General features: G+C 39.4%; 202 protein-coding genes, 1 tRNA gene, 1 pseudogene and 1 riboswitch (1 of these 205 cut by a window edge). Of the genes and pseudogenes, 120 read left to right on the forward strand and 84 right to left on the reverse strand.

What is annotated here, in order from left to right:
- Together FZF08_RS01245 and FZF08_RS01250 are read left to right on the forward strand one after the other, a co-directional pair.
- Positions 1–537: the 3' portion of a DUF3307 domain-containing protein gene (locus tag FZF08_RS01245; protein WP_159466802.1), read on the forward strand. 207 nt of this gene lie to the left of the window's left edge; 537 of the gene's 744 nt are visible here — the last part of the coding sequence; the start codon falls outside the window, past its left edge; it ends in the stop codon at positions 535–537.
- A 70-nt stretch (positions 538–607) separates the two neighbouring features.
- Positions 608–970 (forward strand): hypothetical protein, encoded by a 363-nt coding sequence (locus tag FZF08_RS01250; protein ID WP_159466803.1) that lies wholly within the window; start codon positions 608–610, stop codon positions 968–970.
- Between the two features lie 199 nt (positions 971–1169).
- Here FZF08_RS01250 and FZF08_RS01255 read toward each other — a convergent pair whose 3' ends face one another.
- The 12 genes from FZF08_RS01255 to ligA all read right to left on the reverse strand — a co-directional run bounded on the left by FZF08_RS01255 (position 1170) and on the right by ligA (position 13838).
- Positions 1170–2765: a peptide chain release factor 3 gene (locus FZF08_RS01255; protein ID WP_159466804.1), complete on the reverse strand. Its 1596-nt coding sequence runs from the start codon at positions 2763–2765 to the stop codon at positions 1170–1172.
- Positions 2766–3007: 242 nt separating this feature from the next.
- On the reverse strand, positions 3008–3619 hold the full coding sequence (locus FZF08_RS01260; RefSeq protein ID WP_159466805.1) for an inorganic pyrophosphatase: 612 nt from the start codon (positions 3617–3619) through the stop codon (positions 3008–3010).
- A 49-nt stretch (positions 3620–3668) separates the two neighbouring features.
- Positions 3669–4643, reverse strand: a complete 975-nt coding sequence (locus FZF08_RS01265) for a glycosyltransferase family 2 protein (RefSeq protein WP_159466806.1) — start codon at positions 4641–4643, stop codon at positions 3669–3671.
- Between the two features lie 64 nt (positions 4644–4707).
- Positions 4708–5430 (reverse strand): tRNA1(Val) (adenine(37)-N6)-methyltransferase, encoded by a 723-nt coding sequence (locus FZF08_RS01270; RefSeq protein ID WP_159466807.1) that lies wholly within the window; start codon positions 5428–5430, stop codon positions 4708–4710.
- A gap of 2 nt (positions 5431–5432) precedes the next feature.
- Positions 5433–6071 carry a viroplasmin family protein gene (locus tag FZF08_RS01275; protein WP_200837005.1) on the reverse strand — a complete coding sequence of 213 codons (639 nt, stop codon included), beginning with the start codon at positions 6069–6071 and terminating at the stop codon, positions 5433–5435.
- A gap of 9 nt (positions 6072–6080) precedes the next feature.
- The gene (gene pepT, locus FZF08_RS01280; protein ID WP_159466808.1) at positions 6081–7316 is read right to left on the reverse strand and encodes a peptidase T; all 1236 of its coding nucleotides are present in this window, start codon (positions 7314–7316) and stop codon (positions 6081–6083) included.
- Between the two features lie 43 nt (positions 7317–7359).
- A complete protein-coding gene (locus tag FZF08_RS01285; protein WP_159466809.1) occupies positions 7360–7827 on the reverse strand; it encodes a nucleoside triphosphate pyrophosphohydrolase family protein in 468 nt (155 codons plus the stop codon).
- Positions 7828–7889: 62 nt separating this feature from the next.
- A complete protein-coding gene (locus tag FZF08_RS01290; protein ID WP_159466810.1) occupies positions 7890–8459 on the reverse strand; it encodes a MarC family protein in 570 nt (189 codons plus the stop codon).
- 93 nt (positions 8460–8552) lie between these two features.
- A complete protein-coding gene (locus tag FZF08_RS01295; RefSeq protein ID WP_200837006.1) occupies positions 8553–9254 on the reverse strand; it encodes an NrtR DNA-binding winged helix domain-containing protein in 702 nt (233 codons plus the stop codon).
- 79 nt (positions 9255–9333) lie between these two features.
- A complete protein-coding gene (locus FZF08_RS01300) occupies positions 9334–10398 on the reverse strand; it encodes an aminotransferase class V-fold PLP-dependent enzyme (RefSeq protein ID WP_159466812.1) in 1065 nt (354 codons plus the stop codon).
- 399 nt (positions 10399–10797) lie between these two features.
- Complete coding sequence (gene dapA, locus FZF08_RS01305; protein WP_159466813.1) at positions 10798–11688, reverse strand: 4-hydroxy-tetrahydrodipicolinate synthase; 891 nt, start codon at positions 11686–11688, stop codon at positions 10798–10800.
- Positions 11689–11750: 62 nt separating this feature from the next.
- Positions 11751–13838: an NAD-dependent DNA ligase LigA gene (ligA, locus tag FZF08_RS01310; RefSeq protein ID WP_159466814.1), complete on the reverse strand. Its 2088-nt coding sequence runs from the start codon at positions 13836–13838 to the stop codon at positions 11751–11753.
- A gap of 172 nt (positions 13839–14010) precedes the next feature.
- On the opposite strand from ligA, the gene FZF08_RS01315 reads away from it, so the two are divergent.
- From FZF08_RS01315 to FZF08_RS01375, 13 genes are all read left to right on the forward strand, one after another.
- The gene (locus FZF08_RS01315) at positions 14011–14535 is read left to right on the forward strand and encodes a Uma2 family endonuclease (protein ID WP_159466815.1); all 525 of its coding nucleotides are present in this window, start codon (positions 14011–14013) and stop codon (positions 14533–14535) included.
- 104 nt (positions 14536–14639) lie between these two features.
- A complete protein-coding gene (rpe, locus tag FZF08_RS01320; RefSeq protein WP_159466816.1) occupies positions 14640–15287 on the forward strand; it encodes a ribulose-phosphate 3-epimerase in 648 nt (215 codons plus the stop codon).
- Positions 15288–15376: 89 nt separating this feature from the next.
- Positions 15377–16657 (forward strand): DUF4038 domain-containing protein, encoded by a 1281-nt coding sequence (locus tag FZF08_RS01325; RefSeq protein WP_159466817.1) that lies wholly within the window; start codon positions 15377–15379, stop codon positions 16655–16657.
- A 158-nt stretch (positions 16658–16815) separates the two neighbouring features.
- The gene (locus tag FZF08_RS01330) at positions 16816–18873 is read left to right on the forward strand and encodes an OmpA family protein (RefSeq protein ID WP_229216377.1); all 2058 of its coding nucleotides are present in this window, start codon (positions 16816–16818) and stop codon (positions 18871–18873) included.
- Between the two features lie 60 nt (positions 18874–18933).
- Positions 18934–20799 (forward strand): glycosyltransferase family 39 protein, encoded by a 1866-nt coding sequence (locus FZF08_RS01335; protein ID WP_159466818.1) that lies wholly within the window; start codon positions 18934–18936, stop codon positions 20797–20799.
- A 121-nt stretch (positions 20800–20920) separates the two neighbouring features.
- The gene (locus tag FZF08_RS01340; RefSeq protein ID WP_159466819.1) at positions 20921–21748 is read left to right on the forward strand and encodes a transketolase; all 828 of its coding nucleotides are present in this window, start codon (positions 20921–20923) and stop codon (positions 21746–21748) included.
- The gene (locus FZF08_RS01345) at positions 21741–23735 is read left to right on the forward strand and encodes an NAD-dependent epimerase/dehydratase family protein (protein WP_159466820.1); all 1995 of its coding nucleotides are present in this window, start codon (positions 21741–21743) and stop codon (positions 23733–23735) included. Before FZF08_RS01340 ends, FZF08_RS01345 begins: the two co-directional genes overlap by 8 nt.
- Positions 23732–24652 carry a transketolase family protein gene (locus FZF08_RS01350; RefSeq protein WP_159466821.1) on the forward strand — a complete coding sequence of 307 codons (921 nt, stop codon included), beginning with the start codon at positions 23732–23734 and terminating at the stop codon, positions 24650–24652. Before FZF08_RS01345 ends, FZF08_RS01350 begins: the two co-directional genes overlap by 4 nt.
- Positions 24649–26343, forward strand: coding sequence for a hypothetical protein (locus FZF08_RS01355; RefSeq protein ID WP_159466822.1), 1695 nt, complete (start codon positions 24649–24651; stop codon positions 26341–26343). Before FZF08_RS01350 ends, FZF08_RS01355 begins: the two co-directional genes overlap by 4 nt.
- A 2-nt stretch (positions 26344–26345) precedes the next feature.
- Entirely contained in the window at positions 26346–27449 is a 1104-nt protein-coding gene (locus FZF08_RS01360; RefSeq protein WP_159466823.1) for an acyltransferase, read from the forward strand.
- A 76-nt stretch (positions 27450–27525) separates the two neighbouring features.
- A complete protein-coding gene (locus FZF08_RS01365) occupies positions 27526–28269 on the forward strand; it encodes a glycosyltransferase family 2 protein (RefSeq protein ID WP_159466824.1) in 744 nt (247 codons plus the stop codon).
- Between the two features lie 96 nt (positions 28270–28365).
- Positions 28366–31053 (forward strand): hypothetical protein, encoded by a 2688-nt coding sequence (locus tag FZF08_RS01370; protein ID WP_159466825.1) that lies wholly within the window; start codon positions 28366–28368, stop codon positions 31051–31053.
- 2 nt (positions 31054–31055) lie between these two features.
- Positions 31056–32081, forward strand: a complete 1026-nt coding sequence (locus FZF08_RS01375) for a hypothetical protein (protein WP_159466826.1) — start codon at positions 31056–31058, stop codon at positions 32079–32081.
- Between the two features lie 19 nt (positions 32082–32100).
- Here the strand turns inward: FZF08_RS01375 and FZF08_RS01380 are convergent, their stop codons facing one another.
- Positions 32101–33357: a sodium:proton antiporter gene (locus tag FZF08_RS01380; protein WP_159466827.1), complete on the reverse strand. Its 1257-nt coding sequence runs from the start codon at positions 33355–33357 to the stop codon at positions 32101–32103.
- A gap of 219 nt (positions 33358–33576) precedes the next feature.
- Here FZF08_RS01380 and FZF08_RS01385 point away from each other — a divergent pair, with 219 nt between their 5' ends.
- The 4 genes from FZF08_RS01385 (at position 33577) to FZF08_RS01400 (ending at position 37277) form a co-directional block, all read left to right on the forward strand.
- Positions 33577–33966, forward strand: coding sequence for a hypothetical protein (locus tag FZF08_RS01385; protein ID WP_200837007.1), 390 nt, complete (start codon positions 33577–33579; stop codon positions 33964–33966).
- A gap of 161 nt (positions 33967–34127) precedes the next feature.
- Positions 34128–34634: a DUF1648 domain-containing protein gene (locus tag FZF08_RS01390; protein ID WP_159466828.1), complete on the forward strand. Its 507-nt coding sequence runs from the start codon at positions 34128–34130 to the stop codon at positions 34632–34634.
- Between the two features lie 117 nt (positions 34635–34751).
- Complete coding sequence (locus FZF08_RS01395) at positions 34752–35459, forward strand: hypothetical protein (protein ID WP_159466829.1); 708 nt, start codon at positions 34752–34754, stop codon at positions 35457–35459.
- 84 nt (positions 35460–35543) lie between these two features.
- Entirely contained in the window at positions 35544–37277 is a 1734-nt protein-coding gene (locus FZF08_RS01400; RefSeq protein ID WP_159466830.1) for a M14 family metallopeptidase, read from the forward strand.
- Positions 37278–37392: 115 nt separating this feature from the next.
- Here the strand turns inward: FZF08_RS01400 and FZF08_RS01405 are convergent, their stop codons facing one another.
- From FZF08_RS01405 to FZF08_RS01430, 6 genes are all read right to left on the reverse strand, one after another.
- Positions 37393–38433: a PmoA family protein gene (locus tag FZF08_RS01405; protein WP_409012626.1), complete on the reverse strand. Its 1041-nt coding sequence runs from the start codon at positions 38431–38433 to the stop codon at positions 37393–37395.
- 140 nt (positions 38434–38573) lie between these two features.
- On the reverse strand, positions 38574–39914 hold the full coding sequence (locus tag FZF08_RS01410; protein WP_159466831.1) for a Gfo/Idh/MocA family protein: 1341 nt from the start codon (positions 39912–39914) through the stop codon (positions 38574–38576).
- 30 nt (positions 39915–39944) lie between these two features.
- Complete coding sequence (locus tag FZF08_RS01415) at positions 39945–41321, reverse strand: DUF1080 domain-containing protein (protein WP_159466832.1); 1377 nt, start codon at positions 41319–41321, stop codon at positions 39945–39947.
- Between the two features lie 420 nt (positions 41322–41741).
- Positions 41742–43403: a RagB/SusD family nutrient uptake outer membrane protein gene (locus FZF08_RS01420; protein ID WP_159466833.1), complete on the reverse strand. Its 1662-nt coding sequence runs from the start codon at positions 43401–43403 to the stop codon at positions 41742–41744.
- Positions 43404–43429: 26 nt separating this feature from the next.
- Positions 43430–46513 carry a TonB-dependent receptor gene (locus FZF08_RS01425; protein WP_229216405.1) on the reverse strand — a complete coding sequence of 1028 codons (3084 nt, stop codon included), beginning with the start codon at positions 46511–46513 and terminating at the stop codon, positions 43430–43432.
- A gap of 947 nt (positions 46514–47460) precedes the next feature.
- Positions 47461–47850, reverse strand: coding sequence for a hypothetical protein (locus FZF08_RS01430; protein ID WP_159466834.1), 390 nt, complete (start codon positions 47848–47850; stop codon positions 47461–47463).
- 432 nt (positions 47851–48282) lie between these two features.
- Between FZF08_RS01430 and alaS the strand changes: the two genes are divergently transcribed.
- A complete protein-coding gene (gene alaS / locus FZF08_RS01435; protein ID WP_159466835.1) occupies positions 48283–50931 on the forward strand; it encodes an alanine--tRNA ligase in 2649 nt (882 codons plus the stop codon).
- A 66-nt stretch (positions 50932–50997) separates the two neighbouring features.
- Here alaS and FZF08_RS01440 read toward each other — a convergent pair whose 3' ends face one another.
- The 4 genes from FZF08_RS01440 to FZF08_RS01455 form a co-directional block, all read right to left on the reverse strand.
- Entirely contained in the window at positions 50998–51507 is a 510-nt protein-coding gene (locus FZF08_RS01440; protein ID WP_229216378.1) for a CHRD domain-containing protein, read from the reverse strand.
- Positions 51508–51756: 249 nt separating this feature from the next.
- Positions 51757–52707 carry a hypothetical protein gene (locus tag FZF08_RS01445; protein WP_229216379.1) on the reverse strand — a complete coding sequence of 317 codons (951 nt, stop codon included), beginning with the start codon at positions 52705–52707 and terminating at the stop codon, positions 51757–51759.
- A gap of 505 nt (positions 52708–53212) precedes the next feature.
- Positions 53213–55033, reverse strand: a complete 1821-nt coding sequence (locus FZF08_RS01450; protein ID WP_159466837.1) for an STN and carboxypeptidase regulatory-like domain-containing protein — start codon at positions 55031–55033, stop codon at positions 53213–53215.
- A 255-nt stretch (positions 55034–55288) separates the two neighbouring features.
- Positions 55289–55594 (reverse strand): hypothetical protein, encoded by a 306-nt coding sequence (locus FZF08_RS01455; RefSeq protein ID WP_159466838.1) that lies wholly within the window; start codon positions 55592–55594, stop codon positions 55289–55291.
- A gap of 630 nt (positions 55595–56224) precedes the next feature.
- Between FZF08_RS01455 and FZF08_RS01460 the strand changes: the two genes are divergently transcribed.
- Both FZF08_RS01460 and FZF08_RS01465 read left to right on the forward strand, forming a co-directional pair.
- Positions 56225–57157: a hydrogen peroxide-inducible genes activator gene (locus FZF08_RS01460; RefSeq protein WP_159466839.1), complete on the forward strand. Its 933-nt coding sequence runs from the start codon at positions 56225–56227 to the stop codon at positions 57155–57157.
- 42 nt (positions 57158–57199) lie between these two features.
- Complete coding sequence (locus FZF08_RS01465) at positions 57200–58192, forward strand: 2-hydroxyacid dehydrogenase (RefSeq protein ID WP_159466840.1); 993 nt, start codon at positions 57200–57202, stop codon at positions 58190–58192.
- Positions 58193–58448: 256 nt separating this feature from the next.
- On the opposite strand, the gene mtgA is transcribed toward FZF08_RS01465, so the two are convergent.
- Positions 58449–59135: a monofunctional biosynthetic peptidoglycan transglycosylase gene (mtgA, locus tag FZF08_RS01470; RefSeq protein WP_159466841.1), complete on the reverse strand. Its 687-nt coding sequence runs from the start codon at positions 59133–59135 to the stop codon at positions 58449–58451.
- A gap of 134 nt (positions 59136–59269) precedes the next feature.
- Between mtgA and FZF08_RS01475 the strand changes: the two genes are divergently transcribed.
- A complete protein-coding gene (locus FZF08_RS01475; protein WP_159466842.1) occupies positions 59270–60580 on the forward strand; it encodes a DUF2851 family protein in 1311 nt (436 codons plus the stop codon).
- On the opposite strand, the gene FZF08_RS01480 is transcribed toward FZF08_RS01475, so the two are convergent.
- Positions 60577–60777, reverse strand: a complete 201-nt coding sequence (locus tag FZF08_RS01480) for a hypothetical protein (RefSeq protein ID WP_137343003.1) — start codon at positions 60775–60777, stop codon at positions 60577–60579. The genes FZF08_RS01475 and FZF08_RS01480 overlap by 4 nt on opposite strands.
- A gap of 98 nt (positions 60778–60875) precedes the next feature.
- Entirely contained in the window at positions 60876–62291 is a 1416-nt protein-coding gene (locus FZF08_RS01485; protein WP_159466843.1) for a CCA tRNA nucleotidyltransferase, read from the reverse strand.
- Between the two features lie 218 nt (positions 62292–62509).
- On the opposite strand from FZF08_RS01485, the gene FZF08_RS01490 reads away from it, so the two are divergent.
- Complete coding sequence (locus FZF08_RS01490) at positions 62510–63316, forward strand: glycerophosphodiester phosphodiesterase family protein (protein ID WP_159466844.1); 807 nt, start codon at positions 62510–62512, stop codon at positions 63314–63316.
- Between the two features lie 458 nt (positions 63317–63774).
- Here the strand turns inward: FZF08_RS01490 and FZF08_RS01495 are convergent, their stop codons facing one another.
- Positions 63775–64146, reverse strand: coding sequence for a globin (locus FZF08_RS01495; protein ID WP_159466845.1), 372 nt, complete (start codon positions 64144–64146; stop codon positions 63775–63777).
- Positions 64147–64232: 86 nt separating this feature from the next.
- Entirely contained in the window at positions 64233–65345 is a 1113-nt protein-coding gene (locus FZF08_RS01500; RefSeq protein ID WP_159466846.1) for a hypothetical protein, read from the reverse strand.
- Between the two features lie 144 nt (positions 65346–65489).
- Here FZF08_RS01500 and FZF08_RS01505 point away from each other — a divergent pair, with 144 nt between their 5' ends.
- On the forward strand, positions 65490–66887 hold the full coding sequence (locus FZF08_RS01505) for a glycoside hydrolase family 140 protein (protein WP_159466847.1): 1398 nt from the start codon (positions 65490–65492) through the stop codon (positions 66885–66887).
- Between the two features lie 11 nt (positions 66888–66898).
- On the opposite strand, the gene FZF08_RS01510 is transcribed toward FZF08_RS01505, so the two are convergent.
- Positions 66899–67669, reverse strand: coding sequence for an AMP nucleosidase (locus FZF08_RS01510; protein WP_159467301.1), 771 nt, complete (start codon positions 67667–67669; stop codon positions 66899–66901).
- A gap of 50 nt (positions 67670–67719) precedes the next feature.
- On the opposite strand from FZF08_RS01510, the gene FZF08_RS01515 reads away from it, so the two are divergent.
- Positions 67720–68178 (forward strand): type I restriction enzyme HsdR N-terminal domain-containing protein, encoded by a 459-nt coding sequence (locus tag FZF08_RS01515; protein ID WP_159466848.1) that lies wholly within the window; start codon positions 67720–67722, stop codon positions 68176–68178.
- Between the two features lie 79 nt (positions 68179–68257).
- Here FZF08_RS01515 and FZF08_RS01520 read toward each other — a convergent pair whose 3' ends face one another.
- Positions 68258–68875: a YceI family protein gene (locus FZF08_RS01520; RefSeq protein ID WP_159466849.1), complete on the reverse strand. Its 618-nt coding sequence runs from the start codon at positions 68873–68875 to the stop codon at positions 68258–68260.
- A 43-nt stretch (positions 68876–68918) separates the two neighbouring features.
- Positions 68919–69383 (reverse strand): MarR family winged helix-turn-helix transcriptional regulator, encoded by a 465-nt coding sequence (locus FZF08_RS01525; RefSeq protein WP_159466850.1) that lies wholly within the window; start codon positions 69381–69383, stop codon positions 68919–68921.
- 178 nt (positions 69384–69561) lie between these two features.
- Between FZF08_RS01525 and FZF08_RS01530 the strand changes: the two genes are divergently transcribed.
- From FZF08_RS01530 to FZF08_RS01540, 3 genes are all read left to right on the forward strand, one after another.
- Entirely contained in the window at positions 69562–70146 is a 585-nt protein-coding gene (locus FZF08_RS01530; RefSeq protein ID WP_159466851.1) for a Maf family nucleotide pyrophosphatase, read from the forward strand.
- Between the two features lie 37 nt (positions 70147–70183).
- Entirely contained in the window at positions 70184–71704 is a 1521-nt protein-coding gene (locus tag FZF08_RS01535) for an alpha-amylase family glycosyl hydrolase (RefSeq protein ID WP_159466852.1), read from the forward strand.
- Between the two features lie 75 nt (positions 71705–71779).
- Positions 71780–72802 (forward strand): SMP-30/gluconolactonase/LRE family protein, encoded by a 1023-nt coding sequence (locus FZF08_RS01540; protein ID WP_159466853.1) that lies wholly within the window; start codon positions 71780–71782, stop codon positions 72800–72802.
- Positions 72803–72827: 25 nt separating this feature from the next.
- Here the strand turns inward: FZF08_RS01540 and FZF08_RS01545 are convergent, their stop codons facing one another.
- Together FZF08_RS01545 and FZF08_RS01550 are read right to left on the reverse strand one after the other, a co-directional pair.
- Positions 72828–73418 (reverse strand): hypothetical protein, encoded by a 591-nt coding sequence (locus FZF08_RS01545; protein ID WP_159466854.1) that lies wholly within the window; start codon positions 73416–73418, stop codon positions 72828–72830.
- A gap of 11 nt (positions 73419–73429) precedes the next feature.
- Entirely contained in the window at positions 73430–73936 is a 507-nt protein-coding gene (locus FZF08_RS01550; RefSeq protein ID WP_159466855.1) for a hypothetical protein, read from the reverse strand.
- Positions 73937–74208: 272 nt separating this feature from the next.
- Here FZF08_RS01550 and FZF08_RS01555 point away from each other — a divergent pair, with 272 nt between their 5' ends.
- Positions 74209–74706, forward strand: a complete 498-nt coding sequence (locus tag FZF08_RS01555; RefSeq protein ID WP_229216380.1) for a GtrA family protein — start codon at positions 74209–74211, stop codon at positions 74704–74706.
- Between the two features lie 100 nt (positions 74707–74806).
- Here FZF08_RS01555 and FZF08_RS01560 read toward each other — a convergent pair whose 3' ends face one another.
- The 4 genes from FZF08_RS01560 to FZF08_RS01575 all read right to left on the reverse strand — a co-directional run bounded on the left by FZF08_RS01560 (position 74807) and on the right by FZF08_RS01575 (position 78415).
- Positions 74807–75991, reverse strand: coding sequence for an acetyl-CoA C-acyltransferase (locus FZF08_RS01560; protein ID WP_159466857.1), 1185 nt, complete (start codon positions 75989–75991; stop codon positions 74807–74809).
- Between the two features lie 154 nt (positions 75992–76145).
- The gene (locus FZF08_RS01565) at positions 76146–76397 is read right to left on the reverse strand and encodes a DUF6814 family protein (protein ID WP_159466858.1); all 252 of its coding nucleotides are present in this window, start codon (positions 76395–76397) and stop codon (positions 76146–76148) included.
- Between the two features lie 90 nt (positions 76398–76487).
- Complete coding sequence (locus FZF08_RS01570; protein ID WP_159466859.1) at positions 76488–78020, reverse strand: MFS transporter; 1533 nt, start codon at positions 78018–78020, stop codon at positions 76488–76490.
- Positions 78021–78184: 164 nt separating this feature from the next.
- Complete coding sequence (locus FZF08_RS01575) at positions 78185–78415, reverse strand: hypothetical protein (RefSeq protein WP_159466860.1); 231 nt, start codon at positions 78413–78415, stop codon at positions 78185–78187.
- A 300-nt stretch (positions 78416–78715) separates the two neighbouring features.
- Between FZF08_RS01575 and FZF08_RS01580 the strand changes: the two genes are divergently transcribed.
- Positions 78716–79453 carry a carbohydrate-binding family 9-like protein gene (locus tag FZF08_RS01580; RefSeq protein WP_159466861.1) on the forward strand — a complete coding sequence of 246 codons (738 nt, stop codon included), beginning with the start codon at positions 78716–78718 and terminating at the stop codon, positions 79451–79453.
- 25 nt (positions 79454–79478) lie between these two features.
- The gene (locus tag FZF08_RS01585) at positions 79479–80585 is read left to right on the forward strand and encodes a lactonase family protein (protein ID WP_229216381.1); all 1107 of its coding nucleotides are present in this window, start codon (positions 79479–79481) and stop codon (positions 80583–80585) included.
- A gap of 68 nt (positions 80586–80653) precedes the next feature.
- Here the strand turns inward: FZF08_RS01585 and FZF08_RS01590 are convergent, their stop codons facing one another.
- The gene (locus tag FZF08_RS01590) at positions 80654–80866 is read right to left on the reverse strand and encodes a hypothetical protein (protein WP_159466862.1); all 213 of its coding nucleotides are present in this window, start codon (positions 80864–80866) and stop codon (positions 80654–80656) included.
- 161 nt (positions 80867–81027) lie between these two features.
- The gene (locus tag FZF08_RS01595; protein WP_159466863.1) at positions 81028–83517 is read right to left on the reverse strand and encodes a serine hydrolase; all 2490 of its coding nucleotides are present in this window, start codon (positions 83515–83517) and stop codon (positions 81028–81030) included.
- A 334-nt stretch (positions 83518–83851) separates the two neighbouring features.
- Between FZF08_RS01595 and FZF08_RS01600 the strand changes: the two genes are divergently transcribed.
- The 14 genes from FZF08_RS01600 (at position 83852) to FZF08_RS01665 (ending at position 102602) form a co-directional block, all read left to right on the forward strand.
- The gene (locus FZF08_RS01600) at positions 83852–85072 is read left to right on the forward strand and encodes an aminotransferase class V-fold PLP-dependent enzyme (protein WP_159466864.1); all 1221 of its coding nucleotides are present in this window, start codon (positions 83852–83854) and stop codon (positions 85070–85072) included.
- A 44-nt stretch (positions 85073–85116) separates the two neighbouring features.
- Entirely contained in the window at positions 85117–86364 is a 1248-nt protein-coding gene (locus FZF08_RS01605) for an amidohydrolase/deacetylase family metallohydrolase (protein WP_159466865.1), read from the forward strand.
- A gap of 38 nt (positions 86365–86402) precedes the next feature.
- On the forward strand, positions 86403–86954 hold the full coding sequence (locus FZF08_RS01610) for a RidA family protein (protein WP_159466866.1): 552 nt from the start codon (positions 86403–86405) through the stop codon (positions 86952–86954).
- A gap of 127 nt (positions 86955–87081) precedes the next feature.
- Positions 87082–88809, forward strand: coding sequence for a c-type cytochrome (locus tag FZF08_RS01615; protein WP_229216382.1), 1728 nt, complete (start codon positions 87082–87084; stop codon positions 88807–88809).
- A gap of 37 nt (positions 88810–88846) precedes the next feature.
- The gene (locus FZF08_RS01620) at positions 88847–89281 is read left to right on the forward strand and encodes a cytochrome c (protein ID WP_159466867.1); all 435 of its coding nucleotides are present in this window, start codon (positions 88847–88849) and stop codon (positions 89279–89281) included.
- Between the two features lie 19 nt (positions 89282–89300).
- On the forward strand, positions 89301–90779 hold the full coding sequence (locus FZF08_RS01625) for a cytochrome c class I (RefSeq protein ID WP_229216383.1): 1479 nt from the start codon (positions 89301–89303) through the stop codon (positions 90777–90779).
- Positions 90780–90814: 35 nt separating this feature from the next.
- Positions 90815–91270 (forward strand): RidA family protein, encoded by a 456-nt coding sequence (locus FZF08_RS01630; protein WP_159466868.1) that lies wholly within the window; start codon positions 90815–90817, stop codon positions 91268–91270.
- A gap of 223 nt (positions 91271–91493) precedes the next feature.
- Positions 91494–92105 carry an RNA polymerase sigma factor gene (locus FZF08_RS01635; RefSeq protein ID WP_159466869.1) on the forward strand — a complete coding sequence of 204 codons (612 nt, stop codon included), beginning with the start codon at positions 91494–91496 and terminating at the stop codon, positions 92103–92105.
- 141 nt (positions 92106–92246) lie between these two features.
- Positions 92247–93374: a FecR family protein gene (locus FZF08_RS01640; RefSeq protein ID WP_159466870.1), complete on the forward strand. Its 1128-nt coding sequence runs from the start codon at positions 92247–92249 to the stop codon at positions 93372–93374.
- 280 nt (positions 93375–93654) lie between these two features.
- A complete protein-coding gene (locus tag FZF08_RS01645) occupies positions 93655–97095 on the forward strand; it encodes a SusC/RagA family TonB-linked outer membrane protein (protein WP_159466871.1) in 3441 nt (1146 codons plus the stop codon).
- Between the two features lie 22 nt (positions 97096–97117).
- Positions 97118–98680 (forward strand): SusD/RagB family nutrient-binding outer membrane lipoprotein, encoded by a 1563-nt coding sequence (locus tag FZF08_RS01650; protein WP_159466872.1) that lies wholly within the window; start codon positions 97118–97120, stop codon positions 98678–98680.
- A gap of 390 nt (positions 98681–99070) precedes the next feature.
- The gene (locus FZF08_RS01655; protein ID WP_159466873.1) at positions 99071–100351 is read left to right on the forward strand and encodes an amidohydrolase/deacetylase family metallohydrolase; all 1281 of its coding nucleotides are present in this window, start codon (positions 99071–99073) and stop codon (positions 100349–100351) included.
- Between the two features lie 124 nt (positions 100352–100475).
- Positions 100476–101405, forward strand: a complete 930-nt coding sequence (locus FZF08_RS01660; RefSeq protein WP_159466874.1) for an RraA family protein — start codon at positions 100476–100478, stop codon at positions 101403–101405.
- A 90-nt stretch (positions 101406–101495) separates the two neighbouring features.
- Entirely contained in the window at positions 101496–102602 is a 1107-nt protein-coding gene (locus tag FZF08_RS01665) for a bile acid:sodium symporter family protein (RefSeq protein ID WP_159466875.1), read from the forward strand.
- Positions 102603–102808: 206 nt separating this feature from the next.
- On the opposite strand, the gene FZF08_RS01670 is transcribed toward FZF08_RS01665, so the two are convergent.
- Positions 102809–103312 (reverse strand): GNAT family N-acetyltransferase, encoded by a 504-nt coding sequence (locus FZF08_RS01670; RefSeq protein WP_159466876.1) that lies wholly within the window; start codon positions 103310–103312, stop codon positions 102809–102811.
- Positions 103313–103454: 142 nt separating this feature from the next.
- Positions 103455–103550, forward strand: a riboswitch (TPP riboswitch).
- A 68-nt stretch (positions 103551–103618) separates the two neighbouring features.
- Here FZF08_RS01670 and thiS point away from each other — a divergent pair.
- The 14 genes from thiS to FZF08_RS01740 all read left to right on the forward strand — a co-directional run bounded on the left by thiS (position 103619) and on the right by FZF08_RS01740 (position 116858).
- Positions 103619–103822 (forward strand): sulfur carrier protein ThiS, encoded by a 204-nt coding sequence (gene thiS / locus FZF08_RS01675; RefSeq protein ID WP_159466877.1) that lies wholly within the window; start codon positions 103619–103621, stop codon positions 103820–103822.
- A gap of 86 nt (positions 103823–103908) precedes the next feature.
- On the forward strand, positions 103909–105792 hold the full coding sequence (thiC, locus tag FZF08_RS01680) for a phosphomethylpyrimidine synthase ThiC (protein ID WP_159466878.1): 1884 nt from the start codon (positions 103909–103911) through the stop codon (positions 105790–105792).
- Positions 105792–106418, forward strand: a complete 627-nt coding sequence (locus FZF08_RS01685) for a thiamine phosphate synthase (RefSeq protein WP_159466879.1) — start codon at positions 105792–105794, stop codon at positions 106416–106418. Before thiC ends, FZF08_RS01685 begins: the two co-directional genes overlap by 1 nt.
- A 43-nt stretch (positions 106419–106461) precedes the next feature.
- Positions 106462–106725, forward strand: coding sequence for a hypothetical protein (locus tag FZF08_RS01690; protein WP_159466880.1), 264 nt, complete (start codon positions 106462–106464; stop codon positions 106723–106725).
- Between the two features lie 117 nt (positions 106726–106842).
- A complete protein-coding gene (locus FZF08_RS01695; protein ID WP_159466881.1) occupies positions 106843–107466 on the forward strand; it encodes a thiamine phosphate synthase in 624 nt (207 codons plus the stop codon).
- A complete protein-coding gene (locus FZF08_RS01700; protein ID WP_159466882.1) occupies positions 107460–108224 on the forward strand; it encodes a thiazole synthase in 765 nt (254 codons plus the stop codon). The genes FZF08_RS01695 and FZF08_RS01700 overlap by 7 nt, the downstream gene beginning before the upstream one ends.
- Positions 108217–109329, forward strand: a complete 1113-nt coding sequence (gene thiH, locus FZF08_RS01705; RefSeq protein WP_159466883.1) for a 2-iminoacetate synthase ThiH — start codon at positions 108217–108219, stop codon at positions 109327–109329. The genes FZF08_RS01700 and thiH overlap by 8 nt, the downstream gene beginning before the upstream one ends.
- 114 nt (positions 109330–109443) lie before the next feature.
- Positions 109444–110493, forward strand: coding sequence for a HesA/MoeB/ThiF family protein (gene moeB, locus FZF08_RS01710; protein ID WP_159466884.1), 1050 nt, complete (start codon positions 109444–109446; stop codon positions 110491–110493).
- 14 nt (positions 110494–110507) lie between these two features.
- Positions 110508–111317, forward strand: coding sequence for a helix-turn-helix transcriptional regulator (locus FZF08_RS01715; protein ID WP_159466885.1), 810 nt, complete (start codon positions 110508–110510; stop codon positions 111315–111317).
- Positions 111318–111396: 79 nt separating this feature from the next.
- Positions 111397–112338: a nitrilase family protein gene (locus FZF08_RS01720; protein ID WP_159466886.1), complete on the forward strand. Its 942-nt coding sequence runs from the start codon at positions 111397–111399 to the stop codon at positions 112336–112338.
- Positions 112339–112418: 80 nt separating this feature from the next.
- Positions 112419–113558 (forward strand): ATP-binding protein, encoded by a 1140-nt coding sequence (locus tag FZF08_RS01725; protein WP_159466887.1) that lies wholly within the window; start codon positions 112419–112421, stop codon positions 113556–113558.
- Positions 113559–113572: 14 nt separating this feature from the next.
- Positions 113573–115270, forward strand: a complete 1698-nt coding sequence (locus FZF08_RS01730; RefSeq protein WP_159466888.1) for a GH39 family glycosyl hydrolase — start codon at positions 113573–113575, stop codon at positions 115268–115270.
- 130 nt (positions 115271–115400) lie between these two features.
- Positions 115401–116285, forward strand: a complete 885-nt coding sequence (locus FZF08_RS01735; RefSeq protein ID WP_159466889.1) for a sulfite exporter TauE/SafE family protein — start codon at positions 115401–115403, stop codon at positions 116283–116285.
- Between the two features lie 102 nt (positions 116286–116387).
- Entirely contained in the window at positions 116388–116858 is a 471-nt protein-coding gene (locus tag FZF08_RS01740) for an NADH-quinone oxidoreductase subunit A (RefSeq protein WP_159466890.1), read from the forward strand.
- A 254-nt stretch (positions 116859–117112) separates the two neighbouring features.
- On the opposite strand, the gene FZF08_RS01745 is transcribed toward FZF08_RS01740, so the two are convergent.
- Entirely contained in the window at positions 117113–117877 is a 765-nt protein-coding gene (locus FZF08_RS01745; RefSeq protein ID WP_159466891.1) for a hypothetical protein, read from the reverse strand.
- Between the two features lie 139 nt (positions 117878–118016).
- On the opposite strand from FZF08_RS01745, the gene FZF08_RS01750 reads away from it, so the two are divergent.
- The 4 genes from FZF08_RS01750 (at position 118017) to FZF08_RS01765 (ending at position 122863) form a co-directional block, all read left to right on the forward strand.
- Entirely contained in the window at positions 118017–118535 is a 519-nt protein-coding gene (locus tag FZF08_RS01750) for an NADH-quinone oxidoreductase subunit B (protein WP_159466892.1), read from the forward strand.
- Between the two features lie 28 nt (positions 118536–118563).
- On the forward strand, positions 118564–119064 hold the full coding sequence (locus tag FZF08_RS01755) for an NADH-quinone oxidoreductase subunit C (protein WP_159466893.1): 501 nt from the start codon (positions 118564–118566) through the stop codon (positions 119062–119064).
- A 141-nt stretch (positions 119065–119205) separates the two neighbouring features.
- Positions 119206–120894: a hypothetical protein gene (locus FZF08_RS01760; RefSeq protein ID WP_159466894.1), complete on the forward strand. Its 1689-nt coding sequence runs from the start codon at positions 119206–119208 to the stop codon at positions 120892–120894.
- Positions 120895–121015: 121 nt separating this feature from the next.
- Positions 121016–122863, forward strand: coding sequence for a hypothetical protein (locus tag FZF08_RS01765; RefSeq protein WP_159466895.1), 1848 nt, complete (start codon positions 121016–121018; stop codon positions 122861–122863).
- A 10-nt stretch (positions 122864–122873) separates the two neighbouring features.
- Here FZF08_RS01765 and FZF08_RS01770 read toward each other — a convergent pair whose 3' ends face one another.
- Positions 122874–123581 (reverse strand): hypothetical protein, encoded by a 708-nt coding sequence (locus tag FZF08_RS01770; protein ID WP_159466896.1) that lies wholly within the window; start codon positions 123579–123581, stop codon positions 122874–122876.
- 249 nt (positions 123582–123830) lie between these two features.
- On the opposite strand from FZF08_RS01770, the gene carB reads away from it, so the two are divergent.
- The gene (gene carB / locus FZF08_RS01775) at positions 123831–126674 is read left to right on the forward strand and encodes a carbamoyl-phosphate synthase large subunit (protein WP_159466897.1); all 2844 of its coding nucleotides are present in this window, start codon (positions 123831–123833) and stop codon (positions 126672–126674) included.
- A 93-nt stretch (positions 126675–126767) separates the two neighbouring features.
- Here carB and FZF08_RS01780 read toward each other — a convergent pair whose 3' ends face one another.
- Entirely contained in the window at positions 126768–127007 is a 240-nt protein-coding gene (locus tag FZF08_RS01780) for a DUF2442 domain-containing protein (RefSeq protein ID WP_159466898.1), read from the reverse strand.
- A gap of 39 nt (positions 127008–127046) precedes the next feature.
- Positions 127047–127310 (reverse strand): DUF4160 domain-containing protein, encoded by a 264-nt coding sequence (locus FZF08_RS32240; protein ID WP_409012627.1) that lies wholly within the window; start codon positions 127308–127310, stop codon positions 127047–127049.
- A 184-nt stretch (positions 127311–127494) separates the two neighbouring features.
- Here FZF08_RS32240 and FZF08_RS01790 point away from each other — a divergent pair, with 184 nt between their 5' ends.
- Positions 127495–127644, forward strand: coding sequence for a hypothetical protein (locus FZF08_RS01790; protein ID WP_159466899.1), 150 nt, complete (start codon positions 127495–127497; stop codon positions 127642–127644).
- A gap of 392 nt (positions 127645–128036) precedes the next feature.
- Positions 128037–128666 (forward strand): hypothetical protein, encoded by a 630-nt coding sequence (locus tag FZF08_RS01795; RefSeq protein WP_159466900.1) that lies wholly within the window; start codon positions 128037–128039, stop codon positions 128664–128666.
- Positions 128667–128760: 94 nt separating this feature from the next.
- Here the strand turns inward: FZF08_RS01795 and FZF08_RS01800 are convergent, their stop codons facing one another.
- The 4 genes from FZF08_RS01800 to bshA form a co-directional block, all read right to left on the reverse strand.
- Positions 128761–129495, reverse strand: a complete 735-nt coding sequence (locus FZF08_RS01800) for a hypothetical protein (protein WP_159466901.1) — start codon at positions 129493–129495, stop codon at positions 128761–128763.
- A 238-nt stretch (positions 129496–129733) separates the two neighbouring features.
- Complete coding sequence (locus FZF08_RS01805; protein ID WP_159466902.1) at positions 129734–129973, reverse strand: DUF4834 domain-containing protein; 240 nt, start codon at positions 129971–129973, stop codon at positions 129734–129736.
- A 140-nt stretch (positions 129974–130113) separates the two neighbouring features.
- Positions 130114–131490 carry an NAD(P)/FAD-dependent oxidoreductase gene (locus tag FZF08_RS01810; RefSeq protein ID WP_310590580.1) on the reverse strand — a complete coding sequence of 459 codons (1377 nt, stop codon included), beginning with the start codon at positions 131488–131490 and terminating at the stop codon, positions 130114–130116.
- A 12-nt stretch (positions 131491–131502) separates the two neighbouring features.
- Entirely contained in the window at positions 131503–132639 is a 1137-nt protein-coding gene (gene bshA, locus FZF08_RS01815) for an N-acetyl-alpha-D-glucosaminyl L-malate synthase BshA (RefSeq protein WP_159466903.1), read from the reverse strand.
- A gap of 195 nt (positions 132640–132834) precedes the next feature.
- Here bshA and FZF08_RS01820 point away from each other — a divergent pair, with 195 nt between their 5' ends.
- The 6 genes from FZF08_RS01820 (at position 132835) to FZF08_RS01845 (ending at position 138381) form a co-directional block, all read left to right on the forward strand.
- Complete coding sequence (locus FZF08_RS01820) at positions 132835–133716, forward strand: geranylgeranylglycerol-phosphate geranylgeranyltransferase (protein WP_159466904.1); 882 nt, start codon at positions 132835–132837, stop codon at positions 133714–133716.
- A 132-nt stretch (positions 133717–133848) separates the two neighbouring features.
- Positions 133849–134544: a hypothetical protein gene (locus FZF08_RS01825; RefSeq protein ID WP_159466905.1), complete on the forward strand. Its 696-nt coding sequence runs from the start codon at positions 133849–133851 to the stop codon at positions 134542–134544.
- Positions 134545–134748: 204 nt separating this feature from the next.
- Positions 134749–135321, forward strand: a complete 573-nt coding sequence (gene purN, locus FZF08_RS01830) for a phosphoribosylglycinamide formyltransferase (RefSeq protein WP_159466906.1) — start codon at positions 134749–134751, stop codon at positions 135319–135321.
- Between the two features lie 12 nt (positions 135322–135333).
- Positions 135334–136257: an EamA family transporter gene (locus tag FZF08_RS01835; RefSeq protein WP_159466907.1), complete on the forward strand. Its 924-nt coding sequence runs from the start codon at positions 135334–135336 to the stop codon at positions 136255–136257.
- A gap of 218 nt (positions 136258–136475) precedes the next feature.
- On the forward strand, positions 136476–137555 hold the full coding sequence (locus FZF08_RS01840) for a hypothetical protein (protein ID WP_159466908.1): 1080 nt from the start codon (positions 136476–136478) through the stop codon (positions 137553–137555).
- A 184-nt stretch (positions 137556–137739) separates the two neighbouring features.
- Positions 137740–138381: an outer membrane beta-barrel protein gene (locus FZF08_RS01845; protein WP_159466909.1), complete on the forward strand. Its 642-nt coding sequence runs from the start codon at positions 137740–137742 to the stop codon at positions 138379–138381.
- 102 nt (positions 138382–138483) lie between these two features.
- Here FZF08_RS01845 and fabF read toward each other — a convergent pair whose 3' ends face one another.
- Positions 138484–139746, reverse strand: coding sequence for a beta-ketoacyl-ACP synthase II (gene fabF / locus FZF08_RS01850; protein ID WP_159466910.1), 1263 nt, complete (start codon positions 139744–139746; stop codon positions 138484–138486).
- Between the two features lie 338 nt (positions 139747–140084).
- On the opposite strand from fabF, the gene FZF08_RS01855 reads away from it, so the two are divergent.
- Positions 140085–140540 (forward strand): GNAT family N-acetyltransferase, encoded by a 456-nt coding sequence (locus FZF08_RS01855; protein ID WP_200837009.1) that lies wholly within the window; start codon positions 140085–140087, stop codon positions 140538–140540.
- Positions 140541–140546: 6 nt separating this feature from the next.
- On the opposite strand, the gene FZF08_RS01860 is transcribed toward FZF08_RS01855, so the two are convergent.
- Both FZF08_RS01860 and FZF08_RS01865 read right to left on the reverse strand, forming a co-directional pair.
- A complete protein-coding gene (locus FZF08_RS01860) occupies positions 140547–141182 on the reverse strand; it encodes a hypothetical protein (protein WP_159466911.1) in 636 nt (211 codons plus the stop codon).
- A 44-nt stretch (positions 141183–141226) separates the two neighbouring features.
- Positions 141227–141811, reverse strand: coding sequence for a hypothetical protein (locus tag FZF08_RS01865; RefSeq protein ID WP_159466912.1), 585 nt, complete (start codon positions 141809–141811; stop codon positions 141227–141229).
- A gap of 116 nt (positions 141812–141927) precedes the next feature.
- Here FZF08_RS01865 and FZF08_RS01870 point away from each other — a divergent pair, with 116 nt between their 5' ends.
- Both FZF08_RS01870 and FZF08_RS01875 read left to right on the forward strand, forming a co-directional pair.
- On the forward strand, positions 141928–142284 hold the full coding sequence (locus FZF08_RS01870) for a DoxX family protein (protein WP_159466913.1): 357 nt from the start codon (positions 141928–141930) through the stop codon (positions 142282–142284).
- Positions 142285–142406: 122 nt separating this feature from the next.
- Complete coding sequence (locus FZF08_RS01875; protein ID WP_159466914.1) at positions 142407–143735, forward strand: DEAD/DEAH box helicase; 1329 nt, start codon at positions 142407–142409, stop codon at positions 143733–143735.
- A 56-nt stretch (positions 143736–143791) separates the two neighbouring features.
- Here the strand turns inward: FZF08_RS01875 and FZF08_RS01880 are convergent, their stop codons facing one another.
- Positions 143792–145342 (reverse strand): capsule assembly Wzi family protein, encoded by a 1551-nt coding sequence (locus tag FZF08_RS01880; RefSeq protein ID WP_159466915.1) that lies wholly within the window; start codon positions 145340–145342, stop codon positions 143792–143794.
- A 479-nt stretch (positions 145343–145821) separates the two neighbouring features.
- Between FZF08_RS01880 and FZF08_RS01885 the strand changes: the two genes are divergently transcribed.
- Together FZF08_RS01885 and FZF08_RS01890 are read left to right on the forward strand one after the other, a co-directional pair.
- A complete protein-coding gene (locus FZF08_RS01885; RefSeq protein ID WP_159466916.1) occupies positions 145822–146535 on the forward strand; it encodes a ferritin-like domain-containing protein in 714 nt (237 codons plus the stop codon).
- A 27-nt stretch (positions 146536–146562) separates the two neighbouring features.
- Positions 146563–147360, forward strand: a complete 798-nt coding sequence (locus FZF08_RS01890) for a ferritin-like domain-containing protein (RefSeq protein ID WP_159466917.1) — start codon at positions 146563–146565, stop codon at positions 147358–147360.
- Between the two features lie 154 nt (positions 147361–147514).
- Here FZF08_RS01890 and hemA read toward each other — a convergent pair whose 3' ends face one another.
- Positions 147515–148774 carry a glutamyl-tRNA reductase gene (gene hemA / locus FZF08_RS01895; RefSeq protein WP_159466918.1) on the reverse strand — a complete coding sequence of 420 codons (1260 nt, stop codon included), beginning with the start codon at positions 148772–148774 and terminating at the stop codon, positions 147515–147517.
- Positions 148775–149052: 278 nt separating this feature from the next.
- On the opposite strand from hemA, the gene FZF08_RS01900 reads away from it, so the two are divergent.
- The gene (locus FZF08_RS01900) at positions 149053–150363 is read left to right on the forward strand and encodes a PAS domain-containing sensor histidine kinase (RefSeq protein ID WP_159466919.1); all 1311 of its coding nucleotides are present in this window, start codon (positions 149053–149055) and stop codon (positions 150361–150363) included.
- A gap of 6 nt (positions 150364–150369) precedes the next feature.
- On the opposite strand, the gene FZF08_RS01905 is transcribed toward FZF08_RS01900, so the two are convergent.
- The 5 genes from FZF08_RS01905 to FZF08_RS01925 all read right to left on the reverse strand — a co-directional run bounded on the left by FZF08_RS01905 (position 150370) and on the right by FZF08_RS01925 (position 155888).
- Positions 150370–152961 (reverse strand): BamA/TamA family outer membrane protein, encoded by a 2592-nt coding sequence (locus FZF08_RS01905; protein WP_159466920.1) that lies wholly within the window; start codon positions 152959–152961, stop codon positions 150370–150372.
- Between the two features lie 369 nt (positions 152962–153330).
- Positions 153331–153813, reverse strand: coding sequence for a hypothetical protein (locus FZF08_RS01910; protein ID WP_159466921.1), 483 nt, complete (start codon positions 153811–153813; stop codon positions 153331–153333).
- Entirely contained in the window at positions 153813–154115 is a 303-nt protein-coding gene (locus FZF08_RS01915) for a hypothetical protein (protein WP_159466922.1), read from the reverse strand. The genes FZF08_RS01910 and FZF08_RS01915 overlap by 1 nt, the downstream gene beginning before the upstream one ends.
- A 216-nt stretch (positions 154116–154331) precedes the next feature.
- Positions 154332–154550, reverse strand: coding sequence for a hypothetical protein (locus tag FZF08_RS01920; RefSeq protein WP_159466923.1), 219 nt, complete (start codon positions 154548–154550; stop codon positions 154332–154334).
- Positions 154551–154787: 237 nt separating this feature from the next.
- Positions 154788–155888 carry an OmpA family protein gene (locus FZF08_RS01925; RefSeq protein WP_159466924.1) on the reverse strand — a complete coding sequence of 367 codons (1101 nt, stop codon included), beginning with the start codon at positions 155886–155888 and terminating at the stop codon, positions 154788–154790.
- 212 nt (positions 155889–156100) lie between these two features.
- On the opposite strand from FZF08_RS01925, the gene FZF08_RS01930 reads away from it, so the two are divergent.
- The 3 genes from FZF08_RS01930 to FZF08_RS01940 all read left to right on the forward strand — a co-directional run bounded on the left by FZF08_RS01930 (position 156101) and on the right by FZF08_RS01940 (position 159826).
- Positions 156101–156508, forward strand: a complete 408-nt coding sequence (locus FZF08_RS01930; protein WP_159466925.1) for a hypothetical protein — start codon at positions 156101–156103, stop codon at positions 156506–156508.
- 120 nt (positions 156509–156628) lie between these two features.
- Entirely contained in the window at positions 156629–158989 is a 2361-nt protein-coding gene (locus FZF08_RS01935) for a TonB-dependent receptor (RefSeq protein ID WP_159466926.1), read from the forward strand.
- Between the two features lie 30 nt (positions 158990–159019).
- The gene (locus FZF08_RS01940) at positions 159020–159826 is read left to right on the forward strand and encodes a DUF4198 domain-containing protein (RefSeq protein ID WP_159466927.1); all 807 of its coding nucleotides are present in this window, start codon (positions 159020–159022) and stop codon (positions 159824–159826) included.
- A 375-nt stretch (positions 159827–160201) separates the two neighbouring features.
- On the opposite strand, the gene FZF08_RS01945 is transcribed toward FZF08_RS01940, so the two are convergent.
- Positions 160202–160726: a hypothetical protein gene (locus FZF08_RS01945; protein WP_159466928.1), complete on the reverse strand. Its 525-nt coding sequence runs from the start codon at positions 160724–160726 to the stop codon at positions 160202–160204.
- 132 nt (positions 160727–160858) lie between these two features.
- On the reverse strand, positions 160859–161371 hold the full coding sequence (locus tag FZF08_RS01950; RefSeq protein WP_159466929.1) for a hypothetical protein: 513 nt from the start codon (positions 161369–161371) through the stop codon (positions 160859–160861).
- 146 nt (positions 161372–161517) lie between these two features.
- Here FZF08_RS01950 and FZF08_RS01955 point away from each other — a divergent pair, with 146 nt between their 5' ends.
- From FZF08_RS01955 to aqpZ, 6 genes are all read left to right on the forward strand, one after another.
- Positions 161518–162573, forward strand: a complete 1056-nt coding sequence (locus FZF08_RS01955) for an acyl transferase (RefSeq protein WP_159466930.1) — start codon at positions 161518–161520, stop codon at positions 162571–162573.
- Between the two features lie 249 nt (positions 162574–162822).
- Positions 162823–163425 carry a gluconate 2-dehydrogenase subunit 3 family protein gene (locus FZF08_RS01960; protein ID WP_159466931.1) on the forward strand — a complete coding sequence of 201 codons (603 nt, stop codon included), beginning with the start codon at positions 162823–162825 and terminating at the stop codon, positions 163423–163425.
- Positions 163426–163500: 75 nt separating this feature from the next.
- Complete coding sequence (locus FZF08_RS01965; protein WP_159466932.1) at positions 163501–165219, forward strand: FAD-dependent oxidoreductase; 1719 nt, start codon at positions 163501–163503, stop codon at positions 165217–165219.
- 171 nt (positions 165220–165390) lie between these two features.
- A complete protein-coding gene (locus tag FZF08_RS01970; RefSeq protein ID WP_310590581.1) occupies positions 165391–166584 on the forward strand; it encodes a DUF5009 domain-containing protein in 1194 nt (397 codons plus the stop codon).
- 267 nt (positions 166585–166851) lie between these two features.
- Entirely contained in the window at positions 166852–167241 is a 390-nt protein-coding gene (locus FZF08_RS01975) for a VOC family protein (protein WP_159467307.1), read from the forward strand.
- 152 nt (positions 167242–167393) lie between these two features.
- Positions 167394–168074 (forward strand): aquaporin Z, encoded by a 681-nt coding sequence (gene aqpZ / locus FZF08_RS01980; RefSeq protein WP_159466933.1) that lies wholly within the window; start codon positions 167394–167396, stop codon positions 168072–168074.
- Here aqpZ and FZF08_RS01985 read toward each other — a convergent pair whose 3' ends face one another.
- Positions 168075–168554 carry a hypothetical protein gene (locus FZF08_RS01985; protein ID WP_159466934.1) on the reverse strand — a complete coding sequence of 160 codons (480 nt, stop codon included), beginning with the start codon at positions 168552–168554 and terminating at the stop codon, positions 168075–168077.
- A gap of 366 nt (positions 168555–168920) precedes the next feature.
- On the opposite strand from FZF08_RS01985, the gene FZF08_RS01990 reads away from it, so the two are divergent.
- The 5 genes from FZF08_RS01990 to FZF08_RS02010 all read left to right on the forward strand — a co-directional run bounded on the left by FZF08_RS01990 (position 168921) and on the right by FZF08_RS02010 (position 176239).
- Entirely contained in the window at positions 168921–171212 is a 2292-nt protein-coding gene (locus tag FZF08_RS01990; RefSeq protein ID WP_159466935.1) for a peptidylprolyl isomerase, read from the forward strand.
- Between the two features lie 104 nt (positions 171213–171316).
- Complete coding sequence (locus FZF08_RS01995) at positions 171317–172681, forward strand: peptidylprolyl isomerase (protein ID WP_409012637.1); 1365 nt, start codon at positions 171317–171319, stop codon at positions 172679–172681.
- Positions 172682–172741: 60 nt separating this feature from the next.
- A complete protein-coding gene (locus FZF08_RS02000) occupies positions 172742–173704 on the forward strand; it encodes a MoxR family ATPase (RefSeq protein ID WP_159466937.1) in 963 nt (320 codons plus the stop codon).
- A 120-nt stretch (positions 173705–173824) separates the two neighbouring features.
- A complete protein-coding gene (locus FZF08_RS02005; protein WP_159466938.1) occupies positions 173825–175414 on the forward strand; it encodes an aldehyde dehydrogenase (NADP(+)) in 1590 nt (529 codons plus the stop codon).
- 69 nt (positions 175415–175483) lie between these two features.
- On the forward strand, positions 175484–176239 hold the full coding sequence (locus FZF08_RS02010; RefSeq protein WP_159466939.1) for a DUF1835 domain-containing protein: 756 nt from the start codon (positions 175484–175486) through the stop codon (positions 176237–176239).
- A 7-nt stretch (positions 176240–176246) separates the two neighbouring features.
- Here the strand turns inward: FZF08_RS02010 and truA are convergent, their stop codons facing one another.
- Entirely contained in the window at positions 176247–176981 is a 735-nt protein-coding gene (gene truA, locus FZF08_RS02015; protein WP_159466940.1) for a tRNA pseudouridine(38-40) synthase TruA, read from the reverse strand.
- A 386-nt stretch (positions 176982–177367) separates the two neighbouring features.
- On the opposite strand from truA, the gene FZF08_RS02020 reads away from it, so the two are divergent.
- The 5 genes from FZF08_RS02020 to FZF08_RS02040 all read left to right on the forward strand — a co-directional run bounded on the left by FZF08_RS02020 (position 177368) and on the right by FZF08_RS02040 (position 181332).
- Positions 177368–179041 (forward strand): glutamine--tRNA ligase/YqeY domain fusion protein, encoded by a 1674-nt coding sequence (locus tag FZF08_RS02020; RefSeq protein WP_159466941.1) that lies wholly within the window; start codon positions 177368–177370, stop codon positions 179039–179041.
- Between the two features lie 245 nt (positions 179042–179286).
- Positions 179287–179646, forward strand: coding sequence for a hypothetical protein (locus FZF08_RS02025; RefSeq protein ID WP_159466942.1), 360 nt, complete (start codon positions 179287–179289; stop codon positions 179644–179646).
- Between the two features lie 112 nt (positions 179647–179758).
- Positions 179759–180283 carry a ferritin gene (locus tag FZF08_RS02030; RefSeq protein WP_159466943.1) on the forward strand — a complete coding sequence of 175 codons (525 nt, stop codon included), beginning with the start codon at positions 179759–179761 and terminating at the stop codon, positions 180281–180283.
- A gap of 136 nt (positions 180284–180419) precedes the next feature.
- A complete protein-coding gene (locus tag FZF08_RS02035; protein ID WP_159466944.1) occupies positions 180420–180866 on the forward strand; it encodes a MarR family winged helix-turn-helix transcriptional regulator in 447 nt (148 codons plus the stop codon).
- 28 nt (positions 180867–180894) lie between these two features.
- Positions 180895–181332 carry an organic hydroperoxide resistance protein gene (locus FZF08_RS02040; RefSeq protein ID WP_200837010.1) on the forward strand — a complete coding sequence of 146 codons (438 nt, stop codon included), beginning with the start codon at positions 180895–180897 and terminating at the stop codon, positions 181330–181332.
- A 166-nt stretch (positions 181333–181498) separates the two neighbouring features.
- Here FZF08_RS02040 and FZF08_RS02045 read toward each other — a convergent pair whose 3' ends face one another.
- Positions 181499–182050: a GNAT family N-acetyltransferase gene (locus tag FZF08_RS02045; protein WP_159466945.1), complete on the reverse strand. Its 552-nt coding sequence runs from the start codon at positions 182048–182050 to the stop codon at positions 181499–181501.
- A gap of 24 nt (positions 182051–182074) precedes the next feature.
- The gene (locus tag FZF08_RS02050; RefSeq protein ID WP_159466946.1) at positions 182075–182557 is read right to left on the reverse strand and encodes a GNAT family N-acetyltransferase; all 483 of its coding nucleotides are present in this window, start codon (positions 182555–182557) and stop codon (positions 182075–182077) included.
- 339 nt (positions 182558–182896) lie between these two features.
- On the opposite strand from FZF08_RS02050, the gene FZF08_RS02055 reads away from it, so the two are divergent.
- Positions 182897–185131, forward strand: a complete 2235-nt coding sequence (locus FZF08_RS02055; RefSeq protein WP_159466947.1) for an FUSC family membrane protein — start codon at positions 182897–182899, stop codon at positions 185129–185131.
- On the opposite strand, the gene FZF08_RS02060 is transcribed toward FZF08_RS02055, so the two are convergent.
- Entirely contained in the window at positions 185132–186310 is a 1179-nt protein-coding gene (locus FZF08_RS02060; protein WP_159466948.1) for an MFS transporter, read from the reverse strand. It lies immediately after the preceding gene.
- A 428-nt stretch (positions 186311–186738) separates the two neighbouring features.
- Between FZF08_RS02060 and FZF08_RS02065 the strand changes: the two genes are divergently transcribed.
- From FZF08_RS02065 to FZF08_RS02075, 3 genes are all read left to right on the forward strand, one after another.
- On the forward strand, positions 186739–186939 hold the full coding sequence (locus tag FZF08_RS02065) for a YwbE family protein (RefSeq protein ID WP_159466949.1): 201 nt from the start codon (positions 186739–186741) through the stop codon (positions 186937–186939).
- Between the two features lie 15 nt (positions 186940–186954).
- Complete coding sequence (locus FZF08_RS02070; protein WP_159466950.1) at positions 186955–187815, forward strand: DMT family transporter; 861 nt, start codon at positions 186955–186957, stop codon at positions 187813–187815.
- Between the two features lie 126 nt (positions 187816–187941).
- Positions 187942–190056 carry an alpha-amylase family protein gene (locus FZF08_RS02075; protein WP_159466951.1) on the forward strand — a complete coding sequence of 705 codons (2115 nt, stop codon included), beginning with the start codon at positions 187942–187944 and terminating at the stop codon, positions 190054–190056.
- A 7-nt stretch (positions 190057–190063) separates the two neighbouring features.
- Here the strand turns inward: FZF08_RS02075 and FZF08_RS02080 are convergent, their stop codons facing one another.
- From FZF08_RS02080 to FZF08_RS02090, 3 genes are all read right to left on the reverse strand, one after another.
- Complete coding sequence (locus tag FZF08_RS02080; RefSeq protein WP_159466952.1) at positions 190064–193270, reverse strand: PAS domain S-box protein; 3207 nt, start codon at positions 193268–193270, stop codon at positions 190064–190066.
- Between the two features lie 81 nt (positions 193271–193351).
- Positions 193352–193801 carry a response regulator gene (locus FZF08_RS02085; protein ID WP_159466953.1) on the reverse strand — a complete coding sequence of 150 codons (450 nt, stop codon included), beginning with the start codon at positions 193799–193801 and terminating at the stop codon, positions 193352–193354.
- Positions 193802–193980: 179 nt separating this feature from the next.
- On the reverse strand, positions 193981–196476 hold the full coding sequence (locus FZF08_RS02090) for a TonB-dependent receptor domain-containing protein (protein WP_159466954.1): 2496 nt from the start codon (positions 196474–196476) through the stop codon (positions 193981–193983).
- Positions 196477–196682: 206 nt separating this feature from the next.
- Between FZF08_RS02090 and FZF08_RS02095 the strand changes: the two genes are divergently transcribed.
- The 5 genes from FZF08_RS02095 (at position 196683) to hslV (ending at position 202722) form a co-directional block, all read left to right on the forward strand.
- Positions 196683–197918, forward strand: coding sequence for a DUF819 domain-containing protein (locus FZF08_RS02095; protein ID WP_159466955.1), 1236 nt, complete (start codon positions 196683–196685; stop codon positions 197916–197918).
- Positions 197919–197967: 49 nt separating this feature from the next.
- Positions 197968–199755, forward strand: coding sequence for a translation elongation factor 4 (gene lepA / locus FZF08_RS02100; protein WP_159466956.1), 1788 nt, complete (start codon positions 197968–197970; stop codon positions 199753–199755).
- Positions 199756–199872: 117 nt separating this feature from the next.
- Positions 199873–201558, forward strand: a complete 1686-nt coding sequence (locus tag FZF08_RS02105) for a pyruvate dehydrogenase complex dihydrolipoamide acetyltransferase (protein WP_159466957.1) — start codon at positions 199873–199875, stop codon at positions 201556–201558.
- Positions 201559–201586: 28 nt separating this feature from the next.
- Positions 201587–202042 (forward strand): hypothetical protein, encoded by a 456-nt coding sequence (locus tag FZF08_RS02110; RefSeq protein ID WP_159466958.1) that lies wholly within the window; start codon positions 201587–201589, stop codon positions 202040–202042.
- Positions 202043–202179: 137 nt separating this feature from the next.
- Positions 202180–202722, forward strand: a complete 543-nt coding sequence (gene hslV, locus FZF08_RS02115; protein ID WP_137343122.1) for an ATP-dependent protease subunit HslV — start codon at positions 202180–202182, stop codon at positions 202720–202722.
- Between the two features lie 42 nt (positions 202723–202764).
- On the opposite strand, the gene FZF08_RS02120 is transcribed toward hslV, so the two are convergent.
- Complete coding sequence (locus FZF08_RS02120; protein ID WP_159466959.1) at positions 202765–203175, reverse strand: GNAT family N-acetyltransferase; 411 nt, start codon at positions 203173–203175, stop codon at positions 202765–202767.
- A gap of 15 nt (positions 203176–203190) precedes the next feature.
- Positions 203191–204663: a D-alanyl-D-alanine carboxypeptidase/D-alanyl-D-alanine-endopeptidase gene (gene dacB / locus FZF08_RS02125; RefSeq protein WP_159466960.1), complete on the reverse strand. Its 1473-nt coding sequence runs from the start codon at positions 204661–204663 to the stop codon at positions 203191–203193.
- A gap of 284 nt (positions 204664–204947) precedes the next feature.
- Here dacB and FZF08_RS02130 point away from each other — a divergent pair, with 284 nt between their 5' ends.
- The 6 genes from FZF08_RS02130 (at position 204948) to FZF08_RS02155 (ending at position 211665) form a co-directional block, all read left to right on the forward strand.
- The gene (locus tag FZF08_RS02130) at positions 204948–206372 is read left to right on the forward strand and encodes an MBL fold metallo-hydrolase RNA specificity domain-containing protein (protein ID WP_159466961.1); all 1425 of its coding nucleotides are present in this window, start codon (positions 204948–204950) and stop codon (positions 206370–206372) included.
- Between the two features lie 27 nt (positions 206373–206399).
- Positions 206400–207353, forward strand: a complete 954-nt coding sequence (locus FZF08_RS02135; RefSeq protein WP_159466962.1) for an acetyl-CoA carboxylase carboxyltransferase subunit alpha — start codon at positions 206400–206402, stop codon at positions 207351–207353.
- Between the two features lie 18 nt (positions 207354–207371).
- Positions 207372–208007, forward strand: a complete 636-nt coding sequence (locus tag FZF08_RS02140) for an HAD family phosphatase (RefSeq protein ID WP_159466963.1) — start codon at positions 207372–207374, stop codon at positions 208005–208007.
- On the forward strand, positions 207997–209193 hold the full coding sequence (locus tag FZF08_RS02145; RefSeq protein WP_159466964.1) for a site-2 protease family protein: 1197 nt from the start codon (positions 207997–207999) through the stop codon (positions 209191–209193). Before FZF08_RS02140 ends, FZF08_RS02145 begins: the two co-directional genes overlap by 11 nt.
- A gap of 33 nt (positions 209194–209226) precedes the next feature.
- Positions 209227–209811, forward strand: coding sequence for a 1-acyl-sn-glycerol-3-phosphate acyltransferase (locus FZF08_RS02150; RefSeq protein WP_159466965.1), 585 nt, complete (start codon positions 209227–209229; stop codon positions 209809–209811).
- A gap of 378 nt (positions 209812–210189) precedes the next feature.
- Entirely contained in the window at positions 210190–211665 is a 1476-nt protein-coding gene (locus FZF08_RS02155; protein ID WP_159466966.1) for a hypothetical protein, read from the forward strand.
- Here FZF08_RS02155 and FZF08_RS02160 read toward each other — a convergent pair.
- The 9 genes and pseudogenes from FZF08_RS02160 to FZF08_RS02200 form a co-directional block, all read right to left on the reverse strand.
- The gene (locus FZF08_RS02160) at positions 211593–212891 is read right to left on the reverse strand and encodes a PAS domain-containing sensor histidine kinase (RefSeq protein ID WP_159466967.1); all 1299 of its coding nucleotides are present in this window, start codon (positions 212889–212891) and stop codon (positions 211593–211595) included. The two genes, FZF08_RS02155 and FZF08_RS02160, sit on opposite strands and share 73 nt — an antisense overlap.
- 15 nt (positions 212892–212906) lie before the next feature.
- The gene (locus FZF08_RS02165) at positions 212907–214277 is read right to left on the reverse strand and encodes a sigma-54 dependent transcriptional regulator (protein ID WP_159466968.1); all 1371 of its coding nucleotides are present in this window, start codon (positions 214275–214277) and stop codon (positions 212907–212909) included.
- Positions 214278–214341: 64 nt separating this feature from the next.
- Positions 214342–214719 (reverse strand): annotated as a pseudogene (locus FZF08_RS02170) (GxxExxY protein).
- Positions 214720–214812: 93 nt separating this feature from the next.
- Positions 214813–215982 carry an ABC transporter permease gene (locus FZF08_RS02175; protein ID WP_159466969.1) on the reverse strand — a complete coding sequence of 390 codons (1170 nt, stop codon included), beginning with the start codon at positions 215980–215982 and terminating at the stop codon, positions 214813–214815.
- A gap of 200 nt (positions 215983–216182) precedes the next feature.
- Positions 216183–217430, reverse strand: coding sequence for an ABC transporter permease (locus FZF08_RS02180; RefSeq protein WP_159466970.1), 1248 nt, complete (start codon positions 217428–217430; stop codon positions 216183–216185).
- A 172-nt stretch (positions 217431–217602) separates the two neighbouring features.
- Positions 217603–218265 (reverse strand): ABC transporter ATP-binding protein, encoded by a 663-nt coding sequence (locus FZF08_RS02185; RefSeq protein WP_159466971.1) that lies wholly within the window; start codon positions 218263–218265, stop codon positions 217603–217605.
- Between the two features lie 344 nt (positions 218266–218609).
- Positions 218610–220058 carry a TolC family protein gene (locus FZF08_RS02190; protein ID WP_159466972.1) on the reverse strand — a complete coding sequence of 483 codons (1449 nt, stop codon included), beginning with the start codon at positions 220056–220058 and terminating at the stop codon, positions 218610–218612.
- 2 nt (positions 220059–220060) lie between these two features.
- Positions 220061–221305, reverse strand: coding sequence for an efflux RND transporter periplasmic adaptor subunit (locus tag FZF08_RS02195; RefSeq protein ID WP_159466973.1), 1245 nt, complete (start codon positions 221303–221305; stop codon positions 220061–220063).
- A gap of 177 nt (positions 221306–221482) precedes the next feature.
- Positions 221483–222745, reverse strand: coding sequence for an asparagine synthetase B (locus FZF08_RS02200; protein WP_159467309.1), 1263 nt, complete (start codon positions 222743–222745; stop codon positions 221483–221485).
- Positions 222746–222983: 238 nt separating this feature from the next.
- On the opposite strand from FZF08_RS02200, the gene FZF08_RS02205 reads away from it, so the two are divergent.
- A complete protein-coding gene (locus tag FZF08_RS02205) occupies positions 222984–224228 on the forward strand; it encodes an ABC transporter permease (RefSeq protein WP_159466974.1) in 1245 nt (414 codons plus the stop codon).
- Between the two features lie 116 nt (positions 224229–224344).
- A tRNA-Leu gene (locus FZF08_RS02210) sits at positions 224345–224428 on the forward strand.
- Positions 224429–224625: 197 nt separating this feature from the next.
- Here the strand turns inward: FZF08_RS02210 and FZF08_RS02215 are convergent.
- The 4 genes from FZF08_RS02215 to FZF08_RS02225 form a co-directional block, all read right to left on the reverse strand.
- Entirely contained in the window at positions 224626–225117 is a 492-nt protein-coding gene (locus tag FZF08_RS02215; RefSeq protein WP_159466975.1) for a DEAD/DEAH box helicase family protein, read from the reverse strand.
- Positions 225118–225295: 178 nt separating this feature from the next.
- The gene (locus tag FZF08_RS02220) at positions 225296–225445 is read right to left on the reverse strand and encodes a hypothetical protein (RefSeq protein WP_159466976.1); all 150 of its coding nucleotides are present in this window, start codon (positions 225443–225445) and stop codon (positions 225296–225298) included.
- Positions 225442–225576: a hypothetical protein gene (locus tag FZF08_RS32015; RefSeq protein ID WP_255463363.1), complete on the reverse strand. Its 135-nt coding sequence runs from the start codon at positions 225574–225576 to the stop codon at positions 225442–225444. Before FZF08_RS32015 ends, FZF08_RS02220 begins: the two co-directional genes overlap by 4 nt.
- 4 nt (positions 225577–225580) lie before the next feature.
- Positions 225581–225871: a helix-turn-helix domain-containing protein gene (locus FZF08_RS02225; RefSeq protein ID WP_159466977.1), complete on the reverse strand. Its 291-nt coding sequence runs from the start codon at positions 225869–225871 to the stop codon at positions 225581–225583.
- A 301-nt stretch (positions 225872–226172) separates the two neighbouring features.
- Between FZF08_RS02225 and FZF08_RS02230 the strand changes: the two genes are divergently transcribed.
- From FZF08_RS02230 to FZF08_RS02240, 3 genes are all read left to right on the forward strand, one after another.
- Positions 226173–226406: a type I restriction-modification system subunit M N-terminal domain-containing protein gene (locus FZF08_RS02230; RefSeq protein ID WP_159466978.1), complete on the forward strand. Its 234-nt coding sequence runs from the start codon at positions 226173–226175 to the stop codon at positions 226404–226406.
- An 80-nt stretch (positions 226407–226486) separates the two neighbouring features.
- Positions 226487–226993, forward strand: coding sequence for a hypothetical protein (locus FZF08_RS02235; RefSeq protein WP_159466979.1), 507 nt, complete (start codon positions 226487–226489; stop codon positions 226991–226993).
- A gap of 52 nt (positions 226994–227045) precedes the next feature.
- Positions 227046–227711 carry a hypothetical protein gene (locus tag FZF08_RS02240; RefSeq protein ID WP_159466980.1) on the forward strand — a complete coding sequence of 222 codons (666 nt, stop codon included), beginning with the start codon at positions 227046–227048 and terminating at the stop codon, positions 227709–227711.
- 302 nt (positions 227712–228013) lie between these two features.
- Here the strand turns inward: FZF08_RS02240 and FZF08_RS02245 are convergent, their stop codons facing one another.
- A complete protein-coding gene (locus FZF08_RS02245; RefSeq protein ID WP_159466981.1) occupies positions 228014–228382 on the reverse strand; it encodes a hypothetical protein in 369 nt (122 codons plus the stop codon).
- A 300-nt stretch (positions 228383–228682) separates the two neighbouring features.
- Between FZF08_RS02245 and FZF08_RS02250 the strand changes: the two genes are divergently transcribed.
- Both FZF08_RS02250 and pgm read left to right on the forward strand, forming a co-directional pair.
- Entirely contained in the window at positions 228683–228907 is a 225-nt protein-coding gene (locus tag FZF08_RS02250; RefSeq protein ID WP_159466982.1) for an SHOCT domain-containing protein, read from the forward strand.
- Between the two features lie 39 nt (positions 228908–228946).
- On the forward strand, positions 228947–230587 hold the full coding sequence (pgm, locus tag FZF08_RS02255; RefSeq protein ID WP_159466983.1) for a phosphoglucomutase (alpha-D-glucose-1,6-bisphosphate-dependent): 1641 nt from the start codon (positions 228947–228949) through the stop codon (positions 230585–230587).
- The last annotated feature ends 99 nt before the right edge of the window (positions 230588–230686 follow it).

Here is a 230686-nt window from a genome sequence, read left to right on the forward strand (position 1 = left end):
CTCATCGATATTGTCAAACTTGAATTTGATAGGAAAGGAACAACAAGCTGGTTTATAGGCGACCAAATTGCTCACCTGCTTACTATTGCCATTACAGCAATTATCCTGACGAGCACCATTTCCATAGAATTTATTCATTTGAAAGACTGGTTTCACAACACTAAAATCATTGCCATTTTAACCGGAACATTTCTGGTTCTCTCTCCCGTTTCATTCCTGGTTGGTATGCTTACAAAACCATGGCGGGATGAGCTAGACAAGCTCCTACCCCATGCCGATGATAACCTTGCCAATGCAGGCCGCTGGATAGGAATGTCTGAAAGATTATTAATATTTGTTTTCGTTTTATTAAGTCAATACTCAGCGATTGGATTTTTAATCGCTGCAAAATCACTTTTACGCTATAATGACAAAGCAGCTGCCGGTGAAATCCCCCCAACCTACATCAGCAAAAAATCGGAATATATTCTTGTTGGAACATTAATGAGTTATACCGCAGCAATAAGTACCGCGCTGGCCGCAAGATTATTTTATTAAATAATTTCATATCCCGTTAAACCTTCTTCATTGATTCCTCTCTAAGCTCGGTATCTTAACTTTAAAACCAATGAAAAGAGGAATAATCGCCATCATAATGGCATTCGCAGGTTTTACAGCTTTCGCACAACGCGATATGGCTAAAATGACACCAGAAGCAAGGGCTGAAAACCAGACTAAAAATTTGACCGAGACACTTGGACTTAGCGCAGATCAGCAAAAACAGGTGTATACCCTGAATTTAACACGCGCTCAGAAAATGGAAGAAATGAGAAATTCCCAGGACTCAGACCGGTCTAAGATGAGGGAATCCATGGATGTGTTCAACACCGAATTACAAAAAGTATTAACGCCTGAGCAACAGGAAAAATACAAAACTGCGATGGAGGAACGTCGTAAAAATGGCGGAGCGGGAAGAGGGCCAAGAAACTAAAACCTAATGCCATAAAAAAGTTAAAAAACTCCTTATTACCGTAAAATATAGTAATAAGGAGTTTTTTAACTTTTATGACACCCTTTCAGGGTTGGAAAGAGAATTAATCTCAAATCCATTCTATAATAATGTCAACCCTTTGGGTTTTCTATTTCTTGCTTATTACATCTATCCAATTATTTCGTCGCTACAAATTACCTTACAACGCCACTTCCGTCTTAAACTCAGATGTAAAATGGAAATGTATCTTCGGATTATTTTCACGATTCATACGAATCATCCAGTCTGATTCGGCAAAGAAAACCGGGTTGCGGTCTTTGTCAAAAGCGATCTGATTTCCTTTTAAACGAATAAATTCATCCATTGCAGATTTTTCGTCTGCGGTAAGCCAACATGCACGCGTAATATTCATTGGAACCCAGCGGCATTTTGCACCGTACTCATGTTCCAGACGGTATTGAATTACGTCAAATTGAAGTTCCCCAACGGTTCCTACCACTTTACGATTACCTAAATCCAGATTAAACAACTGCGCAACACCTTCATCTGTAAGTTGCTGAATACCTTTTTCCAATTGTTTTGATTTCATTGGATCCAGATTGATCAATTCCTTGAAAATCTCGGGAGAAAAACTTGGAATACCTGCAAAATTCAGATTTTCTCCTTCGGTCAAAGTATCACCGATTTTGAAATTTCCTGTATCATACAACCCCACAACATCACCCGGAAAACCTTCATCCATCACACTTTTATCAGAAGCCATGAAGGTAAACGGACTCGCAAAACGAACATCTTTGTTTAGCCGAACATGGTGATAGAAAGTTCTTCTCTCAAATTTACCTGAGCAAATCCTCAAAAACGCGATACGGTCCCTGTGACGAGGGTCAAGATTGGCGTGTATTTTAAATATAAATCCACTGAATTTTGATTCTGTCGGCTCTACTTCTCTTACGTCTGTTGGACGTGGCTGAGGAAGCGGAGAAATCTCGCAGAAAGTATCCAGCAATTCTTTTATACCAAAGTTGTTAATCGCACTACCAAAGAAAACCGGCGCCAGTTGTCCACTAGCATAAGCTTCATTTGAGAATTTGTCATACACACCATCAACCAGTTCAACATCTTCAACCAATTGAACAGCATCTTTTAAGCCAAGAAGTTCTTCCAGTTTATCGTCTTCAAGACCAATTTCAACCACGTTGCTTTCAATCTTGGTTTTATTGATTTTGAAGAAATATAACTTCTGTTCAAACAAACTATAAACGCCCTTGAAATCTGCCCCCATATTGATAGGCCAGGTAAGCGGACGCACACGGATTCCGAGTTTCGTTTCAAGCTCATCAAGCAACTCGAACGGATTCCGGCCTTCTCTGTCAAGTTTATTTACAAAAACAATTACCGGCGTATTGCGCATCCGGCAAACTTCCATAAGCCTTTCCGTTTGCTCTTCTACCCCTTTCACACAATCAATAACAAGAATTACACTATCGACGGCCGTAAGTGTGCGATAGGTATCTTCTGCAAAATCCTTGTGACCGGGTGTATCAAGAATATTAATCAGCAAATCGCGGTATTCAAAAGTCATTACCGAAGTTGCAACCGAAATACCACGCTGCTTCTCAATTTCCATGAAATCTGAAGTTGCCGTTTTTTTAATCTTGTTGGATTTAACCGCACCGGCTGTCTGAATAGCTCCTCCAAAAAGAAGAAGTTTTTCAGTTAAAGTTGTTTTCCCGGCATCCGGGTGACTAATGATCGCGAAGGTTCGCCGTTTTTTTATTTCTTCTATATTACTCATTACGATATTTTATAATCCGCAATTTTGTTTTAACAGTCTGTAAAACTGAATCTTAACTTTGTAAAAATCAAATAGAATGCTGAACAATACGGATACGAAAGGATTCTAATTCTGAAAATTCCCACAAAGATACAAATAAACATAGCCGCCCGTATCCGGAGCGGCTATATTATTAACTGTCAGTCAGCTTAATGATTATTTTCATCACCGACCTTCATCATTACCTGGGGTAACGGTGGTATTCAGTAGAAAGAATCTTTGTAATCCTCAACAGAAGTCATGATTACTTCATGCGCTTCCTCGCGGCCATACACATTGGTAATTTCAATATGCGCTTTTTCGCCTGGAAGGTTTTTATAAGTAAGGAAATAATGTTTCAAACGTTCAACAATACCTGCTGGCAATTCGCTGATGTCTGAATAAGCACCATAAACTTCGTCACCTTTCAAAACGGCAATAATTTTATCATCTGCTTCGCCACCATCGATCAAACGAATTCCACCAATTGGTTTCGCCTGACATGTGATATCACCGTGAGAAATAATTTTTTCACACAAAACGATAATATCCAATGCATCGCCATCACCTTCGGTAACGTCTCTGCCTGATCTTTCTCTTGCAAGTTCAGCAATTTTGTCAGCGCAATAGGTTTTTGGAATAAAACCGTAAAGAGCCGGAACAATGTTGGAATATTTTTGTGGACGGTCAATTTTCAAATAGCCCGTTTGTTTGTCAATTTCGTATTTAACGGTATCCGTAGGAACGATTTCAATAAATGCAGTGACTAAATCTGGTGCATTTTCTCCCATCGGAATTCCATGCCAGGGATGGGCTTTATGTACGTTTGCGTTCATTATAAGGTAATAGGTATATGATCTTATTTAAATTATCTAATCTCTCTTTTTATTCTCCTGCTTTTTCTGAAATCAGATAATCGCCTGATTTTGATATTGATTGTTTTACAAAAAGTTCTCCAAGAAACCCAGCCAGAAACAATTGTGATCCTACCATGATTGCTACCAGGGCAAGAAAGAACAAAGGATTTTCTGTCACATTCCGGTATTGTTCATGAGAAATGTAAATTTTATAAATTTTCGTCCCAAGAAGCCAGAAAGCGATAAGACTTCCAAGAAAAAACATAAGCGTTCCAAGACTTCCAAATAAATGCATCGGACGACGTCCAAATTTATTGACGAAAGCAATCGAAAGCAAATCCAGAAAGCCAAAAACAAACCTTTCCAGGCCAAATTTTGTGTATCCGTATTTCCTCGCCTGATGCTGGACTACCTTTTCTCCGATTTTACCAAAACCGTTCCATTTGGCAATAACGGGAATATAACGGTGCATTTCCCCATAAATGGTAACATTTTTAACAACCTCTTTCCGGTATGCTTTCAATCCGCAATTAAAATCATGCAGTTCCACACCAGAAATTCCGCGTGTTGCTGCATTAAATATTTTGGTAGGGATTGTCTTCGTAATCGGGTCATATCGTTTCTTTTTCCAACCTGAAACCAGATCGTAACGATCGTCTTTGATCATGCGGTAAAGTTCCGGAATTTCATCCGGACTATCCTGCAAATCCGCGTCCATGGTAATGATCACATCCCCACGGGCCGCCTGAAAACCAGTTTGTAAAGCAGCTGTTTTTCCATAATTACGAACAAAACGATGCCCTTTGATATTCGGGTTTTTCAGCGATAAATCGACTATAACGTCCCAGGAGCGATCTTTGCTTCCGTCATCAATGAACAAGACTTCGTATGTGAAATTATTTTCATTCATCACGCGCGCAATCCACTCGCTAAGCTCTGGCAAAGACTCCTCTTCATTGAAAAGCGGGATGACAACGGATATTTGAATTGCTGAATTGGTCATGAATTATGTACTAGGGTGATACCTGCACACCCGTATTTGGGTGCAAAGTTCGTGTTTTTCCTGATCAAAATATCAAATAATAGTCTTTCAATAATTTCTTAAACTCCGAATGATAGGTTTTGCCGTCCTCCTCGTAGATAAATAATTCGGAGGTAACCGGCCGGTTATCAGCCATTTCGTCCTTATTAAAACGCGTCAATTTCCGAAAAGCTTTCTTTCCTTTTTGATGATACAAAGTTAACTCAAGTGCCAGATTCCAACCTGATTTTTTCGCAAGATCCTGAAAAATAAGCCCTTCATCAACCGGCAGCAGGACATTCCAGCTCCCATTTGGAAGTAATAATCTTTCAACCGAGATCAACAAATCGTCAAAAGAAAGAGAATCAGCATGATGCGCCAGGTTTATTTTAGCGTCCGGAGATTTTAAATCAGATTGAAAAAAAGGTGGATTTGTAATAATACAATCAAACTTTTCATTTAATGAAAAATCCTGAATTGCAGCATTAAAAACCTCAATCTGATTATGAAACGGACTTTTAAAGACATTTTCAGTCGCCTGCAAATATGCTTCCACATCCAATTCCACAGCACTTATTTTCGCTGTTTTATTTCGTTGGGCAACCATCATTGACAATAATCCGGTACCAGCTCCTATATCCAGAATTCTTTTTGCATTTTCAACATCAGCCCAGGCACCAAAAACACAGGCGTCGGTGCATACTTTCATTGCACTTTTGTCCTGGTCAATCGTAAACTGTTTGAATTTAAAAAATGAATTTCTGGCCATATTTATTTTCTTCCAAAATCTGCCGGATTTTCACCCCAGTATTCTGTTTCCCATTTCAGGATTTTATTTGGATAGGTATTACTGGCCAACCACCTTTCCGCTCTTTGCAGCATTTCAAAAACCGGCTTGTTTCTGGGCGTTAATTGCAATTTTGTATTTGCATGTTTCTTTTTGATCCAGCTTATCGCCGTTCTGGAATCTGAATAAATAGGAATCTCACTATTATTTTTTTGGAGGTAAGCCAATCCGTGCACGATCGCGAGAAACTCTCCAATATTATTAGTAGCATCTTTGAACGGACCTTGCAGGAAAATTCTCTCTCCTGTTTGGAGATAGGTTCCCTGATATTCCATATCGCCGGAGGCCGTATTCCAGGCGGCATCAACGGCAATGGCGTTTTTTATAGGCTGACCAATATTGGCAGGTGCAATTTTGGCAACAACTTTTGCAGCGTTTTCTTTTTTCTGAACATACTCCCAGTAATTCCTCTGAATCGCTGTTTCCGCTTCCTCAATTGAATCAAAAGATTTGTAACGGGCATCTTCAAAACCCTTGATTTGTGCTTCACATTCTTTCCAATCGGTAAACACACCTGTTTGTCTACCTTGCCACACTACATAAAATTTTGTCTTTTTTGCCATTATTACAAACTAACTTCTTTCCTCCCAAACCTGAGCCAGGTTTACAATAACCTCCACCGCTTTTTCCATATCCTGAACAGAAACCCACTCCAATCGGGAATGAAATGCATGTTCGCCAGCAAATATATTCGGGCAGGGCAAACCCATAAATGATAATCTTGAACCATCCGTTCCTCCACGAATACTTCTGGTAATCGGATTCAATCCTGAACGTTTCATCGCTTCCGTAGCATAATCAATAACCTGAGGATATTGGCTAAGAATTTCCTTCATATTCCGGTATTGCTGCGTCACCTTAAATTCACTTTTCGAATTTGGATAATTCACCATCACCCGATCCAGAATTCCTTTCAATAACAGTTCTTTTTCGTGTAAACCTGCTTCATTGAAATCTCGGATAATGAAATCGATCACCACTTTTTCCTGAATTCCTTCAATATGTCCCGGATGAATGAATCCTTCTTTTCCTTCCGTAGTTTCCGGTGAAAGTGAATCTTTTGGTAAAACAGCCAGGATTTCTCCCGCAATTTTAAGGGCGTTTTCAAGCTTTCCAATGGCATATCCGGGATGTGTACTAACGCCGTGAATCGTAATTTTTACACCATCCGCAGAAAATGTTTCATCCTCCATCGTACCGACAGCTTCTCCATCAACGGTATAGCCAAAATCCGCCGCCAATTTCACCAGATCTACCTTTTCGGTACCTCGCCCCACCTCTTCATCCGGGGTAAAAAGTATTTTGATAACGCCATGTTTTATTCTGGAATCTGTTACTAATATCTCCGCCGCAGCCATGATTTCCGCAACACCGGCTTTGTTATCTGCCCCCAAAAGTGTTGTTCCACTTGCTGTTACAATATCATTTCCAATCTGATTTTTCAGATCCGGATGTTCTGACATTCTGATCACCTGCTCGTTATCATCCGGCAATACTATATCAGTCCCGTTCCAACTCTGATGCACAATTGGCTCTACATTTGCTCCTGACACATCCGGAGACGTATCCACATGCGAGCAAAAACAAATGACTGGAATATTTTCCTTGTCGGAATTCGCTGGAATTGTAGCATAAACGTAGCCATGTTCATCCAGATGAGCATCTTCAATGCCCAATTCCTGTAATTCAACCACAAGCTGATTGCTCAGATCCCGTTGTTTTTCCGTACTTGGAAAACTTGTAGACTGCGGATCAGATTGTGTGTCAACCTGAACATAGCTAAGAAACCGGTTTAGAACGGAAGACATATTTACTCAAAAATTAGAATGAATATTGACTGTTTGAATCTCCTTATGAAGCAATAATCCCAGCCAGATCAGCCGGTGAATAATTGATATTTTTCAATGTTTTGTCGTCAGCAGTACGGTAAACAAGGTATTTCCCGTTGTCTTCTTTGAAATAACATTCAGTACCTTTTGCATTATAATGTGCAACAGTCGCTTCTGCTTCTTCCACACTTGCACAAGCTTTTGACATGTTGGAACGCTGTACTTCGTCAAACAATTCTCTGAATTTATTACCCAATCCAAATTCCAGAACTGCCCCTGAAAGTACATATTGAAGATCGCAAAGTGCGTCAGCAATTTCTACAAGATCCTTTTCAAGAATCGCAACTTCCAGCTCTTTCAATTCCTCAGCCAAAAGTGCAACACGCAGGCGGCTACGGTCCTCAGATGGAATTGTGGGTGTTTCAAGAATCGGATGTTTGAATGTAGTATGAAATTCAGCGACCTGGTTAAGACTATCTAATTGTTGCATTTTATTACCTGTATTTATTATTAAAAATTCACAAATCAATACGTTATGTCAGCGTATCGGCTTTATAATATAAGATTCGTTTTAAAAAGTTTGATTGCAATCGCCAGCAGAATAATTCCAAAAACCTTGCGAAGAATATCCGTTCCGCCCTGCCCAAGTTTACTTTCAATCCAATAGGATGATTTTAGAACGAGGTAAACGAAGAACAAATTGAGCAGAACACCTACTAAAATATTATTGATCTCATAGGTTGTACGTAAGGCCAGCAGCGTTGTCATCGTACCGGCTCCGGCAATAATCGGGAAAGCAATCGGGACAATGGATGCTGCACTGACACTTATATTGTCATGCTTGAAAATGTTTCTTCCCAATATCATTTCCAATCCCAGAAGAAATAAAATGATAGCACCTGCCACGGCAAAAGAAGCCACATCAACCCCAAAAAGGCTTAAAAGCCTTTCTCCCAGAAACAAAAAAGAAATCATAATGGCTCCGGCGGCAAGTGTCGCTTTTTCGGATTCGATCTTGCCTAATTTCTTTCGAAAATCAACAATAATGGGAATAGAACCCAGCACATCGATCACCGAAAAGAGAATCAGCGTTACAGAAAGTATTTCTTTGACATTGAACATTGCGACACCAATTCGAGGATTAAGCCGCAAAGTTGAACAAAACAGACTGCTTACACAAACCTTTTTCCGGAAGCCCGCTGAAATAAATACGGTTTATGTATTACCATTAGGAAGAAAATTCAAAAAAGTATTGAACTGCTTTTTGTATTTCTCCTCGTTGATTTTATAAAAGTAAGCTCCCTTTTTGGAAAAGCCTTTTTGTTTTTCTTCCAGTTTGACCAACAAATGGGTTGATAATAATTTCCTGCTGAAATTTCTTTTATCCAATTCTGTTCCAAAAATAGCTTCGTACAATTTCTGTAATTGGGGTATAGTAAATTTCTCAGGAAGCAGCTCAAAACCAATCGGATGCTGGGACGCTTTGTAACGCAAATGTTCAATCGCCATTTCTACCATAGCACTATGGTCAAACAATAATTGTGGCAGTTCCTGCATGGAAAACCATTGAGCCTCAAAGTTTTTCGAGATTTTATTATCGTAATCCTCCACATTGATCAAGGCAAAATAGGCAACAGAAACGGTGCGTTCCACTGGGTCACGCATGGGATTTCCGAACGTGTGCAGCTGTTCGAGATATATGTCGGTAAGACTTGTCAATTCAAAAAGAATACGGTTGGAAGCCTGTTCCAGACTTTCCTCGGGCTGCACCCATCCACCCATTAAAGACCAGGTGTGATGCTCATCTTCAATACCGCGCTTTACCAGTAATAATTTTAATTCATGACCATCAAATCCAAAAATAATGGAATCGAGGGCCACCAGACACTTTGTTTGTGTCTGGTATTGATGCAACATATCTATTAACACGGTGGTGTTTCTGAGAATTGAATAAAAAACATTTAAACTAATAAATACAATTTGCTTGTATTACTACTCATCGGGCGGTTTCGGAATACGTTTTCAGGAAAACTTTCAGCTGATTGATTTCATCTAAAGTAATGGCAGGAAAATTAGCGATACGAAAACTGGTTTCTTTCCAGGAGCCATATCCATTTCCCAGCATAATACCATTTTTCTTTGCTGCTTTTTTGATAGAAGCAATTTGTTGTTTTTCACCCAAAACAGCAATAACCGTATCCGATCGAACTTCTTCATTGTCAACAAGAACATTAAAACCTGATTCAGACAAAAACTGGTACCAGTCTTTTGCTCTATCCTTGATTTGAATTGAAATTTCCGAAAGTATTTCCACTTGCTGCAAAACACGGCCAGCCAAATAAATTCCCAGTGCATTGGGCGTGTAAGGAGTTTGGTATTTCAAAAAGTTATCCCGAACAAAAAGTAAGCTGTTGTAATGATCTCGCTCGCCAATTTTTTCAGCCTGCTGAACCGCTTTTGGAGAAACCACCATTACACTTAATCCAGCCGGTAATCCAAAACATTTCTGCACAGAAGCATACCACACATCCGCAGATTTCCATGGAAAAATGACGCCAGCCATCGAAGAAGTAGCATCGACGGCAATAACTTTCTCCGTTTTTTTTCTTAATTCTTCAAAAAATGAATCGGGTAAAGCTGTTCCATTGGAAGTTTCATTATGGGTCAAACAAATTGCATCGCTATCCTGATCCGCAATAATATCGGAGATTTCGGGTAAAGAATTTAAATCAAAAAATAAACCGTTGGATGCCGGTTTTATCTTCCGGGTATATTCCAGCCATTTCTCTCCAAAAGCGCCATTAAAAACATGAAGACTTTTTGTTTCAATTATTGATTGCGCAATGATTTCCCAGCATTCCGTAGCAGATGAGCAAAAATAAATCTCATAATCCGCCGGGATTTCCAGTTTCAGTTTCATCATGTCAATAGTCTCTTTGAGCATTTTCATAAATGGCTCACTGCGATGATTGACACTTAAAATTCCACTTTGATAAGCGTCAAATAAATACTGCTCGATTTGTGGATAAACTTTCGAAGGGCCGGGATAAAAGGTAATCATGAGTTTTAATATTTAAAACAAACGAATAGTTTGATTGTATTTCAATTTGAAGTCTCAATTTAAACAAAGCAGGTTCTTCATCTTATCAAACAGAGATGATAAAAAATCAATTCTATTTATTTAGATAAAGAACCTTCATATGTCACCCTTTCAGGGTTTGTATCTTTGATAGTATTCGAATTTTCTTTAATACTATCACCCCTTCGGGGTTTTCACTTCAATATGTTTGTAATGATTAAAAATGGAAAATGTCTTCAATTTTACCTTCCAAATAACAATCCCGAAGGGATGACATTATTATAGAAAATCTCGATTCTCACCTGACGAAAAACCCTGAAAGGGGGACATAAAACTATCGACCAATTCCAAGCCAACAAATAGAACTGCTAAAAAAGAGACTTACATAAACCCTTCCCTAACCATCGCTTTCTCTAATTTTTCACCCAGTTGCGCAGATGCTTTCAACAACGGCAAACGTACTTCCGAACTGCAAACACCTTTAATTTCAAGGCATTTTTTTATTCCAACCGGATTGGATTCAATATACAGCAAGGTATCAAATTCCAGGAATGCGAGCTGTAAAGCCGCTGCATCCTTGAAATTTCCTTCCAATGCATGCCAAGTCAAATCGGTAAATTCACGTGGAAAAGCGTTCGCGATCACGGAAATCACGCCATGCCAGCCAACACTCACCATAGTCGTTACAAGATTATCATCGCCCGAAAGCAAAATAAAATCTTTCGGAGCTTTGGCAGCAAGTTCCATGCTTTGTTCAATACTTCCGCCTGCATCTTTAATTCCGATAATGTTCGGATGTTCTGCAAGTTTCAGGATCGTTTCGGCTTTCATGTTGATAACCGTGCGACCAGGAACATTATAAAGCAAAACCGGAACTGGTGACGCATCCGCAATGGCTGTAAAATGCGCTATAATTCCTTCCTGAGTAGGTTTATTGTAATATGGACAAACAGACAAAATCGCATCCACACCATTCAGGTCCGTCTTTCGGATCGTTTCCAAAACCGCTCTCGTGTCATTTCCACCCAAACCATACACAATAGGAAGTTCCTTTATGTTATGCTTCTTTGAAAATGCCAGAATTTCGTTTTTTTCCTCTGTCGAGATCGTTGGCGATTCACCGGTTGTGCCCTGCACGACCAGATAATCCACGCCTCCCTCAGATACGAATTCGATTAACTTTCTTAACCCAGCGTAGTCAATTTCCTGATGCTCATCAAAGGGTGTAATCAGCGCTGCTCCGACTCCTTTGAAACGTTCGTCCAATGGCATTATTTCTTATATAATTATTGATTTTAAAACACAAAGTTAGTTACCTGTCTCAATTTCCTTCATCATTTCTCAATCATTCCTAAAAATTCTTCTTCCGACAAAATTGTAACGCCCAGTTTTCTCGCCTTTTCCAGCTTCGATGGCCCCATATTATCGCCTGCCAAAAGGAAATTTAATTTCCCTGAAACACCGCTTAAAATCCTTCCGGCGTTGGATTCAATTTTATGTTTCAATTCGTCGCGTTCAAAATTTGCGAATACGCCGGAAATCACAAACGTTTTGCCTTCCAGCAGATTACTTTCCATTTCAACCGGTTTGTCGTCCGTCGTCAGTTGCAAACCTGCCTTTTCCAACCGCTCCATGACAAGCTGGTTTTCGGGAAGAGAAAAATAAGCAACTACGCTTTGGGCGATTCTTCCGCCTATTTCAGGTACATTAATCAAATCATCATAAGTAGCAGCCCGCAGTGCAGTAATATTTTTAAAATAAGCTGCCAGCTTTTCCGCAACCGTAGCACCTACAAAGCGAATTCCCAGTCCAAATAAAACATTTTTAAACGGCGCTGATTTTGATAATTCCAGACCTTTCAGAATATTCTCAACCGTTTTTTCTCTGAAACTTATTTTCTTCGATTTTCCGGTTTCTTCATTGACAATATTTTTTTCGAGTCCCAGTAATTTTTCATAAGTCAGATCGTACAGATCCGCCGGCGTTCTTACCAGCTGTGTATCAAAAAGTAATTCAATTTTCCCTTCACCCAGACTATCAATATTCATCGCTTTCCGGTGAATAAAATGTTCAATCCGGCCCTTCAATTGTGGCGGACAAGCGCTGTCATTTGGACAATAGTACGCGACCTCACCTTCATTTCTTGCCAAAAGCGAGCCGCATTCCGGACAATTGGTCGGGAAAGCGATATGTTCGGTTGTGAACAGACCACGTTTTGTCACATCAACGCCCGTGATTTTTGGAATAATTTCTCCACTTTTTTCAACAAAAACAGTATCGCCCAACTGAATATCCAGCCGCTCCATTTCATTGGCATTATGTAGCGTAGCACGTTTCACATATGTTCCGGACAAATGGACGCCTTTTACTTTGTTGTAAGGAACGGTCCGCTCACTTTCTGCACACAAATTAGCAACGGGTGTAACATTCCCGGTCCGGCCAACCTGAAAATTAACTGATCTTAAAATGGCCGGTTTGTTCTCCGCTTTATATTTAAATGAAATCGCCCAACGCGGACTTTTTGCTGTAAAACCTAATTCACGCTGTTGTTCAAAAGAATTTATTTTGATTACGATTCCATCCGTGGCAAGTGGAAGCGTCGCACGTTTTTCTTCCCATTCGTGAATGTACGCGATGACGTCATCAATGTTATCCACCTTTTTCCAACCCGGAGAAGTATTAAAACCCCATGATTTTAGCGCCAGCAAACTTTCTTCATGGCTTGCAAAAATCGTTTCATCGCTCAAAAACGAATAAATATAACAATCCAGCGCACGTCGGGCCGTTTCAGCAGAATCCTGTAATTTAAAAGAACCGGACGCGGCATTTCTTGGATTGGCATACTGATTCACGCCCAGAGCCTCCATATCCTCATTCAGTTTTTGAAACGATTGGAAAGGCATAAAACCTTCCCCCCGGATTTCAAAAACCGGAGGTACTTTATCCGCTTTTACACGCAATGGAAGCGATTTAATAGTTTTTACATTGTTGGTAATCTCATCCCCGCGTGTTCCGTCACCACGTGTCACCCCCCTTACCAAAACACCATTTTCATAAGTAAAACTCAATGAAATCCCATCAAATTTCAGCTCGCAAATATATTCGTACGCTTCTCCATCCAATCCTTTCCGAACGCGTTCGTCAAAATCCCGGAGTTCCTGTTCGTTGTAGGTATTATCCAGCGAAAGCATTGGATACCGGTGATAAACGGCGTTGAAATTTTTGGTTATCGTACCTCCTACCCTTTGCGTTGGAGAATCGGTGCGTTTGAATTCCGGAAATTCGTTTTCAAGTTTGGCCAGCTCTTTTAACAAAATATCGAAATCATAATCTGAAATTTCAGAAATGCTTTCCTGATAATATTGAAAATTATAATGGTCAATCTGTTCGATCAGTTCGTTAATGCGTTCTTCCGGGTTCATGGTGTTTGGTAGCTAGCGGCTTCTTAATGAATTAATTTTGATGAAATGTCAATTCTTTCAACGATCATTCGCGGACAAATTTACAGTTTATTCTATTTTTTGATGCATTGAAATATAAGTGAAGGCGTTCGTTTTCGTTTGAACTTTACATCGTATTAAAATCGCTGCTCTAATGATCGATAAACAAGAAAAATTATTTCAGGATTGGGATTCTACACAAATTATTAATGGCCAAGAGATTATATTATCCAGTCCAAAAATTAGTCATCAGAGAATTGTAAGAAAAACTGAAAAAGTATTCGAGCGTTTTATTGAAGGTAGAAATCCGGGAGAATTATTCCGGGCTCCTCTGGATGTCATTTTTGAAGAAAACGTAAACCGTGTCCAACCTGATCTGATATTTATAAGTAAGGACAACGATGATATTATAAAAGACTGGATAAGAGGGGTTCCCGATTTATTGATCGAGGTTGTTTCGATTGAATCTTTTCACCTTGACACGGTTGAAAAGAAAGGACTTTATGAAAAATTTGGTGTAAAAGAATATTGGATCGTTCTGCCGGAACAGCAATCCGTTGAAATTTACACATTAAAAAACGACCATTACGAATTGTTTCTAACTGCCTCGGAAGATCAGTTTATAGAATCAAAGATCCTGGTAGGACTGCATTTTCAGGTTAGTTTTTTGTTTGGGTAAATTTTGCTAAAAACCTCCGTTTCCTGTCAATCCGACCATAATTTTCATCTTACAGCAGAAATTCTTTAAATTCGTCCGGATTTATAAATTACTGACTTGTCTCTATGGCCTTCATTGCCCCTTCCATACTTGCCGCTGACTTTGCTAATTTGCAACGTGATGTTGAAATGTTGAACAGAAGTGAAGCAGATTACATACATGTGGATATCATGGATGGCATGTTTGTTCCTAATATTTCATTTGGATTTCCGGTTTGCGAAGCGATAAACCGCTATGCGACAAAGCCTTTGGATGTTCATTTAATGATTGAACAGCCCGAACGCTATCTTGAAAAATTCAGAGATGCAGGTGCCGCAATTTTAACGGTTCATTATGAAGCTTGCCCGCATTTACATCGTACCATTCAACTGATCAGAGAGTTAGGTGTTTTGCCGAGCGTTGCACTTAATCCGCATACTCCGGTTGAAATGTTATCCGAGATATTGCAGGATCTTTCTCAGGTGTTGATCATGTCGGTCAATCCTGGATTTGGCGGACAGAAGTTTATTGAAAATACTTACAGGAAAATCTACAAGCTCAATTGTATGCGCGAAGAGCTTGGACTGGATTTCAAAATTGAAGTTGATGGAGGCGTAAACAATGATAACGCACGTTTTCTCGTTGAAAACGGAGCTGATGTTTTAGTGGCGGGAAGTTTTGTTTTCAATTCAACAAATCCGCTGGAAACAATTGCTGAGTTAAGAAAAAATTAATAACTAATCCAAAACCATAACCCGCTCTACATGAATTATTATTTCACGAAAACCAATTTCAGCAGGAGGTTCAATAGCATATTGGGCTTATGATTATCCGTACGTTTTTGGCTTTTAGTTTGCTATTGAATATTAAAACAGCAGCAGCCAGCGCAAAGGACAAACCCGTTGTTCCGCCACAGACCTATCAATACCCGTTGAAGGTTAGCGCCGACGGAAAACATCTTACAGATCAAACGAATGTTCCGTTTCTGGTAGTGGCTGACGTGGCCTGGCAATTGCTCAGAAAGTTGGATTATCCGGAAGCCATTCAATATCTGGATATCCGAAAAGGTCAGTCGTTTAATACCGTTTTAGTGCACGTTTTACCCGCACTGCCAACACAGAAAAACTTCCAGAAGGTTACGCCTTTTCAGGGTGAAAATGATATTACAAATCCGAATAAAGCCTATTTTGATTATTTGGAAAAAGTGGTTTTAGCCGCCAAGGAACGTAATCTGGTTGTAGGACTGGTTGTTTCCCGTCAAAGCTGGAATGTCATTTTTGAGACACAGGGTGAAGAAGCATGCAAAAATTTTGGAGAATATATTGGAAAACGTTTTTCAAAATTGAATAACATTTTCTGGATTGTCAGTGAAGATGAAAATCAGAAAGATTTTCTCTCAAAAACGCTGACGGAAAGTTTGAAGAAAACCTCGGAAAATAAACTGGTTGCCTCACTTTCTACCTGTGCACCTCCCGATTCCCTGAAAAAAAATCATACGGACCTAAAAGTTTTTGTCCCGGATTCTACCGTTACAGATTCCGAATATGCAGCCTTATCAACGTGGCAAAAAAACATTGGCAAGTCAATGAAAAGTCCGTTTTTGATCGCCAATTCGGAATTTCCGATCAAAGATCAGTCCGCCCTGATTCGTAAACAGGCATATGAATCTTTGCTGAACTCTGCCGCCGGATTTTGCCATATGAGCACGATCAAGAACTTCAACCCGACCTGGAAAACAAATATTACCAAAGATGGCGGGGAATACATGAAATATCTTGTCAAGATACTTAAAGGACTTCCATGGGATTACCTGGAACCTGCGGCTTCCCTGAAACTTGTGCAGGACACAACGCAAAGTTCTGAAATTTCAATTTCTGCGCTAACCAACAAACGTATGGTTATGATGTATATTCCTACCTTCAGATCCTTTGTGATTGATTTATCTCAACTTACCGGAGAAGAATTTAACGCTGTTTGGTACAGTCCGCGTACCGGACGACGGTGGTCTGGCGGAGCTTTAAAAAGAACGGAACTGACAACCATCGAGCCGCCGGACCCACAGGCAGATTGGGACTGGATTTTACTTGTTGGTTCAAAAAACTAAATACTTAATAAGTGATCACAGGCTTGTTTTAGAGTATTAAACTTTTGTCATTCGCTTTATTATTATAATATTGACGTCCAAAATTGAATCAGAAAAAAACTATTGAGAAAATAATTGTGCAAAATAGTCGGGTACAATTATTTTCTTGATAGAATAGAATGACACAACAAGCAAGTGCACCCCGAATGAGCCTTTTGAGAAGAAAATTGAATTTTTGTATTGCCCTTATCCTTTTGTTTAGCGGAAAATCATTCGCTCAGCAGATACTTTGGGCAGATAAAATACTTGGATACTCCTCGGAATACAGGCAAGAAACTTACGGACAAGGATTTCGTTCTAAACAAATTTTGGGTGAGCCCAATAAATTACCTGATTTTGGAAATAGTTTTTGTGCATGGTCACCCGCTATGCCCGACGGTAGAAATGAGGAATGGATTAAAGTGGGGTTTGAAAAGCCAATTGTGTTAAAGCAGGTTGCTGTGGCAGAAAACTTTAATCCAGGATCTGTTACAAGAGTTTATGCTTATGATGAAACCGGCAAAGAATTCCTGATTTATGACGAAAAAGCCGGACCAATTCTCCCCAAAGGCCGCATGCTTAGGATTTTCCCGAAGCAGGAAAATTTAATCACCAATGCTATTAAAATTATTTTAGACCCGATCAAGGTCGCAGGTTTCAACCAGATCGACGCCATTGGTATTTCAACAGGTACAGAACCTATCGAAGCAATGATAAATGTTGCTCCGGGCATCTTGAAAGACGAAAAAAAGGAAAATCTCGGGCAAGCAATTAATAGCAAAGGACAAGAAATCAATCCCATCATATCCGCAGACGGAAGGACATTATATTTTACCAGAGCAGAATATGAGGAAAACATCGGCTCGCCCAATAAACAGGATGCCTGGGTTTCAACATTAGATAAGAACAACAACTGGACAACGTCCGTTAATCTGGGGCCTCCTGTTAATACCGCAGGTGATAATGCGATCGTTGGCATATCCGCAGATGCAAAAACGCTTTACCTGATTAATGTTTACCTGCCTGGTGGCAGTCTAATCAATGGATTGTCAAGATCATTTCACACAAAAAGCGGATGGAGTTTCCCAAAAGAAATGAAAATCCAAAACTTTTATAACTACGATGATTTCTCCGGTTATGCAGTTTCTCCCCATGGCAATGTGATTATCATGTCGGTGCAACGCAAAGATTCTGAGGGAAAAAAGGATCTTTACGTTTCATTTATTCAAAGCGATGATACATGGTCGGAACCAAAGAATATGGGAACGGTACTAAATAGTGCAAGCGATGAAAATTCACCGTTTCTTGGACTTGACAATAAAACATTATACTTCGCATCTTCAGGAAGAAGCGGTTATGGCGGCGGTGATATATTTTTATCCCGGAGATTGGACGATACCTGGCTAAACTGGTCTAAACCTGAAAATCTTGGACCAACAATAAATACAGCAAAACAAGATTCTTATTTCAACATTCCTGCTGCCGGTGATTATGGCTACTTTGTTTCTGCTGATAACACGTTGGGGAAAGACGATATTTTCCGGATTAAACTTACGCCTTCCATAAAACCTGATCCGGTTGCGACAGTATCGGGGGCTGTATTTGAATTTGAAACAACTACGCCAGTCAAAGCTGAAATTGTTGCTAAAATCCTAAAAACCGGGGAGGTATTTAGTAAGACCAGTTACGACGGAGAAACGGGTGAGTTCAAATTAATTTTACCGTTGAAGGAAACGTATACCATCATTGCAGAACAAAAGGGGTATTTCTCTTCCAGCGAAGATGTTGATTTTATAGATGAAACAGGTTTTAGGACAATTAAAAAAAATCTATATCTGCAACCGATAAAACCCGGACAGCAAATAAGACTGGCTAACAATATGTTCACACAAAGTAGCTCTACGATAACCGAAACTTCCTTTCAGGAGCTTGAACGTATTGTAGGGGTTATGAATGAAAATCCTGAAATGGAAATTTTGCTGGAAGGACATACTGATAACCAGGGAGACACCAAGAAAAATGTAAAACTTTCGGAAGACCGTGTCTTGGAAGTTAAAAAGTATCTGGTTAACAAAGGTATCGGGTCATCCAGAATACAAACCAAAGCATGGGGGCCGGCAAAACCGATTGCCAGTAACCTCACAGAAGCAACCCGTCAGAAAAACCGGCGCGTTGAGTTTACCATCCTAAAAATGTAAAAGTGCCTAATCAAAGGAAATTTCCTTAATTTCGCGGCTTTAACTTCCCACAATCAAAACATGGTGCACACATACAAGAAGGAAAGTTTACAAACCTGGATCACACTTGCCGTTATTCTCGTCATCGGCATCGCCCTCAGACTTTATCACCTGGATTCTTACAGTATCTTTTTTGATGAAAAAAGTACGATGGTTGTCAGCCAGGGAATTGTATTGGAAGGTGCGAATCAGAAGGAAGTTTTTTCAACAAAAAAAGTCACCATTCCTGAATTCTGGAAAACCCCACCACTGAGTTATAAACCATCGCCAGTTTTACGTTCTTTTACTTATACTGAAACCTTTTCACCTCGTTCCTTCACGCCGGCAGATTTTTGGGCACCTAAATCTTTGGCAGATTATTACGAAGCAATGACCCGGAGCGATATCGGAAATAGCTCATTTTACTACTTGCTGCTGCATATCTGGATGGAAATCTGTGGAATTTCCGACTTTTCTGCCAGACTATTTTCAGTAGTTTTCAGTGTGCTGATCATCGGATTTACCTATCTTTTTGGTAAACGCTTTTTCTCAATAAATACGGGATTAATTGCAGCCGGTATTGTCGCCATTGAACCTTTTTTTATTGCTTATAGCCATCAAGCCCGAAATTATTCTCTTACCTTTTTCCTGACACTTCTTTCAACGTATTTCTTTTTACAAATCATTGAAGGCAGTAAAGGAAATAAAAATAATATCTGGCTCTATTTGGGTTATATTTTAGCCGCCGGACTTGGACTTCTCTCTCATTTCCTGACCATTACAGTATTACTGGTTCATGGATTATATGCGCTTTTCTTTTTAAGATCCGTTAGTGGATGGATAAAAATGGCAATTTCTGCCGTGGCAGCTTTATCCGGCGTTACATGGTGGCTTTTGTATGGAGGAGGCAAATATACTTTTTACACTCTGGGTTATCAGGCCGATCTTTACAGAAGAATGGCTGAAACGAAACCTGGGAATAATCCATTCGGGGTCGTTCCGGCGACAATTATAAATGTTTACAATAAAGCATTACCTATGTTTTCCGATCTCGTTATTTTCACAAATGGAATGGCAGAATCGCTGGTTGGAAAACGTAATTTCCTGATTTCTCTCCTGGTAGGAATTCTATTGATTGCCTGGTATCGGTTAAAAGACAAAATAAAACTACACGAATTCATCGTTCCACGCATTCCCTACGTCATCGTTCTGTTGAGTGCTTTGGTGTACACCAGCAATAAAATTCAGTTTTGCGTACTTTCAGTTGTGATTTTTGCTTTATCATTTCTTTATGATATTTATAAAGATGCCGACAAATTGCAGCGTCAAAGAATGGTATTGCTTTACATGATGGCCTTGATCCCAACATTGTTCCTGATCGTAATGGCTTTTAAAGGTGGACATACCAGTGGGATTCAGCAACGTTATTCAGGATTCTCCTTTCCCTATGTAATTATTCTGATCAGTTTATTGCTTCAATATATATCAGAAATCAGAGCAGAATTTAAATATCTGATTTTCGTTTTCCTTGCCATTCAATTCTATTTTGTAGGACAACGATTGAAAGAATTTTATGAAGATCGCTCTGTGAAATACGGCGGATTTGCCAATCCCCGCGTTGCAAACCCCTATGAAAAAGCTGCTTATAAAATTCAGGAGCTATATCAAAAAGGTGACACTATTTTGTATCCCGCTTTCAAACTCCAGATTTTATCAGAAATGGATCGCACCTTCCTTCCCTATTCAATCCAGGATGCGCAGCTTACAAATTTATACCTCCCAAAAAGTTTAAATTATATTCAGTCAATGGATACAACCCAGGTTGACAGAATATTAATTAAGCGAAATATTCAAAAAGATACGCTGGAAATCATCAACTTAAAAGGTATTCGATACGGATCAGAATAACAGAAGTGACTTCTCCGGGCAAAACCGTCAAATAAGATTTTGTATATTGCGCACATAATAATACAATTTTGCTCGTTACTTTGTATTTGATTTCATCGCAAACATCGACATTCAAACTGCCATGACAGTAAATGAAATAATAAATGAACCAAGGCAGATCAGCGGTGAATTACGGTTGAAAATCCTTGGACTTTATCATCAGGCAAACGCCGGGCACATTGGCTGCTCACTAAGCTGCATTGACCTGATGATCGCTATTCTGTTTTTAAACAAATCCGAAGAAGATACTTTTATTTTATCAAAAGGACACGCAGCAGCAGCGCTTTATGCTTGTCTGAATGTTCTTGGCGAAATTTCTGATGAAGAACTTTCCACCTTTTATCAGGACGGAACAACACTTCCCGCCCACCCTGCTCCGGGTCAATACAAAGGAATTCCTTTTGCCACCGGATCACTTGGGCACGGCCTGCCGATTGCAACCGGAATTGCCCATGCAGCCAAAGTAAGTGATGAAGAAAGCTACGCTTTTGCTTTGCTTTCTGATGGAGAAACCAACGAAGGAACAACCTGGGAGGCGGCGCATTATGCCATTGCCAATCAGCTGGATAACCTTTTTATGTTTGTGGATAAAAACGGAATTCAGGGTTTTGGTTTTACCGATAAAGTATTAGGTGAAACGGCTTCTCCTGAAAAATGGCGTGCCATCGGATTTGAAACCGTAGAAGTGGATGGTCATGATATTTATGCTATTCACAAAGTAATACAAGAATTAAAAACCCATAAGAACGGACTTCCAAAAGCCATTATCGCCAACACGGTAAAAGGTAAGGGTGTGTCTTATATGGAAAATAAAATGGAGTGGCACTATCTTCCGATGAGTGAAGAACAATATCGACAGGCCAGTCTGGAAGTAACGGAACGCTATATTAATGAACTTACCAATGCTTGATTCTTTACCGCATTACCGCGATAAAATAGAACAACTGAAAGGACCGATTTTCATATTTGGAGCCAGTGGTTTTATCGGTGCAAATCTTTTTAATGATATTTTTAAAATCAGAAAAGACTGTTACGCACTGACCCATGATGCAACCAAGGCATGGCGGTTAAAATTATTAAATGTTCCGTTTGAAAATATTATTCACTGCGATATCCTTTCGGACAACTCTGTTCGTGAAGTTTTTGAAAAATATAAACCGCAAACGCTTTTTAATCTTGCCGCTTACGGTGCTTACAGCAAACAAAGCAGTGTAAATCTTACCTATGAAACGAATGTTATAGGTACGGCCAACATTCTGCAAAATTGTTCAAAAGAAACGGTTTACATTCATGCAGGAAGCAGTTCAGAATATGGTTTTAATTGTACTGCTCCAAAAGAAACGGATCGTGTACAGCCGAATAGCCATTATGCAGTTTCCAAAGTTTCAGCGGCTTATTTATTAGAATATTATGCAAAAGTTCTGGATTTAAAAACGCTTAATCTTCGTCTTTATTCCATTTACGGCTATTGGGAGGAGCCCGACAGACTTATTCCAAAACTGATTGAAAGCGTCAGAAACGGCGAACTTCCTTCGCTGGTTTCACCAGATATTAGTCGCGATTTTGTTTTTATTGAAGATTGCGTCGAGGCATTTTTAGATGCAGCGCTTAACATAACCAGTGCAACCGCAGGAAGGTCTTACAATATCGCCACGGGCAGAAAAACCACGATTGGTGATCTTGTTGAAACTTCCCGTAAAACTTTTGGTATTGCACAAGAACCAAAATGGGGAAGTATGTCAAACCGGAAATGGGATTTGGCAGAATGGTATGGTGATCCGGATGCTTTTGAAACCGATTTTGGCTGGAAAGCAAAAACTTCTCTGGAAGACGGGTTGGCAAAAACAAAAAACTGGCAGGATGTTCTTAATTATGAAGATTCGATCCTTCCGGCTTTCCTTAATCCGAAATTAAATCCGGTTATTACTGCGATCATTGCGTGTTATAAAGATGCACAGGCAATTCCATTCATGTATGAAAGAATTGTAAAAACCTGTAATGACTTAAAAGTACGTTATGAAATTATTTTTGTTAACGACAGCTCGCCTGATAATCAGGAAGAAGTGATTAACAAAATTTGTGATAAAGATCCGAACGTGGTTGGCATCAGTCACTCCCGAAATTTCGGTTCACAGTCTGCTTTTTTGAGTGGAATGGAAATCGCTACGGGCGATTGTGTGGTTTTGATGGATGGGGATTTGCAGGATCCACCTGAAATTATTCCAGCATTTTACGAGAAATGGATGGAAGGATATGACGTGGTTTACGGTGTCCGTGTGCAGCGTGAAATGAAGCCGCATATTCACTTTTTCTACAAAACATTTTATAAAATCTTCCAAAGTCTTAGTTACATCCCGATTCCCCGTGATGCCGGCGATTTCTCCATGATCGACAGAAAAGTGGTGAAAGAACTGGTAGATTTGCCAGAAACGGAACAATTTCTTCGCGGATTGCGCGCCTGGGTTGGTTTCAAACAAACGGGAGTTCCCTATGTGCGACCAGAACGTATGTTTGGTGTCTCCACAAATAACTGGACGAAAAATATCTGGTGGGCGAAAAAAGCAATTTTCTCATTCAGTTTTGCTCCGTTGGAATTGATGAGTTATGCTGGTTTTACACTGACTGGACTATCAATTTTAGGAATTATATGGCAAATTCTGGCGAAACTATTTTTCTTCCCGGAAACGCCACAAGGCATTAGCACCGTTATTGTACTGATCGTATTCTTTGGCGGACTTACCATTCTGGGGATTTCGTTTTTGGGAGAATATATTACCAAGATTTTTGAAGAGACAAAAAAACGGCCAAAATATATTCGTACACGTATCAGACGAGGTTCAAAATCGTATAAAACTGCGGACGAAATCAGGACATTGGTTAAACAGTTAAGAAAATGAGAAAAGAATTTGCAGCCACCATGTTACAACTGGCAACGGAAGACGACTCTATCGTTTTCATCACCGGTGATCTTGGATATGCCGCACTGGAAACTTTACAGGGCAAGCTGGGAAAAAGATTTATAAATGCAGGTGTCGCCGAACAGAATATGGTTGGTGTGGCAGCTGGTTTTGCACATAAAGGATATAAAGTTTTTTGTTACAGCATCGCTCCTTTCATCGTTTACCGTTGTCTGGAACAATTCCGTAATGACGTTTGCTTTCATAATCTTCCCGTTTTTCTGGTTGGAAATGGCGGTGGATACGGTTATGGAATTATGGGCAGCAGCCATCATACGCTGGAAGATATCGCCTGCCTGAGTGGTTTGCAAAACGCAAATGTCTGGGTTCCCGCTTTTGCTGATGAAGTTGAACCTGTGATCAGACAAATCGTTTCAGAATCCCGCCCTGCTTATTTGCGTCTGGGTTTTGGTAAAAATGCCCCGGAAAATTCTTATTCTTCCGGTTCATTCAAAGTTATTCATCAGGGAGATGCTCCTGAAATCACCATTTTTGCACTTGGTCCAATTGCTAATAATGTAATGTCCGCTTTGGAGCAATCCAATGAACTGGCGTCGAAAGTGAATGTGATCAATGCATTGCATTTTCCATTGGAACTTACGAACGATATCGTCAATCTTATCGAAAAAGCACCGGCAATTTTGGTGGCTGAAGAACACGTAGGAACGGGTGGATTGGCACAACAGCTTTCGGTTCAGCTTTTGGAAAGAGGCGTAAAAATGAGCTCGTTCAAAAGTTTGAAAGCAGAAGGATATCCAAACCGGTTATACGGAAGCCAGGCCTATCACCAGAAGCTTTCTGAACTGGATCCGGCTTCACTTACCGCGCATATTCATCAATTAATTATTCCTGCATGAGCAAGGGGGCTTTAACGCTACTGGTAAGCCTGATCATTTTTATTCCCATAGGAGTTTATTTTTATGTGTGGGATTACTATGCCATCAATATTCCAAAATGGGATGACCATGCGTTAAAAGCGTTTATTGTAGAATATGCACATGCCGGAACCTGGCAGGGAAAATTCAAAGCCATTTTCAAACAGCATAACGAACACCGCATCGCACTGGACCGGTTTTTTACCTGGCTTGATTTCTCAACTTTTGGTAAATTGAATTACCGGCATCTGATGCTGATCGGAAATCTGTTATTGCTTGGGGTAATTCCGCTCTGGTACGTTCTTCTGAAAAATAACAAAAAGCCATTATTCGCGCTTGTACCCATTTCCTTCATCTGGCTTACCCTTGCCTTTTGGGAAAATATGTACTGGGGAATGGCTGCCATTCAGAATTTTGGCGTGATCACTTTGCTGCTTTGGACACTTTATTTATGCGTTCATCCCAAGCCATTTTTGTTCGTTTTATCTTTGATCCTGGCTCTTCTTACCATTTCAACAAGTGGGAATGGATTGTTAGTTTTCCCGGTTGGTGCGGTAATGCTTTTCCTTTCCGGCGACCGTAAACGTTTGGCGGCCTGGTGTTTTTTAAGTTTAACAGGAATTCTTGCTTACTTCTGGACTTACACGAAACCGGAATCCAATCCGGCTTCCAAGGCATCGCTTTTTCAGCTGGTAAAAGGATATATGGCTTTTCTGGGTTGTTTTGCAGAATCAATTCCGGTAAAAGATCATTTTGGTGCCTGCGTTTTTATGGGGATTTTCTTGTTCCTGGTTGCTATATCCATTGCTTCCGCCACTCTTTTCAGGATTTCAACAAAAAAATATTCTGTCAAATTTGAAAAAATTACGGATCTGTTTTGCCTTGGAACAATCCTGTTCATTTTGGGAACGGCTGTAATCGTGGTATACAGCCGTGCAGGTTTTGGATTAGAGTTTTTGATTACCAGTCGGTATAAAATATATTCTGTATTGCTTTTAATGGTTGCTTATTTGTACGTTGTCATTCCAATTCGTGGCAGTTTTTTATCACCGTACATCACTGCAATCGTTTTTCTGGCCATCACGTTCAATGTTTTCAGTTACCACTATCACCTGGTCGATGCATTTAATCTGCGTAAGGATTTGACGACCAGCCAATTCAACTGGACTTACACTAACAAAGATTTAAAGGCTCCGGCTGATACTTCTTTTGCTGCCAACATTGTTGAAAAGACACCAATATTTTACGAAAAATGGCTGCCTCTAATTAGCATTGCAGACAGGCAAGGTTATGCAGGAAATTCTCGCGCATTAACAGAATTGTATGCTGGAACTTCCTTTGAGAAAACTTCAAAATCATTGCTGGTAAAAAATACAGGCTTTACAAGCCAACGCCTTCAGGACAGCGGGATTTATATTTTATTAAGTTCAGAAAAACGTTTTTATGTTTTTCCAACCCATAGAAGTCGTAATAATAACAGGAAAGAATTGTTTCTTAAACAATATTACTTCGCGCCAGGATTTCACGCTGATATTCCTTTTTCTTCTCTGGAAAAGGGAAATTATAAAGTAGCTATTATTCGTCAGCAGGGTGATGAAACAGGAATTTTGTTTAAAACTGACAACATTTCGGTGGAGAACGTTACAAAAGATAAAGTAAAAGTAAACTGGTAAACATGCACGCAACTGCAAAGGGACATATCATTCAATTGGACGGAATCCGCTTTATAGCAGTTGCCCTCGTACTTATTGACCATTTTTTTTCAGCAGTAAATATAATTCCTTACGGAAAACTGGGTGTTACTATTTTCTTCGTGCTAAGCGGATTTTTGATTTCAAGAATCTTACTTAAAAGCAAAGAACATTACGTAACCGAACCTGATGGTTTTAAGAAATACATCCGTAAATTTTTGATCCGCAGAACGATCCGGATTTTCCCGATTTACTATCTTTTGCTCGCTATATTATTCATTTTGAACGTCCCGCCGGTTCGTGAAAAATTTTTATGGCTGGCACTTTATGGTACCAACATTTACATCGGAGTTTACCAAACCTGGCTTGGATCATGCGACCATTTATGGTCACTTGCAGTGGAAGAACAGGTTTATTTATTCTTCCCGTTTCTGATATTTTTTGTTTCGAGGAAAAATCTGGTTCCCTGGCTTGCCTTCATGGGTGTCGTGGGCGTATTGCTTCGGTTCTATTTTTATTTTTCGGGAAAAGACTGGAGTGTTTCTTATGTGACGATGCCCGCTTGTCTTGATTCTTTTGCATTTGGCGGATTAATGGCCTGGTTACAGCTTTATAAGAAAGATATTTTCCTGAAACTTTTTGATAAAACCTGGCCGGTTTTGTTGGGGCTTTTAGGCTGGATTTTAATGCAATACTGGAATAAAAGTTTCGGAGAAATTCATAACATCGTTGATGTCGTATTTGATCGTCTGGTTTCTTCCATTTTTAGCTTTTTCCTGATTGGACGCGCAGTAACCGGTTATGGCGGTGCAATGAAATATTTTCTTGAAAACCCTGTCAGCGTGTATTTAGGAAAAATAAGTTATGGTATTTATCTGTATCACAATTTCATTTATAACCATTACCACAGCGGCCCTAACCACCCGACGGTCAGGTTAATTCATAAAATTTACCAGCATTTTCCTGTTCTGGAAGGCAATTTAACTTTTGAAGCGTGTCTGTTTTCTTTATTAACTGTAATCGTTGCATCCATATCCTGGTATTGCTTCGAAAAACCAATTAATTCGCTAAAAGATCGTTACGCTTAGTCAATAAAAAATATCCAATTTTCGGTTACAGTCTTTTTTCCTTAATTTTGCATTAACATACCAAATAAATTTCTGCATGACGTTCCTTCTTAGTATAGTAATGCCGGCATACAATGAACAAGATTGTATCGAAAAAGTAGTACACAACTGGACAAGTTTCCTGAAAAATAAATTCCCGAACGACAATACGACACTGATTGTCATCAATGACGGTTCCAAGGATAATACAAAAATACTTTTGGACAAACTTGAAAAAGAAGTAACCAATCTTACTGTTGTCAACCAGAAAAACGGTGGCCACGGCAACGCAGTTGTAAATGGTTACAATAAAGCTCTGGAATTAAATTCACAATATATATTCCAGACTGACAGCGATGATCAATTCGTTTCAGATGATTTTGACAAGCTTTGGGAGAAAAGACATCAGTCTGATTTTATACTTGGATATCGTGAAGTTCGTCATGATGCCGGCGTTCGTTTATTCATTACCAAGTTCCTGAGAAGCACCATTTCGTTTGTTTATGGAACCTATATTCTTGACAGCAACATTCCTTTCAGATTGATAAAAGGAACGTTTCTTCAAAAATTGATGAACCAGCTTCCTAACCCGGAACCTTTTGCCCCTAATATTTTCCTTTCGGTTATGGCAAAAAAATCCGGTCAGCAAACATTCGATATTCCAATTACACATAAAGACCGCGAAACCGGAGAAGTGTCCATCGTAAAATGGAACCTTTGGAAGGTTTGTATACGCAGTTTTAAAGAATTGCTACGCTTCCGTCTGGAACTGAACCAGCACGTAAAAGCGATCCGTGCTTAACAAAAGGAGAAACAGCTCATATTGAGTATTTTTATAGTTAAAAATAACACAGTTTCCCGGAAGTTTTTTGCCTGAAACTGCTTACTCATTAAGCCCGTGTCGAAAAAACGAATCATTACTATCCTGCTGGCCATCATTCTGGTTCCGGCAGGATATTTTCTATACAAATCATTTCGCGGCTCTTCGGCTGCGTGGAAGTATATTCCTTCCAACGCCGTTGTTGTCATCACGAGCGAACATTTACAGGATTCTGTATATGAAGCTACGGATGCCAATCTTGATCTGAAAAGACTTCCCCTTCTGGACATTGCCAGTGATAATTTGTCACTGCTAAATCTTTTGTCTCCGGATCAGAAAAAATTAAATGCTTTTCTTAAAGGAAAGGACATTTCCTATTCCTATCACCCACGTACCAACACCGAATGGGGCGTGATCATGTACATTCCCGTTGAGGAAGAAAAAGATTCGAAATGGCTGGAAAACCCGCATCATGACAATATCCGGGTGATGCACCATACTTTCCAGGACAACAGGATCACGGACATCAATGACACACATTCCCGACCTTTATTCTCTTATGTAATTAAGGATAAGTTTCTGATTTTAAGCTATTATGGTGATTTGATTGAAGATGTGGTACGTACTTCTTCCCTTCATATTCCTAGTTCCAACCTAAAATCCACGTTTTCAAAAAGTGATGATTCCAATTATGGAACGAGTTTATATTTGAAAAATGAAGCCTGGAAATCTATCATACCGACCAATAACCAGAGCAGCAATTTTGCAGAATTTGCAAGGGCATTTCCAAATTACCAGGATTTTCATGTTGAAAAAACGGAAGGCGAAAATAAACTCCTGATGATTTCCGCTGGTACTGATTCACCAGATTATTATATTACCGATTGGTTAAAAAACAGTTCCGGATTCCCTTTTAAAGGTCATAAACATATCTCTCAGCAAACATCTTATTTTTACAGATTTGGTGTAAAAGACAAACCTGCATTTCAAAAACAGTTTTTAAAATGGCATAAAAAACTAAAATCTGAAGCCTGGGAAAAGCTGGTTTATCATATTGGAAATGAAAGTAACCTGCTTTTGGACAACCTGGGTTCAGAGCTAATCCTTTGTCAGCTGGAAGAAAATAACAGTATCAGTGACGGAAAGATAATTCTTGCCGAATTTTCAAACTACGATAAATTACGGCCTGTTCTAAAAAAACTGGCAAGGCTTTCTACCCCTGAATCCAATGTTTCAACAGATCAGTTTCAGGGATATGATATTTATTCCGTAGCAATTCCTGAATTACCAGCAGGTATTTACGGTCCTATGTTTTCCGGATTTCCACGTACCTATATTACGTATGTCGCGCCATATCTGGTGATGAGCAACAATTCGCAGGTATTGCAAAATTATATTGTTGATTATGAGAATCAGCTAACCTGGAAACAATCGGCGGAATATGACAGCGTTTTAACAAGCAGCAAATCAGATGCTCAGTTATCCCTGGTTGTAAATTTGAGAAAAGCACAATCACGTGGAGAAGGCTCTGATACAAAATCATATACAGATCTGACTTCCAAAATCGAATCTGTCATTCTTCAATGCCGTTATGATGGTGGTGACGCGTATCCTGAGATTACGCTTAATCCAAAGAAACGGCAGACCGCTAATAAAGTGCTCAACCGTACTTTCCTGAACATTGATATTGAATGGCCGATTTTATACGATTCCTCATTAACAGCTTTGCAAAACCCTATCGACGGAAGTTCAGAAGTTTTGCTAACGGACAAAGACAATAATCTGCTCCGGGTTAATAATTTAAAAACAGGAAAAACAGAAACGGTAACAAAATTAAATGGCCCGATCGTCACCTCAGCTTACAAAGTTGACTTCCTGAATATTGGAAGACAGCAACGGATCCTTGCGACTTCGAGCGCAGTATACGCCATTGATGAAGATGATTCTACCCATGTAATTACCAGTTTTTCCAAAGTTTTGCCTTCCGATTCCAGAATTACGGCGCTTAATATGATTGACGGCGGGGAAGATGGCAGTAACCGTTTTATCATTACGGATGCTTACGGTGAGCTTTACATTTGGGAAAGTGTAACAAAAGCAATTAGGAAACTGAACCGGTCCACGCATTTTGATAAAATTCAGGGACCTATTATTGCTTTGAACCAGATTGGAAACCGGAATTATATTGTAACCCAGAAAAACGGCAAAATCTTCCTTTTAAAAACCACAGGAGCCATAAAGGACGGATTCCCTGCGGATATTCTGGCCCGAACGGAAAGTCCGTTTACCTGGACGCAAAATCCTGCAACCGGCCAGTCGGAGCTAGTTGGGATAAGTGTTTATGGCGCGTTGACCAGGATTAGTATGGATGGGAAAATAACTTCACAAACACAGTTATTACGTCCGGAGCCATCTTGCCAATTTAAAACATTGTTTGACCGAAATTCTTTGGACTGGATCTTGGTCCGAACTTCTACTAACAAAGCGGCATTCCTGACAAAAGAAGGAAAGGAGCTTTTTGAGATTAAAAATCTGCTGCCAAATTCTACGATCCAATACCATTTCTTTGGCGTAGACAACCGATTTATCACGATCCGGTCCGGAAATTATACGACGATATTTGACATGACCGGAAAACGTTTAGGCGATAAACCGATTCCTTCCGAAATGAAAGTACAGTTAACCTATCTTCCATCTTACTACAAATTACTGATTTTCAGTCGCTCTGAAAAGAAAGTACAGGTTTGGTCGATTAAGCTGCGTTAATTATGAAATATTTGAAATACATTTTTTTAATACTTTTTTCCTTTGTTTGGCTTGTTGGGTTAAGTCCTGCATTAAAAACAAAACTGGATGAGTCAAATCTGACCAAGGACAGTTATCGTTTTGGAGATTTGTACCGTTTATCCAATTTGCCTCAGTTTAAAGATCCTGTTAAAAAGTGTCCTAAGCAGATTTTTGTTGAGAAAAATAAGGGCTCAAAAAAAATCCATTTGTACATCATTGGCGACAGTTTTACTGAAAAAGAACGTATTGAAAAAGAAGATTTTGCGGTAGATCAATATCAATATGTGCACTGGGATAATATTCTGCATTTAAAAACGGATACTTCAGCAGTCAACATTCTTTTGTTGGAAAGTGTTGAAAGACATTTTCGTGAAAAGATGATTTCGCCCATTCATAATTTAATTGCTGATTCAAAAACCTATGTTTCAAAAGGGCCAGAAGCTTCGTTTATGAATAAGCTTGACCTCGCGTTTTCATCTGATGGAACCGAGGGAAGACTGGATGCCGTCTTTTTTCAAAACGATATTTTATTGAAATTAAAGGAAATGAAAGCGGCATTTACTTACCACTTATTTCATAGAGCGGATAAAAAAGTTACGCTGGTCAATAACGATAAAAGTTTAGTTTATTACCTGGATACGGATACTCCGGCCATTACTTCGTCGTTTACTGATCTGGAAGATTCAGAAGTAGATTCAATTGTTAATAATATTTCAAAAAGTAAAGAGCTCGCTCAGAAACTTGGTTTTGATCACGTCATTTTATCTGTTATTCCTAACAAAGTGTCTGTCTTAATGCCGGAATATGGTAACTATAATCATCTGATCAGCAGAGTTTATTCCAATCCAAAACTTGATATTCCTTACGTTGATGTGCTTGCCGATTTTCGAAAAATGAAGGAAAAAGCATATCTCCGAGGTGATTCGCATTGGACTTGCCAGGCTCAGGATATTTGGCTGCACAAAACGAATACACTTATTAAAAAGATAACTCAGGAAAATATTTGATTCCTGTGTTACCTTTCTTTCATATTATCGCATCTTCAACATTGTCAATCTTACCAGTCAATTTTCCAACCGTAAGGCCTTGTACAATAATTGAAAACAGAACTACAAAATAAGTAATTGCCAGAAGCAGGTTCTTGTTCAGATCATTGTCAATCGACAACGCCAGTGCAATCGAAACGCCGCCTCGCAAGCCTCCCCAAACCAGAATAATAATGGATTGTTTGCCAAAACGTTTACGGAAAGGAATAATCCTCACCGGGATATAAATCGAAATAAAACGGGCAAATAAAACGACGGCAATTGTGATTGCTCCTATCCAGCCATATTGTTTCAGATCCGGGATGAGCAATAATTCAAAACCAATGATCAGGAATAAAAGCGCATTGAGGATTTCATCAATAAGCTCCCAGAATTTGTCAAGATAATCTTGCTCCGTCGCTGTAATATTTCCCAGATTTTTCCCATAATTACCAATCATCAATCCGGCAGCAACCATCGCTAGCGGTCCAGACATATGCATAGCTTCCGCCGCCAAATGCCCACCCATAACAATCGCGAGCGTGATCAGCACGTGGACATTATAACCATCCACTTTATTATTGGCGTGCGAACCGATGAATCCCAGCACCACACCCAATAATATTCCTCCCAGTGCTTCCTTTGCCAAAAGCGTTGATATACCAACAAAAGATGTATTAACCTCCTCTCCTCGCGCCAGTGCGAGCATAATAATAAAAACCACAACAGCCATTCCATCATTAAAAAGTGATTCGCCGGCAATTTTAGTTTCTAATGATTTGGGTACACCAGCCTGTTTCAAAATTCCTAAAACGGCAATCGGGTCTGTTGGAGAAATCAGTGCACCAAAAACGAGACATTGAATAAACGGAATTCCTAACCCAAGCCAGGGAAGGATTTCATACATCATAAAACCAATCACAAAAGTGGAAATCACAACGCTTACCGTTGAGAAAACCATGACCGGTATCCGCTGTTCCTTCAAATCTTCCAAATGTATATGAATCGCACCCGCGAAAAGTAAAAAATTAAGCATCGCGCCCATTAAAATTTCAGTCAGATCGATGCTGTTCAACAACGTTGTTACCCTGTCAAATGTGTGGGGAAATATATTATCAGTGGCAAGCAAACCCAAAGAAACCAGAAGAGCAATGACCATTACACCGATTGAAGCCGGCAATTTTAGAAAACGTGCATTGATATAGGCAAAGACCGCAGATATGACAATTAGTACAGAAAACGAATAGTATAACTCCATGAAAATATTTTTTAGACTGGCTAAAATAAAAAATTAATAGCAGCCATAAAAATTTTGAAGGTTCTATTAACGAACTCTAAGTGTATTCTAATAATTGGAAAAAGTCAAATTCAACATGGTTTTGGACAAATTCTTTGTTAGAAAATCTGCCGTTAAATAAGAACAAGCATATATTCAGCGACATTAATTAATATATTTACTATACATTCAAAGACGACTATGATCACACTTCGCCAAGTATTCATAAAAACTGCAACAAGTATCAAAAGCATTATTTTTGTCATTTTGGCTGTGCTTATGATTGGTCCGGTAAGTGCGCAGACAACAGTTTTAAAACTTGGTTTTGACAAAGCAGAATATATCGAATTGATAAGGATGCACGCCAGGCTTTATGATACCACCAAAAATAAAATACCTTATCCAGTTCATTTTAAATCGGTATATAATTCTCCGACCGTGGGCATGGAAAATCGCTGGGATTTGTGGAGTAGTAAAAAATCTGCGGTGGCGGTAATCAATCTGAGAGGAACGACAACGAATCCGGTCAGCTGGCTTGAAAATTTTTATGCGGCGATGGTGCCTGCGTCCGGTTTATGTAAAAACTTCTGATTATGTGCGGATTGGCCCCACCATTACCCTACTCGGCGATGATGCTTACTACAAGGTATTCCCGGATTCGAAAACCAATATATTCGCTCACCATCTTTTAGAACCCTATTTGTATCTTATCGATCAATATAAATATTAGATTTGCGCATAAATTATTTATAATGGCAAAGACTAAAAACACAAAATCGTCAGCAAAATCCAAATTTTCCGGTGTTGACAAAATGTTAGACACCGCAGGCTGGTTTGGTTTAATCGTATTGGGATTGATAACCGGCTTCACCTATTTCCGTTCGCCGGACATTATCCCGCTTCATTTTAATGTGGTAGGACATGCCGATGGTTTTGGCAAAAAGATTATGATTTTCGCAGTATTTGCGATCGCCGCAGCTATTTTCATGTGTATTACCCTATCAATCAAATTTGTTTTCAATCCGTCAAAAGCAACCTTAGTACCAAATAAAAATTTCGATTTCGCTATCAGGACGATACGCTTTATCAGACTAATTGCTATGATCGGATTTATCTACATTCTGGTCGTTACCAATCTTGTTGTTGATGGGCATGTAAAAGGTTTGGGGTCTTTGTTTCTTCCAATTGTAATGGTTTCGCTGTTATTCCCTATTGCTTTTTATTTCAAAAGAACCTTGTCTCCAAGAAATAAAAGATAAATCACTAACGCTGGCACAGTTTTCCTTACTTTCTTTTTGAGATACTTAATCTTGAATCTGACGTCTCAGCCTTTGGGATTGAATGTTATATCAAAATGAAAATTCAATAAATAGATTATGGAAGCCAAGAATAAATTTGCAGTAGAAATTTCGTCTTTTACATCAATAAAAGAAATTCCGGGTTCTTGGAAAAATAGCGATTACAAGGCATTGCTTGAAAAAATGGATTATGCTAATCCAGATGAAATTAGCGAAGCGGAATTAAAAGAAATGTGTTTCATGTCCATTACAGACTATGAACCATCCGAGGCCGCGAAACTTGTTTTGGAATATTTGATTGAAGACGAACTGACGGATGGTCAGATAGAAAATCTTTCGCATCAGATGCTTACAGAAAAATTGTGGGAAGAAAATCCAAAACTTGACCTGCATATCAGTTTTTTCAAAGCAACGCAGTTATTGTTTGATGCTTACAACGGAAAATTCCCAAGAACAGAAGCAGTTCAATTCAAGATAAAACTTACCGCTGAAAATACTGAAAGTTTGGTGATTTTTGAAGAAAACCCGGAAGCTCCGATTGTAAGGATTTTGGCGCAGGGTATGTCGGATCACAATCTGGTAAACCGTCTTTTTGGCGATCAACTAGAAGGAACCACTTTTGAAGAAGCCAAAAATATTCTTTGGGAGCTTAAAACTGTTGAAAAGAAAACAAATGAAATAACATTTGATATTGTAAGTTCGGCTTATTGGTTAGACGATATTAAATATGCGGATAATTATGAAGCTACCTCACATCCCGACATATTAGTACCGGAAGAGGAATAATTTGCCAAATAATAGTAAAGTAAAATTGCATATCGACAGTCTTATCTGTAAAATTGTCGATATGCAATTTTTTTAAAAACTATTATGCAAAAAACACTCCTGGCAGTACTGCTATTTTTTTCCACAGCAGCCATTGCTCAATACCAGACACATTTTGAAAAGAGTGGTGAAAAGGAAACACCAACGTATGACGAAGGCATCACTTTTTACAAACTTTTAGCCAAAAACTTCCCTCAAATCCAGATCACAGAAAAAGGTCTTACCGACAGTGGAAAACCTTTAAGTCTGGTACTTTATTCCAAAAATAAAATCTTCGATATTAAAAAATTAAAGGCGCAGGGTAAAGCGATTTACATGATCAACAACGCCATTCACCCAGGTGAATCTGACGGAGTTGATGCTTCCATGCTTTTACTGCGTGACATCGCGCTTCATCCCGAAAAATTTCCAGAACTGGATAGCATCGTTTTGGCTATTATTCCTTTTTATAATATTGGCGGCGCGCTTAACCGTAATAGTACAACGCGTACAAACCAGGACGGACCGGTAGAATATGGTTTTCGTGGAAACGCACGGGATTACGATCTGAACCGCGATTTCATCAAAAATGATACCCGAAATGCTAAAAGTTTTGCTGCTATATTTCACGAACTGGATCCTGATCTTTTCGCAGATACACACGTTAGCAATGGCGCGGACTATCAGTATGTGATGACGCTGGATTATGCCCAACAGGATAAATTAGGAGGTTCTTTGGGGAAATTTCAAAGAGAAACTTTCCTTCCTTTTATGTACAAATATCTAAAAGAAGCAGGATATGAAGCAACGCCTTATGTGAATTCCTGGGGACAAACGCCGGATAAAGGTTTTGTTCAGTTCCCTGACTGGCCGAGATATTCAACCGGATATGCCGCGCTTTTTCATACGCTTGGAGTCATGACGGAAACGCATATGCTGAAATCATATGAGAAACGGGTGAAAGCTACTTATGCTTATCTGCATGGAAATCTGAAAGTTTTGGCTCAGTACAGAAAATCAGTTTTACAAATGCGGACAGAGACCAAAGAAGCTGTAAAAACACAGGAAAAATTCGCTATAACCTGGCAGAATAATAAAGCAAAATTCACGGAAATTGATTTCAAAGGTTTTACTCCGGAATATTACCCTAGTAAAGTAAGCGGTAAAGACCGTCTGCATTACGACCGCACAAAACCTTTGAATGTGAAGGTGCCTTTTTATGACACGTACGAACCGCTGGATATTGTTGAAAAACCAACGGCATACATTATTCCGCAAGGCTGGTTTAATGTGATCGATCTTTTAAAACTGAATCAGGTACAAATGACGCAGATTGAAAAAGATGAAGAACGGGAAGTTGAAGTGTATTATATCCAAAGCTATGATGCGCCGAAACAGCCTTTTGAAGGACATTACTGGCACACAAATACGGAACTTCGCACGGAAAAGAAAAAAGTAAAATTCAGTAAAGGAGACTGGTATATCCCGGTAAACCAATGGACAAACCGTTACATTATTGAAACGCTTGAACCTAAGGCGGTGGATTCCTTTTTTAAATGGAATTTCTTTGATACAATTCTTCAGGCGAAAGAAGGATATTCAAGTTATGTTTTTGAAGATCTGGCAACAGATATTTTAAGCAAATCACCGGAATTGCAAAAGTCGCTGGAAGACAAAAGAAAATCGGACGAAACTTTTTCCAAAAGCGGAGACGCGCAGCTACGATTTATTTATGAAAATTCCCCATACCGGGAAAAGGAATATTTAAGATATCCGGTTTTTCGGGTAATGGGTAAATAGAAATCTAAATCAATAAAAAGAAAATCGCCGTGTAATTTCTGTCTATCAAAAACGGATATTACAAGGCGATTTTTTTATTTCCAAAGACTTATAAAGAATTATCAGATCAATAATTTTACTTCACTTTCGCAAAATCAGTAGCCATAGCATTGATCGAGGCATCCGAAAGATGTTCCGATGCAACTACAAGACGATAACGGAAGGTTGTAGATTCTCCTTTTTTCAATTTAAAATTCAAAACTTCTTTTCCATCACTGAAAGCTTTCTGGCCTAATGGGTTTACAGCAAATAAACCGTAACCTCTTGCATGGAAATAAGCAGGATATCCAACATTTTTTGGGTGATCAATGATGGCGATACTAATATCTTCATCCTTGATTTTACCTGTCAGATTACACCAAACTGCTCTTTTAGCCCAAACATCTTCACCGGTAACGCCATTACTATTTTTGTAATTTCCAGTGATTCCTTCATTGTTTAACGTTGGAACTTTGGTTGCAATTCCGCTGGCATCTGTAAAAATTTCAGGCTTTGTAGAAGGCAATTCCAGTTCTCTTGCTACACGAATAGCAAACATTCCGTCTTTCACATCCGGCATGGCAGCGTCTATCACGGCTGTCAAAGTTGTTAAACGATCAACGGTTCTGGTAGTACCTTTTCCTGAAAATATGTAAGTAGTTTTTTCCTGTAAAGTCAGTTTTCCATCTCTGTCAACCCAGTCAGCAGTAACGGTCAGTTCACCTTTGTCTTTTCCACTTTTCATGGAAGTTATCCCGGTGTGTTTAATCGTTCCGTAAGCATGTTTCACGTGATCCACCGCGTTACTGTTATTCCAGTAATCATTGTCGTTTACATTCTCATAATTCAGCCAAATTCCAACATGATGCGGATGATCGATACGTTCACCCGGACGTGGATCCAATGGCCAGCCGCGGGTTACCAAAGTACCTTTTGCCGTCATCACCGGATATAAAACCGCTTTTTTCAAAACGTCTTCACCAGGGTAGAAATAAGAAGTGAATGGTTTCCCATCAATATTTACTTCCACCTTTTTTTCTTTTTTATTATCGACCAGGTCAACTTTTTGTGCCTGAACCAAACCGGTCACCGCCAAAGAAAAAGCAGCAATCGCAATACTGATATATCTAAACTTCACGTGGATATCTTTTAAGGGGTTAAACGCAGAGTTAGGGGAGTTTTGCGCAGAGTTTCGCAGAGGTATTTGTATTTAAAAAATCAGAAAACTCTGTGTAACTCCGTGTAAACCTCTCCTACCTCTGCGTTTAAACATATAAATTAACTTAGGACGATGTCACTTTTCTTTGGATCCCAGGCCACTTTTTTACCTGTATGCAAAGCTTGTGTTGACATAATATTGGCTACCGAGTGGTTGAAACCTGCACGTGCCGGTGCATTTGGCTGCTTGCGGCTGCGTACGCATTCCATCCAGTTGCGCATGTGAAGTGATGTCATCGGATCAGATCCTGTATTAGCATCCGTTGAAATTTTTTCACCTGTTTTCAAAGACTGATCCGGAAGCAGATTCGCTTTCATGCCCATGGCAGCTGCATCTTTTTCTTTCAAGCCACCTTCGGAAGTGATCTTATTGGTATCCAAATTGATCATACCGCCATTTGAGTAATAATATTCTTTCACATCACCCGCTGCCTGGTGCATACGTGCGGAATAAATTACCTGGAATCCTTTATCCGGATTATCAAACGGACCATAGTCAAAAGTTGCCGAGAAAGTATCTGCATTGACACGACCATCTTTCCAAACATAAACGCCGCCGTTTGCTACAACGCTACGTGGCGCTTCCAATCCTGAAAACCAGTGAACGGTATCAATCTGGTGCGACATCCATTGTCCTGGCAAACCTGACGAATATGGATAGAATAAACGGAACTCGAGATAATGACGTGGATTCCATTCTGTTTTTGGGCGGTTCAAAAGGAAACGATCCCAGTCTGTATCTTCTTTTCTGATTTGGGAAACCAATTCAGCGCGTCTCCATCTGCCCGGTTGGTTCACATTCCAGGTCATTTCAACCATGGAAATATCACCAAATTTACCCGATTTGATAAAATCATTGGCAGCATGATAGTTCGGTGCACTGCGGCGCTGCGAGCCCACCTGAACAATTTGCTTGGAAGCCTCCACCGTCTTTAGTGCAAGTTTTCCATCAGCCAAAGATTCAGCAAAAGGTTTTTCAACATATACATCACGACCGGATTTTACAGCTTCAACGCAATGCAGCGCATGCTGGAAATCGGCGGTACTGATGATTACGGCATCCACGTCTTTGCGTGCAAGCAATTCTTCGTTATTACGTGCTTTAAAAAATTCACTGGCCGACCAGCCTTTTCCTTTTATAAATTTTTCAGCTTCGTCTCTGCGGCGGTTCCAGATGTCCGAAACGCCCATGAATTCAAAATTCATTTCCTTGGAATGTTCAGCGAAACTTGGTGCCAGCGAGCTCCGGAAACGATCCGAGAATCCGATAATTCCTACACGCACACGGTCATTGGCTCCCAAAATCCGGCGATAGCTTGATGCGTTCACTGAATTGATACTAATAGCGGCTCCGGCAGTTACCAAAGCTGTTTTTTTGATAAAATCTCTTCTGGTAGTCATAATTATGAATGAAATTTTGAAAGACTAATTTTATTTACTCAACACCTTCACTTTCAGGCTACGGAAAGAAACATTATCTCCATGATCCTGTAAAAGCAGATATCCTTTTTCGGAAAGGCCGAAACCTTCAAATCCTTTGAACTTTGATTGTGCGACTAAATCCTTAAAAGATTGAGATCCGCGAACATACTCGACAACCTTGTGATTATTTAAAAAATGCTGAACCGTACCGTCCGGGTTTACTACAATACGACCCAGATTCCACTCTCCGATTTTTTTGATCGCGTTGTAGGATTTTTCAGAGGTAATAAGATCATAAAGCGAACCAATGGTTCTGTTTCCGTTTTTGCCCATTTTTGCATCCGGATGTTTTTCATCATCGAGCACCTGAAATTCAAGTCCGACACCGGATTTCCCGTTGGCATTAAACTTTTTATCAACAAAATATTTCACCCCGCTATTTGCGCCTTCTGTTAATTTAAATTGAAACTGAAATTCAAAAGCCGGGCCGTAAAGTTCTTTGGTAATGATATCGTTTCCGGTTTCAGAACCGTCCGATTTTGAGATTGTAATCGTGCCGTCGTTATAATTCCAGCGTTTTGATGGAAAATCCGGACCTGCATAGGAAGTCCATTGGTCAACCGATTTTCCGTCATAGAGCAGTTTCCATCCCTGTGCTTTTTCTGCTTCTGCAAGCGTATTTGGAATAAGATTTACGATACGGATATTCGTTTTTGGACTTGGTTTAAGATTCGTTGTTTTGATGCGAACATTTTTCCAACTCACCTGAGTACCTTCCAGGCTTTTGTCTTTATTACCGATCGCATGAACCTGTAAGCAAATAAATCCGCTTGGAGTCATGTCATCCACAACATCTGTAACAGGAATTCCATTGACAAAAGTACGGATCGAATTTCCGATTGCTTCGATACGATATTTATTCCAGGCATCTTTTTTGAAAGCCTTTTTTCCTTCCGGATTTATATCCAGAGAATATAACCAGCCGCGGCGTGCTTCATCATAAAGTCCGCCTGACCATGCGCGGTCGCTTGGATCAATTTCAACCTGATAGCCATGTACACGTCCGTTTTGATAATCTGGTGTTGAAAGACTTCTGATCTGAATTCCGGAGTTAAGTTTATTATCAACTTTGACATCACATTCGAATATAAAATCACCGTAGTTTTTTTCAGTTGTCAGGAAAGAATTTGGCGTATCCATAACCGAGGTTCCTACAATAGCGCCATCTTTTACTTCATATTTCGCTTTTCCATTTAATTGTTTCCAACCGGTGAGGTCTTTTCCATTGAACAGATCCTGCCAGCCATCTTTCGTTTTTTGTGCATTTGCGGTTGAAAATGATAAGATTAATACTAAAAACGCAATGTGTACTTTATAGATTTTCATATTTCATTATCGCCAAAATGGCTGTTTGTTAAGTATAACTGTGACTGGTTATATACAAAGGAAAAGCTTTAAACTATATAACGATATATTAGCATTTTTACCCTGACAAAAATAACTTAACATTGGTAAGGATTTTACGAGCGTTGTTTTCATAATTATCTTGTTAAAGTAAAGTTCAGAGATAATTATTGCTTTTTTATAAGGCGGGTTAATACCAACAAAATATTATTCTAGTTATATGGAGGTAAGAACTCCAACTAACAGATTATTAAAAACCACAAAAAACATGTCTGCCAGACTCAAAAGAATATTTCTGTATCTTTAAAATACTCACAACAAAAAGACAGAACATTTATGAGTGTCATAAATGTTCTGTCTTTTTGTAATTCCTCGATTTAGATCTGTTAGACTCTCAAAAGTTTAGTATCCAGGATTTTGAGGAAACGATGCTGCGCCACCTTCTGTCCGGTCAATCTGAGTTTGAGGGATAGGCCGAAGCAAGTGAATTGTTTTCACATTAGGTGCTGCTTGTGGATTATATTTTTTAACACGATCAACCAGATTCCCCCAACGTTTAAGATCCATCCAACGGGTTTGTTCTCCTAGCAATTCCCGGCCTCTTTCTTCCATCAGCATTTCCATGGTCATATCAGATTCTTTAATTTCCATAGCTGCTGTTTTTCCTGAGAAAGCTGCTCTGCGACGAACTACATTCAATGCTTCCATAGCTTCTTTAGTTTTACCCAGAATTAACTGAGCTTCTGCAAGCATCAGATAGGTATCAGCCAGACGGAAAACCATGTAATCCCTGCTCCCTGCTTCATAAGTTCTGTCAGGACGGAGAGGATCCAGAAATTTTTTCAAAGTAGGAAACAAAGCTTCGTCGTAACGTGTAGGCACTAAAACCTGATAAGGTTTCTTAGCTCTGTCTTCCTTGGTCATTTCATAGCCAGGTATGAAGATGGCAGTATCGCCTGTTTTGAAAGTAACCTCAGTTTTAGAATTATCAAAAACATTGGTGAACTTACCTGGATTATTGGCAATCCAGGTATCCTTAAAGGTCTTTTTGTAACGGGAATCGTTGACCCGGTCCTTGAAAACGGTTTCGAGACAATAGCTCGTTGGGCGTAATCTCTTGAAAGGACGTCCATTTATAACATCACGAACCATACCCGCTTGTACATCGTATTGCATACCGAAGTAAAGGTGAAGGCTATTTCCACCGCCATTGGTTAAGGCATCAGTGGTATACTGGACTGAAAAAATAACTTCGTCATTGATTTGATTTGACTGATCGAATACACTGGCAAAATCCGGAAGCAACTTAAACGTATAGTTATTGATCACATTGGAAGCATAAGTAGCTGCTTTTTGATAATCATCAGCCGCTTTTGAGGATGAATTACCTTTTGCAAGGTAAACCTTGGCCAGCATATTTTCTGCTGCCGGTTTCGTAACTCTTCCATAGTCGGTCCCTCTCGATTTGGCCTCCAGATCAGGTAATGCAGCTTCCAAATCAGCAATGATCGCTTTGTAGATATCGGCTTCTGACGCTCTGGAGGTCTTTTTTGTAGGTTCCAGGGTTTCAGTCAGGCGAAGGTCTACACCACCATACTGCTGTAAAAGCAAAAAGTAATAATGAGCTCGAAGAAATTTCATTTCAGCGACACGTAATTTTTTGACAGCATCACTAACCGTTGCCTTAGGAGCTCTTTCTATGACCGCATTACACGTGTTAATACCTCTGTAAGTTTCATCCCAAATTACTGCCAGATAATCAACCGTAGGTTGAAGTTGAGCATCATAAAAATGAAAACCTTTGTATCCTCCATCAGCTCCTGTTGCATACAGATCAGTCCCAAATTCCGTAACAGTCAATCCCTGCTGGGTACCGTAGTAATTTCTAAGGGAAGAATAAGCAGCTTTCGCAGCGTCTTCAAATCCTTTTGGTGTATTAATATAATCGTTACCAATACTGGATACCACCTCCTCTTCAAGTACATCACTGCAGGATTGACCCACGATGAATAATACCAAAAGCCCAAGGGTTTTGATCGATTTGTTTATATATCGTTTTTTCATTTTTTTAAATATTAAATCAATTTGGATTAAAACTTCACATTTAGTCCCACCGTAATTATTCTTGTGGCAGGTGTAATATTTCCACCTACCGATGAGCTGTTGTTACCTCCAGTTGGGCTTGTCGAAGATTCCGGATCCACTCCGTTGTATTTTGAGCGATATTTAGACCATATTTTAGGTTGTTGAATACTTGAAAAAATACGTAAAGATTCCAACCCTAATTTCTTAGTCAGCTTGTCACTGAATGTATAACCAAAATTTATATTTCTGATTTTAACAAATGATCCGTCATAATAAATGATCGCTGTGTTATTGACAGGGAATTCCTGGTCTTTGTTAGGCTGAGGAAATTCGTTCGTGGGGTTGTTGGGAGTCCAATAGTCAACGTACATCTGTTGGTATCTTCCCGCCAAAGCATTATTGTTTTGATGGAAACCACTGATGATCTTCTGTCCAATCCTTGCATAAATGAAGAACGAAAGATCCACTCCTTTGTAGGAAAGACGATTGGTGATACCACCACTCCAATCCGGAATATCGGATCCGAGTTTCACGCGGTCGTCTGCATTAATTTTACCATCACCATTTTGGTCTTTTACCTTAATCTGTCCTACACGACTTCCATATGACTTTGCCTGATCGGCTTCATTAGTTTGCCAGATACCTGCTTTTTCGTAATCGAAATATTCTGATAAAGGCGAACCAATAAACCACTTATTCCCTAGATCGTCTTTAGCACCGTTGTAAAGAGATATAATCGCTTCTGTATTTTTTGTAAACGCAAAATCCGTTGACCATTTAAACCCACCTTTGGTATTAACGTTAATTGTGCTAACGCTAAGTTCCAGTCCTCTGTTTCTTGTTTCACCTACGTTACGTGTAACTGAATTAAATCCAATCGAGGCAGGAAGTTGGTCAGAAAGCAACAAGTCGGTCGTATTGGTTTGATAAAGCTCAAGAGATCCCTGAACCCGTCCTTTTAGAAAACTGAAATCGAGACCTATGTTTGTAGAAGCAGATGACTCCCACTTCAAATCAGCATTTCCTATTGTACTAGGCCGATATCCGTAGGCAGCTGTGTTGTCCCATGCGTAAATTGTGCGCCCCAGAAGACCCTGTGTCTGGAAAGGTGATACACCCTGATTACCCACAATCCCATAACTAACTCTGAGTTTTAATTGATCAAGCCAGTTAATCCCTTTCATGAATTCTTCATTAGACAAGTTCCATCCCACCGCGACTCCCGGAAAAGTACCATATTTGGTATTTTCACCAAAGCGACTGGATCCATCCCGACGTGCTGTTACTGTGATGAGGTACTTGTCGTTGTAGTCATAATTGATACGCGCCATGTAGGAATTCAGCGTCCAGGGGATAAGAACACTGCCCACACCAAGTACCGAACTTGCGTTACCAACACTGTAAAATTGCTGTGTTTCAGCAGGTACTCCCTGAACGGATATTGTATTCGCCTCAAAATTCTCACGCTGAATAGAATGCAGTGCTGTAATACCTAAGTTATGTTTTACACCAAACGTTTTGTTGTAAGTTACAATATTTTCCAGTGTCCAGTTGAACCCGTACTGGTTGTAGAGAGCAGCTTGAGGATCACCGCCTTTTCTTGCATTGGTTTGAGCACCTATGAAACGGCCGCCTCTTTCAATTGCAAAATCAGGACCAAAATTGACCCGGTATTTCAACCCGTCAATTAGTTTTATTTCCGTGTAAAGACTATTTAGAATTCTATATTTTTTACGCTGGTCTACCTGAGCACCTGGTACTATTTCTGCTAACGGATTCGTCAAAAGTGCATCATTGGTCGGGGCAAAGATAATTTTACCGTTATCGTCATAGGCCTTACCTAACGGATTCTGATTCAGTGTAAATGAATAGGGGTTCAAATCGGCACCGTTCCGCACAGAATACATAAGGTAAGAAGAAATTCCTACTTTGACACGGCTATTAATGTTGTGATCAATATTTGCCCGCAAAGAAGTTCTTGTGTAGTCCAGACCGGCAGAAATTCCTTTATCCTTGAAAAAACTTCCGGAAATGTAAAACTGTGTTTTTTCATTTCCGCCCTGAACACCAAGAGAGTGATTTTGCTGGAACCCTTTTCTTAAAATCATCGATTGATAATCTGTCGTACGATTATTTGCAATACCGTCCAGTTCTACTGCTTCGAACAACTTGGAATCAGCAAAAGCATTGCTCTGACCGCTTGGCACTGCATTTCCATTTTCATCCTTATAGGTACTCCCTGATACAATTCCTCTGCGTGATTCCCGGATATACTCTGCAAACTCAGGGCCTGAGAATAATCTGACCTTGTCAAGAGCCTCGGTCACACCCACATAAGTATCGTAACTTATAGTTGTTTTACCTTTGGCTGCTTCTCCTCGTTTTGTGGTAATCAGAACAACGCCATTCGCTCCCCTAGCTCCATAAATAGCTGTGGCTGTGGCGTCTTTCAGAATCTCCATTGAGGCCACATCGTTGGGATTCATATCTTCATAACCACCTGATGTAAAATCAAACGGGCGTCCGCTGGACATCAATTCATTGCGGTCGCCTGCCAGAGGAATACCATCCACTACATATAAAGGATTATTTCCGGCATTGAAAGAGCGACGTCCCCGGATCAATACCTTTGGAACTGTTCCCGGCTTACTACCGGACTGCGCTACATCTACACCAGCAACACGACCCTGCATAGCCTGTCCGATGTTTGTAATAGGCATTTCACTGATTTGCTTAGCTGAAACAGAGGAAATCGCTCCGGTAGTCTGGCTCTTTTTCTGGGTACCATAACCCACAACAACAACTTCCGTAAGATTCTTTAAATCGCTAACCAGTGCAACACTTATAGTGCTTTTTGACCCAACAGGTACTTCCTGTGATACAAACCCAACGGATGAAAATACAAGTACGGCTGAGTTGTCAGGTACATCGATTTTAAATTTACCATCAGCATCTGTATTGGTTCCCACTCTGCTTCCTTTCAATACCACGGATACACCTGGAACCGGTGTATTATCTTCAACGGATAATACTTGTCCTGATATCGTTTTGTCAATCGCTGTTTCTTTCGATGACTTTCCTGAACTCATTGGCGAACCGTGCGCCGAAAAGCTCAGGCTCATGACACCCATTACGGCACAGCCGAACAAGTATTGCCTAATGCACGTAAAGTTTTTTTTCATACTGTATTGTGACTTTTAGAATTAAAAATGTTTTAAAACTCAATCTTGCTGACGAGGAAACTCTCTCTTACCCCTATAAATGATTTAATTTTTTCATAAAATATTTATAGTGCCTTTGGGTCATTTTTATTCATTTAGAATTATGTCAGGTTTTGTTATTAAAAAAATACGATTAAAGAAAAAAGAAATTTTAGAATAATTCTGAGTACTCATGGAGGTTACAGCTGGAAACCTATATCCGAATAGTCAGAAATCCCGATTTTTTAAGTATTTACAGCGAAACAGGTAAATAATATATTTTAGAAAATACACGCTTGATTAATGAAAGCAACAGAAATTAAAATTGCCGGTTTACTCTTGTTCAAGCAATATATGCTTATTGAACAAAACCAATAAATCTAGTTTTTTGCACACAAAGTACAATTTCTAATTTCTGGTTGAGATTATAGAAAGGAAAAGACATTTGAAAAGGAAAGATGAATTTTATTTATGCAATCGTTATCGGGAACGTTGCCATTATTGGCATCATCGAATATTTTATAGTAAAATACTGATAATTAAGGGTAAGATACATTTTAAAAAGAAAAATTAAAAGTTTGTAAAATTGCACTTTATACAGAATTAGTACAAAGTAAAAGGTCCCGAAGTTTTATTGATATTACTCAAAAAATCCCTTTTCCAAATTCTAAAAATATCCTTAAAACCAAAAAACAATTAACAAATAAAGGAATTTGCAGGGCTTAAAAAGCGTAGAAACAGTGTATTCGAAGATACTTTTTTTGACACTTTCTGAGTATTAAGATGCTAAAAAAAGTCTGTTTTTTTTCAAATTGCAGTGCAAAGGCAGGACGAGATTATCTGATGAAGATCAGGAAAATGAAGCATAAAATTCCAATCAAAGCCATGGATATAACACCAAGAATAATGTTCTTTGGCCTCAGTATTTCTGCAAAAGGTTCTTGCGGAGCGTCGCCTGTTTCCCTCTCTTTAATAATTTCCAAAGAAGTCCTTATACGGTCCCACAATGAATTAACATCCTGATTAGAAAGTATTTCAGGCTTCCACTCTGAGGTAATTAAAACTAATTCACGCGCTTTTTCAATCGTATCTTTTTTATTAGGATATTTTACCATCCAGTTTTCCCAAAAAGAGCGTATAGGCGGGTCATTTGGAAAACGAACCCATCGGATAAAAAGGTTTTCCATCGCCAACTCTTCGGCCGAATACTCCGAATAGGGTTTCATCAGTAGCTCATTAAGAATGTTAACCGGACATTTGTCTTTTTCATAAAACAAATCACACACGGCGAATATTTAAAAATTTTACTTGGTGTCAATCTTTACATGTTGATTATTTAAAAAAGAAGGTTCTTTTGCTTTTATACTCTATTGTAATAAAAACAGATTTACAATTTCCTGTATCAGAAGCTTAAAAGTATTAACCTTACCACAAGTATGCGCCTCGTATATCCATAAAACCTCAGATTAGTAAGAAATTAAAGCTGACTGATAGTCACTTTCCGTCTTTCAAATCAGTCTCATAAATTGAAAAGATAAAAATCCGGTTGAGCCCGTGCACCTAAGTTGTTAATTAATAGCCCCGTCATAATTACCAAATTGCATTTTTCATTAACTTTACGGACATTTTCACAGAGATTTAGTACCAAATTACATACAATGACTTCGCATCAGATACGCCAGTCTTTTCTGGATTTTTTCCGCAGTAAAGGTCACCTTATTGTTCCTTCCGCTCCTTTGGTAGCTAAGAATGACCCCACCCTGATGTTCAACAACTCGGGAATGGCCCAGTTCAAAGATTTCTTTTTGGGTAACGGTACACCGCCTTCACGTCGTATTGCCGATACACAAAAATGCCTTCGGGTATCAGGTAAACATAATGATTTAGAGGATGTTGGGTTTGACACTTACCATCACACGATGTTTGAAATGCTGGGAAACTGGTCATTTGGAGACTATTTTAAAAAGGAAGCCATTACCTGGGCCTGGGAATTATTGACGGAAGTTTACAAGCTGCCAAAAGAAAGACTTTATGTATCTGTTTTTGAAGGCGATGCCAAAGATGGTGTTCCTTTTGATCAGGAAGCCTGGGATTTGTGGGTACCGATTGTAGGTGAAGACCGTATTATTCTTGGTAATAAAAAAGACAATTTCTGGGAAATGGGCGATACCGGCCCATGCGGACCTTGCTCCGAAATCCATATCGATTTACGTCCGCAGGCAGATGTGGATTCCATATCCGGAAAATCGTTGGTCAACAATGATCATCCGCAGGTTGTAGAGATCTGGAACCTCGTCTTTATGCAGTTTGAGCGTAAAGCTGATAGTTCATTGATTCCGCTTCCCGCTACACATGTGGATACGGGAATGGGTTTTGAAAGACTTTGTATGGCCGTTCAGGCAAAAATGTCAAATTATGACACCGATGTTTTCCAGAATACAATTCAGGTTTTGGAAAAATTATCGGGGAAAACATATGGCAGCGATGAGCCTTTCACGGACATTGCGATGCGTGTTATCTCTGACCACATTCGTGCGGTTGCTTTTGCTATTACCGACGGACAATTACCTTCCAACGTAAAAGCGGGTTATGTGATCCGCCGGATTTTACGCCGTGCCGTTCGTTACGGATATTCTTATCTGGGCTTTTCTGAACCATTTTTCCATAAATTGATACCTGTTCTTTCTGAACAATTCAAGGATGTTTTCCCTGAACTCACTTCACAGGAAGAATTTGTTACCCGTGTGATTCTGGAAGAAGAAAAAAGTTTTCTGCGGACGCTTGAATCAGGATTGAAACGTCTTGATATCATTATGACTGCGTTGAAAGAAAAAGAAACCAATGTGATTGCTGGCGATGAAGTTTTTGAACTGAGCGATACATTCGGATTTCCGGTTGATTTGACTGCATTGATCGCAAGAGAAAAAAGTTTTATTATTGACGAAATCGGTTTTCAGGATGCACTGGCAGCTCAAAAAGCAAGATCACGCCAGGATGCGGCCAAAGAAGCAACCGACTGGATTGAGCTTCGTGAGTCGGATGGTGTGGAGTTTTTAGGATATGATTTTGAAGAAACGCATAGTCATATTGTAAAATACCGAAAAGTAAAAACCAAAACCGGCGACGAATATCATATCGTGCTCGACCGCACTCCTTTTTATGCCGAAATGGGTGGACAGGTTGGTGATACCGGAACACTTCATTTCAATGTAAATGGAGATTCCAGAGTTGTAAACATTGTTGACACGAAAAAAGAAAATGATCTTTTTGTACATATTTCAAAAGATAAAAACCTTGACGATGCTCTGCAAAATGCAGGAATCGTTGTGGCTCATATCAATGAAGAACGTCGTAATAAAATAAAGGCAAACCACTCGGCAACGCATTTGATGCTGTCATCGATGCGTGAAGTATTGGGTACGCATATCGGACAGAAAGGTTCGTATTTGAATGATGAATTGTTGCGTTTTGACTTTTCACATTTTTCAAAAGTTACGGACGAAGAACTGAAAAAAATCGAAGACCGGGTTAATGAAAAAATCCGTGAGAATATTCCGTTAAAAGTTATGACCAATGTGCCAATCCAGGAAGCTATTGCTATGGGTGCTACTGCCACATTTGGTGAAAAATATGGTGATTTTGTAAGAGTTATTATTTTTGATCCTGAATTCTCTTTTGAACTTTGCGGAGGAACACACATTCCTTCGACCGGTGAAATCGGTGTTTTCAAATTCATTTCGGAAGGTTCGGTTTCTGCTGGTGTACGCCGGGTGGAAGCGGTGACGGGTGAAAAGGCATTGGAAATAATGCGCGGGCAGGAAGAAACACTGGTGCAATTAAAAGATCTATTAAAAGGTCCGAAGGATATTGTAAAGGCCGTTGAAAATTTGTTGGAAGAACGTACTTTGTTGCAAAAACGCATTGAAGCACTGGAAAATGAAAAAATCCAGAGCTTGAAAGTGCAATTGCTGGATAAGGTAAAAAGCTACCAAAGCTTTAATCTGATCATTGAAAAAGTGAACGTACCAAGTGCTGAATCACTGAAACAGCTTTCGTACGAACTTCGTGAGCAGGTTGAAAACCTTATCGCTGTTTTCGGTACTGATATTGCCGGAAAACCTCAGATCTCTGTTTTCATCGCTGAAAATGTTGTTCAAAGTTCGGGCCTGAACGCGGGTACTATTGTTAAGGATCTTGCGAAGGAAATCCGTGGTGGTGGAGGCGGTCAACCGTTTTTTGCAACTGCGGGCGGTTCAGATGCAAGTGGTCTTGATAAGGCATTGGAGAAAGCCAAAGGCTTATTTTAACAAAAAATGGATACACAAAAAAAGCGGAACTGATTTGGTTCCGCTTTTTTTGTGCCTTACTATACTTTATTCTTTCGTAGACAATTGTCCGCGGATCGCTCCGTTCGGATATCCTTTTGTATGAATGTTTACATAGTACAAACCGGCTTTCAGGTCAGCAGCCTGATCTGCCGTTAATGTATCTGTAAATGCAAAAGGGTTGGTAAATGTAGTCCCGAAATCAATCACAACTGCACCTGTTGTATCGACAGCCCCTTTATGAATATGCCATGCAGTTGGTATAAAGGCATGGGTTGAATCGCCAGCTGTTGAATCCACTGCGGCTGTGTCGCTGTAAGCAATGTTTAATTTCAAAATATTAGTTTCCTGATCTAAGGTTCCGTCCACGGAACCAGTAGCGGTTAACGTGTTGGCAGGTCTCTCATTTGCTCCTGAAAGTGTGGTGCTAACTTTTAAAGTTGGTAAAACATTTACAGGCGGTGTTACATCATCGTCGTCATCCTTACAGCCCCATGCAACACCCAAAATGCAGATTCCTATAAACGCAAATTTCTTCATACTCGTCAATTTGTTCATACTCGTTGATTTTAGTGAAAAATTGGTTATCAACGGTGCACTATAAAAAATAATACCAATTCATGGAAAAAGTATAAGTATGTACTACCAAAGGTTTAAACAAACATGAGTCAATCAGCAAATTGTAGACCTTGTCCCCTTTTTGATGAATAAAGCGACAAATTGAGAATCTTTTAAATCTAATGAACCATTTACTGAAAATGTCTCAAGATCTATCATTTTTACTCAAAGAAAGTTCTTTTGATAAGATTAAAAAATGTACTGGACGCCAACATTAAAACCAAGGTAAAGTCCCGTAAAATCCTTAGTATTTCTCTGTTTCCAGAGATAATGACTGATCAGATCATCTCCTTTGTCTCTCGAATATTTTACAAAATTAAGTGAAGGCCCCGCAAATATTTCGAGATTTTCAGCTAATCTGAACGTGGGTAGTATACGTAAAGTATTTTTAAAATAATCACCTCTTTTGAAATCTGTTAACACCAAATTTGCCAACTCGGCGTTAACCCTTAATTTTTCTGCAACCGGAATGTGAGCCCCCAAGCCAGCCTCCAAACCGTAAAGGGATTTATTGCCGCTTTTGAAATTATACCCAACTCCCAGTATGCCATATAACACTCTGCCTCCCGACCTGAACGAAGCAATGGTTGTTGCAGTTTCATCCACTGTAATACCAACTGACTTTTCTCCATTTTTTATAAAATTTAACAAAGCGATAGGATAATCGCTACTATCAGCAATATTGATCAATCCGGCAATTTGAACGCCTTTAACTTTTTTCGCTAAATTGACAAACCCGGAAATCTGGCTGTTTACATCTTTGGACTTATTTAAAAATCCTGCTATCTGGACGCCTTTAACTGACTCACGGGTAATATTGCTGAACCCGGCAATCTGTGCAGGACCTGCACTTTCACTCAAATTCAAAAAACCAGCAACAGGTAATCCTTTGGCATTGTGTCGGATAATATTCATGAAACCGGCTACCTGAACGCCATCGGCAGACTCTCCTATCACATTGGCTACGCCGCTGATTTGAACTCCTTTTGCATTTTCTTTGATAACGGTAGCCACACCCGCAATCGCAACTCCAGTCTCATTTTTTGAAATACCACTTATGGCATGAAGAGAAAATTTATTTGTAAATTCTCCGGCATTCAGTCCGTTTGAGCTAATAGGATAAATTAGGCCTATGTGCATCAAACGTGTTTTTTCATTTTGTGCCAAAACGGAGAGTGAGAAACAAATTAGCACTAAACTCGAGGCCAGAGATATTTTTTTGAAATTAAAATAGATGTTCATTGTGTTGAAATTAAATGATAGCTAAAACCACGGCAGACAGAATTTATAAATTGCAGGCCTTCAATTTATTTCTGTTTCCGCTATATATTTTAGACAATCGAGTTTGGCGATACCCTCATTTCTTTTGAAAAATTTTTGATAATGCCGTGGGCTAAAGCCCGGAAATGAGTTGGGATTTCTAACACTCAGTGTTTCAACATTGTGTTAATGATTTGGCCAGAAAGATGGTTATGTACGGAAAATGTCTATCGGATGGCAGGAATGGTGCTTTGGGAAAATACGAGATAAAGCTATGGGCTAAAGCCCGAAAATGGGTTGGATTTCTTTACCCAGGGTTTCAACCCCGGGTAAAGAATCCCTCACCAATTCCTCAGGCTTTAGCCATTGTTTTTGTTAGTTTTATTTAAAATATCGATCCATAATTCCAGCTCAAACCACCTTGCCAACCCACCCATGCATATCCATTTTGGCGCATTTTAAATCGCAGAAATCCTTTGTCAGAAAAGGACTGATAATTGCTTTTAAATTCCTTTTGTTCAGGATAATATAGAGAGAAAGCGGGTCCTGCACTTAATGAAAGTGATTTACTCAACTTGATATTCAGCCCGGTTTGGAAGCGGTAAAGTACCGGCAGATTTTTCCACGACCCCAGATAAATATTATGATCTGTGATTTCAGTATTCAGCGTGATATTTTTGTTGATTTTAAATTCCCTTCCGATACCAAAACCGAAAGTATATGCCTTGCTTCCACCAATGGATGAGCCAACTGTAAAAATGTTATAGAGCTTTTTACTCCCCGACTTCCAGGCAATATTTAAGGGCAGTAATTCATTTCCATAAACAGAAACTGTTCCTTTTCCGTTTTTTACAACATTTATCAACCCAAAACTGTAACCCGAAGAACTGTCTGCCAGGTTCACAATACCAATCTGGACACCTTTGAGATTTCTGGCATAATTAAATAAACTAGCAAGCTGCAAACCACTTGTTTCTTTCTTGCTGATATTTCCAATGCCGCTGATTTGAGATCCGGAAACACTTTCACTTCCAATATTCACGCCACTGGTAATCTGAAATCCATGTAATTCCTTGCTGGATTTATTGAAGATTCCGCTTATTTGGCCACCGTCTATTTCTTCCTTGGCAATATTGCCCACACCCGAAACCTGAAGACCTTTCAAATGCCCGGAAACTTTATTAAATACACCAGCCAGTTGCACTCCTTTCAAATTCCCTTTTGTCCAACCTGCAAAACCGGATAATTGTACGCCAACCAAAGAATCCAAAACCTGATTGTAAACACCTGCCACCTGTACACCTGAAAGATGACCAGCGACCGCGTTGAAAGTTGATGCAATCTGTAAATATCTTACATCCTTTTTTGATATATTGAAAAGGCCTCCAATTTCAACACCATTTACCCCGGCAGTATAGCCTCCATAGATATTTATGGAAAGCTTATTTACAATCTGCGAGCTCAATCTCCCATGAGAGCTTAAACCTGGCGTTAAAGAAATCTGGTATGGCAATGCTATGAAAAACTTGCTGATATTCCGGCTTTGCAGACGCAGCCGGGAAGAAACGAACAACCTTGTAAGCCAGGAATTACCTCCGTCCGAATATTTAACAATAAGCGTATCCAGGTCAATTGCTTTTGGACTTATCGTAATATTTAAAGGAGAAGCTAATTCAGTATTTACGATAACGATGGTATCCGCATAACCTACCTTACTCACTGTTAACAAGATAGGAAAATTCCGGTCACGTATTTTCAGTTTAAAAATACCTGCATCATCTGTCAAAGACGAAACCAACAATTGCCTGGAATAAACGCTGGCATAATCCACGGTTTTCCCGGATTCGTTATCAATGATTTGTCCGGCTAAATGATAAAACTTCTCTTTCGCCGCTTTTTGAATAATAATAAAATCTCCGGATTCCTTAAATTGATAATTTCCTCTCAGCATCGCGTCCAAAACGTGTTTAACGGATTTTGAATGCATCGAGATCGTAACCAGACTATCTCCCGCAATAATGTCACTGTTGTAAGAAAAACTAAAATTCCCCTGATCACCAATCGTCTTTAAAACATCCGAAACGGGCTTATTTTTGACCGAGACTGAAATACTTCGATTCAGTAAATTTTGGGCATAACAAACCGACAGCATTAAAGATAATGCTACAACCATGTTGATTCTGAAAAGAACATGAATCCGGTTCATCCTAAAAACAGCATTGAAAAAACCAGAGATCTAATATTCCTGATCGAAAGAGTACATCATAAACTAAAAATTGCGCAGCAAATATTACCCCAAAATCCCTGAAAACAACTTATGATATAATACGATGACAATCGGATATGGCCAAACCCCCACTTCCCACCGACAATTTTTTTTCCACAAAAAGCATTAAAAATAGAAAGGACCGCAAAATAGTTTTGCAGCCCTTTCCATTTTTCCTTAAACCAATCCAGCAAATCAAGGTTTTTTACCTGCTTTCAAAGAGTCTTTTTTGTTGCCTTTAAATCTTTTGTCAGGTGTTCCGTCCTTTTTCAGATTTTTGTTTTCTGCATAACGTTTGTCAAGTGTTCCATCCTTTTTTAATTTAGCCCCTGGCTGCGCAGCGGCGGCATTTGTTTTGACATCAACCTTGGTTGTAGTCGCGTCCTTATCCGTTTTCTTTTTCGTTACAGTCGTTTTTACCGCAGGCGTTGCAGTTTGAGCAAAAGTTGTTCCGGTAATAGCAAGGAACAAAATCAACATAATCGCCTTCAAATTTTTCATTTCTAAGTCTGTTTTTAGGTGTGACATTGGAATTAACTGCGGCTAATATACGAATTAGTCCAAAAAATTAGCATCCTTTAAAAAGCCTTTAAAGTCTTATTAAAATTTTATTAGACAACCCCCCAAGACCTAACTATTAATTTCCTCTAAAAAAGTCATCCCAACGCAATCAGGAGCATTATTGACTGTTTTATTTCAAAAATTATATCAATCTAGATATTACCTTATGATTCAAATATTAATAAAATTTAATGCTTTTTTAACAAAAAAAACAAAGCCATGAGAAAGTTCCTCATGGCTTTGTAACTATATATATTCCTTTTTCAATCTTAACTTTTTTTCCACAAACATTCTCGTGATTCGGTATACCTTGGTCCAACCTCTTTCCTCTTCCTAGCTTGGTTTGTTTAAAACAGTTGCTAATTTTTTTGCCTTCAGTCAGAATGATGTAAACTCTGTTGATAATATATGAGCTTAAATGTGTTACAAATAAAATAGACACCACACTATAAATCAAACTGATAATTTCTATATTTACATAGATATAATTTATACATATCTTTAAGTAGTTTTATAACAACAAATTTTCAAAATCTGGCTGTTATAAATGAACCATTAGACAAATCTTGCATGAATATTCAGCAACTCGAATATATTGTAGCCGTCGACAATCATCGTCATTTCGTCCAGGCTTCGGAACATTGTAACGTCACCCAGCCGACTTTATCAATGATGATAAGAAAACTTGAAGATGAATTAAGCGTAAAAATTTTCGATCGTACCAAACAGCCAATTGTGCCCACCGCCATTGGAAGACTGATTATTGACCAGGCCAAAACCGTTCTTTTTGAAGCGCGTCAGTTGGCCGAAATCGCTAAACATTTTAATGGTGATTTATCAGGAGAACTTCGGATCGGTATTATTCCTACTATTGCGCCCTACCTTCTGCCGCATTTGGTACAGCCATTTATTGAGCATTATCCAAATATTCGCCTTCATGTTTCCGAAATGATTACCGAGCGAATTATTTCGGAATTAAAACTGGGAAATCTGGATGTAGGTATTGTGGCATCACTTTCGGGAGACAGCGGTTTGCAGGAAATTCCATTATATAAGGAAATATTTTATGCTTATGTTTCTGAAAATACGGATTTGTTTAACAAAGAATATATACTTCCCGGAGATATTGAACCGAATGAATTATGGCTTTTGGAAGAAGGACATTGTTTCAGGACACAGATCCAGCGATTATGTGAATTAAGTCGGAGCAGCCAGTTTGGCACGAGCTTTCATTATCGCTCGGGAAGTATAGAAACACTGATCCGTATGGTAGAAAAAAATGGAGGTATTACCATTCTTCCCGAACTTGCGGTGCTGGAATTATCAGCAGAAAGAAAAAAACATATCCGACATTTTCAATGGCCTGAACCTGCAAGGGAGGTCTGTCTGGTGGTAAATCGTGAACAAGTTAAAACACGTTTGATTGACGCCCTTAAAACCGGAATAATGGACTATGCTCCCAGAGAAATCCATGAGAAAAAAGTTGAAATGCGTATTTTTTAATCATCATATTTATTTAAACTATTGCCAACCTAAATTTCGATTATGAAAGTCGCCTTTTTTAGTACAAAGTCTTATGACAAAGAATATTTCAATAAATTTAATCATGAAAATTTCCATGAGTTAACTTTTTTTGAAGTTCCTTTAAATCACCAAACAGCAAGTCTTACAGCTGGTTTTGAAGCAGTTTGTGTATTTGTTAACGATGAAATTGATGAAAAAACAATTGAAATAATCAGTGCAAACGGAATAAAAGTAGTGGCGTTACGCTGCGCTGGTTTTAATAATATCGATCTGAAATCCGCGAAGTCCAAAAATCTCAAAGTCCTAAGAGTACCTGCTTATTCGCCGGAATCTGTTGCTGAACATGCGACAGCTCTTATTCTTACTTTAAACCGAAAAACGCATAAAGCCTATAACCGCGTCAGGGAAGGGAATTTTTCCATCGAAAATTTGACGGGTTTTAATTTATCCGGAAAAACAGTTGGTGTCATCGGAACAGGCTTAATCGGCGCATCTTTTTGTAAAATAATGCTGGGCTTTGGCTGTAAAGTTTTGGCTTATGATATTCAGGAATCTGTGGATTTGAAAGAAAAAGGGGTTCAATATAAAAAACTTGAAGAGGTTTTAATCCAGAGTAACATTATTTCCCTGCATTGCCCTTTAACTCCCGAAACGGCTCATATTGTTAATGCAGGTTCTATTTCAAAAATGAAAGATGGCGTGATGCTCATCAATACCAGTCGTGGCGCTTTAATCAATGCACAAGATGCGATTGACGGTTTGAAAACAGGACAAATCGGTTATATGGGTATTGACGTTTATGAGCAGGAAGCAGACCTCTTTTTTCAGGATCTTTCAGAAAGTGTTATTCAGGACGATGTTATCGCCCGCTTAATTTCCTTTCCAAATGTGCTAATTACTGGTCATCTTGGATTTTTCACCAAGGAAGCTTTGGAAGAAATCGCAACGATTACATTGAGTAATTTATCGGATTTTGAAAATGTTTTAATGTTGAAAAATGAGATAAAAAGTTAAATAATTGCCTCTGCTAATATCAAATAACTCCCCGGCAATTTCCAGGAAACTCCCATGGAGTTAGGGCTTTGAATATTCTAATATCTATTCTATAAACAGGATACCTCTATGAGGTAAAATGGCTCTATCAGAGTTTTCTTGTTATAGAAATAATTCTAACTTCATAAAGTCCCCGGCTCCATAGGAGCCTTCTGGATTACTCAAGAAATTCTGAAAACTCTTATATACATCGTACTAACTTAAAAACGCAACAAAATTACAAATCTGCTATATAAGTCTGTCCGCCCAGATATTTCATTTGCCGTACAATCTGGTTTGTCCTTTTATTGACATAAGCCGACGGGTTTTTAATAGAAAACCGAACGGGATTTGGTAATACAGCCGCTATGCGCGCGGCTTCATAACGTGAAATATTCTTGGCCGATTTTTTGTAAAACCGCTGAGAAGCAGCTTCCACACCAAATGTCATTTTACCCATTTCTGCAACATTAAGATATACTTCCAATATCCGCTGTTTATCCCAGATTAATTCGATCAAAATCGTAAAATACACTTCCAGTCCTTTCCGAATATAGCTTCGGCCGTGCCATAGAAAAACATTCTTGGCTACTTGCTGTGAAATTGTACTGGCCCCGCGGGCACGTTTGCGTTTTTCGGTCATGGCATCGTAAATTTCATCAAAGTCAAATCCCCAGTGATTTGGGAAATTCTGGTCTTCGGATGCCACTACGGCCAAGGCTGCTTCTTTTGAAATATTATCGTAAGGCTCCCAGTCTTTATGAATTTCCGTGTCTTCATCTGCGCGGAACGCATCGATTTTTCGCGAGATCATAAAAGGTGTTACCCAAACCGGAACAAATTTTAAAACCACAACCCAAATGATGGAAATGACAAAGAAGTAAATAAGAAATTTAAACGCATAAAACAGAAAACGGCGGAGCATACAATAATTATTTCCTCAGGATAAGAAACCAAACCAATAAAAACACGTACAAAGAACAGAACAATTCAGGTTTGGACAAAGAATATTAATCCTGAAACAGCATATTTTTTCAACACACGTTATCTGCTGCGACAATGAATGAAGATCTGCTCAGTTTTATATGGCAATTTCAATATTTTGATGCCGTAAACCTGAAAAACGAAGAAGGCGAAAGGATTCAAATAATTCTTACCGGACATAAAAATGCCAATGCAGGCCCGGACTTTTCTGATGCCAGAATTCGAATTGATGGCGTAGAATGGGTAGGTTCCGTTGAAATCCACACCAAATCATCCGACTGGCTTCTACATCAACATAGTGAAAACGAAGCCTATGAAAGTGTGATCATACATGTTGTTTGGGAAAATGATGTTACAATTTTCAGGCCTGATAAAACTATACTGCCTGTGATATCACTCAAAGGCCTTGTCCGGCTTTCCATTTTGGAAAGATATTCTGCTTTAATGGATGCACGGGAATTTTATGAAAATCCGGGAATTGCCTGTCAGGAACAATTTGCTGACGTTAATGAATTGCAGAAATTCTCTATGCTCGATAGAGTTTTATTAGAAAGACTGGACAAAAAAGCGTCAAACGTACTGGAACTATATCAGGCAAATCAGCAGGATTGGGAAGAAACTGCCTATCAATGGCTTGGACAGCATTTCGGGTTTAAACTGAATGATCCGGCATTTTTGCGTCTTACACAAATCATTCCGTTAAAAATATTACAAAAGCATCGCACGCAGTCTAGCCAACTGGAAGGCTTACTTTTTGGCAGCGCCGGATTAATTCCCGACAAATCAAAAGGTGAAGAAATTGAAGACTTTTACATTGAAGCGCTTCGAAGGGAATATCAGTTTTTATCAAACAAATACCAAATTTCTCATTTGCAAATGAACGCCCATGAATTCAAATTTCTGCGTTTGCGACCAGCGGGATTTCCAACCATCCGAATTTCTCAATTTGCTGATCTGATCTCAAAAAACGGCACTTTCTTCTCTTCCATTATTTCGGCTGAAAATGTAAAATCACTTCATCAATTGTTTAATTTGAAACAATCAGATTATTGGATTCATCATTTTCAATTTGGTAAATTATCAAAATCAAATGTTCCTGTTATGGGAAAAGATGCTGTCAATCTTTTGATTATCAATGCAGCTGTTCCGCTTTTAGTCGCTTATTCCAGACAACGGCAACAGCCTGAATTGCTGGACAAAGCACTGACCTGGCTATCCGAAATTCCGGCGGAAAATAACCGCATCACGAGAGAATGGGAAATTTTGGGAATGAAAGTAAAAACAGCAGCCGATTCCCAGTCACTTATTGAATGGTACAATCATTATTGCACCAACAAAAAATGCCTGGAATGTACCGTGGGCGCAGCTTTGATCCGTTCAACCTAAACCCGGCTGATTAAATTTACTCCGGTAAGAAGAAAAACCGAACCAACTAAAAACGGAACTACGGATTCCCATTTCGAAACAGTAAGTCCCAAAACTGGTTTTTCAGAAAGAAACGCTACACAGGCAAACAACAAAACAGCAATACCCAATAAAGTAAGAAGTGCTCCGAAAAAACGTTTAAACTGTGTACTTTCCATTTTATAACTGTGAAGGATTTTGGTTTGATTTATTTCAGGTCTGCAAAAATAGAGAATACAATAATTTATTCAATATGCGTCAGGAATATAAAAGTGTATTATTGTACTGATAAACCCATTTTTTTGCCTTCTTGCACCATATAAGCATAAGCTTGTTCATATTCGTTTGGAATAATTCCTTCCAGAATTGCTTCCCGGATGATTTCTTTCATCACACCAACTTCACGTGAAGGTTTCAGTCCAAAAGTTTCAATGATAATTTCTCCGGTGATTACAGGCTGGAAACTTCTCAGTTTGTCCCGCTCCTCCAGATCTTTCAGTTTTTGTTCAACGATATCAAAATTGTGAAGAAACTTTTTCACTTTATCCGGGTTCTTGGACGTGATATCTGCCCGGCAAAGTTTCATCAATCCGTCAATATCTTCTCCGGCTTCAACCAAAAGCCTACGCATGGCTGAATCGGTAATTTCTTCACGCGACAAAACAATTGGACGCAAATGCAGTCTGACCAGTTTTTTGACAAAACGCATTTTTTCATTTTGAGGTAATTTCATTCTTCGAAAAATCACCGGAACCATTCTCGCTCCGATTTCTTCGTGATTATGAAACGACCAGCCTACTTTTTTGTCAAAACGTTTTGTAGCAGGTTTTGCAATATCATGTAAAATCGCAGCCCAACGCAGCCATAGATCATCTGTATTTTCTGAAACATTGTCCAGAACCTGTAATGTATGATAGAAATTATCCTTATGTCCTTTACCGTCTATGGTTTCAACACCCAGCAATTCAATCATTTCCGGAAAAATGATTGCTAAAAGTCCGGCATGATACAGCAATTTAAAACCGTAGGAAGGAACTGGAGACAGAATAATCTTATTTAGTTCATCAGAAATCCGCTCCATGGACACAATACTGATCCGGTCTTTCATGCTGATAATTGCATCAAAAGTATCCGGTTCAATATCAAAATTGAGTTGTGCTGCAAAACGAATAGCGCGCATCATACGCAAAGGATCGTCAGAAAAAGTAATTCCAGGTTCCAATGGCGTACGGATTATTTTCTTTCGAAGGTCTCTTATGCCTTCAAACGGATCAATCAGTTCGCCAAAATTACTTCGGCTCAGACTTATCCCCATGGCATTAATTGTAAAATCTCGACGGTTCTGATCGTCTTTTAACGTACCGTCTTCTACCGCAGGCTTGCGGGAATCGGGGCTATATGATTCTTTTCTTGCTCCAACAAATTCTACTTCCAGATCACCCTGACGGATCTGCGCCGTTCCGAATGTCTTGAAAATACTGACGTGTACATCCGGGCCAAGCTGCTGTGCTACAAGCTCAGCCAACTCTATTCCGCTTCCGATAGAAACGATATCAATATCCTTACTTGGTCTTTTAAGGATCAGGTCACGGACGAAACCTCCAATTATATATGCTTCCACACCCAGCTCTGACGAAGCCTGGGCAACAATTTCCAGTATAGGGTAATTTATTAGCTGCTCTTTAAAATTCATACCCCAAAGGTAAGAAATTCTTGTTCTCTACATTTATTGAGAATTTAACGTCTTCTTAAAATTAAACCCGGTTTAAATGTTTATAGCATCTTGAAAGTACATCTGGTTGTTATAAATAGCTTCACATCTTTACATTTACTTTACATTAAAATAGCAGCGAAATCAGAATTTTAGATGATTTTTGATTTAATATTCATGATACTGAATCATTTTCTATAATGAAATATATTCTTTCAAATTTTCCCAAATACTTGATTCCAGTTTTATTCTTAATCAATTTAACGGGAAAGGCTCAAAATAATTCGATCCAGCTCATTGCACACAGAGGAGGTGTTGTGGACAGTTCGTTTACCGAGAACGGATTACCTGCTTTGAAAAAAGCAATGGAAGATAAATATGCGATGATTGAAACGGATATGCGTGTCACCAAGGATGGAGTACTGATAGCAAACCACGATGCAGATTTTGAAAGATATTACGGATTAAAAGAAAAAGTAACAGAAATGAATTGGGCTGAGATTCAAAAATTGTCCAGCAAACTTGACGGAAATACTCCATTAAAACTGGAATCGGTTCTTCAATTTTGCGCTAAAAATCACATGAATGTGATGTTGGATAATAAAATTGAAGGTTTGGATACTTCGGTATTCAACAAATTGCTGGCTCTGCTCGATCAATATCATTTACTCGAAAAAGCGCTCATGATTGGAACAGATGCTTCTACTGAATTTTTTACCGGAAAAATAAAACTAAGCTGCACAAGAAAACAGCTTGAAGAAAATAAAGCTAGAAAAGACTACAAACCTGATCATTATTTCTTATTTGAACGAGCCTCAAAAATATCTCTGGAAGATGTCAATTGGGCACAAAAAAATACAATAATGGTTGTGGCAGCAATCAACAAATTCCACTACAAAAAATCAAAAGAAATGTACGCTCAATACAAAGACGATTGTAATAAAATGATGTCTTACGGAATAAAATATTTTCAGATCGATTCCGAGTTCGCGGTTTTTCTAAAATAGCAAGAGAAGTACTGATCACCAAACCCACTGTGATTTCATGTTTGCCTTTTGAAAAAGTGATCCTGACAACAACATAATCGTCAAATGAACTGGTCCCAGCAGAACAGTTGTTATGACCAATGCGACCAGCAAGACAATTCCGATAATTGTACGTATTAAAAACTCAGTAAAGATGATCATGCTAATAGAAAGGATTTACCGTGAAAATTTGGTAATCGTGACTGTAACAGCCACATATATATATAGAAATACGTTGAATAAATTGGATTAGATCGAGGAAGAGGATATTAAAATCAAAAATAGACTAAAAATTATTGAAATAGTAACTTCAAGGATATATAATAACGCAGAGTAAAACAAAGATATTAACAACTCTTTGAATATCAAATAGTTGTTAATAAATAGATAAAATAAATTAATTTTAGTAAAAAAGCAAGATTAATAAAAAACCCTGAAAACTAACTATTTACCATGAAAAGAGCAGATTGCGGGAAGCGGCTAAAAAGTTCTTTTTTTAAATCATCACTGATATTTAGAGACGAGATCGCTTTGTCCATACATGTTAGCCAGGCAATTGCATCTTCTTCCGTAATTGGATGTGGAATATGGCGTGCTCTTAATCTGGGATGACCGAAAACCTCTGAATATAAGGATGGGCCTCCCAAAAACTGAGTCAGAAAAAGGCGCTGTTTTTCTTTGATTTCATCTTTATCGTTTTTGAAAAGACGCGAAATCAGTTCATGTGCAAATACGTAATCGTAGAACCGATCCGTTAGCAATCTCAATGTTTCTTCCCCGCCGATACGGTTATATAATGATAAACCTTCCATGGGTTAAAATTCGGATTAAATAATAGAAATCACAAGTGTGGATCAACGTCTTGTAGTTCAATATCGCTAGTATCGCTTTACAAGTGTCAGAAAAATTCGTAAGTATCTTCTTTTGGAATCTGATAAATCTTGAGCAACTCCTTTGCTGTTAAGGGATCACTCCAAAGCACAGCCTCATTTTTTAGTTTTTTAAGAGCACTTTTCAAATTTCTGACATCCTTGTTAAATTTCAGCATTACGGTTTCTATCGATGTAATCTCAAATGGATACATATCGAACGAGGAAGCAAGATCCTCAACGATATAAAACTTTTCATATTCCAGTTCATCAGCCTGCTGTTTCAGTATTTTATTGTAATAAATCAGTTGCTCATCTGCCAGTTTTTCCAAATGCTGCTGATCAATTCTGTCCAGCTCCATCTGCAATTTCAGCAAGGCCATAAGATTGTTGTCATTATAAGCCTGCGTGACACGCTGCATCACTTCTGTTTTTCGTAGCTTTTCGGACTCATCCTGTTCACGGTCCGGATGAAATGCTTTCACCAGGTCCATATAAATCGCCCTTAACGATTTGGTAAGCCTTTGCTCTTCGTGCTTCTGTTTTTCCTCCTTTTCGAGCTGTTTTTGAGTTTTCGGTTTTTTAGCTTTATTTTCTTCTTTTAATCTTTCCTGTTCTTCAAATTGCTCATCCATTTCAAGCATTTTTTCAAACATTTTTTCCTGAAATTTCTCTTTGGTTGAAATGTCTTCATCGTCAAAATGCATTCCGAATTGCGAGGCCATTCCTTTCGCCATCTGTGCAGCCTCTCTCTCTATTTCTTCATTAACAGTATCAAAATCGACATCATTGTACTTATTAAAAATCGGTTTGAGATCATCGAAGCCGTCCTCATCTATCAGTTTGAAACTGACGTCAGTAATCAGATAAGTCAGTTTTTTCTTATCCGTTTTTTTAAAAATCTTATCAGAAAAGATACGATCCATACTACGGATTATTTCCGCCTTCAATGAATTCATCTTTACCTGTATTGGATTCATTTCCTTATTAATACGATTGAGAAGGTCATCTTTTCCTACTCGAAATTCAGACAAAGTTTTTTCCAGTTGCTCAATCTTTTTAGTCAGTCTGTTAAACTCTTTTTGACGTTTTGACAAAATTTCTTTTTGTGCGCCAATATGAAGAATCGTTGATTTTGCCATTTGTTATAGCGGAAGCTGGTATTTATTTTTAATAATACGACTTAAAATTACTTTTTTAAGCGATCCGGTAAGTAATCTGTCTCAATTAAATTCTTTAATATAAAAATAAATCGATGGTTACGAGCCAACATATCTCATCCCGGTATGACCAAAATATATAAAAGTTTTTTCCCTTTACTTCTTTTCACGCTAATCTGGCATCCGGATTTCGCACAGAAAAAACATTCGTCCGTTCCTTTAAAACTACAAAAGCTGTCTGTTCCAAAAGACAGCCGTTATATTATTCAGGAAGATGGAAAACCTTTTCTCTGGCTTGGCGACACGGCCTGGGAGTTATTTCACAGACTGACGTTGGAAGAAGCGGAAATATATCTTCAAAACAGAGCTTCAAAAGGATTTAATGTAATTCAATGTGTAGCACTGGCAGAGTTTGACGGACTTACCCAACCGGACCAGCAAGGACAGCTACCTTTAATCAATAATGATCCAACAAAACCGAATGAGTTATATTTTCAACACGTTGAAAAAGTAATAGATAAAGCCAATCAACTGGGTTTATACATCGGACTTTTGCCTACCTGGGGTGATAAATTCAATAAAAAATGGGGTGTCGGACCCGAAATTTTCACCCCCGAAAACGCAAGAATCTACGGTGAATATTTAGGCAGAAAATTTAAAAACAAAAAGATTATCTGGATTCTCGGAGGCGACAGGAGTCCTGAAAATGAAACACATATCAAGATTATTGAAGCAATGTCCGCAGGAATAAAAGCGGCCGTAGCAAATGATCAGATCGTCAGTTATCATCCTATGGGTGCCAGTTATTCCTCAAAATATTTCCACAAGGAAAACTGGCTAAATGTCAATATGTTCCAATCCGGACATGGGGAAAAAAATAGTAAAAATTACCTGATGATCCGTAACGATTATAAGCTCTTACCAATAAAACCTACGCTGGATGGCGAACCACGTTACGAAGATCACCCGATCAACTGGAAACCGGAATTAGGTTATTTCAACGATTTTGATGCCCGACAAGCAGCGTATTGGGCCGTACTTTCCGGTGCCTGCGGACATACTTATGGCTGTCATGATATCTGGCAGTTTTTCAATTATGACAGAAATCCTCCCGTTTCAGTTGCCAGAACAAACTGGAAAGTTGCGGTTGATTTTCCCGGGGCTCACCAAATGGGATACATGAAAAAATTTCTTGAATCTTATCCCTGGGCAACACTTATTCCGGATCAATCCATTATTAAAAATGAAAATCCGGAAGACGCAGGTTACCAGGTTTCAGCTTTTTCCAAGAATAAGGATCTGCTTATTGCTTACACCCCATCCGGACGAAGTTTCAAAATCGATCTTTCTCAATTTACATCCAAGTCATTGACAGCCTATTGGTTCAATCCAAGAGATGCTACAAAAGTTAAAATTGGGAACATCAAAAATGATGTTTTAACCGAATTTAAACCTTATGCCGCAGGCCCTGAAACAGACTGGATTCTGGTCATTGCTGATTCCACCAAACCATGGGGAAAATAAAAACTGAGTGGTTATTCAAACCGCAAATGTTTTACCGATTCTCCTGATCTGGCCAGTTCAGTTAATGATTCAATACCAATTTCCAAATGCGTGGTGACATAGTTGGTAGTTACCTTTTTATCACTTTCCTCGGTTTTAACACCTTCCGGCACCATTGGATTGTCGGATACCAAAAGTAAAGCACCGTGAGGAATTGAATTGGCAAAACCTACAATAAAAATCGTAGCCGTTTCCATGTCGATTGCCATAGCGCGTATGTCACGAAGATATTCCTTGAAACTGTCATCATGCTCCCAAATCCTGCGGTTTGTTGTGTAAACCGTGCCTGTCCAATAATCAAGGTTATGTTTGGCAATACTTGCCGAAACTGTACTTTGTAAACGGAACGAAGGAAGTGCCGGAATTTCACTTGGCATGTAATCATCGCTGGTTCCTTCTCCTCTGATGGCGGCGATAGGAAGGATCAGATCACCAACCTGCGTTTTCTTTAAACCACCGCATTTTCCAAGAAAAAGTACAGCCTTAGGATTGATCGCAGAAAGTAAATCCATTACAGTCGCCGCCATAGGACTTCCCATTCCGAAATTGATAATCGTAATATCATTTGCCGTAGCTGTTTGCATTGCCCGACCGGTTCCTTTGACCTCAACACCAAACTTTTCCGCGAACATTGTCACATAATTGACAAAATTGGTAAGCAGGATATAACTGCCAAAATCTTCCACAGCAGTTCCGGTATATCGCGGAAGCCAGTTCTCTACAATTTGTTCTTTCGTTGTCATCATTTTAATGGGTTTATTGGCATCGATACTTGTGATCATTATCTTCGCCTATGGAATCATTAAATTTGCCTGCTTTCGGGTATAAAGTTAAAGACGTAAGCGGGAAACCTTATATTTTTGACATTATACGAAGAAAATTTGTCTCTCTAACGCCGGAAGAATGGGTTAGGCAACATTTTATTCATTTGTTAATAAACCATTACGGATATCCCAAATCGCTTTTCGCCATTGAAACCGGTATGAAATACCATACTTTGGCCAAAAGAACGGACATAATGATCCTATCAAAAGAAAGTTCACCTTTTCTTTTAGTCGAGTGTAAAGCGCCGTTCATCGCTGTAAATGACCTTACTTTCGCGCAGATAAGCCGGTATAATTTCACCTTGCAGCCTGCTTATCTTGCGGTCACAAACGGCATGAGCCATTATTGTTTCAAGGTTGAAAACGGACAGGTAAAATTCCTGGATGATTTCCCTTTTTACAGGGAATGGAATAAGGAAGAAAATTAGCGTTAAAATAGGAAAAGCCTGCTGACAAGATTGTCAGCAGGCTTTTTCAAAGAGGGTTACTCAAATATTATGACAGCAATTATTTAACTGCAACCAATTTAATATCTACAACGAAGTCGTCATTAACCATTTTGTCACCAAGTGCGGCAGCGTCAAAGAACGATTTTGAGTTATATTTAATGTCGAATTTAGAACGGTCAATTACCAATTTACCAGTAACATCAGCGCCAGTTGCAGTAGGTTTAACAGTTACAGGGAAAGTGACAGGTTTTGTAATTCCTTTAATTGTAAGATTACCAGTAACGTCATAAACGCCAGCTCCTTTTGAAACCGCTTTTCTACCTACAAAAGTAGCAGTAGGGTGTTTTTCAACACCAAAGAAATCATCAGATTTCAAGTGACCGATCAACTTTCCGTTGTATTCTTTATCCGTAAGGTCAGTATTTGTAATGCTTGTAAGGTCAGCAGTAAAGCTTCCACCAGCCAATTTAGCACCGTCCATAATTACAGTACCTTCTTTCAAAGAAATTTTACCTGTGTGCTCGCCAGTTACTTTTTTACCAGTCCAGATCAGTTCACTTTTAGAAACGTCAACTTTAAGGTTTGTAGCTTTAACTTTTCCGTCAGCAGCATTAACAGCTGTAAATGCGAACAAAGAAACTGCAACAGAAGCTGCAAACGATTTTAGAGAATTCATTGTAGTCATGATTTAATTTAAATTGAATTGTTTGTTATTTGTATTAATTGTTATTTTTAGAATTACGTAATTTATCAAGCAATGAGCTGATCATATCGGCTTCTTCGGGCGTGATGCCCACCATATTTTCTTCCCATTTCTCTACTTCCGGATCAAGTGCTTTTAATAACGCCAGGCCACCTTCAGTAATAACGACATCCACAGCGCGTCTGTCATTCGGGCATGACTTCCTGTCAACCAGCTTTTTAAGAAGTAACTTATCAATCAGGCGTGAAGTATTGGAATTTTTATCCAACATTCTGTCGGCAATATCACTTACTTTAATTGGATTCGGATATTGACCTCTTAAAATCCTCAAAACATTAAATTGTTGAGACGTCATGTCAAATTCCCGAAAGATCTCCATTTGCTGATATTGGATCCAATTACTGGTATAAACCAGGTTTAGTGCCATTCGCTGATAAGGGCTTCGAAATTTTTTTTGTTTTATATCGGTTTCAATAGACATAGCTTCCGTTGTTGAAATGCAATACTGTGTATATACATATAATGTTGAAACACGTATTTGATCATTTTAAGTTCCGGTTTGTAAAAAGTATTTACGGATCTTTGTATAAGACATATAAAAAATACTACAATAAACTCTTTATCAATTAGTTAAAAAGTAAAATAATTTTTGATATTATATGTTTCAATTAATAAAGCCTCTAATTCTGGCTTCCAATTCCCCTCGCAGAAAACAACTATTACAGGAAACTGGTTTTAAATTTGAAGTGGAAGTTCTTCCAACGGATGAATCTTTTCCGGAAAACATTCCAACACATGAAGTTGCCGGGTATATTTCTTCATATAAAGCGGAAGTTTTCAGAAATCTTCATCCCGAAAAAATTATATTGACTGCGGATACGGTTGTGATTGTTGGAGAAACGATTTTAAACAAGCCAAAAGATATGGCGGATGCGGTAAGGATGCTAAAAATGCTATCCGGAAATACACACGAGGTCACAACCGCCGTTAGTTTATTGGCCGATGATCATGTTTACACCATTTCAGATACTGCGCTCGTGAGTTTCCGGACATTAGAGGAAACCGAAATAAACTATTATATTGAACATTATAAACCATTTGATAAAGCAGGCGCCTATGGTGTTCAGGAATGGATCGGAATGGTGGGGATAAACCGGATAGAGGGATCATTTTACACCATTATGGGACTTCCCGTTCATGTGGTTTACCAATTGTTAAAACCGTTTTTACTAACACAAAGCTGAAAACCAGCTTCCAGATCTGTCACGTTTCCAAAATCTGATGCATCCAAATCTTCCGAAATTTATTCCCCGCGTTTGTTACGAAATATTCGTCCGGTCGTTTTGCGACTCGAATGGAGATGGTATCGGCGATTTGAACGGGATTATTTCAAAACTGGATTATCTGGCAGATCTTGGTATTGAAGCAATCTGGCTTACACCGATTCATCCCGCTCCGAGTTATCATAAATATGATCCGGTTGATTATTACGGAATCGAACCGGAATTCGGCACGATGGAAATTTTCAAAAAACTTCTGTCTGAAGCGCACCAAAGAAATATTGTCATTTATATTGATCTGATCGTCAATCACACCAGTACGTATCATCCCTGGTTTGCACAAGCGAGCAAAGGTCCGGAAAACCCTTTCCGGCATTTTTACTGGTGGTTGTCTCCTGAGAAAATAGAAGAGCTGGGAATCGCTGAGCGACAAACTTCGGATGATTCGGACGAGGTATATCCCTGGCATGAAATCCCGGGAGATATTGAAAAATATTACGGGCTTTTCTGGAAAGGGATGCCGGATCTTAATTATGATTCGGAGCCGCTGAGAAAAGAACTCACTAAAATTATCACGTTCTGGCTTGAAGAAATCGGGATTGATGGATTTCGTCTTGATGCAGCCAGACATATTTATCCAATTTGGGAAAAAGAAAAAAATAATGGTTTCTGGGAATATTTTAATGATGTTGTCAGGAAAGCAAAACCAGATGCTTACACGGTAGCGGAAGTTTGGGCAGAAACCTGGGAGGTAGCGCCTTATCTGGAAAATCTCAACGCTACTTTTCATTTTGATCTGAGTTTTGCTTTGCAGCGCATTGTAATTCAGGAAAAAGATGAAAATCTGGTTCAGCAATTGCTGGCAAGTTATTCCCAGTTTGAAGTTTTCAATCCTGATTTTATTGACGCGATTATGCTCACCAATCACGACCAGGACCGGATTGGAAGTGTTGTGGGTAATCATATCGGGAAAATAAAACTGGCGGCTACGCTTTTACTCACCTTGCCGGGCCAACCTTATATATACTATGGAGAAGAAATTGGTATGCTCGGCACCAAACCAGACCCGTATATCCGCGAACCATTTCTTTGGTCTGAAAACGAAAAGGATCCAGGTAAGACAAACTGGCTGGAAGCACAATTTTCTACATTGAAAACGATAGAACCACTTTCAGTTCAAAGTCAGGATCCGGATTCTGTATATTCCCATTACAAAAAATTGATTGACTTACGCAAAAATATTGGAGCGCTAGGGCAGATTTTAAAACCAAATCTCCAAGAAGTCGAATCGCTGGATACTGAAATTATCGCTTATGTCCGGACACATGAATCGGAACCGATTTTGATTATTCATAATTTGAGTTACGAAGTGAAAAATATCCGTCTTCCCGAAAGCAGAGCAAATTTTAACGATTTACTTTTTTCAACAAATAAATCTTCTATCCTCGAAAACGGTGAACTTCAACTGACTTCCTACGAAAGCCTGATCTTAAAAGAAAAATCAACGCTGGTATCTGATTAATTTGCTACCAGTAGTTTGACTGGCATTCTTAACTTTATAAAGAATTACTGATCAATTCCGGCTAATCGTATTAAAATGAAATCTCGACTTACATCTTTTATTTCCTTGCTTTTTCTGGTTTCATCAATCTCGGTTTTTGCACAAAAAACATATCCAACCCTTGGAAAGATTGTTATTAACGACACTAAACTGGAAAAGCTGTTACCAAAAAATGCAAAACTTGAAGTAATAGCAACTGGATTCGTCTGGTGTGAAGGCCCGGTTTGGGTAAAAGACGGTGGGTATCTACTATTTTCTGATGTTCCTAAGAATACGGTTTTCAAGTGGGATGAGAAAAATGAGTTATCTGTTTTTCTAAAACCATCAGGTTATACCGGACTGGGTGAATATAGTAACGAACCGGGTAGTAACGGGCTGACAATTGATAGAAAAGGAAGACTGATTTCCTCCGAACATGGCGACCGACGGATCTCAGCCATGCCTTTAAACGGAGGTGGAAAAATAACTTTATCTGATAATTTCGAAGGAAAGCGTTTTAACAGTCCGAACGACGTATTACAAAATCCAACTAACGGAAGCATTTATTTCACAGATCCGCCTTATGGTTTGGCAAAATATGAAATGGATTCCAGCCGTGAAACATCTTATTTTGGTGTTTATCAAATCACGCCAAGAGGAGAAACCAAACTGATAATTAAGGACCTGACCCGTCCAAACGGATTAGCTTTTTCAGCAGACGGCAAAACACTTTTCATCGCGCAATCTGATCCCGAAAAAGCATATATCATGTCTTATCCTGTACAAACGGATGGATCAGTGGGAAAAGGAAAAATATTTTATGATGCAACGCCCATGAGTAAAACCGGATTGAAAGGTTTACCCGACGGACTTAAACTTGATGTTGAAGGAAATATCTGGACTTCCGGACCGGGTGGAATACTGATACTTTCTCCCGAAGGAAAACTTTTGGGCAAAATCGAAACGGATGGAGAACTGGCATCAAATTGTGCCTGGGGAGATGACGGATCGACACTTTACGTTACCGTTGACGGATATTTGTGCCGGATTAAAACCAGTACGAAAGGCATTAACTGGTAAAACAAATAACATGGAAAATTCCATGTTATTTGTTTCCAATTCCTCTCAAACTAAGAAGTGTATTTTCCACGCTTTTGTGAACGTTAGGCCAATCCGTTTTTCCTTCTTTATATACTTTTACATAAGCCTTGTAAAGAGCAATCTGATTTCCGTCAAGCGTATTTAATTCATTTGTTAACGTTTCCCTTTCCTGAGCGGAAGCCGATCTGAATTTTTCAATCAGAACATCCCGGCGACGTTCTACGATATCCAGTTCATAAAGTACCAGACCGCCCAATTTATCCATTTCAGCGTATTGATTGATCAATTGCTGGTTTGCTTCGGTATTTGAATTGTTACCGATTCTGGAATCTGAACCGGTACGAATGTCTGTTTCATTCCCGGTTTTTAAATAATCCTTTTTATATCTCACATCCGGCTGATCTTTTCCGGTATTATAAGACGTTGTAGATTTTATAACCGTAGTCGTATCTCTTTGTACCGAAGAGCTCGAATAAGGCTGTTGCTTGCTATAATCAGAGCCATCTGTTTTGCTCAGACTGCTTTTAAGATTTGCGCAAGAGAAATTCGACAAAGCAAGAAATGTAATTCCTGTTATAACATAGATACGACGCATGGCTAAATAAGTTAAAAGTTATGTCGTAATCCAATATTCAAATTAGGACTAAAATAAAGTACTTTGGGAAGCAATTCAACGTATCCTCCACCTTCAATAAAAAAGGAGGTCGGTTTTTGCGAGAAGAAGAATTCTAATCCGCCGGTAAATGATGGGCCGGTTGAAATATTACTTGTATGAACTTTCGAATTAACATCAGGATAATATCTTCTGGAATTGATCTGAACTCCAACACCTCCGTAAGCGATCATTCTGTCGTTAAACATGGGTACAAACCATAGATAACTACCATTCAGCATAAAACCGATACTGGCATATTCTCCTTCTCGATAGGCTTTCTTTTTCAACAAACTGGAATACGTTCCTACTGTAATATCCAGGGCATTTTTATCGCCGTATTTCCGAAGATTAAACCCTGTTGGCTCTCCTACTTTAACGCCCAAAGCCCATTTTTCAGGTTGAGCCTGAGCTAATGAAAAAGCAAAAATAAGTGCAAAAAGTAAAAAAAATCTTTTCATAAACGTGTTACTAAAAAATAAATATTAGAAATATGATATCCCGATTTTCCAACAACGGCTCTCATTTATAAAACATTAATAAAACCGAACCAATGCTAAAAACGAATATTTATTTGGACGACCAAGTAGCAGATTGGTCACAAAATTACTCGTCCGGGAAAAGGTATAAATTGTTTCCTTTAAATCAAATTATCCGGCTGTCTTTGTTTCAGGATCATTTTATTTCTAATATTGACCCGACATTTCATTATTTAAAACTAATAATTAGCCCTGTGGTTGATAATAAAAAGAGTAAAATCTTTAATTCCAAAGACTTAATTGCCTATTTTCTTGTAGCCGGAACCGGCGCTGTTGTTCAGTTACTTTGTAGTAGTTTATTTAAAGATTGGTTTGGATTAACATTTCAGGAATCAATTTTACCCGCCTACGCCGCTTCTTTTGTAGTCGGTTTTGCACTTACCAAATTGTTTGCATTCAACGCCCGTAAAACGAATCAGACAAGGAGAGAAATGGTGAAATTTCTAATGGTAGCCGTTTTTTCAGGATTTGTAACTTACATATTTTCAACAGCCGCATATTATATTTCCGACAACTATTTCCAACAATATAATTACCTTCTACCCTGGTCAAAAAAGCATGTAAATGTCAATGAAATGGCCTGTTATATCGTGGGAATGGGTTTTAGCTTTATCAGCAATTACATTTTACACAAAACTTTTACATTCAAAAGCACCGGTTTTTACAACCGTCTGAAAGTGCTGATTAGATAAATTTAAAAGTTCGCCACGAATACACGAATGGGCACTGATATTTTTTAAAATCCTTCGTGAAAAATTCGTGTATTCGTGGCAAGAATAGTATCAGCAATAATTAAAGTCTTTCCACAATTATCGCCGAAGCTCCACCGCCTCCATTACAAATAGCGGCAAGTCCGTAGCGTCCGTTTTTTTGTTTTAAAACAGAAAGTAACGTAGTGATAATTCTTGCTCCCGAAGCTCCTAACGGATGCCCCAGCGAAACTCCACCACCGAATACATTTACCCTTTCCTGATCCAGTCCGAGTTCTTTGATATAGTATAGGGCAACGACTGCAAACGCTTCATTTATCTCAAAGTAATCGATATCAGAAATTGACAATCCTGCTTTCTTCAAAACTTTTTGCGTTGCCAAAACCGGCGTAGTGGTAAACCAGGCAGGATCTTGTTCTGCATCGGCATAGGCAACAATTCTGGCTACGGGTTTTAATCCTGATTTCAAAACTACATCCGTACCTGCCAATACCAGTGCCGCAGAACCATCATTGATGGTTGAAGCATTGGCAGCTGTAACCGTTCCATCAGCAGAAAAAACCGGTTTTAACAGAGGGATTTTTTCAAACTTAACCTTTTTAAATTCTTCATCTTCTTCCACAAAAACAGAAGCACCGCCCTTTGGAGAAATTATTTCAACCGGAACGATTTCATTTTTAAAATACCCATTTTCCGTAGAATTGGCACTTAATTTATAAGAACGAATTGCAAAATCATCCTGCTCTTCCCGGCTGATACTATATTTTGAAGCGGTTTTATCACCACAAAGTCCCATGGCACTTTGGTCATACACATCCGTAAGTCCGTCTTTCACCAAACCATCAATAATTTCACCATTTCCATACCCATAACCATTTCGTGCTTTTGGTAAATAGTAAGGAATCTGGGACATATTTTCCATACCACCGGCCACAACTATTTCTGCATCACCCAATTGAATAGCTTGTGCGCCAAGCATAACAGCTTTCATGCCGGAAGCACAAACCTTATTAACGGTCGTACAAATTACGTCGGGAGATAATCCTGAAAAAATGGCAGCCTGGCGTGCAGGAGCTTGCCCAAGATTGGAAGAAATTACATTTCCCATATACACTTCCTGTACGGAAGCCGGGTCAATTTTTGATTTTTCGAGTGCTCCGCTAATCGCCACCGCGCCAAGTCTGGTTGCTGAAACAGAGGATAACGAACCGCCAAAACTACCAATCGGTGTGCGGGCAGCAGCAAGAATAAAAACTTCTTCTTTCATGATTTTGGTTTTGTTGATCTGTTTTTAGCAAATCAAAAGTTTATTGCCAGACTGTATTCAGTACAACAATAAATATAGCAATCCTGTCCTGAAATGAAGAAGTTTTTATTCTATCAATAATATTTTCGCGGATTTTAAATTAATATACGGGTTTCTAAAGATCATCAGAGCTTCCCGGCAACCGGTCATATTCTCCTTTTACACCATAATAACCGAAAATCATAAGCCCGGCACAGATCGGGATAAATATGATAATGATGATCGACCATTGTAAAGTGGTATTAGTCCTCGCTATTCCAACAGCAGCGGCCGCGATTTTATCAGCCGCCTGCATAAATAAAAATAAAATAATCGTCGGGCCTAAAATAATCCAGACAACTCCTAAAATTCTTTTAATAGTATTCATATCTTTTTGCTTAATGATAGCTGTTTTATAATGCTTTCCTAAATCTCAGAAATATTAACTACCGACAGCCGATTGCCGACCGCCGAAAGCTTAATCCGTCACATCCCGGTCACCTTTATTATTAATATAAACCGCTCCAATTACAAACGATAAAGAAGCGATTCCAATCGGATACCACAATCCGGACAAAGGCGTGGAACCTTGAAATGAAGCGACCAATGTGGCAATAAAAGGAACAAGACCGCCAAAAACGCCATTCCCTATATGATAAGGAAGTGACATAGAAGTATACCTGATTTGTGTTGGAAACAATTCTACAAGAAAAGCAGCGATCGGGCCGTATACCATAGTAACCAGCAAAACCTGGAAAAATACAAGTGCCACTATAATCCAAAAAGTGCTGTTCGGTAAGGTCACGTCAGCAAATGAAATCTTTTCTGTTGGCGGCATCGTTTCATCGGCGTGAAGCGTAACTGCTTTTATTTCCTTGAATGTACTGCCATTGTTTAAGGTTTTAATCGTAGTTGTTGTAATCAGCGAGTCTGCTTTTTCGGCTAAAAATTCTCTTGTAACAATCGGTGCCGATGTTGATTTTAACTCCGTTTTTTGAAATTCTCCAACGTTGGTTGCGTCAATAAAATACTGGTAAATCGGACGGTAAAATAATATTCCGAGTAACATACCCGACAGCATAATCCACTTCCTTCCAACTTTATCACTCCATGAGCCAAAGATTACAAAGAAAGGTGTAGCAAATAAAATAGCCCAAAGCAAAATGTAACGGGATTCGTTGAAATCCAGTTTGCAGGTATTTTCAAGAAAAGATTGTGCGTAAAATTGTCCCGTGTACCAAATTACACCCTGCCCCATCGTGGCTCCGAAAAGTGCCAGCAATACCATTTTAAAATTTGCCTTTTTCTGAAAACTTTCTTTTAAAGGATTTGCAGAAATTTTCCCTTCGGCTTTCAATTTTGAAAAAACCGGCGATTCATGCATTTTCATGCGGATATAAATCGAAACGCCAACCAGTAAAATGGAAAGTAAAAATGGAATCCGCCAGCCCCAATCGGCAAAAGCAGGTGCACCGAGAATATTTTTTGTGGCAACAATAACGCCCAAGGAAAGAAATAATCCCAAAGTTGCCGTCGTCTGGATCCAGCTTGTAAAAAATCCTCTTTTCCCAGCTGGCGCGTGTTCTGCCACATACGTGGCCGCACCACCATATTCACCACCCAAGGCAAGCCCCTGAACGAGTCTTAAAATCAAAACCAAAATAGGAGCCGCATAACCGATACTGGAATAGGAAGGAATTAAACCAATCAAAAAAGTAGAGCCGCCCATCAAAACGAGCGTCAATAAAAATGTATATTTCCTTCCAATTAAATCTCCCAATCGACCAAAAACCAATGCCCCAAAAGGCCTGACTATAAAACCTGCAGCAAAAATTGCCAACGTGTTAATTAGCGCCGACGCACCGGCGTCACTTGGAAATAGCTGATGACCAATGATTACTGCAAGACTTCCAAAAATGTAGAAATCGTACCATTCAATTAATGTCCCGAGTGAGGAAGCTGCGATCACTTTTGTGATGCTTTGTGTAACATTGTCTTTGGGTGTACTCATTGATCAGCAAGTGGTAAGTATTGAACGTGAGATGGTTTGCCGGATATGGCAAATGCTTAATTAGCTGAATAAGGCATAAATACTGGTTCAATACTCATAAGAAAATAAAAAGCCTTCCAATTCAATTGGAAGGCTTCTAACATTTTAATCTCTTTGTTGACCTATTATTTGTCTAAATTGTCCTCATCATCTTCGTTTTCCAAATCGACCAAAGTTGCATCTTCTGCTTTGTTGGCTACATCATCGACACTATAATCTTCCCTCAACAGATCAGGATTTTCACTGGGTAGATCTGTCCCAAGAGTTTTTCCACTCGTCTTATTTGAATAAACCGGTGGTTCCAACAACGACTTACTTGTATCTATAATTTCCGGATCTTTTCTTTTCGATATCATGATCATTCAGTTTAAAAGTTGACTACTAAACTAATTCTGATATCAATTTTGAAATAATCATACCTGTTGCTTTTCTATCTTAATCTGTAATTAAATGTAGAGAATTTTCCGTTTTTGTAGAAGATGAACGCATGGGTTTTCCACTGCTATATGATTATGAACCTGATCAGCATAGGTCAGATTACTATTTGAATCAGAAATAACACTGAGATTTGGTATTATCTAAAAACCTCATGAAATTGCCGCCCTGCTTGGATCCATACGGATTTCTGTTTCCTGAATCTCCTAAACCATTTAAAAATGCTAGAAAAAATTGCACTTCTATTTATATTGATATCCGGATTTTTTTATCAAAATCCCGTTATTGCCGACCCGGCAGATTCTACACTTATTATCAAAAAAATCACAGACTTTAAAGTCAATGGTGAGGGTTCGGCAGCAAACTGGGCGAATGCCAGCTGGTTTGATATAACCGTTCAAAACGGCCCAAAACAAACGAAACCAGGTAAACAATTTCCTACAAAAGCCAAAATTATGTATTCCGAAAAAGGGATATATTTTCTTTTTGACTGTACAGATAAAAGACTGACCTCAACCATCATGGAAGATTTCGGGCTCTTGTTTAAAGAAGATGTTGTGGAAGTTTTTTTATGGCCGGATACTGCCATTCCTATTTATCTGGAATACGAAGTTTCTCCGCTGAATTATGAACTTGCCATTCTGGTACCAAATCTCAAAGGTGGAAATACTGGCTGGAAACCCTGGCATTATGACGAGCGAAATAAAGTACAGCACGAAACCAGCGCCTTAGGCCAAAAGAAAAGTATGGCGGCAGTAGAGGGCTGGAAGGCTGAATTTTTTATTCCTTATGCACTTATGAACCCGATTATCCCCACAGCACCAAAATCGGGTACACAGTGGAAAGGGAATTTTTACCGTATTGATTATGACGACGCCGAAACTGCTTATTACTCATGGCAGAAAACCAGTGGAAGTTTCCACGATTTCAAAAAATTCGGTACGCTCATTTTCGAATAAAATTTAATCAAATAACCACTAAACCATGAAACAAACCATTCTTATAATCATCTGTTTAATCGCAGCGACCATGACTTTTGCACAGAAACCAAAAACCAGAGAAATTCTCTACATCGGGACTTATACTCAAAAAGGTGAAGGAATTTATGTCTACGATTTTGACAGGAGCACAATGTCATTCAAAGAATTGCAGGTTTTGACCAATAAAAACAGTCCTTCATTCCTGGAATTCCATCCGAATAAAAAATTCCTTTATTCTGCCAATGAAGATAATAATACGATCTCGTCATATAAAATTGATCAGGTAACGGCCAAACTTACCCCGATCAACGAAAAATCATCCGTTGGAAAAGGCCCATGCCATGTAAGTGTAGATCCGAAAGGGCGATTTATTTACGTTTCCAACTACGGCAGCGGATTGCTGGCTGTTTATCTGTTAAATGCAGACGGAAGCATCGGAGAACTGGCAGACCAGATTCAGGACAAAGGTTCCGCATCTCAAAAACCACATATGCACTCGGTGATTCCTTCGGCAGACGGTAAATTTATTTACGCGTCAGATCTTGGGATCGACAGAATTATGGTTTACATGGTCGATCAGAAAACCGGAAAACTTACGCCGGGCGCAGTTCCTTATGCCGAAGTAAAAGCAGGCGACGGTCCGCGTCACTTTGCTATTCATCCAAACGGAAATTTTGGATATTCTGCCTGTGAATTAAATTCGGTTGTCAATGTTTTTCAAATTGTAAAAAACACGGGTGCCTTGGTTCCTATCGAAAGCGTGAGTATGCTTCCTGCTGATTTTAAAGGAAAAAGTTTTGCAGCCGATATTCATTTTTCACCGGACGGGAAATTCCTTTACGCCTCTAACCGCGGACATGAAAGTATTGTCGTATATGCCGTTGACGCCAAAACCGGAAAATTGACCACCGTTGGCTTCCCTGAAACACATGGAAAACATCCGCGCAATTTTATGGTTGATGCAAAAGGAGAATTGGTGATTGTTACCAACCGGGATAATAACAATGTTGTTTTCTTTAAACGAAATGCTGAGACAGGTTTATTGACTTATCTGAATAAGGAAATTAGTATCCCTACGCCGGTTTGTGTGAAGCAGTTGTTTTTGAAGTAGAAAAAATTTGATAATGATAAAGCCGCTAATCTGATTTCATATCAAATTGGCGGCTTTGGTGTTTCAACTTAAAATTCTCCTTTCCAAATTAACTCATAATCACTTTTAAGAGCCAAAGGAATTTGTTCTGTGGGAAACGTTTTTATAATTTCTATACAATTAAATATTGAGGCTTTTGCTTCTTCAATACTATCTCCTATTCCCGTGATCATTTCTACATTTTCTGCATAGGCACCATAATGGCCTTTGCCTTTTTCGATGGTGATTTCTATTTTTTGCATAACTATATTTAAAGTTTTAAACCATTAAACAGAAATTCTACTTTTTAATTTTCCAACTCATCAAGGCTGTATTACTATCTTTACTGATTACTAAATATTCTTCTTCCATAAAATTTAGTCCAGATAAATACTAAAATTGAATATTATTTTTCTTTATAACTTCATTCCCCTCTCTTCACAAACCTACCCGAAAAAACATCCGTCGCCTTCCCATCCCTAAACACCACTTTTCCATTCACCCAAACCATCAAAATCCCATCGGATAAAGCCTTAGGATTAGCGATGGTTGCATTGTCTTTGACTGTTTCAGGATCAAACAAAACCAGATCTGCGTAGTAATTTGGTGTAACAATTCCTCTGTTTTTGATTCCGGTATTTTCTGCGGCCAGGCCTGTCATTTTATAAACCGCTGTTTCAAGCGACATAATTTTCTGTTCTCTCACATACTTACCTAAAACGCGTGGAAAAGATCCATGTCCACGCGGATGGCCGCCTACACTTCCGTCAGAACAAATGCTGCTATTGGGCCAGGCTAAAAAATTAATTACATCGTCTTCGGACATTGAAGTGGCAGCAATCACCGCAGTGCCATCCTTTTCTTCCGCTTCACGAACAATGCGCATCAACGCTTTTGCCGGACTTTCCTGATTCATTACCCCAATTTCTGTAACTGTTTTTCCTTCAAAAGATTTATTGGCAGAAAAATTAGTGATGTAAGATTGGGCTGGATCGAACAATTGTTTGGTCGCAAAAATGGCACTTTCTTCATTATTAAAATCTTTTTTCGGAAATAAAACCCGCGGCGTAGACATCCACATCTGGTAAGGATAAACATCCGCGGTTATATTAACTCCATCCGCTCTGGCTTCTGCCAGTTGCGCAAGAATATCATGAGATTTCCCCCACTTACTGACCATAGCGATTTTCATATGAGAAATCTGAACCGGAATTTTTGCCTTTTTCCCGATCTGAATAATCTCGTCCAGCGATTCTTCCAGATTCATATCCTCACTCCGGATGTGACTGATATATCTTCCACCTTTGGATGCAGCCACTTTTGCCAAATCCACCACTTCATCCCGGTTGGAATAAAATGCATCTTCATATTCAAGTCCCGTCGCCAAACCCAACGAACCTTTTTCAAGCTCTCTTGACAAAATACTTTTCATCGAATCCAGTTCCGACGGTTTGGAAGTACGAAACAGTTTTTTTCCCATGGCCATAGAACGCATCATACCATGACCGGTATACGTTGCCAGATTTGTACTAACCGGCTTATTTTTCATTCGTGCCAAAATGCTGTCAATGGGTATTCCACCGCCATCCTGACCAACCACAATCGTAGTAATTCCCTGACTGATCGTTGAAAGAGATTCGGGATTATCTTCCAGTCCGCGGTCATGGTGACTATGGCTGTCTATAAAACCGGGAGCGAGTACTTTCCCTTTTCCATCAATTATTTCTTCATTTTTGTAAGCCGTCAGCTCGCCAATATCCCGAATTTTTGCATCAATCAGCCGCACACCGACTTTTCGGCCAGCCGTTCCTGTTCCGTCGATCAAATTTACATTACTGATCAGGCTTGTCACCGGCACTTTAATAGGCCTTCCTTCAAAAAGACTGGTTGCTAATCCGGCAGCCTTGTAATTTCCGGAATTATCAAGAATAATTAACGTTTCATTGGTTTTTATATGTCTGACAATCATTGTATTAAACCCTACCCAGCCACCAGAATGCTGTACAATTTCTCCTGCTTTGGTAATAAACCAGCCAAAACCGTACCCTGTTTCCTTTCCATTATTCAGTTTTCCGGACGTAATTGCTTCCTGAAAAGTGGTTTTCTTAACAAGCTTTTCAGTGTACAAAGCCTGGTCCCATTTGTACAGATCTTCAACGGTTGAATAGATATTTCCATCACCAACCACACCATCAAACCGCACCAGATCATTCAAAACTTTCTTTCCGCCTTCAATTTTAAAACCGAAAACACGGCTTGGCGGATAGATTTTCATTTTTAACGTGCAGACATAAGAATTGGTCATATTTAATGGAACTGCAATATATTTCTTAAAAAACCGGTCAGCCGGCATACCCGAAAGTTCTTCAATAATAGAAGCAAGCGTGGTGTAATTGGTATTGCAATACTCAAATTTCTCTCCCGGCTGAAAAACCAGCTCCGGCTTTTTGATTGCAATCAATTCGAGCAAAGATTCATTGGTAAGCGTATCCAGTAAACCCATATTATTCTGGGCAAAATCAAAATACTCCGGCAAACCCGAAGTATGGTTCATCAATTGACGCACGGTAATCTGGTCATAAGGAAATTCAGGTAAGTACCGATTTACTTTATCGTCAAACTTCAATTTCCCCTGCTCTTTCAAAATCATCGCCATCATAGTAAAAAACTGCTTGGAAACCGAGGCAAGATTAAATGCCGAAGCCGTAGTAAGCGGCTTATCATCAGGCGTATTCGTTATTCCATAAGCTTTTTTGAAGATAGTTTTTCCATTTTCACCAATCAAAACGGTACCGTTAAACAGATCTCGCTCTTGTAAATAAGTAAGAAGGGAATCTACTTTTTGGGCTTTTTTAGTGATTTGAGCTTGGGTAAAGAATGGGAAGAGAAATAATAACAGAAGTAATTTTTTCATAACGTGATCTGAAGAGTTTTGGGTTAATAGCAATAAGCCACTAATTTATATCAAACCCGCGCAAATCATACTACTTCCGGATTTATTAAGGTTATTTATGAAATAGTCTTGTTTAAATCGTATCTAAATACAAATCAGAAATTTATTATCCTCCTACCAAAATAAAAAATTACCAAAACCAACAATGGCCAAACTATATTTTTATAATTTAGTCAATTGAAAAAAATAATTACACCAAAAAGAGTATCATTAGATATTTGCTGCATCTTTTCTCTGTCAGTCTGTCAAATAGACTTTGACAATTCCTAATCACCTTTTCAGTCACATTTACATTATGATAAACCGCAGAGATTTAATCAAGCATCTTTCTACTTTTCCCCTTCTTGGCGGGATTTTAGGGCAATCGAGCCTGGATCCTTTGAGCTTTACCGCAAAACTCCCGGTCAGAAATCTGGCGAAAGAATTGGGCATCCGTACTTTTATTAACGCAGCGGGTACCTACACATTTATGACGGGTTCCCTGATGCAGGATGAAGTTGTTGAGACAATTCAGGCAGCATCGAAGGATTTCATGATTCTTGATGAAGTACAAACCAAAGTTGGTGAAAAAATTGCCGCACTTACACATGCAGAAGCAGCCGTGGTGACCGCCGGATGCTTTTCTGCATTAACCCTTGGACTGGCAGGCGTTTTGACCGGAATGGATTCAAAAAAAGTGGAAGCACTGCCACATCTTGAAGGAACTGAAATGAAATCGGAAGTGATTATCCAAAAAGGTCATAACATAGGATACTCACACGCTTTGACAAACACCGGCTGCACCATTGTTTCCGTTGAAACGCTGGAAGATCTTGAAAAAGCGATTAATGAAAAAACGGCTTTGATGTGGTTTTTAAATATCCAGTCGGATCAGGGGCAGATTAAACATGAAAAGTGGATTGAAATTGCAAAAAGCAAAGGAATTCCAACAATGATCGATATGGCTGCGGATGTTCCTCCGGTCGAAAACCTTTGGAAATTCAATGACATGGGCTTTGATCTGGTTTGTGTTTCAGGTGGAAAAGCAATGCGCGGACCGCAAAGTGCAGGAATTTTGATGGGTAAAAAGAACCTGATCGAAGCAGCAAGATTAAGCATGCCGCCACGTGGATCAACGATCGGACGCGGAATGAAAGTGAACAAAGAAGAAATCCTGGGCATGTATGTGGCACTTGATAACTTTGTGAAAATGGATCACAAAAAAGAATGGAAAATGTGGGAAGACCGCATCGCTCTGATCAGTAATGCTGCGAAAAGTGTGAATGGTGTCACCGTTGCAACCACGGTTCCGGAACTTGGAAACCATACACCTACCTTAAAAGTAAGCTGGGATCTGGCGAAGGTGAATCTTCCGGTAAAAACTTTGCAGGAAAATCTACGTAACGGAAATCCTTCTATTGAAATTATGCCCGCCGACAATACTTCGCTTACCATAACAGCGTGGATGTTAAAATCAGGTGAAGAAAAAATAGTAGCGGCAAGATTAAAAGAAGAATTATCAAAAGCAGTCGTGTAAAAAACTGTGTTTGATTATTTTATCCTAAACCTTAATTTCCTGATATGAAGCACAAATCCTTTCTGATTTTTTGTCTGGTTTGCCTGAATAGTTTTGCCCTGAGTGCCCAGACTTATAGCATTTTGATTAAAGGCGGTACGGTTATCGACCCGAAAAATAATCTCAACCAAATCATGGATATCGGGATTTTTGAGGGAAAAGTTAAAAAGGTTGCCAAGGATATTGATCCAAAAGAAGCTGCAAAAGTCGTGGATGCAAAGGGCATGTATGTTACGCCCGGCCTTATTGATATTCATGGACATGTTTTTTTTGGTACCCAGCCAGACCATTATTTAAGTAATGGTCTGGTGGCTTTACCGCCCGATGGTTTCACTTTCCGCGTGGGTGTTACTACCATTGTTGACGCTGGCGGTGCGGGTTGGGAAGCTTTTCCCGAGTTTAAAAAGAATGTCATCCTTCATTCAAAAACGCGGGTTCTTTCGTTTCTGAATATTGTTGGCGCAGGTATGCGCGGCGGACAATATGAGCAGGATACCAGCGATATGGATGCGCATATGGCAGCAGCTGTGGCGTTGAAAAATAAAAATGATGTGGTTGGATTTAAAGCCGCACATTTTGTAGGTGCCGACTGGAAACCCATTGAACGTGTTGTAGAAGCAGGAAAACTGGCTAACATGCCGGTTATGATTGACTTTGGAGGTAATAATCCTCCCCTTTCTCTTGAAACATTATTTACAAAATATCTTCGTCCCGGAGATATTTTTACGCATGCGCTTACCAATCTGGAAGGTAATGTAAGAGAAACAATAGTAGACGAAAAAACGGGAAAAGTAAAGCAGTATGCTTTGGACGCACGTAAGAAAGGGATTATTTTCGATGTGGGTTATGGAGGCGCGAGTTTCAATTATTCCCAGGCCATTCCTGCTATCAAAAACGGATTTCTTCCAAACACCATCAGTACCGATTTACACACCGGAAGCATGAATTCCTCCATGAAAGATATGCTCAGTATTATGTCCAAATTTCTGGTCATGGGTGTTGATCTTCCAACGGTTATCAAGGAAAGTACCTGGGCTCCGGCGCAGGTTATCAAGCGTGAAAATCTGGGTCATCTTTCTGAAAATGCAATTGCGGATATTGCAATATTTTCCATGCGCGAAGGCAAATTCGGATTTTATGACCGTACTGGTTACAAAATGGAAGGCAAGCAAAAACTGGAATGTGAAATGACGATCATGGGTGGAAAAATTGTCTACGACCTGAATGGAATCGCATTACAGACAACGAAATAAAAATTATCAAAACCTCACTGAACTATAAAAATTACTACATGAAAAGGATTTCTAATTTTTCCCTGTCAACCCTGGCTTTCACATTTTGCTTGGCAGTATTATCCGTCGCAACTCAGGCACAAGAGGTTACCGATTACGAAGCTCGAATTAAAGAGAAGAACATCAAACTGATCAAACCGGTTGCGCCTATTGCCAATTATGTTAAAGCTGTACAGGTTGGAAATCTCGTTTATTTGTCGGGACACGGGCCAGACAAGCCGGAAGGAGGACAAATGATTGGAAAAGTTGGAACAGAATTAACAATTGAACAAGCAAAAGAAGCAGCTCGTTTGACAGGAATTTCTCTTGTTTCAACGCTAAAAGGTTTTCTTGGAGGTGATTTAAACAAAGTAAAAAGAATCGTAAAACTTCTCGGCATGGTTAACGCAGGCCCGGATTTCGGTCAGCATCCTATGGTGATTAACGGTTGTTCGGATCTGTTGGTTGAAATCTTTGGAGAAAATGGAAAACATGCACGCTCAGCCGTAGGAATGGGTTCACTTCCGGGAAATATTCCGGTAGAAATCGAAATGATCGTAGAGCTGAAATAGCTGTTAGCTGTTAGCTGTCAGCGATTGGCTGTTAGCTCGACCCTAAGCTTGAAAGACGATTGACAATTATCCATAGTGAATCGTCAAAACCTAAAACCTATTTCGACATCTCCTAAACCCGTCGATTGTGAACTTAAAAATTGCTTCCTCTTTACTCATTATTCTGGTTACAGGCTTTGTAACCAGACCTCAGCCCGATGTCGTCAATTCAAAAAATGGCGGACTTTTTTTACCCGACGGCTTCGAGGCCGTCGTTGTCGTTGACAGCCTACCCGGCCGCGCACGACATATTGCGGTAAACGAAAACGGCGATATTTATGTCAAAGCACGGTTTGCTGATAAAAATGAATCGGTTATCGCGCTCCGTGATACCAATAATGACGGTCGAGCGGATATCATAAAAAGTTTCGGTGGTTCTAAAAAAGAACATGGCTATGGAACCGGCGTGCGGATTCATAACGGCTATATTTATTTCAGTTCTGAACTGATCGTTTACCGCCAGAAACTTACACCCGGACAACTGATTCCGGACGGGAAAGAAGAAATTATCATGACCGACGATCATGCGCACGGAATGCATGAGCACATCGCAAAACCGATTTCTTTTGACAATAAGGGAAATATGTACATTCCGTTTGGCGCACCTTCCAATGCCTGTGAAGAATTATTCCGTATGCCCAGTTCCGCCGGGATGACGCCTTGTCCATTTTTAGAAGATCATGGAGGAGTCTGGCGTTTTGATGCCAATAAGTTGAATCAAACACAAAAAGATGGCTATCGTTATGCAACCGGAATTCGAAGCGTTGTAGCGATGGACTGGAATAATGCTGATGATAACTTATACTTATTACAGCACGGACGGGATGATTTATTACGACTTTGGGCAGGTGTTTACTCACCATGGCAAAGTGCCATTTTGCCTTCGGAAGAATTTGCAAGAATAAAAGACGGTACTAATCTTGGCTGGCCCTATTGTTATTATGATCAGATCCAGCAGAAAAAGGTATTGGGACCAGAATATGGCGGAGATGGGAAAATAGTTGGAAACTGTGGTATTTATGAAAAACCGCTAATAGGATTTCCCGGTCATTGGGCTCCGAATGATCTTCTTTTTTATCAGGGCAATCAATTTCCAGAACGTTACAAAAATGGTGCTTTCATAGCATTTCACGGCTCTACAAACCGTGCGCCTTATCCGCAATCAAGTTATATCATTGGTTTTGTTCCTTTTCAAAACGGCCAGCCTTCGGGCGGCTGGGATATTTTCGCAGATGGTTTTGCGGGTGTTGATCCAATTGTCAATACCAGCGATGCCGCTTACCGGCCGATGGGAATTGCCATGGGGTCGGATGGTTCTCTTTATTTTGCTGAAACTGAAAAAGGAAAAATCTGGAAAATCACTTACAAAGGAGACAAATCCAAGTTTGCCGGTATTGCTTTGGAACAAATGGAAAAAAGAAAAACCATGTCTCATATTCGCACGCCGGATGTTATAAATGACAATTTGGATAAAGACAAACCGGTAGCTGGTGGAAAAGTTTATAGTGTGTATTGCGCGGCCTGTCACCAGCGAAACGGCCAGGGTGATTCTCAAAGATTTCCACCACTCGCAGGTTCTGAATGGGTGAACGGTGAAAAGAAAAAATTAATAGACGTATTACTTAAAGGTTTGGACGGGCAGATTGAAGTAAAAGGTAAGCCTTACAACAACATTATGCCTAATCACAGTTTTCTCAAAAACGAGGAGATTGCCGAAGTACTAACTTTTATCAGACAAAGCTTCGGAAATAATTCGTCTGCTATCGACGCTGATGATATTAAAAAAGAACGTAAAGCATTAAAGCTAACTGACTAAAAAACAACAAATTCCTAAACAAAAAATTATTCGTTCAATGATTTTAAACAAAAAGATAGCCGCAAGCTTTTTAATTTCCGGGGCAATCGGTGTCGTTGGTTTATCTTCCTTCAAAGGAAATGAACAGCCATTCCACAGCCAGGATCGCTGGATTGCTCCTGCGTGGGCCGATACGCTCACAAGTCCATACCACGACGAACCGCTAACACTGGCCAATGGCGAAGAATTATTTGGATTATACTGCGCTTCCTGTCATGGCGAAAGCGGATATGGAGATGGTGCCGCTGGTGGCGCATTAGGCCAGAAACCTGCCAATTTCCACGATTCACTGGTAAAAAAACAAACCAACGGTGCATTGTTCTGGAAAATCTCAAACGGAAAAGGAAATATGCCTCCATTCCAGGACGTTTTTACGGCTGAACAAAGATGGCAGTTGGTAACTTACCTGAGAAAATTATCTGTGACAGAATAACCTTTCCCGGACCTGAAAAATGAAAAAAATCCTGAATCCTTTAAAGGTAAATCTGCTAACTTTTGGCATTTTAGCCATTCCACATCTCAATTTCGCACAGGGAGGCCGCGACCAGCCTACGCAAACGCCGCATCCGCTTCGTGAGGATATCAAGGTGGAAGCATATATGAAAGTAGAGCCGGAAGCCGTGAGGCTGATCCAGAATCCGGTCAGTGGCGATTTGTACTATACCAGTTTTGATGGAGACGTTTTTCACATTGTAAAAAAAGATGGACAGCCAACCAGCGTAAAAATCCTGACGGCGGCTGATCACGGAATTACCCGTTTACAAGGTGCTGCTTTTTATAAAAACACACTTTTTCTTACCGGAAATATTAATGTAAACAACAACAAAGGGAATAAAGGAAGAATGGTTCGGTATGAATTAAAACCGAATGACGAGAAACCTGATATGAGTGTTGTTTTTAATACAGTTGAATATGGTGCGAATAAAACTACGTTTGATCACGGCTGGAATGCGATGGAAATCAGTCCGGATGGAAAATATATTGTAGTAAATTCCGGGGCAAGGACTGATCACGGTGAAGTGCAGGACAACGGCGGTCTTTATCCAAATGCCCGTGATAAAGCATTAACTACAAAAATTTACCACTTCCCGATCAACTCAAAAGATTTACTTTTGGTTGATGATACCGATAAATTAAAAGAACAAGATTTCATTTTCGCAGAAGGAATTCGTAATGCATATGATATTGCCTACGATGGAAAAGGCAATCTTTTTGCTGTTTCCAATTCAGGTGATTATGACCATCCGGAAGATATGTTCTGGGTGCGGCAGGGACATCATTATGGTTTTCCCTGGGTGATGGGCGGCATTGATAATCCGCAGCAATATCCGGATTGGCAGCCAAATCCGGATACCGATCCTTTCCTTAGCAAATTCGCGTTTGCCTGGCTGATGAAATATTTCCATAATGACCCCGATTTCCCAAAAAGACCGCCAGGTGTAATTTTCACTCCGGCGGTTCAAAATCTTGGTCCCGATGCAAATGAATATCGTGACCGCAAAACCGGTATTGTTATGGATGGTGATACAACTGGTGTTACCGTTGGTACTTTCAATGCGCACTCTTCTCCCCTGGCATTAATTTTCGATAAGGACAAGGCGCTTTCCAAGGAATTTAAAGGAGACGGATTTGTGATGCGTTATGCCGGAGGCGGTAAAGCTGGTGCAGCAAATCCGAATGCGTTACGCAGACAAGGAAAAGATTTGCTTCATTTGCATTTGATCTATGACAAAAAAGCGGATAATTACAAAGTACAAACCACCCGGATCGTCGATAACTTTACAAGTCCTACCGATGCTATATTGATTGGTAATGAAATGTATATAATCGAATATGGCGGAAAACAAGGCGGAACAAAATCCGGAGGAACGCTCTGGAAAATCACTTTACCGGGTGATGCCAAAGTTTTGAAGAAAATGAAAAAAGCATAATAAAATCCTTAACAATAATCTTAATTAATCACAACATGAAAACGGAAAGAAGATCGATCCTCAAAAAGTTATTTACATCAATAGCCGGTGTGGCAGGTTTGGGAACTGTTGCCAAAGCAGCTGATGCAACGCCTGAAAAAGAAGTGGGAAATATCACTACGATTCAGGATGTTCCGTTATTTTCAGGACATACCAAATTTAACAATATGGTTTTTGTTGCAGGAAAAGGAGCTCACTTCGAAGGTGATATCACGGCCCATACAAAACATGTATTGGATGAACTTGAAAAAGAATTGATCGCGGCTGGTTCTTCCATGAGTAAAGTACTGAAATGCAGTGTTTTCCTTCATGATCTGGGAGATTACAAAGCGATGAACGAAGCTTATAAAGGGCGTTTTGGTGATAAACCACCCGTTCGTACTACGGTTGCTGTTTATGGCGGCGTTCCTGGAGATTCATTGGTTGAAATTGACTGTATCGCCTATATTTAGTGCTCATTATCAGCTCACTCGTTTTAAAATTACAGAGAAGTCAACTTTCCATAAGTTGACTTCTCTCTTTTATTTATATTAGCTTGAACAATAATAAATTTCACCTTATTCGGAATTTTTATAAATAATCAATATATAATTTTGATAAATAATATATTCTTGGTTTTAAATTTCTTATTTCAATAATTTGACTGTTAATTTACAATAGCAACCACCTACATTCTTGGATAAAAAGCAACGCATTCTTTTAGAAAATGAAATTCTACTGGATCTCTGGCAGCAATCAAAAGCTGGGGACAGTGGTGCTTTTTGTCAGCTAGCAGATAAATTATATCGTACGCTTTTCAATTACGCCACAAGTTTCACCAACGACCGGGAATATATTAAAGATGCCATTCAGGAATTGATGCTTCATATCTGGGAAAAAAGACAGACAATTAATATACAGTTTGTTACCATTTATTTTTTAAAGTCGCTTCGTAATCAGGTCTTACAGGAATTTCGGCGTAACAAACATATTTATCCTTATCTGGACCTGGACGAGATTGAAGAAATCACAGATAATCACACCATCGAATCGGAAATAGAAGAAACTGAAAACTATAACGAAAGTCAGCGTAAAGTAAGAAACGCGATCAATGAACTTCCGAAACGTCAGAAGGAAGCTATCTTTTTAAAATTTTATGAAGGTCTGGAAAATGAGCAGATTGCCGATATGATGCAGGTTAACCGCCAATCGGTAGCCAATTTATTATTTAAGGCCATTACTACTTTGAAAAGCCAATATCCATTGCTAAGCCACTGGATATTAATAATTTATATGTTAATCTACTAACATTTACATTCATCAAGGAGCCTTCTTAGCCGTAGTTTATTTTCCTCTTTCAAAAAAAATCAAAAAATAATTTTACCAAAAGGAGTATTGACCTACTTTTTCTGCATCCTTTATTTGAATTCGCAATACTACGCTTTATCTATGCAACCTGATTACAGAAATTTACAACCCGAAGAACTGGCCACTGATCCTTCATTCCGCCTTTGGAAAATATCCAATGACGCAGAACAAGGCACATTTTGGTTAAACTGGTTATCTGAAAATCCGGATAAACATGAATTGGTAACGAAGGCATCGCATTTACTTGATACCGTTTTTAATTCATTTGATGCAATATCCGACGACGAAGTAACCAGTGAAATTCACCGTTTATCTTTTTCTCTTGGGGAGAAAAATGCAAAAGCTTCAAGATCGATTTTCTTATTCCGTCCTGAATGGTATAGTGTTGCCGCTTCTGTCCTGATGATTATCGGATTTGGCTGGTGGTTTTTAAACAAAAACTCTCCTGCGGAAAAAACGAATTTGCTTTACAAAGAAATCATAAGCCAGATCAAAGAACCGCTTATTCAGGAAGTTAACAATACAGACAAGCCAAAACTGGTTGCATTACAGGATGGAAGTTCGGTGCTTTTGCAGCCTAAAAGTCACATTAGCTATCCAAAAGCCTTTACCGGATCAAAACGTGAAGTTTTTTTGTATGGTGAAGCCTTCTTTGAAGTTGCTAAAAACCCGGATCAACCTTTTTTCGTTTATGCTAACGGACTGGTAACGAAAGTTTTAGGAACCAGTTTTATCATCAGTGCTTTTGATACTGAAAAAGATGTAAAAGTGGTCGTAAAAACTGGAAAAGTATCTGTTTTTGCTTTAACTGACGAGAATCTTGAAACACAACAGGCTGATAATAAATTAGGAGGAATGGTACTTACGCCAAACCAGCAGATTGTTTTTTCACCTGTTAATCTACGTTTTACAAGAAGCCTGATCGCTGATCCTGAACTACTTGATATGCCAATTCAAAAGCAATCTTTCAACTTTAAAGGAACACCTATTAAGGAAGTTTTTGCAGCATTGGAAAACTCTTACGGCGTTAAAATTCTTTTTGATGCCGAAATCATGAAAAACTGCTATCTCACGGCGTCTCTTTCAGACGAACCTTTGTTTGAAAAAATAGATTTGATTTGCCGTACTATCAACGCAACCCATGAACAGCTTGACGCCAGTATTATCATTTCAAGCAAAGGATGTTCATATCCATCTGAAAATCAGTAACTAAACAATAATCACAAAAGTCATATTACACTTATCTCATCAAATTGAAAGAGTACAATTACAAAAAAAGAGTAACCAAGCAACCTATACCAGTTAAACTTATCTGAATCACAAGCCTATGACGATAACCTGTCCCCGACTCCATTAAAAAAAAGTCGATGATGCGCCAACATCACCGACCACAAATCATCCCCATTTTGTAAGCTCATTACACCTTCCGCTTTGCGCGGATACAAGGGAATCATTTTGCCGAATTTATTAACCCGACAAAAACAAAATTATGTCAAAATCAATACATTATCAACACGCTTTGCAGAAAATCATGCGTATGAGTCTGTATCAAGCTTTACTTGCAGTGATCTTCACCACTTTAGTCCACGCCGCTGACGTGCATGGACAAAAAGTGCTTGACCAAAAAGTAACCTTACGTTTATCTAATATCGAGATCGATAAAGTACTCGATAAAATAGAAAACGTGACCAAGGTTAAGTTCATGTATAATCCACAGATTTTTAACAATCAAAAAGGTACTTTCAAATTTCAGGACGAATCCTTGTCGGAAGTTCTTGGAAAGATCCTTGCTCCACATAATGTTACTTACGAAGTAGTTCAGGACCGAATTATTTTAAAACGGGAACAGGCTGCTACTGAACTGAAAATTTCTGCACCAAAAGAATCTCCAAAGAAAGTAGTTACGGGTACGGTAACGGACGAAACTGGCGGCGGACTTCCTGGCGTGAGTGTTCTTGTTAAAGGATCTCAGCGCGGAACTTCAACAAATACCGATGGAAAATATACGCTAGACATTCCGGACGGAGAGCTTTCATCAGCGATTCTTATTTTCAGCTTTGTTGGTTATACTTCTCAGGAATCAGCAGTTGGCTCAAAAGGTGATGTTTCTGTGCAGCTTGTTCCGGAAGCAAAATCACTTAATGAAGTGGTTGTAACGGCTTTCGGTATTTCCAAAGAGAAAAAAGCACTTGCTTATGCAGTGACGGAAGTAAAAGGAAGCGAGTTTACACAAGCACGTGAAAACAACGTTGCAAATGCATTGACGGGTAAAATTGCCGGGGTTAACGCAACAGGTATGGCAACAGGCCCAGGTGGTTCAAGCCGTATTATTATTCGTGGTAATGGTTCTTTGAGCGGTAACAACCAGCCATTGTATGTAATCAACGGCATGCCGATGGACAATAGCACACCAGGTGGTGGAAATGCATCGGACGGTAATGGTAACAACACCGACCGCGGTGATGGTATCGGTGGTATTAACCCGGACGATATTGAATCTATCAGTGTTTTGAAAGGCGGACCGGCAGCGGCTTTGTATGGTGCACGTGCTTCCAATGGTGTTATTTTGATCACAACCAAAAAAGGTATTGCTCAAAAAGGTATTGGTGTTGAATTCAACAGCAACTTTACAACTGAAAATCTTTCGATCGTTCCTGACTGGCAATATGAATACGGTCAAGGTTTGGATGGTGTAAAACCATTGACACTTGCTCAGGCTAAAAGTACAGGACGTTTATCTTACGGTGCAAAAATGGACGGATCTGATTATATTCAGGTTGATGGAAAAATGCATCCTTATTCACCTCAAAAGGACAATCTGAAAAATTTTTACAAAACTGGAACAAACTATATTAATTCAATCGCTTTCACAGGAGGAAACGAAAAAATCAATTTCCGTTTTGGGTTGAACAATACGAAATCCAGCAGTATCGTACCAAATTCAGATTTCACAAGACGCATTGCCAACTTAAATGTTAATGCAAACCTTAGCAAAAAACTGACTGTACAGACTGTGGTTCAGTACAACATTGAAGATGGCCATAACCGTCCGAAAGTTGGATATGCAGATTATAACCCGCACTGGGCTACTTATTTGATCGCCAATACAGTTGATATCAGAAGCCTTGCTCCCGGATACGACGAAACAACAGGTAAGGAAATAGAATGGAACCCGGTTCCGGCTGCTCCAAACCCTTACATGGTTGTTAACAAATTTATCAATAACGATAAGAAAAACCGCTTCCTGGGCCAGGCGAATATTAAATACGATATCCTTGACAACCTTTCTGTTAAAGGAAGTGTAAGCCAGGATTATTATAATTTCAACTACACCTTTATTGTTCCTACCAACAATGCTTACCAGCCAAAAGGAGTTTACGAATCAAGAAAAACGACTTCTTCGGAAACAAATGGTATGCTTACGGTGAATTACAATAAAGATTTCTTTGAAAATCTGAGCTTCTCGGCTTTGGCCGGCGGTAACATTCAAAGAAGTATTTATGATGAAACTATTTTCAGAGGTACCGAATTCACCATTCCTTACTTTTACAGCTTTACAAACCTTGCAACGAGCACTACAACTCCAAATTATTCACAAAGTGGAATCAATTCGTTGTTTGGTTCGGTTGACTTAGGCTACAAAGGCCTTGCCTATATCACAATGTCTGGTCGTCAGGACTGGTTCTCGGTTTTGAACACAGCAAGCAATCATATTTTCTACCCTGCAATCGGTGGTACAGTGATCCTTTCCGAAGCTTTCAAACTTCCACAAGCAGTCAGTTTTGCAAAGTTACGTGCATCATGGGCACAGGTGGGTGGTGCAAACGTGGCAGCTTACCAGATATACCAAAGCTATTCTATGGCACAGGGTGGTCACAATGGTCAGCCGGTTCAGCAGCTTAGTTCTCCATTGGTACCAAACCCTAATTTGAGACCACTTACTTCTACGACTTACGAAGCAGGTATTGAAGCGAAATTCCTGAACAACCGTATCGGACTTGATCTTACGCTTTATAACCGTAAAACCACAAATGATATCGTTCAAAGTAACATCGCAGCATCATCAGGTTATACTTCTGCTCTCTTGAATGTGGGTGAACTTAGTAACAAAGGGGTTGAACTTTTGTTAACAGGAACTCCACTTAAAAAGAAAAACTTCACATGGGACGTAAGTTATAACATGGCTTATAACAAAAGTGAGATCATCAAATTGGCTGATAACCTGCCAAGCCTTACCGTAGGAACCGGTGTTGGTGGGGGTGTGATCAACAACGTTGTTGGTGGTTCATATGGTGAAGTTTGGGGTTACAAAAAGAAAACAGATGCAAGCGGAAATGTTGTTTTCAACACAGCCAGCGGATATGCAGTAAGAGGTGATCTTGAAAAACTGGGAAGAGGTATTCCTCCGCTTACCATGGGTATCACGAACACATTCAGATACAAAAATTTCTCTTTGAACATTCTTGTTGATGGTAAATTCGGCAGCATCGTTTACTCAAACATGTACCAGTACGCTTATCGTTTCGGTTTGCCAAAAGAAACACTTCCTGGTCGTGACAATGGCTTGACCGTAACAGGTGTAACACCAGAAGGCGCTTCGTTCACTAAAACATGGGCTAAGGCTGACGTTGATACTTACTATGACAACGACAAGAATTACACGTCTATGTTTACTTTCAATAATGACTTTATCAAACTTCGCCAGGTTATTTTGAGCTACAACCTGCCAGTAAATAAAATGTCATTCCTGAAATTGCAATCTGCATCAATTTCACTTGTAGGACGTAACCTGTTGCTTCTTTACAAAGACAAAAGAAACAATTATTTCGATCCTGAATCAAGTTATACCAACGGTAATGCCCAAGGTCTTGAAGCATTTGGTGTACCAAGAACAAGAAGTCTGGGTGTGAACCTTTCAGTGAAATTTTAATCATTAAAATATTTTAGTGAATATGAAAAAGTTTTTAAGATTATTATATCTGGCCCCAATGGCCATGCTCTTTTCCGCTTGCGACAACGGTTTTGAGGAAATGAATGTAAACCCTAACGCGTCTACTTCAGTTGTTCCGGGTTTCCTTTTCACGAGAGCGCTTTTGAGCACTGTCAGCAATAATTATACGGGTGCAGCTTATCTTACAATCGGAGGTTCCATGCAGCATTTCGCAACGTATAAAGAAGTGCCGGCTGCGGGTGACAAGTATTTCAATTACACTTATTCCAACGCAAGCTGGGATTTATATGGTGGATCTGATCCAACAACACAGGGAGCAGTGATCGATATTGAGCAGGTAATTGATGCAGTTTCAGTTTCTCCGGCGGATGTTAACAAACTTTCCTCGGCACGTATCTGGAGAGCGTATTTGTATCACCGATTGACCGATTTGTATGGAGACATTCCTTACTCCGAGGCAGGTAAAGCGCTAACTGATAATAACTTTACTCCAAAATATGATGAACAGTCGGCTATATATGCTGATTTGCTAAAAGAACTTGATGAATCGATTGCTGCTTTTGATGCCGCAAAAGATACCTATGCTTCTTCTGATCTAATTTATGCAGGAAATATTACCCAGTGGAAAAAATTCGGGTATTCGCTTATGCTTCGTTTGGGGATGCGTTTGACACAGGTGGATGCGGCTGCGGCCCAAACCTGGGTTAAAAAAGCGATTGCCGGTGGTGTGATCCTTGCTGATGCAGACATTGCCAAAATTGCTTATGTTGACGGAAATATTACAGCAAGCAGAAATTTCATCGCCAGCGGCTTAATCGGAACGGATTATGTAGCACCGGGAGGAGATAATGTGGAAGGTGGTAAGTTCGCCAAAACATTTATCGACTACCTGAAAACGAGTAAAGATCCACGTTTGAATGTTGTTTCTATCGTTTGGACAACCACGGATAATAAAACATTTACCGCCGATACCACGACAGCTCTTCAAAAGGGAATGCAAAATGCTGCGTTCAACTCGCTTCCGGCTGATTTCAACTCTTACTCGGAGCCAAACCCGAATACAATTTTGAAATACAGCGCACCACTAATTGTGATGGGTAATGCAGAAATGAATTTGTTATTGTCCGAAGCGGCACTTAGAGGATGGTATAGCGGCGGCACTGCAAAAGATACGTATGAAGCCGCAGTAAAAGCAGCGATGAGACAATGGGCTTTATTTGGATCAGGAGGAGTAATTTCTGATGCGAAAATTAATGGCTATCTGGCTGCAAATCCTTTCAAAGCCAGCGGATCGATGGACGATCAGATGGAGCAGATTGGCACGCAAAAATGGGTTTCTCTATTCCTTGAAGATGAGTACGAAATTTTCTCGAACTGGAGAAGAACTGGTTATCCAAAACTTACACCAACAAACTATCCGGGAAATTTGACAGGTGGTAAAATACCAACAAGATTTGTAATTCCTGATTCGGAAGGAACTTATAATAAAGTCAATTTCCTTGAAGCCAGAACCAGACAAGGTGGCACGAATACACTTTCCAGCGTAGTTTGGTGGGATAAATAATGGTAAGTCTTTCATTTAATGACCTGAACAATTACAGGCAATGAACGAAGCTTACAAAGGCAGATTTGGCGATAAACCACCTGTCGAAAAGTAAAGTATCACTGAGTTGGTCTTTCGGATTGCTCAGTGATCTTTTTTCTGTTTACGCATTCCTATTCCCTTGACCATTTCTTAACTTATCTGTTATTAAAACGATAAGTACATGAACGAAGCGATATTAGCTTCTCACTCCGTTCAATTAAAAAGTATCCTGATTAATAATTTTCACTTTTGTTTTCGTAAATTTTACCTGATACAAATTGATAAACTATTAATATTTAATGTAACCGCGCTCTGTTTTAAAACAGTAACAAAACAGTAAATTTGATACTTAATTCCTAATCCTTAAAAATGAAAAAAATAATTCTTTCCATGGGCCTTTTGATGGCCTGTTGCAGCATTTCCGCGAATGCTCAAAAATATACGATCATCATCAAAGGCGGCCATGTTATTGATCCGAAGAACAATATCAATGGCATCATGGATGTTGCTTTGAATGGTGATACCGTTAAAAGCGTAGCAAAAAACATTGATCCAAAACTTGGAATTCAAATTGTTGATGCAAAAGGCATGTACGTAACTCCGGGATTAATTGATATGCATTCGCACAATTTCTACGGAACAAAAATGGACCAGACTTATAGCAACGGACCCAATGCACTTTCGCCGGATGGTTTTACTTTCCGCACGGGTGTGACAACGGTAGTAGATGCAGGCTGCGCTGGCTGGAAATCTTTCCCCGACTTCAAAAAACAAACCATCGATATTTCAAAAACACGTGTTTTAGCCTTTCTGAATATTGTTGGAGAAGGTATGCGTGGCGGAACTTATGAGCAAAATATCGCTGATATGGATCCGGAAAATACAGCACGTGTTGCCAAAGAAAATCCGGATTATGTTGTCGGTGTAAAACTGGCTCACTACAACGGCCACGACTGGACACCAACTGACAAAGCGGTGGCGGCTGGGAAACTGGCAAATATTCCGGTTATGGTTGATTTCGGAGGAAGTACTCCGGTACTTTCAATCGAAGAATTATTCATGCAACACCTTCGTCCCGGTGATATTTTTACACATTGTTTCGGACAATTAGCAAGCCGCGAGCCAATTCTGGATGTGAAAACTGGTAAAATAAAACCATTTGTTTACGACGCTCGTAAAAAAGGAATTTTGTTTGATGTAGGTTATGGCGGGATCAGTTTTGCATTTTCCCAGGCGATTCCGGCTGTGAAAAGCGGATTTTATCCAAACACAATCAGTACAGATATTCACACCGGAAGCATGAACGCTGCCATGAAAGATATGCTGAATGTGATGTCAAAATTCCTGGCTATGGGCATGGATCTTCAAAGCGTGATCAAAGCAAGTACCTGGGCTCCGGCACAGGCAATTCACCGGGAAAAACTTGGAAGCTTAACCGTTGGCGGACTTGCTGATGTTGCTGTTTTGCGTGTTTTGAAAGGTAATTTCAGCATGAACGATACCGGAGTTTTCGGTTTCTTTGACTATACCGGAACAAAAATAACCGGTAAAGAAAAACTGGAATGTGAACTGACAATCCGTGCCGGAAAAGTGGTTTACGACCTGAATGGAATTACGACACCAATCGTCGTTGCTTCAAAAAGAAATTAATACAATCTAGTAAAATTCGGGATAACCGGTCTTTTCTCATTTGGGTTACAAATTGATATATCATGTGTCATATGTAATCCAAATTTTATCTTGCCGCCCCTTCAAAATTTGCAATCTCATTGAAATGAAAATTAAATCCATTGTTGCCGCAGCATTATTTTTAAGTTTTAATTTTTGTAATTCCCTAAATGCGCAAACTATCTCAAAGGAAGAATTAATATTCCTTACTTCGGAATGGAAGGGCGAACGTTTCCCTGACGGAAGACCAAAAGTGTCGGACGACCTGATCCGCAGAGCAAAAGAAATTGCCATTGAAGAAGCCTGGGTCGTACTTCAAAATGAAGGCTATAATGCCCAGTTCGATGCAAACTGGAAAATGATTCATCAGGATGTGCCAATTGTCGGCCGCGCGCTTACTGCTCAATTCATGCCTTCCCGCCCCGATGTTGAAAAAAATATTAAAGAACGTGGCGCGAAAAATGGCCGCATAGGAAATACAAATTCCTGGCCCATAGATCAGCTTTCCAAAGGTGACGTGTATGTGGCCGATGGCTTTGGAAAAATTGCCCAGGGTACGCTGATCGGTGACAATCTTGGAAATTCTATTTATGCTAAATCCGGTAATGGTGTAGTTTTTGATGCATCGGCGAGAGATTTGGAAGGTCTGTCTAAAATTGAAGGTTTTAACGCTTTTGTCCGTGACTGGGATCCTTCCTATTTGAAAGATGTGGTTTTGATGGGACTCAATACACCGATCCGCATTGGAAGGGCAATCGTGTTACCGGGTGATCTTGTTCTTGCAAAAAGAGAAGGTATCATTTTCATTCCTGCACATTTGGCTGAAAAAGTAGTTTTAACAGCTGAATTTATTGCTATTCGTGACAAATTCGGAATTACAATGTTGAAAGAAGGAAAATATACGCCTGGACAAATTGATAGTCAGTGGTCGGATAAATTGAAAGATGATTTCCTGAAATGGCTGGATAAAAATCCAAAGGAAATTCCAATGAAGCGTTCTGACCTGGACGAGTATATGAAAAAAAGAACCTGGTAATCAGTTTTGGGAGAAAAGTAAGAATTACATATTTCATGCTTCTTTCCTATAAATGCATCTTTTTTCAAATTGCATAATTAACATAATTTTATGAATATTTACAAGCTCCTTTCGGGTGTTGCGATTTTGTGTCTGGTTGTTGCTCTTTATCTGGCCTTGACAGGAAACCTGGCTCAGGCGGGCCCGTTTTTCATTGGATTTTTCATTGCATTAGCCATAAGTTTCAGAGGATCAGAATCTTTAAAAGGCTTTACTTATACGACCATTATTTTCGCTGCCGTTACCACAGCTTTATATTATCCGCAATATTTTCAGCAATATGATGGTTTCAAATTTGCGGTATTAATCACCCCATTAATCCAGATCATCATGTTTGGAATGGGAACTTCGATGAGCTTTGAAGATTTTGTTGGCGTTGTAAAAATGCCAAGAGGAGTTTTCATTGGGGTAACCAGTCACTTCTTAATTATGCCGCTTTTAGGTTTTACATTAGCCAGTGTCAGCGGTTTTCCACCAGAAATCGCCGCAGGAATTATTTTGATCGGTTGTTCGCCCAATGGAATGGCTTCCAATGTAATATCGTATCTGGCAAAAGCGAATCTTGCATTATCGATTACAATCACGGCTATTTCAACCATGCTGGCACCTTTAATGACGCCAATGTTGATGAAGTTATACGCGGGTGCATTTGTCGAAATTGATATGCTGCATATGATGTGGGATATTGTCAAAATGGTAATTCTGCCAATCGGCGCCGGTTTGATTTTCAATAAATTATTTAGTGGAAAAGCAAAATGGCTGGATGATGCCATGCCTTTGGTTTCCATGTCAGGCATCGCATTTATTATCGTGATCATCACCGCTGCAGGTAGAGACAGTCTTTTAACAATTGGGCCCGCACTGATTGGATTGGTTTTGATACACAATCTTTTAGGATACACACTGGGTTATTTCTCTGGCAAATTATTTAAAATGAGCGAGCGCGATTGCCGTACTATTGCTATTGAAGTGGGCATGCAAAATGGTGGTTTGGCATCAGGAATTGCCAAAGAAATGGGAAAAATGGCAACGGTCGGTTTGGCCCCCGCCGTGTTTGGACCTTTGATGAATATTACCGGATCTATCCTGGCTTCTTATTGGCATAGAAAACCTACGGGTGACGAGGCGACATATGTCGAGACCGGGAGAGCGCATTGATTATGTTGACGCCCTTTCTTAGCCCTGAAAGGGCGTCATATTTTAGGATGGGGCAACGCCCTATTGGAATGACAATGTGAATTCGGAATTATATAATGCCCACGCCCCGGGATTTATCGGTGTACACACGGATCATTCCCACATCCCGGAATCAATCGGGCGATGCCCGATTCTAAGATATTATGCCCTTTCAGGGCTATGTTTGGTTAATCTTCTTTGAGGATTAATTGCATGAAAACCAGGTCAAGCCATTGATCGAATTTGTATCCCACTTCTCTCAGATACCCCTTTTCAACAAATCCATATTTTTCGTGAAATTTGATACTTCCACGATTTGTGGCGTCAATTCCAGCAATCATGGTATGCAATCCTGATTCCCTGGCGCGTTGTATCAAACTTCCTAATAACCTGCCTCCTACTCCGATTCCACGGGATTTATCATTGAGATAAATTGAATGCTCCACGCTGAATTTATAACCGATTTTCGGTCGGAAAATATTATAAGATCCATAACCAATTACCTCTTTTTCAAATTCAGCCACAATCACCGGCATACCGTCAACAATCATTTTTTCAAACCAGGCCGTTTGTTCTTCTAATGTCCTGATCTCATAATCATAAATGGCAGTCGTTTCTAAAATAGCTTGATTTACAATTTCCAATATTGCCGGTAAGTCTTTCGGAGCAGCATTTCTGATAATAAGATCCATTAAAAGCAGAGTCTTTTTGAGGTGTTAATATGACAAATTCAAAGTTACCTCATAATTAGCAAAACTTTCACAGTTTCCCAATCATCAAAAATCAGGTTTAAATTATTATTTTTTTGAAACTCCGATTTTTCCGATAGCTTTACGGAAACTTTAGGGGTGTCCCGTATGCGGACTGAGATAATACCCTTTGAACCTGATGCAGTTAGTACTGTCGATAGGGAAAAGTAAGAGATACTGCTATCTGTATCTTAATGAATCTTTCGCAAGGTCCATTCCTGAAGTTTTTCTCATAAAACATTATTCAGAATGGAAATCAGCATTAATCAGCAACGTACAGAAATTCCCGAACGCTTTTCGGTTGAACAACTTTTGTCTTCCCTGTTTACAGACTCCACCAAAGGAATTGCCCTCGCCGTCAACCAGATTATTATTTCAAAATCTGACTGGCCAATTCACATCCTTAACCCCGACGACAAAATTACCCTGATTAAAGCTACGCAGGGAGGTTAATCAAAATAATTTCCTGAACATCCTTACCAATTTTCAACTATCCATCTGGCTAAAAGCTAACAGCTCAAAGCCAATAGCTATCACCCATGAAAGCCGAAAAAACACCAGAGACAGAAGTAATTTCAAGAAAACCTTTTCCAAAATCAAAAAAGATTTATGTGAAAGGAAAAATTCATGACATTTCAGTCGCCATGCGCGAGGTATCTCTTAGCGATACCAAAGTTCATGGAAAATCAGGGCTGATCGAAAAAAATCCATCAGTTACACTTTATGATACCAGCGGGCCATTCACGGATCCTGATATTGACATTGATGTAAAAAAAGGACTGGACCCATTAAGAGCTTCATGGATTATGAACCGCGGCGATGTGGAACAACTTGATACTATTTCCTCAGAATACGGCACACAGCGCAACAATGACAAAAGCCTGGATGCTTTAAGATTTGCGCACATCAGCAAACCTTTCAGGGCAAAGCAAGGCCAAAATGTTTCTCAATTGCACTATGCAAAAAAAGGAATCATCACGGCTGAAATGGAATATATAGCCATCCGGGAAAATCAGCGTATTGAAGAACAAATTAAAGAACTAAACGGCAAAGCAGGAACACTAACACATCAGCACGTTGGCCATAGTTTCGGAGCGAATACGCCAAAAGGATTTATTACACCGGAATTTGTGCGTTCAGAAGTGGCTGCTGGCAGAGCCGTAATTCCGGTTAATATTAATCATCCGGAAAGCGAACCTATGATTATCGGCCGGAATTTTCTTGTAAAAATCAATGCGAATATTGGCAACTCTGCCGTAACATCAAGTATCGAAGAGGAAGTAGAGAAAACAGTTTGGGCTTGTCGCTGGGGTGCGGATACGATCATGGATCTATCGACAGGAAAAAATATTCACGAAACCCGGGAATGGATTATCCGGAATTCTCCTGTTCCAATTGGTACCGTTCCAATATATCAGGCACTTGAAAAAGTAAACGGCAAAGCCGAAGATCTTACCTGGGAATTGTTCAGGGATACACTGATTGAACAAGCAGAACAAGGCGTTGATTATTTTACAATTCATGCGGGTGTTTTGCTAAGATATATTCCCTTGACGGCAAAACGGATTACCGGAATTGTTTCCCGCGGTGGTTCTATTATGGCAAAATGGTGTTTGGCGCATCATAAAGAAAACTTCCTCTATACCCATTTTGAAGATATCTGTGAGATTATGAAAGCCTATGACGTGGCTTTTTCTCTGGGTGACGGATTAAGACCAGGCTGCATAGCGGATGCCAACGATGCAGCACAATTTTCAGAACTTGAAACCTTGGGGGAATTGACAAAAATCGCCTGGAAACACGATATCCAAACCATTATCGAAGGTCCGGGACACGTGCCTATGCATTTGATCAAGGAAAATATGGAGAAGCAACTGGAACATTGCCAGGAAGCTCCTTTTTACACATTAGGGCCATTAACGACTGACATTGCCCCTGGTTATGACCACATTACCTCAGCCATTGGCGCTGCGATGATTGGTTGGTTCGGTACGGCTATGCTTTGTTATGTTACTCCAAAAGAGCATTTAGGTCTGCCTAATAAAAAAGATGTTAAAGATGGTGTGATCACGTATAAAATCGCCGCCCATGCCGCTGATTTGGCAAAAGGGCATCCGGGAGCACAATACCGCGACAATGCCTTGAGCAAGGCGCGCTTTGAATTCCGGTGGGAGGATCAGTTTAATCTCTCGCTTGATCCCGATACTGCAAAAGAATTTCATGATGAGACTTTGCCTGCCGAAGGTGCAAAAATCGCTCACTTTTGTTCCATGTGCGGACCAAATTTCTGTTCAATGAAAATTACCCAGGATGTGAGAGATTATGCCGAAGAAAATGGCTTGATGGAAGAAATGGCACTGGAAGAGGGCATGCAGGAAAAAGCAAGAGAATTCGCCAAAAAAGGCAGTGAAATTTATCTATAATGAAACTATTAGCCATATCCAATCCTGAATTTATCCCTGACGAGGCTGAACTAATCAACAGTCTTTTCAGGGAAGGATTGGTGTGTTTACATATACGAAAGCCAGAAAGTGCCCGGATAGATTTATGGTTTCTGTTAAGCAAAATTAATCCTGATTTTATGGACAGAATTTCAATTCATCAGCATCATAATCTGGCTGGTGAATTTGGGATTAAAAGACTACATTTTACTGAAAACGAAAGAAAACTGAATTCTCTGGAAAGTCTTGAAAAGTTTAGATCAGATAATTTTTTGCTAAGTACTTCGATCCATAATATATCTGAAATGAATAATCTCTCAAATCATTTCAGCTACGCTTTTTTCGGGCCTGTGTTTAATAGTATTTCAAAAATGGGTTATGCAGGTATTTTGCCGAATGATTTTCTCATCAAACCTGAATTGAAAAGAATACCAATTTTTGGTCTGGGTGGAATTTCAAGTGAAAATCTGAAAAAAGTAAAGGAAATGAACTTTGACGGAGCGGCCATTTTAGGAATATTATGGAAGGAACCTGAAAATGCGATTGCCAATTTCCGGGAAATACGGGATGTGGTGGATTTGATAAATCAACAGGTGATTTCGGGTTGATAAAATTGAATGAAAATGTTTGGCCGGTTTAACATACATCATCATGATCGACAAAACCAACCATGAATTTAATGAAACACCGCGATCCGGGCGGAAACACCGCGATCACCGGGCGATGCCCGGTGCTAAGATATGTAAGCCCGTTGGGCTTTTTCCGAATGATAATGATGGAAATTTTTATTTAATCCGGGCATTGATTTTCAATTTTCCAACGACCCTAACGGGGTCGCATATCTTAGCCTGGGGTTTATACCCTGGGAATTTGGCCCACGATCATGATGGAAATTTTTATTTAATCCGGGCATAGATTTTCAATTTTCCAACGACCCTAACGGGGTCGCATACCTTAGCCTGGGGTTTATACCCTGGGATTGGGGGGGTGTCCGGGATTTCAATGCAATAATAACAAACCCGCAATAATTAAATGATAGACAAACTACAATTCATATCAAATCAAACAAAAGGAATAACGCACCTCGAAAGCATCCAAATTGCCCTCGACGCGGGTTGTACCTGGATACAACTCCGGGTAAAAGATCAAACTTTTGAAGACGTTTTAAAACTGGCAGAAAAAACCAAAATCTTAACCGATAACTACGAGGCAAAATTAATCATTAACGATTTCCCAATTATTGCCAAAGAAGTCGGAGCTTATGGTTTACATCTCGGATTAAATGATATGACTATCGAATCTGCAAGAAAAATAGATGGAAACGACATGATCATCGGCGGGACGGCCAACACCTTGGATGATGTTGTAAACCGGATAAAAGAAGGTGCAGATTACGTAGGATTAGGTCCATTCCGGTTTACAACCACAAAGCAAAATCTCAGTCCGATTGTAGGATTGGAAGGCTATCGAAATATCATACGCTCCTTAAAAGAATTGGGCTTATCAATTCCAATTATCGCAATTGGTGGGATTATTAATGAAGATATTGAAAAAATACTCGAAACAGGAATGTTTGGCGTTGCCATTTCAAGCTCAATAATAAATGCAGAAAACCCTGGAAACATGGTTTCTCAAATCAAAAAAATACTATGTTAAAAATAGCAGAAAAAGAATTTACGTCACGACTTTTCACAGGCACCGGCAAATTCAATTCTTCACAATTAATGGAAGAAGCGCTAATAGCATCCGGCTCAGAATTGGTAACAGTGGCACTTCGCCGGGTTAATATGCACAATGCCGAAGACGATATTTTATTACATCTCAAACATCCGTCGATAAACTTACTACCCAACACCTCCGGCGTCCGGACTGCCAAAGAAGCCGTTTTTGCGGCACAATTGGCAAGAGAAGCTTTGGAAACAAACTGGATAAAGCTTGAAATTCATCCTGACCCAAAGTATCTTATGCCGGATCCAATTGAAACGCTTTTAGCAACCGAAGAATTGGCAAAATTGGGTTTTGTTATTCTTCCATATATTCATGCCGATCCTGTTTTATGCAAACGACTGGAAAATGCAGGAGCATCGGCAGTTATGCCTTTGGGATCTCCGATTGGGAGTAATAAAGGTTTAAAAACAATCGACTTCCTGGAAATAATTATTGAACAGAGTAACATTCCCGTCATTGTTGACGCTGGAATCGGTTCGCCATCGGATGCAGCAAAAGCAATGGAAATTGGTGCAGATGCTGTTCTTGTCAATACAGCCATTGCCGTGGCCGGTACTCCGGTCCAAATGGCAATTGCTTTTAAATTGGCCGTCGAAGCCGGAAGAATGGCTTACCACGCGCGGTTAGCAAAACAAGGAAATCATGCCATTGCGAGCAGTCCCTTAACCGCCTTTTTAGATGAATAGTTATAAAAATTTATTTGAATCGTATAGTTGGGATGATGTTAAGGAAAGCATTTATTCCAAAACAAAAAACGATGTTGAAAATGCTTTAAATACATCCCGCAGGACTTTGGAAGATTTTAAAGCGCTTATTTCTCCTGCCGCCACTACCTATCTTGAACCGATGGCACAGCTTAGCCAGAAGTTAACACAAAAGCGATTTGGGAAAACAATTCAATTATACATTCCACTTTATCTTTCCAACGAGTGCACCAATATTTGTACGTATTGCGGGTTTAGTCTGGATAACAAAGTGCGGAGAAAAACACTGACAGAAGAGGAAATTTTACAGGAAGTAAAAGTGATCAAAAGTTTGGGATATGATCACGTACTGTTGGTAACGGGTGAAGCAAATCAAACGGTTCATGTAGAATATTTCAAAAAAGTTTTAAATTTAATCCGCCCGTATTTTGCCCAGGTTTCCATGGAAGTCCAACCATTGGATACAGAGGAATATATTGAACTTATTCCGCTTGGATTGACCTCGGTACTGATTTATCAGGAAACTTATCACAAAGAAGATTACAAAAAACACCATCCCAAAGGAAAAAAATCTAACTTTAATTACCGTTTGGAAACGCCGGACAGACTTGGCCAGGCCGGTATTCATAAAATGGGTTTAGGTGTTTTAATCGGACTGGAAGATTGGCGAACGGATAGTTTTTTCACAGCCTTGCACCTTAACTATCTGGAAAAAAAGTATTGGCAAACCCGTTACAGTTTGTCATTTCCAAGACTTCGCCCATTTTCGGGTGGCCTGGAACCGAAAGTTGAAATGAATGATAAGGAATTGGTGCAACTGATTTGTGCCTATCGTTTGTTTAATGAAGAAGTGGAAATTTCTCTATCAACAAGGGAATCTGAAAAGTTTAGAAACCATTGTGTTCAGATCGGAATTACGTCCATAAGCGCAGGTTCAAAAACAAATCCGGGAGGATATGCCGTAGAACCTGAATCTCTGGAACAGTTCGAAATTTCAGACGAAAGAAGTCCGGAAATGATTGCGGCTATGATCAGGTCAAATGGTTATGAGCCTGTTTGGAAAGATTGGGATAAAGTAATTTGTTAGTTAGGTAACACAGAGTTACACGGAGGTCAAAAGAGAACCACGGAGATTTTGATTATAAAACATTCTCTGTGAACCTCTTTATTTCTCTGTGAAACTCTGTGTAACAAAAAATATATGGAAGCAGAAGAAAGAAAAAGATATATCCGACAAATAATACTTCCTGAAATGGGTATTTCCGGGCAGGAAAAACTGAAAGCTGCCCGAGTGCTTGTTATTGGCGCGGGTGGATTGGGTTGCCCTGTTTTACAATATTTGACTGCTGCCGGAGTTGGAACAATCGGTGTTATTGATGATGATACTGTTGATGTTACAAATCTTCATCGCCAGATCTTATACTCGGCCGATGATATCGGAAAAGGCAAAGCAGTAACGGCGGTTGAAAAACTTTCTGTGATGAATCCTTTTATTAATCTCATCGCAATTACAGCAAGACTGGACGAATCCAATGCATCTGAAATTATTTCAAATTACGATCTGGTTATTGACGGATCTGACAATTTCCCAACCCGCTATCTGGCCAATGACATTTGTGTTTCCTTAAACAAACCGTTGGTTTTTGGTTCTATTCTGCGTTTTGAAGGTCAGGTTTCGGTTTTTAATTACAAAAACGGCCCTACCTATCGTTGCCTTTTCCCCGAAGCCGAAGAAGGAGATAATTGCGAAATTGCAGGTGTAATCGGAATTTTACCCGGAATTATCGGCACGTATATGGCAAATGAAACCATAAAAATCATATGCGAATTTGGCGAAATACTTTCCGGAAAACTGCTGGTTCTGAATGCGCTTGGAAATACCAATAACATTTTTACGTTCAGGCGCTCTGCCCAATTCCCGGTTGTACAAAATAAAAATTTAGTGATTTCGTCAAAAACACTTCACGAAATTAAAATTGAGGAAATGTTTTTCGACGATCTGGAAATCAGGCTGAAATCCGGAGCGAATGATCTTTTTCTGATTGATGTACGGGAAAATTACGAATTTGAAGAAGATTTCATTGGCGGACTAAATATTCCACTTGCAGAATTACCCGAAAATATAGTTAATATTCCTATCGATAAAACCGTCGTATTTTATTGTACGACTGGAAAACGAAGCCGGATTGCGGCAACTTTGTTAGCAAAAAGCAAGTTTGAAGGTCAAAGTTTCTGGGTGAAAAAAGCTTAACAAAATGTAATTCCATGCAAATTCTTCCTACTCCGGCGCTTGCTCAGATTGTAAAACATTTTCTCATTATAGAAAGTGACCAATCGGCTAACGTACAGCACAGAATGTTTGCAGATGGAAATACGGGGATTGTTTTTAATTACGGAGATCCGCTTGTACATGTAGAAAACGACGTGTTGAATATTCTTCCAAACAGCTTTATTTATGGTCAGCCGGAAACCTTTCAAAACATAATTTCAACCGGTAAAATTGGAATGTTGATTGTGGTTTTTCAACCCTTTGGCTGCTCTTCATTACTACGGTTTCCTGCAATTGAATTAAAAAACCGGATTTTGGATCTTGAAAACTTTTATCCGATTGTGACGAAGATAATTTCTGACCAAATTATGGGTTCTATTGATGTCTTTAACCGAATCCGAATCATTGAAAACTTCCTGACCAGCAAACTTAAAATTGAAAATACTTCATTAAATCTCGCTGGTCACGCCATACAATTGATTATTCAAAACAATGGAAATCTTTCTGTTACCGAATTAACTTCGTTTTTCAATGTGAGTGAAAGACATTTGCAGAGAAGTTTTGCGGAACACATCGGCCTATCCCCGAAACGATACTCCGGAATTATTAGAATTCAGCATTTTTTAAAATTACTTCGTAAAAATTCTCCTCAAAAATCCCTCACCGATCTGGCATATGAATGTGGTTTCTTTGATCAGGCGCATTTGATAAGAGAAATGAAAAATATTTCTGGTATTACGCCTAGTCAATATGTCAGTCAAACGAATTTGCTGGCAGCTAATTTCTTACAGATTTCTTCAAAATAACTCCGTCCCGTCGGGTTTGTACAATCTTGAAAATTCTCCATTTTCTACTTTTGGATCGTTCATTAAAACAGCTAAAAGGATGGAAAATATCAAAATTGCAACGGCCCAGTTTGAGAATCGCAGCGGCGATAAAGCTTATAATCTTGAAATCATTTCGCAACTTTCGCAACAGGCTGCGGCACGGGGCGCCCAGGTTATTTCCTTTCACGAATGTTCGGTAACAGGTTATACTTTTGCCCGCCATTTGTCCAAAGAAGAATTACTGGATATTGCAGAATTTATTCCTGATGGCGAAAGCGTAAAAAAACTCACCGAAATTTCCCGTGAACACGGCATTACAATTTTGGCAGGATTGTTTGAAAAAGATTCTGAAGATAAAATTTATAAAGCCTACATCTGTGTCAATGAAAACGGACTGGTTGCCAAATTCAGGAAACTTCATCCATTCATAAATCCACATTTGACGCCGGGAAATGAATATGTTGTTTTTGATTTATTTGGGTGGAAATGTGGTATACTGATTTGTTATGATAATAATATTATTGAAAATGTAAGAGCTACAAAACTGCTTGGAGCCGATATTATTTTCATGCCGCACGTGACCATGTGTACGCCTTCTACCCGTCCCGGAGCCGGTTTTGTTGACCCCGTTTTATGGAAAAACAAAGAATCCGATCCAACTTCACTTCGTCAGGAATTTGATGGGCCCAAAGGCCGCAGCTGGCTTATGAAATGGTTGCCTGCCCGCGCATATGATAACGCCATTTACGCCATTTTTTCAAATCCGATCGGTATGGACGATGATCAGTTAAAAAATGGATGTTCCATGATTCTGGATCCCTATGGAGATATTATTGCAGAATGTCGCGAACTTGGAAATGAGATAACCATGGCCACTCTATCGCCTGAAAAACTAGAACGCGCTGGTGGTTTCAGGTATATCAAAGCGAGGAGACCTGATTTGTATCGGGATATAATTGGAGGAGAACATACTTCGGAGCACAAGGTTGTATGGCTATAAATCCTATTTTTCGTTAATTCAATGAGTTAATTCAATGAATTTAGCTAAATTCGTTGAATTAACTCATTGAATTAGGTTAAATGGCTTTTGACAGACATATTTTTCCGGCAATAGAAAAGAGATTATCCTCTAACAAGGTGATCGTTTTAACGGGTGCACGACGCGTTGGAAAAACTTTTTTATTAAATACAATTAAATCGAATTTCAAAGGAAAATCGCTTTACATGAATGGAGAAGATCTTGATGTAAGAGATTTATTAATGGATCGACGTGTTGCTTCTTTTCAGCGTTGGGTTAATGGTATTGATTTATTAATTATTGACGAAGCACAAGCAGTACCAGAAATTGGGAAATCGCTCAAACTTCTGATTGATTCATTTCCTTCACTAACTATTTTGGCCAGTGGTTCATCCGCATTTGAATTGTCAAACCAAACTGGCGAGCCACTGGTGGGAAGACAAATCAGTTTTCAGCTTTTCCCTTTGGCGCAAATGGAACTGTCAAAGACAGAAAATTTTCTTCAAACAAAACAACAGCTCGAAACAAGATTAATTTTCGGATCTTATCCAGACATCCTGCAAATGAGAACGCAGGATGAACAAATTGAATATTTGAAAGAGCTGGTTAATGGCTATTTATTAAAAGACATTCTCATGTATGAGCAAGTCAGATATTCGCATAAAATGTTACAACTGCTACAACTGGTTGCCTATCAGGTTGGCCAGGAAGTATCTTTTGAAGAATTAGCCAAATCACTTCAAATAGATAGAAATACAGTGGAAAGATATCTTGATCTGTTTTCAAAAGTTTTTATCATTTTTCGTATCGGAGGATTTAGTAAAAATTTAAGGAAAGAGGTAACTAAATCTTCGAAATGGTACTTCTTTGATAATGGAATTCGCAATGCCTTAATCAATAATTTTTTACCCGTAGTTCAACGCCAGGATATTGGGGCTCTTTGGGAAAATTATCTAGTTTCTGAACGTATGAAATACAATGCTTATGTAAATAAATCTCCTTTTACATACTTCTGGCGGACGTACGATCAACAGGAAATGGATTGGCTGGAACTTAAAGATGAGCAAATTTCTGCTTTTGAATTTAAATGGAAAGACAGTAAAATTAAGTTCCCCAAGGCTTTCATCGAAGCGTACCCAGCTGCCAAAACATATTGGATAACACGCGAAAACTATATCGATTTCATCACAGGAAAAGTGTAACATTTTTTAATATTATGAAAATCAGTCACCTTACAAGGTCTAGCCTAACGATTATCTTACTGATTTTCAACCTACTCCAAAGTATTGCACAAGAGGTAAAAACTGTTTCAATCGAAATCGATTTAAACAAAGAAAAAGGTGCGTTAAAACCGATCTGGTCCTGGTTTGGCTATGATGAACCAAATTATACGTACATGAAAGATGGGAAAAAACTACTTACTGAAATTTCCCAGTTAAGTAAAGTCCCCGTTTATGTTCGCGCGCACAGTATGCTTGTAACAGGTGATGGCGTTGCCGCTTTGAAATGGGGATCCACCAACGCTTACACAGAGGACAAAGACGGAAAACCGGTTTACAACTGGACGATTGTTGATAAAATATTTGATACTTATATAGAGCGTGGCATGAAACCAATTGCACAGATCGGTTTCATGCCCGAAGCTTTATCTTCTCACCCTCAGCCCTACCGCCATTTTTGGAAACCTGGCGATAACTATAATGATATCTACACAGGCTGGGCTTATCCACCGAAAGACTATGAGAAATTTGCAGAGCTCGTATATCAATGGGTAAAACATTCGGTCGAAAAATATGGCAAAAAAGAAGTTGAAAGCTGGTATTGGGAACTATGGAATGAGCCTAATATTGGTTACTGGAAAGGGACTACGGAAGAATATATCAAGATGTATGATTATTCTGCCGATGCCGTAAAACGCGCTTTGCCCACTGCAAAAGTCGGCGGACCGGAAGTAACGGGACCGAATTGGGATGTTTCTGCGAAGTTTTTCAGAGCATTTTTAGATCATGTTACCAAAGGGAAAAATTATGTAACGGGTAAAATCGGTTCACCTATTGATGTACTAACTTTTCATGCCAAAGGAGCTCCAAAACTGGTTGACGGAATGGTGCGCATGGATATGGGAACGCAGCTCAGGGATATGGACAAAGGTTTTGAAATTGTTGCATCTTATCCGACACTAAAAAAATTGCCGATCATTATCGGCGAATCTGATCCGGAAGGCTGCGCCGCTTGCTCGGAAGATTTAAGTCCGCAAAATGCATACAGAAACGGGACGATGTATTCAAGTTATACGGCCGCATCTTTTGCGAGAAAATCGGATTTGGCAGAAGCCCGGGGCGTCAATTTATTAGGTGCTGTAACCTGGGCGTTTGAATTTGAAGATCAGGCATGGTTTCGTGGATTCCGTGATTTGGCAACCAATGGCGTTGATAAACCGGTTTTAAATGTTTTCCGGATGTTTGGTATGATGCAGGGAACGCGTGTGGAAGTAAAACAAAATCTGGCTTATGATTTTCTCAAAGTTCGTAACGAAAGTGTTCGGGGTGAGCCTGATATCAATGCTTTTGCTTCAAAAGACCAGAAAGAAGCAGCTGTGATGGTTTGGAATTATCATGACGATAATAAACCAGCTCCGGACGCTCCGGTGGATATTCATATCAAAGGAATTTCGGCGCAAAAAGTTTTGGTCCAGCACTACCGGATTGATCAGAAATATAGCAATTCCTATGAAGTCTGGAAGAAAATGGGCTCACCTAAAAATCCTTCCGCCGAACAAATTACGACACTTGAAAAAGCGGGACAATTACAGCTTCTGACTTCTCCCGAGTGGATAAATATCAAAAATGGAGAACTGGCTATGCAATTTCCACTTCCGCGTCAGGCCGTTTCTTTCCTAAAAATCACATGGTAAGACTTCACACTTTTCAAATCCAAAAAAATTAATTTAAGATTAATTTTACTCTATCAATTTGGTAGATTTAATAGTTTTAGTAGTTTTGCATCCTGTCACACAAATTGCAGAATTATTAATTCCGATTACCATGTTAGAAAAAGTCCTTTCGCTTAGACTTCCTACAAAACCGGTCTGGTACATTTTACCGGCTAGTATACTAGTTCTTTTTGTTAGTTTCTTATTTTTAAACGGAACAATATCTGTTACTCAGGAAGGGATCGGAACATTTCTTGCGAGCGATTTTGCATTGTATTTATTGGTAGGACTTGCAGCGCAGCTTGTTGACGGTGCATTGGGAATGGCATATGGCGTAACTTCAACTTCTTTTTTACTAAGTCTTGGTGTCACTCCGGCCGTAAGTAGTGCAAGTGTGCACGTGGCCGAAATGTTTACAACCGGTGCCTCAGCGATTTCACATTTCAGATTTAAAAATATCAATAAAAAACTTTTCAAGTCGCTTCTGATACCTGGCGTTCTTGGTGCGATTACCGGGGCCTATCTTCTTTCTGATGTCATCGACGGAGCAATGATCAAACCCTATATTGCATTTTATATGCTGATTTTAGGTGTGATCATTATTCGTAAAGCGATACAGAAAAATCTTGTTAAAAATAAAACCAAACGAATCGGAATTCTCGCTGCAACCGGAGGATTTATGGATTCTGTCGGCGGTGGCGGCTGGGGACCTATTGTTACATCAACATTGCTCGGTCAGGGACGCGATCCTCGATACACCATCGGATCTGTAAACGCAGCTGAATTTGTAATCAGTTTCGCCAGCGGCATTACATTTCTGATTTTCAATGGTGTCAGCAGCTGGCAGGTTGTACTCGGACTAATTATTGGCGGGGTCATTGCGGCACCTTTCGGAGCACTTCTTGTTGGAAAAATTAAACGCAAACCGTTGATGTTAATGGTTGGGGTACTGGTAATCGGTTTAAGTTTGAGAACTATTATTCTGAGTATCCTTTAATTTTAGCACCTGTAAATACAGAATTCCTGATACACTTTCAGCCGTCATTTGGCATGACTAAATCAAAATTCCTTAGCTTTGCAGAAACTCGTTTCTTGCCCTATGCTTAGTGATTTTGGTTATATACTTCTCTTCATAATTGCCGCAATTTCCCTCATCGGGCTCATGCTGACAATCGCACGTTTCCTTAGACCTGATCGTCCGAATGAAGAAAAACTTACTACATATGAATCCGGAGAAGACCCTCTGGGGAATGCCAATGTGCAGTTTAATGTCCGTTTCTACGTCATTGCACTTATTTTTGTCCTTTTTGAAATAGAATTATTATTCCTGTTTCCCTGGGCAGTGGTTTTTGGTAATGAGGATCTTATCGCGCAGACAAACGGCCAATGGGGCTGGTTTGCCATGGCAGAAATGACCGTTTTTGTATTAATTCTTATTCTTGGATTAGCTTATGCCTGGGCGAAAGGATATCTGGACTGGGTTCGTCCTGAACCACAGATTCCCGTTGTAAAATCTCCCGTTCCCGCCGATTTGTATAAGCAGGTTAATGAGAAATATAAGAGCGTTTGATTTTTCGTAAATTTCTAAAAACAGAATTCTAAAAAAATTCCAGGAGGCTCTGATAGAGCTGGGAATTATAGGCCGGAAACAATTTTTCTATAAACAGGAATCTCACAAATGGAGCTGTGAATTATTTAATATTAATCAATCCTGCTCGTTAGAGCATCCTGTTTATAGCAATAATTTCCCAGAGCCAAATCTTTACTCCATCGGAGTATCCTGAAAACCTCAAAATACTCCGATCCCTTTTATTCAAAATAATTTCAGTGCATTTTCCCCCACATTCTTCCCATATTTTTTGGAAAGAATACCAGACCAATCTGAGCATATAACTGGTTGGCTTTGAAAGATGGCAGATCGGTAACTTTTACATCATCCCCGCGCCATTTCCCCATTCTTGCTACGGGCAAGTGATATGATACTTTGCTGCTGATGTATACCTTGTCATACATTTTAGGAAATAAATTCATCTTGTAATCAACCCCTACTCCGGCATGCAGATTAAAACTGCCATTATGTATTTTGGCTGAACGATAACCATTTGGATTCGAAACAACCTGTGCAAAACTGGCTGTCTGATCATTTTTAACTTTAACCTGATACAACATCAGATCCCATCCAATAGGGATCAAAACATTCCAATGTGTGGAATTTACAAATTTTGGACTGGCATCCACCCCAATCCCAACTCCTCTAAAAGAACCCTTACTCACATTGTCATCGTTATTATATTTAGTAGAGTTCATTAATATCAACCGACTTTCAGCGAAGAATTTCTCAGTCTCAATTCTTTTTGCAAGCACAATGGAAGCCATCAAATTTTCGAAAGGTTTTATATTCAAAGCCTCCATCTGATTTCTAATTGCTTTGAAACTACTGTTGGACAATACCCCGAATTCTGCATAAACGGCCATACCACTCATGAATTTTTTGGGGACAGTAACGGTTGTATCCGAAATGTTCTGTGCATTTAAAATGTTAATAAAAAAAGCAGAGAAAAGAATAGTCAAAAGTAATTTGTTTTTCATATTACGATAAGTTGAAGTGTTTGCAATCTGACACAGACGAAAGCCTGTTTCTTGTCAATATTCATTACTTTTGCGTTGTGACAGATTAGTTCTTTTCTGAACAAATATTGTACCAGTGAATTTACCAAAGGCAACAAGGATGAGTGAGAGAATAAAAACCGGCGACGGCGGAATTATATTAACCAATGCTGAGGATCTTATGAACTGGGCGAGGCTTTCATCTCTTTGGCCTATGGGATTCGGACTGGCTTGTTGCGCCATTGAAATGATGGCCGCTTATGCCTCTCATTACGATTTAGAACGTTTTGGAATATTGCCGCGACCTTCCCCCCGTCAGTCAGATGTTATGATCGTTGCAGGAACTGTAACTTTCAAAATGGCTGACAGAATCCGTCGTTTATACGAACAAATGCCAGAACCCCGTTACGTCATTTCCATGGGAAGCTGCTCAAATTGTGGCGGTCCTTACTGGGAACATGGATATCATGTGGTAAAAGGTGTTGATAAAATAATTCCTGTTGATATATACGTTCCAGGTTGTCCGCCCCGACCGGAAGCACTGATTGGCGGATTTATGAAGTTGCAGGAAAAAATACGTGGAGAGCATCCGCTTGCGCCAGAATTATTTCTGGAAATGGAGGATGGTGTTCCTGCTTAATTCCTTCATCCCAAATTGAAATATCGAAATGACTTTTGAAGAAATAAAAAACATTCTGGTTGCTGTTTTTGGAGAAATGATCAGTCCGGATGAAAAAGGACTGCAACCTTCCATCACAATTCCAACTGAAAACATTGCTGAAATCTGCCAGTTTTTGTTTGAAGATGAGCGGTTCTATTTTGATTATCTGGCTTGCATCACAGCTATAGATAATGGACCTGGACTTGCTACGATGGAATTGATCTACAATCTTAATTCCATTCCATATGGCCACGAGCTTATGCTTAAAATTATTTTCCCAAGAAATACAGAAGAACAGCCTTTACCTTCTGTGTCTACTGTAAGTCACATCTGGCGTACGGCAGACTGGCATGAGCGAGAAGCTTTTGATTTGTTTGGAATTCAATTTAAAAATCATCCGGATCTTCGCCGTATTTTGCTTCCGGAAGACTGGGAAGGACATCCATTGCGAAAAGATTATAATGCTCAGCAGAAATATCATGGAATAAACGTGCGGTCTGAAAACTGAAATATTTATAATAAAACATTAATAATCAATAATTTACATTCCGGGCCAATTTCTTCACCTACTCACTGGTTTTAAATTTAACTGACAAATTTGTTTGCTTCCCAAAGGCTCAGTATTTTCCGTTATTAATTACTGATCAACATGCGAACTAAATTACCCTTAATAATTCTCGTTATATTGCTGTGCACTTCCTATTCAGGATTTGCTGTTACGGATTCTTTGATAATCAAAGGAAGAATATTGAATCTGACCGGGCGGCTATACCGACAGGCTCCATCCATTACTTTTTCGAGAAACAATATTTTACAGCCTCAATCTGAGCTTAGCAAACAGGCTCCCTTGCAGGCTGACGGTACTTTCCGCGTTTCCTTACCTATTTTATTTTCAAGTGAGGAATTCTATCTTGATTACAGCGGAAAGGCATTTACAACGTTTTTAGGATCTCCGGGCGAAGTAGAAATTACCTTCAATGGTGATTCTATTTCAAGGGCAAAAAAGCTTTTTTACTTTGCAGGAGTAAATGCTGCTGCCAATAATTTGTATCCTCAATACCTTGTTTCTCTAAACAATGCGCTGGCTGCAAACACCGTTCTGGGAACAAAATTTTATGATACATTTTGGGATAAAAGTTTTTCAGAAGCAACAAAAGCCGCCTCGGCCCGTGCGGAACTAAGGGTATCTGCTTTACTGCAAACTTCATCTTCCATTCCGGATAAACCGTTGGCCCAATGGGTGCAGTCCATCGCAGAAGACGAACGGTATCAAAATATTTATGAATATTTATTGAGCAATCAGCTTGACGTACCAAAATCTGACAGCTGGCTTATCGATTTAAAAAAACTTGCGAAAGCACCTTTGACAGCTCAGCATGTTTCCCTGGCTGGCCGGATTTCATCTTATGCAGATTTAAAAAAACAAATCTGGGCTAACGGCGCTTCACCTAAAGTTAATTCCCTTCAGGTAAGACTAATGGGAACAATGATCAAAAACAACACGCCCGGATTGACTGACGACGAAACCGAAAAACTTGATGCTATCATTGAGCGTGGAAAAGCCGAAAAGATTGAGATGGATTTTCTTAACAATCTTTACAAAAGAAATACGGTTTTACTTGATTTACTTTTTGCTTACGAAGCCGAAAGCAGACTCAATCATACGCAGTTTGATAGTACAGGTTCCGACTTTTTGAACGCCCGCTATCTGCCAAAAAATTTCTACAAGTTTTCATACAAGACTCAACTAAATCTTAACAACTACATTCAAACGCGTTTGATATCTCCACAATTCCGTCAGTCGCTAGACGAAATTGTTCGGCTGGAAGTGAAGGATAGTGTTAATATCAAAAAAATGATTTCTTTCACCAATCTGAAAGCTACACCAACGGAAGTGCTTCCGGAATATTGGCTGGCAGAATCTGACAGTCGTGGAAATGCCTGGTTCAACAGCATTACGGAACAATACAAAGGGAAAACGCTGTATATATTAAAATGGAATATCGAGGATCAAAGGAGCAGAGATGATCTGGAATATGCAGCTTCTCTACGCGCGCAATTGCCAACGGACGTAGAATTTATTTATCTTCATTTACCGACCGAGGAAAACCCGGTTTCAAATGATCTGGTTAAACAATACATTGTTAGACATCAATTAAAGGGTGTGCATATGTTTATAAATAGTAACCAGATCATCGATTTGCTGATCCGTCTTAATCCGCTTGATTCTGCAACGTACGCAATCATTAAACCAAACGGTAAATTCGATACAAAAAAAGCACCATCTCCGGGCCAGACGGAACTTGTTTTGAAAGCGATTCGTGAAGCACGAGATTAATAAAGTATCCGAATAAATTTAATTTCAATTTTAGCACCACTAAAAACACGATTAAATCTTACTACATCTAACATTCGTACGTTTATATATTATCTAATGATTTATTCATTATTATGTGCCCATGCTTAGATATTTGTTACTTTTCTTGTTTGTTTCAACCATTGCTCTGGCGCAAAGAAATGACAGCCTGAGGAATGGAGGAGTAAACATGGATAGTGTGCGATATACAAATCTTAAAATTCGTATGTCCAAAACAAAATTCTCGCGATCCGTTTACCGGTTACTTTTTAGGGACGTATATAACCAAGGAAAAAAAGGGGAAGTAAAAGCCATTGAAACTAATCCCTTTACGCCTTACGAAGGCATGGTAATCCGCAAAATCATCATTAAACAATTGGATGTTTTGGGAGAATCTGTTTATGATACCACGCGTGTCGGTAAACAGGTTGAACGCTTTTTGAGTAAAACTTTTCATACCAATACCCGGGAAAAGATCATCAGGAAATCCTTTCTGATGTTTTCGGAAGGAGATGAAATTCAGGCCAGCGTTTTAAGAGATAATGAACGTTTATTAAGAAAAAACGGGACCATAACCGATGCCCGGATCATTGTTGAACCACGGACAGATGTTACCTGGATGGCCGATATTGTTATTCTGATCCAGGATTCCTGGTCTTATAACTTTTCAGGTGGATTTAATTCATTTAACAAATTTAACCTGGGGCTGAATAATACAAACGTAAATGGGACAACCCATCAGCAGCAGACAAGAATACGTTGGGATTCCAAGGATACGCTGGATAAAAAATTTCAGTTCCGTACTATTTATACCATTCCTTACATCGGCAAAACCTTTATAACCGGCCAGGCCAGTTTTATTTATGAACGTGATCAGGAGATTCAGTCTATCGTTTTTTCGAGATCATTTCTTACAACCGAAACAAAATACGCCGGGTCATTTGATACGGGTCATGCAAAATTCAGGCAGATTAAAAGAAATATTGATAGCCTGGATGCCGAATACAAATATCAGACAGGTTATTGGTACTATGACGCATGGATTGGCCGGTCTTTTAAATTCCCATTCAAAAACTCTTCACTCAGTGAAAAATCAAGGCTTGTTTTTGCCCTTCGCCACAACCGATACAGGTATAATGAACGGCCAGAAGTAAGCGTTGACAACAATAAAATTTATTGGGACAGAAGTGCGACCATGTTGAGCCTTGGTTATTCAAACAGAAGTTATAAACGTGACGTTTTGATTTACGGTTTTGGTAGAACGGAGGACGTTCCCGTTGGAAATTTATTTTCCCTGACACTAGGTGGAGAAAACACAGAATTTGGACAAAGGGGATACGGTGGAATCCAATATGCAACTGGAAAATATTTACCAAAAAATTCAGGATATCTTTATTGGCTAGTCAATGCAGGTTCCTACTTCAAAAAGGGAGCTGCGCAACAGGGCGTTATCAGCGGACAAACCAACTATATCAGCAAACTGATTCCGTTTCGTTATAGCTATTTCCGGCAGTTTATTACCGTAAGGTATACGCGCGGGATCCGAAGAGATCCTTTGGATTATATCAATATCAGCAGAGATAACGGAATCCGGGGAATTAGCAATGATAGGCTAATTGGGACGAAAAAGTTCACGATTGGAACTGAGACCGTTTATTTTTCTGAGAAAAGTATCCTGGGCTTTCGTATTGCATACTATGCTTTTGCCGATTTCGGTTTGGTTGCCAGTGACAGAAAACATCTTTGGAATACACCCGTTTATCAGGGATATGGTTTTGGGCTACGATTGAGAAATGAAAATCTTTCAATTAATACACTTCAGCTACGCCTGGGTTACTACGTCAACATCCCGGAAAACAGTTCTCCATTCCGCTATGCCATTGAAGGTAACACGCCGTTGAGATTAAGAGATTTTGACATTTCAGCACCCGCGGTTGTTCCTTTTCAGTAAAAGTTGAAAGTCAGGGCATAAAAATTGGCCCTAAAAGAAATAGCCACAACAAATACCCTCCCAATCCGCCAACCAATCCTGCCAGCAAAAAAGTAGTTTTACTGTCGTCAGGAATAAATCGTTTATAAATTATCAAAACGACTACAAAACCTAGCACAGCCAGAACAAAGGATATCAACCAGGTATCAATTTCAAAATATCTTGCCAAAATCGTTTCGTCATTCCCATACGGAAAACGTCCGCGGCTAATAGTAAATAATAATTCCATTACATAATTGCCTGTTTCTCTCAACCAGAAAAACGCAGTAAATAATATTATCCACTGTTTTTGTGAAAGAATTTCTCCATTAAAACTTTTTCTATTGAATAGGGCAATGACAAATCCGGCTGTTCCAATAATAATCGTTAGTAAAGGACCGCCCAGCGTTATCAAAAAGTTTTCATCTTTTATTCTTTTTAATAATGCGACGTAATCCTCTTTTCGGGCAAAATATTCGTTTGTCCGGATCTTGATTCTTTCATCTCTTGTAAGGGTATCAATAAAATCGTGATAGACTGTATTCTTCCAGGTCGTATAGCCGTAACTCACACGTGCATCGTAACCTAGTAATTTTGCAGTAAAAAAGTGTCCATATTCATGAAGAATCGTAGCAATAATGGTAGCAATTAAAAATCCCAGAATAAGTTGATAAAGCAACTTATTATCAATTTCACCCATATAATTATTTATCAAAAATTAACTTTACCAAACATGATTCTGCCTGGATAACCAAACCCAATCTATCACGTGTACAAGTGCACACGGCCGTATATACTTTTTTTAGGCATTCAGTATACTTTTTCAAATATGTGAATTAACTTTGTGTAATTTTTGAACGAACCCCTTTTATTCAAGAGAAAAAAAGTATCAGGGACGCTCCTAAGTTATTAAAAGTTATTCCCAAAATTCTACAAATTACCATTTACTGTGCCCAAAAATCCGAATATCAAGTCCATCCTAATTATCGGTTCTGGTCCCATCATCATTGGTCAGGCATGTGAGTTCGATTATGCAGGTTCACAAGCAGCCCGCTCACTTCGTGAAGAAGGTATAGAAGTTGTTCTAATCAACTCTAATCCTGCGACGATCATGACGGATCCGATCAGCGCTGATCATGTGTATCTGCTTCCTTTGGAGAAGAAATATATCGTCGAGATTCTTGAAAAACATAGAGCACTTGGCAGGCCAATTGATGCCGTTTTACCAACGATGGGTGGTCAGACAGCGTTGAATCTGGCTATCGACTGCGATAAAGCCGGTATCTGGAAAAAGTATGATATTGAAATAATTGGTGTCGATATCAAAGCGATCGAAACCACAGAAGATAGAGAAAAATTTCGTCTGAAAATGCTTGAACTTGATGTGAATGTCTGCAAAGGCCGCACAGCAAGATCCTTTTTGGAAGGAAAAGAAATAGCCCAGGAAATCGGTTTCCCATTGGTTATCCGTCCTTCGTTCACACTGGGTGGAACCGGTGGCGGTATCGTGGAAAACGAAAAAGATTTTGACCAGGCACTAAATAACGGTCTGCACGCCTCTCCTACCCATGAAGTTTTGGTAGAACAAAGCGTATATGGCTGGAAAGAATACGAACTTGAATTGCTGCGGGATGGTGCGGGTAACTTCATCATCATTTGCTCGATTGAAAACTTTGACCCGATGGGTGTGCATACCGGCGATAGTATCACGGTAGCACCGGCCATGACGCTTCCTGATACCTTGTATCAGCAAATGCGTGATCTGGCTATCAAAATGATGGACGGAATCGGGAAATTTGCAGGTGGATGTAACGTTCAGTTCTCGGTAAATCCGGCGGATGATATGATTATCGCCATTGAAATTAACCCACGTGTTTCCCGCTCTTCTGCCCTTGCGTCGAAAGCAACAGGTTACCCGATTGCAAAAATCGCTGCGAAAATGGCGATTGGTTACAATCTTGACGAATTAATCAACCCGATCACAGGCAGCACATCTGCTTTCTTCGAACCTTCGATTGACTATGTAATTGTAAAAGTACCTCGTTGGAACTTTGACAAATTCCCGGGTGCTGACCGTGCTTTGGGACTACAAATGAAATCGGTTGGAGAAGCTATGGGTATCGGTCGTAATTTCCAGGAGGCTTTACAAAAAGCTTGTCAGTCACTGGAAATTCGTAGAAACGGACTTGGTGCTGACGGACGTGAACTTCGTGATGTCGATGCGATCAAATATAGTTTGCAGCACCCAAGCTGGGATCGTCTTTTCCATATTTATGATGCTTTCAAGATCGGTTTGTCTTTCAAAACTATCCAGACTCTTACCAAAATAGATGCCTGGTTCCTGCGTCAGATCGAAGAAATGATCGAATTGGAGCATGAAATTGAAAAATTTGATTTAACAGATCTTCCGAAGGATTTATTATTGACTGCAAAACAAAAAGGATATGCAGACCGCCAGATTGCACATTTACTTCAAACAAAAGAAAGTAAGGTGTATGACAGACGTAAAGAACTGGGTATCAAACGTGTTTACAAATGTGTAGATACCTGCGCAGCCGAATTTGAAGCAAAAACACCATACTACTACTCTACTTTCAATTCGTCTCAGGACATGCCTGACAATGAATCGATTGTTTCTAACAAAAAGAAAGTTATCGTTTTAGGCTCAGGCCCAAACCGTATCGGGCAGGGAATTGAGTTTGATTATTCCTGTGTTCATGGGGTTTTGGCAGCAAAAGAAGCCGGTTATGAGACGATTATGATCAACTGTAATCCTGAAACGGTTTCAACGGATCCGGATATTGCTGATAAATTATACTTCGAACCTGTTTTCTGGGAGCACGTTTTCGACATCATCGAACATGAAAAACCGGAAGGTGTGATTGTTCAGCTTGGTGGACAAACTGCCCTTAAAATGGCAGAGAAACTCGATAAATACGGTATCAAAATCATCGGAACAAGTTACAATTCACTTGACTGGGCCGAAGATCGCGGACGTTTTTCTCCTTTACTTGAAGAATTGGGAATTCCATATCCTAAATTCGGAACGGTAAGAACTGCTGATGCAGCCGTAGAACTTTCACGGACATTGGGCTTCCCGCTTTTGGTTCGTCCAAGTTATGTTTTGGGTGGCCAGAACATGAAAATCGTGATTAACGAAAAAGAATTGGAACAACATGTTGTGAAAATTCTTCGTGATATTCCTGACAATAACATTCTTCTGGATCACTTCCTTGAAGGTGCTCTTGAAGCAGAAGCGGATGCGATTTGCGACGGTGAAGATGCTTACATCATTGGCGTAATGGAGCATATTGAACCAGCAGGTATCCACTCGGGAGATTCACATGCGGCACTTCCTCCATTCGATTTGACAGATGATGTAATTCGTCAAATTAACGAATACACACGTAAAATCGCTCTGGCGATGAATGTGAAAGGTTTGATCAACGTACAGTTTGCTATTAAAAATGGAATTGCATACGTGATCGAGGCGAATCCAAGAGCTTCACGTACTGTCCCATTTATTTGTAAAGCATATCAGGAACCGTATGTAAACTACGCAACGAAACTGATGTTGGGCGATAAAAAACTGAGTGATTTCACTTTCAACCCGGTTAAAAAAGGCTGGGCGATAAAAATCCCGGTATTCTCATTCAACAAGTTTGCTAACGTGAATAAAGAATTGGGTCCTGAGATGAAATCAACGGGTGAAGCGATTTACTTCATCGATGATTTGCAGGATGATTTCTTCCAAAAAATTTACAGCGAAAGAAATCTGTATCTGAGCCGGTAGGTTTTGAGGAAAATATATTTTACAAAAAAATCCCGGCTGAAAAGTCGGGATTTTTCGCGTTTGTGCCGATTGACAATCAGGCAGATCATACCATTATTTAAATATCATTTCCTTTTCAAAGAATCCTGCAACGCTTAAATCTTCACCTAATTCAGGCCAGTAGAGTGCGTAGCCATTGATGATTTCTACGTTTTTTCTTTGAGAATAAGTTGCTCCCCTCAACAAGGGAAAATCCGAAATTGATAAGTCAGCTTGCCTCCCATCGACAAGGGTAACTCGAATTTCAACCTCCCCTATTTCAACTTTTTTAGCTTTATAATCAAAAAACTTCATATTCTACGATTTAAAAAACTCATCCCATTTTCTTAGAAATTACTCTTTATTCGTTTCAACTATTATTTGTGCTAAATTTAAATCTGGATTTTTCAGCCCATTATTTTCAAGGCAATTTACTGGATTAATTGAGAATCTTGCCTCGCCATCATTACTCCTTACGTGAACATGTGGTGGACGATGATCATTACTATAAAAGAAAAACGCAATCCAAACAAGCGTAATAATTCGGGCATGTTTCAAGTACCAAAGTAAAAAGATTTTTGCTATCAAAATAATAATTAAGTTGTTCAGCCATAACATCTTTATCTAGCTAGGAATTACCTGGTTTTAGACGCTATCCTGGAAAATGGTAACGCTGATACAATCAGACAAACAATCTGATTGATAGAATAAAATATTTAAGAATTGACGCTAGCCATTAGTCAATTTGTTATATACCAAATGATTTGTACCGTCAGATAAGAAATCAATCATCTTTATTCGTATGGATGCCATTACAAATAACAAAGACAAATCTGATAATGAGAAGATCCAACCTGAACAAAGAGTTACAACGGTGGAAAAGAAAATGGATCAAATGAAAGAAACTTTGAAGAAGTATCCAATACCGCAGGATATGATTAAAAAAATGTAATCGGTTCAAAAATAATTTTCTGATATAATGACGTCGGTATTTATCAAAGAATACTCCTGACAACTCCTGTCGTACTTCATTTGACTGCGGTTATCTACATTACTCTTACCTTTTTGTCAATCAGCGTAAATATAATTTTAGTATTCTGTTATTTTTTAAGGAAAACTTGTAATAATTGTGTAGTATTAACTTTAAGTATTTAAACGATAGATCATCATTAGGAGTATTTTTACAGTTGACCATAGAGACACAGACAGAGGTTATCTTGATTTAACAGGGAAGTACAGTTACACCATGCTTTTATGTACAATTACTATTTATAAAAAAGCAGAAACCAAAATCTATCAATCAAACTTAAAGGCGGAAAACATTCGAGTCCCTAAAACACCAAAATGAAAAAAATACTTTTTTTTAGCATTTGCCTGGTAATTTCAGTCAATTCATTTAGTCAAAATACTCAATCGCTGCCTAGCCGTCTTTTAAGTACAAATCTAGGTTTGAGCAAGGCTGGCACCGGTGATATTTATGGTGTCATGATTGGTTTTGAGTTTGAAAAACAATTTCGGTCGAAGTTATCATGGTCGACTGAGCTCGCAACAAGTATTCATGATGGCTCTGATCTATTATTGGTCAAAGTAGATAATCAGCCACAACAAGATATGTCCTATCGATACACCACTGCCGGAATACAGTTAGCAGGTAAACTTGGTTATCATTTTGTTCGAACGAGCCGAGTAGATTTAGGCATTAAATTAGGCGTATTAGCTCGCTACCAATCAACCTCGCTTTCAGACGACAGAGAAATTCTTTTCCCTGCACTTACAGGATATCCATTACCTGTAAGAATACTTAGAAATACCGAGCCTCAGCGAACGATAGCAGCGGGCGCACTGATGCAGCTTTTCGCAAGATATACTTTGAAAAAAAACATAGCTATTGGCGCAACCACTGGTTTACAAATGGATACAAACGGGGATGTGATGTTTCCTGCATTTGCTCTAACAATTGGAAAACGATTTTAGATTTCATAAAACATATCATTAAAAAATCCCGGCTCTTACCGGGATTTTTTGTGGGCTAACATTTGGTTACGTCATCCGGTATAGTCCGAACCTTTCAGTTTGGCTCTTTCTTGTTTACAAACATAAATTTGATTTTATATTGAGAAGCCTGGGCTCCTTTGTATCGATCCTCATCACCTGGATATCTGAAATATATGGCAGGATATGTTGATTCAGCAGGAACTGTGCCAATTAAAGGTCGTTCTCCTGAATCAATAGTTTCTCCCGATGCAGGTGTAATCTTCACTCTGTAACTTCTCGCAGAAGGATCATATCTGATCCAAATCGTGTGTGCACTTCCATTCGTATATGAGCCCAAATTGACATAATCGTCATCCGTTGCCGAAGCTCTGATTTTGACTTTCCCGTCCGTATCATATTTTATCCCGCCAAATTCACCAAAATGTCCGTCACCAAAAAACACAATCATGGGAACTCCTGAAATTGACGGTGTAGCATTCCAATAGTAGTAGATAGGTCTGTCTATAACCACACTTTTAGGATAAAATGCAAGATACTGTGGCCAATACCCGGACTCCGACTTATAATTGAGTTGCCTGTCCGCAGAGATTTTTAACTCCGGTCCTCTTTCGCGGGAGTACCATATCTGATCACCGACCGGATCGCCGGCTAATGTAAAATCCGGATCCGCTCCTGGTGTTGCTGAACCAAAATCAGCTTTTAAAAGATTTTCACATCGTTCAAAAGTACATCCTGAAACCAAGAGGATTATGAGCACGGGAAATAATTTCGAAAGAAATAGTCTGGAGGAAGCAAAGGTAATTTTCATGGCATTTTTAATTTGAGTGTGATGCAGAAAATATGTTCTCATCAAATTTACGTCACCATAATCCAGTAATTTATATAAATAGTTATAATGTTACTGACCGGTAAAAGGCATCAACGGTAATTTCAAAGTGGGTTTGTTTGATTTAAAATCATATCACAAATTCAGACGCGCATAAAAAAAAGCCTGAAATCTTACGATTTCAGGCTCAATTAAATTTTAATTAAAATATATTTTTCTACTACTTTACCTCTTCATAATCAACATATTCTCCTCCACGGAAACGCGAATTGTTAGCATCTGGCGGTGCAGTATCAACACGAATTCCCGGTTTGGCTTTTTGCTCATAGGCTTTTGCTTGCCTTTTTTGTTCCTTCACCAATTGCCTTCCAACCAATAAATGAAACATAAAACGGCGAAAAACCGGCACAAAAGCAATTAACAAAAAGAATATGATAAGAATATTAAATACAATTTTCATCTTTCAAAGGTTTTATATCTCTACTGTAACGTTTAATCTGTAAAAAATAACACACGAATATAACGAAAAGGTAACAAATGATCCAATAGGTTGGAAGAATGGTGCAACTTATGGACGGACGGCAAACTTCGAAGGCTGATTTATACGCCTGCCGGTTTCGCATGTTCAGGTCCCGGCTCTTCCACAAATCCAGGCGTGAGCACTTTCGGCGTTAAAATTAATCTTAGCGATTGATCAAATGTAACATAACTCCAGAACCAGTTTATGAACGTCAACACTTTATTTTTAACACCCACAATGGAAATAAGGTGAATAAACATCCAGGTCAGCCAGGCAAAAAATCCCTGAAATTTAATGAAAGGCAAATCGACCACAGCTTTATTTCTTCCGACAGTCGCCATGGAACCCAGGTCATTATATTTGAATGCTACCGGTGGTTTTTCGTCTAATGCACGCCAGATATTTTTGGCGAGTGCTTTTCCCTGCTGCATTGCAGGTTGTGCCAATTGCGGATGACCATTTTCAAATTTTCCTTCACTCATGGAAGCCACATCTCCGATCGCAAAGATATCCGGGTATCCTTGAACCCGGTTAAATTCATCCACTTTAATCCTCCCGCCTTTTGCAAGCACTTCGGGATTGATCCCTTTCAATGCATTGGCCTTTACACCAGCTGCCCAGATGAGATTATCGGTACGGATTTTCATGCCCTGCTTCGTAGTCACATGTCTACCGTCATAACCTGCAACGGATTGTCCGGTAAGGATTTCAACGCCCATATCTTCAAGATATTTCCTTGATTTTTTTGAAGACTCCTCCGACATCACAGACAGTAATTTGTCCAGACCTTCCAGCAAATAGATTTTCATGTTTGAAAAATCCAGTTCCGGGTAATCTTTGGGAAGAATATATTTTTTCATTTCCGCAAGTGAACCAGACAATTCCACGCCTGTTGGTCCGCCACCAACAATGACAATGCTCATCAATCCTTCACGCTCGTCGTCGGTATCAACGGCCAGGGCATCTTCCAGATTTTGTAAAACCCGATTTCTTATCGCCAATGCTTCCGAAACTGATTTCATTGGAATGGCACGTTCTTCGATTTCTTGCATACCGAAATAATTGGTGGTAGCTCCGGTTGCAATTACCAGAAAATCATAGGTAATCTCACCCAAAGGAGTTTCCAATGATTTCCTGCTGGTATTGATAGAAGTCACTTCTGTAACTCTGATGTGTACATTTTTTTTGGATTGAAAAGCCTTCCGAAGCGGGAAAGAGATCGAACTTGGTTCAAGTCCGGCTGTTGCAACCTGATAAAATAGTGGCTGAAACTGGTGGAAATTATTTTTGTCGATAAGGACAACCTGTAAATCATCTCGTTTGGCGAGCTCACGTGCAAGTGCCAATCCGCCGAAGCCGGCGCCTATGATTACAATTCTTTTATGGTTGGTATATGGGATATTCGGTAGCATGGTATCGGTATTTGTAGTTGACAAAACGCCCGCTACAAATACCATACCTATAACGCTTTAAACAGTAGCCTTGCTGTTTTCTATAACTCTTTCATAATAAGATTCATAATGCGGCAATATTTTCGCTACATCAAATTCCTTCGCACGGGCAAGTGCGTTTTCCTTGAATCTTGGAAGATTTTCGTCTCTCAATATATAAGCCGCATTTTTTACCATATCATCAACATCACCTACATCACTCAAAAATCCTGTAACACCAGGAATATTAAGCTCTGGTAATCCACCGGCATTGGAAGTGATCAATGGAACTTCGCAAGCCAAAGCTTCCAAAGCAGCCAGACCAAAACTTTCAGATTCGGAAGGCATCAGGAACAAATCCGCAACGGAAAGAACTTCCTCAATCGCGTCCAGTTTTCCAAGGAAACGAACATCCGAAAGCATGTCAAGATCACGACACAAACGCTCAATACGCGCCCGATCCGGGCCATCACCAACTAGCAACAATTTGCTTGGTGTAATATCACGTAATTGATGGAAAATCATGATCACGTCGTCAATTCTTTTCACCTTACGAAAATTGGAAGTATGGACGATCAGTTTTTCATTATTTGGACAAATTGCCAACTTGAAGTGATCTTTCTTTTGTCTGTTGAAACGATCCAGATCAATAAAGTTTGGAATAACTTCAATGTCTTTGGTTACTGCAAAATGCTTGTAAGTATCATTTTTCAACGATTCCGAAACGGCTGTAATTCCATCCGACTGATTGATAGAAAATGTTACAACCGGCTCGTAAGATTCATCTTTTCCAACCAGTGTAATATCCGTTCCGTGCAAAGTTGTGATCACAGGAATATGAATTCCCTGTTGTGCTAAAATTTGTTTGGCAAGATAAGCGGAAGAAGCATGCGGAATCGCGTAATGTACATGCAGCAAATCAAGTTTAGCCATTTTGACAACATGCACCATATGGCTCGATAATGCGGACTCATAAGGTGGATATTGAAATAACGGGTACGCAGGAATATTTACTTCATGATAATAAAGGTTTTCGTTGAAAAAATCCAGTCGCTGTGGTTGGGAATAAGTGATAAAATGTACCTGATGTCCCTCTTTTGCAAGCGCTTTTCCAAGTTCAGTGGCGACAACGCCACTTCCTCCGAAAGTCGGATAGCAAACAATGCCTATTTTCATAATATTAAATTTCTTTGTTCTTGGTGAAATAATTTAAGCTTATAGCCTGTAAACTTTTCGAAACAGAAGAGTTATGCATAGCTAACACAAAATCATACTTTTTTATCCCGAACAAGAAGAGAAAGATTTTATTAATTCTATAATTGACATAAAATGAATAATTTTAATGTCTGAACCTGCTTTTTATTAACCTTAATGAATGTGTCCGTAAGACCGAGAGTGCGAATTCGGGATTTTGTTGCCGGTAGTGTGCGTTTGGTTCGAATGAGCAATCTGCTCATTGTGGCCATCACACAGTACCTCACGCGTATTTTATTGATTGGCCCAAGAAGTGAATGGAAACAAATTATCAGTGATCCTGATCTTTTCATTCTTTCACTATCCACCGTATGCATTGCTGCGGCCGGTTATATTATTAATGATTATTTTGATATAAAAATCGATATTGTTAACAAACCGGAACGCGTTGTCGTCGGGCGGTACCTCAAACGCCGCTGGGCAATGGGCGCACACCAGGTTTTAAACGTTTTGGGAGCCGCGTTAGGCCTGATTGTAAGTCCGTGGATCTTTCTGGTTAATGTTATTTCAATTACCTCACTCTGGTTTTATTCCGAACGTTACAAACGAGCGCCCTTTATTGGAAACCTGATCGTCTCCCTATTGACCGGTGCAACTTTATTAATATTAACACTGCATTATCCAGCCAATCGCAAACTTGTTTTTATTTACGCCGTATTCTCCTTTTTCATTACGTTGATCAGGGAAATTGTAAAAGACATGGAAGATATTCGGGGCGACGAAGCGCATGGTTGTCGGACACTGCCTATTATATGGGGAATCCGCAGGACCAAATATTTTCTTTACGGAATAATCTTTGTTTTCGTAACTGCTCTTTTTGCTATGGCCGATAAGCTCAATAATAATGTTCTTGCCGTATTATTTCTATTACTTTTAATTCCAATCGGCTGGTTAGTTTATTCATTAACCCGCTCAGATACCCGTCGTGATTTTAAAAAAATCAGTTCTCTTTGTAAAATAGTAATGCTTTTAGGCCTGGTGACGATGCTTTGGGCGTAACTCAATTTGGCAGTCGGCGTTCAGCAGTCAGCTTTTTAGTAAAACAATCCTATGCTTATTGCAAATTATTTCGTTTAAAATCGTATTTTCATACCTGAACTAAATGAACAAATCACTTTAAAGAATCTCAAAATGATAAACAGAGTTTTACTCCTGATAGCATTTGTACTATTTACCATTACCAGTTCCTATGCCCAGGAATGTATGGGTGTGAATATGAAAGCCGGAAGCGGTTTTGATATGGCTAATTATGATGCCAAAGGGAAATTAACAAGCAGCATGACCTACAAAATTGCCAAAGTGGTACCAGAAGGCGGCATGTCTGTGATTACGATTGATATGGAGACTTTTGATGCAAAAGGCAAATCTCAGTTGAAAAACACCTATCAAATGAAGTGTAACGGCAGCACTTTGCTTTTGGATGCCAGCACTTTGATCAATGAACAGCAAATGAAATCTATTGAAAACTTCAATATGAAATTCACTTCCTCCAATATTGAATATCCTGGAAAACTGACGGTTGGGCAAAAATTAAAAGATGCTTCACTAAAAGGCGAAGGAGCTTCCGGTCCATTGGCTATGACGATGAACATTACCGTTTTCAACAGAAATGTAGAAGCGCAGGAAAAAATTACAATTCCTGCCGGTACTTTTGATGCCTTCAAAATATCTTCCGATATGAAAATGGAAACAAAAATGGGTTTTGGAATCACCGTTGATATCAATACCATTTCCTGGCGGTCACCGGGCGTTTTGTGGGATATCAAATCAGAATCTTACCGCAAAGGAAAGTTGATCAGCAAAAGCGAATTGACAAAAATTTATTAACAGAGGAATTATTACCAGCAACATACCGAAGAACGGCTTTCGATATTCCCCGAAAGCCGTTCATTTTTTATAGCTTTGCCAGATTATTTAAAACCGGGAGAGAGAAATAATTTAAGAACTTTCAATTTTAACAATATCACGGCCAATCCGAAATCTCAACTCACAACCGGGCGGCGGCCGCTTTCAATTTCAATTTTCAACTAAATGAAACGTATTGCCATTTTCGCATCAGGTTCGGGTTCAAATGCAGAGAAGATCTGTGAATATTTTGAAGGACGGGCAGATGTTCAGATTAATCTTATTTTGACCAATAATCCGCAAGCAGGAGTTATTCAGCGTGCCCGGAAATTCCAGATTCCTGTTGTTGTTTTTGATAGAAAAACCTTTTATGAAACCGAACGTGTTTTAGAAATATTGAAAAACAATCAGATCGATCTGATTGTGCTGGCTGGTTTTATGATGTTGATCCCTGCTTCTTTGCTTGAAACTTATTCCGAGAAAATGGTTAACATTCATCCGGCTCTACTTCCAAAATATGGCGGAAAAGGCATGTACGGGCATTTTGTGCATGAAGCGGTGGTTGCCAATGCGGAAAAAGAATCCGGGATTACGATCCATTTCGTCAACGAAAATTACGACGAAGGAAATATTATTTTCCAGGCTTCTTGTGAAGTTACCGAAACCGATACGCCGGACAATGTCGCAAAAAAAGTACAGGTTCTGGAACATGAGCATTTCCCACGAGTTATTGACGAAGTTGTTTCAAAACTGAATTAAGTTACCGCCACTATGTTATACTTTTTACTGGCCGTATTGTTCACCGTTGCGTTGTACATGATCATGCGCGCTTATCCGCGCCACAAGGTCAATTCCTTTCATGCAGTCGTTTTTAATTATTATTCGTGTGTCGTTACCGGACTTTTTCTTACGCCTGAACTGAAAGCTTTTCAGGAAATTCAATGGAATTCGGAAGGAACATTATTAACCTTGGCGCTTGGAACTTTGTTTGTCATCGCGTTTATGTCGATTGGATTAACGGCCCAAAAAGTAAGTGTAACAGCCGCTTCACTGGCAGGAAATATGTCGCTGGTAATTCCGGTTTTATTCGGACTTTTCATTTTTAAAAATACAAATAAAGATTTTACAGTTCTTAATTACGCCGGACTGGTTATTGCTCTGGCGGCTCTGGCCTTAGGAGCCATTCAAAAACAGCAAAAAACAACAGAATTTGAAGACGGACAACCGCTCCGTGTTTCTGTTTTTTCCTATGCCTGGCTTCTTCCGGTTTTTACATTTATGGCAAGCGGGACAAATAATACGCTGATCAATTATTTGACAATGTCGTATTACAAACCTGATCAAACAACTCTTTTTATGATCATTGCCTGTTCCGGTGCTATTCTGATCGGAACGCTGGTTTTGCTTTACAAAATTATTTTTGGGGGTGAAAAACTGGAATTGCGAAGTGTTATTGGCGGATTGATTCTCGGTGTCCCTAACTTCCTGTCGCTCTATTTTTTACTTTTAGCGTTAGGTTCTTTTGGTAACAGCGCCGCTTTTGTTTTCCCGATTTATAATATTCTCAGTATGCTGGTTTCGTCCTTTGCAGCGTGGATTTTATATAAGGAAAAATTAAATAATCTTAACAGACTGGGACTTGCTCTGGCTGTTGTAGCTATTATTTTGATTTCTTATCAGGAGTTGGGATTTTAGAATTGGGACATTTCTCGCCAATAGCAACTTTTTAATACCGGTCCGACGGCAGAAAAAGCCGTCGGACCGGTTGCACGTCGGAACACTTTTTAATATCGGACCGGGCTACCCGTCGGACGGCTTTTTCTGCCATCCGACGGGTAAGAAAACTAAATTTCCTCATCCTTGGAAACTTACAAATAGCTAAAAAAGTTATTTGAATACTTTAAAATAAAATCATGCAAAGATCAAGTGTGCTGCGTATTGGGCAGCCAAAGACCGTTTTAAACAAACGTCAAAAAGAATTTAATCAGTTATCCGAAAAAATTGAGCAGTTGGATAAATTGATTCCGGAATTGCGCAGCAGCTATTTTCTTTTGGTTGAAAGAGTACAGAAAGAATATAATCCATTAGTTATGGAGTATCAGTCTTTCCGGGTTGAGCTCGTTAAACTGATGGATCGTACGTATGAAAAAGATCTTTACAGAAAATTATATCTGACCAAACTTGGTTATCTGATCTCGGAAATATCCTTCGACCTTATCCTGAACTACAAGTTTGAAGAGCTTATGCCGCTTTTCAATAAATACAGTGATGTCGATTTTGTAACTGCCTTACGCGAGTTAAAACGTACAGATTCTCAGCTTATAGACAGCAGACTTTTAGCAGAAGAAAATGAAATTCAGGACGAGAACAACTTACCTGATCAATTTCACGAACTTGATGAAGAAGAGCAAAACCGGATTAAGGAAGAATTGAGAGCTGAAAAAGCAAAAGCATTTTCTGACGAAGCAAAGCGATTTTCCGCGAAACAGAAAACCACAAAGTCGGTTCGCACGGTTTATATGGATTTGGTTAAAGCATTTCATCCGGATCGTGAAACGGACGAAGCTGAAAAGATCCGGAAAACGGAAATCATGCAGCGTGTCACGCAGACTTATCAGGACAACAATTTGCTTGAATTGTTAAAATTACAAATTGAGTTCGAGAGAATTGATCAGGACCATCTTGAAAATCTGGGAAAGGAGCAGCTGACGTATTACAATCTGGTATTGAAAGAACAGGTTGAAGAACTGGAAAAAGAGAAAGAAGAAATTCAGCAGCAGATATCGTATCTGTGCGGTATCAATCCTCAGCATGCTAATTCCATGACGACAGTTGTTGTTAAATTTAACACCAACATTAATGAAGTGAAAGCTGAAATTAAGGAAATTAAGTTGACTTTGAAGAGATGGCAAGAACCAAGCGTTTTGAAAGCTTTTTTGAAAACATATGAAATACCAAATACAGCCGTTTTTGACGATGAAGACGATTTTTAAATGTAGCGCTTTGATATAACATGTGGATAACTTACCCCAGTTTCCCGAAAATCTCCACTATTGTAAACATTCCAATAAATAATTATTATGCTGATAACAAACTAAATAACCAAAATCTGCCTAAAACAGCCTCACTGGAACATTAATTGAATGGTACGTTTTAAATTAACTTAAACGTACCTACATGAAGAATTGTATTATTCTATTATTTGCTCTTACGCTGAGCCTTGCACAGGTTTTTGCACAGGAGAATGTTTCTATCGGACCGATTGCTGGTGTTTCACTTGCCAACTTTCACGGAAGTGCTAGTAAAACAGAAGTTAAACCAGGTTTAACCATTGGAGCCTTTTATAATTACAGCTCAAAAAAGGGATTTGGTTTCAGCGGACAAATACTATACACACAACTTGGTGCCAAAATCAATGATAAAAGAGATGAAATCAATTTGAACTACGTTCAGGTTCCTTTGCTTTTCACTTACTTCTTCGGACAATATGGTGACCGTCTTCGTCCGAAAGTATTTCTTGGACCAAGTTTAAATTTTCTTGTTAGCGCAAAAGATATAAATGGTAACAACATCAACGGCAATTCCAATAGCCGCGTTTATAACGTTTTTGACTTGGGACTTACAGGGGGTTTGGGTTTGAACTACGAACTTACACGTAAAGTATGGCTTAATTTTGATGTTCGATACGGCCTGGGTCTTTTGGATGTAACAAAAGATGCTAACAGCAATATCCAAAACCGCAACTTCGGGATCAATCTTGGATTAAGTTTTCCATTGGGTACTTACGACAAAAAAAGTGGCCGTTTGAGAACAAGATAAAATTTTACACTTCATCGACAGACAAAAAAAGCATCCAGAAACGGATGCTTTTTTTATGGTTTTTAGAAAACCGAAATTTCTTTTTCTATCAATCCAAATACCCTATTCCTTAAACTTGGTAAAAATACTGGAAGCAATATGTCCGCCAAAACCAAGCGTATTATTCATGGCATAATTAACTATTTTGCTTTTTGCTTTACCCAACGTAAGGTCAAGTCTCCCCTCAAATTCAGGTTCCAGTTTCTGCGTATTAATGGTTGGTGGAATGAGGTCATTTTCAACTGCTTTGATACATGCAATGGCTTCAATAGCACCAGCCGCACCAAGCAAATGGCCTGTCATGGATTTTGTAGCACTGATACTAAGATTTGTATCTAACCCGAATATAGTTTTAATAGAATGCAACTCACTGATATCTCCTACCGAAGACGCCGTTCCGTGCACATTGAGATAATCAATTTCCGAAGCAGAAATCCCTGCCTCTTCCAAAGAAAGCAACATGGCCGATGTAGTTCCAGCTCCTTGGGGATGAGTGCTTGTGAGGTGATATGCGTCAGCGCTCATTCCTCCACCAACAATTTCCGCAATGATATTAGCTCCGCGATTTACAGCATGTTCATAACTTTCAAGGATTAAAGCACCGGCACCCTCCCCCATCACAAATCCGTCGCGATCGGGATCAAATGGTTTGCAGGCTGTTTTCGCATTTTCATTGTTGGTCGAAAGTGCTTTGGTTGCATTAAAGCCCCCAATTGAAACTTCATAAATTGAAGCTTCGGATCCGCCTGTAATAATCATATCGGCCTTTCCCCACTGAATAAAATTAAACGCGTCAATGATCGCAGTATTTGCACTCGCACAGGCAGAAACAGACGTAAAATTCACCCCCCGCAGACCATATTTAATTGAAATAACACCAGAAGCGATGTCAACAATCATTTTGGGATAAAAATAAGGATTGAAGCGAGGGATTCCATTTCCGGTCGCATATTCAGAAACCGCATCCTGGAAAGTCGAAGTTCCACCGTTTGCACTTCCCCAGATAACACCAATACGGTTTTTATTAAGCTTTTCAAAATCAACATCCGCATTTTTCAAAGCTTCCGCTACCGAAACTAATGCGTATTGCGTGAAAGGATCGTATTTTCTTGCGTCGTTTCTATCAAAAAAATCCTGCGGATTAAAACCTTTAATTTCGCAGGCGAATTTTGTTTTGAAATTTGTAGTGTCAAATTTTGTTATTTCTGCTGCACCGCTTACACCATTCACCAATGCATTCCAGAAGTCATTTATATTATTTCCCAGCGGTGTCAAAGCGCCAAGTCCGGTAACTACAACCCGGTTTAATTGTCCGACAAGTTTCATTTATACTAAAATTAAAAACATTTCATGATGGGGGTTCCATAACGCTGATGCTACCATAATCCAAGAATACAAGCTTATACGCGGGTTAATTGTTCCAACAATATATTTAAAATATTGTTTTCAATGTTTTTCCGGCTTATTTATGTCTTATCAAATGATCATTTCTTGGCTCTAAATATCACTACAAATCTAATTCAAATAATGTGAACGAAAGAGAAACAAAACGGCTTTATTTGGCAAGATTAATAATTAGTAACATTAGGTATAGTTTTATAACACAAAATAGAATCTCCTGAAAACGAGGAATAAATAACCTGCATCAGTCTAAATTGAAGAAATTGAAAAACAGCAAACAAGAAATATTTTGGACAATCCGTGATTACACCCCGGAACATAGAGAACAACTGCGTCACATCTATCTCGAATCCCGTAAACTCGCGTTTCCGTGGGTCGATGCTGATAGTTTAAAACTTGAAGATTTTGACTCCTCAATTCAGGAAGAAGAGGTTTTGGTTGCCGTTGAAGATGATGTACCGATTGGATTTATTGCCTGGTGGCTGCCGGATAATTTCATTCATTCCTTATTTATCGATCCTAAATTTGTTGGCAAAGGAATAGGAAAATCACTTCTGGATGCCTGTTTGGAAAGAACAGGCCGACCAGCAACTTTAAAATGTTTGCAGGCCAATAAAAATGCGTTGGAATTTTACTTTTCTCAGGGTTGGGAAATTATTTCTGATGGTGAATCACCGGATGGGGATTTTTATTTATTGGGGATTGATTACAAATCATGAAAAAAATCACGGTACATTAATTCCCTTTAAAAATAGTCCGCTATATGCTGTATTATTACCGGCAAAATCAGGCATCCCATCAACGACATGATTTAAATTCAAGCTTGAAAATTTGTTCCGGATCAGCTCTCTATCCTCCATATATCGGTTAGAAACGATGAAGTAGGCTTCCGTTGGTACTTTGAGTCCTCCCTGATCTGTTATCCTTCTGAATATTCCGAAATAGTCACCTAAATAATTGATATCACCTTCGAATATTGTAAAAGGAATGGAAAAATTCGCTCTGGATGTATAAGTACTCGTTGCCGTAGCGCCGTTAAAAATCATACCCCATCCATAAATTTTATATTCTCCTTTTGGCAAAAGTTTGGCACCGTAATAAATTCTCATCTCCTTATTTTTGATATCCGGAACTTCTGATGTATGAAAAAATAATTTTTCCCTTTTCCGACTTTCTATATGAAAAATATCAAGATAATATTCCCCATAAGATTGTCTTGGCACTGAAAAGGAAAACAGAACAATGCCGCTTGTTGTATCCGATTTGTCAAGGGTTAATTTTGAAGGTATCTGGCATTTACCTGAGATAGCCGTTAAAAATAAGATAAAAAGGAACGAAAAATAAAAAAGAGAAGATTTCAAGAACATACTTTATAAAGAGGAAATTGTATTTAATAAACTGACTATCAGTCATCTTTTTTCTTTTTCTTTGGTTTACATTCCTTGCAAAATTCAGCCAAAGCGTCGATTTCAGCCCGAATCTTTTCGTGTTGTTCCTTTAATCGGAGATCTGCAAGGCCAGCATTTGTATCAAGGCTAAGCTGAGAATTTCTAGCGACCATTTCAGTCTGTATCTGCTCGTATAGTTTTTGGTAAAAGTTCGGATCCGAAAATGCATTTTTCTTTTCAAACATTAGCTGCCTAAACTTTCGGGCAAATAATTCAGAAAGATCAAATTCCGCTCGGGCAAAATTCAACAGCTTATTACGTGTAATGGTATCAGCAGCAATAATATAAGATGCATTTTTCGTAAAAGTCGTATTAACTTTTGAATTAAAATTCTTGGTGAACATAAACTGATAACCATTCATTTGATACCCAAAACCCACAGAACAGGCGGCATATACAGAAATATTACCGCCACCAATATGCCTTGAAGCCTGAAAATCGCTATCTTGTAATTGATATTCAGAATTCCATTCTATAACATTTTGACTTGTTGCAAAGGTAATTGAAAGAAGGTATGCGAAGAGGTATACAATTATTTTCATCAAAATTGAGGGTGAGTAGTAACCGGGATTAACAAGTTTCAAAGATATCTAAACCATATCATAAATTCGAATCAGTTCTAAATTTAATCCTATAACTTTTATAAAATAAGCCGGTCATGAAATACTTCTTCCTCTACCTCATGTCTGCGTTTTTTATTTTTGCAGGAATTTCCCATTTTACAACACCAAAAATGTTTGTTGGCATTGTGCCAAAATTTCTCCCCTATCCGCTGGAATTGGTACATATCAGCGGAGTTTGTGAAATTCTATTTGCTATATTACTTGCAATTCCAACCACCAGACACATTGGAGCCTGGTTGCTGATTTTGTTGTTAATCGCCGTTTTCCCCGCCAATATTCAGATGGCCATCACTTTTTACCAAGAACATAATCCATATCTCTGGGTTACTATACTGCGTTTGCCTTTACAATTTGCGTTAATCTGGTGGGCCTGGATTTATACAAAAATGTAAAATAAGGAATTTATTAAAAATGCTAATTTATTCTCTACCAGGGATTAAATTAGCAAATACGAATAAAAGCTGTCATATCCGCCAGATTAGAATTACCTTTGCGGATTATTTAGGATTGTGATATGACTTTTGAAGAATTAAATCTCACCAGGCCGCTACTGAACGCATTAGAGGATCTTGGTTATACAACCCCAACAACCATTCAGGAAAAAGTTTTTTCTGTGATGATGTCAGGTAAAGATGTGTGCGGCATTGCCCAGACAGGAACAGGAAAAACCTTTGCTTATTTATTACCGACACTTCGTCAGATACAGTTTTCAAAAGACCGGTTACCACAGCTTCTTATCATCGTTCCAACACGTGAACTTGTGGTTCAGGTGGTTGAAGAGGTAAAAAAACTGGCTGCTTACATGACCTTGACAGCGGTTGGCGTTTATGGCGGAGGAAATATAAAGGTGCAGATGGCCGAGTTGAAAAACGGAGCGGATGTTGTAGTAGCAACACCGGGACGTTTGGTCGATCTGGCTATGAATGGCTCTCTGAAGACAAAAAATATAAAGAAACTGGTTATTGATGAAGTGGATGAAATGCTGAATCTTGGCTTTCGTACACAGCTTAAAAATATTCTGGACCTACTTCCTCAAAAAAGACAAAATCTATTATTTTCCGCAACTTTGATTCCGGAAGTAGAAGTTTTGATGCAGACTTATTTCAATAATCCTGTCCGCATAGAAGCGGCTCCGGTTGGAACGCCTTTGGAAAATATTGAGCAAATGGCTTACGACGTTCCCAATTTTTACACCAAAGTAAATTTGCTGGAATTGCTTTTAAGTGAAAACGAGGATATGTCCAAAGTACTGGTTTTTGCCGCTACCAAACATTTGGCAGATCAGTTGTTCAGTCAACTTGAAAGAAAATTCCCTGAAAAAATTGGTGTAATACATTCTAACAAAGAGCAAAATCACCGTTTCAATAGCGTAAAACAATTTCACGAAGGAAATTACCGGCTATTGATCGCGACCGATATTATTGCCCGAGGATTGGATGTGGCCGAGGTTTCCCACGTTTTCAATTTTGATGTTCCCGAGGTCCCTGAAAATTATATTCACAGAATAGGAAGAACAGGCCGTGCCGACAAAAAAGGGATTGCAATCTCTTTTGTCACTGAAAAAGAAAAAGAGTTTCAGGAAGGTATCGAGGCTTTGATGAATTATCCAATCCCGATGTTACCGTTGCCGGAAAATCTGAAAATATCAGATGTTCTTACGGAAAATGAAAAACCTCATATTTATATGAAATCGGTTGATATCAAACTTCCTAAAAAGGGAACAGTTGGTGCTGCTTTTCATGAGAAAATAGATAAGAACAAAAAAGTAAATGTCCGGCGAGATCATGCGGCAGAAAAAATGCAGAAATACGGACGGCCAATAAAAAGAGCCGCGAAGAAATAAAATAGAAACGGTGGCTGAAATTCGGCCACCGTTTCTATTTTATTTAATATCAAAATCTATCTCCATTTACCCCAGGCCGTGGATCTGAAACCAATATAACCTGCCAGAGATGACGGTAATAAATCTCCCTGATCAAAGGCAAGTTTTGTTACCAGCCTTGTATTTCCCCATTTGAAGATCGGCGCATCCACCATTAACAAATATGAAAATTGCTTTGCCGTAGGATTAAATGGTCTGTTATTTGTTCCGAAATTTGAACTATAAGATAGTTTAGTTTTCCATTGAATGGTTCTTGCAGCAGTACCTTCCAGTCCGACGTGGTAAACAACAATCCGGTTGTCAGGAAAAAACTCACCCCAATATTTTTGTTTGATCTCACTGTTTGGCTGAATAAAAGGCGTTCCCATACCTTTTCCAAAATATGACCAACCTTCTTTGTATTGTGCGTGATCAAAATAATTATCATTGCCTTTGAAATGCGTATTTGTCAAATCAAATCCCGCGCCGGACTGATCCTTGCTAAAAAGATATTCAAGCAAAACGCCTTTCACCTGTATAAAGTTTTTCGATACAGGATTTCTCTTCCAACTTAACCCATACAATCCGTCTGGAATATTTTGCAACTGCAATCCGGATCCATCTTCAAAAGGGTGATTATGATAGAGAAGTAACTTTGAAGTTTTCAGTTGATATTCAAAAGCAAGATCGTATTGCCCCACATGATTCCCCACCCGGTTTTCTCCATCAAAATTTGTAAAACGCTTATTTTGATATGCTTTTGGAATTTTACCGATAACAACGCCCCATAAAAAGTCGCCAAAATTATCAGTTAGTTGTCCGTTAACCGCCAGTGGACTGCTCTTTAAATAATCGGCGTGACCTCCCCAGGTTACGCTGTGGACAACGCCGACCTGCATGTTAAATTTACTACCGGGTTTTCCAAACTTTCCATGAAGCGTTTTCTGATGAAGATAAGCCCCCTGTATATAAGGCACATTAAACCATCCGTGAGAAAAAAAACCTTTTATCGATACGTAATTGTTAAGAAATTTCAAAGGAACATAATCCGGGAAACCCAGCTGAATTTTAGGGACCGGCATTGCATTTCCTGACCAGGTAAAAGAGCCAGTACTTAATGTGGTATCTACAATTCCTAAAATCTGTTTTCTTCTTCCACCCCAGAATTCCAGCTTTTTCCACCTTACTTTAATATACGCTTCGGGAAGCAAAACTTTTTCATTTCCCCGCCCAAGATTAAAAACTGCTTCCGCCCCTGCACCCCAACGGATTTGGGCATGTCTTGATTTTTTGATCGTGTCAGCATAAATCCGGGATTCATAAGTCAGCCCAACTCGCCCTGTTAAAGAAGGCATTGTCAGTGGAACTGTACCAAACTGATTCGACCGAAGCCAGAATGGTGCAGTTGAACTGGTACCTATATAACTTCCCAACTCTGATGACGGACTCCAATGCTGCGTTTGCGCCCTGGCACTAATACAGACATTTAACGATATGAAGACCAGAAAATATCTGGTAAGGCTGCAAGTGATTCGAAACGTTTTTAAAGCGCCTGACATACGCTGACTTACTCTTTTTTGAGCGTACATGCACGCCATATTGGTTGGAGGTAAAGATGTATTAATATAATGCTTGCCGGATTTTTTAGTAATGTTTTAAACATACGACGGAAATATAAAATCCGATGTTAAGCCCATGGCAAATTACTTAAAAGTAAGCTATAAAGTTTGGTCATCAATGTTAAGGTTACTTTAAATGGTCAGCTCCAACTTTATACAAAAGTCTCGTGCTGAGGTATCGTAAAAAATAAAATTATATCTTTTTACAATATTTTTTATGGTCCCAAAATATCTTTTTAAAATTTTCAATTTTTTACATTCTAATTATAATCCAATCAAAACAAACATTTATTTGAATAAATAATGTAGAAATACAATATCACGTTTTGCCAATTCAACCCTTCGCCAAATATTTTTTATACTGTTTAATCTATTTTGAACATGCCGTCGTAAGTCTTCTAAAATTCAACCTTTTACAACAAACGAGAGTTTTACAGACTTACAAGACTATGAAAAAAACCTTATTAGACACTTCAGTTTCCGAAGATAAGCAAATGCTATCGATGGTGAACAGACGCTACTTCCTAAGATCAGCCGGTGTTGCAGCCGCAACAGGAGCTTTTATCTTAGGTGCATGTACTGACCATGATATTCAGGGTGACCAAACAGTTGATTTAGGATCAGGTGATATTGGTATCCTTAACTATGCTTATGCATTGGAGCAATTGGAAGCAGCGTTCTACACACAGGTAATGATGACTCCTTACGCAGGAATGAGTGCTGAGGAAAAAATGATCCTTACGGATATTCGTGATCACGAAATTATTCACAGACAATTCTTCAAAGCTGCTTTAGGCGGAGCTGCAATTAAAGGTTTAACTCCAAATTTCTCTTCTATCAATTTCAGTGATCGTGCAAGCGTATTGGGTGCTGCCAAATTGTTTGAAGATACAGGGGTTCAGGCTTATAATGGTGCTGGTAAATTGATTATGAGCGCTGATTACTTGCTTCTTGCAGGAAAAATTGTTTCTGTTGAAGCACGTCACGCTTCTATAATTCGTGACTTGTTGATGCCAAACACAATGTCTTTTGCTGGTGACGATGTACTTGTCTCAATCATGGGATTTGGTGGATTTGATGCTGCGGTTCCTCCGAGTGTTATCCTTCCGGCTGTTCAGCCTTTTGTAATGGACAAAATCAGTGGTGCAAACCTGCCATCTTAATCATCAACATTCTAATATCACGAAGACATGAATATTTTTAATATAATTGACAGTTTCCAAAAATTTGACGGCGATGCAGTTGGCCGTTTAGAGCATGCGTCTCGTCGTATGTTTATGAACCGTATTGGCAGCAAACTGGCAGCAGCTGCTGTTCCTGTTGCTTTTGGTAGTATTGTGAACAAAGCTTTTGGTGCTACACCAAGTGCTACTGATGTTCTTAATTACGCACTTACGCTGGAATATCTTGAAAATGAGTTCTATATGATCGGTAACGGTACTTCCGGACTGATCAAATCAGAATATGCTCCGGTATTCGCACAAATCGGAAAACATGAAAAGGCACACGTTGACTTTCTTGTAGCTGCCCTTGGTGCACAGGCTGTTGCAAAACCAACTTTTGATTTCCCTGCTGTTTTCCCAACAGTTTTCACTGATTTCGCAACGTTTGTTACGGTTTCAAAAGCTTTGGAAGACACTGGAGTTCGTGCTTACAAAGGACAGGCTGGTAATCTTATCACATCAAAACCTTTGTTGGAGTATGCACTTCAAATACATTCAGTTGAAGCACGTCATGCTGCAATTGCAAGAAGAATTCTAGGAAAAATTTCTGGCGATTCAACAATTAAAGGTTGGATTTCAAATGATGCCGGTGTTCCTGCTGCGGTTTATGCAGGTGAAGGAAATGTTGTTCAGGGTACTTTAAATGTTCCTGGTATTGCTGGTTTGGAAGGTATATCTTTCACTGCCATCACAGAATCATTCGACGAGCCTTTGACTATGGAAGAAGTTCTTAAAATTGCTGGTCCTTTCATCAAAGCGATGTAATCAGTAATTAATAACAATATTGTGGAGGGTAAGGTAATGCATAGAACGGGTCGCAAAAGCGGCCCGTTCTTTATTGTTTTTAATCCAAAAAAATAACCCTGAATTCCTTGCGGTTATCAGGGTTTTATAACTCCATAGTGAATAATATTCCTTGTCAGTGCGTTTCGCTTTGCTTTTCAAGATTGAAAAGATCATTCAAAACATCAATCAGCGTTTCCGCTTCCCCGCGTTTGCAGGCCGCTTTTAGTTGTAAAACAGGCAGTTTAAGAATTTTCTGCATCATGCTCGTCGTAATACGTTCCACTTTTTCAAGTTCAGAATCGCTCAGGTTTTTAGTGAACCGTGTCAATTCTTCTTTCCGTATTTGTTCCAAAGCACCTTTCAGTTTCTGAATTGTCGGTGACACGATCATTTCTTTTGACCAGTCATTAAATTCAAGCACTGCTTCGCCAATAATTTCTCTCACTTGCGGAACAGATTCCAGACGGCGGGTAAGTGCCTCATCCGCTCTTGAACGAATGGAATCAATTGAGTAAAGCATAACGCCCGGAATCTCCTCCACTTCCGGAGACACGCTGCGTGGAACAGAAAGATCGATAAAATACTTGAAAGACATGCCTCGCAAGCGAACCATCATTTCCTTTGTAAAGAACGCCTCATCACGTGCAATGGACGAGACGATTATATCAGCTTGGGCAATTTCGTGTTCAATATTTTCAAAATCGGCAACTTTGAATCCTAATTCCTGAGCCAAAGCTTCTGCTTTACTTGCGGTACGGTTTACCAAAGTCACATCCGAACCCGTTTTTTGTGCAAGATTACGGCAAACGTCCGTTCCGATTTCTCCCAGACCCACAACCAGAATTTTAGGATTTGGCATTAAACCATCCAGCAATTCCACAGCAGCATAAGAAACAGAAGCTGCTCCGTCCCGGAAAAATGTTTCCTGGGCTACACGTTTGTTGGCAAAAAAGATCGTATGTAAAAGCCTGTGTAAAAATGGGCCCGCCATGTTCAAATCCGCAGTCCATTGGTAAGCATGCTTGATCTGATTAGGGATTTGCATATCCCCAACCACTTGTGAATGAAGGCCTGTAGCGACCTCAAACAAATGCTGAACAGCGGTCTCCCCCTCTCCAAAACGATCAAAATAATCCAGAAAAGGTTGTACATCAGAAACTCCTTTCTCAATTAAAAGAAGCTTGATAATCTCTTCATTCAGATCTTCGGCGGAAGAATAATATATTTCTGTACGATTGCAGGTAGAAACGACAAGTACATCGGAAACTTCAAAGAAATCCTTCAAACGAAGCATTATTCCCTTAGCTCCTTCCTCTGAAAGCGCAAGTTGCTCTCTGATGGAAAGTGGGGCATTCCGATGTGATAAACTTATTGATTTGAAATGATTATACATCACTAGGTCTAATTCGATTTACAAAAATACAGCACAAAATTTAGAATAGGAACCGTAAGCAAAGCACACATGTTTATTTAGAAAACATATAAATAAAACTTTGGTTTATATTGTAAATTTCCACTATAATCCGAGGTGTTTAAATGACATTCGTCATCTTTATTCCTGACCTCACAACAAACGAAATTGAAAGGAAAATCCACTTAGCACAATTATTTTACGTTATTTGTAAACCTTATTATTTCAACAGGTAAATTTTGTTAAGTGTCTGAATATAAATGATTGCAGAAACACCTAAAAACAAACCCCGTTTCCGATTACATCCGGTTGCGCTTCTAAACAGTGATCGGCTCCGTCGTTCCCTGGTTGAAACCTATGAGAAAAAAGGCAACATAAAATATGCAATAGGCATAGTGCTTCTGGGCCTTAGCATCGTATCACTATTTTATACAAACGATCTGGTAGACAAGCTTGAAGAACGGGAAGAACGGGAAGTGCGATTGTATGGCGAAGGGTTAAGATATATCATCAATAGCCCTGACGATGAAAACTTTAACGTAATTATGAGTGTCATCCAGGATGCTGTATATTTTTATCAGATACCGGCGATCTATGTAGACGAAAATAACTTCCCAAATCCCAACAAAAATATTCCCTTTTCAAAAAATGCTTCGCTCCGCGAAAAAGAACGTATTATTCAGGCGCAGCTCATTAAGATGAAAAAGGAACATCCTCCTATTCCTGTTCAGGTAGGTGAAGGGAAAGTAGGTTACATTTATTACAGTAATTCATTTTTGTTGACCCAGCTTCGGTATTATCCATTTATTCAGCTTTCGGTTATGCTATTGATTGGCTATCTGGCTTATCTTGCATTCAGCGCGGCCAGGAAAGCAGAGCAAAACCGGGTTTGGGTTGGTTTGGCAAAAGAAACAGCCCATCAATTGGGTACACCGTTGTCGTCGCTGATGGCGTGGGTAGAATATTTCCGTAGTGATCCTAACATTGATTCATCCATAGCCGACGAAATTGAAAAGGATGTGGTGCGCCTGGAAATGATCACAACCCGTTTTTCAAATATTGGTTCGGTTCCTACTTTGAAACAGGAATCTGTTTCCATCATTGTAACAAGTTTCATTACATACCTGCAAAAACGCGTTTCCTCAAAAGTACATTTCCATATCCATGATCAGCTGGCCGAGGGACAAACTGCACTTTTGAATAAAAATCTCTTTGAATGGGTCGTGGAAAATATATGTAAAAATGCAGTGGACGCTATGGCCGGGATTGGTGAAATCCATGTTACACTGCAAGCTCCGCCGCAAAGCAAGGAAATCCTTATTGATATTGCAGATAATGGAAAAGGAATGACGAAAGCTAATGCTAATAAAATTTTTAATCCCGGTTTCAGTACAAAAAAACGGGGCTGGGGTTTAGGGCTTACGCTCGCCAAACGTATCATTGAAGATTACCACGGCGGTAAATTATTTGTAAAAAGCTCCGAAATTGGCAAGGGAACCACTTTTAGAATAATGATCCCTGCCAAAGTAATGGAAGAAATGGCCGCTCAGAATCAGGATATTGAGAGTTGAAATAAATTAAAAACTAAATCCGATTGAAATGTAAGGAAGGGATCCCTCTTTGGAAAAACCCATCACAAACTGGATCAAAAGCAGTTCTGCCGGAATGACGTACAATCCGCCACCATAGCCATCATGCCATTTCTTTGACGATTGATCCGGCTCCCAAACTCTTCCAACATCATTAAAACCAATAATTCCTAATGTTCCGGGAACGATATACGATGTAAAATGCAGTACATCCAGTCTCAGATCAAGATTGTGATACATCATTGTTTTTCCTGTGAAACGATTGGTGTGATATCCACGAAGACTTCGAACACCGCCCAATTGCATTTTCTGAAAAAAAGCAGGATCTCCCACTGTTGTCCCGCCGCCCAGACGATTTGCCATCACAAAATTAGAATTTTTACTACTCAAATAATACCGGATTTCTGTCGCTAGTTTACCATAGGATTGCGAAAAACCATTCAGTTTTTCCTTCGCCGAAAAAGTTGTATTCCAGTAAAGACCTTTTGAAGGCATAGAAATATTATCACGGGTATCATAAGTCCAGCCAGCTAGCAAACCTGCGTGAACACGATCCTGAAAAACCTGATATTGAGGATTTGATTCATTAAAATCAAACAGGAAACGCGTTAAATTGTTATCCTGTTTGCTGGTGTAATATTCCGTAGAAACTCCGCCAAAGAGTGTCAGATTTTCCCTTATTTTTCTTTTTAGTTTAAAATCGACCGTCAGATAATCGTAGCGATTTCGATAATAGGGCATCTTCCTGTTTCCGTTGTTAGGAAATTTTGTATTGTTCCCGATACCAAAAAAGTTGCTTAAATTATTCGGGCCCAGTAAATGTGCATCGATTTCAAGATCGTTTAACCCGATTGCCTTTTTAAAATCTCCGACATAATCCAGAATGAAAGATTTCCGTCCGGTAGAGTAATTTGCCCAGAACTCATTTTTAAAAGCATAAGGCACTTTTCGGAATCCCTGTTTTTCAAAAATCAACCCTGCACCTACTTGAATTCCCTGATCGATATTGTAATTAATACGAAAAAGAGGGCCGAATCTGTCGAAAAGAAAACTTCTTTTATTGTATTGATTTACCGCAGTATCGGTCGACAGCCTTAATCTTGCAAGCGAGGGAGGCGGCAACTTATTCTCCTGATCCGACCGGTCATAGACATAAAGTTTATGTTTGTTTTTCAGGTTTTCGTCAATTTCAAATTTGTCGATATCATCCCCTCCAACCATACGAACTTTGATTGGAGATTTTGTGGTACCATTGACAGAAAAAACATCTTCACCACCAAAACCATACAGCCTGATTTCTTTGGTGACGGTATGATCAAATTTCCGGTGATAAATCTTCCTGCCGTTTGTTCCGTCTTTTTTGATATTGAAAATCGTCAGATCGATATCTCCTTTTTTCGTATGGAGAATGTCAAAATATTCCTTTTTATCAGAGGCCGGAATTTCTACAAATCCAGCTAAAAATCGAAAATATTCGAGTGCATAAACAGGCAGATTTTCCACACGGCCTTTTAAGGATTTCGTAAGCTCCGCCGTACTTGGATCAGCATAAACGCTATCCGGCAAAAATTTCATTGTGCTATCAATAAGCTCAGAAGTCAATCTGTCCTGAATATATTTTATTTCTTCTTTCCAGTCGTCCTCATCCAGCTGATTCAGGAAATAACGATCCAGATATCGGGCATTGAAATTATATCCTTTTACATCCCTTATTGTAGCGCTGTAAGGCTGAAGATTGGATTTCAGCCACTGATGCGACAAAAACCAGGGCAAAAGTCCGGAAGTTTTATAAAAAACTTTGTCCCTGTCTCTTGGAATAGGCCTGTAAATGGTTTCACCTTTGGATTTTTCAGGTAGCCATCGCCAGTTATCTTCATGCCTGTCCCAGTCGCCGATGACCATATCCAGTAGTCGCGCACGAAGTGTCAGTTTTTCGTCAAAGTTTGTATCATTATTATTCTGGACTTTTCGTTGTGCCTTGTCCGTCGCGTCCGTTTTTTCGGTTTCAAAAGGATTTCTTTCTTCAAATAAATAAGCCGCATTGGCAAAGTCCTTCTGGTATTCTCCCAATCCAGGATCGTTTTCAACATAAACAATTTCGGGATTGGAGTGCAATAAGCCTAGCGCCCCGGCCAGAGAAGGCGCAACCAAAGCGCCGAAAGGATGGCCGGTAGAAACCTGATCCTGAACAATATCCTTCGCGATTGTCGGTTTAAGATTTTCAGCCAATCCACGTTCCGGATATTTTTGAATGGTTCGTAAAACCCATTCTTTACCAGAAGCATCTTTCAAACGCAGCGAACGTGTTTGCATGCCTCCACCCAATTTCACGATCGTCAGACCACCCCGTTCTTTTGAAAAATCCAGAATCCGCATCGGAACCGGCATAGCCCATAGTTTCCGGTGATTTTCACCCAGAAAAAACCGGTGTGATTTACCAACTGCATTATACTCCGGCGCAATGGCGATTTTTATGCTGTCGCCAGATGCCGATTTTTGGGCATAGGAAATATTGACAAATAAAACTGTCAGAAAAAAGGAGAATAACGAATTATATATTTTGGTAAAATTTCCCTGCATAAACATTGCGACCGAAAAAGATCTTAAATATACGGGAGTTTATGGGTTTTGGGGGGTTGAGAGATGAAAAAATGTGGATTGGGATTGAAGTAATATCAACTGCAGGTTGGGAACCATTGCATCGTAAAGGCTCATTCGAAGCTTACCCCGAGAGCAAATCAGGGTGAGCATCGAATGAGTTTTAATGTCTCTTAGAAAGGACTAGCAAGGAACCGACCACTGATTTTTTACCATTTTTAATGATAGTTATCGAAATAAATATTCGTTTCTCCGTACTTTAAACACCATAACTTTTTGTAAATTATTCAAAAATACAAAGTCAAAAAACTAATAATAACCAAGTTAAAAACAAGAGACCAGCTAATACGATCAGATCCGTTGCAATTCAAACTTAACATCCTCCATTAACAACACTCTTTCAGTGTTAGAATTCTCATCATAAATTAAAACGTACTTAAAGTCCGGGCTAAGTACATAATATCCGTCGTAAAATCCGACAATTTTTTCAAAAATGGCTTCCCTTAACTTAACATTCTCATTATTTAAAAAATCAAAAAGAGTCTCGCCAACAATTGGTTTTATTTTCACTTTATAGTTTGGCAAAGCCAAGGGATATGTTATTCTGCTACTGGCTCCATTAATGTCAGCACCATCGCCATAAACTTCAACATATTCGTTTAAGTTGACAACTTGTCGTTCAACTAGTAATTCCCAATTGGCTTGCAGCCAATCATTAAGTAATTCATCATCTAAATCATCAGAACTAATCAGTAATTTAGAAGCCATCTCCCAACTAGAGTTTAAAAATTCAGCGAAGAATCTGATAGCCTTATCAATTGTAGTTTCCAACATTACTTAAATATTTTTAGTAGAAAATCAAGTTCATCTTGTGTAGGTGCTCGCTTAAAACCTCTAGAACCAGGAATAAAATCCTCAAATTTCACTTTTTGCAATGTTCCAGCAGGTGCATTAGGGTGAGAATTGGGTATCCATTCTTTTACGCGAGCAGCATTTATAACCATTTTACTACCATCCTTAAATAGTATTTCAGCGGCGTTACCGTTTTTTCCTACCCTAGTAACCGTTTGTGTTATTTCCTTCCCCGTGAAATTTAAACTATTATTTACAACCTTTTTACCCCCATCAACCAGCACCCTTGCATTGCTACCCTCAGCAACAACTTCACCACTACTTGCTAGGGTAAGATCTCCTCCTCCAACATTTGCCCATCGATACCCCCAAGGAGCTTTTCCTGCCGCCTGCGCTGCCTGATTATAAATTTGCTCTCCTAAGGCACCTGTGCCAGAAACAGCAAGACCTGAATTAGCTTTATTCCGTGGTCCGTGTCCTCACCTAGAGTATATACACATCTAAGTATTTTCCTTTACAAGTATAAAACCCTGAACCCTTTCATCAAATCTTTGCAAACCTATCAGAAAGTCGGTGGGTCCGGCAGGTCTTTTACTTTGATAACCACTCCATTCTGCTAACCTTGCTATCACCCGGCAAGCAAATGCAAGAGTGCTTTGAGAGTAAGGATTTTGAAGTTTTTCCGTATTTCCCTCCAACTGTCTGTTTACTAAAACCATACATTTCCGTTCAGTCTCATTAAAAGTAGCAAACATGAGTTGCTATTCCATGGCCTTTGTCTTCACAGAACTTTTCGTGAGTTAATAACCTTTACCCGGATTTTAAAGTATCAATATATTATTTTCTAAAAATTTGAAATAGGTTATTTTGTTGCTCGTTAGATCTGTGAAGACACAGACCACGGATTAAAACAAACCAACTACCTAGTATTCAAACAACACAAAAGACTACTACCTTCATTGTTTCACAAACTCAACCCTTCTGTTTTGAAGCTTACCCTCTTCGGTCTTGTTGTCTTCAACGGGCTCTTTTTCTCCCTTGCCATCTGTGAGTAATCGCCCGGGTTCAATACCCAGGGATACCATTTTAACTTTCACGGCGGAGGCTCTCTTTTTGCTGAGTAATAAGTTGGCTGCATCTTCTCCGTCACTGTCGGTATGTCCAATTATTTTCAGTTTCAATGCGGTGGACTCCTTCATGGCATCTACAAACTGCTGAATTACATCACTGCTTTCCGGTGTGAGTTTGTCACTATTTGATGCAAACGTAATGGCATTCGTACTCACACTCCCCTTTTCCATCAGGTCTTTGACAATCTGGCTTCTACGGTCTGTTCCGGCCTCGGCAATGACCAAATTACTGATATAGAAATAGTTTAATTTACTTTCTTTGGCTCCATGAATAGAAGGACAAAAGAAAAAAGCTTTCCGAAATAGTGGGTTGAAGGCAGTAGGCATATCCACCAGTTTAACACCGTCCGCATAAAATCTAATTCTGGTATTATTTACAGCAATGGCAACCTTGGTAACCTTATTTAATGCAATTTTGTAATCAACCTTTTGCAGGCCTGGTTGACTTGTATTGGCATTTTTAGTTCCGAATTTCAAACCTTCGTTAATCCCGTTGGCAAAAGAATGGAATGAAAATACAACGCCGTCTTTTAAAGACAGCATATAACTAATCGGAAACGGTTTAATGCCAAAACCCACACTCGCCATACGTATGGGCACATCGTCCGGAACAATTAAATCATATTCAATAGTAAAATGTTCAGGCAGATCCTTGGTAAGTTGCGGGCTAACGACTGCGCCATCACTTATTTTTAGAAATTTATTCTCGAAACCTTTCAGTTTTTTCACCTCTCCCGCTTTGGTACTGTTCCATTTGGCAGGAAAATCTCCCAGTGCATCTTTTTCAAAATTATCACTAAAAATGATCCGGGTTCCAGCCAGAAAGCCGTCTTCGGTTTCTTTTGTTTCTTCTAGTGAGCCTTGTTTTTGAGCAAAGGCCAGTTGCGCTGTTAAGATAATGCAGACAAATAATTTGATTTTTAGCATTGGAGAAGATTTTAAGGGTGAGCGTGTTTAATATCAAAGTTAAATCGATTTATAAAATTGTTTTTAAAAATTTTCACAACTTCATATATCCGGAGAAAACAGCTTTTTAGCCTAAGTACATTTTTATTTCCTATGTAAAATAAAAAAAGCAAATGAATCGGTTCTCAATACTTTGCCGTATATATGCATAACGTTTATGTTGGTTTAGCATTATGGCTCAGCGCCTGCTCACTTCTTTGGTTTTGCTTATCTACTTATGGATGGCAGGTATGGGCTGCATCAGCAGGCCGGAAGAGGTGCCGTATATGATGGTCGTCGAAAAAAGCTACACTGAAAATAATCGTTTCGAAGAACGCAGGTACATGCGCATGGATGGCCTGGAAGTATTAATGGCCGAAGTGATGGATACTCATTATAACAATTCAACGGATCAAGGTGGCCATATTGATATTTCGTTAACCAGTGCGATAGACTGTCATTTTGCCTCAGAATGCCTGCGGATAAATATTCCCCCAACTTTCAATAGTACAAGTAATAGTTACGCGCAGTTTAATAAAATTCCAATCTCAGGAATTCCATTCGCCATTTTTGCTCCCCCAAGACACGCAACTACCGTCTGATTTTTCAATCTTCTTTCTCATTTTTTGAAAGATTTGTGATGCTTTGAATGCCTGACACCAAAAGTCTGGCTAATGGGTATCCATGAATCCTTCATACTTACAGAGGTTCCAAACCGATAAATGGTCAAATTTACTTTCCTGATACTTTGCGTATTTAGCTTCGCTACGGTATGCAAATCCCAGACCGGCGGTCTAACGGGACATATTATTTCTTTTCAAAACGAGGCATTATCCGAAGTTAATATCCGGATACAAGGTTCACAATACCGCACCTATACCAATGAAAACGGATACTTTTCATTAAAAAACATTCCTTCCGGAAAATACACTTTACTGGTTTCCAGCACCGGCTATGAAGCTCTAAAACAGGATTTTACAATACTTTCCGGTAAAACAACATCCCTCAACCTGCAACTTTCACAGGATCACAAACTACTGGAAGAAGTAACCATTACTGGTAGGAACACTAAATATCAAACCAGCCATTCCATGCTGGCAACCCGCACAGATGTTCCGATCCTTGAAACGCCTCAATCTATTCAGGTTATTTCGCAGCAGATTATCAAGGACCGTCAGGCTTTTACACTGAATGACATTGCCCCTTTGATGACGGGTGTAAAAGCAAACAATTCGATGGGCGGCTTTGCCCTTCGTGGTTTCACCGGCTATAATCCAAATGACGCAAGCTTTACAACATTTAATGGCATACGCGGTACCTTATATTTGTGGAGCCAGCAGCCATTACTCTACAATATCGAAAATGTTGAAATCCTCAGAGGACCAGCCTCAGTACTTCTCAGTGAAAGCATGCCTGGTGGGATTATCAATTTCGTTACAAAAAAACCACAGGTCGAAAATCGCTTTGAATTTGCTGCCGATTACGGCACCTGGAATGCCGCGAGGTTCTCGGCCGATGCGACCGGCGCTTTAACCAAAAACAAAAAATTATTATACCGGGCTATTGTTGGCTACGATCGTACAAATAGTTTTCGCGACTACCAGAAGGTGAAAAACATCTTCGTTGCCCCGTCGCTCAGTTACGTATTCTCTTCCAATACAAGCCTGAACCTGGAAGTAAATTACGCTTATGAAAAAAGTGTGCAGCAATACGACCGGGGTGTGTATGTGAAAAATAATGGCGACGGCACATTTGATTTTGACCATTATGCTAAAAATCTGACGGTTCAAAGTCCTTCCGATTTTGGAAAAACAAAAAACAGCTCTGCAACTTTAACACTGCATCATCGGGTGAGCGACGATTTGACATTTTCACTTGTGCAGCGGTATGTTCGGAATAAATTTAATTTCGCAGATCATTTTGTGTCCGGCGCAATCCGCAATGATTCCATCAGCCGAAGTTACTCTTATTGGGACTACGACCAGTTTAATTCCCAGACCACTGCATTTGCCAATTATAAGGTGAATACTGGAAAAATCAGGCATAGCTTCCTCGGAGGTTTTGACTTCAATCGATTTGGCTGGTACAAAAATGATTACCGGAGCTCACCCACGACCCGGATTTCTATACTTAATCCGAATTATAGTAATGATGTGCCTCCAGTTAATCCGGCAGTTGATTATTATGACGATAACAAACAATCCACAGACTTGATTGGTGGTTATTTACAGGATCAAATCAGCTTTGGCGAGAAATTCAAAGCGCTTCTTTCTCTCCGTTACGATCATTACCATTTAAAACAAACACCCTTATCTGAGCGGGACGATTTGCAGGGTGATGAATCTGTTGCAAAGGCTTGGGTACCGCGAATTGGGCTGGTTTATCTTCCGTTTTCCAATATTTCTTTTTACGGTAGTTATAACAAATCCTTTGCGCCGCAGCTATCCAACAATGGCGGAGCGGGCGGTCCATTTCCACCAAGGACTTCGGAGCAGTTTGAACTGGGCTACAAGGGCGATTTCTTTAAGAAAAACCTGTCGACGATGGTTGCTGTATATAATATAGATTATAAAAATATACTCGCACCAGATCCTACGATGACAAATCCTAATCAGCAAACGGTAGTAAAGGGTACGCGTAGCCGCGGAATTGAAGTTACCGTCCAGGGAAATATCAAAAAGCTGAATATTCTGACCGGCTACGCCTACAACGACCATACCTTGACCTCAACGAGCTCCATTGGCAAAGAAGGTTTCCGTTACGTTAATGCACCAAAACACATCGGAAACGTAATGCTGAAATATAATTTAACACAGGGCAATCTAAAAGGTTTAGGTATTGGCCTCGGTGGTCGTTACACCAGCGATCAGGTAGGAAACCTGGCAACACAGAATTTTGTGATACCGGCATCTACCGTTTTGGATGCCATGGCCAACTACGAAACGGGCAAATTTAACGTGCAGCTCAATTTGTACAATTTGACCAATGCCCATTACTACAATGGAGGCTTGTCAAGGGTCACAGTTGCCTCACTTGGAAACCCGATCAATTTTCGGTTAGGCGTTACCTACCTTATCTTTTAAATTTCATAAAACAGCTTAATTCCCAACACCATGTTAAAAAACAGAAAAACAATCGTAGTTGTCAGTTTGATGCTTCTCGCCACACTTGGCTATGCGCATGAGTTCTGGATGGAGCCCATGAAATTTATACTCAAAGAAAATGAAAAGGTGTTGATCAATCTGATGGTTGGCGAGGACTATCAGGGAGAAGACTCCAATGGACTTAAATACAAAATCCTGAAACTGGATCATTACAGCGGCAATACGTCAACTGACATCCGTGCGACTGTCAAAGGCGATAGCCTGAGCTCCTTCGATATTATTTTTACCAAACCAGGAAATCATCTGATTGCATTCAACAATACCAGCAAGTTTATCGGACTGGAAAGTGGCAAGTTTAATGACTATCTGCGTTCGGAGGGACTGGATGAAATCTTGAAATTGCGCCTGCAAAAGGGCGATACTTTAAAACCAGGCAGAGAACTATATCAACGCTGTGTAAAAACACTGGTTCAGGTTGGGGGTAAAAACGACCAGACTTTCGCTATAAATACCGGGATGAAATTAGAGATTATTCCTAAGACCAACCCTTATGCCGTAACGGAAAATACACCGGTCACCTTCAAAATTATGTTCCTGCAAAAACCTGTTAAAAACGGGTTGGTATTAGCCTGGCATGTACAAAATGGAAAAGCCACACACCAAAAATTAAGAAGTAACGCTGCCGGCGAAGTAACATTCCCGATTAGTAGAACCGGCAAATGGATGATCAGTACAGTCCATATGACCGCGCACGCAAACAGTACAGAGGCCGACTGGCAAAGTTACTGGGGTAGCTACACTTTCGGTTTTTTTTAATTCCCTGTTTTAAAATAAAACGGTTATACAAAGACAAAATAGTACGCATGCAAAAGTAGAATGAGTATTTACACCCTTTCCTTATTTTTGGGAGAGGGTGTTTTGTTATGTGCTGTATTTGTTTGTAAAAGTTATGGGTTGAACAGTTGATACTATTCCATGGTCTGTGTCCTCACAGACCCTTCGTTATTCCATGGTATGTGTCCTCACAGACCCTTCGTTAAAAGGCTATGCATAGCCCAAAGCACCTCGATCATTTTTAATTTTTAACCAGTAAAACACCGAAATAACTTATTATTCAGGTGGTCTGTGAGGACACAGACCACGGGACAGAAGACAAAAACCACGGAAAATCTCAATCTTAGCACAAAAAACTCACTGATAATAAGGCAAATACAAACTATCCGTAACAACCTGATTGCTCACATGCAAAGAACGATCACGAATCCTAACTTTAAATTTGAATAAAACCGGTTTCGTATTCGGTGTGTAATAGGCTGTGGTATGCAAATCGAGTTTTCCTTTAATAGGGCCTATTTTCCCATCAACCTTCAATAGCGGGAAAAATTTGATTGAATCGGTTGTCATAATTCTTTCCACCCATTTGTTATTTTCGAATCGGGCGGTAATCAGCTCATAATTCCCCCAATTGCCATAAGGCGGGCGAAAATTTACATAGTCATTTATTTCACTTTCCGTCGCGCCCAGATTGCCGTCGCCGTCTTCAAAATCTATTGATATCGTCACGTTTTCCCGAATCTTTTTTCCATTAGAATCCAGTTCTGTTGCTGAGCCGATACTGTTGTAAGAAATGCTTGGTACAGTATTAAAATCGGGAGTAGGATCGCAGCCTGAAAGTGCCAAAGCGAATACACAAAATAATAAAATCCGGATTTTCATATAACGCAGTTTTGTATTTGATAGAATTAGCCAAATCGAGATTAGTTATAATAATTAACCCAAAAGTTACAAAAAAAAGAGGCGAATATCAAATATGATATTCGCCTCTTTTCAATTATTATTTTTTCCGTTTTATTGAAATCCGGGAACAGAAATACTATCTGTAACAATCTGGTTACTAACACGTAACGCACGGTCTCGGATCCTTACTTTGTATTTTATGGTAATGGGTACGGAACTGTTGAAATATTTGGCTGATGTATGCAGATCCAGTTTACCTTTTATAGGTCCTGATTTCCCATCTGGCTTCAAATCCGGAAACCATTTGTATTTATCAATAGCCAGAATTTGATCCACCCATTTTCCATTTGTCAAAGTTGATGTAACAAGCTCATAATTCCCCCACTCCCTATATTTTACAGAATCAGCAATTTCAGAATCCGAGGCACCCAAATCTCCATCGCCGTCTTCGAAGTCGACCGTTACGGTAATATTTTCCTGAATTTTTTTACCGTTCGTATCCAATTCAGTCTGGGTATCAATGCTGTTATAAAAAATCTTCGGTGTATCGTCAAAATCAGGAATATCAACACAGCTTGCAAGTGCAATAGCTGATATAAAAAAAAGTAAGATTTTAAATTTCATAGATCAGGTTTATAATTTCAGTTGATAAGTCAGAGTTAACGCAAAATCCGGTTGTTTCAGTAATTCTATTTATTTTCAAAAGCAAGCCGCTAACTTCTGGCTTGTAACTTCTAACTTTGTTTTTCTATTTTACGAAAGTACTACGATTGGAACTTCAAAGCAATAAATCTTCCCTGGAAATGCGTGACGAACTTCGCCGGCAAATTATTGATTTGGATCAGGCTGATTTCGAATCACTTGCGCTTCGCATATTTCAATATCAGGCTGAAAATAATCCGGTTTACAAAGAATATATTTCACATCTGCACATCAAAACGGATCAGGTTAGCAGACTTACGGAAATTCCATTCCTTCCGATTCAATTCTTTAAACATCATTTAATTAAAACCGGAAATCCGCCGGAACAAACGGTTATTTTTGAAAGTAGCGGCACTACCGGTGCTGCCACCAGCCGTCATGCTTTATATGACGCTCCTCTCTACAAATCCGTCTCTACACGCATCTTTCAGCAAAATTACGGGCATCTGGACGACTTCCATATGCTAGTTCTGCTACCTTCATACCTTGAACGAAACAACTCGTCTCTGGTGTATATGATGCAGCATTTTATTGATCAGGCTGATTCTCCGCTGTCTAATTTTTATCTTCACAACACCGGAGAAATGATTGAACAGCTCAAAAATCTTGCTCAAAATCCGGACGGTCGCGGCATTTTATTGATGGGGGTAACCTTTGCACTTTTGGATCTGGCCGAAAGCGATATTGACTTTTCTTTCCTAAAAAATATGCCAAATCTGAAAGTAATGGATACCGGCGGCATGAAAGGCCGACGCCAGGAATTGCTGCGCGAGGAAGTGCACGATATCCTGACCGGCAGTTTTGGTGTTCCAAAAATCCATTCCGAATATGGTATGACTGAATTACTTTCGCAAAGTTATTCCCAAGGCGATGGTTTATTTCAATCCGGTACTACCATGCGCATTCTATTGCGTGATGTAAATGATCCTTTCTCTATTTACGACCATAATTTGACCGGCTCCAAAACCGGAGGAATCAATATTATCGATCTTGCCAACCTGGACAGCTGCTCATTTATTGAAACTCAGGATCTGGGACGATTTGGCGCCGAAGCTGGCACTTTTTATGTCATGGGCCGATTTGATAATTCTGATATCCGGGGATGCAATTTACTTGTTTTGTAAATCGTTAACAGGTCTGTTAAAAATTAAGCGATCAAGACCTTCTTCTAAAAAAAAATCATTTAGTACACGATTTTTGAAAATCCAGTTATTCTATTAATTATCAAATAGTTAAAAACAATTCTCCTTATATAGAATTGTTCTAACCAGACAATAATAGAGAATATTTCATAAATTAGCCGGGTTGTTTTTAATTGCATTAATCGAATGTATAATTACACTTTGGATTGTTAACCTTATTAAGTATATAAAATGAAAAGACGTGACGCAATTGCCCGTGTGGCACTATTGATGGGTGGTACGCTTTCCGCCCCGACCATGCTGGCTTTTCTGGAGGGCTGCAAATCGTCGACTGAAACGTCGACTGCGCTTACTTTTCCATTCTCGGCGGATCAAAAAAATTTAGTTTCCGAAGTTGCTGAAATCATTATTCCTAAAACGGATACTCCTGGTGCGAAGGATGCCAAAGTTGGCGAGTTCATCGAGAAGATGATCAAAGAATGTTATGCAGGAAAAGATCAGGACAGTTTTGCGAAGGGTTTGAAAGAACTTGAAAAGAAAGATTTCCTGAAAGCATCTCCGGCAGATCAGACTAAGATTTTAAAAGAACTGGAAGCTTCTGCCAAAACAGATTCTGAAAAAGCGACAGAAGAACGTAAGAAATTCACAGAAGCTGGTAAAGAATATACTGACGATCAGGGTGTTCCTTTCTTCAAACTGATTAAAGAACTTACACTTTTGGGATATTTCACCTCTGAACCTGGTGCTACGCTGGCTTTGGATTATGTTCCGGTACCGGGCCGCTACGACGGTTGTATCGATTTGAAACCTGGTCAGAAAGCCTGGGCAATGTAGTTTTTAATTTCAGGGCTTGAAGAATTTGAAGCTCAAAAGAAACTGGTTATCATTAAGTTATAATATCATTTCACTATGAATTTAAACCTGAAAGGTCAAAAGGAAGTAACGTACGATGCAATCGTCGTTGGTTCTGGTATAAGCGGAGGATGGGCTGCTAAAGAGTTAACTGAAAAAGGATTGAAAGTGGTTATGCTCGAACGCGGGCGTGATATCAAACATATTACCGATTACAAAACTGCTACGCTTGCTCCCTGGGAACTTGAACACCGCGGACGTGTAACAACGGTTGCCAAAGAAGAATACTGGGCTGGTATGCGTACAGGATATACGGCGAACGAAGAGCACAGATATCTTTTCGAAAACGATAAAGAAAATCCGTACAAAGAAACAAGAGGATTTGACTGGATCCGTGCCTACCACGTAGGAGGTCGCTCACTTTTGTGGGGCCGTCAGAGCTACCGTTTAAATCCGGCTGATTTTGAAGCGAATGCAAAAGATGGTATTGCAATCGACTGGCCGGTTCGTTATAACGAAATCGCTCCGTGGTATGATTACGTAGAAAAATTCGCTGGTATTAGTGGTGCAAAAGATGGTTTGGATGTATTGCCAGACGGCAATTATCTTCCTCCGATGCAAATGAACTGTGTTGAAAAAACAGTAAAAGGAGAAATTGAAAAGAAATTTGCAGGCCGTCACGTGATCATGGGACGTGCTGCACATTTAACTCAGCCGCAAGCAATTCACACAGAACTGGGCCGTGCTGCGTGTCAGTTCCGTAATATGTGTATGCGTGGCTGTCCATATGGTGCCTATTTCAGTACACAGGCTGCAACACTTCCTGCTGCTACAAAAACTGGAAATCTTACTTTGATTCCTGATACGATTGTAACAGAGGTGATTTATGACGACAAGCTGGGCAAAGCAACCGGCGTTCGTACGATCAACCAGAATACAATGGAAACCAAGGAATATTTCGCGAAAATAATTTTCCTTAACGCATCTGCTATTGCCTCCGCTTCGATTCTTTTGAACTCAAAATCAAAAAGATTCCCGAACGGCTTTGGTAATGAAAGCGATCAGGTTGGCCGTAACATCATGGATCACCACCTTGCTGTGGGTGCCCGTGGAGATATGGAAGGATATGAAGACAAATATTATTTCGGACGTCGTGCGAATGGTGTTTATGTTCCTCGCTACCGTAACTGGGGTAATGACAAACGTGATTATCTGAGAGGATTTGGCTATCAGGGCGGTGCCAGCCGTGACAGCTGGGGACGTGGAGCCGGAATGGATGGTTTCGGTGCGGATTTCAAAAAAGAAATGTCGCAACCTGGCGGATGGAGCATGAACCTTGGTGGATTTGGCGAAATGCTTGCTGACGAGAAAAACCGTTTCACGCTTTCAACAACAGAAAAAGATAAATGGGGACTTCCAGTTGTCATTTTCGATGCAGCTTACGGCGACAATGAAAAGAAAATGCGTGTGGATATGATGAACGATGCTGCCGAAATGTTGGAAGCAGCTGGTTTGAAAAACGTATCAAAATATAATGACGAATCAAAACATCCGGGAATTGGTATCCACGAAATGGGTACTGCACGTATGGGAAATGATCCTAAAACTTCTGTTTTGAACAAAAACAATCAGGTTTGGGGTGCAGAAAACGTATACATGACCGATGGAGCGTTTATGACTTCTTCATCTTGCGTTAACCCGTCACTTACGTACATGGCCATGACAGCACGTGCTGCCGACCATGCAGTGAAGGAGCTTAAAAAGATGAATCTGTAAACAATATCATTGTTTTTAGTATTGAACTGATTGCAAAACCCCTGCCGGGTAAATCCGGCAGGGGTTTTGCTTTTGTAACCAATAGCCTTTTTTTTCCAAAAACTTGTAGTACAATAGTAAGATCATCCCAAAAGGTGAAAACATGTACTGTAAATCCTAACCCACTTTACATTGAAAGATTTTTCCTTACCAGCCATTCCTCAGCGCGTTTCGTCCGTTGATGCGTATCGCGGCTTTGTTATGCTGCTCATGATGGGCGAAGTTTTAAGTTTCAACAAAGTTTCGGAGGCCTTACCCGGCAGCGCTTTCTGGGCATTTCTCCATTATCAGCAAAGTCACGTTTCCTGGGTAGGATGTTCATTACATGATTTAATTCAACCATCGTTTTCCTTTTTGGTAGGCGTAGCACTTCCCTATTCCATGGCCAGCAGAGCCAGCAAACAGCAATCCACTGGTATGATGTGGTTTCACACATTCAGACGATCACTGATATTGATTTTGCTCGGGATTTTTCTACGTTCCATGCACCGGGAACAAACTAATTTTACTTTTGAAGATACGTTGACACAAATCGGACTGGGCTATCCCATTCTCTTTGCTTTGGGCTTTCGATCAGAGCGTGTGCAATGGGCAGCTCTGGCATTTATACTTTTGGGTTACGGAATATTTTTCGCGGTTTATCCATTACCAGGCCCATATTTCGACTGGGCTGAAACTGGTAATACCGCAGACTGGGAACATAATTTAACTGGTTTTGCTGCACACTGGAATAAAAACACAAATGCAGCCTGGGCATTCGACCGGTGGTTTATGAATATTTTCCCGAGAGAAAGTCCATTCCATTTTAACGGAGGCGGATATAGTACGCTTAGTTTTATTCCTACACTGGGAACGATGACGCTCGGATTAATAGCAGGAAAATGGCTTAAAAATACTGAATCATCATCCTGGCTTGTTAAACGTTTTGTGATCACAGCCGCTATACTTTTTGTGATTGGTATTACTTTAAATCTTACCGGAATTAATCCGATTGTAAAACGCATCTGGACACCGGCATGGACATTATTCAGCGGTGGCTGGTGTTTTCTTCTCTTAGCCGGGTTTTATTTTATTGTTGATATCAAAGAGAATAAATCGTGGTTTTTGCCCCTGATCGTTATCGGGACCAATTCCATTGCCGCATACATTTTTGCTCATACACTCAACGATTTTATCGACCAGTCATTCCGTATCAATATCAGCCCTAATTACGATCTGATATTTGGGTTACCTTATCGTTCGCTGGTAAGTGGTGCAATTATTCTATTGGTTGAATTCTGGATTTTATACTGGATGTACAAGAAGAAATTATTTATTAAGATTTAACTTTACTCAACACAGTGTTTTGCAATCCGCCGGCCGAATAAAATCGGACCGGCGGATTTTATATTTTGAAACTAATTGTCGAATAGTTCAAAATAGTAGTCTATCCGAATTTTACCCCGAAGAATGTATGCTATGATGATAGTGCCAAAATCAGGATGGATGTATCTTTCTTTACCGAGCATATTAGGCCATTAATTATGATTATTGATATGATATATATAAAAAATGAACATTGTTACCTTTGATCTAAATCATAATACTTATCAAATGCTGCAACTGAAAGGAATACATCATATTGCAATTATCGCTTCCGACTACGAAAAGTCGAAAAGCTTTTATACTGATGTTTTGGGTTTTAAGATTGACCGGGAAGTCAACCGCGTTGAAAGACAATCTTTCAAACTTGATTTGTCTTTAAATGGTCAATACTGTATCGAATTATTTTCGTTTCCGGAACCTCCAAAACGACCTTCGCGACCAGAAGCCACTGGTCTGCGCCATCTCGCTTTTCAGGTTGAAAACATTGAAGAAGCGATTGAAGAACTTGTAAAAAAAGATGTGCATCCTGAGCCAATGCGGATTGATGAATTCACGGGCAAAAAATTTACTTTTTTCGCTGATCCAGACGATCTGCCGATAGAACTCTACGAAGTATAGTATTCCGGTTTTTTCGCAGGAAAAGCCCTGAAATGTAAACTCGATTTACATTTCAGGGCTTTTTGCTTTTCAGTAACTGTGACCTGAAAAGCCTAATTGCGTCTATTGTTCAGAAAACAATAATCACACTTTTAAAATAACATTATACACACATGAAAAAGTACGCAGCAGAATTCATCGGGACATTTTGGTTGGTTTTAGGCGGTTGCGGAAGTGCGGCCCTGGCAGCAGCGTTTCCACACGTCGGCATTGGTTTACTTGGCGTTTCCTTTGCTTTTGGATTGACGGTACTGACCATTGCTTATTCACTTGGACACATTTCAGGAGCGCATCTTAATCCGGCCGTTTCTGTTGGCCTCTGGATTGGAGGCAGATTTTCCGGTAAAGATTTATTGCCTTACATCGCAGCACAAATTCTTGGAGGACTGGTAGCCGCAGCCGTTTTGTCATTCATCATAACAGGTAACGGAAGTACCATCGGAGATTTTGCAGCCAATGGCTACGGCGAACATTCTCCCGGCAAATACAGCATGGAGGCAGCGCTTGTAACCGAAATCGTTATGACTTTTATGTTCCTTATTATTATCCTTGGAGCAACCGATAAAAAAGCATCGGGTGGATTTGCAGGTCTTGCAATTGGTTTGGCGTTAACATTGATTCACCTGATCAGTATTCCGGTTACCAACACTTCGGTCAATCCGGCAAGAAGTATCAGTCAGGCACTATTTGTGGGCGGATGGGCAACAGAACAACTTTGGTTATTTATAGTAGCACCGGTGGTTGGCGCAGCATTGGCAGGAATTGTTTATAAATTCCTTTCGAGCGAAAATTGATCAGGCTACAATTGGGCGTTTTAAGTCTTTAATTATAATAATTTCCTGCTTGGACAGGATTTCATAAAATTCAGAAATCCTGTCCAGGTGCTCATCGACGACCCTTCTGGTTTCCAAATCTCTATCCAGATATTTATAAAGGGATCTGTAAGACTGCAAAATTTTGCCTTCCGTTTTTTTTAAATACCCCGCAACTTCTTCCTTTTCTTCAAGATTGTGCAACACCGAAATGGTATCAAAGTTAACCTCTGCACTATTTATCAAATCTTTGTCCGTAAGAAAACACTTGAAATAGTCATAAATCCAGTGAATTTCCTTTTGAAACAGTAAGGCGCTAAAATGTCCTTGCGTAAGCATTTTCCGCATTGGCCCCATACTATCTTTCTTCAAGGCTTCAAGATACAGGACTTCCCTGATCTTTTGTTCGTTCCATAAAGAGCTTATTTTCAGAACGAATTCTTGTAATTTGGAATCTTCCATAGCAGTTGCCAAAACTTGTGAAGGTATTGTTTCACATGTACAAATTCTATGCCCAACGGTGACAAAATGATTATAAAAATCGATATTATCCTTTAAACCATATAGATTAGATTAATTTTCATAAAAGATAAAAAATACACGTAATTTCATACTTTCCCGAACTTATAAGTTGTAGCAGATTTACACTCTCTTTTGATGTGGGACCAGATAAATTCCACACCTCAAATGCATGTTAGAGGGCCTAATATTTTTATACTCGTGTGAAAGAACATAACTTTGGGAAAATACAATAATTAGACCGTATAAAAGTTAGATTAAAATTTATGTGGAGATGAATAGTCTCTGATTTACGAATTGTGTACATGTATGTTTAAATACCCAATATTAATTTCTCTGCTAACAGCAGTTATATGTAGTTCCTGTAAAACCTCAGCTCCTAAAACCCAAGTAGTTTCTGAAACCCCTGCGCTCATACAAATTGGAAATGAAAAGTTTACTGCAACTGATTTCTTAGACTCATATACTAAAAATAAATTCGCTTCCGATTCCGTAAAAGAATTAACACCAGAGGAATATTTGCCGGTTTACAGAGATCAGAAAATTAAAATGCTCGCGGCACAGAACGAAGGACTGGATACCACGAGTGATTATAAGGAAGAAATAAACTCATATTATGATCAGTTGGCCAAAAACTTTTTAGTTGATAAAGCCCTTGTCGAAAAACTTTCTACCGAGGCTTATGCGCGAATGAAGCAGGAAGTGAAAGCTTCTCATATTTTGATCGCAGTTGCGGAAGATGCATCACCGAAAGATACATTGGATGCTTATAATGCGGCAGTTGCTTTACGCGGAAGACTTGAAGAAGGGTCTGATTTTGGAGATATGGCAGTAAAATTTTCCAAGGATCCATCGGCTGTTCATAACAAGGGTGATCTTGGCTATTTTACAGTTTTCCAAACCGTTTATCCTTTTGAAACATCGGCTTATACTTTGCCTGTTGGAAAAATATCACAGCCGGTAAGAAGTAAAACGGGTTATCACGTCATCAAAGTGAATGATCGCAGGGCCAGTCGTGGAACTGTGAGAATTGCTCACATTATGATAAAAGTGGATAAAAAAGCCACTGAGGTCCAAAAATCAGCAGCCAAAAACAAGATTGACGAAGCTTATAAAAACTTGCAGGCTGGCCAGGAATGGGATGCGGTTGCAGAAGCTTATTCTGACGATAAACAATCCAGCAAAAACCATGGGTTACTGCCGCCTTTTGGTATAGGCCAAATGGTACCAGAGGTGGAGCAAACTTCATTCGCACTAACAAAACCGAATTCCTATGCCGCTCCTGTTTTATCCTCATATGGCTGGCATATCATCAAGCTCATCGAAAAGAGAAATCTGGAACCGTATAGCGTTTTGGCACCAAATTTAAGACAAAAAGTAGTAACCGATTCAAGAGGGAAAATATTGGATCAGGCTACGGCACAACGGCTTCGCTCAAAATATGCCATTCAAGAATTTACTGATAAATATGCTCTGTTTAATACACTCATTGATAGTACACTGATTTCAGGTACATGGGATTACATGAAAGCTGTGTCAACAGACTGGGTTTCCAATACCTTATTCACGATTGAAAAAAGACCCTACGAAGCGCTTTCTTTTTTGAATTATATCAAAACACAGCAGAAACCGCGACCAAAAGGCTCATCTCCCGAAGTTATTTTCAAACATTATTATACTGACTATTTAACAGATCGTCTTTTTGCTTATGAAAAAGAACATCTGGAAGAAACGTATCCCGAATTTAAAAGTCAGATCACCGAAATTCGTCAGGGTGTTTTGCTTGATCAGTTAACGGAAGAAAATGTTTTGCAGCGTTCACTCACAGATTCTGCCGGGCAGCAGGCTTACTATCAAAAAAACACGGATCATTTCCGTTATCCGGAACGTGCTTTTGGAACGATTGTAACCGCTCCTGATACTGCGACACTTCATGCAGTAAAAAAAGCAATTGCAAAAAGTCCCTATTTACTGGAACGGAAAGCAAATGAATTGATTTTCAAGGAAAGTTCCAGTGATTTAACTCAGGATCAGATAGATAAACTTTATGATGTGTATATCATACTGCAAAAAAATCCGGATTATGTTGTTGAAATTGCCGGATACCGTTCTTCAACCGAAGCTGAAACAATTTCGTCCGATAGAATAAGAAAAGCGGTTCAATATTTAAGCTCAAAAAATATATCCATTGTCAGGATCCTTGAAAAAGATTACGGATCTTTTCGTCAATCTGCCGAAATTGAGCGTAATAGAAGAATAAGTTTCCAGTTTTATAGTCAGTCCAAAAAAGATGTGGAGAAAGTCTATAATTCTGTGACGCCCGATGCCGTTATTATCCAGGAAGGATATTTCCAGAAGAATAATGCTTTACTTAGTCAGGCCAAATGGGAAACGGGCGAACAAACTTTGACTTCCAATGGTTTAACCTATTGGATTGAAATTCAAAAAATTGAGCCGGCAAGGGTAAAAACTTTCGCGGAAGCACGCGGAAGCGTGATCAACGAATATCAAAAAGTACTGGAAAAACAATGGCTTGAAAAGCTTCAGCAAAAATTTCCAGTGAAAGTGAATCAACAAGAATTAGAAAAAATTAAGCGTTAAACGTAAATTAGCATTTTAAAAACCGGTTGCCTGTCATTTTTTCAATAACCGGAATACGATAAGCCCTACTATTTCAACTTAGGAACACTTAAAATTATATGAAAATAAATAGATTGATAGTAATGCAATGTTTTGCAATCTGCACATTGTGTTTAAGTCTGGTTGGTTACGGACAAGGACAGCAGGGTGTTATGATTGACAAAATTATTGCCCGTGTGGATAATCATTATATCCTCAATTCCGAGCTGGAAGAAATGTTTAACAGCTATGCACAGAATGGTCAGAAAGCTCCGGAAAAATGCCAGATCCTTGAATCTCTGATTATCAACAAAATGCTTTTGGCAAAAGCCGAAATTGACTCAGTAACGGTTGAGGATAAGGATGTTGACAATGAACTGGACGGAAAAATGAACTACATGATCCAGCGTTTCGGATCAGAAAAAAATCTGATTGAAGCTTACGGAAAAAGTGTAGAGAACTTAAAAACCGAACTTCGTACGCAGGTAAAGGAGCAAAAAGTTGTTGAGAAAATGCAGCGTACCATTTCAGGTAATGTGAAGATCACACCGAGCGATGTTCGTAAATTTTTCAATGCAATTCCAAAAGACAGCTTACCTTACATTCCGTCAGAAGTTGAAATCGGGCATATTGTCCGCCTGGGAACTGTAACAAGGGAACAAAAAGATAAATTAAAAAACCAGCTTCTTGAACTAAGGGCGCGTGCTGAAAAGGGTGAAGATTTCGCCATGCTCGCTACCATATACTCCGAAGATGTTGGATCTGCAAAAAATGGTGGAGATTTAGGTTTTGCAAAACGTGGTGCGATGGTTCCCGAATTTGAAGGAACGGCTCTGGGTTTGAAACCGGGAGAAATGTCAAATATCGTTGAATCTCAATTTGGTTTTCACTTAATCAAACTGGTTGAAACCCGTGGTGCAGAATATCACGCACGTCACATTCTGTTGAGACCGGATTATAACAAAGGAACGGACATGAGCAGTGCGCTTCGTGTACTTGACAGTTTGCGTATTCTTATCAAATCGGATACACTGAAATTTGCAAAAGCGGCACTTAACAACTCGGAAGATAAAGAAACCGCAGAAACCGGTGGAATTATCCAGGACAGAAATACGCAGCTTGGACGATTGACATTGGATGCTTCGATGGATCCGGCTCTTTATTTCGCTATTGATACGATGAAAGTTGGGGATTTGAGCGTTCCGGTTTCTTATCGTACAGAAGACGGAAGAAGCGCGATGCGTATTCTTTGGTACAAAAGCAGATCAGAACCTCATACTGCAAACCTTCGTGATGATTACGAAAAAATTTCCCAGATCGTATTGAGCAATAAAAGAAATCATGCGTTGGAAGAATGGTTCAAAAAAGCACAGGGTGATGTTTTCATCAGTGTTGAACCGGAATATAAAAATTGTAAAATACTCGGATTGTCTAACGGCAGCGATACCTGAGTTTGAGCGCGTACCGATTGAAGAAATTGAAGATTCCTAAAAATTGAAAATTGACTCACTGTGAATTACAAATCTGACGTTGAAGCAGCCGAGGCTATGAAAGTGGCCTACGAAAAAATCCGTAGTGAAATAGGACAAGTGATCGTCGGGCAGGATGAAGTTATTAAAAGGTTGCTTACAGCCATTTTTTGTCAGGGACACTGTTTGCTGGTCGGCGTACCAGGATTGGCCAAAACACTGCTTATTCAAACCATAGCTTCGTCGCTGGATTTAAAATTTAACAGGATTCAGTTTACACCGGATTTAATGCCTTCGGATATTCTGGGATCTGAAACTTTGGATCAGAACCGTAATTTCAAATTTATCCAGGGGCCGATTTTTTCAAATATCATTTTGGCAGATGAAATAAACCGTACGCCTCCAAAAACACAATCAGCGCTTTTGGAAGCGATGCAGGAATATTCAGTGACGATCGCCGGACAGAGACACGCTTTATCGCGTCCATTTTTCGTACTAGCCACGCAAAACCCGATTGAGCAGGAAGGAACATACCCGCTTCCTGAAGCGCAGTTAGACCGGTTTATGTTTATGATCCAGCTTGATTATCCATCATATGCGGAAGAAGTCAATATTGTAAAAAACACGACCAACGATTCAAAATATCAGGTTAAGGAAGTAATCACGGCAGAGGAAATTATGGATTTCCAGCATCTTGTTCGTCGCGTTCCGGTCACGGATCATGTGATTGAATATGCGGTGAAACTGGTTCATAAAACCAGACCATCGTCTGCTATGGCAATAAAAGACACAAGCGATTATCTGGAATGGGGCGCGGGCCCGCGGGCTTCGCAGGCTTTGATTCTGGCATCGAAATGTAACGCCTTACTTTCCGGAAAATATTCTCCGGATATTGAAGATGTGAAAGCTGTTGCACTTCCCGTATTACGTCACAGAATCATTCGAAACTTTAAAGCAGAGGCCGAAGGAATATCGGTTGATGACATTATCGCACGTCTTCTTTAATCGAAAAAAGGAATTTAATTTATACAAAAATGCGTTGATCTGTAAAGGATATCAACGCATTTTTTTCTTTTACAGATATTCGTCTAGCCAAATCTCAACATCAAAACCATAATTTCAACTATGACAATTCAAGGAGAAAATTATATAGGTTATTCACTTTCCTCTCAAAACGAGCATACTTTTAAATCATACGTCCCGGCTCAAAATATAGAATTACCCGAAACATTCCACACCGCTACACCTGATGAAGTAGCGCAAGCGATGGAACTTGCCCAAAAAGCTTTTAATGAATATTCATTGATTCCAGCTTCACAAAGAGCAGATTTCCTGATTGCTATCACAGAAGAAATTATGGCTATCGGTGAGCCGTTACTGGAAAGAGCAAGTCTGGAAACGGGATTACCGATCGCACGTTTGCAGGGCGAAAGAGCACGTACGATTAACCAGCTCACGCAATTTGCCGACCTGATCCGCGAGGGTTCCTGGGTTGAAGCGAGTATTGACACCGCAATTCCGGACCGCACACCGGTTCCAAAATCGGATCTGCGTAAAATGCTTATCCCTATCGGGCCAGTAATCGTTTTTGGTTCAAGTAATTTTCCTTTTGCATATTCTGTGGCGGGCGTTGATACCGGCCCTGCTCTGGCAGCGGGAAATCCGGTTGTGGTTAAGGCACATGCGGCGCATCCCGGTGTTAGTGATCTTACGGCGCAGGCAATCGTGAAAGCGGCGAAAAGAACAGGAATGCCTGATGGCGTTTTCTCCATGTTGTATGATGATGGTTTTGAAGTAGGTGCTGCGTTGGTTAAACATCCGGCCAGTAAAGCTGTTGGTTTTACAGGTTCGATCAAAGGCGGAATGGCACTGCATAAATTGGCTCAGGAACGTGAAGAACCAATTTCTGTTTTTGCGGAAATGGGAAGTGTGAATCCGGTTGTTATCCTGCCGGAATATATGGAAAAGAATTCTCCACAACTTGCCAAAACAATGGCTGGTTCGGTCACATTAGGCGCCGGACAATTTTGTACAAATCCCGGATTGGTATTTGTTATTGAATCCGGTTCGCTTAATTTATTTGAAGAATCTTATAAAAACGAGATTTTAAAAACAGTTTCTGCGACGATGCTCACCGCAGGTATCCGTTCCAATTTTTATAAATTAAGAGACGAACTTGTACAGCAGGAAGGTGTTACAGAACTGGCTTATTCTGATCTGACAGAAGATCAGCAAAATCAGTCGCAGGCTTCGGTAGCGAAAGTGAGCGGTGCCGATTTTATTGCTAATCCTAAAATTCATGAGGAAGTTTTCGGGCCATTTTCTTTACTCGTTGTTTGTAAGGATAAAGCTGAATTGCTCGCAGCTATTTCACATTTGAAAGGTCAGTTGACTGCTTCCCTAATGGCGGATGCCGATGAAGCTACCCGTTATCCTGAATTACTGCAAAGTCTTTCTAAAATTTGTGGGCGTTTCATTATGAATGGCGTTCCGACGGGCGTAGAAGTTTGTCCTTCCATGCATCACGGCGGACCATTTCCTTCGGCAATTGATGCACGATTTACCTCTGTTGGCCGTCATTCGATTCTTCGTTTTGTGCGTCCGCAATCCTTTCAGGATTGGGATGAATCCTTACTCCCGGTTGAATTAAAAAATGCGAATCCGCTGGGGATTTTCAGACTGGTAAATAACGAGACTACGAAACGTACGATATAAGACTTAACTTTAAACGCCTTCGGGGAAAATCTCCGAAAGCGTTTAAAGTTGTTTATTCAAAATAAAACCATGATTTCAGTAAAAAATAAAACCTTTCATATTCTTAATGGCGATGCATTACTGGATAATTTTCCTTCCGAATTGCTAACCGGCGAAATCATTATTGCAAGAGAATGTCTCGTTGACGGGCCCATCGACGGTACAACGCCAGAAAAATTCTGGAAAACACGTGCAGGTTTTATTCAGGAAACATATGGTGAAGAAAAAGAAGTTTATTTTGGGGAAGTCGTCACGGAATTTGATAAAATAAAAGCAATTGCTGCGGACTCCGAAGTAAATTTTTGGTTTGAAGACGATTTATTTTGTCAGGTTAATTTCTGGTTTTGTGTTTCACTCTTGATGCCCGTTGCTCATGCTATTAAAGTGTTTGTAATCAAACCTCCGTTAATCGATCAGCAACCGGACTGGCGTGGATTTGGGCCGATGGATCGTCATACTTTGGCGGAAGCTTATTTGCACAAACAGGAACTTTCATTAGCCGATTTAAGTCTGCTGGCTAATCTTTGGGATGCTTACAAAACTGATAATCGTGAAAAATTTGCGGAACTGGCATTGATCAAATCAGAAAATTTTCCATTTCTAAGCCAAGTTATTCAGGCACAACTTGAACGGAAAGACAATCGGCCCGAAAGTGTTTTGAAACAGATTATGAAGGAAAAAGAAACGACAGATTTTAAGACAATCTTTCAGGAATTTGGTAGAAGAGAAGGAATTTATGGATTTGGAGATTGGCAGGTGGAAAAACTTTTGGAAAAAATAAAGTGATCCTATCTTATTCGGGGTATCCGACTTCCACCAAAAATAAACCTTCCGCAGGTGCCTGCGCTCCTGCTTTGCTCCTATCCTGAACCTGAATGATTTTTTCAAAATCAGCAATCGTTTTTTTTCCAATCCCAACTTCCAAAAGCGTTCCGACCAAAGCGCGTACCATTCCGCGAAGGAAACGATTCGACTTTATACTGAATATTAAAATGCCATCTTTCTCAAACCATCGGGCTTCTGAGATATCGCAAAGAAAGTTATTTACGCTTGTGTGAATCTTGCTAAAACTTTCAAAATTTTTGTATTTCAAAAGCAATTCAGCTGCCTCATTCATGCGCTGTATATCCAGCGGTTTATGGAAAATATGCGATTCGTTGATCAGAAAAGGATTTTTTCTTTTGATAATTCTATACTCATAACGCCGGTGTGTTGCATCAAAACGGGAATGTGCCGTTTCTTCAACATGAAAAACACGATGGATTGCAATATCGAAAGGCAATAGACTGTTGAGACGATAAGTTAGTGAATCACAATCCTTGACAGGCTGATTTATATCAAAATGCGCATATTGCTGTTCCGCATGAACACCGGTATCGGTCCGGCTGCTGCCGACACTTTCAATCGTTTCCCTGAGAATAAGCGTAAGTGCTTCATCCAGTTTTTGCTGCACAGAAATGGCATTGTTTTGCTTCTGCCAACCACTGTAATTTGTCCCTTTATAGCTGAATTCAATAAAATAGCGCATAGCGCAAAAGTAAGAGAAAGTAGTGAGTTTACCTTTTTGGGATTGAAAGTAAAGGAATAATCTTTATCAACCATTCTTCTGGCAATCGGCTTTCAGCTTTCGGCAATCAGATTAAAGCCTTAGCCAAATTTCAGCCCAACCGACTCACCGATGGCTGATTGCCGAAAGCCGAGGTAAAAAGCTGTCTGGTAATGGCCACTATTATGCACTGATTTGTACTTTTTCGTGTTAATAAAGATTCAGGATATTTTAAAACTGATTTGGTAATATAAATTTGGCAACAGAATGCTGAATTAAATACAGATTTCGCGCAAAGAACACAAATTATTTCGAGGTTGACGTGAAGAACATTAACTTTGACAATTGAAATATATTTCCAGTACTGTATGATTACGGAAGAGAAAAAAGAAGAAAAGAGCCTGAATTTTATTGAAGAGATCATTGAGGCGGACCTGCAAGCAGGTAAGTACAAGGAAATTGTGACCCGTTTTCCTCCGGAACCAAACGGGTATCTTCATATCGGGCATGCTTCAAGTATTTGTCTGAATTTTGGATTGACAAAGAAATTCCCGGGTTATACGAACCTGCGTTTTGACGATACAAATCCAACAACGGAAGACACGGAATACGTTGAAAGTATTAAAAATGATATTCGCTGGATGGGTTTTGAATGGCAGAACGAACTTTACGCTTCTGACTATTTCGATACTTTATACGATTATGCTGTCAGGCTTATCCAAATGAACCTTGCCTATGTTGACGATTCCACTTCCGAGGAAATTGCGACATTGAAAGGGACGCCGACAGAACCTGGAAAAGATAGTCCATTCCGTGACCGTACAATTGAAGAAAATCTGGCTCTTTTTGAACAGATGAAAAACGGTGATTTTCCTGATGGAAGTCATACACTTCGTGCGAAAATTGATATGGCACACCAGAATATGCTGATGCGTGATCCTATTTTGTACCGTATCAAACATGCGCATCACCATCGTACGGGTAATAAATGGTGCATTTATCCGATGTACGATTTTGCTCACGGACAAAGTGATTCGATTGAAAATATAACGCACTCCTTGTGTACGATGGAATTTATTCCTCACCGTGAGTTGTACGACTGGCTCATTGCAAAACTGGAAATATATCCGTCGCATCAATACGAATTTGCACGCCGTAACCTGAATTATACGGTTACGAGCAAAAGAAAATTGTTGCAACTGGTTCAGGATGGTCATGTAAATGGCTGGGACGATCCGCGGATGCCAACCATCAGCGGTTTGCGCAGAAGAGGATACACGCCTGCAAGTATTCGTGAATTTTGTGATCGGATCGGTGTAGCGCGTCGTGAAAATATGATCGATGTAGGTTTGCTGGAATTTTGTGTGCGTGAAGATTTGAATAAAACTTCGCTTCGCAGAATGGTGGTTCTTGATCCTTTGAAACTGGTCATCACCAATTTCCCGGAAGATCTTTCTGAAACCTGTATCACTGAAAATAATCCGGAAGATATCGCGACTGGTATGCGTGAAATTCTTTTTACAAAAGAGATTTTCATCGAACGTGAAGATTTCATGGAAGTTCCGTCCAAAAAATATTTCCGGTTGGCACCAGGGAAAATGGTCCGTTTGAAAGGAGCTTATATCATTCAGGCTGATTCTCTTGTGAAAGATGAAAACGGAGAAGTTACCGAAGTTCATTGTACGTATGTTGAAAACAGCAAAAGCGGACAAGATACTACGGGCATCAACGTAAAAGGAACTTTGCACTGGGTTTCCGCAAAACATGGCGTTCCGGTTGAAGTTCGTTTGTACGACCGTTTGTTTTCTGTTGAAAATGTTGGTTCCGAAGAAGGTGATTTCAAAGATTACATGAATCCGGAATCATTACATATCATTACCGGATATGCCGAACCGTCTTTAGCAGAAGCTAAACCAGGCGAATCATTCCAGTTTTTAAGAAAAGGTTATTTCGCGGCTGACCCAGATGGAACGACCGAAAAGCCTGTTTTCAATCGCACCGTTACACTTCGTGATAACTGGGCGAAGGCTGGGGAGAAATAGAGCTGTTGGCTGTTGGCGTTTAGCAATTAGCTTTTAGCTTTCCTGGAATAAGCTGACTAGGTTAGTGATTTAGAAGATTTATATATCCACTTCGTTTGAAAACGTCGTTTGCTTGAAAAGGTGGACGACGTTTTTTTATAATTAAAATTCAATTAAACACTCCATATAATTAGATTGGTTTTAAATAATACTTGCAATGCTAAAACTTACGATTTATCTTTGTATCAGATTTCAAGGTCATATAAATGTCAGTTGCAGTGAATAACCCGAATGAATTGTTCAGTACCTCCAAAGGTTTTAGCTTTCAGTGTGATAAAAGTTCGAGAATTGTAATGCAGTTTGGTGAAATGAATATCTCGTTTCGCATTCAGGATTTTTTGAATTTTCGTCGTCTGGTTAACAACATTGATATAAAAAGCAGATTATTTGACCTGTCTGACGAATCTGATTTCGAATTTGTTGAAGCTCCTCAACTTAATATCAATCAGAAACTTACCCTTTGTGAACTGATCCAGTTAAGAGAACTTGTTAACGGAACTCATTTTGCGATTGAACTAAATTCACTTCTTCACACCATTCTTTACGTAGAACAAGAATTAGTCTAAATAGCTGACCGCCTTCATATTAGACCAATTCCAAATTTATACGTTCGTCTTGTTATGACGAACTTTCCATTGATATTTGTGCTTATTACTTCAAAAGATAAACACGAATACCATGAGAGATCTACTTAGAGCCCGCACTTCTTTAAAAGAAGAGATAGAAATATTATTAAATAATCAGGTTAAAATGGAAGCAGAAGCATCAGCCAAGTATTTGGCTATGGCTTCATGGTGCGACCGTAACGGTTACAGAAACAGCGCTGCCTATTTCCTTAAACAATCCGATGAAGAACGCGGACATATGTTGAAAATTTTCAACTATATCATGACCGTTGGAGGAACTGCGGTTTCTCCTGAGGTTCCAGCTGTTAAACAAGAATTTGCTTCATTCAGAAGTGTATTCGAAGCTGCTCTTCAAAGCGAAATCGCTGTTACACAATCAATCAACCGCATTGTAACACAAACACGTCGTGAAGAAGATTACGCAACCGAAACTTTCATGCAGTGGTTTGTAAACGAACAAATTGAAGAAGAAGACAACGCTCGTCGCGCGATCGAACTTTTTGATGTGATCGGCGAAGAAGGAACAGGTCGTTACCATATCGACAAAGCAATTTTGAAATTAAATTCTGAAAACTAGAATTATAAAGAATCAAGCTTATTGAAATAGCTGTATCCTCGTGATACAGCTATTTTTTTGTTTTGAAGAATAAATTCACGTTAACACTAGGAATTAAATTGTATACAATTTAATTTTACACAATTAATAATAAGATATGGAATTACTAAAATTATCAAATCAGCTTTGTTTCCCGCTTTACGCGCTATCGCGGAAAATTACCAGCCATTATCTTCCTATTCTCGAAAAAATTGGATTAACGTATCCTCAATATCTGGTCATGATGGTATTGTGGGAAGAAGATTCCGTTTCGGTTAAAGACATTGGACATAAACTAATGCTTGATTCCGGTACACTTTCTCCTTTGTTGAAAAAACTGGAAACCCGTGAACTGATTGTCCGCAGCCGACTTAAAGAAGATGAGCGCGTTGTGATTATAACACTAACGGAATCCGGGGAAAAATTAAAAGAAAGCGCTGCTGATATTCCGGAACAAATAAAATGCAGCCTCGAATTTACAGATAAGGAAATGCGCGAATTAAAAACTTTGGCTGTTGGTCTGCTCGAAAAAGTCAATAAAATTGAAACAATACATAGTAACTAATTGAATAACCCACTAAAACCAATTTAAGATGATTAATGCAATATATACCGCCGCAGCGACAGCGACAGGTGGAAGAAATGGAAAAGTAACGTCATCGAATGGAGTTCTGGATCTGGAAGTACGCCTGCCAAAGGAAATGGGCGGTGCAAATAATGATTACACCAATCCTGAACAATTATTCGCCGCAGGTTATGCAGCTTGTTTTGATAGCGCATTAAGCCTGGTCATTCAGCGCAGCAAAATAAAAACAGGGATGACAACCGTTACAGCGCACGTTGGAATTGGTAAGGATGAAGCAGAAGGTTTTGGGCTTGTTGTTACACTTGAAGCTAATATTCCTGGCGTTGAGCAATCTGTGGCTGACGATTTAATCGCAAAAGCACATCAGGTTTGCCCCTATTCAAACGCAACGCGCGGCAACGTGGAAGTGACGCTAAAAACGACGATAAACGAACTGGCAGTTTAACCTATTACCACAAAGAACACGAAGTTTTACACAAAGAAATGCAAAGGTTCTTTTTTGTATTTCAATTCCAGGAATGACAAAGAGCACAAACTGTATTTAGTATAGCTTGTGCTCTTTGTGTAAAACTTTGTGTCCATTGTGGTAAAAAGCAAATACAGCCACTTCCCTATTTATCTCCAAGCAATGAATACACTTCAACATCCAGAAATTTCCCTTCAAAATAAGTATACTCTCTAAAATACGCTTCTTTCACAAATCCGTGTTTTAGTACCAGATCCGAAGATGCTTTATTATCCGGATGAATCATAGCTTCAATACTGTGAAAATGCAATTCTTCAAAACCAAATTGCAATACTTTCGCCAGAGCCTCATTCATGTACCCTTTGTACCAATAATCCGGATCCAGCGAATAACCTACTTCACCTCTGTAATTGTCCTTATTAATTCTTGGATAGCCAACCGTCCCGATCATTTGACCCGAATCTTTCAGCGTGATTGCCCAGGAAATACTGATTCTTTGCTCATACAAATATTGATAATTCTTAACCAGATCTTTTGCCTGAATTTTCAAATAAAGCAACGGTCTTGCGATGTATTGCATAACCTCTTTCTTGCTGCGCTGATGAAAAATATCGGGTACAAAATCCATGGAAATCGCTTTCAATAATAGCCGTTCAGTTTCGAGAACGGGGAAGGTATCGAAATTAAATGTGAGCATGGAAAATTACCAGTTCATGTAAATTTATAGTTTAAGATACATAATTAAAGCATCAACATAACCAAGCGTCAGGTGATTAAATCCATCCGGAATTGTTCCGATGACACTAAAACCAAATTTTTTCCAAAGTTTCACGGCCACTTCATTGGTACTCACAACAAGATTAAACTGCATAGCCATAAAACCAAATTTCCGTGCTTCCATCAATGAATGTTCACAAAGCAGACTTCCGATTCCTTTTCCCTGCGCCTTCGGATGCACCATATACGAAGCATTCGCAATGTGAGATCCAAGATCAATCTGGTTCGGTTTGATAATATAAGTCCCCAGGATTTCACCATTTTCTTCCAAAACATAGGTATCCATGTAAGGCGAAAACCAGTGTTTATCCAGATCTTCTTTTGCCGTATCGGGAGCAAAGACATACGTATCACCCGTCTGAATTACCGCTGTAAATATTTCCCACACCTCATGACGGTCCTGATCAATTGCCTTTCTGATATTCATAAAATCAAATCAATTAATGTAAACTAATATAAACTGACCTTGTACAAGAATCAAGCCATACTTTACAAATACAAAATTTTGCAGATGTTAAATTCTTTTAACTTTGATCTTGAAATCAGAGCGCAATTAATTTAAGTAAAAATTAACAATTTCAGGCACCTGCCCTTAGGATAAATAATGAAATCAAGGGAAGGCGATGCATTTCACCAAAAACAAAGAAATTGAGAATGCTGGAAAATTTAGCGCATACCGTTGGAATTAAATATCTTTCTGGTATCGTTTTTGTCAAACATAAAGTTGATATTGGAACAACAGAATTAGTCACAGTTTAGCTTTTGCATGAATTACCTCGATGAGTTTAAGAAATTTATTTCCAGCCACTACCTTTCCACGGGCATCAGGCTCACGTTAGGAGCTGTAATTCCGTGCCTTATCTTTTATCATTACGGTATTCTAAATAACCTGATAGCCTTCCCGTTGGGCACCTTACTCATCGGTACAACTGATAATCCTGGTCCGGTTCACCGTAGAAGAAATTCCCTTATGATTGCCATAGCAACCTGCTTCGTCGTGGCTTGTATCACCGGATTTCTAAGAGGTATACTGTTTTTCTCGTTTATTGAAATCATACTTTTTGGTATGTTTTTCTCACTAATTGGCGTTTACGGAAACAGAGCCAACAGCATTGGTCTGATATCTCTGCTTGTTTTTGTTTTCAACATTGACGACCATATCAGCCGGGAAATGGTGCTGCAGAATGCGCTTGTTTTCTCTGCCGGAGGAATCTGGTATCTGATATTATTTCTCATCCTTCAGAAAATACGTCCTTATAAACTGATCCAGCAGTTGCTCGGAGAAAACTTTGTTGAACTGGGAAAACTGCTTTCCGTAAAAGCCGGTTATTATTTTGCCAAACCGGACTATGATGAATTATTTAATCAAATGATTCATCAACAGGTCATTCTTCGCGAAAATCATGAGACATTAAGGGAGATTCTGTTTAAAACCCGCCAGATTGTATCAGAATCAACTAATACAAGCCGGATTCTGATGCTGATGTTTTTGGATAGTATTGATCTAATGGAGCGGATTCTAAATTCCCAGCAAAATTATTCAAACCTCCATAGAGCTTTTGACGAAACTAAAATCCTTCGTCTTTTTGGTACTTATATCAGCTGGCTTGCTGCTGAACTTTTACAGATAGGACTGGCCGTTCAAGGTGGTTTTCCATCCAAACCAAAACATGATCTGGACGAAGCTTATAATAAATGTCAGCAAGCTTTTGACAAAATTCGTGAAGAGAAGATGACGCATGATAATGTAGAAGATTTTATGATGTTACGTCAGATCCTGAACAGTATCCAGGATATAACTGAACGAATAAAAAAACTTCACCGCGCAACAGCTTACGATGTTGATTTGAGTAAAGATTACAAACCAAACGTTGAAACAGACGATTTTATAACAAAGCAGGAATATTCTACACGGATTTTGCTGGATAACCTTTCTTTTAAATCGAGTCATTTCCGCCACGCATTCCGGGTTACGCTGGCTTTGATTATTGGATTTTTAGGTTCATTATTCTTTGATGTCGGGCATGGTTACTGGATTTTGCTGACCATTCTTACGATCATGAAACCCGCTTTCAGTATCACAAAACAAAGAAATATTTACCGGATAGGTGGAACCGTTTTGGGCGCATTTATCGGATTTATGACCCTTTATCTGATAAAGGACGATACAGCTATTTTTATTATTATGATGCTCGCCATGATCGGTGCGTACAGTTTTCTTAAAATCAATTATTTCGTTGCGTCTACAGGCATTACGCTTTACGTCCTGCTTTGGTTTAATTTTTTAAATCCACAACATATAACGGCTGTTTTGCAGGACCGTGTGATTGATACCGTAATCGGTTCCATTATCGCCTATTTTGTTTCGTCCTACGTGCTTCCGGTTTGGGAACATACGCAGATTCGACAATACATGAAGGAAGCACTGGATGCAAACAGGAAATATTTTGATAACGTTTCCATCATTTTTACCGGTGTTTCTTTAAATATCGGTGAATTGAAATTGCACAGGAAACAAGCGATTATTGCCATGGCTAATCTCTCCGATAACTTCCAGCGCATGTTATCGGAACCGAAAAAACAGCAGGTCAAAATGGAAGAACATCACCAGTTTGTGGCGACAAGCCATATGCTTACTTCCTATATTGCGTCCTTATCTACTTATGCACAAACGGTTGGGCAGAGTTATTTGTCGGAAGAATTCAAACCAATGATCCGGCAAATTGACCGCCAGTTTGAAACGGCAATTAAAGTAATTGAAGGAGAACAACATATCGGAAACGAAGTGATCAAAGAATCACTTCCCCAAAATCAGAAATTAATTGAATTGTTAACGCTTCGAAAAAAAGAATTAAAGGAAATGGGAATTGAAAAATCTGCTCAGTCACCAGCCAGAAAAGCGTTGTCGGATTTTAAAACTATCAATGGACTTTTTGAGCTGATCAGCACGATTACTATTGATGAAATTAAAATTCTCAACAAAATTTCCGTTGAAGTCTGATCAGGCTTCAACAGCTTGCAAGCGAACTTCTTTGTTTTGTTTTAAATGAAACATTAATACAAAAGAAACCAAAACACCACCAATAGCCAGACTTGCCCCAACCCATTCAGGGGAATTAAAACCTAAACCGGCAGCGATTGGCAATCCGCCCAAATATGCTCCCAAAGCATTTCCAATATTGAAACTAGCCTGGCTAACGGAAGCTGCCAGCATTTCTGCACCTTTGGCAGTATTGATCATCAGCATTTGTAAAGGCGAAAGCATGGCAAACGCAATGGCGCCGGTTATGAATGTTGAAATTAAAGTCAGTATCTGGTTATGAGAAACGAAATATAAAATTGTCAGCGAAATTGCCATAGCAAATAATAACGCCGCTGAAGTGTGCAAAGGAGAATATCGATCTGCAAGACGGCCGCCAAGAAAATTCCCGACAACCATACCCAACCCAGCCAACACAAGAATGTACATGATAGAATCGTCGCTGAATCCTGCAACTTCGGTCAGTAACGGAGCGATGTAACTATACCAGCAAAAAAATCCGCCGGTGCCTACTGCAATCACGGCCACGATCAGCCACGCATCCAGACGGGTAAAGAATTTAAGCTCGCTCAATAATCCCTTTGTATTGGTAACCGCAAGAGAAGGCATCCAGATTTTGATGCTCGTGGTGGTAAGCAGACCGATTACACCAACAATCATAAACGTAATCCGCCAGCTGATATGATGTCCAATAAAGGTTCCCAGCGGCACTCCGATCAGATTGGCAATCGTCAAACCCGCAAACATCAAAGAAACGGATCTCGCTTCTTTTCCAGGTTCCGCCAGTCGTCCTGCCACAACGGCCCCCACACCAAAAAACGCTCCGTGCGGCATTCCGGAGAAAAACCGGGAAAGCAAAAGCATATAAAAACCTGGTGCAAAAGCTGAAAGCGTATTGAAAACGGTAAACAAAACCATCAGCAATAATAAAATTGTTTTGGGCGGTTTGCTTCCTGTAAAACCAATAAGCAAAGGCGCACCTACAACAACGCCAAGGGCATAGGCTGATACCAAATGGCCTGCTTCCGGAATGGTTATTGCCAGAGATTTGGCAATATCCGGCAAAATTCCCATGATCACGAATTCGGTCATTCCAATACCAAAACCTCCAAGGGTCAGTGTTAATATGCTCTTTTTCATATTTCGTTTTTTACTGCAACAAGCAATCTGCGTTTCTTTGTTTTGTCAAATTTGTTAAACAAAACAAAAACACCATTTTTAAAAGTCCGGCTGTCAGAATAATTTGATTCCAAAATCGTCTTTTGTACAGGAAAGGTAACGCCTAAATTTTAAAATGTGTTCAACCCGGATGTATGAGGCATTTCTTGACGATTATTTGATTTAATCATTTAAAGAAAATTAAGGACTAATCATATTTTATTACACAAAATATCAGAAAAAGGGTTTTCATTTCCAGTTATATAGCAAGTTTTCAAATCGATATAACTTTGAAAAATATAATTTTATGTCATTAAAATAATGAATATAAAGTCATATAATGATCTCCAACCATTTTGTTTTACTTTTGACAAAAATTTAAGTTTTACCAAAAGTCGAAATCTATTTTTATGAATGAATTATCAGGTACCGAGCGGGGAAATATAACACCGGGACTTGCAGTATCTATTGTTTTAAAACAGGATCAGCGCACAGGAAAATTAACGAAGGGCATCGTCAAAGATATTTTGACGAGTGCTCCAAAACATACGCATGGAATTAAAGTCAGGCTGATGAGCGGAGATGTCGGACGGGTAAAAATCATCGGCTAACCTAAAATTCGCAGTATGCTCAATCCCAGGATCTGTCTTATTATTGGCGTCATTAGTATCAGTATCTTTCCGGTTCTGGTCAAATGGGCGCCGGTTTCGGGATTATCTTCTGCATTTTACCGGATGGCTATTGCGGTAGTTTTTCTGTTACCTTATGTTTTGATAAAAAATCAGATTGAAAAACCTGATAAATCTTTATGGCTTCCAATATTTATATGCGGGATTTTATTTGGCAGTGATATCGCCATCTGGAATTTATCAATTCATTATTCCAACGCAACACAAGCCACATTATTAACCAACTTATCTCCGGTTTGGGTTGGAATTGCTTCTGCCCCATTTTTGCATGACAAACCCGGAAAACAATTCTGGATAGGAACCATTGTAGCACTTTCCGGAATGGTAATCCTGATGGGAACTGACACATTTTCTCAAATGCGTTTTGATAAAGGATTTCTGATGGCGCTCACTTCCGGACTTTTATACGCCACCTACATGATCACAAGTAAACGCGTTTTGAACCGGATGAAAATCGTCAGTTTCATGGTTTACAGCATGTCCGTTTCCAGCATTTATTTGTTGATTATCTGCCTTGCAACCGGCCAGCCGTTATGGAATTTCTCACCAACGATCTGGGGCGTTCTAGGTATCCAGGGATTAATCTGCCAGTTACTCGGTTGGCTTACGATCAGTTATGCCGTCCAAAAACTGGATGCACAACGTGTTTCATTAAGTTTATTAAGTCAATCCGTTGTAACAGGTTTCATTGCCTGGATTTTTATTAACGAAAAAGTCTCGCCCCAAATGATTATCGGCGGCCTCATCATTCTGGCAGGAATCGGCATCACTTTCCTGAAAAACAAAACAATATCCTGATCAAAAATCCATTGCGCCCATTGCGTAAACCCATCGCGTCCATTGCGGTTAAGTAACCGGCCAACAAGTATATTCCATAATAAGCGTCTTTATTACATTTATTCCCAAGAATTAATAAAGCGCCAAATGAAAAGTAAGCCGTTAAATTTTCTTATCTTTTTCGTTCTTCTCAACACTATTGTTTTTGCCCAAAAGACAGACACAACTTCCTGGTGGAAAAAGAATAATATGCGCGTTATCCAAACTAATTTACCCGCATACGAAGCTGCAACACTAAATCCTGATTCGTTACTTAAAGATCTTGAAAATTTTTCTGCGAATACGCTTTTGATCAACGCAGGCGGAATTATGGCCTTCTACCCCAGCGAACTAGACTTTCATTACCGAAATCCGTTCCTGAAAAATAATAACATGCTAGCCGAAGTAGTCCGGAAATGTCATGAAAAAGGCATCCGTGTTATTGTTCGTTTTGATTTCAGCCGCGTTCAGGAAAGTATTTTCAAAGCACATCCCGAATGGTGTTATATCTCTCCAAAAGGCGAAAGAATAATTAATACCGACATGTACGTCGTTTCCATCAACGCACCCTATGTTCAGGACAAAGCTTTTAAAATCATTGAAGAAGTAATTGACAAATTTCCTGTCGACGGGATTTTTCTAAACATGCCCGGCTATCAGGTCAATAATCCCTATGAAGGAAAATATCATGGAATTGACCAGAACGAATTTGATAAAAAACGTTTCGCAGAATTTACTAAGGGGCAAGCATTACCAACAGAAGAAAATAAAGCAGATCCGTTATTTCAAAAATATCTGGAATTCAAAAAATTTACGGTAGAAGACTGGTCGCGTAAACTCAATATCCTGGTAAAATCTAAAAACACTAACATTGCCATTTGCACTTATTCTGATAAATATGTTGACATTATCCGTCATGAATCCCAGAGCAGTACGGTTTTGCCTTACTGGCCTTATACGGCTTCTGACAATGTTGGAAACGCAGTAAATTCTTACCCTGATCATATTATAAGCAACGCAAGTATTCAGCAAATTTCGTTTCAGTCACGCTATAATGCCGTTGAGCCTGAGGAAGTAAGGATTCGCCTGTACGAAAATATTGCGAATGGTTCAGGGCTGGATATCAGCATGATGGGCGATATGCGCGGCTATGAGGATGAACGAAATTATGATGTAATCAAGTCCGTTTATGCGTATCACAAAAAGCATGAACCATATTTTGGAAAGTATAAATCAGTTTCAAAAATCGCAGTGATTGCACCGGGTTCCTGGCCAAGTGGGCCTACCATGCAGGAATATCGCGGGATTGTTTTGATGTTAAAAGAAGCGCACATCCCTTTTGATATTATTGAAGACGCACAAATTGAAAATCTGGCAGAAAAAGTAAAAAAATACAAACTGATTATTTTACCGGAAATTACTTATCTGAGTAAAAAATCGCTTGGTATTATAAAAGAAGCATCGGATAACGGGACAAATCTGATCGCGACCAACAAAGCATTTTTTGATACACCGGAAACTTTAATGGACTTGTTTGGGGCAAAAATTGTGACATTAGATAACGACGGTGCCGGAAATTATCTCAATCCTGAAAATAAAACAATTTTCAAGCATTTCACAAAACAAAAAATGCTTTTCTGGAAATTCAATCTGGGATTATACGATTTCAAAAACGCAGATCAGACTTTACTGCCCGTACTGGCAAAAGGAAGACCCGGTCCTCCCGAAATTATTGGCGGCCACGATCCTATTGGTTATTACGCTTTGGGAATAAAAATTCATGCAAAATCCAAAGCCGTTTTGATGCCGGTTAATATTGGAAGATTATACTATATGAATGGTTATGAGGAACATAAGAATATTTTACTGGATGTGATCAATTATATTTATCCGGAAGCAAATGAAATAATTCAGACCAATGCGCCGGATCGGGTTGAAGTTATTCTTCAAAAATATACAAAAAATACCGGCAAGGTAAATTCAGCAGAAAAGGAAAACGGGATGATTTTGCATCTTATCAACCTAACCGGATTTAGTGGAAATACATACTTTCCTGCCTTACCAATCTATCAACTGAAATTCAAGGTCAAATCCGATTTTAAACCTGCAAAAGTATTTTGCATGACCAGCGGCAAACCCATTATTCATATCTGGAAAGATGGTTTCCTGGAATTTAAAGTTGATAAACTGGAAGCATTTGACGGAATTGTGATCGACAAATAAATCGTAATCAAGCAACAGGAATATAAACAATAAAGGTTGCTCCTTCATCCGGATTACTGATTGCTGTAATTATCCCTTGGTGGTTGTCTACGATCTTTTTACATATAGCCAACCCAATTCCCGTGCCTTCATAAGAACTTTTACTATGAAGACGTTGGAAAACCTGAAATATTCTTTCGCGGAACTGCGGATCAAAACCGATACCATTGTCTGTAAATGAAAGATAGTAATAATCAGTGTCAGGATTGCCTTCCATATATCCTAACTCAGATCCTGCAATGATTCCGGAAGTAATTTGAATTTCCGGGCGTACTCCTGGTTTTACAAATTTCAGAGAATTAGCAATCAGGTTTGTAAAAAGCTGTTCAAACTGGTACACAATTACATTAAGCGAAGGCAAGTTTGAGGAAGTAATTATGGCACCTTTTTGCTGGATACTTTCATTCAATTGCTCTTTTATATTCTTTAATAAAACATTCAGATCGGTGAATTCAAAATTCTTTTCAACCGCATTGGCTCTTGAAAAAGCAAGCAAATCAACAATCAACTGCTGCATCCGGGTTGAGGATGACTGCATCCGGTTAAAATAATCCTTCCCACGATCGGACAGATTATCTTTTTCGGTTTCCATGATCCTGGTTGCAAAAGTCTGGATTTTACGAAGTGGTTCCTGTAAATCGTGGCTGGCTACATAGGCGAATTGACCCAGTTCGATATTTGTTCGAATCAATTCATCATTAGTAACGGTAAGCTCTCTCGTCCTTTGCTGTACCTTGGATTCGAGTTCGTCAATAAACAATTTATTATCATGAATATCGGTGCTTGTTCCAACCCACATTTGAATAATCCCCTCTGTATCGCGTTGAGCAATGGCTTGACTTAATTGCCAGCGATATTCTCCGTCAAATCTTCGGAAACGATGTTCACAACTAAAATTATTACCCGATTTGATCGCTTCCAACCATAAATCAATACTAAACTCTCTGTCTTCAGTATGAACCAATGAAAGCCATCCTTCTTTTAAAATTTGATCAAGAGTAAACCCGGAATAGTCTACAACCGATTGGTTGAAATAATTCAGATCTCCTTCAACATCGCATGTCCAGATAAACTGAGGCATCGAATCCGCCAGCGTCCGGAATTTTCCTTCACTTGTTCTGAGGGCAAATTCAGCTGCTTTGCGGTCTGTAATATCGATCACAACATTCAACGCGCCGGTAACATTTCCATTACTATCTAAAATCGGTTGAGGATTTGCGATCACATGTCTTAATGCTCCATCCGGCCTTTTAACATAAGCTTCTGCGATAATGGCACGCTTTTCCCTGAGTGCAGGTCCCATTGGACAATCCTTATGAGGGAGAAATTCTCCGTCCAGCGTATACATTTCATGAGAGCCGCACCACAACTCTTTTCCTAATTCCGGTTCGCGGCCCCATAATTTGACGGCCGCTTTATTGTATAAATTAACAAACCCATCAGCATCAACGGTATAAACCGCGACAGGCAAGGTTTCAATCAGATCCTTATATCTTTTTTCACTTTCCTCTATAATTTTCTCCGCCTGTTTTTGCTGAGAAATATCCATCATGGTTCCAAGCATCCGATGCGGTTTTCCATCCTCAGAAAAGATAACTTTACCACGCGTCCTTACCCAATGCAATGAATTATCCGGATGAACAATCCTGGCGTCGTAACTGTAAATTCCGGTTTGGAAAGCCGTTTTGTAAGCTTGCTCAACAATATTTAAATCATCAGAAAATACCTGATCGCGCATATCCCAATGTGTCAGGATTTTACTTTCAGGCTGACCGAATAACTCACTTAACCTTGATGAATAAACGATTTGCCGTGTTTGTAAATTGAGGTCCCAGGTAGCCAGTTGAGTTCCTTCTGTGGCAAGGCTCAACCTTTCTACTGCGTCGTTAATTTGTTGTCTTGTTTCAACCTTTTCGGTTACGTCATTTACAGAAACCATTACCCCGGAAACTGATCCGTCCAATTCAAGGATAGGTACGTATTGAAAATCAAGATAATATCGTTTAGGCCCTTCGGATGTCTGGACAAAAGCCAAAGCTTCATTTTCCTTATGCGTAATCCCATTAAAATAAACATCCTTTAAGATTTGAGGAAATTTCTGGTCTATTAGTTCGGGAAAAACTTCCAGAAGCTTTTTGCCCTGCACTTCCTTTAATTCCCTTTTCCATATATCTTTCAGCATTGCTTCATTCGCAAGGCTTATCACCATATCCTCTCCCTCAAAAATAGCTTTTGCAAATTGCGATTGCGCTACCAGATTCCTGAACCTGTTTTCACTTTCCTGTAAAGCATTTTTTGATTTTATCTGCTGTGTTACTTCGGTTGCAACAACGATAATTCCGCTAATGGAACCGTCAATTTCGAAGAGAGGCTGATAAACAAAATTAAAATAACAGGTTTCATTCAAACCTGAACGATGTAATGTTACTTCAAATTCATTTCCAAAATAGGGAATACCAGTTCTGAAAATATCCTGCAAAATAGGGTTCAAAACATCTTTTGCTTCGGGGAGAGATTCAAATAATGGTTTGCCTGTAAACTCCTCTTCCCTTCTGTCAACAATTTCCAGATATGTGTCATTTGCAATTTCCACTACAAGTTCCCGGCCACGTAAAATCACAATACCGACAGGCGCCTGCATCATGGTATTGCGAAATTTATTTTCGCTGTTAGTTACTTCTTTTTTTGCCTTAGACGAGTTTTCAATTTCTTTTTTAACGCGTTCATCTAAGACAAGGAGTGTTTCATGCAACTGAAGCAGTTCTTTGTAATTTATTGAAAGCTGATCCAAAATTCCTTCAGTATTCTGATCTTCCGTTCCGGATTTCACTTTAAATTCAATAACCGATAGCAACGTTGTAAGATTACCCGCAATCAGTTCCATAGTCGTTAATCCTTCACGCGCCTTTTCAACCTCACCATTTTTATATAAATGGATGAGTTCATTGGCACAGTCATGAATTTTACGATGGACTTTTTCCAGGTCCTGCATCTCGGGAATGTCGCCATAATTTTCTAGCGCGTACTCATAAATCCACTTTCCTACTTCACATTCCTTATGACTTGTTACCGCAGATTCATCCATATCAATACCATAAAGCATTGATCTGAGCCGGGTTTTAAATAATATATGTTTTGCCTTGGCTCTTTCGAAGTCCAGTTCAAGTAAATTCATGCTTCAATCCTATTTTTCACACTGATAAATAAGGAGCCGATTACCGATCGGCTTATTGCTAATATACTGCCAATTGTGAGTTTAAAACTGAAAATAAAAATTTTCCTTGAATGTCTTAAAAGGGACCTGACGCCAATCAATAGACAAAATATACTGAATTGCCATTTTCAATTTCGAGAAAGATCCAGGTTTTTTAATGTAACAATTAGCGCCTTCATCATAAAGACGATTAATGGTTTCTTCTTCACCGCATGTAGAAAAAATCACAACCGGAATATGTTTAAATTTCAAGTCTTTTCTTATTTCGCTAAGACATTCAAAACCATTTTTTTTAGGCATATTAAGATCCAGGAAAATAACATCCGGAGTCGGCGGCATTTTATTTTCAAGAATATCCATCAACTCAATTCCATCATTAGCAGTCCGCAACTCGGTTGTGTCGCAGACCTCTTTCAATGCGTCTTTGAACAAAAGACAGTCATCTTCGTCGTCATCAACCAGGAAAATATATTTTCTTTCAATGTTATTCATGCCTGATCAATTTTAACTTAAAGTACGCAACCATCATACCAGGTGTTTCGCAACTTTAAAATTAATTTTTAAATACCGGAAAGCAATTAAAGTGCGCATTTAAAGTTAAATATTGCGTTTTAACCTTCCTAAAAATATATTCTGACCAAGAAGTAACCCTACCCCGTTTAAATCCATTATCAATATTCTCCCGCATTCAGCTCCTTTTTCTTTTTAGCCTGGTGCAGACGATAATTCAGTGTCAGGTTAATTTGTCTTAATCTACCCTGAGAACTTGTAGTTGCATAATAATTGGCCCCTTCCAGAATTGATCTGTATTTACGGGAATTAAAAACATCCGTAACACTCAAAACCAGCGTTCCATTGTTTTTAAAAACATCACGACTGGCAGCCAAATCCAGTGTTGCCAAAGCTTTGCGCTTTCCTTGCGGAGTTTGCTGCGGCGCTTCATAATTCGCCCGTAATTGCAAATCAGTATTTTTCCATAAGGTAAAACGGGAAGTAGTTCTGGCAAACCAGCTGTACGTATCACTTTGAAACTCTGAATCCTGCCCCTGACCGTTGGTAATAGCACGGAAAAAGTTTAAACTTCCATCCAGTTTCCACCATTGATATAAGGCATACGAACCGGTAAATTCCGCTCCATAAGAATTTTCCGTCCCCAGGTTCTCCGGTTTGGTATAAGAGTTCCCATTGTCCTCAACCCGGCGAATACTGATAATTTTCCCGTTTGTATGGCGGTAATAAATAGAAGAACTGATCGATCCCTTCTCAACATATTTGATATGACCAACTTCAAAGGCATTGGTAAATTCTGGATTCAAATCCGGATTTCCGCTGAAATAATTCCTATTGTCGCTATACGTCATAAATGGGCTTAGGTCATTGTACTGAGGCCGACGCACACGACGACTAAAACTTAGCTGAAGCGCATGTTGGCGCGGGAGGTCATAACTCACATGCACACTGGGAAATAAATTGGCATATGTTCTTTTGTTTACATCATTCGTCTGTTTCAAAGTAGTGGTGACGCCTGTCCATTCCGCTCTCAACCCAACCTGATAGGAAAGTTTTTTGGTTTTATTTCCAACAATCCCATAGGCCGCGTTGATTCTTTCTTCGTATAAAAAGTCATTGGTAAGGCCCGGAATCGGGCTAAAACTACCATCATCATTTTGCTGGGTTACGGTATAATCATTTGTCATATTCCTCGTGCTACTTCTTCCACCTGCTTCAAATTTCCCATCTTTTCCAAAAGGATGAATATAATCAACCTGAGCCAAAAACTGCTTTTCCGTTTCATAATTGACCGCACGCTGCAAAGTTGAAGGAATATCGGACATACCTCCGTCCGGTTTAAAATTTGTCTGTTTGTAATACTGATCCGAATCTTCCCAATTATCAAGATAGCGTACGTCAGCTGTAAATTCCTGGCCTTTTCTTTTAAACGTCTTTTTGTAAGTTAATGCATATTCAGAATTGGGCTCTGTTTCAGTTTCATCCTGAGTCCGGTTTGTGGTGCTCAACAGATTATTCATGTTAGACAAATAGTCACGATAATCAATATTTGAAAACCGCTTTCCCTTACTCAGCCGGTAGGTATAAGATCCTGTAAGAACATTTTTATCATTTAAATAATAGTCAATCCCTGCACGGGCACTGTTGTTCTGCCCTTTCAGACGACTCGTCATGTTTTTCTCGGTAATTAAAGTCGAATCGTTCCGGTATAATTCCTGATAAAGTGAATTTTTACCGGGCGTGTTTCGGTAAGAAAATGTATAATTGACAAAGAAATTAAGGTTTTTCCTGCGATAATTAACATTAGCAGCAGCACCAAAATTTGTCGGATGACCAGTAATAATATCAAAAGAACCGTTAAATCCCTCTTTTCTTTCCTTTTTCAAAACGATGTTGATAATACCACCCATTCCTTCCGCTTCATACCTGGCAGACGGATTAGTGATGATTTCAACACGTTCAATCATACTTCCTTGTAACGATTGCAGGCCACTCCCACCTTTCAAACTTACCAGACCGGAAGGTTTACCGTCGATAAGTATACGTACATTACTGCTTCCCCGCAGACTAACATTTCCATCCACATCTACGGCCACAGATGGAATATTTGTCAAAATATCAACACCCGTTCCCCCGGCATTTGCAAGATCTTTTCCTACGTTAAAAATCTTTTTATCCAGCGTCAATTCCATCGTACTTTTTTCTCCCTGAACCACCACTTCATCCAGCGTTTTTGCCGAAGGATTCAGTTTAATGGTTCCAATATTGAGAGGAGAATTTTGAGAAGTAACATTGACACCGGAAGTTTTCCTTGCATTGTAACCGATAAATTCTGTTAAAGCATAATAAGCACCGGCGCTAATCTCTATTGAAAATATACCCGCTTCATTTGTAATGGCTCCGGTAACAAAAGTGCTGTCAGATGTTTTAAACAAGCGAACACTTGCATAACTTAATGCACCATTATTTTGGGTGTCTGCGACCTTTCCAGTGACAGAAAATTTACCTGCCGATTGCGAAAGAGCAGGGTTGATTGATAAAAAAACAAAAAATATAAAAACAAAATGTGATATGCGTAGCCAAAGCGCACGGCCTTCTCTTAACTTCACAGGTCTTCTTTTTTTTGAATCTGATCTTATTTGTAATATTTTACTCATTGAATATTTAAAGGTTTAGGAAAATAATTATTTCAGTAAAACCCATAAAGTCACTGGATTTACTCTGAATAACTTTGGATAATTGCCAGATTCTTTTTCCAATACACGATACAAATCCAGGTAAGCCGTTAAGAAGTTAGGCCAGCTTTATGAATTGTATATATTTGGACATTATTCTCCTATGCCCTATTAATAAATAAATTTTTATGCTACAAAACGACGCAACAGTACTCGGCCTGCTGATGGTAATTCTTGCCATGGTTTTTTACACGGCTTCACTTCCAAACAGAGGATGGCAACGATTTTACAGCATTTTCCCACCATTGCTTTTGTGTTACTTCATCCCAGGTTTACTGAATTCTTTCGGGATTATCAACGGAGCCGAATCTCAGCTTTATCCGGTTGTTTCAAGATATCTGCTTCCTGCTTGTCTTGTACTTTTCACGTTGGGAATGGACTGGAAAGCATTGGCAAAACTTGGGCCACCGGCCATTATTATGATGTTTGTCGGATCCTTAAGTATAATCATCGGTGGACCAGTCGCTTTGTTTATAGTAGGAAAAATAAGTCCTGAAACCGTTGCAGGCGAAGGTCCGGATGCCATCTGGAGAGGATTGGCAACTATTGCCGGAAGCTGGATCGGTGGTGGTGCGAATCAAACAGCTTTAAAGGAAGTTTTCAAGCCCAGCGACAGATTGTTTTCACAAATCGTAGCGGTTGATGTAATCACAGCCGAATTATGGATGGCTGTCCTTATTTATGGAGTAGGTTTTACTACGAGAATTGATCGGTTTCTAAAAGCGGACAGCAGCCAGATTAACGAAATAAAAGAGCATTTGGAAGAATTTCAGCTAATAAATCAACGTATTCCTACAACGAAAGATTTAATTTATCTAGCTGCTGTCGGACTTGGAGCAACGGGACTGGCACATTTCCTGTCTGAAAAAATCACACCTTATCTTACAACCAATTATCCTTCACTTGAAAAATACAGTCTTACATCCGGTTTTTTCAGGATAATCGGTCTGGCTACTTTAATCGGGATCATACTTTCTTTTACTCCTTTGCGCAAACTGGAAAATGCGGGTGCTTCAAAATTAGGAAGTGTTTTTCTTTATATACTTGTCGCAACAATTGGCATGCAGATGGATTTAGGTTCCATTGCCGACAATCCGGGACTTTTCGCAATCGGCGCGATCTGGATGCTCATCCATGCTACTACTATCATATTAGTAGCCCGTTGGCTGAAAATTCCGTATTTCTTTTTAGCAGTATCCAGTCAGGCAAATGTTGGCGGTTCGGCGTCCGCTTCTGTTGTCGCCGCAGCATTTCATCCTTCACTGGCTTCTGTTGGTATTTTATTGGCAATTCTTGGCTACGCTATCGGTACTTATGGAGGCTATCTTTCGGCACTTATGATGCAGTGGGTTAGTGAAATGTAGGATTTGAAAGTTTAGGCGTGTAATTTTGTCGGCCTATATAATTATTTTCATGAAGAACATTCGTAATTTTTGCATTATTGCCCATATTGACCACGGAAAAAGCACGTTGGCAGATCGTCTGTTGGAATTTACCAAAACGGTATCCAACCGCGATATGCAGGCTCAGCTCCTTGACAATATGGATCTGGAACGCGAACGCGGTATCACGATCAAGAGCCACGCGATCCAGATGACATATCTTTACAAAGGAGAAGAATACACACTGAACCTTATTGATACGCCGGGACACGTCGATTTTTCTTACGAAGTTTCCCGTTCGATTGCGGCTTGTGAGGGTGCATTGTTGTTAGTTGATGCCTCACAAGGAACAGAAGCGCAAACCATTTCAAACTTATATCTTGCGATAAATCATGATCTGACCATCATTCCGGTACTTAACAAAGTAGATTTGCCAGGTGCCAGACCTGAGGAAATCAAGGATGAAATGGTTGATCTTTTAGGCTGCAACCGCGACGATATTATCCCGGCCAGCGGAAAAGAAGGAATTGGTATCAAAGAAATTCTGGATGCTATCATTGAAAGAATTCCTGCACCCGTTGGAGATCCTGACGGTCCGTTACAAGCACTTATCTTTGATTCTGTTTTTAACTCTTACCGTGGTATTGAGGTAATTTTCCGTATCAAAAACGGAAGTATCAGAAAAGGAGACAAAGTAAAATTCATGAACACCGGCAAAGAATATTTTGCCGATGAAATTGGAACACTTGGCCTCGTTCAAATTCCAAAGCAGGTTGTTGAGTGTGGTGATGTAGGTTATCTTATCTCTGGTATCAAAGTTGCCAAAGAAGTAAAAGTGGGTGATACAATTACCCATCTACACAGACAGGCATCCGAAGCCATCAATGGTTTCTCGGAAGTAAAACCAATGGTTTTCGCAGGTATTTATCCTGTTGACACTACGGAATTTGAAGAACTTCGTGATGCCATGGAAAAACTTCAGCTGAACGATGCCGCCCTGGTTTGGGAACCTGAAACATCTGCGGCACTTGGTTTTGGTTTCCGTTGCGGATTCCTTGGTATGCTGCACATGGAAATTGTTCAGGAACGTCTTGAACGTGAATTTGATATGACGGTTATTACAACAGTTCCGTCGGTTCAGTTTAGAATATTGAATACAAAAGATCAGTTGATCAACATCAGTGCGCCGTCCGAGATGCCGGAACCGAACCTGATCAACTGGATTGAAGAACCTTATATTAATGCACAGATCATCACAAAATCTGATTACATCGGCCCGATCCTTACTCTTTGTATGGACAAACGCGGGATGTTGAAAAATCAGGTTTATCTGACCGCTGAACGTGTGGAATTGCAATTCAGATTGCCGCTTGCAGAAGTTGTGTTTGACTTTTTTGACAAACTGAAAACAATTTCCAAAGGTTACGCATCTCTGGATTATGATCTGGCAGGATACGAAGAATCAGACATGGTAAAACTTGACGTAATGCTTAATGGCGAACCGGTTGATGCTTTGTCAGCGATCGTTCACAGAACAAAAGCATACGAATGGGGTAAAAAACTTTGTGAGAAACTGCGCGAATTGATACCAAGACAAATGTTTGAAATTGCGATCCAGGCCGCTATCGGCCAGAAGATTATCGCACGTGAGACGGTAAAAGCGATGCGGAAGGACGTATTGGCAAAATGTTATGGTGGTGATATTTCCCGTAAGCGTAAACTCCTTGATAAGCAGAAAAAAGGAAAGAAACGTATGCGTCAGGTTGGTAATGTAGAAATACCGCAGGAGGCATTTATGGCTGTATTAAAGATTAATTAATTTAAATACGGCATTATAATTTAATAACAAAAGAAAGTGCTTCGTAATCCTTTTGTTGTAAATTTGACTCGAATCTATTTGTAATACCCAAGAAACTAAAATACGACAAATACCGATATGGCAGAAGTAATCCGTATGCCCAAGATGAGCGACACCATGGAAGAAGGTGTTATTGCAGAATGGCACAAACAAGTTGGTGATGTAATCAAATCCGGTGAAATTATAGCCGAAGTCGAGACCGACAAAGCTACTATGGATCTTGAATCGTATTATGATGGTACTCTTCTTTATATAGGCGTTAAAAAAGGCGATGCTGTTCCTATTGATGGCGTAATGGCGATTGTAGGAGAAAAAGGTGAAGATTATAAAGCATTGCTGGAAGAAGGTGGTGGAAACGGTTCATCAAACGGAAAAGCTGAGGCTCTGAAAGAAGAAGCAAAACCAGAAGCTCCGGTAGAAACTGCAACACCGACTGCTGAAAAAGCGCCGGCTGCACCTGCTGCAAAAGCTGCTGAAAAAATCAATGCTGCCGTGGTTCGTATGCCAAAAATGAGCGATACGATGGAAGAAGGAACGTTGGTTTCATGGCAGAAAAAAGTTGGAGATAAAGTAAAATCAGGAGACATTCTGGCGGAGGTTGAAACCGACAAAGCTACAATGGAACTTGAAGCATATGAGGATGGTACTTTGCTTTATGTAGGTATCAAAGAAGGCGAAGCAGTTCCAGTTGACGGAATTATTGCTGTAATTGGTGAGGAGGGATCAAACGTTGAAGCTTTGCTTGCCCGTGAAAACGGAGAAGCAGAACCCGGAGTGGATGCTCCAGAGGCTGCACCAGCTGCAAAAACGGAAGCTGCTGCTCCGGCAGATGCTGAAAAAGCGACATCTGTTGCGGACTCAGGAGAACGTATCAAAGCTTCTCCTCTTGCTCGTCGTTTGGCTGAGGAAAAAGGAATCAATATTGATCAGGTTTCAGGAAGTGGCGATAACGGCCGTATCGTGAAACGTGATGTGGATGAATTCAAACCTGCTGCTAAAACAGAAGCTGCTCCAGCTGCAAAAGCTGCTGAATCAGCACCTGCGAAACCGGAAGCACAGCCTGCTGCTGCGCCTGCGAGCGGAGATTTCGTTGATACGCCTATTTCTCAAATGCGTAAAACGATTGCACGTCGTTTGAGCGATAGCTTGTTCACAGCACCTCATTTCTATGTAACCATGGAAATCGTGATGGACAAAGCAATGGCATTGCGTCCTCAATTGAATGAAGTTAGCCCTGCTAAAATCTCGTTCAATGACTTCGTGATCAAAGCTTGCGCGATTGCGTTGAAACAACATCCTGCGGTTAACTCTGCCTGGTTGGGAGATAAAATCAGAAAATACAATTATGTAAATATCGGTGTTGCCGTTGCGGTTGACGAAGGGCTTTTGGTTCCAGTGATCCGTGATGCTGACAAGAAAAATCTTTCTACCATTTCGGCAGAAGTAAAAGATTTTGCCGGCAAAGCAAAAGATAAAAAATTGCAGCCAAAGGATTGGGAAGGAAATACATTCTCGATTTCCAATCTGGGTATGTTTGGTGTAGATGAATTTACAGCGATCATTAACCCGCCAGATTCTTGTATTCTGGCTATTGGTGGTATCAAAAAAGTTGCTGCTTTCAAGGAAGACGGAACGGTTTATCCGACCAACATTATGAAGGTTACTCTTTCTGCCGATCACCGTGTTGTTGACGGAGCACTTGCGGCTCAGTTCCTGAACACTGTGAAAAAGCTATTGGAAGAGCCGATGAGCATGTTGGTTTAAGGTTAGATTATAAAACACACACTTATATATGAAATCCGGAGACCGTTTAAATCAGCTTGAACCACTTGTTGCTGAAATGCTCATTAAATTGGATGAGACCGTAGCGAAGGTTGATAGAGTTTCAGAACATGTTGCCGAGCTCAGAATTACAATAAACAGGAATTCTGATATTTTGGATAAGCATACTGATATTTTATCAAAACAAAGCGACGCCATTTCCTTTCTTTTAGAAAATCAACTATCAACTAATGGCAAGATTGATAAACTAGATGAGAGAATTGATAAACTAGATGAGAGAATTGATAAGCTGGATGGGAGAATTGATAAGCTGGATGGGAGAATTGATAAGCTGGAACTAAGAATGGATAAGGTTGAAGTAAGACTTGACAAAATTGAGATTAGACTTGATAAAATTGAGACTAGACTTGACAAAATTGAGATTACGACCGATGCTATCTTAACACTCCTGAAAAACAAAAACTAGTTTTTGGAAATGATTTCAATTCAAAAAATACAATAATGTCAAAAGTGTCAGGTTTTACAGCCTGGCACTTTTGTTTTAATAACAGATTGAAATTTCTGTACGTTTAGCAGATATCATTTAGCATTCACAATTACACTATGGAAAAAATACATGCAACCACCGTTCTGGGCGTACTTCACAACGGCACTGTTTCGCTCGGTGCAGACGGACAGGCGACGATGGGAAATACAGTAGCTAAAAGCAATGTAAAAAAGATCAGGACATTAATGGGCGGTAAAATCTTGGTTGGTTTTGCAGGATCAACTGCTGATGCTTTTACGCTTCTTGAACGCTTCGAAGAAAAACTTAATGCGTATGGGGGCAATATGAAACGTGCTGCCATCGAACTTGCAAAAGACTGGCGTACAGATCGTTACCTGCGTAAACTGGAAGCTATGATGATTACTGCGAACAAAGACGAAATTCTCGTTATATCCGGAACAGGTGATGTATTAGAACCTGAAAATGGAATTGCAGCGATCGGCTCTGGTGGAAACTTTGCCCTTTCGGCCGCACAGGCTTTGAAAAAACATGCAACGCATCTGACAGCAGAGGAAATGGTTCGCGAGGGGCTAACTGTTGCAGCTGATTTGTGTATTTACACAAATCACAATCTGGTTATTGAAAAAGTAGTTCAATAAATTCCTCTGAAAGCGGTTGAAAAAGTCGACCGCTTTCAAATTTTAGAGAATCTTCTCTATTTTATAATATTCAATGTTTTCTTTAAAAAAAGGCTCAGAAAACTTTTTGAATCCTTGCCTTTCGTAAAAATTCAGAGCATCCGTCCTTGCGTCGCACCATAAGCTTTCAAAGTCATTTTTCTTTGCATAATCCATAACCTTCATCATCATTATTTTCCCCAAGCCACGATTTTGATATTCCGGCAAGGTTGCGAACTTTCTGAAACGCATACTTTTCCCTTCTGCGAATAAGGAAATAATCGTTACAAGTTTAGAATCTACATAAAGTCCGAAATGAATTCCTTGTTCATCTCCTTCCACTTTTACAAATTCGAACGGTTTGTCAGGCCATAGTACTTTATGCCGGATTGGCAGAATATCTTCAACTGCTACTTTTTTTATTTCAATTCCCATTAAACTTACTTTGTATTACAATTGCGCGAGAAGCGTCATAATTCTGACAAGTTCCTCAGAAACAATCCGACTACTTTCTTGTTGATATTTGTTAGCAATTATTGCGAAACTTAGTACTGCCCTTGATTTCGTAGTCACATAACCTGCATAAGCTCTTGTTCTTTCAATAGAACCACTTTTAGCCCGAATATTGCCTGCTGCCTTTGTCCCCTTACCCAAATTTCTTACCGTCCCGTTAACACCCAAAACTGCTATACTTTTATAAAAATCAGGATATGAAGCTTCCTTAGTAGCTAAACTCAAAATATCTGTCATATTATTTGTCGTAACAGAACCTGACGGAGAAAGTCCGCTTCCATCCTTGATGAAAAAACCACGCATGTCCGCTTTTCTATTCCACCAATAATTGGTTACCGCTTTTACCGCATCATCATAATCTGATTTTCCTTCCAATGTTTTCCCGGCCTTTTTTAGAAATGAATCAGCATAAAGATTAACACTCCAAAAATTCGCTTGCTGGCAGATTTCACGTAACGGCGGCGACTTATATTCATCCAGAATTTTTCTAGTGCTTAACATAGAAGCAGGTTTCGCCAGTTTAAATGTAAGTGTTTCGGGAATAATTCGGATGGTATTCGAAAGACTTTGCTTCAAGGTGTAGGCCACATAAGCAGCCGGATCGGGAATAGATCCTTTCACAGAAAATGTTGGGACACCTCTTGGCACTGTTCCGGTAAGAATTACCTGATTGCTCAGCGGATTGCCGTAAACAACCGTTTTATCGCCCGAACCTCTTTCACCGGTCGCAACATGGTTTTGAAAAATAAGATAAGGAATGGATGGATCAATTCCCTGGAATATGGCCGGATCATCTTCACCAACACCAGGCTTAAATTTAATTTTATACTGATTGTCGTTGAAATTTAATCCTGAAACACCCGCGCCATAATAGTTACCCAAATCACCCCAAATCCAGCTATCAGCCAATGTCTTAGTATCAAAATAAGAAGCGTCCGCCAACACATCGCCTTTGATATATTTTATTCCCGCTTTTTGGATAGCAGCAGTCCATCTTGCTATCAGCTGCGCGCTGGACGGATATTCTTTAAATCGATCGCTGCCCAAGGATGGATCTCCCGTACCCCGTATATAAATATTTCCGTTAAGCGTATCTTTATTAACAAAACCATCGTACTCCAAAAATGTCTGATATCGAAAATCTCCTCCTAAAATCGAAAGAATTGTTGCTGTGCTTACTAATTTCAGGATAGACGCCGAAGGAAGGGATTTTTCAGAATTAATCGCAAAAACTGTCTTTTTATCCAAAACTGATTTTACACTGACCGACAAAGTTCCGTTCCGCATCAGATCGCTATTTTGAAGTTCCAGTACAGCATCACTGAAATCCGTTAAAGCCAAACTATCAATAGGTTGAGCCTTTCCTGAACAAAAAAAGAGCACACAGAAAAAGGTAAATATTAATTTCATAAATCTTTCTTTGGTCGGAGCGAATTTCAAAAAATTGTTTTTCTTATGCTAAACTATACAGACTTAACCAATTCTAAGCCTCTTTTTGATACTTTTGTATTTAATTGTTTAAGTTAGGTGGATGATAATCCGCAACAATTGCCGTTATTATACATGCATTATCTTGCTGCACGTTTTTTTAGATTAACTTAATACTTTTATTAGACTTTACGATTCGAAATAATATTGATTTTTCGCATTTAAGGGAAAATCACAATATAGATATTCACGGTATTACATAAAACATGAAATTGACATTTTGGGGAGCCGCCCAACAAGTTACCGGCAGTATGTTTTTACTCGAAACAGATGATTACCGGATTTTGATTGACTGTGGCTCGGACTTTGACTTAGATGAAAAAGACAGAAGAACACGCTATGATGAACAAAAAAGTGTATTCCCATTTGATGCGAGCTTAATAAATACAGTCTTGCTAACGCATGCACACATTGACCATTCTGGCAATATCCCTAACTTATTCAAAGAGGGCTTTGAAGGACGCGTTGTGTGTACTGAACCTACATTGGCACTCACTTCCCTGCTTTTAAAAGATGCTGCGAACCTGCATCAAAAAAGATTGAACGCACAAAACGGTTCTTCGAATAAAAAGAGAGGTAGAAAAAAGAAAGATGTCCCCAGAGATTATTTTGTTGAGAAAAATGTAATTGAGGCATTGGATAACTTTGTCCCCGTTTCGTTTGGGCAGCGTTATAGGATTGCTGATCATGTAGCTATTACTTTTTATGCAGCCGGCCATTTATTGGGCGCGGCACATATTGTGGTTGAGGTTACAGAAAATGGGGAGAAAAAGAAAATCTGTTTTTCCGGAGATATTGGCAGGTCCAATTATCCTTTGCTGATCGATCCACAGGAAATACCCCAAGTAGATTATCTGATCTGCGAATCAACTTATGGCAATCGTCTGCATGAAGATACCACTACACCAGCAAAAGCATTGGCTGATGTGATAAAAAGAACGTGCATTGATATTCCCGGAAGATTGATAATTCCTTCTTTCAGTGTTGGCCGTACACAGGCACTTCTTTTTACACTGAATAAAATTTATGCAGATCATGCTTTCCCAAATCTTAAAGTATTTTCTGATAGTCCGCTGGCACATAGCAGTACCCGAGTTTATCAGCGCTATGTGCGCTTATTGAACAAAGAAGCCAAAACTTTCCACGCTGACAATGATATTTTATTCGATTTTGATAATCTGATTTATCTCGAAAGTTCTGATGCCAGCAAAGCAGTTTCCAACTACAACGAGCCATGCATTATTATTTCTTCGTCGGGAATGATTCAGGGAGGAAGAGTTGAACAACACGTAGAAGCAAACATCGGTAATCCTTATGCTACTATCCTAATGATCGGTTATGCGAGCGAAGGAACGCTGGGATGGAGGCTTTTAAACGGCCAGGATAGCATTTCTATTCGTGGAAACAAGCTGCCAGTCTTGGCTAATATTGAAAAAATTGACGTATTTAGCGGCCACGGAGACCAGAATGATTTGATTAGGTTTGTGAAAATGCAGGATCCGGAAAAGCTTAAGACTGTTTTTCTGGTTCATGGCGAACATCAAAGCATGACTGAATTTCAGGGCAAAATTAATGAATTAGGCTACAAAACGGTCGAATTACCGTTAAGAGGGCAATCCTTTGAACTTTAAGCCTTAGCCACAAAGAAGAAATATAACATGAGAACATACCTTGATTTTGAAAAACCAATGGCCGAGCTAGAACGTAAGCTCGAAGAGATGAAGGCATTAGCACAGCAAAATAACGTTGATGTTTCTTCTGCTATTTCCCTACTGGAAAATAATATTACCGAACTTCGTAAGGAAATTTTTGGAAAACTTACAAGCTGGCAGCGCGTCCAGTTGTCTCGTCATCCGGACCGTCCTTATACGCTGGATTATATCCAGCTTATTTGTGATGAATTCATTGAACTTCATGGAGACCGTCAGGTGAGAGATGATCCTGCCATGATCGGAGGATTGGCGAATGTGGGCGGACAAACCTGCATGATCATTGGTCAGCAAAAAGGCCGAAATACCAAGCAGCGTCAGCACCGTAATTTCGGGATGCCAAATCCTGAAGGGTACCGTAAGGCTTTGCGTCTGATGAAACTGGCAGAAAAATTTAATGTTCCTATTGTTACTTTGGTTGATACGCCGGGTGCATTTCCGGGTATGGAAGCCGAAGAGCGTGGACAAGGAGAAGCAATTGCCCGTAATATCAAGGAAATGTTTTTACTGAAAGTACCTGTAATCTGTATCATCATCGGTGAAGGTGCTTCCGGCGGAGCAATTGGCATTGCCGTTGGTGACCGTGTGTTGATGTTGGAAAATACCTGGTATTCTGTAATCTCTCCAGAAAACTGCTCGACGATTTTGTGGCGTAGCTGGGATTTTAAAGAACAGGCGGCTGAAGCGATGAAAATCACGGCCAAGGATATGAAAAACAACAAGCTTATTGACGGAATCGTTGCTGAGCCATTGGGTGGTGCACATCTGGATCATGCGTGGATGGCTGCCGAATTAAAAAAAGTAATTCTGAGTAATATTAAAGAATTGGCATCCATGTCTCCGCAGAAAAGAATCGATCAGCGTATCGATAAATTCTCTGCAATGGGCGTTATTATTGAATAACCAAGCTTTTAGCCGTTCATGAAAAATAGCCGTATTAAAAATATTGTTTTTGACCTGGGAGACGTCATTCTCAACATTGATGTCCCTATTGCTTCGGATAATTTCGGGAAATTAAGTGGAAAAGCGCAACATGAAGTACTGACTCTTTTTAAAGAGAATGAACTTTTTCGTTTGTTTGAGACTGGTTTAGTTAACGAAGAGGCATTTAGAAATATGATCAGGGAAGTTCTTGAATTTCCCGATTGGTCAGAAGAAATAATTGATACGGCCTGGAACAGCTTATTGCTTGATATTCCTCCTGCAAGAATTGAACTGATTAAAGAACTTGGCAAAAAATACCGCCTTTTTCTTTTAAGCAATACCAGTTCAATTCATATCAAAGAAGTTAATAAAATCCTGCATGCTGCATCGGGTGTTGAAAAGCTTGATGACCTGTTCGAAAAAGTATATCTCTCCTATGAAATGGGCAAGATGAAACCGGATCCGGCAATTTATTTGCAGGTTCTGGAAGAATCCGGGCTTGTTGCGGAAGAAACACTTTTCCTGGACGATAATCCGGACAATATCACCGCAGCTTCAAAATTGGGCATCGACACAATTCTCGTACAAAAGCCTGTTACCATACTGGACTATCTTAAAGATTATGTCGCCTAATACCCGCACACACCTGATTCAGGCTTTACTTTTTATTGCGACTGTCATTACCACCACCATGGCCGGTGCCGAGTGGATGTTTGGTAATGTCTTTTCTTTTGTAAGCACTTTTATTCATTTTCTGGTAGAAAAAACTTCGGGAGCGTCCGTTCCTGAAACGGGAAAGCCAATGGGCTGGGCGGAATTTTTTATGGGATTTCAGTTTTCAATTCCCTTTTTAGCAATTCTGACCATCCATGAATTTGGTCACTACTTTACCGCAAAGGCGCATCAGGTTAAAGTTACCCTTCCTTATTACATTCCGTTATGGTTCGGGATATCTCAAAGCATCGGAACGATGGGTGCTTTTATCAGAATTACATCCGTCGTTAAATCCCGTTTAAAATTCTTTGATATTGGAATTGCCGGGCCTTTGGCAGGTTTTGTTGCAGCATTAGCTGTTTTAACGTACGGATTCACTCATTTGCCTCCGGCTGAGTACATTTTCTCAATTCATCCGGAATATGCGCGCTACGGACTAAGTTACCCGCAATTTGTATATGAAAATTCAGCTGGAAATATCGTTTTAGGGGACAACCTACTTTTCTGGTTTTTCAAGAATTTCGTTGCAGATCCTGCCCGCATGCCGCATGCTTACGAGATTATTCACTATCCTCTACTATTTGCAGGATACCTCGCATTATTTTTCACATCCTTGAATCTTATTCCAATTGGTCAGCTTGACGGCGGACATATTTTGTACGGAATGATTGGCAAAAAGAAATTTGATGTGGTAGCTCCTGCACTTTATATTGTTTTTGTTTTTTACGCAGGATTGGGAATGTTTAAAGCTGAGGAATTTGCGATCAGCAGCGATTCAGTATTTTACGAACACTTGCTTTCACTCGTTATCTACATCTATTTCCTTTACATCTGTTTAAGGCGGATTAGTGAAAATACTTCAAATGCGCTGATGGTCAGCTTGATGATCGTTGTAGGTCAATTTGGATTATCATTCCTGCGTCCTGAATGGGAAGGATATTCCGGATTTCTACCATTCATATTTATTTTGGGGCGTTTTCTTGGAATTCGTCATCCTGAAACGGAGGATAATCAACCGATTGGAACTGCAAGAATAATTCTTGGCATCTTCGCGCTGATCGTATTTATTATATCATTCAGTCCTAAGCCATTTATCGTGCTTTAATTTTGAAGACCTCGACATTTCCAAAAACTCAAAATGCTTAATACCATTGCCGCATTTATATTCCGAATGGTGGGCTGGAAAATTATCGGCAGACCACCTTATGAGATAAAAAAGGCAGTATGGGTTGGTGCACCGCATAATTCGAACTGGGATTTCATGCTTTGTTTGGGTGCTCGTGGAGAAATGAAGATCAACGTTGGTTTTCTCGCCAAAAGTCAGCTTTTTCAATGGTATTCAGGCTGGTTATTTCGGGCATTGGGATGTTATCCGGTTTATAGAAATCAGTCAGGAAATCTCGTCGACGCTGTTGCAGCGATGTTCAATCAACATGAAACATTACATATCGCTATAACGCCGGAAGGAACCAGAAAAGATGTTGACAGATTGAAAACAGGATTTTATCACATGGCGCTTCTTGCTGATGTCCCACTCATTTTAATCGGATTCGATTACCCACGTAAAGCACTTGTGATCAGCGAGCCTATTTTTTTGTCAGGTGATTTCCAAAAAGATCTCAAACCAGTCTACGACTTTTATCTAACCATTCAGGGAAAACATAAAACCTGGCTTAATGAATATGAACTTACCGGGATTATCCCACACTTCTCCAAAAATTAAAATTTCAATTTCCGTAACCTATTAATCAACAATTGATTAAAAACATTAACTTACGTAAGAATCTAAATCTTACGACATGCCTTCACGCCGTAATTTTCTTCAATTCTGTTTTTCAATTTCCTTTCTGGTTAAGAATATTGTCTCTTCTGAGGGAATATATATTAAGTTTCGATATCAAAGCTTTGGATCGATCTGGCGAAAAATGTCAGTACTTAGAATTTTTAAAATCGAAATACAGGTTTATAAAATCTTGATTGCAATCTGGAATGAATCCAGGATCGATCAGATTTCGATACATAATCCAGCTCGCGCTTTTGCCATTAAAAAGATTAAAATCTAATTCTATCGCCCGCATGAAATAACTAACCAGCACGCCATATGAAAGAATTTTACAGATTAAATTTAAATCAAAAACGTCTTGTAATATTGATATTGTCAGGTTTTGCTCTTCTTTATTTTGTAAGTTCAGCAGGATTGAATTGTTCGAATGACGGAAGTCATTTCGCCTTGGCAAAATCCCTTTACCACAATCATAACAGCGAAATCAAACCGTTTTTCTCTTACGTTCAATGTTGTGATTATGCAGAAAAAAACGGAAAAATATATTCTGACAGACTTCCTGGAAATGCTTTTTTAATGCTTCCATTCCTTGCTTATGCTCATTTTATCGACTTCGCCGGACTCAAAAATCTCACGACTTTATATGAGGCTGATATCGTCGCCATTTCTATATTACCCAATATTTGTGCCGTGTTTTGTTTAATTCTTTTATTCCTGATGTTCAAACAATCAGGATTTGCTTTCCATTATGCCTGCATCGCCACCGTAGCATTTGGGTTGACAACACTGCATTGGCTGGAAGCGACCCATGCTTTTTCCCACATGCCGTCTGCACTATTCGTTTTGTTGGCCATTTATCAGGTTTTAAGAGTGAAAGACGTTTTTAGCAATCGAAACCTGGTTTTCTATTCCGTTGCTTCGATTGGATTCTCGGCACTTATTGAGTTACAAAACATTCTCTTTTTGCTTCCAATCGCTGTATTTCTCGGCCTGTCTATTAGTAGGGTTGATCTTTTGAATTACAAAAAATGGGTGCCGGTTTTGCTTGTTTCAATCCTGATCACATCATTTTTTGTCAGTAGTCTTGTATTTTATAACTATTTAACCTTCGGAGAATTACTATTAAAAAGTAATACGTACAATCCGAACTTCCCAGAAGAAAAGTCATTTGCAACAGCGTTGGAAGGAAATTTCCTTCCTGGCCTTGACAAATTACTAACCAGTTTATCTAACTTTCCGGTTTATTACAAATGGAACCTGGGAAGAGGAAATGATATTCCGGGGATATTCGTTTCCTCACCGCTACTGTTAATCTCACTATACGGTTTTGTATTATTTTACAAAAAGGAAAAAGAAAAAGCACTTCTGTTTATTTCGCTGATCACGATTTCAATACTCATCGCAGCATTTCACAAAACCACCCTCACCCGTCATATTTTCACGGTTACCCCTTTTATTTTTTTTCCATTTATTTATGTTTTGAAAAACGTTTGGGAATCAACACATAATAAAGGAATTGGAGTTTTCATTATTTCCGCTCTCGCTTTGATCAGCTTTTTACGACAAGCTTACATCAATGTAACCTATTGGGGCCACGGAGGACAGGATTTCCCAAAGTTCAAACATGAACTTCCTTTTTTCTTAGCTTTTTATTTACCGTTACTCGGGGCTATTTTTCTATATTTCCAATTGTGGAATAATTTATATTTTTCATCAAGGCTTTACACTATTTTATCAATTTCAAAAACAGTCCAACCATCATTACCTGACATTAGCGAAAACGAGAATCCATGATTTAATAGAATTTCTTTGGTTAGTGTCAGGCCGATTCCCTGACCATCCCTTTTGGTACTAAAAAACGGATTAAAAAGCTGCGTGGCTGTTTCCTCACCTATCGGCTCACCGTTATTTTTTATCAAAATCGAATCGTCTAAAATTTGTAGTTGAATTGAATCTCCACGCTTACAAGCTTCAATTGCATTTTTAATAACGTTGACAAAAACCTGTTCCATTTGTCCCGCATCCAGCGATACTAAAAACGGAGGTTCTGTTTCAGTTTTTATTTCCAAAGTTATTCCGCGTTGTTCAGCTGACAATCGCATGAACAATCCGACGCTTTTCAGGAGCTCTTTCACATCTGTGGGTTCTTTAAAAGGAGCTGGTAAGCGGACTACATCTGCAAAATTCCGCATAAAAATTGCCAGTTTTTTATTTCTGTCAGAGGCAACTCCCAGAGCTTCCCTTAAATCCAGAAATGAATCTTCCGCCAGATAATTTCTTGTAGTCTGAAGGATGGAATCCGTTGCTCCCAGTGTGTTATTTACCTCATGCGCCATCATCCTGATTACTTTCCCGTAAGCCTTTTTCTCTGATTCCAGGATATCTGTTGTCAGCTCTTCGATCATTAAAAATGATCTTCGGAACCCCTGATCCATGAAATGGGAACGTTGTACTTTATAGGTTTCAACACTATTAATTTTGATGGTCCTAGACTCACCATCCTGTAAATCTGTCAATTGCGCAAACAAAGCAAGATCCAATTCGTCAAGTCTTTTACCCCGCCAGGAATTTGTGTTTTTTTGAAATAACTTTTTTGTCTTTTCATTTATGGAAGCAATTTTTTCATCAAAATCCATAATAAGGATCGCAATTGGTGAAGCTTCAATCAATTTTTCCAGAAAAAAATGTTGCTCATTTAATTTGATCCTTTCCTCTCTCAACTGATCGATCATGAGATTATAAACTTCAATTAAAATATCAATTTCACTTTTCCCCGTCTGCACGAATTTTATACTGAAATCCTGATCTTTAATTGCTTCAATACCAGAACGAACAAATTCTATCGGCCTTAAAAAATCTCTATAAATCTGAATGGAGATAAAGATGGAAATGAGAATCAAAACTTCGGATGCTATAAAAAATATTTTCTTTTCCCGGAGTAAAATGAATATCATCAATATTAACACGGCATGAAGAATGCCAATAAAAATGATATAGCGTAGCCGAAGCGAAAATTTCATAAACACGTTTAACAGTTAATTTTCAGATTCATATGAAATACCATATTTCTCCAGTCGCCGGTATAAGGCAAACCGGGTAATTCCCAGTGCCCTGGCAACTTTTGATATTTTCTGCTGATGAAATTCCATAGCGCGGGTAATCATTTGATACTCCATTTCTTCGAGTGTTATTGTGCCAACTGCAGGCAACGAATTTTTCGAAACTGAAGGCAAATCAGAATTCATGTTTTGCTTAAAATCTTCTGTTTCAATTACATCATTCCCTGCTAACAAAACCGTACGCTCCACTATGTTTTTCAACTGACGTATGTTTCCCTGCAAGGTCAGCGTTTTAAGCCATTTTAACGCGCCTGGACCCAATTGTAAAGCCGGTCTTTCATAAATAACTTTTAAATTATTCATAAAAAATTCTGCTAAAATAGGGATATCACCCGGCCGTTCTCTTAGCGCAGGAAGCTTTACGGTAATCAAGTTTATTCTATAAAAAAGATCTTCCCTGAAAGTACCCTGCGTTACCATTTCTTCCAAATTACGGTTGGTGGCACATATTATCCGAACATCCACGGTTCGGCTTTTACTGCTTCCAAGAGGCTCAAAAGTTCTTTCCTGCAAAACCCTGAGCAATTTCACCTGACTGGAAAGATCCAGTTCTCCGATTTCATCCAGGAAAATCGTCCCCTTATGCGCCATTTCAAATCGGCCCGCTCGATCTGTTTTTGCATCTGTAAATGCCCCGCGAACGTGGCCAAATAATTCACTTTCAAATAAAGTCGATGAAATCCCGCCCAAATTAACTTTTACAAACGGTTTCGTTTTTCTTTTGCTATTCGTGTGAATAGCCTCGGCAATCAGCTCTTTCCCTGTTCCGCTTTCTCCCGTGATTAATACAGGCGCATCGGTTGACGATACGCGACCTACTGTTTCCAGAATCTGAAGAAGTTTTGGGTCTTCTCCGACGATGTTTTGAAAGTGATAGGTTTGTTCCAGTTTGCGGCGGTTGGCAGATTGCGGTGTCTGATTTGCCAGATTTAAAATCGTATTAATCGATTGAATAAGATATTCATTTTGCCAGGGCTTGGTGATGAAATCTCTGGCTCCTTCCTTCATCCCTTTCACGGCCAGGTCTATTGTTCCCCAGCCAGTAATTAAAATAACCGGAATTTTTGGATTGTAGTGTCTGATTCTCTTCAACAGATCCATCCCTTCATCTCCCGATGTTTCGATAGAAAAGTTAAGATCCAATAGAATTAATTCGGGCATTCCACTTTCCAGGACATTAAAGGTTTCCTCGGGAGACCCGGCTCCACGCACATTGAATCCTTCTTTTTTCAAAAGAAGGGCAAGTGAAGTTCTGATGGCAAGGTCGTCGTCAACTATGAGGATCATGAGGGGTTAAGTTTCGTTTTTTCACGCAAAGGTTTTAAGTTATGCAAAGGGCGCAAAATTAGAATTAAAGATTGTTGACAACTCTATGGATTCCTTCCCGAAGCAATTTAGTATTGAAGTTGATTAATAGACCTAATTTCATATTGGATAATTTCAGATATGTAAGTAGCTGAGCATAATGAACTGGTGCAACAGTTTCAATTGATTTAACTTCAATAATAATTTTGTTCTCAACAATTATATCCAACCTATAACCAACTTCCATTTTTATCTCTTTGTAAAGAAATGGCACGGATACCTATTGTTTTACTTCCATCCCAGCCTGTCTCAAATCATATGCTAAGGCATTTTCATAAGACGATTCTAATAATCCAGGACCAACATTCCTGTGAAGCTCCAAAGCAATGCCAATAATCTTAAAAGACAATTCGTTTTCAGTCATAATTAGTGTGTGTTTATTTTTGGCAAAGTACGCAAAAGATTCTCACCGTTCTTTGCCCTTCCTTTTTCGCTTTGCGTGAAACCCTTTATACCCTTAATCTTCATGCAAAGCAATCGCCGGATGTATACGTGAAGCCTGCCGGCTTGGGTGCCACGCGCAGAGTGTAACGATTATAAAAATGATTACGATCGCTATCAAAATTGCTGTAATATAAACCCCGCCAGCAATATCAAACACATTCATCAATGGATACTGAATCGCAAATAATAAACCTAAAATGAGGCTAAAAGTTGCCAGAACCCATATTTCTCCCAAAAACTGTGCAGTAACGTTACCTTCCGTAGCACCCATTGCACGGCGTAATCCAATTTCTCCGCGTCTTCTGGCTATACTCAAATTTAGGATTCCAAATAAACCCAAAGCGACATTAATCAGTAGAAAACTGCATATGATCAGAAAAATAATGACGGGGATAAGCGTTATATTATGTTGTTTTTGACGAGCGTCTGTCAGATATACAATTTCGGTACTCCACCCCTTTGCAATGCCTGTAATTCCTTTTACAAGTTTTGCTTCAAATGCCGCATCTGTACCCGGCTTGACCCGGATTACTAATGTTTTATTATAAATCTGATCAGCCTTCAACAATTCAAACATCATAGGTTTGTTGAGCATAAACTCAGCTTTATCTTTGTAATAATCTATCACTCCTGCCACCACCCACACTGCTTTCCCATTATAATCTTTAAGAATTTTCCCAACTGCCGATTGATTTTCAAAAAGTGCAGTTTCTGCCATTTTATTGATTACAACCGGAATATACTTTCCGACGCTATCCGTATTTCGATACCATTTTCCGGCTATCAATGGAATATTGATTGTTTTTGCAAGATTCTCATCGGCAAAAACAACACCCATTTGAACATCTGAATTTTTATACTTTACCGTCCGACTGTTGTTGCTCTGTGAAAAAGGATAAGCATCGCTCATCCTGGAAATTGATTCTACTTCCGGAAAACCTTTTACGCGCTGAAATATGGTTTGAACCTTTTCTGGTATGGCAATCGTATCCTGGTTATTATTCAGGTTAATTGCCCAAACATTTTCATACTCAAATCCGAGGGGTTCCAGATAATTTTTTACATTATAAGTAATCAATGTTGCGAGTCCGAAAAGAACCATAAAAGAAGCCCAGATTTCAATAATAAGCAGCGAATGGGTTTTCTTTTTATTCCATATTAATTTGAAAAGATGACGAATCATTGGGGGGGGGGAATTAATGAGTGAATGATGGAATGATTGAATGAGTGAATAATAGAATGATAGAATGTCCAGGCTCTGACATTTAGGCTTTAAGTTTTAAATAATAGAATGATTAAGTCTTTGAATTAAGCCAGATTTTTGACGTGTCAGCTCACTCTATCATTCACTCACTCTATCATTCTATCATCTATCATTCAAAATCAGGCTTTCAGCGCTTCAATAATGCTTAATTTTGACATTCTGAGCGCAGGTAAAACTCCTGAGAGTAATCCAAAAATCAGACAAACTAAAACGCTGATAGAAAATACGGTGAGATTGATGGTAAGGTCGGCATAAGCAATCCATCCGCTAGCATTGATAATTTGAATAAGCGTGAATGTCAGGATCAGTGCGATAACGCCACCGATGAAAGTGATAAAAATATTTTCAACAATAAATTGCCACATCAACGTTTTTATCGGCGCTCCAAATGCTTTCCTGACACCTATTTCAGAAGCTCTTTCTAAAATACGCCCAACATTTAAGTTTACCAGATTAATGGCCGGAAGCCCCATCAGCATGAGTACAATAAATACGATCACACCATAAAACATATTTTTCAACCCCGGACCTCCGTTCAAAATCGTAGTTATAAAATTTTCCAGATATGGATCACTTCTTACTTCGAGCACACTATATTTAAACCCACCCTGATTAGCAGGTAATGGAATTTTCCTGATATTATTCTGAAATTCACTTTGGACTGCTTTCAGGTCTGAGGGATCTTTTGCCAAAATCATGGCTATGAAATTACCTACCATACCGCTATTCTGGTAATTACTTTTTGGTGCGGTATACGGAAAATAAATATCCGCGTGGGTAAATGGCCTTGTTATCGGACTGCCTTTTACAACACCAATTACTTTGTAGTTAATACTTTCAATTTCAACGGTTTTGCCTACGACCGTTTCATCGGAATTGGTAAAATAGTGCTTTTTAAAATCATCAGTGATTACGGCTACATAGTCACCATTTGCTATGTTTTGCTCGTTATAAGGCTTGCCTTCAATAAATTTAAAATCCGAAACCCGCCAGAAATCTGCATCCGAAAATGTGATGTTAAGTTTGATTTTCTGCGAACCTACATAAGCGTTTGATCCGTTGAAATAGGAGAAAATTGTGACCCGCTCAGCCGTTTTAACTGATTTGGCATAATCTGTAAGGAATTTAAAACTCATAGAATTGGACATCATCGATTGCCGGGCGGAATCTTCCATGACGATTCTTTCAATATAAAGTGTCCTGTCTCTTTTCGTTTCAGGATAATGCGCCCCAATCAAATGATCCAGAAAAGACGTCAGCAGCATAAGCACTGTAAGCGTGAGGCTTATACCAAATAAGGTGATAAATGTATAGAAAGGATGCCGCAGCAAAACCTTCCAGGCAATTTTTATATAGTTAGCGAGCATGATGGGGGAATTTTGAATGATAGAGTGATAAAATGATAGAATTAGTGAATGTGGCAGGATTCCGTTTTTTAGGAATTTTGCGTTTTAATAACAGAATGAGTAAGTCGTTGAGTTAAGTAATAGGTTTCAACTATCCGCTCATTCTATCATTCACTCATTCTATTATTTAAAATTAAAGCACCTGCGTTCCGTCGAATAATCGGATCAACCGGTGTGTTCTTTTCGCCATAGCATCATCGTGGGTTACCATCACAATTGTTGCTCCGTTTTCATTCAGATTTTGAAGAATACTGATAATTTCATTCCCCATTGCACTGTCAAGATTCCCTGTTGGCTCATCGGCCAGGATTATTTCCGGTTTGCCAACAATGGCGCGCGCAATGGCGACACGCTGTTTTTGCCCTCCGGATAATTGTTTCGGAAAATGTTTCATCCGGTTGGATAGCCCTACTTTTACAAGTGCTTCTTCTGCTAATTCCCTGCGTTGTTTGGCGTTACTTTCACGATACAACAGAGGAATTTCTACGTTATCAACCACAGAAAGATCGTTGATCAAATGAAAACTCTGGAAAATAAATCCCAGTTTCTGGTTTCTTAAATGTGCCAGTTCTTTATCACGGTATTTTTCAACTTTCAATCCGTCAATTTCAATAATTCCTTTTGATGGTGCGTCCAGCAATCCTATAATGTTAAGCAAGGTGCTTTTCCCACAACCAGACGGGCCCATAATGGATACAAATTCTCCTTTTTTCACATCAATGTTGATGTTGTTGAGTGCTAATGTTTCTATTGAACTGGTTCGGTAAACTTTTTCAACGTTTTGTAATTTTATCATGGCTTTGATGGTTTTGGGGTTAATATTTTTTCAATTTTTTTTGAATTCTTTTTTAATATTTCGTTTCGATTATCGTCTCAATATTTCTCGACTATTTATTTCGGGCAGCGTCGGAGGCGATAGTTCGGGCGACTGTTGGGGCGACCCTCGTGGTCGCCCGTTCCGAGCCGCGAATCCGGATCGGGCAATAATTTATTGGATATCCCCTGGCGTTGGTAACGTTCGTGCGATTATCCCTGGCAGCATTCAGAAGATTCTTGTCGGCAACAACCGAGCGACCGGCGTTGGCCTATTTCGGCCGACGGCCTTTAATTGGCCAAAAAGGGCGACCACGAGGGTCGCCCCTACCCATTTATCCTGCTATCATGTTCAAAATCATATAATGTTAATAATCTTAATGTGTAATACGATTGCCAATAATCACGCAATGCCAAAATATAATCGCGCCTGGCCCTGTCTTTTTCCTGTATAGCAATACCCAAGTCGGTTACACTCAAATTACTTAATATAAATCTATCCTGGGCGATCTGATAACGGTTTGCAGCAATCTGATCTGCCAGCTTTGTCAATTTTACCTGTTTTTGCAACATTTGTAAAAGTGTTACTTGTGTGAAAATTTCCTGCTCAAAAGTCAGTTTATCCTGCTCGACAGATTGTTGTGCAAATTCCCTATTCGCCTTTGCCACTTCTGTTCTGGCTTTATTGCGTCCCCAGGTCATAATTGGTAATGTAAATTGTAATTCAACAAATTCGCGGTCCTGTGGTTTTTTGTAAACTTCACCCGGTCGCGATCCTTGATTTGACAATCCAAAAGTGGCATTCAGAGAGGCATTTAAACCATTTTCCTGTTTTGCCTGCACAACATCACGTTCTGCTTCCAGTAATCTGCGACGGAAGGAAATAGCGGTTGATCTGTTCAAAAAAGCCTGATCCAACGCAAGTTGTGGATTAACAGGAAATTCATCCTTTTCCATCGGAATTTCCAATTCCAGTTCCCGCTCATCCCTTGAACTCAAAAACATTTTAAGTTTGAGGGACGCAACCGCGGCTGCTTGCTGAGCCGAAGCCAGATCTTTTTGTGCTGTAAGAAGCCCCATTTGTAACTGCAACAAATCGTTTTGGGAAATCTTGCCCAGTTCCAGTTTATGGCCAGCTATTTTATAAAGTGTATCGTTATTACTTCTGTTTTTTCCTGCAATCTGTAAGTTTACCTGAGCAACTAAAAGATCAAAATATAATCCGGTAGCATCCAGCGCGACTTGTTCCAGTGAAGCTATATATTGCTGATTTCCTTCCTGATATTTCAACGGCTCAATTTTCCGGTTCCATTTCATCGCGTTGAAACGAAATAGCGGTTGCGTAATTCCAAATTCAAAAGGAATGCCATTATAGCTGGTAGTTTTCCCTGCAAAATTATCAAAACGCTGCATTTGCTGTTGTACATAAATAGTACCTCCGGTTAGTGCTATACTTTGATTCAGTGAAAGATTTGCAACCGAATTATTATAAGAAACGGATTGAAAAGATACGGTTCCATCGGGCTGAACTACCTGGATATAAGAATTAGTAAAACCCGGAATCGTTCCATTCAAACTCAATTGTGGCTTAAAATCGGCCATGAAAGACCGGTATTGCCAGTAATTCGTTTTCCTGGACGTCACGGCCTGCTTTGAAGCCACCGATTGTTCCCTGGCTTGTTGCACAACTTCGGTAAGGGAAATGCGCTGTATCTGCGCTTCTGCAAACCGGGCAGTAAAATTGATAAGCAAAATGTAGAAGTATCTCTTTTTCATGGTTATTTAATTGAGATTTCTTCCAGATTTTCAAATTGACTCATGTCAGACAAAACAATACTCTCGCCTTTTTGGACACCATTTTTTATTTCAACATAATCGAAATTTGATAATCCCATTTCGACCTCCCGGCGATAGGCAATTCTATTTTTCACTACATAAATAAATTGCTTTCTTTTGCCATTAAAAGTAGGTCCATTGGCTACCCGCAGTGTTTTCAAGCTGCGGTTGGTAATGATATAGACCTCAACTTTCATATTCGGCCTCAGCGATTCATTTTTAGCATTATCAAGCTGCACAATGAATTCGACGATACCATTTTTCACAGAGGGTTTTACCTGAGAAATCAAACCGCGTAATATTGTCTCATTCAGCTTAATGATTACCGGCAACCCGGCCTTAACCTGATCAGCATATACGTCTGAGCACGAACCATCTATCCTAAAACTGCCCAGATCTGCAACCTTGGCCAGCATTTCTCCCTCATTCACAGCCGATCCAATATTGTCATTAACCCAGGTCAGCACACCTTTGCGGTCTGCAACGATATCAGCCATTTTCAGCTTGTGCGAAAGTTCTTTCAGATTATTTCCTTCAATCTGAGCGCCCAATTCGGTTTCTTTCAAACTGGCGCCCATGGATTCCCGGTTGTAGGAAAGGTCATTTTCCAGCTGTTTTTTTTCAAGTTCAGCGATTTTCAATTCGTTTTCTGCTCTGGTAATATCTTCGCCTGTTCCGCCGCCAACTTTTTTCAAACGTTTTGCATCTTCATAATCTGCCCTGAGTTTATTAATATTAAGCAGTTTAATTTTGTCACTTATTTCAGCATCGAAAAGATTCTTATTAAGCTTCATACGAAGCTGTTCGATACTGTTTTTTTTCAAGGCAAGCTGATCCTGAAATTTTTCGAGCTCAATCTCCGTCAGCGATTTGTCAAGATCCACTATGGCTTGTCCGGGTGATACCGGCGTGCCAGGATTGATTAAAATCCTGCGGATACTAGCCCGGATCGGGCTTGTAATAATTTGTTCATAGGCAGGTATAATTTCCCCGGAGGCGGAAATTGTATTTTCCACATCCCCTGTTTCAACAGCCGCAGTCCTGATCCTGCTCGCTTCAATTGTTCCTTTTAATGAGTTGCGAAACAAATAGATGGCCAAAACGATGGCGATAATTACGACAACCCCGATAATCCAGCGCCGGTTATTTTGTTTTTGAACATACAACGGTTCAACTTCCCGATCCATTTGTAAATTTTTAAGATATGATTAATTCATTTTCATGGCTAACAATATCTTTTTGTTCACAACATTATGCCAAAATATAAAATACTTACTGTCAAATATTTATCAAATTACAGCAAAAAAAAACCGTGCGAAATGGCACGGTTTGTGTGAATTTGAACAGGGAGATTTGAAACAATATCAAGTCTTCATTTTTTTCTTCTTCGCTGCCGGGAAAAGAATATTATTTAAAATAAGGCGGTAACCTGCTGAATTTGGATGCAGATTTAAGTCCGTAGGTTCTTCCCCCACTCTATGCTGATAATCCTCCGGATCATGACCGCCATAGAAAGTAAAAAACCCTTTTCCATGCGTACTATGGATATATCTGGCTTCCTGTAATTGCTTATTTTCTGCTAAAACAACAACTTCCGGTTTCACAAAACGGTTTTTAAAAGCCGTAGTTTGTCCGCAAAAACCTTTAATGATCGTCTGATGGTTTTGTGTCAGCATACTTGGTACCGGATCCCATTTGGCAGAAAACTGGAATAATGAAAAAAAGTCGTTTGATTCGTTCAATCCGCGTTCCTCAACCTGACTGTCAATATCCGAAAACTCGATTTCGTATGGATACGGAATCGTTTTGAAATTTTGGAAAGCAAACGTGTTTTCATAATTCAGCTTGCTGTTTGCTGTCGGATCTGCCGGCGTTCCGTCATACATCGCTTCCACGATGTCAAGTCCGTCCGCTGCCAGTGCAATGTCAAAAGTATCCGTTGCGTTACACATCGCAAACATATATCCGCCGCCGGTTACGAAGGCAGAAATTTTCTTAGCTACGGCAAGTTTCATTTGCGGAACATTGGCAAACTGGAATTTTTCAGTCACTCCTTCTGCCTCACGCTTTTGTTCACGGTACCATGGGTAATCTTTGTATTGAAAAAACTTACCAAACTGTCCTGTAAAATCTTCATGATGCAAATGGAGCCAGTCATATTCCGGCAATTTCCCATTTAAAACTTCATCATCATAAACAACATCATATGGAATTTCCGCATACGTCAAAACCAGCGTCACTGCATCATCCCAGGGCGATTTTGACTTCGGAGAATATACCGCGACTTTCGGTGCTTTTTGTAATTTCACAGCATCCATATTCACATCCGGAGCACTGATGTCATTCAATATTTTACCGGCCTGTCCTTCTGAGATAACCTCAAAACTCACACCCCGAACGGTCATCTCGGAAGCAAATTGCTGGTTATAGGCCACCATAAAACTTCCGCCGCGATAATTCAGCAACCAGTCCATTTCCATTTCGTAGCTTTTAAGAATCCAGTAAGCGATTCCATATGCCTTTAAATGGTTTTTTTGCGAATCATCCATCGGAATCAACAGTCTGTTCCCAAAACTCTGGGCAGAAATTCCTAAAAAAATGATAAACGGGGCAAAGAGCCGTACCATTGGTTTGATTCTTTCACGCATCCTATGCAGCTTTACGTATTAATAAAAAGAGGTTTCTTTTAACCAAAGAGACCTTATTACAAATTACAAATCAGGACGGATTCGTGAATAAAGTTTTGGCTTAAAACACGAAAACGATTCATCCGACTAACAACGAAATATACGCTTTCCAGCGCTCATATTCTGTCTGATTTAACGTAATTTAATCAAAATATGGTACGTAACGCATAATTATATAATGAATATCAGGGAAAATGTAGACGAAGGCTTACGTTCCATACAGTCAAATCTGCTGCGGACTGTACTTACGGCGCTGATTATTGCCATTGGCATAACCTCTCTGGTAGGTATTTTAACGGCTATTGAAGGAATTCAGAATTCTGTTAACAGCAGTTTTGCAGATCTCGGCGCGAATACCTTTACCGTCAAAAATCATGAAGAAGATAATTTCCGGAATGGCGGGAGACGCGGAAAGCGGTATCCTGTAATAAATTACCGGGAAGCCAGTGAATTTTCACAGCGTTTCCGGAATGATTTTGGAGGAACGGTATCCTTGTCATCCAGCATCGGCGGGGCAATTCAGGCAAATTACCGGTCCAAGAAGACCAATCCTAATAGTAACGTTATCGGTACAGATGAGCAATATCTGGGCATCAACGGCTATAAGATAGATTTTGGCCGGAATATGAATAAAAACGACATGGACAACTCTCTGAACGTAGTTGTGCTTGGTCAGGAAATCGCCCGGAACCTTTTCGGCAATCTTGATCCATTGAATAAGGAAATTACCTTTATGGGTTCCAAATATAAAGTGGTTGGTGTGCTTCAAAAGAAGGGGTCAATGGGTGGCGGAAATGACGCCGACCGGATCATGATCATTCCCCTTGACAACGGCCGAGGGTTGGCAGCAAACAGGACACTGACTTATAATATTACAGCTTCTACTTCAAAGATTTCAGATGGGGAAATAATTCTTGAAGAAGCGAGAGGATTAATGCGGCGTATCCGCAACGACAGACTCGGAAATGAAGATTCCTTTGTTGTTGAACGTGCCGATGCGATGGCAAAAGATTTTGAAAACATTACAGGTTATTTGAGAATCGGCGGTTTTGGTATCGGGATCATTACATTACTTGGTGCATCAATAGCACTGATGAATATCATGCTGGTTTCCGTTACGGAACGGACGAGGGAAATCGGGATCCGAAAGTCCCTGGGTGCCACACCAAGTGTTATCCGTTTCCAGTTCTTGATTGAAGCCATTGTGGTTTGTATCATTGGTGGTATTGCCGGATTATTTCTTGGGATTTTGATTGGAAATGTGATTTCAAACTCTATAAGTTCCGAAAGTTCCTTTGTTATCCCTTGGGCGTGGATGGCTTTGGGAATTGTTGTCTGCGTGGTTGTCGGCGTACTATCCGGGATATATCCAGCCATAAAAGCCTCACGCTTAGACCCTATCGAAGCGTTGCGTTATGAGTAGTGTTTAAAGAAAATCTATATCAATTTAAACAATGAAAAATTATTCAAAATATTTTTCAAACAATGTTTGGTTAATCTGATTTTCTCCCTACTTTTGCACTCCCAACACAACACAATGCCCGGATGGCGGAATTGGTAGACGCGTTGGTCTCAAACACCAATGAGGTTACACTCGTGCCGGTTCGACTCCGGCTCCGGGTACAAATGGCTCTGACGATAAGTCGGGGCCATTTTTTGTTTTAGCATCCGGTTAAAATTGAAAATAAGGCACATTTTTGGTTCGACTCCGGCTAAGGTTTTGCAAAAAAATCCAAATTAATACAGTTAAAAACTTTAGTTTTATACGAAGAAAATTAATGTTCTTTATCGACTTTTAAACTTCTGCACTTTAAAACAACTTACCACCTGCCCTTTTCTTTCAAAAATTCAATCCCTTCAAAAACTGCAACTTTCGCCTTTTCTATTTTATCAAATTCTTTTTTGCCAAACATATCGCCAATTTTGACACTGTATTTACTTGTTTTTTTATCCTGGAAAATGAGGAGCAGACGCTCCTCTATTTTCAAATAGTAAGTCCCGTTCTTACTCTTCTTCCATTGATTTTTTGTCCAATTCTCAATCCTTTCAGCCCACTGCTCAGCAAGTTGTTTTCGATGAACCACTATCAGGGTGGGTTGTCGTTTGTCAGCTACTATTTTCAAGGCGATTACGGTTTTACCCGAACCAGCAGATGCGACAATAATCCCGATATCTTTTTTGTTGGCTGATAGTACGGATGAAATCTGGTATTCTCTGACAGCAGCGTTAAAAGAAAACCCTATACTGTTATGGAGTTTTCTTTTGTCAAGAAATTTGTAAGTGATTTTATTATCCAGACAAAAGCGCAGCAATTAACCTGTGAATCCCCAGGGCAGAATTAATTGATTATCCGATTCCTCTATAAAGTTGAAGTATAGTTTTGTTTGGAAGGTCGTTTTCCCACTGTTCTTTTTAATAGCAAATTTTGTGTTAAAAATGTTTAGCTCTTCTTTTAGAAAATTGCTAAGTTGTACAGTCACGCCGCCACTTTTAAACGAAGTTTCTTTTCATCAGGGCACGTCCCCAGGTATCTGGCATTAAGTCAAGAAATACACCAAAATTTTCTTTCTGATTTGGATATCGAGCGCCGCTAAACCAGGCAATGTCCGGGTCCAAAAGTAGTTGCTCATTGGATTTCATCCAATCAAGGTCCTATGTAAAGCTAAAAGATTTCTTCCTTTCGCTTGCTGGGCAGCCAGTATACCGATACATTTTGGACCAGACATTCCTATCCAGTCGGCATAAACCCAAATGTCTGTCTTATCTGCCATACTATTATGATTTGCCGATCAACTCCAAATCTTGCAATTTTCTTCCAAAAGTATCGTCGGCGGCTAGTTTCAAAAAGTCATCCTGTAACCCCAGCACTCTCAAAACATTAAAATATGCGCCTATGGATACACTTGAATTTCCCTTTTCAATATGATATAATGTAGTCCTGTCAATACCAGCTCTTTCAGCAACCTGTATTGTGGTAAGTTTGCGTCTCTTCCGTGCCAGTTTAATATTTTCCCCCAACTGTTCAAGGATTTTCGCAAATCTGGGAAGAAGTATTTGCTTTTTCAAATTGATAATATATTGTTTATTATCAACAAATTTAACTTATATGTTGATAATAAACAACAAGTTTAATGTTGATCTGTTACTGTTTTACTAATAATTATATTCTATTATGCAGTTAAAGTCGCAATTTTTTTCAGATTCTCTATAAATCGGTTCGACAACTGTTCGCATCAGGGTCTATTTTAATAGCACAAGTAATTGATTTCCAATTTTTTGCGCTATTTTATTGTTTTTATACCTTAAATAATGGTTAGAATTTAAAGCTAAGTTACCTAGTGGATATATCTTTGGTCAATTGAATAATATGAGTTTAAATACACAATCCCTTCAACCCATCATAAACTTCGTCCGGACTGTTGCCGATGATGTTTTAATCAATAAGTTTCTTGAAAATCAGTATCAGCAAGTAATACTTCCCATAACCGTTTTAAGATGTTTGGATCTGGCGGTGGAACCGACCAAAGATAAGGTTCAGAAAACCTACGACGATTTTAAAAGTAAAATTAAAAATATCTCCGGCTTGCTGACCAGCGAATAACACGGTACCGGTTTTTTCTATCACAAATCGTACCTTTTGAAAATCCCTATTTAGAAAGGCTTTACATCTTCCTGAACCATTTGCAAAACAAATTAGGCGGCGAAAAACCGGTTGATCTGGCACAAGGCATTTTGGATAACATCGATATGGACAGTTATCGCTTGCAGTTGATAGCTACAACCAATATTTTTATGGAACAAGGGGTAGATTTAAAGCCAATTCCAACGGACATGAGAGGCGGAATGAATCAACCTGAAATAGACCGCCTTTCAAATATTTTGCAAACGTTTAACGATCGTTATGGTACAGAGTTTGAAGATGTGGACAAGGTGAGAAAAATGGCGGAAGGCGTGGCCAATGATGTTGCAAAAAATCAGGAGCTGTTAACCTCAATCAAATACTCGGATGACCAGAATGCCCGAATAACGAGTGACAAAGTAGTAGCCGAAGAGTTGCTCAAACACATAACGTCCAACTTTGGACTATATAAACTTTTCTCCGATAATAAAGAATTTAAAGAGGACTTTTCAGCAATGATGTTCGGTATGGTAAAGAATATTATCAGCCAGACAAATCCAGGCTTGTAATGAAAAAAATAAACTATGGGTTTCACAAATAACCCATCAATCCTATAAAACTATGGCAGAAACCGATGCTGATGTAAAAAAGTATATAGACGAAAAATTTGATTTAATAATCAAGGCAAAAACAATAGAAGATTTATTGAAAATTGAAAATTCGTCGAAATTAAAAAAACATCGAACCAACTCAGAAGTTTACCCGAGAATTGATTTCAACATATCCAGGTCAGAGATTGAAGAATTAAAAGTGCAAGGTATTATTAATGCCGATAGCACTATTAATCATACAAGATTGAAGGATATATCAGACCCTTTGGCAAGGTTATTCCTTTTGATATTATGGAAAAATAGTGATTTTCAAAAAATTAAGCATGTCAATGACGGTATATTAAACACACCTCCGGCAAGTGGAGTAGAAGATACTGCACTAGTATTTCGACAACTAGGCCGCTATATTTCAGGCAGAAATGAGGAACCTATAATCGACCAGCATGTTGTAAGAGCATATGCAATTAGTTTACAGAAATCAATTCACATTGCAACACAAAGGGAAATGGGACTATTAACTTTAGACGAAGCGGAACTGATAGAAAAATATAAAAAATGGCTTTTTTCTTCTAATTTCACCTCAGAGTTAAGAAGTTGTGACGGTTATACTTATTATATTGACAGAATTTTAATGGCACTGGGTCGATATGCAAAGAAAAAGAAAGTAAAAAAATAAAGTAAGTCTGGTACCATAGTTGACTTACCGCATGCGGGCCATTTCAATCTTTCCACCTGGATTTTAAAGAATATTTGTAAATCCGTAAAGAAGGATATCACAACCTCTCAAATTGTATTTATCCTATCAGCTTTGCAATTTTCTTCCAGTCTTGCACAAACTGATTGGAATTCAGACCTATCCTGACACATTAAAAGAGTGCAAGAGATTGAATATCAATCTTTTGCACTCTTTTAATTTTATCACGTCAACGTTTGTGACACATTTTAGGAAAATAAATCCGTCCGTGACTCTCAAATTTTTTACTTTTTCGCCTCTTTCACCGCCATAACAGGGAATTCGCCATAGGGTGTTGATACAGATCCGCTTAGCGAATCACCTTTCTGAGTAAGGGTATACTTGATCAAACCGCCATCGAAACTTGTCGCAAAAGTAACTTTCCCCTGATCCACAGAAAGCTCCTGCATCGGCTGTTTTTCCACTCCCATATATCCCACCGTTTTGTTTTCCTTTTGTTCGAAGATCATAATTCCCGATTCGTATTCAGGCGGAACGTCGGAAATCTTATATTTCCAGGTGCCCAGAATTTCATCGGCGATTACAGTCTTTCTGGCAGCAATTGAAAATAGACTAACCGCCATAATCATCATAAGGAAGTACTTTGCTTTCATAATTTGTAAATAAATAAGATTGTTTCAGAAGTAACTGAATTTTTATTTTCAAATTTATATAAAATAATTATGAAACAACTAATATTTTATCAAAGTTAAGTACCAAAAAAAATCTTTTACATGACCTGGTTGTTGCGCTATAATTATGATCTCACACGGTAATTAACGTACTGAATCAGTGAATCATGCAATCATCTCCAATTTTTATGTAACAATCCTAAAATTAAATTCTAACAACTTTACATTCATAAACGCTCGATTATAAAAAATCAAAATTTCTATTACCAAATATCCATCGTTATGTTTTACAGCGAATATAGTTTTGGGGGAATGCATATGTTTTGGTGGATTCTCTGGATGATCCTGCTTTTCTGGATATTTGCCACGCCATATGACATTCCTGGTCAAAGGAGAACAATGGATTCTCCGCTCGATATCCTGCAAAAACGCTTTGCTGCCGGTAAAATAACCAAGGCTGAATATCAGGATGCAAAAAATATTATTGGCAGTGATTTAGTACGGTGAAGGTTTATCTCCTTTTAAAGACAATCAAACTTCTTCAACATGAAAATCAGCCCGTTTGCAGGAAAACCCGCCGAGCCCTGGATGTTGGCCAACATTCCGGGGCTTGTGGCTGCCTACTACACAGGAATACCGGATGCTGAAAATCCGGAACAAAAAGTTGTATTCGGAACATCCGGACACAGGGGAACTTCTTTGAAAAACACATTCAACGAACAGCATATTCTGGCTATTTGCCAGGCAATCTGTCAGTACCGCCAAAGGCAGAAAACCGATGGTCCTTTGTTTATCGGAATGGATACCCATGCCTTGTCAGTTCCGGCTTTTTCTACTGCTTTGGAGGTTTTGGCAGCCAATGGTGTGCCGATTAAAATTTCTCAGGACGATGAATATACGCCCACCCCTGCCGTTTCACACGCCATTCTCAATTATAACAAAGGCCGCACTTCCGGTTTTGCCGACGGCATTATCATTACGCCATCACACAACCCACCCGGTGACGGCGGGTTTAAATACAATCCACCTTCTGGTGGACCTGCACCCGGGTCAACGACGGACTGGATTGAAAATAAAGCAAATGAGATACTAAGTAATAACCTAAAAGGTGTAAAAAGAGTGGCACTTTCAAGGGCGCTGCAAGGCTCATCGATACACCGGTATGACTACCTGAACAGTTATGTTAATGATCTTGGCAGTATCATCAACATGCAGGCTATTTCCAAATCGGGGTTGAGCATTGGGGTAGACGCATTGGGTGGCGCGGGTATGCATTACTGGGAACCGATTGCCAAACGGTATGGATTAAACCTGATGGTCTTCAACCAGACAGTGGACCCTACTTTTTCTTTTATGACGGTTGATTGGGATGGACAGATACGTATGGATCCATCATCAATATACGCAATGCAGAATCTTGTTGGTTTAAAGGATAAATTTGATATTTCCCTGGCATGTGATACAGATTATGACCGCCATGGAATTGTTACCCGCGAGTCTGGACTACTTCCACCCAATCATTACATGGCCGTCATGGTTGAATATCTTTTCCAAAACAGACCGCAATGGCCTGCGAAGTTCATGGTGGGCAAAACGGTAGTAAGCAGCCAGATAATTGACCGGGTTTCACAGAAGCTTAATAAAAAAGTATATGAGGTACCGGTAGGTTTCAAATGGTATGCGGATGGTTTGCTGGATGGTTCACTTGGTTTTTGCGGAGAAGAAAGTGCCGGAGCCTCCTTTGCCAGGATGAATGGGGATGTATGGACAACCGATAAGGATGGAATGATCGCTTCACTATTATCAGCAGAAATTCTGGCGGTCACAAAACAAGATCCCGGTGAAATTTACGATCAACTAAGCGCATCGCTCGGAACATCCTTTTATGACCGGGTTGAAGCGGCGGCTACAAATACTCAAAAACAATTGCTGGGTAAGATTTCAGCAAGTCAGTTTGACCAAAAACAGTTGGCGGGCCAAAGCATTACCTCAATAATTACTCACGCTCCAGGCAATGGCGCTGGTATTGGCGGTCTTAAAGTAAGCACCAAAAATGGATGGTTTGCGGCCCGACCTTCGGGAACCGAGCAAATTTACAAGATCTATGCCGAAAGCTTTGAAAGTGAAGAGAATTTGAAACAAATCCTGAGAGAAGCCCAGACTATGGTAGATGCTGTTTTGAAATAAGGCTTAATTACCTTTCTGCTGAAAATGTCAGAATTCTACTGTTTCGATGCTAAATTAAGGCATATTCAATTTGATCATCCCGGCCCTATTCACGGATCG

The sequence above is a fragment of the Dyadobacter sp. 3J3 genome, assembly GCF_009801115.1.
Lineage (GTDB): Bacteria > Bacteroidota > Bacteroidia > Cytophagales > Spirosomataceae > Dyadobacter.

What these genes read in the sequence shown, in the direction of transcription:
- FZF08_RS01515 (WP_159466848.1), top strand. Translation starts at nt 67,720, where the DNA reads ATGGAATCATTAAATTTGCCTGCTTTCGGGTATAAAGTTAAAGACGTA.
- FZF08_RS01430 (WP_159466834.1), bottom strand. Translation starts at nt 47,850, where the DNA reads ATGAAACCCTATTCGGAGTATTCGGCCGAAGAGTTGGCGATGGAAAAC.
- FZF08_RS02185 (WP_159466971.1), bottom strand. Translation starts at nt 218,265, where the DNA reads ATGATAAAATTACAAAACGTTGAAAAAGTTTACCGAACCAGTTCAATA.
- FZF08_RS01765 (WP_159466895.1), top strand. Translation starts at nt 121,016, where the DNA reads ATGCTTAGATATTTGTTACTTTTCTTGTTTGTTTCAACCATTGCTCTG.
- FZF08_RS01990 (WP_159466935.1), top strand. Translation starts at nt 168,921, where the DNA reads ATGTTTAAATACCCAATATTAATTTCTCTGCTAACAGCAGTTATATGT.
- FZF08_RS01450 (WP_159466837.1), bottom strand. Translation starts at nt 55,033, where the DNA reads ATGAACCGGATTCATGTTCTTTTCAGAATCAACATGGTTGTAGCATTA.
- FZF08_RS02010 (WP_159466939.1), top strand. Translation starts at nt 175,484, where the DNA reads ATGATTTCAGTAAAAAATAAAACCTTTCATATTCTTAATGGCGATGCA.
- FZF08_RS01770 (WP_159466896.1), bottom strand. Translation starts at nt 123,581, where the DNA reads ATGGGTGAAATTGATAATAAGTTGCTTTATCAACTTATTCTGGGATTT.
- FZF08_RS01510 (WP_159467301.1), bottom strand. Translation starts at nt 67,669, where the DNA reads ATGACAACGAAAGAACAAATTGTAGAGAACTGGCTTCCGCGATATACC.
- FZF08_RS01520 (WP_159466849.1), bottom strand. Translation starts at nt 68,875, where the DNA reads ATGAATTCTCTAAAATCGTTTGCAGCTTCTGTTGCAGTTTCTTTGTTC.
- FZF08_RS01945 (WP_159466928.1), bottom strand. Translation starts at nt 160,726, where the DNA reads ATGAAAATCCGGATTTTATTATTTTGTGTATTCGCTTTGGCACTTTCA.
- FZF08_RS01760 (WP_159466894.1), top strand. Translation starts at nt 119,206, where the DNA reads ATGCGAACTAAATTACCCTTAATAATTCTCGTTATATTGCTGTGCACT.
- FZF08_RS01465 (WP_159466840.1), top strand. Translation starts at nt 57,200, where the DNA reads ATGAAAGTCGCCTTTTTTAGTACAAAGTCTTATGACAAAGAATATTTC.
- FZF08_RS01700 (WP_159466882.1), top strand. Translation starts at nt 107,460, where the DNA reads ATGTTAAAAATAGCAGAAAAAGAATTTACGTCACGACTTTTCACAGGC.
- FZF08_RS02070 (WP_159466950.1), top strand. Translation starts at nt 186,955, where the DNA reads ATGCTCAATCCCAGGATCTGTCTTATTATTGGCGTCATTAGTATCAGT.
- FZF08_RS01540 (WP_159466853.1), top strand. Translation starts at nt 71,780, where the DNA reads ATGAAATCTCGACTTACATCTTTTATTTCCTTGCTTTTTCTGGTTTCA.
- FZF08_RS01735 (WP_159466889.1), top strand. Translation starts at nt 115,401, where the DNA reads ATGTTAGAAAAAGTCCTTTCGCTTAGACTTCCTACAAAACCGGTCTGG.
- aqpZ (WP_159466933.1), top strand. Translation starts at nt 167,394, where the DNA reads ATGAAAAAGTACGCAGCAGAATTCATCGGGACATTTTGGTTGGTTTTA.
- FZF08_RS02075 (WP_159466951.1), top strand. Translation starts at nt 187,942, where the DNA reads ATGAAAAGTAAGCCGTTAAATTTTCTTATCTTTTTCGTTCTTCTCAAC.
- FZF08_RS01500 (WP_159466846.1), bottom strand. Translation starts at nt 65,345, where the DNA reads ATGGCAAAATCAACGATTCTTCATATTGGCGCACAAAAAGAAATTTTG.
- FZF08_RS01385 (WP_200837007.1), top strand. Translation starts at nt 33,577, where the DNA reads ATGATCACACTTCGCCAAGTATTCATAAAAACTGCAACAAGTATCAAA.
- FZF08_RS01530 (WP_159466851.1), top strand. Translation starts at nt 69,562, where the DNA reads ATGTTTCAATTAATAAAGCCTCTAATTCTGGCTTCCAATTCCCCTCGC.
- FZF08_RS01755 (WP_159466893.1), top strand. Translation starts at nt 118,564, where the DNA reads ATGACTTTTGAAGAAATAAAAAACATTCTGGTTGCTGTTTTTGGAGAA.
- FZF08_RS02045 (WP_159466945.1), bottom strand. Translation starts at nt 182,050, where the DNA reads ATGCTCACATTTAATTTCGATACCTTCCCCGTTCTCGAAACTGAACGG.
- FZF08_RS01415 (WP_159466832.1), bottom strand. Translation starts at nt 41,321, where the DNA reads ATGAAAATCTATAAAGTACACATTGCGTTTTTAGTATTAATCTTATCA.
- FZF08_RS02085 (WP_159466953.1), bottom strand. Translation starts at nt 193,801, where the DNA reads ATGAATAACATTGAAAGAAAATATATTTTCCTGGTTGATGACGACGAA.
- FZF08_RS01810 (WP_310590580.1), bottom strand. Translation starts at nt 131,490, where the DNA reads ATGGTATTTGTAGCGGGCGTTTTGTCAACTACAAATACCGATACCATG.
- FZF08_RS01750 (WP_159466892.1), top strand. Translation starts at nt 118,017, where the DNA reads ATGAGTGAGAGAATAAAAACCGGCGACGGCGGAATTATATTAACCAAT.
- FZF08_RS01820 (WP_159466904.1), top strand. Translation starts at nt 132,835, where the DNA reads ATGAATGTGTCCGTAAGACCGAGAGTGCGAATTCGGGATTTTGTTGCC.
- FZF08_RS01505 (WP_159466847.1), top strand. Translation starts at nt 65,490, where the DNA reads ATGACCAAAATATATAAAAGTTTTTTCCCTTTACTTCTTTTCACGCTA.
- FZF08_RS01870 (WP_159466913.1), top strand. Translation starts at nt 141,928, where the DNA reads ATGAAATACTTCTTCCTCTACCTCATGTCTGCGTTTTTTATTTTTGCA.
- FZF08_RS01940 (WP_159466927.1), top strand. Translation starts at nt 159,020, where the DNA reads ATGTTAAAAAACAGAAAAACAATCGTAGTTGTCAGTTTGATGCTTCTC.
- FZF08_RS02060 (WP_159466948.1), bottom strand. Translation starts at nt 186,310, where the DNA reads ATGAAAAAGAGCATATTAACACTGACCCTTGGAGGTTTTGGTATTGGA.
- FZF08_RS01910 (WP_159466921.1), bottom strand. Translation starts at nt 153,813, where the DNA reads ATGTTGGAAACTACAATTGATAAGGCTATCAGATTCTTCGCTGAATTT.
- FZF08_RS01605 (WP_159466865.1), top strand. Translation starts at nt 85,117, where the DNA reads ATGAAGCACAAATCCTTTCTGATTTTTTGTCTGGTTTGCCTGAATAGT.
- FZF08_RS01250 (WP_159466803.1), top strand. Translation starts at nt 608, where the DNA reads ATGAAAAGAGGAATAATCGCCATCATAATGGCATTCGCAGGTTTTACA.
- FZF08_RS01390 (WP_159466828.1), top strand. Translation starts at nt 34,128, where the DNA reads ATGGCAAAGACTAAAAACACAAAATCGTCAGCAAAATCCAAATTTTCC.
- FZF08_RS01920 (WP_159466923.1), bottom strand. Translation starts at nt 154,550, where the DNA reads ATGGTTTTAGTAAACAGACAGTTGGAGGGAAATACGGAAAAACTTCAA.
- FZF08_RS02095 (WP_159466955.1), top strand. Translation starts at nt 196,683, where the DNA reads ATGCTACAAAACGACGCAACAGTACTCGGCCTGCTGATGGTAATTCTT.
- FZF08_RS01930 (WP_159466925.1), top strand. Translation starts at nt 156,101, where the DNA reads ATGGCTCAGCGCCTGCTCACTTCTTTGGTTTTGCTTATCTACTTATGG.
- FZF08_RS01575 (WP_159466860.1), bottom strand. Translation starts at nt 78,415, where the DNA reads ATGATATCGAAAAGAAAAGATCCGGAAATTATAGATACAAGTAAGTCG.
- FZF08_RS02145 (WP_159466964.1), top strand. Translation starts at nt 207,997, where the DNA reads ATGTCGCCTAATACCCGCACACACCTGATTCAGGCTTTACTTTTTATT.
- FZF08_RS01695 (WP_159466881.1), top strand. Translation starts at nt 106,843, where the DNA reads ATGATAGACAAACTACAATTCATATCAAATCAAACAAAAGGAATAACG.
- FZF08_RS01720 (WP_159466886.1), top strand. Translation starts at nt 111,397, where the DNA reads ATGGAAAATATCAAAATTGCAACGGCCCAGTTTGAGAATCGCAGCGGC.
- FZF08_RS01685 (WP_159466879.1), top strand. Translation starts at nt 105,792, where the DNA reads ATGAAACTATTAGCCATATCCAATCCTGAATTTATCCCTGACGAGGCT.
- FZF08_RS01525 (WP_159466850.1), bottom strand. Translation starts at nt 69,383, where the DNA reads ATGTCTATTGAAACCGATATAAAACAAAAAAAATTTCGAAGCCCTTAT.
- bshA (WP_159466903.1), bottom strand. Translation starts at nt 132,639, where the DNA reads ATGAAAATAGGCATTGTTTGCTATCCGACTTTCGGAGGAAGTGGCGTT.
- dacB (WP_159466960.1), bottom strand. Translation starts at nt 204,663, where the DNA reads ATGAAATTAATATTTACCTTTTTCTGTGTGCTCTTTTTTTGTTCAGGA.
- FZF08_RS01795 (WP_159466900.1), top strand. Translation starts at nt 128,037, where the DNA reads ATGAAAAAAATACTTTTTTTTAGCATTTGCCTGGTAATTTCAGTCAAT.
- FZF08_RS01690 (WP_159466880.1), top strand. Translation starts at nt 106,462, where the DNA reads ATGATCGACAAAACCAACCATGAATTTAATGAAACACCGCGATCCGGG.
- ligA (WP_159466814.1), bottom strand. Translation starts at nt 13,838, where the DNA reads ATGAACCCGGAAGAACGCATTAACGAACTGATCGAACAGATTGACCAT.
- FZF08_RS01445 (WP_229216379.1), bottom strand. Translation starts at nt 52,707, where the DNA reads ATGCACATAGGCCTAATTTATCCTATTAGCTCAAACGGACTGAATGCC.
- FZF08_RS02130 (WP_159466961.1), top strand. Translation starts at nt 204,948, where the DNA reads ATGAAATTGACATTTTGGGGAGCCGCCCAACAAGTTACCGGCAGTATG.
- FZF08_RS01560 (WP_159466857.1), bottom strand. Translation starts at nt 75,991, where the DNA reads ATGAAAGAAGAAGTTTTTATTCTTGCTGCTGCCCGCACACCGATTGGT.
- FZF08_RS01410 (WP_159466831.1), bottom strand. Translation starts at nt 39,914, where the DNA reads ATGACTACCAGAAGAGATTTTATCAAAAAAACAGCTTTGGTAACTGCC.
- hemA (WP_159466918.1), bottom strand. Translation starts at nt 148,774, where the DNA reads ATGTATAATCATTTCAAATCAATAAGTTTATCACATCGGAATGCCCCA.
- thiS (WP_159466877.1), top strand. Translation starts at nt 103,619, where the DNA reads ATGGAAATCAGCATTAATCAGCAACGTACAGAAATTCCCGAACGCTTT.
- FZF08_RS01780 (WP_159466898.1), bottom strand. Translation starts at nt 127,007, where the DNA reads ATGAAGTTTTTTGATTATAAAGCTAAAAAAGTTGAAATAGGGGAGGTT.
- FZF08_RS01790 (WP_159466899.1), top strand. Translation starts at nt 127,495, where the DNA reads ATGGATGCCATTACAAATAACAAAGACAAATCTGATAATGAGAAGATC.
- FZF08_RS01960 (WP_159466931.1), top strand. Translation starts at nt 162,823, where the DNA reads ATGAAAAGACGTGACGCAATTGCCCGTGTGGCACTATTGATGGGTGGT.
- FZF08_RS02165 (WP_159466968.1), bottom strand. Translation starts at nt 214,277, where the DNA reads ATGATCCTCATAGTTGACGACGACCTTGCCATCAGAACTTCACTTGCC.
- thiH (WP_159466883.1), top strand. Translation starts at nt 108,217, where the DNA reads ATGAATAGTTATAAAAATTTATTTGAATCGTATAGTTGGGATGATGTT.
- FZF08_RS02190 (WP_159466972.1), bottom strand. Translation starts at nt 220,058, where the DNA reads ATGAAAAAGAGATACTTCTACATTTTGCTTATCAATTTTACTGCCCGG.
- FZF08_RS01975 (WP_159467307.1), top strand. Translation starts at nt 166,852, where the DNA reads ATGCTGCAACTGAAAGGAATACATCATATTGCAATTATCGCTTCCGAC.
- lepA (WP_159466956.1), top strand. Translation starts at nt 197,968, where the DNA reads ATGAAGAACATTCGTAATTTTTGCATTATTGCCCATATTGACCACGGA.
- FZF08_RS01255 (WP_159466804.1), bottom strand. Translation starts at nt 2,765, where the DNA reads ATGAGTAATATAGAAGAAATAAAAAAACGGCGAACCTTCGCGATCATT.
- FZF08_RS01335 (WP_159466818.1), top strand. Translation starts at nt 18,934, where the DNA reads ATGGTGCACACATACAAGAAGGAAAGTTTACAAACCTGGATCACACTT.
- FZF08_RS01805 (WP_159466902.1), bottom strand. Translation starts at nt 129,973, where the DNA reads ATGAAAATTGTATTTAATATTCTTATCATATTCTTTTTGTTAATTGCT.
- FZF08_RS01330 (WP_229216377.1), top strand. Translation starts at nt 16,816, where the DNA reads ATGACACAACAAGCAAGTGCACCCCGAATGAGCCTTTTGAGAAGAAAA.
- FZF08_RS01395 (WP_159466829.1), top strand. Translation starts at nt 34,752, where the DNA reads ATGGAAGCCAAGAATAAATTTGCAGTAGAAATTTCGTCTTTTACATCA.
- FZF08_RS01950 (WP_159466929.1), bottom strand. Translation starts at nt 161,371, where the DNA reads ATGAAATTTAAAATCTTACTTTTTTTTATATCAGCTATTGCACTTGCA.
- FZF08_RS01655 (WP_159466873.1), top strand. Translation starts at nt 99,071, where the DNA reads ATGAAAAAAATAATTCTTTCCATGGGCCTTTTGATGGCCTGTTGCAGC.
- FZF08_RS01270 (WP_159466807.1), bottom strand. Translation starts at nt 5,430, where the DNA reads ATGGCCAGAAATTCATTTTTTAAATTCAAACAGTTTACGATTGACCAG.
- FZF08_RS02240 (WP_159466980.1), top strand. Translation starts at nt 227,046, where the DNA reads ATGGCAGAAACCGATGCTGATGTAAAAAAGTATATAGACGAAAAATTT.
- FZF08_RS01365 (WP_159466824.1), top strand. Translation starts at nt 27,526, where the DNA reads ATGACGTTCCTTCTTAGTATAGTAATGCCGGCATACAATGAACAAGAT.
- FZF08_RS01845 (WP_159466909.1), top strand. Translation starts at nt 137,740, where the DNA reads ATGAAGAATTGTATTATTCTATTATTTGCTCTTACGCTGAGCCTTGCA.
- FZF08_RS02020 (WP_159466941.1), top strand. Translation starts at nt 177,368, where the DNA reads ATGATTACGGAAGAGAAAAAAGAAGAAAAGAGCCTGAATTTTATTGAA.
- FZF08_RS01800 (WP_159466901.1), bottom strand. Translation starts at nt 129,495, where the DNA reads ATGAAAATTACCTTTGCTTCCTCCAGACTATTTCTTTCGAAATTATTT.
- FZF08_RS01355 (WP_159466822.1), top strand. Translation starts at nt 24,649, where the DNA reads ATGAGCAAGGGGGCTTTAACGCTACTGGTAAGCCTGATCATTTTTATT.
- FZF08_RS32015 (WP_255463363.1), bottom strand. Translation starts at nt 225,576, where the DNA reads ATGGCAGATAAGACAGACATTTGGGTTTATGCCGACTGGATAGGAATG.
- rpe (WP_159466816.1), top strand. Translation starts at nt 14,640, where the DNA reads ATGGCCTTCATTGCCCCTTCCATACTTGCCGCTGACTTTGCTAATTTG.
- FZF08_RS01625 (WP_229216383.1), top strand. Translation starts at nt 89,301, where the DNA reads ATGAAAAAAATCCTGAATCCTTTAAAGGTAAATCTGCTAACTTTTGGC.
- thiC (WP_159466878.1), top strand. Translation starts at nt 103,909, where the DNA reads ATGAAAGCCGAAAAAACACCAGAGACAGAAGTAATTTCAAGAAAACCT.
- FZF08_RS02250 (WP_159466982.1), top strand. Translation starts at nt 228,683, where the DNA reads ATGTTTTACAGCGAATATAGTTTTGGGGGAATGCATATGTTTTGGTGG.
- FZF08_RS01885 (WP_159466916.1), top strand. Translation starts at nt 145,822, where the DNA reads ATGAAAAAAACCTTATTAGACACTTCAGTTTCCGAAGATAAGCAAATG.
- FZF08_RS01260 (WP_159466805.1), bottom strand. Translation starts at nt 3,619, where the DNA reads ATGAACGCAAACGTACATAAAGCCCATCCCTGGCATGGAATTCCGATG.
- FZF08_RS01550 (WP_159466855.1), bottom strand. Translation starts at nt 73,936, where the DNA reads ATGAAAAGATTTTTTTTACTTTTTGCACTTATTTTTGCTTTTTCATTA.
- FZF08_RS01590 (WP_159466862.1), bottom strand. Translation starts at nt 80,866, where the DNA reads ATGCAAAAAATAGAAATCACCATCGAAAAAGGCAAAGGCCATTATGGT.
- FZF08_RS01730 (WP_159466888.1), top strand. Translation starts at nt 113,573, where the DNA reads ATGAAAATCAGTCACCTTACAAGGTCTAGCCTAACGATTATCTTACTG.
- FZF08_RS02055 (WP_159466947.1), top strand. Translation starts at nt 182,897, where the DNA reads ATGAATTACCTCGATGAGTTTAAGAAATTTATTTCCAGCCACTACCTT.
- FZF08_RS02120 (WP_159466959.1), bottom strand. Translation starts at nt 203,175, where the DNA reads ATGGGAATTGAAATAAAAAAAGTAGCAGTTGAAGATATTCTGCCAATC.
- FZF08_RS01965 (WP_159466932.1), top strand. Translation starts at nt 163,501, where the DNA reads ATGAATTTAAACCTGAAAGGTCAAAAGGAAGTAACGTACGATGCAATC.
- FZF08_RS01645 (WP_159466871.1), top strand. Translation starts at nt 93,655, where the DNA reads ATGTCAAAATCAATACATTATCAACACGCTTTGCAGAAAATCATGCGT.
- pgm (WP_159466983.1), top strand. Translation starts at nt 228,947, where the DNA reads ATGAAAATCAGCCCGTTTGCAGGAAAACCCGCCGAGCCCTGGATGTTG.
- FZF08_RS01490 (WP_159466844.1), top strand. Translation starts at nt 62,510, where the DNA reads ATGAAATATATTCTTTCAAATTTTCCCAAATACTTGATTCCAGTTTTA.
- truA (WP_159466940.1), bottom strand. Translation starts at nt 176,981, where the DNA reads ATGCGCTATTTTATTGAATTCAGCTATAAAGGGACAAATTACAGTGGT.
- FZF08_RS02065 (WP_159466949.1), top strand. Translation starts at nt 186,739, where the DNA reads ATGAATGAATTATCAGGTACCGAGCGGGGAAATATAACACCGGGACTT.
- FZF08_RS01880 (WP_159466915.1), bottom strand. Translation starts at nt 145,342, where the DNA reads ATGTACGCTCAAAAAAGAGTAAGTCAGCGTATGTCAGGCGCTTTAAAA.
- pepT (WP_159466808.1), bottom strand. Translation starts at nt 7,316, where the DNA reads ATGTCTTCCGTTCTAAACCGGTTTCTTAGCTATGTTCAGGTTGACACA.
- FZF08_RS01295 (WP_200837006.1), bottom strand. Translation starts at nt 9,254, where the DNA reads ATGTTGCATCAATACCAGACACAAACAAAGTGTCTGGTGGCCCTCGAT.
- FZF08_RS01640 (WP_159466870.1), top strand. Translation starts at nt 92,247, where the DNA reads ATGCAACCTGATTACAGAAATTTACAACCCGAAGAACTGGCCACTGAT.
- FZF08_RS01455 (WP_159466838.1), bottom strand. Translation starts at nt 55,594, where the DNA reads ATGAAAAATTTGAAGGCGATTATGTTGATTTTGTTCCTTGCTATTACC.
- FZF08_RS01580 (WP_159466861.1), top strand. Translation starts at nt 78,716, where the DNA reads ATGCTAGAAAAAATTGCACTTCTATTTATATTGATATCCGGATTTTTT.
- FZF08_RS02175 (WP_159466969.1), bottom strand. Translation starts at nt 215,982, where the DNA reads ATGATTCGTCATCTTTTCAAATTAATATGGAATAAAAAGAAAACCCAT.
- FZF08_RS02200 (WP_159467309.1), bottom strand. Translation starts at nt 222,745, where the DNA reads ATGGTACGGCTCTTTGCCCCGTTTATCATTTTTTTAGGAATTTCTGCC.
- FZF08_RS02030 (WP_159466943.1), top strand. Translation starts at nt 179,759, where the DNA reads ATGAGAGATCTACTTAGAGCCCGCACTTCTTTAAAAGAAGAGATAGAA.
- FZF08_RS01325 (WP_159466817.1), top strand. Translation starts at nt 15,377, where the DNA reads ATGATTATCCGTACGTTTTTGGCTTTTAGTTTGCTATTGAATATTAAA.
- FZF08_RS01360 (WP_159466823.1), top strand. Translation starts at nt 26,346, where the DNA reads ATGCACGCAACTGCAAAGGGACATATCATTCAATTGGACGGAATCCGC.
- mtgA (WP_159466841.1), bottom strand. Translation starts at nt 59,135, where the DNA reads ATGCTCCGCCGTTTTCTGTTTTATGCGTTTAAATTTCTTATTTACTTC.
- FZF08_RS01285 (WP_159466809.1), bottom strand. Translation starts at nt 7,827, where the DNA reads ATGCAACAATTAGATAGTCTTAACCAGGTCGCTGAATTTCATACTACA.
- FZF08_RS02005 (WP_159466938.1), top strand. Translation starts at nt 173,825, where the DNA reads ATGACAATTCAAGGAGAAAATTATATAGGTTATTCACTTTCCTCTCAA.
- FZF08_RS01935 (WP_159466926.1), top strand. Translation starts at nt 156,629, where the DNA reads ATGGTCAAATTTACTTTCCTGATACTTTGCGTATTTAGCTTCGCTACG.
- FZF08_RS01595 (WP_159466863.1), bottom strand. Translation starts at nt 83,517, where the DNA reads ATGAAAAAATTACTTCTGTTATTATTTCTCTTCCCATTCTTTACCCAA.
- FZF08_RS02140 (WP_159466963.1), top strand. Translation starts at nt 207,372, where the DNA reads ATGAAAAATAGCCGTATTAAAAATATTGTTTTTGACCTGGGAGACGTC.
- FZF08_RS01400 (WP_159466830.1), top strand. Translation starts at nt 35,544, where the DNA reads ATGCAAAAAACACTCCTGGCAGTACTGCTATTTTTTTCCACAGCAGCC.
- FZF08_RS01565 (WP_159466858.1), bottom strand. Translation starts at nt 76,397, where the DNA reads ATGAATACTATTAAAAGAATTTTAGGAGTTGTCTGGATTATTTTAGGC.
- FZF08_RS01670 (WP_159466876.1), bottom strand. Translation starts at nt 103,312, where the DNA reads ATGGATCTTATTATCAGAAATGCTGCTCCGAAAGACTTACCGGCAATA.
- FZF08_RS01745 (WP_159466891.1), bottom strand. Translation starts at nt 117,877, where the DNA reads ATGAAAAACAAATTACTTTTGACTATTCTTTTCTCTGCTTTTTTTATT.
- FZF08_RS01585 (WP_229216381.1), top strand. Translation starts at nt 79,479, where the DNA reads ATGAAACAAACCATTCTTATAATCATCTGTTTAATCGCAGCGACCATG.
- FZF08_RS01825 (WP_159466905.1), top strand. Translation starts at nt 133,849, where the DNA reads ATGATAAACAGAGTTTTACTCCTGATAGCATTTGTACTATTTACCATT.
- FZF08_RS01985 (WP_159466934.1), bottom strand. Translation starts at nt 168,554, where the DNA reads ATGGAAGATTCCAAATTACAAGAATTCGTTCTGAAAATAAGCTCTTTA.
- FZF08_RS01460 (WP_159466839.1), top strand. Translation starts at nt 56,225, where the DNA reads ATGAATATTCAGCAACTCGAATATATTGTAGCCGTCGACAATCATCGT.
- FZF08_RS01535 (WP_159466852.1), top strand. Translation starts at nt 70,184, where the DNA reads ATGCATCCAAATCTTCCGAAATTTATTCCCCGCGTTTGTTACGAAATA.
- FZF08_RS01840 (WP_159466908.1), top strand. Translation starts at nt 136,476, where the DNA reads ATGCAAAGATCAAGTGTGCTGCGTATTGGGCAGCCAAAGACCGTTTTA.
- FZF08_RS01375 (WP_159466826.1), top strand. Translation starts at nt 31,056, where the DNA reads ATGAAATATTTGAAATACATTTTTTTAATACTTTTTTCCTTTGTTTGG.
- FZF08_RS01725 (WP_159466887.1), top strand. Translation starts at nt 112,419, where the DNA reads ATGGCTTTTGACAGACATATTTTTCCGGCAATAGAAAAGAGATTATCC.
- FZF08_RS02090 (WP_159466954.1), bottom strand. Translation starts at nt 196,476, where the DNA reads ATGAGTAAAATATTACAAATAAGATCAGATTCAAAAAAAAGAAGACCT.
- FZF08_RS01480 (WP_137343003.1), bottom strand. Translation starts at nt 60,777, where the DNA reads ATGGAAAGTACACAGTTTAAACGTTTTTTCGGAGCACTTCTTACTTTA.
- FZF08_RS02110 (WP_159466958.1), top strand. Translation starts at nt 201,587, where the DNA reads ATGAAATCCGGAGACCGTTTAAATCAGCTTGAACCACTTGTTGCTGAA.
- FZF08_RS02135 (WP_159466962.1), top strand. Translation starts at nt 206,400, where the DNA reads ATGAGAACATACCTTGATTTTGAAAAACCAATGGCCGAGCTAGAACGT.
- FZF08_RS02180 (WP_159466970.1), bottom strand. Translation starts at nt 217,430, where the DNA reads ATGCTCGCTAACTATATAAAAATTGCCTGGAAGGTTTTGCTGCGGCAT.
- FZF08_RS01485 (WP_159466843.1), bottom strand. Translation starts at nt 62,291, where the DNA reads ATGAATTTTAAAGAGCAGCTAATAAATTACCCTATACTGGAAATTGTT.
- FZF08_RS01545 (WP_159466854.1), bottom strand. Translation starts at nt 73,418, where the DNA reads ATGCGTCGTATCTATGTTATAACAGGAATTACATTTCTTGCTTTGTCG.
- FZF08_RS01740 (WP_159466890.1), top strand. Translation starts at nt 116,388, where the DNA reads ATGCTTAGTGATTTTGGTTATATACTTCTCTTCATAATTGCCGCAATT.
- FZF08_RS01715 (WP_159466885.1), top strand. Translation starts at nt 110,508, where the DNA reads ATGCAAATTCTTCCTACTCCGGCGCTTGCTCAGATTGTAAAACATTTT.
- FZF08_RS01865 (WP_159466912.1), bottom strand. Translation starts at nt 141,811, where the DNA reads ATGAAAATAATTGTATACCTCTTCGCATACCTTCTTTCAATTACCTTT.
- FZF08_RS02220 (WP_159466976.1), bottom strand. Translation starts at nt 225,445, where the DNA reads ATGAAATCCAATGAGCAACTACTTTTGGACCCGGACATTGCCTGGTTT.
- FZF08_RS02195 (WP_159466973.1), bottom strand. Translation starts at nt 221,305, where the DNA reads ATGGATCGGGAAGTTGAACCGTTGTATGTTCAAAAACAAAATAACCGG.
- FZF08_RS02040 (WP_200837010.1), top strand. Translation starts at nt 180,895, where the DNA reads ATGATTAATGCAATATATACCGCCGCAGCGACAGCGACAGGTGGAAGA.
- FZF08_RS02155 (WP_159466966.1), top strand. Translation starts at nt 210,190, where the DNA reads ATGAAAGAATTTTACAGATTAAATTTAAATCAAAAACGTCTTGTAATA.
- hslV (WP_137343122.1), top strand. Translation starts at nt 202,180, where the DNA reads ATGGAAAAAATACATGCAACCACCGTTCTGGGCGTACTTCACAACGGC.
- FZF08_RS02080 (WP_159466952.1), bottom strand. Translation starts at nt 193,270, where the DNA reads ATGAATTTACTTGAACTGGACTTCGAAAGAGCCAAGGCAAAACATATA.
- FZF08_RS01610 (WP_159466866.1), top strand. Translation starts at nt 86,403, where the DNA reads ATGAAAAGGATTTCTAATTTTTCCCTGTCAACCCTGGCTTTCACATTT.
- FZF08_RS01495 (WP_159466845.1), bottom strand. Translation starts at nt 64,146, where the DNA reads ATGGAAGGTTTATCATTATATAACCGTATCGGCGGGGAAGAAACATTG.
- alaS (WP_159466835.1), top strand. Translation starts at nt 48,283, where the DNA reads ATGACTTCGCATCAGATACGCCAGTCTTTTCTGGATTTTTTCCGCAGT.
- FZF08_RS01340 (WP_159466819.1), top strand. Translation starts at nt 20,921, where the DNA reads ATGACAGTAAATGAAATAATAAATGAACCAAGGCAGATCAGCGGTGAA.
- FZF08_RS01350 (WP_159466821.1), top strand. Translation starts at nt 23,732, where the DNA reads ATGAGAAAAGAATTTGCAGCCACCATGTTACAACTGGCAACGGAAGAC.
- FZF08_RS02105 (WP_159466957.1), top strand. Translation starts at nt 199,873, where the DNA reads ATGGCAGAAGTAATCCGTATGCCCAAGATGAGCGACACCATGGAAGAA.
- FZF08_RS01665 (WP_159466875.1), top strand. Translation starts at nt 101,496, where the DNA reads ATGAATATTTACAAGCTCCTTTCGGGTGTTGCGATTTTGTGTCTGGTT.
- FZF08_RS01905 (WP_159466920.1), bottom strand. Translation starts at nt 152,961, where the DNA reads ATGCAGGGAAATTTTACCAAAATATATAATTCGTTATTCTCCTTTTTT.
- purN (WP_159466906.1), top strand. Translation starts at nt 134,749, where the DNA reads ATGAAACGTATTGCCATTTTCGCATCAGGTTCGGGTTCAAATGCAGAG.
- moeB (WP_159466884.1), top strand. Translation starts at nt 109,444, where the DNA reads ATGGAAGCAGAAGAAAGAAAAAGATATATCCGACAAATAATACTTCCT.
- FZF08_RS01290 (WP_159466810.1), bottom strand. Translation starts at nt 8,459, where the DNA reads ATGTTCAATGTCAAAGAAATACTTTCTGTAACGCTGATTCTCTTTTCG.
- FZF08_RS01425 (WP_229216405.1), bottom strand. Translation starts at nt 46,513, where the DNA reads ATGAGTTCAGGAAAGTCATCGAAAGAAACAGCGATTGACAAAACGATA.
- FZF08_RS02050 (WP_159466946.1), bottom strand. Translation starts at nt 182,557, where the DNA reads ATGAATATCAGAAAGGCAATTGATCAGGACCGTCATGAGGTGTGGGAA.
- dapA (WP_159466813.1), bottom strand. Translation starts at nt 11,688, where the DNA reads ATGCCATTGGACGAACGTTTCAAAGGAGTCGGAGCAGCGCTGATTACA.
- FZF08_RS01875 (WP_159466914.1), top strand. Translation starts at nt 142,407, where the DNA reads ATGACTTTTGAAGAATTAAATCTCACCAGGCCGCTACTGAACGCATTA.
- FZF08_RS01925 (WP_159466924.1), bottom strand. Translation starts at nt 155,888, where the DNA reads ATGCTAAAAATCAAATTATTTGTCTGCATTATCTTAACAGCGCAACTG.
- FZF08_RS01660 (WP_159466874.1), top strand. Translation starts at nt 100,476, where the DNA reads ATGAAAATTAAATCCATTGTTGCCGCAGCATTATTTTTAAGTTTTAAT.
- FZF08_RS01300 (WP_159466812.1), bottom strand. Translation starts at nt 10,398, where the DNA reads ATGATTACCTTTTATCCCGGCCCTTCGAAAGTTTATCCACAAATCGAG.
- FZF08_RS01835 (WP_159466907.1), top strand. Translation starts at nt 135,334, where the DNA reads ATGTTATACTTTTTACTGGCCGTATTGTTCACCGTTGCGTTGTACATG.
- FZF08_RS02035 (WP_159466944.1), top strand. Translation starts at nt 180,420, where the DNA reads ATGGAATTACTAAAATTATCAAATCAGCTTTGTTTCCCGCTTTACGCG.
- FZF08_RS01650 (WP_159466872.1), top strand. Translation starts at nt 97,118, where the DNA reads ATGAAAAAGTTTTTAAGATTATTATATCTGGCCCCAATGGCCATGCTC.
- FZF08_RS01345 (WP_159466820.1), top strand. Translation starts at nt 21,741, where the DNA reads ATGCTTGATTCTTTACCGCATTACCGCGATAAAATAGAACAACTGAAA.
- FZF08_RS01265 (WP_159466806.1), bottom strand. Translation starts at nt 4,643, where the DNA reads ATGACCAATTCAGCAATTCAAATATCCGTTGTCATCCCGCTTTTCAAT.
- FZF08_RS01380 (WP_159466827.1), bottom strand. Translation starts at nt 33,357, where the DNA reads ATGGAGTTATACTATTCGTTTTCTGTACTAATTGTCATATCTGCGGTC.
- FZF08_RS01890 (WP_159466917.1), top strand. Translation starts at nt 146,563, where the DNA reads ATGAATATTTTTAATATAATTGACAGTTTCCAAAAATTTGACGGCGAT.
- FZF08_RS01600 (WP_159466864.1), top strand. Translation starts at nt 83,852, where the DNA reads ATGATAAACCGCAGAGATTTAATCAAGCATCTTTCTACTTTTCCCCTT.
- FZF08_RS01900 (WP_159466919.1), top strand. Translation starts at nt 149,053, where the DNA reads ATGATTGCAGAAACACCTAAAAACAAACCCCGTTTCCGATTACATCCG.
- FZF08_RS32240 (WP_409012627.1), bottom strand. Translation starts at nt 127,310, where the DNA reads ATGTTATGGCTGAACAACTTAATTATTATTTTGATAGCAAAAATCTTT.
- FZF08_RS01440 (WP_229216378.1), bottom strand. Translation starts at nt 51,507, where the DNA reads ATGAACAAATTGACGAGTATGAAGAAATTTGCGTTTATAGGAATCTGC.
- FZF08_RS01475 (WP_159466842.1), top strand. Translation starts at nt 59,270, where the DNA reads ATGAATGAAGATCTGCTCAGTTTTATATGGCAATTTCAATATTTTGAT.
- FZF08_RS01570 (WP_159466859.1), bottom strand. Translation starts at nt 78,020, where the DNA reads ATGAGTACACCCAAAGACAATGTTACACAAAGCATCACAAAAGTGATC.
- FZF08_RS01630 (WP_159466868.1), top strand. Translation starts at nt 90,815, where the DNA reads ATGAAAACGGAAAGAAGATCGATCCTCAAAAAGTTATTTACATCAATA.
- FZF08_RS02150 (WP_159466965.1), top strand. Translation starts at nt 209,227, where the DNA reads ATGCTTAATACCATTGCCGCATTTATATTCCGAATGGTGGGCTGGAAA.
- FZF08_RS02205 (WP_159466974.1), top strand. Translation starts at nt 222,984, where the DNA reads ATGAATATCAGGGAAAATGTAGACGAAGGCTTACGTTCCATACAGTCA.
- FZF08_RS01275 (WP_200837005.1), bottom strand. Translation starts at nt 6,071, where the DNA reads ATGGCAAAAAAGACAAAATTTTATGTAGTGTGGCAAGGTAGACAAACA.
- FZF08_RS01420 (WP_159466833.1), bottom strand. Translation starts at nt 43,403, where the DNA reads ATGAAAAAACGATATATAAACAAATCGATCAAAACCCTTGGGCTTTTG.
- FZF08_RS01620 (WP_159466867.1), top strand. Translation starts at nt 88,847, where the DNA reads ATGATTTTAAACAAAAAGATAGCCGCAAGCTTTTTAATTTCCGGGGCA.
- FZF08_RS01315 (WP_159466815.1), top strand. Translation starts at nt 14,011, where the DNA reads ATGATCGATAAACAAGAAAAATTATTTCAGGATTGGGATTCTACACAA.
- fabF (WP_159466910.1), bottom strand. Translation starts at nt 139,746, where the DNA reads ATGAAACTTGTCGGACAATTAAACCGGGTTGTAGTTACCGGACTTGGC.
- FZF08_RS02230 (WP_159466978.1), top strand. Translation starts at nt 226,173, where the DNA reads ATGAGTTTAAATACACAATCCCTTCAACCCATCATAAACTTCGTCCGG.
- FZF08_RS02025 (WP_159466942.1), top strand. Translation starts at nt 179,287, where the DNA reads ATGTCAGTTGCAGTGAATAACCCGAATGAATTGTTCAGTACCTCCAAA.
- FZF08_RS02245 (WP_159466981.1), bottom strand. Translation starts at nt 228,382, where the DNA reads ATGAAAGCAAAGTACTTCCTTATGATGATTATGGCGGTTAGTCTATTT.
- FZF08_RS02160 (WP_159466967.1), bottom strand. Translation starts at nt 212,891, where the DNA reads ATGAAATTTTCGCTTCGGCTACGCTATATCATTTTTATTGGCATTCTT.